The following is a 230686-nucleotide window of genomic DNA, read 5'->3' on the forward strand; positions in this document are numbered from 1 at the left end:
TCGGGCCAGAGGCCCTCGACCTAATAAAATGTCGCTCCTTAGGCTGAGGGTCTCCGACCCGAATGGTAGTGCGGTAGCGTGCTGCCGCCGTTACGTTCGGGCCAGAGGCCCTCGACCTAGGACGTTTTTACAACACTCCGCTCACCAATCAGGCAGTATCTCCACTTCCACCACCCCCCCCTCCGCATCCGGAAAAGCCAAACGGTGCGCGTGCAGCATAATCTCGTTGGGCCGGAAGCGGATGGGGGAACCATACTTCTCATCCCCGATAATGGGCGCGCCGGCCGCGGCGAGTTGGGCGCGGATTTGGTGGTAGCGCCCGGTAATCGGTTCGATCTCGTACGCGTAAAAACCATTGCCCTGGTTCCGTAATCGGTACTTCAACGTACTCAACTTTGCTCCGTTTTTCGCGCGGTCGTGGACGGTAGCGCGGCGGTTCAAGTTATCCTTCACGAGAAAATGCCTCAACGTGCCCACCTCCCCCGGCAATGGCACCTGCGTCCGCGCCAAATAATGCTTACTAACTTGCTTGTCGGCGAAAGCTTGGTTCAGGCGGCGGAGGGTAGACTTGTTGCGGGCCAGCACGAGCACCCCCGAAACGGGCCGGTCGAGCCGGTGGACGATGCCCACGAAGGGGAGTTTCGGGCTACCCGGCCGCTGGTACATTTTCCAGGCGCGGGCCTCGACCGTATCGTGGTCGGCGTAAGCTTCCGTGGGGATTCCGGCGGGCTTGTGGATCACCACGAAGCCGGCCCCGTCGCGTAACACGGTAAGTAGGTTGGTCATTATTGATTGCGGGGCTTGAGGATGTTGCGCCAGGCACCGGGTTTGAGGTAGAGCCCGTAGGCCAGCGCGGTGAAGAACGTAAACATGGCGTAAACGAGCGCCGGTTTGAGCATTTCCTCGTTCACCAGCAGGGTAGAGGTGATCATGAAGGCGAGGCTGGTATTCTGGATGCCGGCCTCGACGCCCAGCGTAAGTTGCGCGTTCCGGCCGAAGCCGAAAAGCCGACCGAATACGTGACCCGACGACAGGGCCACCAGGTTGATGAGCACGGATGCCGGCAGGATTGTCCGTACGTCCGCCAACGTCAGTTCACTACCACCCGCATCGGCCGGGGCGAATAATTTTAGCAGGAAGAGGAAAGCCAGCAGTACGATGTTGACCCAGCGTAAATTTTGCTGGAGGCGTAGGCCGGCATCCTTGCGCAGTCGCCGAAAAGTCATCCCCAACATCACGGGCAAGAGGACAATTAAAAAGATGGTTGCCGCGGTGGGCAGAATGTCTAGGTGATTCGTCCCGCCACCCGTCCAGAAAGTATCCAGGCCAAGGTTGACGACAAGGGGGATGGTGAGGAGGGAAAGCGACGTATTAACGATCGTCAGGCTCACGGCAAGGGCCATATTGGCCTTCAATAAATAACTGATGAAGTTACTCGTAAGGCCACCCGGGCAGGCCGCCAGAATAACGACGCCGGTAGCAAAAGCCGGAGGAAGACGTAAAGCGTAACTTACCCCGAACGCGATACCGGGCAGCAAAATAAGCTGGAGGAAAAGACCGAGAATCAGCACGCCCGGGCGGCGGAAAAGGGTGCGAAAATGGGTCGCCCGCAGCGATAATCCGATGCTGAACATGATCAACGCGAGGATGGCCCCGATGAGAACGTCGATCATATTTTAGGCTGCTTTCTTTGGTTTGTCAAAGATAGCGATTACTTTCGCACGGTAGCCGTCGCGATCTTTGCCGCATTTCCCGGTTCATTGCACGCTACACCCCCACAAATATTGCGGTGCTGCAATCGATTGCGTCGTTAAAGAGGTTAATAGGGTTTTAGGTGTTTATTTCTGGACCGGCAGTGCTTAGCACTCCGGTCTTTTTATGCGCGCCGGCCACCCCTCCGTGAGCCCCCGCTACTGTTCTTTTTCGATTTCGGTGGCCACCGAATCGATCGTCCGGAAAAAGTCACTGAGTCCCTCGCTGATGGTCGTTTTTAGTTTATCGTTTTCCGGGAGTTTGTCGACTAAGTCGTGAAGTTCAGTTTTAGAGGGCAGTTGCTCGGCGGCCTCGTCAATTATGCCCTCGACTTCGCTGCGCGTCGGTGCTTCCGCGGCTATCTCGTCGATGGCGTCGTCAATCTGGCGGTCGAGCTCTTCGGGGGTGGGCCACTCCGCCAGCGCTTCTTCGAGTTCACGACGGGCTTCCGCTTGCTCGTCCGCCGGAAGTTTGGCGATTTCCGCTTCGGCCATTTGTTTGAATTCTTCCTTGGAGGGAAGTTTTGCCTGGATTTTGTCGGCGATGCCCTTCAGGCGGTCGGCGTCAAAGATGCCGTCGGCGGTGCAGGAAGTAACGAGGCTAAGTAAAACGGCGGCGAGGAGTAAGGTGAAAAATTTACGCATGCTTCAGTTGATTATGGCGCGCAGTTACCGGTAGTTCGAAAGCTAGCGGGGTCAGCGGCCGTGTGAGGTAATGGGTTTTAAAAGTAGTTTCGGGTGTTTATCTCCGGACACGACCGTACGTTACGGGGTTCGGCCCTTTTCTGCCAACCAATCCCGACGAACGCCCGGAACCGTTCGACTGAAGGCACTAATATCTTTAGTTAGGCTTAAACAATGGGTGAGTCAGCGGGCGCGGTCGTCCCGACAAAGTACGGGACTAGCTACGCGTCGCGGGTGCAGGGAAGATTGAATTATAGAATACAGAGGAAAGAGTAAAGATGCTGGACCAAAGACTGCAGACCCCAGACCAAAGACTCTAAACCAAAGACCATATACCCCCAGACCAGATTCCCTACCTTCGCCCACCCAAAAAAAACTCCCATGGCCCGCAACCGCCGCAACCGCTTTCCCGAAAGAATCAACCAGGTGACCATCACCGGCCTCGCTGACAAAGGTTTCTGCGTTGGCCGGACGGCGGAGGGTGAAGTCGTCTTCGTAGAAAAGGTCGTCCCCGGCGACGTGGTCGACGTGCGGCCCTTCCGGAAAAAGAAAAAACTCTTGTTTGCCGCCCCCCTTGAATTCCACAAGATGAGCGAGGACCGCGTGGAGCCGTTTTGCCAGCACTTCGGCGTTTGCGGCGGCTGTAAGTGGCAGAACTTCTCCTACGCGGGCCAACTCCGCGAAAAAGACCGGATCGTGCGCGACGCGCTCACCCGCATCGGCAAAGTTGAAGTCGGCGAGTGGGAACCCATCGTCGGTAGCGAGCGGCAGAGCTTCTACCGGAATAAGCTCGAGTTCGGCGTCGCCAACCGCCGCTGGCTCACGGCCGAAGAAGTGACCGACGAAACGATCACCAACGAAGCCAACGTGATCGGTTTCCACAAAGCCGGTGCCTACGACAAGCTCATCGACATCGAGAAGTGCCACCTCCAGCACGGCCCCAGCAACGAACTGCGCAACGGGATCAAAGACCTGGCCGTCCGCATGGCAGTGCCCTTCTTCGACATGCGCGAGCGGACCGGTCTATTCCGCCAGTTCATGATCCGCACGACGACGACCGGCGAGTGCATGCTCGTCCTCGCCTTCTTCGAGAACGATCAGGACACCATCAAGCCCTTCCTCGACGCCGTCATGGCTGATTTCGGCGAGCACATCACCAGCCTCTACTACTGCATCAACGGCAAGGTGAACGAGTACATGATGGACCTGGAGATGAACCTCTTCGCCGGTACGTCCACCATCCGCGAGGCGCTGGGCCACGTCAAGTTTCACATCGGGCCGAAGTCATTCTTCCAGACCAACACCCGCCAGGGAAAAGTCCTTTACGACATCACCGCCGAATACGCCGGCCTGACGGGTACGGAAAATGTCTACGATCTCTACACGGGCATCGGCTCCATCGCGCAGTACGTGGCGAAGGATGCGGGCAGCATCGTGGGGATCGAAGAGATCGCCGCCGCCATCGAGGACGCCAAAATCAACGCCGAGCTGAACGGTATCGACAACTGTAGCTGGTACGCCGGGCGGACGGAGCACATCCTCACGCCCGAGTTCGCCGCCAAGCACGGCCGGCCGGACGTGCTCATTACCGACCCGCCCCGCGCCGGCATGCACCCGAAAGTAATCCCGATGCTGCTGGAACTGGAATCACCGGTGATCGTCTACGTCAGCTGCAACCCGGCTACGCAGGCGCGGGATCTGGCGCTGCTCGACGCGAAATACCGGGTGGCCAAGGCACGGGCGGTGGATATGTTTCCGCAAACCAGCCACTGCGAGAGCGTGGTCCGCTTGGAGTTGCGGGTGATAGAGTAGTACATTTAAGGTAGAAATATCAAATGCCCGGGGTACGAATGCAGCACTGCATTTGTACTCCGGGCTGTTTTATTTAATCCCGTGCCGCTGCGCTCATTCGCCGGCCAGATCAACGTTGCCGTATGATTAAGATAAAATCATCCATCCGTCTAAATGCTATTGAGCCTGCGGACTACCGGGTTCATTACGAGCTGATGCAGCGAATTTATCCTTCCGCTTTCGCCTACATGTGGTCGGACGACGGGGCTTGGTACGTAAAAAGGATTCACGAAAAAAGCGCTTTGCTTCTCGATTTGAAGGTGCCTGATTCCAGCTACCACCACGTTTACTTTAGGGAGAAACTGGTTGGTATTTTGCGGTTAAAGTTTGCGGAGCTCAGTCCGGATTTTCCCAACCAGCCGGCGTTGAAGATCGACCGAGTTTATCTGGATGATAATGTTCGTGGGGAGGGGCTCGGTACGAAGTTGATCGATTACGCAAAGGAAGAGGCGCGCCGGCGAGGAAAGAAAATACTCTGGCTGGAACGGATGGACACAAACGAAGCGACCATCAATTTTTACCGCAAGTGCGGCTTCGTCGACGGTTCCTCGTTTCGGCTAACCTTTCCACTGCTGCGCGAGGAATTTCGGGGGATGCACCGGATGTCTTGGCGCGTGGAGTAGGGGGCTTCATTCACGGTTTTCCGATGTTGTCATTCGCTCGCCTAACATCTCGGCACTCCCGATAGCTATCGGGACGGCGCCCCCTTCCCCCCGGCCCCGTATATTGCGTGACCTTACACCCCACCAAACCACCCGTCTTGAGTATTTGGGATACCCTTTTCCGCCGCACGACCGGTTACGACCCGCACGGCGAGCCTGGCTTCCGCTTCGGCCGCTACACGGATGCCTACAAGACAAAAGCAAATTACCTGGCGTGGGACGAGGCGCTGGCCGCTTTTGAAGACGGGCAGTTCATCGAAAGCTGCACCGCCTTCATGCGTTACCTGCTGGACGAAAAGGAGGACAACGTACAGTTTCAGGTGGAAGAAGAGAAACTCTATTTTGAAGTCTATCAGGGCAGCAAGCGAGTGACGGGCTTCGCGGACACCGAGCAGTTTCGCGCTACGGCGAAGATTGCCAAACTGGACGGCCAACAAGTAGAGCTACTCCGGCGACTAACGAGCCTCAACTACGAAATGAAGTACAGCCGCTTCGCCATCGACGGTGAAAATTGCCTGTGTATCGTTTTCGACTCGCCCATCAACGACGCCAGCCCCCACAAGCTCTACCACGCCCTGAAAGAATTAGCCCTGGGGGCCGATAAGCAGGATGACTTACTGCTCGAAGAGTTCAGCGACTACCTCAGCCCCACCGAAATCACCCACCTCGAACAGCAAAAACCCGCCCACAAGGCCCTCAAGCTCAGCTTCCTCGATACCCACATCCAGGCCGTGATCGACGACCTGGGGACCAACCAAATCAACCCCGAAGAAAACCCCGGGGCGGTGGCTTACCTGCTGCTCGACCTCGTCTACCGGCTCGACTACCTGCTCATCCCCGAAGGCCACACCATGGAGGCCCTCGAACGGATGCACCGCATGTACTTTTCCCGCGAAGGAGAGCAGCCGGTGACCTACAAAAATGTACGACTACTGAGCGAACTGCAGACCCTCCAGCGCCGCGCGCCCGAGTCGTTTGACGAAGAACTCTACGGCGGCAAATCTACCTTCGGCATTACCCTGCCCGCTAATCACGACCGCCTCACTTCCCTGATCGATAGCGAGCTACCGAACATGGACTGGTACCAGGACAACGGCTACCAGACCGTGGCCGCAGCCATCCCCGGCTATATCGCCGGCTACGCGCTGTTCAACTACGCCGTGCCGCCGCCGGATAAATTGTTGCTGGAATTATTCTACCGGGTAGTCGAGGACGACTATTTCCAGCGGCTCGGTTATAATCAACAGTTTCTCGACCAGAACGGCCGGCCGGCCCGTCGCGCCATCCGGGCGGCGATCGCCAACGTCACCGACCGTTTTGAGGACGAATACCCGCGCCTACGACCGGCGGTGAGCCAGCTCAGTTTCGATAACGTGGTGGACTTCGGCCGGAGCTATCTGCGGATGATGCGGGAACTGGATTTGACTAAGCCCTGAGGCGTTGCTAAAATAGATTTGGAAGGAACCTGCCGACGCGGTTATGGTACTCAGCGTAGGCGGGGTACCGTTGTTGCAGCAAACCCTCTTCGTAGCTGCTTTTGAAGTAGAACAGAACGACCAAGAATCCCGTGATGATGAGCCGGTATCCGGAGGAAGTGTAGACCGCGTAGCCAACGCAAAAACCTAAAATGCCGGCGTAAATAGGGTGGCGAGAAACGGAGTAAACGCCTTCGGTAATCAGGGTGCCTCTTGCTAATGGAGTAGGGAAGGGAGACAGGTTGCTATTCAGCTGGAGCAGGGCGGCCCCGCAAATGAGCAGACTTACTCCGGCGAGCCCCAGGCCAACGTACCGTGCCGTATCCGGCAAAGACAACCCGACTGGCACGAGGGGATATAGGTAGACCAGAAAGAGAAAAAATTGAATGGCTACGTAGGCGTAGTCGCGGAAGGTTTTCTTGAGCATGGGGCAGGTGTTAATTAACTCGGAATAGCCCGCGCCAGGGCCATCCCCCGCTCGATGAAGGCAGATAGGTCGAGCGCGGAGTTGTCCAGCACTATAGCATCTTCCGCCTGTTTGAGGGGGCTATCCGCCCGAGTGGAGTCGATGCGGTCCCGCTCGGTCAGGTTTTCGGCCACGGCCGCGCGGTCGGGCGCTTTTCCGGAAGCACCGAGCTCGGCGAGCCGGCGGTCGGTACGGATGGTCAAGTCGGCCGTTACGAAAAGCTTCAAGTCCGCTTCCGGAAAAACGACGGTGCCGATGTCCCGGCCGTCCATCACGACCGAGCCGTCGGCACCCATTCGCCGTTGTTGCGCCACCATGGCCCGACGGACGGCGGGGATGGCCGCTACCGGGCTCACGAATCGACTTACGGTCAACGTACGGATCTCGGCTTCCACGTTCTCCCCGTTCAGCAGGGCATCGTTGGAGCCCGGTACGAAGTCTACCTCCAGTCCGGACAATGCACCCGCGACCGCGCCCTCATCCTCAATATCTACCGACTGGCGTTGAAAAAACAAAGTGACCATGCGGTACATGGCACCCGTGTCGATGTAGCGGTAGCCGAGTTGTTTAGCCATGGCTTTGGCGAGGGTGGACTTGCCGCAGGCGCTGTAGCCGTCGATTGCAATGGTGTGGGACATGGTAGGAGGGGCGGGTTGGCGAGGAACGACAAAATTAGCCCTTGCGGGCCACTTCTTTCGAATCGTGAAAATGGGGTAGTGCTTTCACAAAGAAAAGCCGGCAACCACTTGAGGTCGCCGGCTTTCACTGCTTTTGCTAAGCTACGTCCGCTTAGTTAGTATTCGTCCTCATTAAAGAGGAAGTCAGCCTTGCGGGGGTAATCCGGCCAAACATCGTCGATGGCCTCGTAAGTATCGCCCTCGTCTTCCATGGCTTGCAGGTTCTCGATCACTTCGAGGGGGGACCCGGAGCGGACGGCATAGTCGATCAGCTCATCCCGCGTGGCGGGCCAGGGGGCATCTTCGAGGTGGGAGGCAAGTTCAAGGGTCCAGTACATACGATAGCGTTTTTTTGTCTATTGTTACTAAGGCCGGCGGGGTGAGATTTGTTTCGCCCACCCGGCGGTGGAAGGATAAGAATCTGAAATAAACCCACGAATGGAGGTCTTCATCAAGAATTTACCCGCTGACAATCAGCTATTTGTAAGCACCGATGATCTGAAAACTTTTGTTCTCGTAGCCCGGGGGGATTTGCCCGATCTTGCTGGAATTCTTCGGGCCCGTCGGGTCGCAGAAGACAAAACGCTTGCCCTCGTAGGTGAAAAAGTCGCCGGGGATGGTGTCGCTGCCCACCGCAATCGTTAGGTGGTCATCGTAAGCAATTACGGCCATGGGGATTTCGAGTAGTTCACGGACGAGCGCGAAGAAGAGCGCCGACCGGTCCTCACAGTCGGAGAAACTGTAGCCGAACAGCTCTTCCGGCACCATCGGCTTGGAACGACCGAAGTTCTCGTTGTCTTCCTTGTAATCGAACGCGGAACGCGTAAAGCTGACCAGGAATTCGAGCGCTTGCTGCTGGGGTAAGTCCCGAATCAGGGTGTCCAGTTGTGGGATTAAACTTTCCTGGAGCGTAGCGGAAAGGGGCGTCTCCAGGTAGCAATACTCGTGAATAAACGGGTAGTCCTTCATGATGTCGACTATCGTGCGGTCGAAAGTCACGTCCATTTCCTGATCGACGCCGTGGTAACTGAAACTCAGTTTCTTCGCGATGGGCTGCACGCCGAGGGTAGGCCAGCTGCGTAGTTGAAAACCGAACGAACGCCCTTTGGGGTTGGGCCGGTTAGGGTGGATGAACAGCCGTGCGCGGCCGTTGCAGTCACCCTCCATGCAGCTCAGGTTGGCGTAGGGCCGACCGTTAGCGTCGATGATGGGGACTTCGAAAAGATCTTCTTCCGTAAACACGTTGACGAACACCCGCCCGCCGCGAAACGTCAGTCGCGCGTCGAAGCCGGCTTCGATCAGTAGTCCGTACATCGTAATTTCCCTGGCGTTCTCCTCGCCGTTTTGGTAGACGACCTTTAGCGTTTGACTCGCCAGCTTGTAGAATAAGTAATCGTTCAGCGCATACTTCGCTTTGGCTTCCAGTAAGCTATTAAGGAGCACTTTGGTTGGCTTGCGCTGGAGGGTTCGGTACGCGCCCACCAGCGCCTGATTACTAATTACCGGAGGTTCCGCGATGGTCATGGCGGGGTCGTAGGTCACCGCCACCGTTTCGGCGTAAAAGGGTAAGTCGAAATGGTGGTAGTTCGCGGGCGTGCCCAGATTATTGGGGCTCGCGCCGGTAACCAGCAGGGCGGTGGCGAGTAGGACGACTACTTGCAGGATAATGGATTTCATGCGTCAACTTGAGGAGTGAAAGACCGGGCGTGGGGATGGTTGACGACGCGGGCTATTGTGTTCTCAATATACGTTGTGGCGCAATTAATAGTATGACTGGCGGGGCAGCTTAGTGATTATATAACGCAGCGCGGACATTAGGCGCTTTGCTTTTAGGCTCCCGCACCTTACAGCTTAATGAATAATATCCGAACCGTATCTCTCGCACGCGGTAGCCCAAAAGGCGCAGCCGTCTAACCTGCACAACACTCTAAAAGCCGAAGGCGTCTAACCCAAAGCTTCGCTGGCCGCATCCCATTCCTCCATCACCCGGTCTAACTCCGCCTGCTTGGCCCTGAGTTTACCCGCGGCTTTATCTACTTTTTTCTGATCGTTGTAGAAGTTGGGGTCGGACATTTCCAGGTGCACCTTGGCAATCTCCTTTTCTAATTTCTCAATCTTCCGTTCCGCGTTGCCTACGTCCTTTTCCAGTCGCCGCCGCTCATCGTAAGAGAGTTCCGGTTGTTGGTTTTTTTGCGTCCCGATAGCTATCGGGACGGGTGCAGAGGTAGATCCGGAAGAAGCAGCGTTACCGGAGCCGGCCTTCGACTTCTCCAGCTCAACCGAGCGCATGTTATCTAACTGACGACGCTCCAGGAAGAAGTTGATGTCGCCCAAATGCTCGTGCAATTTGTGGTCGCGGAACTCGATCGTCCGGTCGGTGAGGCCGCCGAGAAATTCCCGGTCGTGGCTGACGACGACGAGCGTGCCGTCGTAATCCATCACCGCCTGCTTAAGCATGTCCTTACTGGCCATGTCGAGGTGGTTCGTCGGTTCGTCGAGCACGAGCAGTGAGAAGGGGCGGAGGAGCATACAGGCTAGCGCAAGTCGCGCGCGCTCACCACCGGAGAGGACGGAAACTTTCTTCTCCACGTCGTCACCGCTAAACAAAAACGCACCAAGCATGGCGCGCAGTTTCGTCCGCATCTCGGGTGGGCTGGCCTCCTCCATCGTTTCCAACAGCGTCATTTTGCCGTCCAGCTCGTCGGACTGGTTCTGGGCGTAGTAGCCGACCGTGACGTTGTGGCCGAGCGTGGCGTCGCCGTCGGTGGCGGGCGTCTGGCCGATCAGTATCTTGGCCAGCGTAGTTTTTCCCTGGCCGTTCTGGCCGACGAAGGAGACGCGATCGCCCCGGTCGATCTTGAGGTCGACGCCGCGGAGGACGTTCAGGTCGCCGTAGGTCTTGGTAATGTTCTTGGCGTCCAGCGTGATCGCGCCGGAGCGGGGGGCTTTGGGGAAGCGGAGGTTCATGACGGCGTTGTCCGTCTGGTCGAGCTCGATGCGGTCGATCTTGTCGAGTTGTTTTTGCATCGACTGGGCCATCTTCGTCTTGGTCGCCTTGGCCATGAAGCGGTTGATGGTCCGCTCTTTGTCGGCGATCACCTTTTGCTGGTTTTCGTAGGCGGCGGAAGCCTTTTCGCGGCGCTCGGCCTGGAGTTGGACGTATTCCGAGTAGCCGGCCTTGTAATCGTATACCTTACCGAGCTCGATTTCCAGCGTGCGTTTGGTGACGTTGTCGAGAAACTGCTTATCGTGGCTGATAGTAATGACGGCACCGGAGTAATTAGCCAGGAACTCTTCCAACCAGATAATCGACTCGATGTCGAGGTGGTTGGTCGGCTCGTCAAGTAGCAAATAGTCCGGGCTCTGGAGGAGCATTTTAGCCAGCTCGATCCGCATTTGCCAGCCGCCGGAAAATTCCGTGGTTTGGCGGACGAAGTCGTTCTGCTGAAAGCCGAGACCTTTGAGAACGCGTTCCGCCTGCGCTTCCATCGTGATGCCACCGATCACGGCAAAGCGCTCGGTCAGGGCGGTAAACTCTTCGAGGAAGTCGGCGTAGGCGTCGGTCTCGTAGTCCATTCGCGTTTCCAACTCCTTGGTCATCGCGTTGATCCGGTCTTCCATTTCCTGGATGTGGGCGAAGGCCGTCAGGGTTTCTTCCATGACGGTGTTGCCGGTCGGCAGGTCCATCTCCTGGTGGAGAAAGCCGAGTGTCGTCCCGTTCGGCCGCGTCACGGTACCATCATCCGAGCCAACGTCGCCGGCGATGATCTTAAGCATGGTCGATTTTCCCGCGCCGTTACGGCCAACGAGTCCAACTTTATCGCGTGGCATGACGACGAAAGTGGCGTGGTCGAATAGGACGCGATCGCCGTATTGCTGAAAGATTCCGGTGGCACTTAGCATAGGGGGTCGGTTTTGCGGGTGCAAAGGTACGATTTTGCGGGGGCGCTGGCGCGGGTGCCGGTTTTTTTCGGTTGGAGAACGGACGGTGTGTACGCCGCCGAATCTACTTTGTAGCTTGGTACTGTAGTTGTCTTAGCTGCAAATCTTTCTTGAGATTGTAACTACGGCCGAAGGTAATTCCTACCGAGACTGGGCTGGCACTCAGCATCACGCGTTCGCCACCGCCGTAATTAACCTGGTGGTAGCGGGTAAATAAACTTAGGTAGTGACCGTTTTTGAGGTTATGCCTCCATTCGAGTTTGCCGTAGACTAAAAAGGAGCCCACGCTAGAAGCATCCTGATCATCCTCGTCGGTGAAATTATCAAAACCGTCGAAGCCAATACCTAAATTAGCCAGAACGGTCGTTTTCTCGGTACGAAGTAAGTCATAGCCCACGTCCACGCCTAAGGTGCCACCGAAGAAGTGTTTGGTTTCCACGAATGGGTCCGTTTTGTCCCTCCGGGCCAGGTAAGGCTCCTTAGCGTTGAGGAAGCGGAATGCAATCAGCAAATTATAGCTCAACCTTTGTTTTTGGGCACCGACGGTGAAGCCTATTTCCGGGTGTGGGCCGAGTTGGTTCACATCATCGTTAGGTATCCAGAGGGCTGCGTATGCGGAATAGGTCCCTTCCAATAAATTTACGGTTTCTGCTACCTTGTCTTCGTACAGGACTTTGAGCGTGGTGCCATTAAATTCAGGCCCCTGCAGGTCGTTGAAGGTGACGGAGGGGTCATTGGAATAAATACGGGCGAGGTAATTGTACTCCGGGTTGCCCTCGAAATTGAGCTCGGAAAAAGCGCTGGCCGTGAATCTATCAAAATCCTTATTAATCGGGATGAATCCGTAAAAAGGCCGATTGTACTCGTAATTAGAAGCTGAAGTCACGTCGTTCACTCTGCTGTAATACTGGAACATGTAATAGTACTGGGCGCTCAGTTGGTCCACGTCCAGCAAATCATTCGTCGCTAAACTTAGCAGTAGGAAAGCCCGGTTGGTGACCTCCCTCGGGCCACAGAGTTCCAGCCATTCGTCAAAAATATCCTTGGCTAGGCTGATATCGTTGCCTTCGTAGGCCGCGGTGAATCGTTCGGACATGGCAAAAGACCCGGTATTACAGTCGTAAAGGTTGTCGGTCGTTTGACCCCACAGTGGCAGAAATAGGAAAAGCACGAACGGAAAAATCAGTAGGGTTCTCATCAGTTAAAAGTGTTTGCCGAGTAAAGGTAGGAAAGGGAGTCGTTGACCGTCGAGAGGATGGCGAAAGCATTCTTTTGGGTGGGTAGGGGAATAATTTGTAAGCCTTTACCCCGTAATCGTGGCTTCTTCTCACTCAATCTTGCACTCCTCCCGCCTTAGTCGGGACACCCCAAGCGTTATCTCCGTAAATTTGCGCCTAATGGTAAAAATAGCCGACATAGAACTGGGAGAATTCCCGCTGCTCCTCGCCCCGATGGAGGACGTCTCCGACCCGCCCTTCCGTGCGCTGTGCAAGGAAGCCGCGTGCGACATGATGTACACCGAATTCATCAGCGTCGAAGGCCTCATCCGGGATGCGGATAAGTCGGTCGCCAAGCTCGATATTTTCGATTACGAACGCCCGGTCGGCATCCAGATTTTTGGTGCTAACCTGGACAGCATGGTGATGGCCGCCGACATCGTCGAAGAAGCGAAGCCAGAATTGCTGGACATTAACTTCGGTTGCCCCGTTAAAAAAGTAACCTGCAAGGGCGCCGGGGCCGGCATTCTCCAGGACATTCCCAAAATGGTTGCCCTCACCAAAGCCATCGTCGATCGCACGAACCTGCCCGTGACCGTGAAAACCCGCCTCGGCTGGGACAACAAAACCCAGTACATCGAGGAAGTGGCCGAACGGCTGCAGGACGTCGGTATCAAGGCCCTGTCCATCCACGGCCGCACGCGGCAGCAGATGTATAAGGGCGAAGCCGACTGGTCACTGATTGGTGCGATCAAGGACAACCCCCGCATCACCATCCCCATCTTCGGTAACGGTGACATCACCGACCCGCTCAAGGCCGAAGAGTACCGCAACCGCTACGGCGTCGACGGCATCATGATCGGCCGCGCCGCGATCGGTAACCCCTGGATATTTCGGGAGATCAAGCACTACTTTGAAACGGGAGAAATTCTTCCCGGCCCAACCCTGGACGAGCGCGTGGACGCCGCCGCCAGCCACCTTCGGCGCAGCATCGACTGGAAAGGCGCCAAACTCGGCATCCTCGAAATGCGCCGCCACTACACGAACTACTTCCGCGGCTTACCCAACGTCAAGCACTACCGTCAGAAATTGGTGCAGGAATACGATACCGATGTGCTGTTCGCCACGCTGGAAGAAATGCGCGACGTGTACGCCGGAGTTCCCGCTCACGTTTGAAGCACGGCCGCTTACTGACCACACGAAACAAGAAAGCCCTCCAGTACCTAAACTGGAGGGCTTTCTCGATGTATGTCTCTATTCTGGATGAGGAAGCGGGCTTCGTACGTACCGTGCACCATTACGTATGGTAGAGATTCTTCGAAGACTTACTTTCCAGCCGTGCATCGACGTAGCGCACGAGTAGGTAAGAACCAATGAGGCTAACCGCGATACCTTCTCCCAGGGTGATGAGTGCCATCGCGTAGGGCGTCAGTACGTCACCGAGATTGGTAGCTACTTGAATTTGGTTGACTAACTCGGGGTCGGCCAGTAGGAACAACAGCAAAAAGATACTGAACGCCAAACTACCGGCGGCACCTACCGACAAGCCCCGCGCTACGCCGCTAACGTAATTATTGATCGTCGAGGGGTCCCGCAAGCGCAACTGTTTGATGGCGTAGTAGAGCACGGTCATGTGGGCAATGCCGTTCGTGAACCGTAGGTAGTAATTGTCCGCCAAGCCCAGAACATAAGCGACCAAAAAAATTACGGTCAGTGATGCGGCGAAGTACGCGGCGTAGCGGAGTAAATCTTTATTCATTGCGAGGTATTTAACTGTAAAGCATAGTTTGGCTAATTGGGTTTACGGTAAATAAAAATTCTACTAACAAATAGGAGGGTAAAATTTAATTTGCTTAGGTGAATCACGCTTAAGTGATAATTAATGAGCCAAAGGAGCCATAAATAGCAGTAGCGATCCGACTTCCGTCGAATCGCTACTGCTTGATGCTGCGCGTTCAGTGATTAGAACTGGAACGCTAATTTAGTGAACACCCGCCGTCCGTCAATGCCGAACTGCGTCGTCTGCCATGGGTACTTGAAGCGGCCGACGAAATCGAGGTTACGATCCTGCGGAGCACCTCCTTCGTAAACATCCGCAAACGTATCGGGGTAAACGTCGAAGATGTTATTCGCTCCGACGGTGAGCGCCAGCTTGTCCGTGAAGTCATAAGAGAACGTCAGATCGGTTAGCAGTTTACCTCCGTAGGTCGCGTCGTCCAGTTCGTTGTTCGCCAAGTACGTTACGCTACCGTAGTAGAGGAACGACAGGGTCGAAGACAGCTTGTTGATCTTGTGCGTGGCCGTAGCGACGATCTTCGAACGGGGGCGCCAAGATTCTACGCGCGAGATGTCCTCCCGCGTGAAAATGTTGCTCGTCAGGTTGTTTTGCTCGATGAAGTCAGAAGTATTGATGTCACTATCCACCTCGACGTTGTTGAAGTTACCCGCCAGGCTACCACTGAGGCGACCCTTGAGAAAGTCGATGCCCGTGAAGTTCAGGACGACGTCGACACCCTGCGTCGTGGTGGATATCGCGTTCAGAAAGAAGCCGGCAGAACCGACGCCCACGTTGTCGAGGAGTTGGTCGATGGGGGAGGCGGCGTCACCCGTCTGCGTTACCTGGCCGGAAAGAACGATCCGGTCGTCCACGTTGATCTGGTAAGCATCCACCGTCAAGCCAACGCTGTTGCCGAGGCGGGCGGTGAAGCCAACGCCGAGGTTGAAAGAAGTTTCCGGCTGCAACTCGGGGATGCCGAGCGCGCGCAGGGCTGGGTCGTTATTACCGAGGATACCGTTCTCTACGATGCCGTTGGCCGTCAGCGTAGTCGTGATGGCCGTGTAGTAAATCTGGTGCAGGGAAGGCGCGCGGAAACCATTACTGACCGACGCGCGAACGTTGAATTTGCCCTCGGCAAATTTGTAGCGGCTATTCAGCTTCCAACTCAGGTTGTTACCGAAGTCGCTGTAGTTCTCGAAGCGCAGCGCACCACCGAGGAGGAACTGGGGCGTGAAGTCTGCCGTGAGTTCGGTGTAGACACCGATGTTGTTACGGAAGTTAATCGACTCGTTGTCCGGGGTAAAACCACCGAAAGATTCGGAACCGGTACGGCCACCGGCGGCGTTGGGGTTTTCACCGTCACCGTAGGAAGCGAACTCTCCGGCTTCGGTTTCAAAGCGCTCCGTGCGTTGCTCCGCGCCGACGGCGAGGGTGTAGGAAGCACCGGAAGGGCGTTCGTAGATGCGGCTGATGTCGAAGTTGTTAACCATGTGGCTAAACTGATGGGCGCCGTTGTAGAAATCACTCGGGCTCGAACCAGCGAAAGATTGGTTAAAGGAGTTCGTGATGTAGTAGTCGATCCGGTTCTTACCCATCGTCGAACTGAGGTCGAAATTCCAGCCGTTGCGCACCGTCCGCAGACCGAGCGTCACGGAATGGTCGAGAATCTGGGGAGACATTTCCGCCAGGAAGAAGTCGGTGTTGTCGGGGTAGATCGCATCAAAACCGGGCACCCAGTAAGGAACGCGGGCGAACTGTGGCGCGGAACCGTCGCGGCTAGCGAGGTTACCGAACAGGTAAACTTCCGTTTCCGTCGCTTCGTCCAGCGTGAATCCACTGTTGAACGCGAAACTGTTGATGGTCATGTCGGGTAAACCGACTTGAAAACCAGCGGAAGGCTCCCGGCCGAGTAGTGCGGTCAGGTCGGCGGTGTTGAAGTCGCTGTCGTCCGTTACGCCCCAGTAACCCGCTTCGTCGGCCACGCTGGTGATCTCACCGGCCCGCTGGCTACGCTTCTGGTCGAAGTAACCGACCGTGAAGTTGGCGAAGCCCTTATCCGTAATGTTGACGCCAAAACCGGCATCGAGAGAAATCTGCTCACCGTCGCCTTCACCCGTTACGCTGTAACCGAGGTTGACGAAGGGATCGGTCTTTTTCTTAAGAACGAGGTTGATTACACCGGCCACGGCATCGGAGCCGTACTGGGCCGCGGCACCGTCGCGCAGAATCTCGACGCGCTCGATGGCGGCGGAGGGGACGGACTTCATGTCCACGCCAACTTCACCACGACCGGGCGTCACGTAACTGTAGACCAGCGCGCTGGCGTTCTTCCGCTTACCGTTGACCAGGACGAGCGTCCGGCTCGGGCCCATGCCCCGCAGGTCGGCCGGGCTAAAGTGGGCGGCGGCGTCGGAGATCGGCTGCTGGGTAGAGTTATAGGACGGCACCTTGAACATGAGCTGCTGGTCGAGCACGCCCCGTCCGGAGCTTTCGAGCGTAGCGGCACTGATGTTGTCCACGGGCACGGCGGCGTCGTAGGAAGTACGTGGCTTACCGCGCGAACCGACGACGGTGACGGCATCCAGGTCGATACCCTCGGTGAGTTTGATGTCGAGTGGCCCGGGGCCGTCAACGGTAACGTCCTGGGGGCTAAAACCGGTGTAAGAGATCCGGAGAACGTCGCCGTCCTTTGCGGTGACGGTGTACTGACCGTCGAGATCGGTCGTCGTTCCGCTACTGGTGCCGACGATGAGGATGGTTGCACCGATTACGGGAAGGTCGTCGTTGTCGGTAATCGTGCCCGAAACGGTCTGTGCGTGCACGCCGAGAAGGGGCAGCGCAAAGAGCGCCAGGAGTAAAAGTATTCGCATGGTGAGTGTATGTTGGTTAAGTCAAGCTAAAAACGACCGTAACTGTGTCGTTGCGCCCAAGATAGAACACTGGAAGCCCCACTCAACCGTAATCGAAGCCGAAAACGCGGAGCGCCCGGGGGTGAATTAAGCTTATTTACGTACCCTGCCGGTAACAATTAGATGGGTAAACAAATAATTCGTCACGGCTGCCAAGCGGTAAGTTGTTGATTGATAGCTTGTTAAGCGAGGTTTGCTTGGAAGGGTGTTTTTAGCGGGAATACCATTTCCGCGGACGTAGTATGATATGAAGCACGATTCCGAACACTGACCGTTCGAAACCGGACAGGTAATATAATTTTGGGATACGTAAAGTATTGGTTTAGAGCAATCGTAAAGTCTGGCACGAATGTGGCAACCGAGTTAGTATGGATCGACAGCTAGATGAATCTCATCTCAAACGTAAGCGCGTAGGCCAGTTTCTCAAGTGGGGGCTAATCGCCACCGCCGTTGCGCTGGTCGTGTACTACGGTTTGCAACGGCTGTCTCCTTCCGCCGACGAGGACAAACTGCGTTTCGCAACCGTAGAGCGCGGCGACATCCTCAGCACCGTCAACGCAACGGCACTGATTTTACCCGCCTTCGAGGAGCAGGTTAATGCGCCCGTCGCAACCACCATCAAGGAAGTCCTGTTGTTTTCCGGCAGCGAAGTGGAAGCCGGCGCACTCCTGATGAAGCTCGACCGCGACTTCATCGGGCTCCAACTCGACGGCCGCCGCGATCAACTCGCCCTGAAGGAGAACAACATCAATCTGCTGAACCTGGAATACGACCGCGACCTGAAGGAGATCGGCTACAACGCGGAAATCAAAAAACTGGAACTAGCGGCTAGCGAAGCCCAGTTAACCGACGCTCGCCGCCTACTGAAAGTGGGCGGTGCCACGGAAGAAGAAGTGGAAGCCGCCGAGCTGGCCGTACGCATTACCAAATTGGAAAGCAGGAAGCTGGACAACGAACTCGACTACCGCAAAAGCAGCATCGCCGGTCGCAAGCGTCAGTTGCAACTGGAGGTAGGAATGGAAGAGAAAGAAGTCAGCCAACTAAGCCGGAAGATGCGGGAAACGGAAGTCCGCGCGCCCCGCCCCGGTGTCGTCACCTGGGTGAACGAAAACATCGGGCAGCAGGTCGCGGAAGGTGCGCCGCTGGTGCGCATCGCTAACCTGGGGCGCTACAAGGTCGAAGCTTCCTGTTCGGATCGGTACGCGGAGCAACTCGCCGTCGGGATGCCGATCGAGCTGCGGCTCGCGCGGGCGCGATTGTCCGGCACGGTTACCGATATTCTGCCGGAAGTAAAGGACAACACGATCAAATTCCGGGTGGAATTAACGGAGCCCAGCCACGAGCAACTACGGCCGAATTTGCGGGCGGAGTTAAACGTGATCACCCAGCGGAAAGAAGACGCACTGCGGGTAAAGAACGGCCCGGCCTTTCGGGGTGGGGCTTCGCAGTCGGTATTTGTCGTGCGCGGCGAGGAGGCTACCCGGATGGAGGTAGGGACGGGCTTGCGTAACGGCGACTTCGTCGAAATTACCGGTGGGCTCGCGGTGGGGGACCGGATCATCATTTCGGACACGGAGGAACTCGAACGGGTCAGCGCCTTCAAAATCACGGAATAATGAGCACGAAAACACATGTAGTGGTGGTTTGCTTTTTGCTCCTGGCCACTCTACCCGGCACCTGCGTCCGCGCCCAAAAGAGCATCAGCCTCGCGGAATTACAGGCATTAGCCGCCGATAATGCGCTAGCTGTACTAGTCGCCGATCAGGACTTGCGCAGTGCTGAATTTGAATTAACCGCATTCCGGGCCAGCATGAAACCTCGTTTGGATTTAAACGCCAATTTCCCTAATTATTTCCGGACGAGCACCGAAGTGACGCAGAATGACGGTACGGTGGCCTTCCGCGAAATAGAATTAAATAATAGTTTCGTCGGCCTTCTCGCCAGCCAGCGGATCGGCGCGACGGGTGGTACGATTAACCTGGAAAGCCGGCTGCAACGGACGGATAATTTCGTACAGAATTCAAAGAATTATAATGGCTCGCCGGTCCGCCTTTCTTATAGCCAGCCGCTACTCGCATTTAATCCGTGGAAATGGGATAAAGAGTTGTTGCCGCTGGCGCAGGTGCAAAGTGAGCGGGAAGTGCAAGCTGCCCGCGCCGGAGCCGCCCTCGAAGCCACCGACCGCTTTTTCGACCTCGTTTCCGCCGACCAGGAGCGCCGCATCGCCGAGACCAACCGATCCGCCAACGCACAACTCTACCGCGTCGCCGAAGAACGCTACGCACTCGGAAAGATTAACCGCGGCGACGTGGTTCAGCTCCGCCTCGAACTGACGAGCGCCGAGCAAAATTTACTCCGCGCCGAACGACTAGTGGCCGCCGCCTCCGCCGACATCCAACAACTACTTGGCCGCCCGTACGTCGGTGAATTATTCCGCCCCGAACTACCCACCGCCCGGGTGGCCACGACCATCGACGCCACCGCCGCCGCCACCCAAATGGTGACCCGCCGCCCGGAAATTTTAGCCGCCCACCAACGCATCCGCCGCGCCGCCCGCGAGGTCGACCGCACGAAAAAGGACTTCGGCCCGCGCATCGATATTGAGGCCGGCTTTGGCTTTATCCGCAACGACGAAAACTTAGCGCCGATCTACAACGACCCCCAGAACGACCGTACCCTGAGCGTCAACCTCGCCCTGCCAATCCTGGACTGGGGACAGCGCCGGGCCCTCACCAAGCAAGCTACCACTAACCAGGATTTGGCCACCGAAATCGCCCGCCGCACCGAACTTGATTTGAATACCGAACTCGTACAGTTACTGGAGCAGTGGCAGACCGTCCAGGAAGAACTCCGCCTCGCCTCTGACATCCGCGACCTGGCCGAAGAACGCTTCGAGATCAGCCGGCAATCGTACGAACTCGGGGCTATACCACTCGCCAATCTTTCGCTCGCCCAACAGTTTCGGGACCAGAATACGCGGGGCTACGCGGAGACGTTGCGGGCCTACTGGCTGACTTATGCTCGGCTGGCTCGGTTGACGCTTTGGGACTTTATTAATGACAAAGCACTGGGGGGGTAAAACACAAGAAAGGGTTTAGCCACAGAAACACAAAAGCACAGAAAAGAGATGGCTGCTCCGCAGCACTGAACTACGCAGAGCATAAGAGACGGAGAAAGTCACCTACCACACATTTTCTGTGTTTCTGTGTTTTTTTGGCCAAAAAAATGCCGCAATAATCTTAAAATTTACGACCATGATAGAATTAAAAAACATATCAAAATCCTACCGAACCGACACTATCGAAACCCTCGCCTTACAGCACATGACGATGTCAGTACCGTCCGGTGAATTCCTGAGCATCATGGGGCCGTCCGGCTGCGGGAAGTCGACCTTACTCAACATCATGGGCCTGATCGATGAACCGACCGAAGGGACGATGACGCTGGCGGGCAAAGAAATTGCCGGCTACAACGGCGCGCAGATGGCGCGTTTCCGTAACGAGCAACTGGGGTTCATCTTCCAGAGCTTTCACCTCATTAATGACCTTTCGGTGGTGGACAACGTGGAATTACCGCTGCTGTACCGCAAAGTAGGGGGGAAAGAACGACGCCGATTGGCCTTGGAAGCCTTGGCGCGCGTCGGCCTGAGCAACCGGGCAAAACACTTCCCCAACCAGCTTTCCGGCGGCCAGAAACAGCGCGTCGCCATCGCCCGCGCCATTGTTGGCCGGCCGAACATCATCCTGGCGGACGAGCCGACGGGTAATCTAGACAGCCAGATGGGTGATGAGATCATGGAGATTCTACTGAAGCTAAATTCCGAGATCGGGACGACGATCGTGATGGTGACGCACGACGAGCGGATGGCTAAGAAGACGCATCGCTTGGTGCGGTTATCGGATGGAGAAAGGGTTTCTTGATATGCGATTTTGCTGCCGCACGTCTCTTCGTCGCTCCGCTTCTCCTACACATAACACGGTGAGTCATAGAACACAGCGGCAGTTGAGCGCAGCGAAAGAAACAGCGGTAGCCAAATCGCATATCGCATATCGAGATTCGCATATCGCATATCCTAGAGGTCGCATATCAAAAAAATCGCATCAGTAACAACTAAAACAATCATGTTTAAAAACTACCTGCTACTCTCCCTAAAGGTCCTGAAGCGCAAGCCATTTTATACTTTCATTAGCCTGTTCGGGATAAGCTTTACTTTAATGATTTTGATGCTGGTAACGTCAATGGGTAACGCCATGCTGGGGTCGAATAAGCCAATGACGGACATGCACCGTATGGTTTTCATGCCTACCGTAGAGCGGTTCACGCCTTTTTACGACACCCTCACGGTGGTGGACTCAATCGTCATGACTTCCGGCGAAATGCGCTACGACACGACGTACGAGACGAACGAAAGGGGTAGAATGGTGACTAACGGACCGGGAAGTTTCCATTTTTTAGATAATAATTTACGTGACCTGGAAGACGTAGAATCTTACTCTTTTATCAATAGTAATAACCACGCGGACACTTACCTGGACGGGCGCAAAGTGAGTATGTCCACCTACTACGTCGATGCGGATTACTTTAGGGTCTTTGATTTTAATTTCCTGTACGGTTTGCCATTTGGTCAAGCTGCTATCGATGAGGCGAGCAAGGTAATCGTCATGACGGACAAGGCGGCGAAGAATTATTTTGGGGAGGCTTCGGCAGCCGTGATTGATCGGGAAGTGGAGATCGGGCGGGAAAAATTCAGGGTGGTAGGAATTGTTGCCAGGCCGCTGGTAGAAAACGAGGCTACCGGAGGAGACGTGCTGTTACCCTACACGACTATTGATAATAAGGAGCTAGCGAGTACAACACTGGGCGGGGGATTCCTTGCCGTGTTCAAAGCGGTAAGCCCGGAGAAAAGAACCTCGGTCATCGACCAGCTAGCGTTTTACGCGGACAATTTTTCCATGCCCCCGGATCAGGATTTTGAGAAACTGGGCTTAGACGCATCAACTTACCTGGAGCTCTTCGCGGACAGAATGGTGCCTGGCGACAGCCAAAATACTGACCCGTCGGTGTGGACGGTCTTCGGGCCGATCGCCGTGCTGCTCGTCCTCTTTCTGGTTCTCCCGCTCATCAATCTGATTAACCTGAACATCAGTCGGGTATTCGAAAGAAAATCGGAAATAGCCGTCCGTAAAGCGTTCGGGGCGGACAGTAAAAATATCCTGTACCAATTCGTCTTGGAAAACCTCGTCATCACCTTCATTGGTGGGCTGATTGGTTTGATACTGGCCTTCCTGATCATACAGTACGTGAACGCTAACGACCTTCTGGGAATCACCCGGCTGGCCTTTTCATTTAAGGTATTTCTTTACTTTTTGATCGTCATTTTACTCTTCGGGCTGGTCTCCGGAATTCTACCGGCCTACCGCATGAGCCGCACCAACATCGGGGAAGCCCTCCGCTAAAATAATAAATCATGATTACGCACTTAGTACGGTTAATGTGGAACAAGCGGCGTGCAAATGCCCTGATTCTGCTGGAGATACTCCTGGCTTTTTTGGTCCTGTTCGGCGTGTACGCCTTCGGGTTTTATAACCTGGATCGCTTCAGTTCCCCGCTGGGGTTCTCTTACGAAAACAGTGTCGGTCTGCGCTTAAATTTACCCGAGGATATGGATTCCGCCAGCACGGTATCAATGCAAAAACGAATTCGGGATGAAATCTTGCTCGTGTCGGGCGTGGAGCAGGCCACCTTTATCGGTAGCATCAATCCCTTTAGTGGAAATATGTATTTCAACGGAAATGACGACAACGGATATGAACTAAGAACACAGGGCTTTTTTGCCGATGAGCACTTCGCCGAAACCATGAATCTTGAATTGAGGGAAGGACGCTGGTTCGACGAAACGGACGTCACGTCCAAGTATATTCCCGTCCTCGTGAACGGAGCTTTGATGGATGAATTTTACCCCGCCGCGAACTCACTGGTCGACTCTATTCTCATTATCGAGGGGGAAAAGAAAATTATTGGCGTGGTGGAAAATTTTAAATACAGAAGTAATTTCTCCGAAAACGCACCACTCACTTTTTTTCCAACACGCAGCCGGGACGTCACTAAATACCCTTTTCAGATGATGATCATCCGAGCGTCCAGCGGCCGGACGGCAGCCATCGAAGAGCCGATCTACAACTTGGTCCGCGACATCACCAAAAACACGGACGTAGTTATCTGGAACATGGCGGACGATCGAATTAAAGCTAATAAGCCGGTGGTAGTTCCGCTGGTCGTCCTCACGTTAATCTCCACCTTTCTACTCATTAACATCGCCCTCGGTCTCTTCGGCGTGCTCTTCACCCAAATTAACCGCCGCCGCGCCGAGATCGGGCTGCGTAAAGCAATGGGCGCTACGCCGGCGCAGATTACCACCCAGTTCGTTTTGGAAGTTCTGCTCGTCGCTACGGCCGCTCTTCTACTGGGCGTATTCTTCGCCGTTCAGGTGCCTATCTTGGAATTGACCTCCATACCGGCTAAATTTTTCTATTTCGGTATCGTGGCGGCCATCATAACCATCCTACTCATCGTCTTCCTCTGCGCATCCATCCCCAGCCGGCAGGCAGCTGGTTTACAGCCGGCAGACGTGCTGCACGAAGATTGATTGATCACTGCTGTGCAACCATCCCTTTAACCACCCGTACTTACTACTATGAAATACTTACTTATCCTTCCCCTGTTATTCGCCACGCTTGCAGCTTCGGCGCAGATAAAAACCACGGTCGTCACCGAAACCGAGACGAAAAAGAATTACAGCTTCAACGTGTCCGTCTCCAGAGATCAGGCTCCTTTGCTCGTCGCTGCCTACGCGAAAATTAGCGGAAGCGACGTTATTGATGGATTTCGCGGTGACCTGGAAACAACCACCGAAGACGGTATTCTGATTGCGCTCGATAATAAGTCAAGAGAACTTTCCATTGACTACGCAGGGCTGGTTCCGGAAACAATTACCAGGGCTGAAGCCATGGCCGCCACCGTGCGGGAATACCTGGACTCAGAAGAAACGCCCACACCACCCACGCCGAACGACGGCAACGAGTAGACCTGTTTTACCGGTAACCATGAAGCACACCATTCTAATCATTGAGGACGATACCATCGTGGCCAAAAGCCTCGAACTGCTGCTGAAACGGGCGGGCTACGCGGTCCGGTCCGTCACCCGTATGACGGAGGCGCTGCCGGCGGTGAACGACTGCCGGCCGTCGCTGGTGTTGCTCGATATGAATTTTACCATCGATACGAGTGGGAAAGACGGTATGAAAATACTTGGACAGATCCTGGCCGAGCAACCGCAGCTACCGATTATTTTGATGACGGGTTGGGCGACCGTCCAGCTCGCCGTCGAGGGCATGAAGGCCGGCGCGCGCGATTTTATCGCCAAGCCGTGGGATAATAAGGAGTTGTTGAACGCCGTTGCCACGCAAGTTGAGCAAGCGAGTATGGCATTTGGCGCGGTCGCGGGTGCCAGCCAGGTTGGAAAGGAGCAAAATCCATTCGGCGGCATCATCGGTTCTTCCCCGAACCTAGAAACCATCCTCGACCAAGCCGCCCGCGTAGCCCCTACGCAAGCTTCCGTCCTCATCACCGGTGAAAGTGGCACGGGGAAGGAACTCGTCGCCGAAGCCATCCACGCAGCCAGCCTCCGGGCGAAGGGACCGTTCGTAGCCGTCAATCTCGGCGGCGTCCCCCCAAGTTTATTCGAAAGCGAACTCTTCGGCCACAAAGCCGGCGCCTTTACCGACGCGAAAACTGACCGCAAAGGTCACTTCGAACTCGCGGAAGACGGAACTTTGTTCCTCGACGAAATCGGCGACCTCGATCTCGCCGCCCAGGTCAAACTTCTCCGCGTCCTGCAGGAACGCCAGTACCAAAGACTTGGCGACAGCAAAATCCGCAAAACCAACGTTCGCATTCTCTCCGCCACCAGTCGTAACCTCCACTCAATGACCGCCGCCGGTACCTTCCGGGAGGACCTCCTCTACCGCATAAATTTAATTCACCTTCCACTACCGCCCCTCCGCGACCGCCCCGCCGACATCCCGGGCTTAGCCGAGCACTTCCTGGCCAGTGCACGTCGCCGCTACGACCGGCCGGAACTTACCTGGAGCAAGGACGCGCTGGGTTGGCTACGCAAACAGTCCTTCCCGGGTAACATCCGCCAACTTCAGAACCTGGTCGAAAGGGTCGCTATCCTCACCCATGAGCCTCGTTTACAGGTTCTCCACCTTGAAGCGCACTACCGAAAGAAACAAGCCGAATCCTTAACTCCGAGCGGCGTGACGCTGGCGGAAATGGAAGTCAGAATGATCGAGGGCGCGCTGGGGCGTAATGGCAACGAAATCGCAGCCACGGCCCGGGAACTAGGGCTGACGCGGGCGGCGCTGTACCGGCGGATTGAGAAGTTTAGGATCAAACAGTAGTACCTTAATTTTACCATACGCTACACTCCTTGTCCTCCGCCAATAAATACATCACCTACCTTCTCGTGCTCCACCTAGCCTGCGGCGGGCTAGCCTACCGCGCCTTTCTGGAAAACCCGTACCTAATTTTCGCGGCGGAAGCGCTACTGCTAGTCTCCGTCTACGTAGCCTTCCGGATCTTCCGCTCGATCATCGCGCCGGTAAAACTCCTCAGCCAGGGGGCGGCGGCGCTGGAGGATGGTGACTTTTCCGTCAAGTTGCTGCCCACCGGGAGTCGGGAAATGGACGGAGTGGTGAACGTCTACAACAGCATGATCGATCAATTGCGGAGCGAGCGGGTCAGTGGCAAACAGCGCGAAGAGTTCCTGCAGCAACTAATCGAAGCGACGGAAATCGGGATCATTACCCTGGACTTTGACGGTGAAGTCGCAAAGCTGAACGGCTGGATGGAGCAAAAATGTATCGATGCAGCCTTCCGCACCGCCGTCCTCCAACCCGCCCTGCACCTGTCCCGACTTAGTCGGGACCCCAAAAATGGCCGCAACAAATCCACCACCTTCGTCCTGCCCGGACCGGACGGCCGCCGCTATCACGTTGAAAAATCTACCTTTATCGACCGGGGTTTCGAACGAGGCTTCCTAATCCTGCAGGACGTCACGGCCGAACTACTCGCCGCCGAAAAAGAAGCCTACGGCAAGGTGATCCGCATGATGGCCCACGAAGTAAACAACTCCAACGGCGCCGTGGTGAGTATCATGACCACGCTCCTGGAAGCCGCCCGCGAAACCGACCCAGCACTGGCGGCCCTGACGACGGATTACCTCCCCGCAGCCATCAACCGGGCGGACAACATGACGGCCTTCATCCATAATTTTGCGCGCGTCGTCCGGCTGCCGCGTCCGCAGCGCAAGCTTACCGAGCTGAACGATTTGCTGCGCCGCACCGGAAAGGTGATGGTGGCCACGCTCGCGGAGGAAGATATCGACCTTGTATTCGCGTTGGCTCCCGGAAAAATCAGCCTGCGCCTCGATGACGCCCAGATCGAGCAAGTCGTCATCAACGCGCTGACGAACGCCCGCCAGAGTATCGAACGGGGCGGTCAGATCACCATCACTTCCACCACTAATCCTCCGGGTTTCACGATTACGGACGACGGTGCCGGCATCGCCGCCGAGCACGCCGAGCAGCTCTTTACGCCCTTTTTCAGCACGAAACCGACCGGGCAGGGCATCGGCCTGACGCTGGCCCGGGAAATTCTGGAAGCGCACGGCGCGCGGTACTCCTTAGTTACCGGCCCGGACGAGCGGACGCGGTTTCGGGTGACGTTTCCTACGCTTCATCAGTAACTAACTCACTTGCTGGCGGCGGCCAGGGCGGCGGTCAACGCCGACATCTCCTCGGCGACGTTGTACACGTTCGGCGACACTCGCACGGAATCCCCCCGGTAGCTCAACATCAGGCCCCGGGCTTCGACTTCCCGCGCGAACCGGTCGGCGTCGATCGAGTCGGGTAGGGCGAGACCAACCAGGTGGTGGGCGCGGTCTTTCTTGAGTGCCACGTCTAATTCTTGCAGTTGGGGCGCAATTCCCGCCCACAATCCCGCACAGTGCGCCTGAACCACCTCCGGAGAGATGGCGACGACCTGCTGCAAAGCCGCCACCTGCATCGGCGCCATGATGAAGTTGGAGTGTTCGCCGACCGAGTAGCGACCGGCCAGGGCGCGGTAATCGCTGCGGTAGTTGACGAGGTTGCGGAAGTCATCGCTGCCCGCCCGGTTGATCCAGTTTTCTTCGATGGGTTTGCCACCGTCCATCCGTTCGCCTAAGTACGCGTAACCGCAGCCGTACGGACCCATCAGCCATTTGTAGCCGCCGGCCACGAGGGCGTCCGGGCGAATTTTCTGCACGTCAAAAGGGTAGGCACCGAGCGACTGGGTGGCATCGACGATCAGCCACGCGTCGACTTCGTCGGTGCGTCTGCGGATGGCTGCGAGGTCGTAGAGCGTGCCGTCCGCCCAGTGGAGGTGGGCGATGGCGACGGCGGCGGTGTGCTCGTCGATGGCTGCGAGTACCCGGTCGGACCAAGTACCGCCGGCGTCGGCCGCGGGGCGCTTGACGATACGTAGCTCTGCTTCTTTTTCTTTGCAGAGCACGTCCCACGAATAGTAGTTGCTGGGGAATTGCGCCTCGACGACGATCACGTTTTGGCCTTTGCGTAAGGGAAGGTTTTTGGCGACCGTCGCAACCCCGTAGCTGGCCGAGGACGTCATGGCGATGCGGCCTGACTCCGGACAGTTAATTAGGCGGGCAAAAAGGTTCTTAATGTCCTCGACGTCGCCAAAAAATTTATCGACGGGCATCCCCGGGTGCGCTTCCCGCCACCAGAGCGCGTGGCGGGCGGCGGCGGCCACGGCTTTCAGTTGTGGCGCGCGGCTGGCACCGTTCAGGTAGCCGGCGACGGCTTTTTCGGGGAAGAGATCGCGGTAGCGGTTGGTGGTCGGGTGCGTCATTCGGTAAATTTATGCAATGGTGCGCGGTCCCGATAGCTATCGGGAGTGCCGGGTGACGGGGAAAGAAGCAAAGTGGGTCGGGCGAACATGCCGTATTTACGGCCGGTTCCAATGCTACACAAAATACGTATTTAGCCCATGGCCATCCACCAAGACAACCCCTACGCCACCCTCACCGAAGCCATCGCCCAACTCAAGGCGGACGGCTACACCCACGATTTTAACCAGCAGGGCAAGCACCTGGAGTGCAAAAAGCTCAGCAAAAACTTCCAGCCAGAGGACTTCACCATCACCCACACCTATCGCTTCGAAGGCATGAGCAGCACCGACGATAACTCCGTTCTCTACGGCATCGAAGCCGCCGACGGCACGAAGGGACAACTCGTCGATGCTTACGGCGTATACGCCGATTCGCTATCTCCGGAAATGATCGAGAAGTTCCGCGTGCAGTACGACGACCCGGGTAAACTCTAGTTCGGTAGTTATACCCTGCGGGTTGGGTTTTCCCGAATAAACTTTGCACCCGCGTCCGCGCAAAGAAAAATGATCTGAGGTCTGTGGTCTTTATTGTAGACCACAGACCATTTACCCCAGACTAAAGCCTTCAGACCCAAGACCAATCTAGTTCCTACCTTCGCGCCGCATATGGAATTACTCATACAGGTCGGCATCTTCGTCGTCAGCATTGCCGCCCTACTCTGGGCCAGCGACCGTTTCGTGGAGGCCGCCGAGCGCATCGGTTTGAGCTTCGGTATTTCGCCGTTCATCATCGGCGTGACCATTGTTGCCTTTGGCACTTCCTTGCCGGAGCTGGCAACCAGTATCGTTGCCGTGCTGAACGGGACGCCGGAGATCGTGATCGGCGCCGTCGTGGGCTCGAACATCACCAACATCGCGCTGGTGCTGGGCCTGACGGCCGTCGTCGTGAAGAACATCGACCTGGAGTACAACCTCTGGCACATCGATATTCCCTTCCTCTGGGGAAGTGCCTTCCTGCTCTACTTTGCGGTTTCCGACGGAAATCTATCCCTTTACGAGGCCTTTTTGTTCCTCGTCGGGATTTGTATTTTTCTGGCTTACAGCCTCAAGGACCAGGAGAAACCGGACAAAGAAGACCGCCCGACCGCCAACTGGAAAGATTACGTGCTCCTGATCGCCGGCGGTGCCATTGTGAGTCTTTCCGCCACGTTCGTCATTTCGGCCATCACGACCATTGCCGTCATTCTCAACATCGCCCCTACGGTGATCGCCCTTTCCGCCGTTGCCATCGGTACGAGCCTGCCGGAGGTCGCCGTTAGCCTCGCCGCCGCCCGCAAGGGGAAAGCATCCATTGCCGTCGGCAACGCCATTGGCTCCAACGTTTTCAACACGTTCATCGTCATGTCCATCCCGCGTTTCTTCGGCGAGTTGGTCATTCCGCAGGACGTGATCGACATCTACTTGCCCCTGATGATCGTGATGACGATCCTGCTCGGCGTGATGAGTAACAACCGTAAAATCACCCGCTGGGAAGGGATGGTGCTGTTGCTCTTCTTTGCCTGGTACTTCGGCGTGTTGTTCGAGAACGCGGGCTAAGCATTCCATTTCTAAACGGGAACGACCCGGACCTTGTCACGCCGCTGACGGTAGTGGCGTAAACCGCCCGCTAAATCCGCCACGTAGCGTTGGCGGACACGGGTCTTTAACATTCTAACAAGGTCGTGACAGTGAAGGGCGGGGCAGATTTTACCTTTGCAGCGCAACAACACCCCGCCTGCCCTAGATGCTCCAACATGTTCACGTACTTACCCTCACCCACCGCCACGCCAAACTGCGCGACATCGGTGAGTTGGTAACCGCCTTCGAGGGGGACGGGCAGCTGGAGCAACGACTTGCGGCCTTACGGGGGAGTGGTTTGGTTGACGAGTTGTACTACATGGCTACCTGCAACCGCCTGTTGTTGCTCTTTACCACCAGACGGGAAGTTGATGCAGCCTTTCGACAGGCCCTCCTGGGCGACCGGACGATCGACGCCGTCGCCGCCATGCGTCACCTGCAGGGCAACAAGGCCATCTACCACCTCTTTGAGGTCGGTTCTTCCATCGACTCCCTCGTCGTTGGGGAGCGACAAATCCTCGGCCAGTTTCGCAAAGCGTACAAACAGAGTCGCAAGTGGGGGCTGATTGGCGACGATCTGCGCATCATTTGTGATCGAGTCAGCCTGGCCTCCAAAGATGTGTACAACAACACGCGGATCGGTGAAAAGGCAGTTTCGGTCGTTTCCTTGGCCATGCAGCAGATGCAGAAACACCACCCGAAGCCGGGTTCGCGCGTCCTGGTGATCGGGGCGGGGCAGACGAACGTGCTCGTTGCCAAATTTTTGAAACAGCAGGGGCTCGAGAGCGTAACCGTCGTCAACCGATCGCTCGACCGCGCGGAAGCCCTGGCGGCAAGCTTTTCCGGGGGCAAAGCCATTTCCCTCCATGATTTATCTTACTACGAAGAAGGTTTCGATGTGCTCGTGGCCTGTACCGGCTCCGCGGAACCCATCGTGACGCCGAAGCTCTTTCACTGGTTGCTCGCCGGCGACGACCCGGGGGGCAAGTTGGTCGTCGACCTCGGCGTCCCGTCGGACATCGCCGAAGAGACCGTGGAGCAGTACGATTTTTACTACGTGGGCATCGAGCAACTTCGCTCGCTGGCGGAGGAGAACATGAGTTTTCGGCGCGAGGAGATCAAGCGTTCCCACGGCCTGCTGCGCGTCCACCTCGAAGAAGTGGAAATTGCTTATCGCCAGCGACTACTGGAGCGGGCGCTTGCGCACTTGCCGGCCGAAATCAAGGCCGTCCGCCAGAACGCCGTCGACAAAATATTTGCCAAAGAAATCGCCGAGCTTGATCCCGAAGCCCGCGAACTCATGGACCGCATACTCACTTACATGGAAAAACGCTGCATCGGTATTCCGATGAAAGCGGCCCGGGAGGCCATCCTGGGTTGATCTCACCTCAATTTTTTGCCGTGCGGTATTCGCTCGCCTCGCTCATCTTCGTGCTGTCGACCACGGCCGCTTTTGCCCAGTTGGCTGCTCGCATTGCAACCGAAGCTTACGTCGCCCCCCTGCGTGGCCCCCTGCTCGTAACGGGGACATTTGGCGAGTTACGCAGCGATCACTACCACGCGGGCTTAGACTTTCGGGCGAGCACCAGCACACCGGTTTATGCGGTGCGCGAAGGTTTTGTCAGCCGCATCATCGTGAGCCCCGGCGGCTACGGGCAGGCGATTTACGTCGATCACCCGGACGGTTACCGGAGTGTCTACGGCCACTTGGAGACCCTGGTGGGGGAACTGCTGGACACCGTGCGGGCGGCGCAGTTTGCGGAAGAGTCGTTTCGGCAGGACCTCAAATTCGACTCGCTCGCCTTTCCCGTCGCCCGGGGGCAGCGCATCGGGGCGGTGGGGAACCGGGGGCACAGCTTTGGCTCGCACCTACACTTCGAGCTGCGGGAGATTCTTGGGGACGTACCCGTCAATCCACTGCAGTTTGGCTTTTCAATTCCCGACCGGCGGGCACCGCAAATTCGTAGTCTCCGGATTTACGAGCTGGACGGGCGTGGGCACGAGATCACCGCAACAACCCATAAGTCAGGGAGTAAGGACACCATTTTCGTGAGGACGCCCGACGTCGGCGTTGCCGTAAAAGCTTACGATCGCCAGGACGCGATGCCGAATTGGAACGGTATCTACTCGGCCACGGTTTTCGTTGATTCGGTCCGCCAGTCGGGCATCGAGCACGCCCGTATTCCTTTTGGGGATACGCGCTACCTCAACGCGCAAACGGATTACCGGGAGTGGCAAAAGGAGACGTCCTGGTTTCACCGCTTGTGGGCGCTGCCGCGGGTGCCGGGGTTGCGCGGGAGTGCCATGAACGATGGGCCAGCGCTCAAGCTCGTGACCAACCGACCGACTAATGTTGTAATCGAGGTGCGTGATTACGCCGGCAACGTGACGACGGAAAAAGCTACGTTGGTTTACCGGCCGGGAGACGAACCGGAGTTCACGCAACCGCATCAGTACTTTATTCCCGCGGGGGAGGAGAGCTTAATCGAGCGGGAGGGGTTCTCACTCTATTTCCCCGAAAACGCGCTGTACGAAGATCTCTACCTGCGGTTTACGGTACTACCGGACGACTCGGCGGACCGGTACAGTGCCACTTACCTCGTGCACGACGCGCTGACGCCACTGCACGGGCGTGCAAAAATCAGTATTCGGCCGACGAAGCCAGTCCCCGACGGGCTCAGGGAGCGGGTTTACCTTGGTCGCTGCGACGAAAAGGGCCAATACCACAGCCACGGTGGTAAGTGGACTGAAGCCGGCTCGCTGGAAACGACCCTCGGTAGCTTCGGCGACTACGCACTTTTTCTGGACACGATCCCGCCGACCGTCCGCATCAATTCTTTTCCCCGCAACCTTAATCGTTACGCCGGTTTTAGTGTACTCATCACCGACGACGTGAGCGGTGGTGGATTGGCGTACCGGGGGACGATCGACGGAAAGTGGATCTTTCTGGAATACGATGAGAAGAACGACAAATTGACCCATAACTTTAGCGAAGGTGCCCTCCGCCCCGGCAAGCATACCTTTGAACTCGAACTGACTGACGCCCGGGGGAACACGACCAACTGGAAACGTAAATTTACCCGCTAAGCCCCCTGTGACCATGTACCGACTATCTTCTAACGCAACGCTTTTCCTTAAACTATTTGTCCCGGTCTTCTGGACGACCATCCTCGCGGCGCTTACGATTGTCGCCTGGTTCGTAAGGGATAACCTTTTCGAGGGAAGTCTGCTTACCTCGTTCCGCTACGGCACGCTGTTCGCCCTCGTTCTCGCCGTCATCAGTTTCCTGGTGCTGCTGTGGCCGCTCAAACGGGTGGAGACGGACGGTGAAAAAGTCTACGTCAGCAATTATTTTCGGACGGCCTTTTACCGCTGGGATCAGGACGTAGAATCCTTTACTGAAACGCGCTTCCTTTTCTTCCGCTTCGCCACCATCCGCCTCAATGGCGTGGGTAGTTTCGGGCGCAAAATGCGCTTTCTCGTTGATAAGTCTTTGTTGGATAACTTTAAGGAGGAGTTGCCGGGTGTGCTCCCCCATAGCGAAGCGACTTAACGGAAACAGATGGTTTAGTATCACTAGATAACGCAATAAGTAGTCAGTTTCCTTCGGATGTATCTTCTAGAAACCGTTGCACAGCAGTAACTTCCTCAAGTTCAGTGTCATCCAAAAAACTAGTGGTGAGGATGTGTCAGTTCTCATCAGATGTATCTTCCAGCGGCCGTTGCGCAGTAATGGCTGCTGGAAGTTCATCGGATGTGTAACTGACGGATAGTCCTCAAAAAGTCAACCCCAACCCAGCCACCCCGGCCCCGTCACCGTACGACCCACCGATCGATAATTTACTCCGGTGCTTCCGCTGCCACCGCTTGTGGATGTGTGGCGTCATAATGCCAAAAAATGCACCGACCCCAAATCCCACTACGGTATCGGAAGGAAAGTGTTTCAGCGCCTGTATGCGTTTGATGGCAACGTAAGCCGGCGGCAAACTAGCCAGACCGAAAGCCAGCGCCCGTTGCTTTCCGTTCCACTGCGGATTGTAGTCCGAAAGCACTTTGGCGAAAAAGAAAGTCCCCACGGCGGTAGTGCTTACGTGGCCGCTAAAGAAGCTATTGCGGTTATTGCCTAATTCGCGAATACTGTCATCTACGTCTTCGTAGTAAGCTACCGGCCGTGCCCGGTCGATGAACGTTGGCCCGAGCGGAGTGATGGCGTAGGTAAGGCTACTCAGCGCGTGGGTTTGTACGTACAGGGCGGTAATGTCGATCCAATCCTTCCGAATTTTTTTATCGAGAAAAAGCGTGAAGGGCAGGAGGATGGAGGCGTTAAAAAACACGTCGCTCGCGCTTTCGGCGTCTTCTCTCCGGTCAGCGTTGTCGGGGAAGGCCCAGCGGTCGAAACCCGCGACGTCATCACGGTCGAGGGACGCGAAGTCGACGACATCTTTGTCGCGCAGTTTATCGATCAGCGTGGTGGAAATAATCATTCCTCCAAGCCCGATTCCTCCGTCTATCCACGGGTTGATGGCGTAAACCTTCTCTTCAGTTGGATTGTAGGCGCGAATGTCTTTTCTCTCTGCGAGCGGGATGCTTTGGGCTTGCATTGTGGAGATCAGGCAGCTAAAAAAAACGAAGGAGAGGAGAAGACCGTATGTTGGGCGCATTAGGCGGTTGCTTTTGTAGGAGTGCAACGCGCCCTGCTCATCCGTGTTTGCCACTGCTCGGCCGGTGACATGGTCCTACGCGACAAACATTAGCGGAGTAAACGGCTTATTATCCCCACAACACTACTTCAATGAACGAACACACCTACGTAGCCATCATGGCCGGTGGCGTCGGCTCCCGCTTCTGGCCAGCCAGCCGGGAAGCTAAGCCCAAGCAGTTTCTGGACATCACCGGTGACGGGCGCAGCTTGCTCCGCATTACCTTCGAACGCTTCCTCAAGGTCACTTCTGCCGACAAAATTTTTATCGTCACGAACGGAAAGTACCAGCAGCAAGTCCTGGAGCACCTGCCGGAAATCACCGAGAACCAGATTCTGTGTGAACCCAGCAGGAACAATACCGGCCCCTGCGTTGCCTACACTGCCTTCAAATTGCGGGCCATCGACCCCGAGGCCAATATGGTCATCGCCCCGTCGGATGCGCTGATCATGAACGAAATGCTGTTCGCCGATAATATCAACAAGGCACTGAAGTACACGGCCGAAAACGATGCACTCTTAACGCTCGGAATCGCCCCGGACGAGCCCCACACCGGCTACGGCTACATTCAGTTTCTCGGGGAGGGTGGCGCTGATGGTATTTACCCCGTCCAGCGCTTCACCGAAAAGCCCGACCTGAAGGACGCGAAATCATTTCTGAAAAGTGGTGATTACCTCTGGAACGCCGGTATTTTCGTCTGGCGCGCCGAAACCGTCCTGAAAGCCTACGAGCAACACGCCGAAGAAATCTACGCGCTGCTTTCCCAGGGCATGAGTTGCTATAATACGGACAAGGAACAGGGTTTCATCGATGAGTTCTACCCCCAGACGCCGAGCATCTCTGTTGACTATGCCATCATGGAAAGCGCCAAGAACATTTTCACCATCCCCGCCCAGTTCGGTTGGTCCGATCTCGGTGCCTGGGGTGCGCTTTACGGAGAGAGCCCGAAGGACGATGCCGGCAACGTAATCCACGCCGAGAAGGTAGTGATCGACGACGTACACAACACGTACATCCGCGGCCCCAAGGACAAACTGATCGTTGTCGGTGGCGTCGATGACTTGCTCGTGATCGACGAAGGAGACGTGCTGGTCATCTACCCCCGCAGCCGCGAACAAGAGATCAAGCAGCTGCGCAGCCGGGCGGGAGAAAAGTTTGGGGAGCGCTACGTTTAGAAGAAATAAACGGGGCGGAATTAACTTCGCTAAGGTTAAAGTTTGTTTATTGCCGTCGCATCCCGATCCGGTCACTAATGGTGGTCTAGGTGGGGTGCGACGGCTTAAATTTACGCTGCCCGGCGGCGTATTACGATTTTGAACCGGTCGATCTAATTTTCCACCCAGCCGTTGACGCTAACTCGGCGCCTGATTTCAGGCTCCCCTGCCCCTGGTCAACGGCTAATGCTATCCTTCCCCGCATGTTACTATACGCCGTAATTGCCTGTTTCGTAATCGGATATATCGCCATCGTTTTCGAGCACCCGCTCCGCCTCGATAAAACTGTTCCCGCGCTACTGATGGGCGCCGTCTGTTGGGCGCTAATTAGCCTTGGCTTCCACAATGGCGCGCTCGACATCGTCGACGGCCACGAGCACTTGTTCAAAGGTGCCGACATGTTGCTCCACGACGGCGCTGCCTTCGAAGAAGCGGAAGAGGGGTTCATGGCCAATCTCTTGCACCACCTCGGCAAAACGGCCGAAATCCTGATCTTCCTGATCGGCGCCATGACCATTGTCGAAATTGTGGACCTGCACCGGGGCTTCGACATTCTCAAGGGCTACATCAACACCCGTTCCAAAAGTAAACTGCTCTGGATCGTCGGCATCCTTGGGTTTATTCTTTCCGCCATTATTGACAACCTGACGGCCACGATCGTACTGGTGACGCTCCTGCGGAAGCTCGTCCCGGACCGCGAAACGCGGCTCTGGTACGTAGCCCTCATCGTCATTGCCGCCAACGCCGGTGGCGCCTGGTCGCCGATCGGTGACGTGACCACGACGATGCTCTGGATCGGTCAGCGCGTGAGCACCGGTGGACTGATGGAATACCTGATCGTTCCTTCCCTGGTCTGTTTTATTGTCCCCTTCGTAATCGCTACCACTTCGATGAAGGCCTTTAAAGGAGATATTATGACGCCGGAGCTTGAGTCGGACGAAGGCGTCCCGGAAACGGAAGAGCGACTGCTCTCCAGCAAAACGATGCTGTTTCTAGGTTTGGGAATGATCGTCTTCGTCCCGATCTTCAAAGTAGTAACCCACCTGCCCCCTTACCTCGGCATGATGCTTAGCCTCGGTGTCGTGTGGTTAGTTTCTGAGTACATCCACCCGGAAGAAAACTTTACGGAAGAGCGCAAAGCAACTTACTCCGCCCACCGGGCGCTGAGTCGGATCGAGATGTCCTCCATTCTCTTTTTCCTCGGAATTTTGATGGCCGTCGCGGCGTTGGAGACGATCGCGATCGGTAATGTTGGTGCCCTACGCGCCATGGCCGAAGTACTGCAGGACGCCATTCCGAACCAGAACTGGGTAATCTTCATCCTCGGGTTCCTTTCCGCCATCATCGACAACGTGCCGCTCGTGGCCGCTTCGATGGGTATGTACAGCCTGGACAACTACGCCATCGACGATACCCTCTGGCACTTCATCGCATACTCGGCCGGTACGGGCGGTTCGATGCTCATCATCGGTTCTGCCGCCGGCGTTGCCGCCATGGGAATGGAGAAGATCGATTTCATCTGGTACCTCAAAAAGATTGCCTGGCTCGCCTTCGTTGGTTTCGCCGCCGGTGCCGCCGTGTTCATGGTCATCGAAACGTACCTGAAGTAGTGACCTTGCGCGTCTTCTTATTCTTCTGCAGTTGCCTGTTGCTGACCGCCTGCCAGCCGGATTCACCATCCCTGTTGGGCAGCTGGCGGGCGGTCGACGTTCGCGAAAACGGGGACAGCTTACAACTCGACCCCGGTGAAATAAGCTTCGAGTTTCACTCCGATAATCGGTATGCCTACCGGTCCACGCTCAACTACCGCGAGGCAGGCACGTGGCGCTACGAAAACGGCTACCTCTACGCCCAGGACACGACTGGCCAGGAAGCCACGCAGTACGTCGTTGCCGTTGATTTGCTGCGTCAGGACAGTCTCTTATTACGCATGAAAGCGGACTCGGCGGAGCGAAAGGTTCTCCTGTTGCGTGAATAGTATTTGCGCGGTCGCCCTGACCAAGTACGGGATTAGCTACGCGCCGCAGGTGTAAAGTATATCCAAGTAGAAGTAGCGTATCCTGCCTAAGGTCCTCTTTTTTGACTGCCCGGAAACTTCTTTTTTCTTCCTATACCTCTTCCCCTTCCTCCGGAAGCCCTTCCCCCGCGGATCGCCACAACAAGCTACTATCCCCATAGCTCAAGAATCGAAAGTTATGTCCCAAGGCATATGAGTAAATCTCCCGCCACCGGTCGCTGACAATCGCCGCGATTAGTAACAGCAGCGTAGACTTAGGTTGGTGAAAATTGGTGATCAATCCGTCTACCGTACGGACACCCGAAACGGGGGAAAGTAGAATCTCCGTGTGTCCGTTTAAATACTTGAGGTTTTGGTCTTCCATCATCGCCAGTAGCGCCGCTAAGCTCGCAGTTGCCGGCATTTCCCGAACTTCCCGGTCCTCGAACGCCCACTGCCCCACCGCGAAGGGCCGGTCTTCCACCCGTCGTCGATTAAGAAGCAAATCCGCACCCAAACAATGCAGACTTTCCAGGCACCGTAGGGTAGTCGTCCCCACGCTCACCACCGTTCCCGAGTTTAAGTGCTTAGCGACCAATTTTGCCACGAAGTCTCTACTGACCGAAAAGGTCTCCCGGTGCATGTCGTGGCCGCCGAGGGTGGGGGAGGAGACGGGCCGAAAGGTCCCGGCACCGACGTGTAGAAGTACTTCCGCCCATTCAATGTCTTTTCGAGCTAGCCCAGCCATTACTTCCGGAGTAAAGTGTAAACCAGCCGTAGGGGCGGCAACGGAGCCGGCAACTTGGGCGAAGACGGTTTGGTAACGATCCTCGTCCTCGGCCTCCGTCTCCCGGCCCAGGTAAGGTGGGAGGGGTAGCGTGCCGGCTGCTTCCAGTACCTCACCAAAAGTAAGGTCGGGTACGTCGCTAATAAAGCTGAAGGCAACGGTAAAAGTAGCGTCGCTACGCCCCGACCGCTCTGCTTCCAACGTAGCCGTGCCGCCGGAAAGCGGGACGGTCAGGGATAAACTCCCCCGCTTCCAACGCCGATTGCCGCCGATCAGGCACGTCCATTGCACCCGCGTCCTCGCCCCTAAATTCTGCGCGTGATCCGCCGGCTCCAATGGGTCGAGACAGAAGATTTCGATAGCCCGCTTGCCCTCGGCTAAAGGGAAAAACAGCCGTGCGTGAATGACGCGGGTCTTGTTGCCAATGAGTAATGTCCCCGGCGGCAGATGATCCGGAAGGTCCTGAAACTCGTGGACTTCAATTGGTCTGCCAGGGCCGTGCCAGCGCAGTTGTTTAGCCGCGTCCCGCCGAGCCGCAGGATGACGGGCGATGCGGTCGTCCGGAAGGTCGTAATCGAAGGTGTCTACGGAAATATCGTGGGCGGAGTCGGGCATGGGGCTGAATTGGCCGCAAATATAGTAGTTCAAAGGACCGAGTTGATTTTGTGTGAAATGTTGCCACCGTGGCTTCAATTTGACTTGATCCGTTACGTTGTTCGATGAATACGGGCCATTCATCGAAAACCGGAACCGAACCGCCCCGTGTATCGTTCCTTTATCGCCACGTTTAAACTGCGTCCGTATGTCCAATTTCTTTAAGATTCTTTTCGGTTCCTGCCTGGGTACTTTACTCGCCCTCGGTGTTTTGGGGTTCATCGGCTTTTCCGCCGTTGCCGGCCTGGCGAGTTCCGGAGACGATAAACCGGACGTTGAAACCAACTCCATCCTCAAACTCGACCTCACAAAATTACCGGAACTGACGGGGAACTTGCCCGTCGACGGGTTCGAGTTCGACCTGGAAGGCATCGGCCCGCTCGGTGTACACGACGTCGTGCGCGCGATCGAGAACGCCAAAAACGACGACGACATCAAGGGCATCTACCTGAACAGCATGAGCCAGGTGGGTGGATTTACTAAGCTGCGGCTAATCCGCGAGGCCCTGGTGGACTTTCGGGAGAACGGTAAATTCGTGGTCAGTTACGCACCCGTCTACGACCAGAACGCCTACTACCTGGCCAGCGCCGCCGACGAAGTTTACGTCGGCCCGCTCGGCGTGGTTGATTTTCGCGGCCTGGGTGCCGATATCCCTTTCTACAAAAACATGCTCGATAAGGTCGGCGTCCGCTTCGAGATCTTTTACGCCGGCAACTTTAAAAGCGCTACGGAGCCCTTCCGCCTGACGGAGATTAGTGACTCCAACCGCTTACAGACGCGGGAGTACCTCACCGGCCTGTGGAACATGATGGCGGAAGACGTCGCGATCTCCCGCAACCTCACTCCCGCCACCGTCCGGGGTTTTGCCAACAACCTCACCGGTTGGAAGGACCAGGCCGCCGTCGACGCCGGGCTCATCGATGGCGTTTACCGCCGCAACGAAGTGGACACGCGGTTGCGGACCTTACTTGGGCTCGAATCCGACGACAAGATCAAGGGGCTTTCCGTCGACGACTACTTTTCCGCCCGCCTCAAACTACTCCGGGGCGGTGGCGACGAAGTTGCCGTGCTGTTCGCGGAGGGCAGCATCGTTGATGGTAAAGCCGACCCGGGCTCGATCGGGGACAAAAATCTCGTGAAGGAAATCGATAAGTTAGCCGAAGATGATGACGTGAAGGCCGTAGTCCTTCGGGTCAACAGTGGCGGTGGCAGCGCCAGTAGCTCGGAAAACATTTGGTACGCCTTCGAAAAATTCAAGGACACGGGTAAACCCCTCGTCGTCAGCATGGGTACCTACGCGGCCAGCGGGGGCTACTACATCGCCGCCGGTGCGGATTCTATTTTTGCCGAGCCTTCCACGATTACCGGTTCCATCGGTGTTTTCATGCTGTTTCCGATGGTGGACGAGTTGATGAACGAGAAGATCGGCATCAACTTCGATACGGTCAATACTGCTCGGTACGCCAACGCCTTTAGTCCCTTCCGCCCCCTGAGTGAAGGCGCAAAGGATGTGCTCAAGGACCGCACGGCCATGATCTACGAAACTTTTCTGGACCGGGTAGCCGATGGCCGGGCGAACCTCACCAAGGAACAAGTACGCATTCTGGCCGGTGGCCGGGTGTATACCGGTCAGCGGGCGCTTGAAATTGGCCTGGTCGACCGCCTCGGCGGGCTCGACGACGCGATCGCTTCCGCGGCTGGCCTGGCGGGCATTGATTTAGACGACGTGAGCGTCGGTCAGTACCCGAAGATGAAAACGCCGCTGGAGCAGATTATCGAAACCTACCTGGGCGAGGATGCCATGCCCACGATGGCCGGCGCGTCGATCGTCCGCGAGCAACTCGGGGAGGATAACTACCGCCACTTCGAGCTGCTGCGGGAGATGACGAAAGTCAACAAAGCGCAGTGTCGCCTACCGGTGGTGATCAACTTCTAGTCAATCCATTCATAATCTATTAGCAAGGGAATCCAGCAACAAGCTTGGGTTCCCTTGCTGGCTTATTACCTTTGCCGGCGCTTAAAACTGTGTGATATGATCCAGCGAATTCAATCTATTTTTCTCTTCCTCGGTGCCGTTCTTTGCTTCGTGCTCTTCTTCACCGACGTGGCCGATACGCCAGCGCCGATGGAAACCAGTAGTCTGTTTGCCGATGCTCAATTTACCTTGTTTGACGATCCGATTTTGCTGGTGCTCTTTGGCTTAGCTGGAGTGCTTTTGCTGGTGAATATATTTCTTTTTAATAACCGCAAGCTACAAATGACGCTGAGTTTAGTGGCTATTCTGCTGGTCGTTTTGGGTGCGGGCTACGGGGCCTTCCGCTTTTTTACGGACGTCGCGGCGGGTAGTGCGACGCCTGACTTTGGCCTGATTTTACCACTGTTGGCCATCATTTTCGGCTGGCTGGCGCGCAATAATATCAAAAAGGACGAGAAACTGGTGCGTAGCGCCGATCGCCTGCGGTAATAGTGGGCGCGGTCGTAGACGCAAAGCATTTACTTAAGGAGCAGCGGGGCTTGGCCCTAAATACTTTACGCCTGCGCATCCCCAATATTGCACCCATTCCGATGGCTACCGGGGCGCACTAATACCGCCAAAAACTTTTCCACCACCAGTGGGCTTTACGTGGCATGGCAAAACCGCGCGGCGGCACCGAAGAAGCCCCCAGCTGGCGCGACCAGTTGGCGGCGCTCAAGAACATCCCCCCCTTTCTCCGATTAATCTGGGCCGCGAGCTCGAAACTCACCATCGCCAACATCGTGCTGCGCGTGCTGCAGGCGGCGTTACCGACGGCCATACTGTACATCGGTAAACTGATCATCGATGAGGTGATCCTGCTACTTGACGGTGGTGGTGACGTAGACTTTCTGTGGAAAGTCGTCGCCCTCGAATTCGTCCTGGGCCTGAGTTCCGACCTCCTCTCCCGCGCCACCACGCTCGTGGACGGCCTGCTGACGGACCTAATCAGTAACAAAACCAGCGTGGACATCATGCGCCACGCCGCCACGCTCGACCTGTACCAGTTCGAAGACGCCGAATTTTACGACAAGATGGAACGCGCGCGCCGGCAAACCAACGGCCGCTCGACCCTAATGTCGCAACTACTCGCGCAGTTTCAGAGCATCATCACCATCATCGTGCTGGGTGTGACCGTGGTCACGTACAGCCCGTGGTTAATTGTCTTGTTAGTCGTAGCGGTCATTCCCAGCTTCATCCAGGAGAACTACTTTAACCAACAGAAATACAGCCTGACCCGTAGTTGGACGCCGGAGCGACGGGAATTGGATTACCTCCGTTACCTGGGCGCAAGCGACATCACGGCCAAAGAGGTTAAGATCTTCGGCCTGGCTGACTTCATCACGGACCGCTTCGATATGCTGTCGATGAAGTACTACTTCGCCAACCGCAAGTTGGCCGTGCGCCGGGCGGGGTGGGGCGCTTTTTTCAGTGCGATCAGTTCGCTTACTTATTACGGCGCTTACGTCCTGATCATCATGCAGGCCATCAGCGGCCAAATATCCGTGGGTACGCTGACCTTTCTCGCGGGCGCCTTCCGGCGGATGCAGCAGGGCTTACGAACGATTCTATCGCGGGTGGCGACGATCGGTGAAAACGCGCTGTACCTGCAGGACCTCTTCGACTTTTTCCGCATCGAGCCTGGCATCAGGGATCGGAAGGGCGCGTTGCCTTTTCCGGAAAAAGTAGTCGCGGGGTGGGTGTTCGAGAACGTCAGCTTTAAATACCCGGGCGCGGAAAAATTTGCGATCCAGAACTTGTCCTTCGAGCTACCAATGGGGACAAAGCTCGCCCTCGTAGGGGAAAACGGTGCGGGAAAAACGACGTTGGTGAAATTACTGGCTCGCCTGTACGAACCAACCGAAGGGCGCATCTTACTGGATGGTAAAGATTTGAAGGACTACCGCCTGAACGAACTGCGCGACCACGTGGGGGTGATCTTTCAGGACTTTTTCCGCTACCAACTCAGCGCGCGTGAGAACATCGCCGTGGGCCGGATTGAGGAGATCGACCAGCAGGACCGAATTGAAGACAGCGCGACGAAATCATTGGCCGCCGAGGTCGTAGAGAGCCTGCCGGGCAAATACGACCAACTTCTGGGGCGTCGCTTTGCCGGCGCGATGGACCTGAGTGGTGGGCAGTGGCAAAAAGTAGCACTCGCGCGTGCCTACATGCGCGACGCTTCGCTACTCATCCTCGACGAACCCACCAGCGCGCTTGATGCCCGGGCGGAATTCGAAGTTTTCGAACGTTTCACCGAACTCATCGAAGGAAAAGCCGCCGTCATCATCAGCCACCGTTTTTCTACCGTACGCATGGCGGATACAATTCTTTTTCTGGAGTACGGTCGACTACTGGAGTTGGGAACGCACGAAGAACTCATGCTGAAGGACGGCCGCTACGCCGAACTATTTAAGTTGCAGGCGCGGGGGTACCAGTAACGTTAGTCGCCCTAAAATATAGCTTAGGGAATAATTAAAGTTAATTCGTAAAATAAGGAAGCTGATTAGCAACATTAACTTACATTTTGTGTACTTACACTAAGATCGTCGGGTTTGTCGTCATCCATCTTAAGTTATACTGATTACTTTTGGTCAGTTTAAGAGAATTAACGGGTTTGGATTGCAGATTCGTAGCGCTGAGCACTAATTGTTCCGTCGTGAATTGGTATAGATTATTTGGCCTACGCCGCGCGTACAGACACATAAGATGAGCGTGCAGAGCAAACTTCGAATTATTCAACCGTTGGGAGAATTACCATACTACAGGACATTTTCCCCGGACGCTTGGAGGACCTCAACAATTTCGCCTTCGGCTTCACGGCAGAGGACGCTCCAAGGTCCTCAAGTAGAATTTTAGAACCTTGGAGCGTCTCGAAACTAAAGCGTAGCGAAGGGTTTCGAGTCCTCCAAGCGTCCAATTTGAAAATGTCCAGTAGTGTGGAGAATTACCTAAAGATATGCTAACGGATTAGCGTAGAATAGTAGATATTTGCGCATTATGCGGAACATTATGCTACACTCCGTATTGAAACGGTAAATTGTATGGTCTGCGTAAATTCTACGTTCCATCGATGATTACTGGTCAAACTCCGTACCAACGACACTACGGGTGCGTTAGCTACCAGCAAGACTTGTCGCAGCTCACATTTTAACTTGCCAATGCTTGCGGTACGTGACCAGGCGGTTGATCCGACGCCACTAAAAAATTTGTTTGTTCAAGTGTTGTTTTCACCCCTTCCCAAATATATTAGGAAGGGGTTTTTTACGTGCAACATCGGTACTAGCGTGCGCAGGCATTCGTGTTTCGCGTTTGCTTATCAATTTGAAAGGCGGCGGAGATCAGGGACAGGTGGGAAAAGGCCTGGGGGAAGTTACCGAGCTGCTCGCCGTGGATACCTATTTCCTCGCTGAACAAGCCAACGTGGTTTCCGTAGCCGAGCAGTTTTTGCATAACGATCGTCGCCTCGTCTATCCGTCCGATACGGGCCAGGCACTCAGCGTACCAGAAAGAGCAAATGGTAAAAGAGCTCTCTTCCCCTTCGAGCCCGTCCGTAGCCCCGTCCTCTTGCTTATACCTAAAGACCAGTACGTCCGCCGTGAGCTTCTTTTCTATTTGCTCGAATGTCTTCAGCCAGCGGGGCTCCTTGCTGGATACGAAGCGCAACAGCGGCATCAGTAGCGCGCTCGCATCCAGTGTTTCACTGCCGAGAAACTGGGGGTAAGCCTGCAGATCTTCATTCCAGAACCCGTCGTAAATCTCCTCGTAAATCTCGTCCCGCACCGTGCGCCACTTTTCCAGTGGGTAGGGCAGGGAGCGGTCGTCGCCGATCGTCATCGCCCGGTCGAGCGCGACCCAGCAACAGACGGTCGAGTGAAGAAAGCGCTGTTTGCCACTGCGGACTTCCCAGATGCCGTGGTCCTTGGTCCGCCAGTTCTCGATGACGAAGTCCACCATCACGGATATCTCACCCCAGAACTCACGGGTAATGCTGCCGCCGGACTCGTTGTAGAGGTAAATCGTATCGATGAGTTCACCATAGATGTCCATCTGCGTCTGGTCGTAGGCACCGTTGCCGATTCGGACGGGTTGGCTCTGCTTGTACCCCTCGAGGTGGTCCAGGCTAATTTCTTCCAGGTCCTTCCGGCCGTCGACGCCGTACATAAGTTGGAGGCTGTCCATACACTTATCCTGAATCCAAACCATAAAGGCTTCCGCCTCTTCGGTATAGCCCAGCCGCAGAAAGGCGTACATGGTGAAGGCGGAGTCACGGATCCACGTATAGCGGTAATCCCAGTTGCGTTCGCCACCGATTGTTTCCGGGAGGCCGAACGTCCCCGCCGCAACGGTACTGCCGAAGCGTTTTGAGGTGAGCAGCTTAAGCGTCAGGACGGACCGTAATACTTCTTCCTTCCACGGGCCATCGTAATTGCAGCGGCTCGACCAGCTCGACCAGAAGTCCCGACATTTTTTGAAGGCCGGCATGAAATCAGGTTCGTGCCGTTCGCCTTCCGCCAGCGTGAGGAGAAAATCCATGTTCTCCCCGTGCCGTAAGGAGATCATGCCTTCGAGGCCGTCTTCCTTGATCTCCAGGTCGGCGGAGGTGAGGAGTAATAGGGTCGGCTGCTCGCCCGCGGGGTCGTGCATCAGGTAGCCCGTGCCGTCCGGTCGTTTCTCCACCCGGCACGTCTGGCGCGCGTAGTCGAAGCGCGGTTTGATGTCTACCCGAATTTGGTGGTCGCCGTAAACGCCCTTCAGCCGGCGGTAGATGGCAAAATCCTGCTCCGCGTTTGCGATGGGCATAAAGTCCGTCACCTCGGCGATACCGGTTTTACTCAGGTAGCGGGTGAGCAGGATGTTGGTGCCGGGTAGGTAAAGTTGTTTGTAGCGAATGTCTTCGTCTTCGCAGAAGAACGTAAAGCAGCCACCCTTTTTGTCGTCCAGGATTTTTCCGAATACGGAAGGTGAATCGAACCGGGGGAGACAGAGGAAATCAATCGAGCCGGATAAATTGACCAGGGCGAGCGTGTGGAGATTACCGATTACGGCGTGGTCTTCAATGGGGGTATAAGCCATAATGCGGGGGGTGTTGTAATTAGCGGACACGACGTGGGAGGGCAAAATTCCTTTCGTACGTACAGAGCCCTAACGGCAGGGTGGCCCCCGGGTTTCGTAATTCACCTCGGCCGGGCTTAACGTCTTTTAACGCGTACCGCCGGCAGATAACCTTTCCTTAAGCATATTAAGTAGGGGGTAGTGGTTACAGTAGTGTCTTTCAGGCAATTAGCTAACTATGCAGGTCGATAATTTCTAACCCAGTAAAATAATGGGTAACGAGAATACCGGTTTACGCAGATGCGCCTGCGGGCCGTGAGCAATGAAAAGCTGAGCGGTGGGCGCTGCCCACAAATAGGGCGACCGCCACAAGAATTTGGGTTTTAATAGTGTGTGTTTTACCGCGCGGTCCGGATTATACTCCCGGACCGCGCTTTTTTGTGGATTGGTAGCCCGGTTTCTTACTTAACCGGCGGGACGTAATTTTACCGCATGATTAGACTAGGCCCCACCTTTCTGCTCCTTACCTGCTTACTCTGCACCTGCGACCGCGCCCAAACCAACGAAACGGGATCGCGCGGGGCCACCGGGCAACGCCACGAAATAAGCGGGCAAGCCATGGGGTCCTACTACCGCATCACTTACCTGGGCGACAGCATTCCCTTTCTGACCGGCAGTGTGGATAGTTTACTGGACGCTTACAACCTGGAGCTATCCGCCTGGGTGCCGGAAAGCAAGCTTAGCCAGTTCAACGAACGTGATTCCGGGGTTGACCTGCGTGGTACGCAGCACTTTATTCCGAACCTCGAACTAGCCATAAAAATTAGCCGGGAAACGGACGGCGCCTACGACCCGACCGTGGCGCCACTCGTTAATTACTGGGGCTTCGGGGCGGGGGAGCGACGCACTTCGACCGATTACGACGTAGCCGAAATAGCGCGTTTGCGCACGCTCGTCGGATTAGAAAATATCGAACTAAAGGGTGAGCGGCTAACGAAAAAAATACCTGGCGTGCAGCTCGACGTGAGCGCCAGCGCGAAGGGTTACGGCGTGGACCTGGTGTCCGAATTAATGAGCGCGCGCGGCCGCCCGAACCACCTCGTGGACATCGGCGGCGAAATGCGCGGCGGCGGTACGAAGGACGGCGCGGCCTGGAACGTGGCCATTCGCCTGCCCGACGAGGACAAAACAAAAATTGCCAGCGCCGGTACGCTGCCGCTGATGAACGGTCGGGCACTCGCGACCTCGGGCAATTATTTAAATTATTACAAAGTCGATGGCGAAACCTACAGCCACACCATTAATCCGAAAACGGGGATGGTTGAACGGAATACGCTCCTGAGCGCCTCCGTCCTGGCGCCCGATTGCGCTACGGCGGACGCCTACGCCACGGCCTGTATGGTGCTTGGCCCGGAAAAAGCCTTGCGGTTAATTGAGGCGCGCCCGGAAATGGAAGGCTACTTTTTGACCCGCGGTGACGACGGGACACTGGTTACGCTGAAGAGTAGCGGCCTCTGATGCATGATCACTTCGGGCCAAAAGCAATTGTAACGAATCTCAAGGGATCAATTAGTTCTGCGCTGTTTTCTGTGATGAAAAAAAGCGTAAGGTCAATTCGTGAACTGCGTATTTCCCGCGCCTTACCTTCGCCGCGTGATTCAAAAACGTAGCAGCCCCCAGCTCATCGATTACCTGACCCTCGTTGCCCTCAGCCTGATTTGGGGGACGAGTTATATCCTCATCAAACGGGGCCTGGAAGTATTTACCCCGGCCCAGGTGGCGACGCTGCGCCTGGGCATTTCGGCGCTTGCCCTGTTACCGTTCGCGGTCGTTCACTTACGCAAAATTAGCTGGTCGCAGGTACCGTTGCTCATCGTCATCGGCATTACCGGGACGGGCCTGCCGTCTTTCCTTTTCCCCTTTGCGCAGACCGAGCTCAGCAGCAGCCTGACGGGTATGCTGAGTAGCCTCACGCCGCTGTGCACCTTCATCGTCGCGTACTTCATTTTTGGTAGCCGCGAGGGTAGTAATCGGCAACTGGCGGGTGTGCTGGTGGGGCTTTGCGGCGCGATTCTGCTGGCGTGGGCGGCACCCGGGGTGACGGGGCAGACCACCCGTTTTCTTTACACGGGCTTTATTTTAATGGCCTGTTTCTGCTACGCCATCAGTTCCAACCTCGTCGGTGCTTACTTCAAAGAAACGTCGGCGCTGACGATTACGGTCACCAGTTTTGTGCTGGTGGGGACGCCGGCGTTGATTTGGGCGCTGAGCGCGGGTGCCGTGTTGGACGTGGTGTTGAGCACGGCCGACGGGGCGGGCTGGTGGGCGCTGGGGTACGTAGCGTTTCTGGCGGTATTCAGTACCGTGCTGTCGAGCGTAGTGTTTTTCCGGATGGTGCAACGGACCGGGGCGGTGTTCGCGAGCACGGTGAGTTACATCATCCCGCTGGTGGCCCTCTCTTGGGGTTTGCTGGACGGCGAAGCCCTGAGCTACTGGCAGCTGCCGGCGGTCGCGCTCGTCCTCGTGGGCGTTTGGTTAAGTAAACGATGATGGGGGAGTGCGTCCGTAAGGTTACCGAACCGGCCGGCCGGCACGTGATTGTCGTGGCTTATTCCGTTATTGCGACGATGCGGATAGATTACCTTCTAACTTTATTATTACTGCTTGCGGCGAGCCAGCCGTCAGGCTTAAGGGGGCAGGGTACGGAAGCCACGCCCGTGGAGGATGACCGGCCCAAAATACTCCGGACCCTACGGGATACTAGCCCGGCGACAGCGACAGCGACTAAAACAACACCGCTCGCCGACTCGGTCACGATCGTCGACGTATTTATGGAGGGCCACAAGCGGACCCGCGACCGCGTTATCGTCCGGGAGATGGGCCTCAAACGCGGCGCCCGCGTTCCGTCCGCCGACCTACGGGAGCGGGTAGATTTAAGCTACAACACGTTAATGAATACCGGCCTCTTTGCGAGCGTCGAAATTGCGATCGATACCCTGAGCGCCGATGAAGTCGCTTTGGTGCTACAAATTCGGGAAACTTGGTACCTGTACCCCGTGCCGGTCTTCGGCCTGGCGGACCGCAATTTTAACGTCTGGTTCAACGAAAATAACGCCTCCCTCGACCGGGTCGACATCGGGGCGAAATTGACTTACTATAACTTCACCGGCCGCCGCGACAAATTCAAAATAGGGTTCACGACGGGCTACACGCGGGAATACGAATTTAGCTATAACCACCCCTACGTCAACGCCGCCGGCACGCTCGGCCTCGGCCTCAGTTACAGTTTCCGCCGCCGCCGCGAGCAGAATTACCTGACGGTTGACAACCAGCAAAAATTCTATTCGGAGGAGGATAACTTTGTGTTCCGTCGCACCAACGTCGACCTATCGTTGAGATACCGAAAAGAACTTTTTGTCACCCACCGCATAGAACTGGGCTACCGCAATACCAGCATTGCCGACACCATTGCGCGGAGCTTAAACCCCGACTTTTTCGGCGGCGCTCGGAATAGCCAGCAGTTTGGGCGGCTGGCCTACTTTTATTCGACCGACAAGCGCGACGTCCGTAATTACCCCTGGGCGGGTTACCTCATCAGCGGTTCTGTAGAAAAGGAAGGCCTGGGGATTACGGGAGAACGGAGTGGTTTGACGCTGGGGGGCACCTACGCTAAGTTTTTACCCCTTAGCGATAAATATTCCCTCAACTTCGGTATGGCCGCTAAGTACAGCCTCATTCGCACGCAGCAACCTTTCCTGGAGAACCGGGCCATTGGCTTCGGAAGTAACGGGCTGGTGGGGTATCAATTTTACGTCGTGGACGGACTGGATATGCTCATCTGGCGGGCGGGCATTCGGCGGGAAATATTTCGGGCTAAACTGGACCTCGGTAAGTACGCATTTATTGACGCGTTTCGGTACGTGCCGATTCGTTTACTCTTCGCCGTTCAGTTCAATCAGGGTTTTTCCAACTCCCCTTTCGTCGGGGAAGCTAATCCGCTGACCAACAGGTTACTGACCGGAATGAGCGCGGGCCTGGATGCCGTTCTGTATTACGATATGGTGGGTAGTATTCAGTATAACCGAAATCACCTGGGTGAAGATGGCGTTTTTATCGCCCTCCAGCTAAGTTTTTAACCCACTTCAGCATGCTGCGTTTTTCACCGTGGGGCGAGCCTTCAATCAGTACGAACGAATGCTTAAGATCTGCTGTTTCGCAGATTATTTCGCCACAAAAGCACAAAAGCACAAAATCGGTGTACGGCTGCGCCGAAGCACCGTTCATTTACTCTCGTGTGTTTTTGTGTTTGTGTGGCATAATCCGGCTGTGTAAGGTCGGTTAAGATTATACAATTTCGGAGTCCGTACGTCAGTCGAAATGTTGACCTTTCCGCACCGATAGCCACGCTGCGGGGTCCCGGAGCGACCGACGGTCGTTACGGGCGCAAGGCAATACCGGTCAGTAGCGTAATTATTCGTCTAATCCTTATTTTGCTTAGCCACGACGGCTAATCCGAGTACGGTCCCCACGAAATGTTCCGGCGTCCGTTTGGGACAATAGCCTCAACATCAAGAACAGAAGGTGTAACTTGGCCTCCCTATGCAGATCGTGATTTATAGCCAGGTACTCAAGGTGAAGGATATTTCCGTCATCCAGGAACTATTTGACCTCCTCGCCGAGTATAATTTTTCAACCTACGTTTACGGGCCTTACCTGGAGGAACTACGCCCCCACGTTACTTTTAAAAAGGACGTGGGTGTTTTTGGTGGTCACATTGACCTGCGCATCAAACCTTTCGATATGTTCTTTTGCCTCGGGGGCGATGGGACGATCCTGCGTGCGGCGACGATCGTGCGTAACACGGGGATACCCATCTTGGGTATAAACCTTGGACGGTTGGGCTTCCTGGCCAGGGTGGAAAAGACGCGCCTGCGTTCGACCCTTAATCTGCTTAAACTGGGCCGCTTCAACGTCGAGCAGCGGGGGATGCTCTACCTGGAAAGTAATCTATCCGTATTCGGCGAGACGCCCTACGCGCTTAATGATTGTACGCTACTCAAGCGGGATACCTCTTCGATGGTGACGATCCACACCTACATTAACGGGGCGTATTTAAATAGCTACTGGGCGGACGGCATCATTATCGCCACCCCGACGGGCTCTACGGGGTATTCGCTGAGTTGTGGCGGGCCGATCATCTTCCCCGGCAGCGGTAATTTCGTGCTCACGCCGGTCGCGCCGCACAATTTGAACGTGCGGCCAATCGTAATTTCCGATGATTCGGTGGTCAGCTTCGAGATCGAAGGGCGGACGGAAAACTTCCTCTGCACGCTCGATAGCCGCTTTGAGACCATTACTTCGGTACACAGTTTGGCGGTCCGGAAAAATGATTTCGGATTAAGCCTGGTGGAGCTTCCGGGTATCACGTTTATGGATACCCTGCGCGGGAAACTACACTGGGGGGACGATCGTCGTAACTTTTGAGGGCAAAACATCCCATTTTGCTGGCGAATGCGGGTTAAACGAAGGTATCTCGTATGATGACCGGGCTGGCCATAATTAAACTGGCCGCTTAAATAAAGGAGCGTTTAACACTAGCTAAGAGCATATTGGGACGTTGGGTTCCTGGCTGGTTTTGAGGCAGTTTTGTGATGGTTAAGGCAGCAAAACCGGAGTTTAGCCGTAGCTAAATGAGGATTTTACTAACGAAGACCACCGCAAAAGTGGCTAAAATAAGGCCGGAAGCTAAAGTCCCAACATGCTCTAAAAGAACAAATAACCGAAATTAACCTTTTTAGCATATATTTGCGTAATAATTGGCCCCATCGGAAGATCTATCAAAGTAGTCATTTCCCCGATTCATACGATAACTGTACATTCCGCGCGAACCAAATTCGTGATGTCGGAATAACTTGAATGTGTCGTTGGGTCAGACTTTTAAATAAACTTTTAAATAAATAATATTAGAGAGTTATTTGCTCCTGGAAAGATGGCACCCCATTTCTTCAGAATGAAGCGCAGTATCTTTTACTTATCATTTATTAAATATCAATAATTAACCACTCAATCCAAACCATAATATGGCTAATCTAAAAAAAGAAGTTGCCGCACTCCTGTCTCGATTCGACGCAGCGCAGGAAGCTTTTACCGCTAACTCTAACGACGCGAAAAAGGCCCGCAAGGCACACAAAAAGGAGATGAAGTCTTCCAAGAAGACCATTAAGGCATTAGAGCAGCAAGTTGCCGACCTCCAAAAGAAGTTATCAAAAGCCGAAGGTGAGCTCACCCTCACGAAAGCTAAGGTCACCGGAAAATCCGCCTCCGCTACGCCCAGCGCGCAGAAATCCGTGAGCGACACGTCAAAGGACGATAAGTCCAAAACTGCAAGCAGTAAGTCAAAGGATGATAAATCCAAGACCGAAAGCAACAAGTCTAAATCGGACAAGCCCGCGGCTACGCCCACCAAGGTAACCAACACTTCTACGGGCTCGACCAAGAAGGATGCCGATAAGTCAACGACCAGCGGCCCCGGTCGCCCCAAGAAGACGGCTGCTACCGCGGCTGCATCCAAGGCGACTCCCGATATGAACGACAAATCTGAGGAAAGCACCTCGGCAGCTAAGCCAGCCGCTAAGCGTCGTGGCCGCCCCGCCGGTAGCAAGGCTAACAAAACCGGTGCGGCTAAGAAGCCATCCACCGGTCGTGGCCCGGGTCGCCCCCGCGTCAAGCCCGTCGTGCCGCAGAGCCCCCTCCAGGCGATCGCCGGAGTCGGCCCCGCCATGGCCCGCGCTTTCGAAGCCGCTGGTGTAAGCACACCGGCAGCACTCGCTAAGCTGTCTAACGCCAAAATGACGGAAGTACTCGACGGCGTAGGCCCACGGTACAAAAACCCCTCACCGGAAAAGATCCAGGCCTACCGCGATGCCGCTAACGCCGCAAAGTAAATAGCCGGCCTTCATCGTTCTGAAGAAGTACGAAGCCACTTTCAACCTCGGTTGAAGGTGGCTTCGTCGTTGGCGTAATCACCTGATTATTTTCGCACATCCCACGCAGTCTCCCCGTTGACCTAAAAAATAATCCTAAAACCCTTCTTTATGCGTAGACTCTCTCAACTATCCTATTCCCTGTTGGCCATTTTTGTGGTGCTCTTTTCCACGGGCTGTGACCCCGACTCTGGCGGCACCAATGATGTTGTTTTGGAGCCGGCTCTCCGGCTGAACACCGGCAGTGGAATCATTTCCGGTGACCAGGACCTCGACTTGGCAACCCCCTCCTTCATCGTCAACATCACGGGTAATGAAGGAACCGCCCAACTCAATAGCCTGCGTATCGAAGAAAATGGTCTGGCCATTCCCGCCGACCGACTGATTTTCCGCACGGGCCAGACTTCCAACAATCCCATCCTTCTGCTTGGTGACGATAAGACGGAGTTTACCTACGAAATTGAAATCCTCGGCAACAACGGAACGGTGGGCTCAAGCGCTTACACCTTTATTCTGCGGGACGATGGTGGCCTGACGGATGCCGAAACGATTAACGTTAATTTCACCCGGGCCGCCCCGTTGGTGGAACTACTCGTTGAGGACGGATTTGTGAGTGGAAACACCACCCTGGCTACTTTCAATGGTGCTTTCAGCGTTCGCGTGCTCACGACTAAAACGGAAGCTGACTTAGAGACGCTTTCCGTGCTGGAGGACGGTGTGCTGCTTCCCGCTTCGCAACTTACGTTTAACGACGGATCGGAAACTGCTACCAACCCGTGGCCTTTCGCCACCGGCGAGATGTCCGGTACACCGCGCTACCGCATCCGTGTGGACCCGGAAAATACGATTAATGGGGACAACGACGTCCGTACGTTTACGTTCCGAGCAAAGGACGTAAATGGCGTTACCGGGGAGACGAGCATTGACGTGAACTTTGAGCCGCCCGTCGTTACCGCGCTGACTTTTGACACCACGGGTGTATTTTTTAACGCGATCGGTTCCCAGCGGGGTGCGCTTGATTTAGACAATGCCAAGGCCGTGCGCTTCAACAGCGTGGAGGCCGAACTACAGGACGAGGGGATCGACCCGACCATTCCGACCGGAACGGAAAACTGGCGTGCTCAGATTAGTGGTGGCGCAAGTGGTTCGGTCGTTCGGTTAGCAAACCTCGTGGCTTACGGTGATGGCGTAAATTTTGCGAGCGTGAGTAGTCCGGAAGAAATTCGGGATATTTTCGAAGACGACAGTAGCACGGAATTGGACGGAAACGATGCGTTCCCCGGGCCTGTACGCACGAGTGATCCCGAGGTGGACGAAAAAGTATCACAGCCACTTCTGGGTGCCGATGCTAACCGCGCCGGTGAGGTCTTCGTCGTCAAGCGCGATAATAATTACTACATCGTGCAGTTCACCAAAGTGAACTATGTTCCCAATTCTAACGACGATAACTATAACGTAGCCATCAAGTACTAGCCAGCGTAGCGTGATCAACGTAGCTTTGCTGCCGCTTTAGGTAGTTGCGCGCTCGCGGGTGCCGGGTGTTTGTTTGCAGAGCGGAGGTGATGGGTTCAGCCCCGTTACCATCGCTCCCTACGAACCTCCCCGGCACCCGCGGCCGCGCCCTATTTATACCCGCGCGCAGTGACGAAAGTAGCGGCCGGAGGACTTAACTAATCCCCCCGGGCAGCGAAGATGTAAACTAAACCGTTTATCTTACGGTCCGTACCAGACCGCCGCCACTACTATGGATTACGCCGTAACGCTTCACCAAGACGAGAAACAGTTCGTTGCCGCCCTCGCCCGGGGGGACCGGCAGGCGCAGCGCGTCCTTTACGAAGAATACTACGGCTCCCTCATGTCGATCTGCCAGCGGTACGCCGGCACGGAAGACGAGGCGATGGACCTGTTGCACGAAAGCTTCATCAAGATCTTTCAGAAGATCGGTCGCTACGAATCCGGCACTGCACTCCTCGCGTGGATGCGCCGAATCACGGTGAACACCGCCATCGATCAGTACCGACGCAACAGCCGGCGACGGACGGAAAACATCGACAACGCCTACGGTATTTCCTCCGACGCACCGGATGTTTTTGCCCAGTTCGGAGCCCGGGAGATCCTGGCGGCCGTGCAGAAGCTACCGCCGACGTACCGGACTATTTTTAACCTCTACGTGGTGGAGGGATACAGCCACAAAGAAATTGCGGGGCAGCTCGGAATCACCGATTCCACGAGCCGCTCTAACCTGGTCAAAGCCCGGGGTAAACTCCAAAAAGTGTTGACCGCCCCCGGCCGCTAGTTCCTATGAAACCAACGCACGAAACACTAGACGATCTCCTCCGCCAGCGACTGGCCGAGTTGCCGCCCGCCGCAGCCCCCGCCGCCGGCTGGGAACGGCTGGCCGACCGCCTGGACCACCCGGAGGACGATTTCCTGCGCGAAGCCCTCACCGGCATCGCACCCGTGGCGCCCGCCCTCGGTTGGGCGGCGCTGGAAAGTAAACTCGACCCGGGGCTGGCGACCGATCAAGCGATCGCGGACAAACTCACGAGCCTCGAGCCCGTCGCCCCCGCCGGTGCCTGGTTAGCTTTCGAACGGACGCTGGATAAAGAAAATGCCGCCACGGTGGACGCCATTGTTGGTGACCAACTTCGTAAATCTGACGGAGGACCCGCCACCGGCTGGGCCGCCCTGGCCGCCCGCTTGGAACTAATCAAGGAGCGGCGCCACCAGATCGTCGCCTGGAAGATCACGGAAGTCGCCTTACTGGCTAGCTTGCTGCTACTGTTCGTGCGCTTCGGTGATGTCGCACCGGCGGCCGCGCCACTTGCGGCGGACCCGAAAACCGAATTAAACCCGGTGACGGACCCGCTCACGACTGCAGCTGGCACTGATCTACCCACCGACGAAATCAGTAGCTCACTCGCCGCGGACAACGGGGGGACTCGGCAGCGCCCGCAAAATTTATTTTTGGGACGGGCGGTTGTGGAACAGTCAGGGCGCGAAGCGCTTGTAACTCCCGCGGAGACGAGGAAGCAAATAGTTAAGCCCCGTAAGTGGGCATCAGAAATTTTACCCACCAGCGGAATGCTACCGAACGTGGGTAGCAATAAGGTTCCCGCTGACGATATCCCACCGCCCGCTGCACCGACGATAATCATCGAGCCGCTCATCGCAACTATTCCCATGGTTCGTTTTGACGCGGAACTACCTCACCCAGACGTCATCTCGCCGGTGGTGGCCAGGACCGCCGAGCGGACCAAGTTCTACCTGAACGCGTTTATTTCTCCCGTAGATGCTAATCAGGTCATCACTAACGGGCAGGCGGTTCTTGACGTAGACGTGCTGGCGGATAGTCGATTCACCCAGGGTCGGTCGGGTGGCGCACTACTGGAGATTACGCAGGGAGCGACCGGTATTCAATTCGGCGCGGTGTATTCGCGGTTTAATTATACACCGACGGTTCTGAAGTATTATCTAGCGGAAGAGTTTCCCTTCGTCGAACGGGCGAAAGGTTACAGCAGGTTTAAATACGACTTGGTTGAGTTCCCGTTTAGTATTAACCAACGAATTGCTGAAAACGAGCGGTGGCGGTGGAGCGCGCGCATGACGGCCAGCGTCTCGGTCATTGCCGCGGGTTCTTTCTCTGTTCTCGAAGATGATGAGGATTTTATCGATGTCGTCAACCGACGGGAAAAACAGCGACAGACGGTGGACCCCGCTGGTCAGACGAGCGCAGCCCGGTCCAGTAGTCCGCGCGACATCGCACAACTCATCGACCCGCCACCAGGGTGGTTACAGGGGGGCGGCTTTCTTAAAAACGCTAACCTCTACCTGGGTGGTGGCTTCATGATCGAGCGATTGCTCGACGAGCGGACGAGCATTTACGTCTCCCCCTCCTTTGGTCGGGCCGTCTACCTAAATGACGACGAAAAGGGCGTCGGCCCCTACCGGGATCGGCTGCACACCGGCCAGTTACGCTTCGGGGCGCGGCACCTACTCGGCCGCAAGTAGGGGTTACCTTCGCAGCCATGTACAAGCGCGTAATAATTAAAGTGGGCACCAACGTCCTTACCCGCCCCGATGGCCGGCTGGACGTAACCAATATCAGTCACTTAGTGGATCAAATTGCCGGACTGAAGGCCAGGGGTATTTCCTTGGTACTCATCTCTTCCGGCGCGGTTGGCGCGGGCCGGGAGCTGCTCACCGTGGACGATAGCTTTGGCGACGTGGCCCGGCGGCAGGTGCTGAGTGCGATCGGGCAGGTCAGGTTGATGGAATTGTACCGGCAGCTATTCGCTGGGCACGATTTACTCTGCGCCCAAGTATTAGCCACTAAGGGAGACTTTCGGGCTGGACTCCACTACGATAACCTACACAACTGCTTTCGTGCGCTCCTCCAGGATCAGATCGTCCCGGTCGTGAACGAGAACGACGTGATTGCCGTCACGGAACTGATGTTCACGGACAATGACGAGCTGGCCGGTCAGGTCGCGAAGATGCTCGCGGTTGATGCATTGGTAATCCTGAGTAGTGTCGACGGGCTTTACGATGGCCCGCCCGGGGAATCCGGTAGCCACTTAATTCGGGAGGTTGCGGCGGGCGATCAGTCGGTGCTGGGTTTCGTTCAGGAGAAAAAAACTAGTTTCGGTCGTGGGGGCATGGCCACCAAGCTCCGTATCGCGGCGCAGACGGCAAAGGCGGGTATTCCCGTACTGCTCGGCAACGGTCGCCGACGCAATATTCTGACGGGCCTTGGTCGGGACCAGTGGCCGGGAACGATCGTGAAGTAAAGTATTGTTGCCGCGACTTGAAACTAGCATTTATGCCCATTGTAGGCGTAGAAAACGCCGTAAGCAGCCGGAGCTAATTCACTAATTCTACTCCTGACCACCAGCATCAGTTATCGATCTGCCGAATGAAAGCTTCCAACTCGGTTAAATGTGCCTCAAAAGCCTTCCGCCCGGCGGCGGTGGCGCGGTAGCTGGTGCGGGGCTTGTCGTTGATGAACTTCTTTTCCACCGCAATTTGGTCTTCTTTTACCAATGCTTTTAAGTGGGAGGCGAGGCTGCCGTCCGTCAGCTTGAGTGTCTTGCGTAGGGATACGAATTCTACCCACTCACTGACCATGAGCAGGGCCATGATGCCCATCCGCGTCCGGTGGTTGAAAAGCTTATTGAGCCCACTGATGTTAATGGTGCTTTCGCTCGTCGTGACGTTTTTCATGCTCGGTCGTATTTGTGGTACATCCAGGCACCGTAGATGATGTGGCACACGCCGAAGCCGAGCGCCCAAAAAAGTAGGCCGTAACCCACGAAGAAACAGGCGATGAGGCCCAGCGTGATCATTACGTAACCCAGGAAGCTAAGTTCCTCCCGTGCGTAGTCGCTGCCGTTAAGTAAGGCCAACCCGTAAAAGATTAGGGTGGCCGCACCGATGAGCCCACCGTGCGCGTGATAAATCAGGGCGAGACAAAAAACGCCCCCAACGACGAGCGGAACCGCTAAGTGAAAAAAGAGTTTATAGGTCCTGTCGTCAAGAATGCGTTGGCCCATCCGCTTAGCCCGCCGGGCGGTAAAATAGTAGCCACCGGCGAACGAGCCGACCATGACGACACCGGCCACGAGCACCAGGAAGGGTAGGGGCGCGATGCCCCAGGGGTGGTTGGATACGAGCCGGAATGATCGCTGGATCAGGACTAGCCCTTGTTCGCCCGCGTATTGGTAAGCTACGATTACGCCCGCGCCAATCAGCGAAAGGCAGCCGGCAAATATCCCGGAAAGGCCACTGAGCCCAATGAAGTAGCGTGACCGCTCCATTAGGGAACGGATTTCCCGCAGGTCACTGATGGGATTGTCTATTTTCTTCGTCATAAAGAACTTTGTACCGCAAAGTTAAGTAAAGTCTTATTACTTTTGTAAAGTTTTTACCCGGAAATCCGGTGCTGTACTGTGGTGGAATACACGTCCGGCCACTCGAGTACCTACTCATCACTTTACTGATATTAATAAATTATCCGCTTCATAAGGTGTTCTGTACGCAATCGTTAGCTCACGGTAACGTACTGAACACATCAAATAAATATTTCATGATGACTACGAATTTAAACTATGGGGGAGCTAGAGCAGCGTCCCACTAACAACTTTCCGACCCACCATTTTGCTATCGAAAGCTAAATTTCGACCACTAGCCACAGAATCAACGCCTCTCCATTAAACACAATCTTGCTACCTTTGCGCCTCTCTAATGACACCAGCGAAATGTCTCTTAGCATTACATCTCCACAACACCGGCTGCGCGGTCAGCAAAGTTCCCGAACGGATCACTTGCACGTGACTGAAAAACGGTGGTTTGCGGTTCGGACTTCCAGCCGCCACGAGAAACAGGCGGCGCGGGAATTACGGCGCGCGGGAATCGAGGCTTACGTCCCCCTCCGCGAAAAGGTGTGTCACTACGTCAGTAAAACCGTCGTGCGGGAGTTACCGCTCCTGACGGGCTACGTCTTTGTGAGAATCTGCCGCGCCGAGGAGATGATCGTCATCAGGGCACACTACACCGCCGGCTTCGTCCGCCTGGGCCCCGACCGCCGGTGCGTCACCGACGCCGAGATTGAAACGCTCAAAATTTTGAGCACGGATCGTAACCTGACCTGGGAGACCATTGAAGATGCTTTCGACTTCGCGGAAGGCATGCCGGTCGAGATCGTCAAGGGCCCCATGGCCGGTATCCGGGGTCACTATTTATACAAAAAAACGAAAAAGGCATTCGTCATCTCCCTCGGGGGTGGCGGTACTTGCTTGGCTACCCTCGAGGTGGACCCCACCATTCTCTCCGCCATTGACGGCGGAACAATCCCTGAAGGCACCTCCCAGCAAGAGGACAGCCGTAAAACTCTCTGGCAGCATTAATGAAGGGTTGAACAAGTGGGCAAATTCTACCGCCGCCGCGGTTGGGGGCAAGTTGTTTCGACACTTGGACACCGAAGGTCTGTCCCCGCGGCAACAATCCGGCAGACGATGACCCTAGTCACGGGCGCGGCGGGCTTCATCGGTCACCACCTCATCAACAAATTAGCTGGCGAGGGGCACGAAGTTATTGGTATCGACAACCTTAATAACTACTACGACCCGCAACTGAAACGAGACCGCCTCTTCGAAGCGGGCATCGATCGCCGTAGTGCCGAAGCCGGGTCGGAAGTCGTAAGTACTCGGTTTCCAAACTATCGGTTCCGCAAACTCGATCTGACCGACGGAGAAGCGATGCGGGGTCTCTTTGCCGAACACCCCATCAGAAAGGTGTGTAACCTGGCCGCACAGGCCGGCGTCAGGTACAGCATTACGAACCCCCAAGCCTACGTAGCGGCTAACGTTACCGGGTTCGTCAACGTGTTGGAAAACTGCCGGGCGCACAACGTCGAACACTTAGTTTACGCTAGTTCCAGCAGCGTTTACGGGTTAAACGAAAAAATACCGTTCAGCGAAAACGACCCCGTGGCTCGCCCCGTGAGCTTGTACGCGGCGACCAAGATTAGCAACGAATTGATGGCGCACACGTACAGTCACCTGTATAATTTGCCAACGACCGGGTTGCGTTTCTTTACGGTCTACGGGCCCTGGGGCCGACCGGATATGGCCTACAGCCTCTTTAGCGATGCCATTCTGAATGACCGGCCGATCAACGTATTTAATCAGGGCAAAATGTCCCGTGACTTTACTTACGTAGGCGACATAGTCGACGGCGTGGAACGGGTACTGACGCAGCCCCGCCCCGTCCACGACGATGCCCGCCACCGCATCTACAACATTGGCAACGGCCAGCCGGTCAGCCTACTTAACTTCATCGAGCTGCTGGAAAATCAGTTGGGTTGTAAGGCGAAAAAGAATTACGTAGGGATGCAGCGGGGGGACGTCGAAAAGACGTTCGCCGATACGAGCGCGCTGCAGCGAGATTACGATTACCGGGCCAACACAAATTTGGAAGAAGGCATTAGCAGTTTTGTCAATTGGTACCTTGAATATTATCAGCTAGGGGGCGTGGACGCGGGTGCGGAGGTATCCGAAAGGAGCAAGCAAATTACGTCCGCCGACTAGCGAACCTTCCTGGCACCCGCGACCGCGCCCGCTCTTTCTGCTCAGTACACGTTATAAAACCGATCTTCTCTTTAATTTCTACCACCACTTATGAGTAAGCTAGAAAAAACTATTCTCGTGACCGGCGGCGCTGGCTTTATCGGTAACCACGTGGTGCGTAGGCTGGTGCGGAATTATCCACACTACAAGGTCGTCAACTTGGATGCCCTGACTTATGCGGGGAATTTGGAGAACGTTGCGGACGTCGCGGACGCACCTAACTACAGCTTCGTCAAGGCGGACATTACCGAACTGGAGGAAATCCGCAGCGTATTTACCGTTTACAATCCGGACGTAATCGTTCACCTGGCCGCGGAAAGTCACGTGGACCGGAGCATTGAAAATCCGCTCGTTTTTGTCAAGACTAACCTTGTCGGGACGGCCACGCTACTACAAGTTGCCAAAGAAACCTGGAAGGGTGATCACGCCGGTAAGCTCTTTTACCACGTAAGCACCGATGAAGTTTATGGCTCGCTGGGTGAGACCGGCTTCTTTGTGGAGACCACGCCCTACGATCCCCGCAGTCCTTATTCCGCATCGAAGGCGGGCAGCGACCACCTCGTCCGCGCCTGGGGCCATACGTTTGACCTGCCGATTATTCTGAGTAATTGCTCGAATAACTACGGACCTTACCAGTTTCCGGAGAAGTTGCTACCGCTATTTATCAATAACATTAAGCAACTCAAACCCCTTCCCGTCTATGGTAAGGGCGTCAACGTCCGCGACTGGCTTTACGTTGAGGACCACGCCCGCGCGATCGACGTGATCATGCACGACGGCAAGCAGGGTGAGACCTATAATATTGGCGGCCACAACGAGTACCGGAATATCGACCTCATCAAACTGCTCTGCGAACTGATGGACAAAAAGCTCGACCGCGCGCCGGGTACGAGCGAAGGGTTGATCACCTACGTGACGGACCGCGCCGGCCACGACATGCGTTACGCCATCGACGCCACCAAGCTGCAAAACGATCTTGGCTGGACGCCGAGTTTACAGTTTCGCGAAGGTTTGGAAAAGACGATCGACTGGTACCTTTCGAATGAGGAATGGATGGCCCACGTTACCTCGGGTGCTTACCAGGACTACTACGCGGAAATGTACGTTAACCGCTAAGTACCACAAATAATTATGAAAGGAATTATACTAGCCGGTGGCTCGGGCACGCGTCTCTACCCGATTACGAAGGGGGTCTGTAAACAATTGATGCCCGTCTACGACAAGCCGATGATCTACTACCCGCTCAGTATTCTGATGTTGGCGGGCATTCGGGAGGTTTTAATCATCACTACACCGGAAGATAATTCTTCCTTCAAAAACTTGCTGGGTGATGGTTCGGAGCTGGGTTGTCGGTTCGAATACGCCGTTCAGGAAGTACCCAATGGCCTGGCGCAAGCTTTCGTGATCGGTGCGGAATTTCTCGCCGGCGGACCGGCGGCGCTCGTGCTGGGGGATAATATCTTCCACGGGTCCGGCCTGAGCACTTTGCTGCGGGAAAGCGCCCAACTGACCAAAGGAGCCAGGATATTTGCTTACCCGGTGCACGACCCGGAACGCTACGGCGTGGTGGAGTTCGACGATGATAAGCGTGCCGTATCCATTGAAGAGAAGCCCACTAAGCCGAAGAGCAAGTACGCCGTCCCCGGGCTATACTTTTACGACGAGCGGGTGACCGAAATCGCCAGTAACATCCAACCTAGCCCCCGCGGGGAGTACGAAATTACCGACGTGAACCGCCATTACCTAGAATTAGGAGAATTAGAAGTGGGCGTTATGACCCGCGGTACGGCCTGGCTGGATACAGGCACTTTTGAGAGCCTACACGACGCTGCTGAATTCGTGCGGGTGATTGAAAAGCGACAAGACTTTAAGATCGGGTGCATTGAAGAAATCGCCTGGCGAATGGGCTGGATCAATGATGAGGATTTACGGAGTATTGCCGAGCCTCTGGTAAAAAGTGGCTACGGTCAGTACTTGCTGGGCTTACTATAAACATACCTTTCAAATGCGCCTCCGACGGAAACGATAAGCACGCACAGCCCGGCCAAATACTTTAAATACTTCCGGTTTTTCTACCGGTACCTCGGGCCGAGTATATTCATAGCGTTTGGCTCCAGCATTTTTACCGCCGTGCTGGATGGTATTGGGTTGACGATGTTTTTACCCCTCATCCGGGCCGTTGACGGTGGGCAAATCGCGCTGGCTGCTGAAGACATGGGCAAATTATCCTTCGTACTCGACGGTATCCATGCCGTAGGAATCGAAGTGACTTTAGAGAGCATCTTGATTTTGATGCTGTTCTTTTTTACCCTTAAGGGTGTCGCGAGATTTGTTACGCAGTACTATCAGGTGATGCTGCGGCAAAGGTTCGCCAACAAACTGCGCTTGCAAGGAATAGCCATGCTGGGCAATTACAAGTACACGGCATTCGCCGAAGCGGATAGTGGCCGAATTCAAAACTCGTTCAGCGGGGAAATCGGTCGGGTAACCAATGGCTACCTGAATTACTTCCGGACGATTGAATACAGCGTCGTGCTGTTCGTGTACATTATCCTGGCGGGCTTAGCCAACCCAAAATTTGCGCTGATCGTTGCCGCTGGGGGATTGCTGACAAACCTAGTCTTCAACCAGGTTTACAGTAGGACCAAAGTAGTCTCCAAACGGCTAACTACCGAGAGTCACCGTTTTCAAGGCTTTCTGATTCAGACCGTAACCAGCTTCAAGTACTTAAAAGCCACGGACCTGATCAGGCGCTACCAGGAAAAGGTTGCCAAGTCGATCGTGACGGTAGAATTATACCAACGAAAGTTAGGCTTTCTCTCTTCCGTGTCTACGGCATTGCGGGAGCCACTGGTGGTATTCATTGTCGTAGTGGCTATTTTTGTGCAGGTTAGTTACTTCGGTCAGTCGATCGGACTCATTATTTTGAGCTTGTTGTTTCTCTACCGAGCCCTTACCTCGCTCGCGGCTGCGCAGGCAACGTACAATTCTTTTCTCTCCCAAACTGGGTCGCTGGACGACGCGGAATGTTTTCAGGAGGAGCTTAGTGCCGGTCGGGAGCGAGATGGACAAATTGGCTTCAGCGGGCTTAAAGAAAATATTGATCTCAATCAGTTATCCTACGCTCACGGCAGTGATGCGGTATTACAAGATTTCTCGCTGCGCATCCACAAAAACCAGACCATTGGTATCGTTGGCGCTAGCGGCACCGGAAAAACAACTTTGGTCAACGTCATTTGCGGCCTGCTGGAAACTGAGCGAGGAATGCTGGTCATTGACGGAATTGATAGTTGTGATCTAAAATTAAACGAGTACCGGAGTACCATCGGGTACGTAACGCAGGAACCACAAATCTTTGCGGATACCATCCACAACAACGTTTCCTTCTGGGACCCGGAGAGCACGCGGTCACGCGAAAAAGTGGAGAAAGCACTAGCGTTGGCCCACGCCGCAGAATTTGTCCGTCAACTCCCGCAGGGGATGAATACAATCGTTGGGATTAACGGCCTTAACCTCAGCGGGGGGCAAAGACAACGTATCTCAATCGCCCGGGAACTGTACCGGGAAGTCGACATACTGATACTGGACGAAGCGACTTCCGCACTAGATTCTCAAGCGGAAGTCTCGATTCAGAAAAACATCGAAAGCCTCAAAGGTCAGTACACCATGCTGGTCATCGCCCACCGGCTGAGTACGATCCGCGAAGCGGACGCTATAATTCACTTACGGGACGAAGGACGGTACGATATTGGTACCTTTGACGAGCTTATTGAGAGATCGGCGTCGTTTCGCGAAACCGTCGCGCTACAGGCCATTGCGTAAACTCCATGAAATCCCAGCGAGGTTAGCCCGTTAGACCTTTCTCTCTCCGACATTGGCCGCAACCTAACCATACGAACACACACAAAAGAATTTTGATGACTACCGTAAACGGAACTGCCACTAACCTCAACGCTACCGAGATGCTGGCCAACCTCAGGAACAAAAAGTCCGCTATCTCCATCATTGGCCTGGGCTACGTTGGTCTACCGCTGGCGTTGGAGTTGGCAAAGAAATACCGGGTCGTAGGCTTTGATATATCCGAGCCGCGGGTAGAAATGATGAAAAACCGGCAGGACCCTAGCGGGGAACTAGAGGCGTCGGATTTTGACGGTAGAGACGTTCTCTTCACGACCGACCCGGCTGATTTAGCCGACGCGGTTTTCCACGTTATTGCCGTTCCTACCCCCGTGGATGAAAGTCGTACTCCCAACCTCAAACCGCTTTTAGGTGCTTCTAAAACCGTTGGACAGATTCTGAAACGCGGTGACATTGCAGTTTACGAATCAACGGTCTACCCCGGCTGTACGGAGGAAGACTGCGTCCCCGTATTAGAGCAAGAAAGTGGCTTGACGTTCGGCAAAGACTTCGGTGTCGGCTATTCTCCCGAGCGGATTAATCCGGGCGATAAGGAGCGGACGCTGGCAAATATCCTCAAGATTGTCAGTGGTAGTGATGCCCCGACGTTGGAAGTTGTTTCCGGTGTCTACGGTGACATTATCACCGCCGGGCTGTACGAAGCGAAAACCATTAAAGTAGCCGAAGCCGCCAAGGTCATTGAAAATAGCCAACGCGACGTCAACATCAGCTTCGTCAACGAACTCAGCATGATCTTTAGCAGAATGGGCATCGATACCCAGGACGTGCTGGAAGCCGCCAGCACGAAGTGGAACTTCCTGCCCTTCAAGCCGGGTCTGGTTGGTGGTCACTGTATCAGCGTGGATCCTTACTACCTTTTGCACAAGAGCGTCAAGATTGGATACGATCCGCAGGTTATCGCCAGTGGACGGCGCGTAAACGATCGGATGCCAGCCTTCATCGCGAAGGAACTAGTCCAACACTTACTCAAAGTAGATAAGAATCCGAAGAGAAGTAAAGTCCTGATGTTGGGCGTCACGTTCAAGGAGAATGTCGCCGACATCCGCAATTCAAAAGTCGTCGATGTCGTTCGGGAACTGATGGACTTCGGGGTCAACGTTCACCTCTACGACCCACACGCCAGCCCGAATGAGGTTGCCCATGAGTATGGTTTAACGATGGTAGACGAGATTGGCAAAGATTATGATGCCATCGTAGTTGCCGTTTCACACGAGGAGTTCCGGACGAAATCAATTGATGACTACCGGATGATAAGTAAGGATGCCCTGATACTGTTCGACCTAAAGGCTATGTACCCCCGCGATGACGTGAAAGCGGGAGAAATCTTGTGGCGTCTTTAAAGTCAAAAAAATACGCACCAAATTCCTTACGTCAAACATTCATCCATATCATACATTCGAATACTTTGTTGAGGATTTACTGAGCACGGGTGAAGGAGTTAAAGTAAGTGCAAAACCGTGATTTACGGTAGTGCATCTTCATTAACTCTTTTGTGTCTGCTTGTTTATTTTACCATAATTTTTTCCTTTGAAATTCATTTTCTCCCTCCTCTTTGTAGTGTTGTGTGCAATTGCACTACCCCTAGCCAGCCAGATTCCTGGCCAAATACCTGGTCAATCACGCGGCGAGCAAGAAATGGTGATTCGTCAGATGTTGAGAAACCGCGATGTTAACGAGGCCGAGTTACGCACTCGACTCGAAGCCCGTGGTATTCAAACGGAGGGCATCTCAGCTGAAGAAGCCCTGCGCCTCAAGCCTCAGATCGAGGAGGTGATTGCCACTATGGAATCAGAGAAAGCTCAGGCGACCCAGGTGGCTAATGAGGTAGCCTCCCGGTCCACCATCAGAATCGAAGAGGCGGTAGCGGAGGGCTCGACTTCCGTTGAGGAGGCTATCTCGGAAGTCACCACTGAAGCCGCTACGGAGATTTTGGCGGTAAGTAACATTTACGGCCACCAACTATTTCGGGACAAAAGTCTGCAAGTATACCGCGCGACGGAAAACGTAACGCCGCCCGATAGCTATCCACTGAAGCCGGGTGATGAGCTCGCTGTTTCAATTTTTGGGGCCAGTCAGACGGATTTGAACCTCCGTATCGACAACCGGGGGTCCACAAAACTTCCTAATGGCGTCGCTATCTCGCTCGGTGGCATTCCCCTCAGTGACGCCCGAATATTGTTGGCCAGCCGCCTCAAACAGTATTATACTTTTCGTGATGGAGAGTTAAGTATTCGAATTCAGGCAGCGCGCACAATCAGCGTCAATATTTTTGGCGACGTGGAAAACAACGGTAGCTTTTCTCTATCGTCGATCAATACTGGTTTCAACGCCATGGTAGCTGCGGGTGGGCCCACCGATCGGGGCACGGTACGTAACATTCAGTTGATTGATGGAGACGAAACGACCATTCTCGACGTGTACGAATACCTGCGAAACCCAACGGAAAAATCAGGCCTTTTTTTGAGTAACAATGCGTCCATATTTGTTCCTCCCGCAGAGAAGATCGTTGCGTTACGGGGTGGTGTCGATCGTCCAATGCGATACGAACTCAAAGCTGGGGAGACGCTGATCGATTTGATCGATTTTGCCGGCGGGACCAAGACCCGGGCCGAGGTCAATAACATCCAGGTCACGCGTTACGTAGATGGGGCGCTGGAATTATTCAACGTTGACCTAGACGCCACACCAAACTTCAATTTGGAGGATGAAGATTTTATCAACGTACCCATTATTGAGGACCCAATCCAAAATTTTGTGACCATCGAGGGGGCAGTTTTATTGCCCGGACGATATCCCTTTGAGACTGGTATTACCTTAGATACACTACTGAAACTCGGTCGGCTACGACCGGGCGCACGCACTGACGTAGCGTTCTTATTTCGCGACAACGACGATGGTACCCAACGGTTAGACCGAATAGACCTAGACGCGGACGCAACCGCGAAGAACATAATTCTGAAACGGGGCGACCGCCTGCAGGTGTTAGCGCAAAGTGCCTACGTGGACAACGCCACATTTTCCGTTAGTGGCGCCGTGAGGGGTGGTGTTACTACTTTACCCTTTCCGCAAGACGGTGCACTGACGTTAGAAGAAGCGGTTTTGTTAGCTGGTGGGACTGAAACAAACGCAATCCCGGAAGTAATGCTGATTCGGACGCCGTTAACTAACTCGAAAGAGAAGATATACGAACGCATCGATCTACTGACGGATGGTAGCTATGCACTGGAACCATTCGACCGAATAGTCGTCTATTTTCGGGAGCGTTTCACGGATGAAGCTACGGTGAGTATTTCTGGAGCCGTTCGTGGAGGGGGCACTTACACTTATGATCCGAGCTTAACCCTGCGGGACTTAATTTATATGGGCGGTGGTACTCGCATCGATGCGGCTCCGGACCGGGTAGAAGTCTTCCGGTTACAAATTAGTGAGGGAGGGGGGACAAAAACACTTCTGACCACAATTGATTTGAACGCAGACGAACCGTTCACGCTACAAGCTTACGATGAAGTGATCGTGCGCTCGGCCGCGGAGTTTGAAACTATCCAGAATATCGTCATCAAGGGGGAGGTTCGCTATCCCGGTACGTACGCACTGCTTAAAGATAATGAACGGTTGTTCGACGTAATCATTCGTGCGGGCGGGCTGACCGGTGAAGCTTTCCCCGAGGGCGCAAGGCTTTATCGCGAGAGCCGCGACACTGGTTTCGTAGTTTTGGACCTTGATGAAGTTATTGTCGACCCAGCTAATCCGGCCAACGTAGTTTTGATCGCGGGCGACATCCTCTCCGTACCGAAGAAAGAAGACCTAATAACCATTTATACTGTAAATACGCAGGCGCACCGCTTCAACGTGGATTCTACTAACGTCGGGGGTGTTTTACGGGTGGCTTACAAGGGGCCATATTCCGCCCGTTGGTACGTAGAAAACTACGCGGGCGGTTTCGACGACGATAACGCCCGTAGGCGTTCGACCACGGTAGAGTACGCCAATGGAGGAGTAAAAGAGACCAACAGTTTTCTTTTGTTCAAAGACTATCCGGACCTTAAACCCGGTGCCATCGTCCGGGTGGGGGCAGCGCCACCAAAACGGCAGAAGCAACGGCGGGAAGAGCGATTTGACTGGTTACGTTTGGTATCTATTCTCGCTTCTACGGCAACAACTATTGTTACCTTTGTTTTAATTAGTCAAAGGAACACACCTTAGGCCGACTAATGTATAGTTTGACATTGATCGAAGTGTATTATCACCCTCCTCTAATTGTCTAAAGAAATAGGTGGTAATCTAAATTAGTATTAGCATTGGTAGTATGAGTGAAGTAAAGGAAGTTTCGATACATGAGATTTTTGTACTTATAGGCAGTTATGTTGCATTAATACGTCGCTACTGGTACTGGATTATAATCGTTAGTCTTGGTTTTGCCGCTTTCTTCGCGTACCGGGCCACTGAAGTTCGAGCTACCTACCAAGCACCGCTCACGTTCGTGGTAAATGAAGATTCTCCTTCCAGCGGCGGAGTTGGAAATATTCTGGGTCAATTCGGTTTAGGTGGTGGTACTGGTGGGCAACTTAACTTAACTAAAATCCTGGCGCTGGCTGAATCTCAAAAGATAATGAATAGCCTGTTACTCGACAGCCTTGTAATAGATGATCAGATCGATAAAATTGGCAATCACATTATACGCGAATACGATCTGGTGGAAGTCTGGGAGATGGAAGACATCATCAGAATCAGTGGAGATTCTCTTGAGAACCTTAATCGGGAAGAAAAAAGACTACTCAAAAAGCTCTATCGATTCGTACTTGATGACAATAACGGGCTACTTAAATTCACGGCTGATGAGATGACGGGTATTCTCGACGTCACCGCTAGTACCATTAACGAAGAGCTGAGCTTGGCACTATCCGAAGACTTGTACCGGCGATTGAGTGATTTTTACACTATCGAGAGTACCGGAAACGCACTGGCATCGGTGAACGGATTGCAGTACAAAGCGGATTCAATCAAAACTGCATTGGAAAGTGCGGATTACAGCCTTGCCACCTTACTCGATCGTAGCCAGGGGGTAGTTCAAAGATCAAACCTAGTACGACAGGCACAGTTGAACCGTGAGGTGCAGATTCTTGGAATCGCGTACGGCGAAGTACTGCGAAATCTTGAGCAAGCTAGCTTCGTGCTCAGCACTAAAACGCCCTTTTTTCAAATAGTCGACGAGCCCTTTATGCCACTATCCATTAAGGGTGAAAGTTGGATTCAGGAAGCAATTAAAGGATTCATTCTCGGACTATTTTTGATATTTGGGTGCCTGGCGGCTCGAAAATTTTATCAGGACGTGATGAACGACCCCCTGAATAATACCCCGTCGCGGACGTAGTCAATGCCCATTGTTTTCTAGCAACGCATCGGTGTAATCCCTTACGATGTATGTAGTATCACGCGGGATCATTAGCTTTCGTAAGTACTCACGATCGCGTGCCGGTAGTGCATTTGTGAACTATCTTGCAGTACGGCGACTAAGAAAGCTGCTTAAAAACATAAGCATTTAGAGATAATGAATACTCAATCATCTTTCATTCATCATTGTTGAATAGTCGTATGCTTAAGTGCTAAAATTTTTGATCTTTAAAATACCATACTTTGTAGTATTTGCGAATGCTACGGCATTGAGTTACGGTTGGCGCTCGCGAATTAATTAATTTCGGGGTGCGCTACATCATAACGGAATAGTAAACCCATAACCTTAAAAAGATATACCATGACCTTCAATTTCGAATACAAAGCCCCCAAGGTTATCGCCGAAATCGGCTGCAACCACATGGGCAAGATGGAGCTAGCCAAGCAACTCCTCAAAGCAGCTAAAGACTGCGGCGCTGATTATGGCAAGTTTCAAAAGCGTAACAATAAAGAGCTACTCACCGAGGAGCAATATAACGCCCCACACCCCGTCCCCTACAACAGCTACGGCAACACTTACGGTGCCCACCGGGAATTCTTGGAGTTTGACTGGGAGCAACACGCCGAGCTCAAAGAGTACGCCGAAAGCATCGGCATCGGTTACGCTACTTCCGTTTGGGACGTGACCAGCGCCCGGGAAATTGCCGGCCTTCGTCCGGAATTCATCAAAGTACCGAGCGCCTGCAACAACAACACCGAGATGTTGCGCGTCCTGCGGGATGAGTACAAGGGAGACATTCACATCAGCACGGGCATGACGAAGCTTGATGAGATCGAGGAATTCGTCTCTTTCTTCGAAGAGAAAGGCCAGGCAAAAGAACGCCTGGTGATGTACAATTGTACTTCCGGCTACCCCGTCCCCTTCGAAGACGTCTGCCTGCTAGAGATCAACCGCCTGTACAAATTGTTTGGCGACCGCGTTCAAAGCATTGGCTTCAGCGGACACCACCTCGGCATTAGTACCGACATCGCCGCCTACACTTTAGGTGCCTACTGGGTCGAGCGCCACTTTACGCAAGATCGCACCTGGAAGGGTACCGACCACGCCGCTAGCTTGGAGGCTCCCGGCCTGAGCAAACTTTGCCGTAACCTTCACCAAGCGCACACGGCACTGACCTACAAGCCCAGCGAGATCCTGGAGATCGAACGCGTACAGCGCGAGAAACTCAAAGCCCGTAAAGTTTGAGTGCTACGAAGCCCGAAATACTGGCTATCGTCCCCGCGCGGGGCGGTAGCAAAGGCTTGCCGGGGAAGAATACCATGAAGCTGGCCGGCCATCCGCTCATCGCTTATAGTATTAAAGCCGGTCTCGACGCTGTCAACGTTACCCGCGTTATCGTGAGTACGGATTCGGAAGAGATCGCCGCCGTTGCGCTCGAATACGGGGCGGAAGTTCCTTTTTTGCGTCCTCCAGAGTTAGCGGGAGACCGAAGCCTGGACATCGACTTTTGGCAACACGCCCTGAATTGGCTAGCTGAAAACGAGGACTATCGGCCCGATTACGTGGTCCAGCTCAGGCCGACAAGCCCGATCCGCCACCCCAATCTCATCGATGTCTGTATCGATCGGGTTATTTCCACTAAGGCGGATAGTTTGCGGGTAGTAACGCCGGCCCCGGCAACGCCCTATAAAATGTGGCGCGTCAACGACAACGCTACCCGAATGGAACCGCTACTGACGCTTGATAACGTAGAGGAACCATTCAACCAGTTGCGGCAAACGCTCCCGGTCGTCTACTGGCAAATCGGCACGCTCGACGTCATCCGCACCTCGCTGATCACGGACCGCGGGGTACTCAGCGGCGACCACATCATCCCCTACATCGTGGAGGGTGATTACGCCGTCGACATTGACCAGCAGGAGGATTTCGAGCACGCCCAACTCATCATCGAAACCACCGAAACCATTCGTTTTGCCGAAACAAGCACTTAGCATCCTCGTCATCGGGGCGGGTAGCATTGGCGAGCGCCACGTTCGTAATCTGCGCGCCCTGGGCGTGGACCAGATCACGGTGCTGCGCAGCCGCCGCCTTCCTTTGCGGACCATCAAGGAGGACGAATTAACCATCGTAACGAGCTTCGACGAAGCGATGACGTACGCACCGACGGGGGCAATTATTTGTACCCCGACGGCACTGCATCTTTCGCAAAGTATGGAATGCTTACGACGGGGAATGTCCGTTTTGGTGGAAAAGCCGCTCAGCCACACCACGGCGGGCTTGGCGGAACTGGAGGCTGCGGCACTTTCCGCCGGCCGTTTCGTTCAGGTCGGTTACATGATGCGGTTCCACCCGCTACTGCTGTCGGTCAAGAAGTTGGTCGACGAAAATGCTTACGGTGGTTTCGTTCACGCAGCGAGCCACTGGGGTGAATATTTGCCGGACTGGCACCCCTGGGAGGATTATCGCGAGGGATACGCCGCCCGCAAAGAACTCGGCGGTGGAGCGGGCCTCACGCTGTCTCACGATCTGGACGTAGCGCTCTGGATTTTGGGCGCGGACGCGGGTGCCAGGGGAGTGGTAAAGAGCAAAGGAAGCAGCCTCGAAGTTGACGTAGATGTCTCGATCGACGTACAACTCGAAAATGGTAAAGGGCAAATCGGCACCGTACACCAGAACTTCTTCGAGCGCACCCCCCGGCGTACGTACACTTATTTATTCGATGAGGCCCGCGTGGAAGTGGATTTTTTCGCTAACCAACTACGGACATATTACCCTGATGGTCAAGTCGACACCGAAACCATCGAGGATTTCGACCGGAACGACCTTTTCCTGGATCAAAGTCGTGACTTCCTTTCTCGGTTGGAAGCGCCCGATACCTGGGCGGACTATACCCACGATCAGATTAGCAGTTCCCAACGCCTACTAGAAATCTTACAATAGACTTATGTCAAAATTTATCTCGATTGAGAATAAGGTTATATTAATAACCGGGGCGGCCGGTTTGATCGGTAAAGAATTGTGTTTGGCTTTCCTGGCTGACGGTGCGCAAGTCGTAGCCTGCGACCTAAACCCTGCTCCGCTGTCCGACCTCGGCACCGGCGACCGCGCCCAAAATGTAATTACTCTGGCCCTGGACATCACCGTTGCGGAACAGCGGGAAGAGGCCGTTCGCCAGGCCGTAGAAAAATTCGGGCGCATCGACGTGCTGATCAACAGTGCGGCCATCGACGCGAAGTTCGACAAAGGCGGCACGGGTAAGATCAACAATAGCCGTTTCGAGAATTACCCCGAGGCTCCTTTACGCCAGAGCGTTGAGGTCAACATGACGGCCACCATCCAGATGACCCAGGTGGTCTGTCGGCAAATGGTAGAACAAGGCCACGGCAACATCATTAATCTGGCCAGTACGTATTCGCTGGTCGCCCCGAACCAGGGACTTTACGACTTCGGCGGTCAGATCAGCTACAAGCCGATCGACTACGTAGCCACGAAAAGCTTTATTCCAAACTTTACCCGGTACCTGGCGACTTTCTACGCAAAAGAAGGCATCCGCTGTAATGCGGTAGTCCCGCACGGCATCGAAAACAATCATTCCGACGAATTTAAAGAGCGTTTCGCACAGTACAGCCCCATGGCGCGGATGTGTGATCGCAAAGAACTGATCGGTATTTTCGTCTACCTGGCTAGTGACGCCAGCAGCTACATGACGGGTTCCGTAATTCCAGTAGACGGCGGTTGGACCGCTTGGTAGCTTATGAAAAAAATTAAACTTTTCCTCTCCGATATCGACGGCGTCATGACCGACGGCGGCATGTACTACACCGAAAACGGTGACGAATTAAAGAAATTCAATACCCGGGACGGTATGGGCTTCCAGTTAATACGGGAGGCCGGTATAAAAACGGGCATCATCACCTCGGAGGATACCCAACTCGTCAAGCGGCGCGCGGAAAAACTAAAAGTTGATTTTCTCCACCAAGGTAAGCGGGATGGTGGCAAACTCGACGTAACGAAAATGATTTGCGAGGAGTTAGGTATTGGGCTATCTGAAGTAAGCTACGTTGGCGATGACCTTAACTGTATTCCTTTGCTGAAAGCCGTCGGTTATGCCGCCTGCCCGGCGGACGCTATGCGGGGGGTGCTGGCGCTGGAGGGGATTCACGTTTTAAGCAAGAAAGGGGGAGAGGGTTGTGTTCGTGAGTGGGTGGAGTTTCTGCTGGATGATATATCATTAATAGCATCAACAAGGGCACAAATCACAGACTAGTTTCTTAGCGTGATTCTTTGGTTTAAGACAATTACAAGAGAAAATATTTTATCTGTCTAACTATTGTAGTATAGACTCCAATTATTTGCGGTAACACGCATCACTTTTATTTTACACGCATGACTTTAGGATTTATTGTTACTTTTTTCGACTTCCGAAATGACGTGCGTAGAGTTATCCGCGAACTAGATTACGAGCATGAGGTAATTTTATTTTGTCGACAACGGGATATTGATCGTGTACAAAATCACATACCCGATGGGGTAGAGATACGAGTTATCAAAGAAGAAGGAAGTCGTTTAAAAGATCGACTAACTCGAATGCGGTACCGAATAACGCGTGCAATTCCGAAGAGTACCCAGAACTTCTACTTGATGGAAGCTTTTAAAAATGGTCGCCTCAGAGGACTGCCGAGTCAGAAAGCGAAAGCGTTCTATCACCTTCATCGCACCTTGCCCAATAATTACACATACGATGCTTACTTAAATGATATTGAACCTTTGGGGGGAACGGACATCTCTAGAATAAACGCCTTTGTCTGTTTTAGTGAAATAGCGGATGATGCATTGCTAGCTCGCTTACTGGGGGAGGGGCACGCGGTGCTTACTTACGTTTATTCTTGGGATCATCCTTGCAAACACACACGCTTCAGTACAAGGAGTCAAAATCTAGTGTGGAACACTGGACTCGCCGACGATTTATGTGAATTACAGGGAGTGCCCCGTAAAAATATTACTGTGCTAGGAGCCAGTCAATTTTGCTATATATATGAGTATCTCAACGAGTACAAGCAAAATGTGACAACCAAAATATTTGATTTCCCCTATATTTACATGGGTTGTGCGATCGGTATTGAGTCATTGGTCCCCCAAGAAGTTGATATCGCCGTAGAACTAGCGGACTTAATTCTACAAATATCTCCCCAATTCAAATTGGTTGTTCGGCCTTACCCCCCGCTTGGCAATTGGTCACTCTATGATCGACTGTACGCACATTCGGCTATTGAGGTCGATGATGACTTTCGTAACTCTGATATGTCTGTTAACCAAAAAGCAATAATAGACAAGTTTGTTAAATTAGACCAAGCCGAAGGCTTTTTTCACCTCGGCACGACATTGGGCCTTGAATGTTGCTTCACTTCAACACCATCATTTCTGCTTGACGTGCGCGAAGACGACGGTGAGATCGTAAATATTTTTAATTTTGTTCATCAGTATCAGAATGATAAATACCTAGTCAAAGTATCACCGGAAAACCATGCTAAAGGCTGGGAGAAAACAGAGAATATCTTAAGTAATATTGAAAATATTCAGTACCTTAAACTCAATAAAAAAGTTCAAGATCAAAATCCTTTATTTACATTTGCGGCTTTTGCCAAACTTTTGGCAGATGAGCTTCAAGGGCTCTCAAAGGTTAAAATATAAAATAATTGTGAGTGGTGTTGATATAGCTAACAGAGTAATTTGTTTTGATGTATAAGTGCTGAGCTATTATTAAACCTGGTCAATAATATATTTATGCAGTTTCTTGAGATTCTATTTGCTGTCTCTGCAACACTACTTATGAGAGTCGACAAGAAATTTATCTACTGATTAGTCCGCTAATCTAAAAAATGGTGTACTGGAAGCACTTTCAAAATAGTAAGCGGTTAGTTGCATCAGGTATAATAGCTTAAATAGTATACATTGAAAGGAGTGAAAAAGTTTTTGGTTGACGCGGGAAGCAACTATATTGTTTATGGTCTGCAGCTACTAATCGGGCTTTTTTCAATTCCTGTCTACTTGAACGCCTACGGTGAAGAGTTGTATGGTGTTTACTTGTTGTCTATTGGATTAGCGAGTACGTTAATGGTGCTAGAATTCGGCAGTGGAAAAGCGTTAGCTCGCTACGTTGCCGAATTTAGAGAAGATAATAACGTTGAGAAATACGGTTTGGCACTCAAAACATGCGGCACCATAACTATTGTGTCATCCTTACTTATCGGATGCATATTCTTTATCCTGGCTTTCGGCAGAGGTTATGTATTCAATATTTCACCTAAATTTAGTGACGACGCTTTTTGGCTGCTGAGTGGTGCCGGTATTTACAGCATTATTCTGTTGATTGGGCAACTTTCTCAATCTATGCTAAAGGGTGCAGGTGTATTTTTTCGTAGGAACGTATTAGCGGTTTGGCAATTGTTAGTGCAGGCACTATTGCTAGGACTAGTATATTTTTATTCTCTTTCAATTTATGGTTTAATGGTCGGGATGATCTTACTCCTGCTAATTTCAGTTCTTCTTGATTTAATCACTATTCGGAAGGAAGCAGCTTACTTAGTTCGTTTTGACTTAGTTCGTAATGTAGAAGAAAAATCTATCATCGATGGAGAGATATGGAAGTATGCGAAAGAAACATTCTACCTATCAGTAGTCAATTTTTTCACTCAAAACTCGGATCAGTTAATCATTGCTTTTTTTCTTGATGTGAAGTACGTCACAATTTATACTATCATTACGAAGCCCTATAACGTAATAAAATCGCTGATCAGTAAAGGGGCGATCATTTTGCTGCCTCACTACGTCAGGATAAACATTAGTCAAGGAAGAAAAGTACTCGATAAGTTTGCGAGGGAAGGTGGTAGAATGATGGGTCTTTTACTTGCTATGGTGATTGGTCCTTCTATTGTTCTTTTACCGTTACTAATTGAACTGTGGCTTGGGACCCATCAATATGCGGAATATGTGGTTTATGGCCAGTTGCTTCTTGGGGCCACTATATTGAAAAATATACCGTTAATGATTTACCAAGCACTTTACTTTGTTGGTGAAACCAAACGTTTATTCAGAATAGAGGTGATAGTTGTCTCAATTAATTTAACCACCAGCTTGATTTTGATAAATACGATTGGAGTGGGTGGAGTCATTCTGGGGACCTGCTTACAAATTCTTGTGTCCGCGCCTTTGTTGCTGTACCGAAACCCCAATAGCCACCTTCACGAGAAATCTAAAAATAAAGGTATTTACCGTGACTGTTTTCTGGCAACCTTTTTTGTAATGGGTATGACTGCTTTTTCTGTTCTTATGGAAGGTTACTTTCCCAGCGTTACGAATGAGAAAATATGGATGCTTTTGATTGTTTGTATTATCACCGCCTGTTTGATAATTTTTACTTTCAAAGGCTTTATCGAACGTAGGATATTACTCATGCGAAATATACTCAGAGCAACATAATATAAATTGTTCAATTTTGTTGATTTAAAGTAGCTAAACTCGCTAACGGATACGCAGTATTTGAAATAATGTAAATTAAAGTATAATGGTCACTGTATTTTGTAATTAAAATATACGTAAATAAATTAAAGGAGTTCAATTGAAGTGGAGATAGTAAATAAGTGAGTATGGAAAATATCATCAAAAAAATTTGGCAAAGCGATGCTGTGTTTTCTAACACTTTTGCGTTGCTGAATGGCTTTCTGCGTTATAAGGGAAAGTTGTTTTTAACTTTCAAAATGATATTTACCAATAATGGAAAATTATGTATTTCGAAGGGAGGTAAATTATACGCTGGGTTCCTATCCAATAGGCTCGGTCAACATCCAGGAACAAAAGGAATCATTAAAATTTCTGCGGGTGGCTTGTTGCAAATTAACGGCCACGTCCGGATAGCAGAATCTGCGCGTATATACATAGAAGGTTCATTAATTATTGGTAACGGTACGTACGTCAACCCAAACACGATGATAGTTGCTAGTTCTACCGTAAAAATTGGAGATAGGTGCGCAATATCTTGGGACTGTCAGATACTGGATAATGATCTTCATGATATAGGAGAATCAGGTGATATGTCATCACCTATTTTTATTGGTGATGATGTACTTATTGGTTCTAGAGTAATTATTTTAAAAGGTGTTACAATCGGAAATGGTTGTGTGGTAGCAGCGGGTAGTATAGTGACAAAGGACTTGCCTTCAAGAACACTTTGCGGGGGAATTCCGGCGAGAGTACTGAAAGAAAATATTGATTGGACGTAATAATCGGATTATATTAATTTTCTCAAATGAATTTTTGATGTATGCAAAGTTTAAGTATTAAAATTCCAATAATTAATATACTATCTTAATTAAATAAATTTTTTTAACAAAAATTATCGACTCAGCAAAGCGAATGTCTTATTAATTATCAGCTCCTGCTTAATTTAAGAGTATTTTGGAGCTTCGCCTTTCGGCCTTGTTATGGCCAATTTTGCCCTGGTTTCCGTTAGCAGATTTCTCATTCCCCGATAGCCATGGGGGTGGCTAAACTTTGGTTTTACCACCTCAACCATCACAAAACTGTTTCATCACGCAGTAGCAGCGAAGCTACTGCCGACCAGAGACCCAAAATTTTAACGTGCTCTAAGACTTCAGGTTGGTAGGATTTACGCGTACGTATATCTATACTTTCATCTGTTCGAACGACCTCTATCTTCACAGAATCTCTCATATAACAATATCAATTCTTCTAAAATGTCATCTATGTGTAAAATATTTGAGAGACTTTTGTTTTTAAAGTGGAAAAATATCTGTATTCCCTATCTTTGATATTTAGAACCATTTTTGGTATCTAATGTATCACATCAATTCTTTCCAAAACAAATTTAATGATGAGCTTATCTTCCAAAATAAAATCTTTGCCTATTGCAAAGGTGTTTAGTAAAGATAAATTAGTTGCAAGCCCTTTTCTAAATAAAATAGGAATCCAGCCGTTTAGGCTTTGGTTAGCCAATAAAAGGTATCACGATAAGCAATATCTAGTTGATAGTAGTGTGGTTAATCAAGTTGATCAATTGATGAAGGATGGGATTATATTAGTTGAGAATTTTATGTCAGACAGTGAATTTGCGGCGATTACAAAAGAATGTCGCAGTTTCATCGATTCAGATTCATTCGAAACTTCTAAAAAAGTTGGAAGCAATACCATCTACAACCAAAGTATAGAGAATATGGATAAGACGGTTTATCCCACAACAACGGGCTTACTCAACCATCCACTTTTATTAAAACTGTTCTCGGCGGCTGACAAAAGAGAATTAGATCCTACCAAAGGAGACATCATCATATTAATTCAGTACTTGGTGCAAGGCGACGGTGAAGATTTAGATATAGAATCTGAACTGCACGTTGACACTTTTTTCAACACTTACAAAGCTTGGTTGTACCTTGATGACGTGAGGTTGGAGAACGGCCCCTTCTCATACGTCAAAGGCTCTCATACAAACTTAAATAAAGATAGATACAATAATGTGTATCACTACAGTCTTCAAAAGGACGTTAGTGGATCCCGCCGGGTTTCTAAAAATGAAGTAGATGATTTAGGTCTTCAGGAAACAACTGTTCTTTGTAAGAAGAACACTTTAGCCATGGCTAACACTTTTGGATTCCACCGCAGGTTACAGGGTGTAAATGGAAACGATCGCTTAACAATTGCCATAACTGCTAAGCGATCTCCATTTTAGTAATGTGTCTTAATTGTGAAATGCTTGTAGGCAAACTGATCTTAAGAAAGTGAAAATTTGCTGTAGCACAATCGTATAGATGTTCATCAAATTGTCTTGATAAGTACTGATTAGGTAACTTATCAAGTATTTTGTTGTGCTTAATTTAAAAATCTTTATTAGTCTTAGACAAGTACTTGTGTATTATTAATCGAACTTGTTATGATGCACCAATTTGGATAAACGTCATTGCGAAAGAAACCGAATGTAAAAAGGCCTCTTAAGTCGCTCAATTAACATTCTTTGCTTCTTTTTACCTGTTTAATAAGATTATCAATTTATTTTAAGTGCTACTAAACCGTTACCGTCCACGTCACATCATTCGCTACTTCACCAACACAGTAGTCGGTCACTTGCCATGGCGAATTTTGAGAACATTATGGTACGAAAATTTCATTAAAATGGGTAAAGACTGCGCCATCATGCGTGGTTTTCGTATTCGCGACCCGCGAAATATTTCCATGGGTGATTTCGTCAATATCAACCAAAACTGCATGCTCGACAGTCGAGGGGGGGCGGTAAAGATTGGTAATTACGTCGACATTGCGCCAGAGGTAAATGTTTGGACGCTTCAACACGATCCACAGGATCCAAATTTTGGTACGAAGGGTGGAGGAGTTATACTTGAAGATTTTGTCTGGATTGGTAATCGGGCCATAATTTTACCTGGTGTAACTATTGGTAAGGGAGCAGTAGTGGCTACGGGGGCAGTAGTTACTAAAGACGTCGCTCCTTGGACGATTGTCGGAGGGGTGCCAGCCAAAAAGATCGGAGAAAGAAATGCTAATCAGAACCCCCGGAAAGCTTACGGTGCATACTTATTATAATGGGATCTACACATATTAGCTGTTTACCAGTCTCGGGCAAAGGAAATCCGTACCAGTTGCTGATGATGCAGGGATTGAGGGACACCCCCTCGTTCGTGGTCAAGCACGGCGTGGCGTCAAAAGTGTTCCCGTTTATTCGAACCGCCCTACGCGATCGCCCGGATTTCATTCACGTAGATTGGTTACACCAGTATTATTTACGTCGTCAAACATGGATGACTTGGTTGACTTTTCTACCGTTCGTTCTAGATATATTCTTCGCCAAGTATGTGCTTGGAGTGAACTTCGTCTGGACGCTGCACAACATTCATCCACACAACGCACCGACTACCGGTATTTATGAATGGCCCAGACTGATTTTCGCGCAGCAAGCAAAATGGATCCGAGTGTTCAGCGCCGAAACAGTAACTAAAGCCTCCGTAGCGCTAAAGGTCTCACCACTAAAATTCAAGGTTATCCCCGAAGGAAGTTATTTGGGTTATTATAGTGATTCAGTGAGCGCAAGCACATCCAGGGAGCGAATGAAGATAGCGAAAGATGAATTCGTTTTGCTCTTCCTTGGAAGCATTAGACCCTACAAAGGAATAGAAGAACTCATAAGAGAATACGGGCGAGCAAAAACGGAAAATTGGCGTTTACTGATAACGGGTATTAGTCGGGACCAAGCTTATACGGACACGCTCTCGGGTTTATGTGCCGATGATCCTTCAATCACCTTCGCACCCGGAATGGTGGCTGATGAAGACATCCAATATTACATGCACGCTTCCAACGTTGTGGTTCTCCCATTTCGGAAGGTAGAAAATTCCGGCTCTACGATACTCGCCATGGGCTTTGCCAAGCCCGTCATTGCACCGGCGATCGGTGTGCTGCCCTACCGCCTCCGGGCACAGCCGGAGCTACTGTTCGACACGGACGTACGGGAGGTATTGAACCGGCTGCCTTCCTACTCAAAAGTGGCGTTAGCAGATATGGGAAAGCGCAACAAGCAAAATCTAGCCGATCATACCTGGAAAGATTTTGGTGTAGCCTTTCAATGATTCCAAAGTAATTTTTAGTGATGTTGCTACTTTCGTCGGTGACCCTGGAAAGAAGCCTACCTTGTGGCCATTGGCCAAACCTGAAGACTAAGTGAATAATCTCGACTTTATTTTTTGTACGAACTTTTACGATGATGTATCGAACGGTCCGGCAAAATTTGCGCGTCTAGTAGCGAAGCACGGGCGGGGGCGGGTGCTGGTCATTACCGAGAACAAGCAAGAAAGCGAAATTGATGTGCAAGCCATGCCACGTCCTCCGGTTTGGGCTAAAACAACTTTTCTAGCACAACTCAGTAGAAGTGCGACTTTCGCTCAAGTTATCGCCGGTCTTTCTTTGCCTAAGGATACTCCGCTGGTATTTAATAACGTGATCAACACGCTCGGGAGCTCCCGGCGTTTCCCTAATCCCGTTATCGGGTTCATCAACGATTATAAAAACATGCCCGCCGGTCGGGCTGGTTTTCGCGGGGTAAGGCTGATCCAACGGATTCTGCTGAGTAGATTAGAACGTACGGCAGCGCTTCGGGTAGATGCGCTCGTGGTGAACTCCCACTTCCTCGCCGAAATGGTTACGAAGGAATACGGGTTACTTCCAGCAAGGGTACACGTGCTCTACAAGGGGAGTAATGTTCTCTCCGTCACTTTTACCCCCCGCACTGCACCCGCGCTTGGCGCCCTCCGGCTCCTCTTTGTCAAAACAGATTTTAAAATTGGTGGATTACCGGAATTGATGGCCGCCGTTAAACTATTGGACCGGCCGATCGAACTACACGTGATCGGCCCCACCGAAAACGCAGTAGCGGCCGAGGTCGACGTATCAGCGATTAGGGACACGGGAGCCACGGTGATATTCCACGGGAAGCAGTCACCGGATTTTGTGGCGGACCAGTTGCGCGGAGCAGACGTCTATTGTTTGCCAAGCCACTCGGAGGCATTGGGCGTATCCAATATCGAGGCAATGTCTCATGGCGTACCCGTGGTTACTTCCGGTATGGGGGGCATTCCGGAAGTAACGAACCAAGGAGCAAACTGTTGGCAGATTGACCAAAATGATCCAAAATCAATTGCCGAAGGTATACGCGCTACTTGGCAGCAGTGGGAAGAAACATTAGATAAGGTCAACCGGGCCCGAGAATGGGTTGAAACCCATTTTTCCGAAGCTGCGGCATATCAGCGCCTTGAAGAAATAGTTGACACGACAAAAAAGTCCATTTCTGGTGAGTAAGCTTCTTGTATTGCACATCTGAGCCTTGTCCTTGATAACAATAGCGATACGCTACGTGGTTATTACTTTAATCGTAACCCTGATCACCGCAGTTATAAGGGATTCGGATCGAACTCTTGAACAGTACAGCATTAGCGGCGGAATTTACTAAATCAGTGGCCTTTTAGCGGCTACTTTGGAAGGAAAAGTAACGGGTTTGCAAATAAAGAGCTTAAATAGAATATCAAGCTACAAATTTTTGTGGCTTATCAAATTAGATCACTAATATAGAGTCAATTTAATTATTCGAATGAGTACAAGAAATAAATCAATAACCTTCGTACAAATAATATGCTCTCTATTAATCGTTAACTACCATACGGGAATATTAGATATTCCGTATTTGAATATATTAGCTAAAGGTGGGTTCATACTCAACTCGATTTTTGTATTTTTAAGTGGCTATTTATTGTCCTTATCGTTCTCTAAAACCAAGAACGCCGACTTTTTTGTATTCATTGTCAAAAGAATTAAGAGAATATATCCTCCATTCCTTTTAGTTTTAATTTTAACACTTTTCTACAGTTTACTTACTTCAAAAGAAGTAATACTGTCTAGTTATTTAAAGTGGATGTCGGGATTTGGTTATTTTTTTGGTGAGAGTGAAATATTCAGTAGTAGTCATTTTTGGTTTGTTTCGGTGATCTTAGTCTGTTATGTGCTATTTATACCGTCGTATAGAATACTGAAAAGAATACCTTATGCATACATTGGGTTTATCAGTATAGGTATGGTGCTATCTCAATATTTATTGGATGACAATACCTTAAATATTTATAGTAACGTTAGTTCTAACAAGGTGGTGCGATTTGGTTACCATTACTGGGTATTTATTATTGCGATATATATGCAGCAGATAGATGTGAAAATTAAGCATAGAAGCTATATTTACTTTGTAGGTTTTATTCTTTCTTTCTTTTTATATCAATTTTTTACGAAAAGTATTGATTATTCTATAATTGCCGTCATTTCAGCCATACCAGTCGTTATTTTTTCGATACCTCTAATCTACCAAGCAAGTAGCATTGCTGAGCAGAAATTTAACCTGATTTTTAAACTTGAATCTATACCGTATGAACTATACTTAATCCATTACCTTGTCATAAATTCTCTAAAAGAACATTTGTACGGAACCTCAGTATCTTATTTTCTTGCTTTTGTCATATCCATATTATTAGCATTAGGTATAAACCTCGCTTCAAATAAAATGATGAGTCTACGGTGAGTTAGTCAGTCAGGAGTAGCAGATATTTTGGCGATATATCAATATGTTGGTCTGACCTAATTAAAATGTGCAGCTAATCAAAGTCATAATCTTAAAGGTGGCTAAATAGATAAGAATGCCCGAACTGCACCGACGGAAAGATAATCAAGTTCGGTAACACCCACTATCAGAGTTGATGCATCTTAGTTAACATTGGTATCCTGTTTTGAAAAAATGTTAACTAACCAAACGAGACCCAACAGCTCAAGAGTATGGAAAGGTACGGTAGGCCTTGATTCTGCTTGCTTTAATCGGTTAGTAGGGAAGTGCGAAGCGGCATACGTTATTTTGAGAAAGCGACCATTCTCCGAAGTTTTGAAGGTCAACCATAAAGGATCAGTAGCCCGTTTGCAAAGTGTTTCAGATCTTGTTTTCTTTACTTTAAGCGTACTAAAATCAGGCATCATTTTCGATTACGCTGCATTTATCTACCAGTTTCCACAGTCCAGCGCTCATCGACAATTTGCTAATGAAATTGAACTTATTCACTACGTACTGGATGTAGAAGGATATTTACCCATTCGAGGATTTGATACGGTTGAGGACTTTCAAGTTCAATTCAAAAATCAGCAAACAATCATTATTGACGCTAGGGAACAAAGGATTCAACGTCCACAAGACTACGACGAACAGCGAGCAAGTTATAGTGGCAAGAAGAAAGGAAATACGGCTAAGGCAATGGTTATCAGTTCTTTGGATAGATACATCCGGTATGTCAGTCTGGCCTATGTCGGTTCATCTCATGACTACTCGTTACTAAAAACTGAACTGGAACCAGGCAAAGGTTGGTTTGAAGGCTTGACGGTGAGACTAGATTTAGGCTACCAGGGGTTCGCAACAGATTACCGAGAAGCAACAACTTTTATTCCGTTCAAAAAACCTAAAGGAGATGATCTGACTGATGAGCAAAAGGAGTCAAATAAAGCTTTAGCTAGAGAAAGAATCTACGTAGAACACAGCATTGGTGGAATAAAATGGTTTGATATATTGAGTACCGTTTCACGAATTCATGATATTGATCTCTACGATAAAGTCCTTGCTTCTTGCGCTGGACTATGGAACTTCTTCATAACTCGCTGATTCTCACCGATGCATCATGTCTGTCGAAAACAGCTACATAAGTACAACGAGTGTGATCGTCAGTTTATAGCTGGTAGTGGCCACCAATTGATGGCAAGACCCGGGAATAGGTCAGACGCCTACTTCATGAAGGAATCATTTTTACGGGGTATCTATTGAGCAATGAGAGTGAGTTTAACGGGGTTGGCGAATTATGCGAAGGATACATAGAAGCTTCTCTAATAAGGGGAACAACCGTATTTTAATGGTTAAGTATGTTTTATGGCAGTGAAAATTGCCCAGCTACCAGTACATTTGATACAATGCCAATGTTTACAGTGTAATAGCGGCTGCTTGTGACTTGAGAAGTCAAGGCTTCCACTACTTAAAATGCATGGTGCCGAAATAACGTAATTATATTTTTTGAAAAGTACCTTTTTCCAAGCAAATCAAAATCCAAAAATCAAGTGAGCGACTTAAAATTCATCTTTTGCACGAATTTTTATGATAACGTGTCAAATGGTCCCGCAAAATTTGCACGAATTATTACTAAATTTGGAGGTGAAAATGTACTAATTATAACAGAGGATGCCATCTTCAATTCAAATAGTATTAGATCAGTTCCCCGACCAGCTACTTGGGCAAAAACGAGCTTACTTACTCAAGGATATAGAAACTTGGCTTTTGCCCAGGGACTGTCCCATCTACCGTTAGTAGGTAAAGAACCGATTGTGTTTAACAATATCATCAACACATTTATGGTTAGAAGTCGTTTTACCAATCCTATCATTGGGTTCATTAATGATGATAATAATCTACCTAGTCGACTCAGTGGTCAGTATAGTCTAGCGAGTATGCAACGCAGAATTCTGGGTAAAATGGAAAGAGCCGCGGCGAAACGGGTAGATGGAGTAGTCGTAAACTCGCGCTATCTCGCAGAAAAAGTTACTAGAGAATATGAACTTTCTCCCGATAAAGTCCATCTTCTTTATAAAGGTACTAATCTAAAGGATATAAATTTTCGTCCACGAACACCAAGCTCCTCTGGACCGATAAACATACTTTTTGTCAAATCAGATTTTCGACGGGGTGGTCTGCTTGAACTTATGGAAGCTATTCGCTTTATAGACCGAGTGGTTCATCTCCATGTTATCGGACCAACTCAAAAAGCTATTGAGGTTGCTACGGGTAGACTTGTAAAGTCAATCGAGAATCTTAACGTCCATTGTCATGGCAAGCAGCCACCGGAGTTTGTAAACGCCCGACTTATGAAGACAGACATTGCCTGCCTCCCCAGTCACTTCGAAGCGTTAGGCGTTTTCAATATGGAAGCTATGGCACACGGCGTACCGGTAGTAACGTCCGGCGTAGGCGGGATCCCGGAAGTGACTGACGGTGGAAAGAACTGTTGGGAAGTAGACCCCTCTGATCCTTATTCTATTGCTGAAGGTATTACCGCTACTTGGACGCGGCGGGACGAAACAATGATTAAAGTTTCTAACGCTCGTGACTATATAACCGCTCATTTTTCCGAGGACCACGCTTTTCGTCGTTTGGAAGAAATCATTCAACTAGTCAAAAGTAACGTCAGGTTTGAGTAAACTACTGATCTTATATATATGGGCATTAACTTTTGCACACATCGGCTCGTTAGGTGCGATAAGATATGCTGTTATTGCGGTAATTGTTACTCTAATAATTGTTCAGGGGCGCAAAGGTTTCATTTCAAACTCTTGGGCATACAATATTGGCGGCGGGCTTTATCTGATTAGTGGTCTACTGGCGACAATTCTAGAAGGACCAGCTTCATCGTGGTCCTACGTATTTTTTACAGTCCTTAATTTTTTGATCCTTCCTGCTTATGCATTTAACAAAATTCCGTCTTCCTACTTGATGATGCTAGTAGGATACATCTTATTGACTCTCTTAACCATGAACGTAAATGGTGTAAAAGGAGCAGCTAGTATGTATGGTAATCCTAATAATCTGGCCACTATCATTCTCTGTACTAGCTACTTAGCACTGCTGGCGTTTAAAGGCCGAACTGCTTTGCAGGTATTGATGATCCCCGTTTTTACGGGCTTGATGTTTTTAACTTCGAGCAGAACTCAGTTGGCAGCTATATTACTTTTCTTTGGTTTATATTTCGGGCAGCGCCTGCTACGAACACATTTGAAAAAAGTGTTGTTTGTCGCGCTCATCGCGTCCTTCGTTCTCTATGCGACATTGGTTACGGGAGATCCATTCAATATTATCGGTGTAGTTCAGGAAAACACAATCGGGCACAAAGGGTATCGTGGACTTAGCGAAAGGGACGTACTCCTTTTTGCTTCTATCGATATTTGTCGTAGATTTCCGTTTGGTGTGGGCTGGGGGGTGAGCGGACTTTACATTTATGATTATATTGGAGATACTCTAAGCCCACATAACACTTTCGCCAAAGTGGCCGTAGAAGGTGGTGTTGCAGCACTAGTCGGTTATTTGATGCTATTATTAGGAATGATGTACCGAAACACTACAATACTTTCCGGTAGTTTTGTATTAGCTTTAACACTACGGTCTCTGTTTGAAGCCTCGACACCTTTCTCGTTGAGCTTTGTCTCGATGATGTTGATCCTGCCATTCTTTCTCAATGAAAATTCCGTTACTATTACCTCATTTCAAATGAAATCAAAATCAATACTTAAGAATGGAGTTTAAATCGTATTCGCACATCTTAAGAAACAAAGTTCTGTTTGACTGGGCACCGTTTTTGCGACCAATTGCTTATTCAGCTTACGCTATCAACAGTAGCCCCGTCATCGTCCTGGGAAACCAGAAAGCGGGAACTTCAGCCATTGCTGCGTTATTAGCTAAAGCTACCGGTGGTAGCTACGATATTGACCTAGCTGGGTTTCGAAATCCAGAATATGCGGCGCTACACGCAGGTGCAATAGATATTAAGAAAGTAGTGCAGGAGCGAGCGCTGATCGAATTCAGTAAAGACATCGTCAAAGAACCTGGTCTGACCTTCCTTTATCCACAACTCAAGGAAGCGTTTCCCCAGGCACGTTTCGTATTTATCGTTCGGGACCCGAGGGCTAACATCCGCAGCACGCTTAATCGGTTGAACATACCAGGGTCAAAAACGGCTATCGACCCTATTGAATATCCGCAGATCAGTCCGATCTGGAAGTCCATTCTGATGAATGAGTGGGGTCGAGGAACGCCCGGCGGGTCACACATCGTCCGCTCGGCGGAACGCTGGCAGCAAGCCGTGGATCTATGTGCCGACGATGACAGCCGTATGCATCTCATTCGCTACGAAGACTTCAATCGCGGTAAAGTCGATGCAATAGAGGAGTTGGCCGAAAGACTAGGACGACCGGTAATGAGTGACATTACTCCCTTTGTAGATGTACAATTCCAACCGAAAGGAAAAAAGGTGAATTCTTACACGAATTTCTTCGGGGAGGAAAATCTCCGGTGGATCGAAAATATTTGTAACCGCGGCATGAAAAAATTTAATTATACCCCTGAGTTGTGAATAAAAGATCTGGTATTCCAATCGCCCTAATCTCCATTTTTCGGGAATCGCTAATTGGCGGAATCTCCGTACATAGCAGCAGTCTTTTTGACCGGTTAGTGGAAAATAAAGAGAACGTAGTAAAAGTGAATTATGCGGAAGTCTTTCAGCAACAAACGCTAGCTAAAAAGCTGCTCGCGGGCGTGAGTATGGGTGTTAGGTTACTGAAGTTGCGGTTCTCAGGAATCCGCATCTTTCATTTTCATGCCAGTAACCAAGCCTTAGTATTTTACCTATTTGCCCCCGTGCTTTATTTGATGGGCGGTAGGATCATTTTATCTATCCACTCCGGTTATGGCTACGATAAATGGTTAGACGAGCACCCTGGTTATGACAACCTCAATCAGGTAGCTTTTCGCTGTTTGGATCGACTCATTTTCATGAACCCTGAGGAAAGTACGCGCATCCGACTGCGGTACCCATTTCTTAGGAAACGCGTTGCTACGGTCAATCCTTTTATCGCACCTGCGGCTTCCTCGCTACCAAAAATGCAGAGCGTAGTGTGCGAAAAGAATAATTTTTGCATCGCGACCATTGGTGCTTGGGGAGCGAGATACAATGTTGAGGAAGCGGTGGAAGCTGCCGCTATACTATCCGAACGGATTGAAGAGTCCATAAGTGTAACGGTAATACAGTCTACATCCCTGTTAGAAACCAGCTACAAGCAGCGTGTTCTCGACCGGTTTGCTATTTTGTCTGACAGGTTGGATATTACGGTAGTAGAAGACTCCTCCGCCATCCTTGATTTACTAGCCCGCCACGACGTGTTCGTCCGGCCATCCAAAGGAGATTCTTACGGACTTTGCGTAGCCGAAGCGCTTCTGGTTGGTACACCGGCCATCGCGACCGATGTCTGTCGAAGGTGCGAAGGCACCCTGCTCTACCGTCAGGGAGACACGGAAGCGTTAGTAGCGCACCTACGAACGGTATACGCTGCTTCGAGCCGGGTGCGCAAAAGTTTACTCGACCCGAGCCAGGACAGTTACGCTGGCTACCTGAAAGAATATCAAGCCTTAATTTGAAGATGGAAAGACCACCCGTTTTATTTTACCGGTTCAACCACCTCCTTCACCGGGGGGGAATTCCCGTGCTCCCAAAAATATTTAACTGGCTGGGTCGCTTGATCTTTGCTTGTTACTTGCCGGCATCGGCGACCATTGGAAAACGATTTACGCTGGGTTACTGGGGCCTGGGGGTTGTTATCCATACGGCTTCCGTAATCGGAGAGGACTGCCGAATCGCGCAAAATGTTACCATCGGTAGGAACTTCGGTGATCAACTCGTTCCGGTCATTGGAAACCGTGTATACATCGGGGCGGGTTCCGTGCTGTTTGGAGAAATTACGATTGGTGATAATGTAGTGATCGGTGCAAATTCAGTGGTCAACAAGAGTTGGCCGCATGACTCTATCATTGCGGGGAACCCCGCTAAGTTAATCGGTACTACCAAAGGTAAGAGTTATCTTGAAATGGATCGGGTAGTTAAGTAGTGAACCCGTACACGGAAATTTTTCTAATTGTAAGAAAAAGCGGAACACATAAGGCACAAAGTAGGACATAAGCACAAAGTGACGTGCGTGTCTTAATTTTACTAGCTTCTGCTTTGTGTTTTTTCTTCCTTTTGTGCTTTTTGTGTTAAGAGTAATCCCTAGTGCCCAGTAATTATACTAATTACGTAAGGTCAGTTCAGTGTTGACAATCTTCTCGCCGCAAAAATCGTCGAAAGATAAAACTACAAGTGGTTACGATAAATTCTTAGTTGAATTCAGTAGTTCTCTAACGTTTCATCTTCACCGAAATCTCCAGTCAAAAATTCTTCGTAAGTTTGGATATTAATGGAGAGGTCCCTTATTGCATTCCGTACTAACACTTTTCTAAGCAACACACTGAACAACGAAACATGCGTAAAATTTACCTTATAAAAATTAGTTTGACCGTCTTACTGGCGTTCCTGATGCTCCCGGCGCTGTTTGCCGCCACCATAACCGTTACTTCTTCCGGTGATTCCGGTGCCGGTACTTTCCGGCAAGCCGTCCTTGATGCGGTTAGTGGTGATGCTATCCGTTTTGCTGCTGCTACCGACGGGGTTGACATCGTATTAGTAACGGAGGTAACCATTGATAAGAACCTCTCAATAATAGGTAACGGGATGGCAAACACCGTCCTCAACGGTAACAAAGCAACTCGACTGATCAACATCATCTCCGGCACAGTCCAACTCCGCGGCCTCACCCTCACGAGAGGACTGACCACCATGAGTGGTGGCGGACTTCAAAACCTGGGCGGAACGGTCACTCTGATCAGTGTGACGGTGTCCAGTTCCACTGCGTCCGGAGCCACGGCTACCCAGGGTGGTGGCGGCATTCACAATGCCGGTGCGATGCGGTTGACCAGAAGCATGATCACCACGAATACGGCAACCGGTGCGTCAGGATCCGGAGGCGGAATACTGAACAGCGCCGGCGGTAGCCTACGGATCAACTCCACGAGTATCGTCAACAACGAGGCCAACCGTGCTGGCGGAGGCATTGAGGATGCCTCGGGAACTGCCTTCACGACTTTTGTTGCTAGTTCCACCATCGACGATAACGTGGTAAATACTTCTCCCGGAAACGGTGGCGGTGTTCACGTAGGTGGTAGCGGTAATTTTAATATTGGTGGTGGCACGGTTAGCGGTAACACAGCCGGTAGCGAGGGCGGTGGCTTGTGGAACAGCGGTGGAACCATGAGTATCGGTAAAGTTACCATCAACGGTAACGCTGCTAATGGAGCGATGAGTGATAACGGTGGCGGCGGCATTTATAATGACGGCGGCATCATGTTCGTGCGCGCCGGTACGCGCGTTACTAACAATACGGCCACCGTGGGGGCTGGTTCCGGTGGTGGAATCTTTAATGCAGGGGGTGGAGATATGCAAGTCGTGAGCACTACCGTGACCGGAAATACCGCCAACCGCGCCGGAGGAGGTATCGAAGATGCTTCCGGCACGGCTTTCACGACCTTTGTCGCCAAATCAACTATTAATGATAACGTAGTGAATACTTCCCCCGGTAACGGCGGTGGCGTTCACGTAGGCAGCGGTGGTAACTTCTCTATTTCAGGAGGCACGGTAAGTGGTAATATAGCCGGGAGTGAAGGTGGTGGCCTGTGGAACAGCGGTGGAACCATGAGCATCAGCAGAGCAACCATCGACGGTAACGCCGCTAACGGATTGAACGCGGACAACGGTGGCGGTGGCCTCTATAATGACGGTGGTACCATGTTTGTCAGAGGTGGTACCATCATTACTAGTAACGAAGCAACAATGGGCGCCGGATCCGGCGGCGGTATTCTTAATGCTGAGGGGGGAAGTCTGCGGGTCGTGGGCACCACGGTAGCTGGCAACACCGCCAATCGCGCCGGTGGTGGTATAGAAGATGCCTCCGGTACTGATTTTATGACGTTCGTCGCTAATTCCACGATCGATAATAACGTGGTAAATACTTCCCCCGGTAACGGCGGTGGTATCCACATCGGTTCCGACGGTAGCATCTCCATCGTGGGGGGGTCCGTAAGTGGCAACTCCGCCGGCGCCGAAGGTGGTGGCCTTTGGAATAACATCGGGACCATGAACATCCGGGGGGTGACCGTTGCCAACAACATTTCTACCGGGGCGGATGGCGACCAGGGCGGCGGCGGCCTTTTCAACAACGGTGGCACGATGAACGTAGCCTCCGCTACGATTGAGAATAATTCTGCTACCGGTGCCTCCGGTTCCGGTGGTGGTTTGTTGACCACCGATGGGGTAGTGACCGTCAGGCTGTCTACTTTTGCGGGTAATACGGCCAATCGTGCCGGCGGCGCCGTAGAGCAAATCGATGGTTCTTTCACCTCCTTTGTTACCGATTACACGAACAACGTTGCCGGCCCCACGGGAACCGCAGCCCCCGGGAACGGCGGTGCTTTCCACGTAACCGGCAGGGATGGTATTGTAGATTTCACCCGCGGCAACATCACGGGTAACACCGCTGCGGGAACCGGCGGTGGCCTTTGGAACCAGTCGGGCGTGGAAATGACCGTTACCGAAGTTTCCATTGCGGATAATAGCGCGGCCGGCAACGGTGGTGGCGGCATTTGGAACAATGGCGGTTCACTAGATATCGAGCGTTCGCTGATCGCTGACAACAGGGTAACGACGCAAGGAGGCGGAGTCTATAACACTAGGAATGGATTTATCTTTATCGTCGCCAGTACGTTTACCGGTAACAGCGCCGCTGGCGTTTTCGATGGTAGCGGAAGAGGAGCAATCATCATGCTCGGTAGTACCGTCGCCTTGAATGAAGTAGGATTGAATACGGGTCCCGGACCTTCCGGACGCACCAACTCCCAGATTGATTACGAAGGCTGCATCATTGGGCTTAACGGCATGAATATTGCGCCCGGAGCTACCCTGATTGATGCTGGTGAAAACCTCGTGGGCAACACAAATACCGGTCTCCAGCCCCTCGCTGACAACGGTGGCCCGACCATGACCCACGCTATTGACTGTACTAGCGATGCCATAAATCTTTATACCCAGGGTTCTCGCCGGGACCAGCGTGGTAAAACCGCTTTCGGTGGCGTACGGGATGCCGGAGCGTTTGAATTACGGGAATCTTGTCCTACGGTAGCTCCTCTCGCGGAGGCAGACGAAGCAGATGATCTAGGAGAAAGCAACAAAGAAGTCATCTCCGTCTACCCCAACCCAGCCCCCGGCGACCAGATCAACGTGATCCTCCCGGCTTCTTTCGAAGGCACGACAATCCTACGCCTGGTTGATAACACGGGCCGTGCGTTCTCCGTCCGCGAGGTAACCGCACCGGGTACCTCCGTTGCCGTTCGCACCGGTGGCTTACCCGCTGGTGCTTACACATTGCAGGCGCTAAACGGCCGGCAGACCCAGTCCACACGGGTCGTTGTCACTCGGTAAACATCAAATGCGAGACTAGCTACACCTCAGTCGCCTCCTCCACCACGCCGGTAGGGGAGGCGATTTTTGTTTAAAGTGAGGTTAAGATGATTCTCAATGGTGATTGACGGGCTAACTTTGCGCGCCAATTAACTTTGCACCCGCGACCGCGCCCTATGCTCCTGAAATCCCTTCCCGCTATTCTCCGTCAGATGGGGCCCCGCTACGTTGCTTTTCGCAGCTGGCACGAAATTCGGAAGCGTAGTGGTGCTCTCCGCCGGGCGTTCCCCGAAAACCCGGCACCCGCGCCCGCGCCCTCCCTGGAAACGTGGCGGAAAGTGAAACCTAATTTTGTGGTGGGGGCACGCGGTTCAATTCAGGTGACTCGCCGGCCGGACGATCGTTTGCGGGAGTGGCACCAACGCTTCACCACCGGCGAATTTCAGTATTTTAATTTCGAGTGGAAGACGATCGGCCGCGACTACGACTGGCTGACCAACCCAACCACCGGCCACACTTACGGCCTCGATCACTGGACGGAAATTCCCGATCTGGACCCCGCGCTCGGCGACGTGAAGTACGTCTGGGAAAAATCTCGTTTTAGCTACCTGCTGTCGCTGATTCGCTACGACTACCACTTCGAGGCAGACCAAAGCGAACTGGTTTTTGCGGAAATCGATAGCTGGCTGGACGCCAATCCACTCAACCTCGGCCCTAATTACCTGTGTAGTCAGGAGATCAGCCTGCGCCTACTCAACTGGCTCTTCGCCCTCTACTACTATCAGGATAGTGCGGCGCTGACGCAGGTGCGGTGGGAGCGACTGACGCAAAGTATCTACGGCCAGCTACTGCACGTGCGCGCCAACATTCACTTTAGCCGGATCGCCGTGCGGAACAACCACGCCATCACCGAAACCCTGATGCTGTACGTAGGTGGGCTACTATTCCCCTCCTTCCCGGGCGCGGCGGAGTGGAAACACCGCGGTAAAGCCTGGTTCGAAGAAGAGATTGCTTACCAGGTTTACGACGACGGTACTTTCATCCAACATTCCCACAATTACCACCGGGTGCTGGTGCAGTTACTGAGTTACGCTACCGCCATCAGCGGGGCTAACGGCGAGCGGTTTTCCGATAAGGTTCATGACCGGGCGAGCCTGACCTTGAACTACTTGTATCAGTGCACCCAGCCAGAGAATGGTGAATTACCTAACTACGGCTCTAACGACGGCGCATTATTTTTTCCCCTCGCCGACCAGGGCTACCGCGACTATCGGCCGCAGTTGAACGGATTATCGCAATTGCTCCACGGCACGATGCCTTTTCCCGAAGCGGGAACGGAAGAGGCCGCCTGGTTGAGCGTCGTTTCGAAAGGAGTTTCAGCGACGGGTGCGGACAAAGCCCTCTCTCAGCAAAAGACTAACCGCTTTCCTAACGGGGGCATTTACACGTTTCGCGACGGCAACACTTTTACGTCCCTCCACTGCCAAACGTACCACGATCGGCCGGCCCACGCCGATAACCTGCACCTCGATTTATGGACAGACGGTGTCAATCTGTTACGCGACGGCGGCACCTACCGGTACAACACCGATCCGGACAAGCTGAAATTTTTTATGGGCTCGGCCAGCCACAACACCGTGATGCTCGGTGACCACGATCAAATGCTCAAGGGGAGTCGCTTTATCTGGTTCAACTGGACGACCGCCCTCACCGCGAGCCTGCTGGAAGAAGATGGTGCCTACCACTTCACGGGGCGCATTGCGGCCTTTAAAGAGTTAGGTGGTGTTTGGCATAACCGGACCGTCGTAAAATATGAGGGAGCATCCGTCTGGGTCGTGGAAGACGAAATCGAACGACCAACGGACCTTCCAATGATTCAGCACTGGAATTTGCACCCCGACTGGGCTCGCTACCTGACCATCACGGCCACCGACCGCAGCGGTGACCCGCTGCAAGGTGAGTTATCGACGGCGCACTTTTCCGGTCACTACGGTGAGCTTACGGAAGCTCCGCTGCTTACCTTTGCGACTTCCGGAACTTTTGTCCGTACCACTATTGCACTTCTGCCACTCTCCTGAACATGAATATTCTTCTCATCCACCAGTATTTTCTCGAAAAAGACGACGGCGGCGGCAGTCGTATGAACGAGATGACCCGGGTCTGGGAGGAGAAGGGCCACACCACAACCGTGCTGGCGGGCATGGTACACTACGCCACCGGAGTGAAGCGGGATCGGTACAAAGGTAAATTCACGGTAATTGACCCGCACGGACCGGGGACAACGGTAATACGTAGCCACGTTTCCGAAGCTTACAACGTAAATTTTCTGGGGCGGCTCTGGGCTTACTTCTCCTTTGTCTTTTCCAGCATTTATGCGGGCCTGTTCAAAACCGAAGGAAAGTTTGACGTCATTCTAGTAACCTCACCACCGCTGTTCGTTGGCATTACGGCCTACTTACTAAGCCGTTTGAAGGGCATTCCGTTTGTTTTTGAAGTGCGGGACCTCTGGCCGGAGTCGGCCATCGATACGGGCGTTCTCCAGAACAAACTTATCATCAACCTCGCGTTCTGGTTTGAGAATTTTGTTTACCGAAATGCCACGCTCATCAACGTGCTGACGCCTGCCTTTCGCGATAAACTCATTAACGAGAAAGGGGTAGCCCCCGAAAAGGTCGTCTTTATTCCCAACGCGGCCGATTTTACCTTGAGCGACCCGTTGCTAGCCACTTTCGACCGGGATGCGTTCCGCCAGCGCCACGGCTGGGCGGACAAAACCGTCGCAACTTACGTTGGTGCGCATGGTGTGGCTAATCACCTGATTCAGGTCGTCGAAGCCGCTGAGTTACTGAGTGACCGACCCGACATTCACTTCGTACTAATTGGTGGTGGGATGCGTAAGGAAGACCTGAAGGCCGCCGTGACCGGGCGGGGGCTGACCAACGTCGAGTTCGTGGATTCCGTTCCTAAGAGTGTGGTCTTTGAGTACATTTTAGCATCCGATTACGGAATGTCCGTCCTAAAAAAGGTGGATACATTCAAGACCATTTATAGTAACAAGACTTTCGACTACATGGCTACCAAACGTCCCGTTTTACTGGCCATTGACGGCGTCAGCCGCGAACTGGTGGAAACGGCGGATTGTGGGTTTTACATCGAGCCGGAAGACCCAGTGGACTTCGCGCGCGTTCTGCGCCACGCCGCCGACCTTTCCCCGGAAGAACACGCGCGCCTGGGAGAAAATGGCTACCGCTACGCTAAGGCTCATTTTGACCGGGACGTTCTGGCCGAGCGCTACCTTGGGCATCTGAGACGTGCTGCTGCGTTATGATTTAGTCATCGATAGCCGCTTACTTGGTCACCGATATTCTAGCCAGGTTAACCTTTTAACGATCACCACTAAGTAGTGAAGGAGTGGAGTTCATAAATTAAATGGGCTAACTTCGCGCACTATATTTGGGCGCACTAGCCGAATTTTAAACCTAAAAAAAACGCCGAAACATGTCAGTACAGATGGACAAATTTATCGAAAACTTGCGGGAACAGTACGAAATGCTTGAGGACCAAGTGGTCATTGATGCTGCTACGAAATTTAAAGAGCTCGAAGACTGGGACAGCCTCGTTGCCCTCTCCGTCATCGCCATGGCGGATGAAGAATACCGCGTAAAAATTTCCGGTGACGATATCCGCTCGGTCACTACCGTGCGGGAGCTTCACGACCTCGTTCGGGAACGAATTGGTGTGAATCATTAACGCGAATCGTTCGTGCTCTTTTAAAAAAGCCAATTTAGTTTGTTCCGTACGGGCATCCAAATCCCTTCCCTCACCGAAATTAGTACTGGCGCGTATGTCTGGAAGTAATCCTTTTTCCTTACTCGGCCGCGTTACCTTAGTAACCGGGGCCTCTTCCGGAATCGGACGCGCCATTGCCGTAGCCGTGTCGAAGGCGGGGGGGCATTTAATCATCACCGGTCGCAGCAACGAGCGCTTACGGGGGACAAAAGATCTGCTTGAACCCAGTACGAATTGTACAATTTTGGCGGGCGATCTTTCCGACGGGGAGTTCTTGCGGGAGTTAAGCAAATCCGTCGTCAAACTCGACGGCGTCGTACTGAATGCCGGTACGGTTGCCGCCCAGCCGCTCAAGTTTATGCGCGACGAAGTCATCGATGAGGTTATGGAAGTCAACCTCTTGGCGCAGATGCGGCTGTGCCGGGAGTTGTACAAAGCAAAGAAAATCAAACGGGGGGCGAGCTTGGTGATGATGAGCTCCATCAGTGCCGCGGTGGGCGCCCCGGCCCACGGCTTGTACGCAGCCACCAAGGCAGGCCTCACCGGGTTCATGCGGGTACTCGCCGTTGAGCTCGGGAACTTCAACATTCGGGTCAACTGTGTCGCACCCGCGATGATCGAAACGGAAGGAATCGAGAAGATTTATGACATGATGGGTGAGGAAGGCTTGCGGGCGGACTATCTCCGCTACCCGTTGCGTCGCTACGGTCAGCCCGAGGAAGTAGCCCATCCGGTAGTCTTTCTACTCAGCCCCGCCGCCTCCTACATTACCGGCACTACCCTGACGATCGACGGTGGATTCACTAGTCGCTAACACCCCTAACATTTAGCCATGACCTACCTGAACGCAATAACCTACTACCTACCGTCCGGTCGGCTTACCAACGAAGACATCAATCGTGATTTCCCCGAGTGGTCCATCGACAAGATTTCGAGTAAAACGGGTATAAAGGAAAGGAGAATTGCCGCGAAGGATGAATTCTCGTCCGACCTGGCCGTCGCGGCGGCGGAACGCTTGTTCGCGGAGAACGCCGCCGTTAAGCGGGAAGAGATTGACTTCGTTTTACTGTGTACCCAAAGCCCCGACTATTTTTTGCCCTCCACCGCCTGCATCGTTCAGGACCGATTGGGCCTGGCTACCTCCTGTGGGGCGTTGGATTTTAATCTCGGTTGCTCCGGTTACGTTTATGGCTTGGGCTTGGCCAAGGGTTTGGTGGCTTCCGGCCAGGCGAAAAACGTGCTGCTGCTGACGGCGGAAACGTACTCAAAATTCGTTGGGGCGAGTGACAAGAGCAGCAAGACCATATTTGGTGACGGAGCCTCCGCTAGTTTGATCAGCGAAAAGCCAGTCGGCTTCAGCATCGGCGATTTCCAGTACGGTACGGACGGCTCCGGCTACGACAAACTCATCGTCAAGGAGGGGGGAATGCGCTACCGGGAAAGCAGTAACGAGGAAGTGACGGATAGCTACGGAAACCAACGTACGGAAGCGGACCTACAAATGGACGGGCAAGCCGTGTTCGTATTTACCATCGGGTCCGTCCCCCGGCTAATTCGGGATACCCTCCGTAAAAACGAGTTGCCCCAGGATGCAGTCGACTTGTTTGTTTTCCACCAGGCCAACCGTTTCATGCTCGAGCACCTGCGGAAAAAGATTAAGATAGAACCCGATAAATTCGTAATCGCGATGGAAAATACCGGCAATACCGTCTCCGCCACCATCCCGATTGCGTTAACTACGGCCATGACCGAGGACCGTGTGAAAAAGGACGCAAGGGTACTACTGGCCGGGTTTGGTGTTGGTCTCTCCGTAGCGGGCTGTATTCTGACTAAGGTAGGAACAGTATGAAAGATCTTATTCTCATCGGGGGGGGCAGTTTTGGCCGGGAAGTAGCCGCGTTTCTACCGGGCTGCATCGGTTACAACGTAACGTGGCGGTTTAAAGGCTTCATTGACAATCTTCCCGACCGCACCGGTATCGAAGACAGAACGATTGGGCTCGTCCAGCAATACGAACCAAAGGACAACGATGTCTTTCTGTGTACTTTACCCGAACAAGAATACCGCAAGAAATATTCAGACTTAATTATCTCCAGAGGCGGAACATTCATCTCCATTATCCACGGTACGGCGGTGATTGTGGCCGATGCCAGTATCGGCACCGGCGTTTACGTAGGTCCGTTCAACACTGTGTCCTGTGGGGTCAAAATCGGGGATTTTTGTCTTTTGAATTGTTACATCGTCGTCGGGCACGATGCGGTCATAGCCCCTTACGCGCACATCAACTCATTTGTCCACATCAGCGGTTTCGTTGAAATTGGTAACGCCGTGACCATTCATCCTCACGCCTCCATCCTCCCCGGGAAAAAGGTAGGTGACGAAGCGGTCATTGGGGTCGGTAGTATCGTGCTGCGCAACGTAAAGGATAAGCAGACTGTATTTGGCTACCCCGCGCGTAAGATTTAGTCGATCGGGTTTGTCTCGGGGCAGTTACCCTCATCAAACCCAAAGAATTAATAGAATGTGCTTACCGTGAAAAATTTGCAACGAAGTCCTGACGTGTTCCAAAGTGCTAGTGGTCAATGTTTTAGTTATTTGAGTAACCATCTTAATTATTATCTATGAATGTCTTTATCGTAGGAACCGGTGGCTTCGCCAGAGAAGCAGCTACTTTGATTCACGAACTCGGTCAGTACGACACGTTTGCTGGGTTTATTGATGTCCCGGCGGTAGCGGAGAAATTTCGTGATCAGCAGATTATGGAAAGGACGGTATTGAGCCAAGTCGACTTTAAGCCGGAAATGGGTGAAGTGGTCATCGCGGTAGGAGACCCGGCCACTCGGGAGAAAATTGCTAGTGCGCTCCCGGAGGGCACTCAATTTGCGACCTTAATTCACCCCACGGCCACGGTTTCTAAATGGTCGACAATTGGTGCTGGGAGTATCATTTGTGCGGGCTGTATCGTAACGACCCAGATAAAACTGGGGCTCCACGCACAACTGAATTTACAAACCACCATTGGGCACGATTGCGTCATCGATGATTTCTTTACAACGGCACCTTCCGCTAATATTAGCGGCGAGTGCAAAATTGGGAAACGTGTCTATTTTGGTACGGGAGCCGCAGTGCGTCAGGGAATCAAAATTCACGGTGACGTAACGGTTGGAATGGGGGCCATGGTTGTAAAAAATTTGGAAGCGTCAGGTACTTACGTCGGTATTCCAGCAAAGAGAATCAAATAGTGTTCTCCACCATCAAAATACTTTTATGCTCTTCACTTCTATCCTTCCTGACAAAGAGTAGCCGTACGTAAAGAGTTGAAATTACTGTAAAAAATTTAAGCACTTCCATCATCAAATACTCAGCTGCAATCAACCCTCAAGCTGAGTATTCAATCTTGTATTAATCGATGTCACGTCATTAATAATACCTTTGTAGCCAAGTTAATTTAATAAGATGTACCACCTCTCCAAGAAATTCTACCTTCTCCTCATCGTCGGTAGCGTAATAATCGTCGCCATTTTTGGTGCACACTACCTAAAATACGCGCACATCTCCAAGGAGGGGATGGTGGAAACAATATCAGCCGTTCAGTTTCTCCTGGCGGGCCTGCTGTACTTAGCCGTAGGCATTCCCGCGGCGCGGCACCCCAGATCCCCCTGGTTGGCGGCCGCGACCATACTAGTAGGTTTTGGCTGCCTGTTCATCGGCGGGGAAGAACTAAGCTGGGGCCAACACCTTATCGGGTGGGAAAGTAGTGAGTACTTTATTGAAAACAATGACCAGCAAGAAACCAACCTGCACAATTTTTTCAACGAGATATTCGATTACGCCTATCCGGTGTTCGGTATCCTCCTACTGGCCGGGGCTTACGTAGCTTCGCGACTGTTCCGGGGGGCAATGGCCATCCTGAGGTTTCCCAAAGAACTCTACATACTTACCCTCGCCATCGTAGTCTTCTGCTTTCTGTACGAGGGCGATGAATACGCCGAGTCATTACTCGCCTGCCTACTTCTTGTACACGCCTCGATCGTATTATTACGCTTCAGAAACACACCCACCGAGCAAGAAGTAATATAATCGATTGTTCAAATCAAACGAAAGACCAACGACCAAAGACCCCAGACCCCAGACCCCAGACCAAAGACCAAAAATGATCCCCCTATCCATCCCCCACCTAGCCGGCAACGAATGGCAATACGTGAAACACTGCCTCGACACCGGTTGGGTCTCCACGGCGGGCGCCTACGTCACGCAGTTTGAAGAAAATATCGCCGCCATCAACGGTAGTAAACGGGCGGTCTCGTGTATGAACGGCACCGCCGCGTTGCACGTCTGCCTCAAGACGCTGGGCGCGCAGCCGGGTGACTACGTCATCGCCCCCAACATCACGTTCGTTGCCACGCTCAACGCCATCACGTACACCGGTGCCGAAACGATCCTGATCGACACCGACCCGGATTCCTGGCAAATGGATCTCGACCTGTTGGAACGGTTTTTGGGGGCGCGGACGCAGGTGCAGGGTGGAGAACTAAGGAGCAAAGCGGATGGGCGACGCATCATTGCCTGTATGCCCGTCCACGTCCTCGGTAACATGTGCGATATGGAGCGGCTTACCGCTCTCTGCGCGCGGTATCATTTACCCATCGTCGAGGACAGCACGGAAGCCCTGGGTTCGACCTTCAACGGCAAACACGCCGGCACCTTTGGTACGTTCGGTACCAGTAGTTTTAACGGCAATAAGATTATCACCACCGGCGGGGGCGGCATGGTCTTTACCCAAAACGATGAGCTAGCCGACCGGGTAAAGCACCTCACCACGACGGCTAAGACCGATCCAATGGACTACTTCCACGACGAAGTAGGTTACAACTACCGGCTCGTCAACGTGCTGGCCGCCATCGGCGTCGCCCAGCTGGAACAACTACCCGGCATCCTCCAGAAGAAAAAAGCCATGGACGCTTTCTACCGAGAAAACCTGAGTGGGGTAGGGGACATCCAGTTCCAAACCGTCACCCCGGGCGTGGACCACAACTGCTGGCTCTTCACCTTCCGCACCGAGCGGATGCGGGAACTACTCACCTACCTCAACGCCAACGGCGTACAGTCCCGCCCCTTCTGGACGCCGATGAACCAACTCCCGATGTACAAAGGCTACCAGTACGTCACCGAGCACGATTACAGCACCGACGTTCACCGGACGGCCATCAGCATTCCTAGCTCCAGTGGGCTAACCGAGGAGCAGTTGGCGGAAGTAGTGAAGCAGATTCGTAATTTCTACGGGTAGCTAAATGCATCAAGTAGAGCCCAGGTCAATAAAGCCATGGCATGAATTAGTCCCGTACGAACGAGGCTAGATCGCTCCTTTATCCGTTCCTTTGCACCCGCGTCCGCGCCCGCTACCCCAGCGTCACTTTCCTGGGTAGCGCCGACCCCGATCGTCACGGTAAGCGTCGTCTCTCAAAACTCAGCCGCTCGGCCACAGCAGAAAAATTATGCGTCACTTTAAGCTAAACGAGTTTATTACCAAGCACGTCACGGAGCGAACCGAAAGCTTTTTCGCCCAGGATTTGGCAGATAACCACGACCGCCTGGCGGCGGCCATCGACGGAAAATCCGTCCTCGTCATCGGCGGTGCCGGCACAATTGGCTCTTCCTACATCCGTGCCCTGCTACACTTCAAGCCCGCTCGCCTCTACGTCGTCGATACCAACGAAAACGGACTGACGGAACTGACGCGCGACATCCGCTCAACGGTGGGCCTGAACGTGCCCGAGGACTACAAGCCGTACCCGATCAATTTTGGTGATGCCGTGTTCGCAAAGATTATTCGCAACGAAGGCCCCTTTGACATCGTCGCCAACTTTGCCGCGCACAAGCACGTCCGCAGCGAAAAGGACCACTATTCCATCGAAGCGATGGTGGACAACAACGTGCTGAAAGCCAAGACTTTACTGGAATTATTGCTGGAAAATCCACCCGCGCACTTCTTCTGCGTGTCCACCGACAAGGCGGCCAACCCGGTGAACGTGATGGGGGCCAGTAAGAAATTGATGGAGGAAGTCATCATGGCCTATTCCACGCAGTTGAAGATCTCTACCGCCCGCTTTGCCAACGTAGCTTTTTCCAACGGTAGCCTCTTGTTCGGCTTCATCGAACGAATGATGAAACAGCAACCGCTGAGTTCGCCGTCGGACGTTAAGCGCTATTTCGTTTCACCGGAAGAATCCGGTCAGCTTTGCTTACTGGCGTGCATGCTCGGGGAGACCGGCGACATTTTCTTCCCCAAGCTGCGGGAAGAACAAATGAAAACCTTTTCTTCGATCGCCGAAGATTTCCTCAAGGAGTACGGTGGCTACGTCGCCGACCGCTGCGCTTCCGAAACGGAGGCGAAGGAGAAAGCACGGGATTTGCCGTCGGACAGCACGACCTACCCCGTGTTCTTTTTTGGCTCCGACACGTCCGGCGAAAAGCAGTACGAAGAGTTTTTCGTGGAGGGGGAAGTGGTCGATCAGCAAAGCTTCCAGCACCTCGGGGTCATCAAAAACACGGACCGTAAATCAATGGCGGAGATCAACGCTATGTTTACGCTGCTGCGGACGATGTTTGCCAGCGAAGAACTCAACAAGGACGCTATCGTAAAATTGATCGTCGACTTTCTCCCAAATTTCGAGCACATCGAAACCGGTCGGTCCCTCGATCAGAAAATGTAAGCATGTACTTAGTAGTGAAACGGTTTTTTGATATTGTGGCTTCCCTCGTTGCGCTGGTCATCCTGTCCCCCTTATTGATACCGATCGTCATCGGCCTGAAACTTACGGGAGAGGGGCACGTCTTTTATTTTCAGGAGCGGCTTGGATTACGCAACGAGCCATTCAGTATCTACAAGTTCGCGACCATGCTGAAGGACAGCCCCAACATGAAGGGCGGGCTCATCACGACCAAGAAAGACCCTCGCCTTACCCCGATGGGCGACTTCTTACGGAAAAGTAAGATTAACGAACTACCCCAACTACTAAATATTCTCTTCGGGGATATGAGCTTCGTCGGCCCGCGCCCCGTCATGCGCAAGAGTTTTGAGCAGTATCCGGCGGACGTGCAAAAGGTGATTTACAACGTTAAGCCGGGCCTAACCGGAGTCGGTAGCATTGTTTTTCGGGACGAAGAGGAGTTAATTACGCGCGAGCGCGATGCCGGGCGTGACACCTGGGTGTACTACCGGGAAGTCATCTACCCTCATAAAGGCAAGATCGAGCAGTGGTACCAGGCCAACCAGTCGTTTTGGGTAGACTTGCAGGTGCTCCTCCTCACCGCCTGGGTGATTCTGTTTCCTGAGTCGGATGCGGTGTACCAGGCGTTTCCGGAAATCCCTCGTTTTGAGGGGTAGCGCAGTTGCTAGTCCACCGTGTGTGTGTGTACCCCGTAGCAGCCCGGAAAGCTAAGCCCTAGCTTGCGAGAAAGAAAAATAGTATGACCATCGCCCTCGTCGGCAACATCATTTTTACGCTAGCCATCTCCCGGCGGGGCTTAGTGGAGCGCTTGTTGCTGGAAAATTACGGGGTGGTTATCGTAGCGCCGGAAGACGGGAATGCAAATGCGTTCGACGGGTTAGACGTCCGCTTTCGTCCGGTAAAGAAACTACGTCGCTCGGGGCTTAACCCAATTGCCGACTGGCAGTATCTACGCGAACTGCGCACGATCTTTTTGGAGGAGCACGTAACCGTAGCGTTGCTGTTCAACATTAAACCGGTCATCTACGGTAGCCTGGCTTGCCGCGGAACGAGCACGCAGCCGCTATCCACCATTACGGGTGCGGGGAATGTTTTTCTGAAGCCCGAGCCGCTGCGGTCCGTGTTGGTCCAGTTGTACCGACTGGCCCTGCTCAACAACAAAATAGTCCTGACGCAAAACCAGGACGATCGAAGCGAAATGCTGCGCGCGGGCGTGCTGCGGGAGCACCGGACGCAGACAATTAACGGAGCCGGCGTAAACTTGGAATCGTTTCCACCGCGGCCCCTCCCCGCCGAGCCGCACTTCGTCTTTATCGGCCGCCTCCTGAAGGACAAAGGCATCACGGAATTCATGGCCGCCGCCGGGATGCTCTCATCGAGCGTTGACTATCCGGTTCGCTTCACGGTCGTCGGCGGCTTCGACGACCAAAACGTAGAGGTGATCGGTCGAGACCTCTTTTCCCGTTGGAAAAGAGAAGGGAACGTCGCGTTCGTCGGTCACCAAAGGGACGTGCGCCCGTACCTGGCCGCCGCTACCTGCGTCGTTTTGCCCTCTTACCGGGAAGGAATGCCCCGCGCCTTGCTGGAAGGTGCCGCTACCGGCCGTCCACTGTTGGCAACGGACGTGCCGGGGTGCCGGGAGGTGGTTCGGGACGGTGAAAATGGCTATTTGGTAGAGGCCCGGAATTCGGAGGCGCTGTTTGCGGGCATGCAACTCATTCTATCCAAATCGCCGGAAGCACTGCTGGCGATGGGGAATACTTCGCGCAAGTTGGTGGTCGAGCATTTTGACGAACGGGAAATTAACCGGCGGTATTTAGCCATCATCGCAAACCTCTTGCCGTAAATCCTACCGTATTTTGTGGCAGCATGCTCACCCCGGTCCGTTGAGGGAAGGGGCATCAAATGGTACCGGTGCGCGGCCGCGGGTGCCCTGTTTTTGTGAGAGGCAATGTATCCATTAGTCTTGTTAAGTACGGTGAGCACCCCCGGGTTGATTAGTTATTGTGCGCCGGACGCATCGGTGAATTCACAATTGACCTTGGTGTTTTTATGACTCGTGTACCCTACGCTGACACATCTTCAGCACCAAGTTATTAAAATTGAATTTACTAGGGGCGACTTAGAAGGAGGCCCGGTAACATTCCTTTACCTTTGCTCCCGAGGGCGTTTTGAAGTTTACGCTGTTACAGCGTGGCGGTTTTCAACAACACCTACCTTACGGATTGAAGAACGGGACTAAGCAGACTTATTTTGAAATTTTGTTACACGAAGTAATACAACAAATGAGGAATGCCCTGCCCAATGAATTCTACGACGGGAAACATAAGCCCCTTGCTTTCGAACGGGAGAAAGACTGGCCCCTAGTGAGTGTTTCCATACTAGCCTACAACCAGCGTGACCTGATTGGCCGGGCCCTGGACAGCGTGATCGCCCAACGAGTGGACTTTACTTACGAGATAATTGTCGGAGACGATTGCTCCGACGACGGAACCCAGGAAGTGCTGCTCGAATATCAGCGCCGCCATCCGGACTTGATTCAACTAGTGCTTCACCCCCGCCGCTACCAGGAAATCCCCGGTCGAACGAATAACATTACCAATCTGATGGCCTGCCGGGGTAAATACACGGCCCTGCTCGATGGTGACGACTATTGGAATAACCCCCAAAAGTTACAGCGGCAAGTTGACGTCCTGGAAGCAGACAACCGATACGTTGCCTGTTTTCACGACTCAGCCTATGAGCTGGAAAAAGGGCATAATGGATTTAAATTTTTGCCCACGACCCTGAACGGTAAAATAGGTAACCCACCGTCTGGCTGCTACGGACTTGCCGATTTAGTCTTGTTACAGAATGTTCTGCTGAAGCCGAGCACCCTACTATTTCGTACGCGCGTTTTCGGTGATTTTCCAGATTGGTTCGATCGGGTCATCTTCGCCGACGTTATCCTAGTCAGTTTGATTGCGGAAAGGGGAGACCTGTATTACGACGATCAGCCCATGGCCATTCAGTACTTGAACCAGGGTAGCTTCACCCAGGTGTACATGGGAGACGATAAAATCATCACCGGTCGGTTGTGGGAGCTGGATATGTTAGTACAACGGTACTCTAAATTGGGGGACAGTGAGCATTTAAATAAAGTCCGCAACGGTGAATTATTCAAGCTGGCGGCTATTCGCTACCGATCCGGTAGGTACTATTCCTCCTTTTTGCATTTGCTGACAACCATCCAGCGAAGCCCGGTAGTGGCTACGAAAAGGATTGCTAGTGTTTTACGAAGCCGTATTCAGGACAGAAGGAAATAGATGGCGATCGGTTGGTCTGATGGCAGTCGTAGTTACGTGCATGGCAGGTTCATTTATTCGAATGAGCCACCAAGAGCGCTATACTCAAGTCGTTCCTATTCCGGTGACCTTCTCGTACGCCTCCCAGCTACAAGCCTCCGGAATAAAGCTTCCGTGATACTGCCCCATCGGTACGAGGCCGCTTCCGTAAATATCTCGCTCGTTTACGTACAGTTGGCCTGCGGCTGAAATACGGTCCTCGGCGTCAACCATGCTCCCCGCCCAGAGATCCAGCAGGTAGTGTCCGGGCATCATGGACAGATTAGGTAGCGTGATTCTGATCTTGTTCACCCCCTTGACTACCGGCAGCTTAGTTCCCTGCAGGCGGTTATTGATCGTCATCAGTACCTCACGGTAACCCTTGCTCACCTGCACGGCCACGACGAGGTCCTCGAAATTAGTAGAAGACTCCAGGGTTAGATCGATGACGAGCGGCTGAAAAGGATAAACCTCCCCCCCTTCGTTTAGTATCATTTCGGTAAAGCGGACACCACCGCTGCCCTCCCGGTCCGTGCGGTCGGCTAATACCTGACGCTCCGAGAGATTCATGCTGGCCGCCCGGTAGCGGTGAATGGCTTCTTGCACCCCACCGTTGAAGATTATCCGGCCGTTCTCCATAAGTAGGCACCGGCTACAGAGCCCTTCCACGGCCACCATGTTATGGCTTACGAAAAGTACCGTGCGACCGCTTTTGGCCACCTTATCCATCTTGCCGAGGCACTTCTCCTGAAAAGCAAGATCGCCTACCGCAAGAACTTCGTCGATGATGAGAATCTCCGGGTCCAGGTGTGCCGCAACGGCGAAGGCGAGCCTCACTTTCATTCCGGAAGAGTAAAATTTTACCGGGGTATCAATGTGTGCTTCGACACCGCTGAAGGCTATAATCTCTTCGAATTTTTCCTCCACCTCCCGACGCGTCATCCCCAAAATGGTTCCGTTCATGTACACGTTGTCGCGCCCCGTCAGGTCATCGTGAAACCCAGTGCCTACTTCCAGTAAGCTAGAAACACGACCCTGCAGAGCGATTTGCCCGGTGGTGGGCTCGGTAATACGACTAAGTACCTTGAGTAGAGAACTTTTTCCCGCACCGTTGTGGCCGATAATACCCAGCACTTCTCCTTTGGCAACGGAAAAATTGACGTCCTTCAGTGCCCAGAGTATGCTGGAATCCCCCGTTTCATCGCCGCTGAACTTTTTTCTGGAGGCAATGCGCCGAAAATTCCGGATGGGGTAGAGAAGGGTGGACTTCACCGCCTCGACCAGGGTGTCGGACCGTTCCATGGTACCCAACCGGTACCGCTTACCTAAATTTTGTACTTCAATCATAGACAATTGTGTTGGCCGCCGATCGGCAATAAACCGCAGCGACTAAGGCTTCAAATGCGTCCGGGTCGGTAAAAATTATGCCAACCGCGAGAAAAAGATCGGGGTAGCCGGAGTAAATCTTCCCTTAGGCCAGGTCAGCAAAATGACGTTCGGTGCGCCGGAAGTAAAAACAGCCGATCAGAAAGATTACCAGCGAAGTCGCAAAACCCGTCCCCACCCATTCCCACGGAAAGGGGCGGTTTTGCAAAAAGATGGACCGCATCCCCTCGATAACGCCCACCATGGGGTTAAGTGCGTACAGGGGTTGCCAACGCTCCGGTATGATGCTAACGGAGTAGACAACCGGTGCACTGTACATCAGGACGCGCACGAGGAAGCTCATGGCGTACTGTATATCCCGGTACTGAACGGCCAACGCGGCTAAAAAACAGCCCGCGCCAATGCTAGTGAGGATTAATATGAGCAGCAGTACCGGAACCATGATGATTGTGGCACTGGGTGTCATACCGTAGTAGATGAGCAACCCAATCAGCACTAACGAAGCCACTCCGAAATCGATTAACTTGCCAAACACCGCGGACAGAGGCAGGATAAGCCGGGGGAAATACACCTTTCCGATCATCGTCCGGTTCTTCACCAGGGACCCCGTCGCCTCCGTCAGAATTCCACTGAAATAAGTCCAGGAAACCATGGCCGTGTAGCTAAAGAGGATATAGGGCGTCCCGTCGGAACCTAACTTCGCTAAATTTCCGAAAATAACCGTAAAGATGATCGCCTGAATGAGCGGGTCGAACACCGCCCAGCCTACCCCGAGGATGGATTGGGCGTACTTGATTTTGATGCCACGCAGGGAAAGGAAATAGAGCAGGTCGCGGTAAGCCCAGATCGCCTTTACGTCGATCAACTGCCAGCCGCTGGTTGGCTTGATGATGGTGGTCTGCTGCATAAGGGTTAAGAAGGCTTTAGGCCGCAAAAGTACGGCTTTAAATACGCGTAGCCATGAGTTCCGGCGTATCTTCGCCGACTAATTAACACAACAGTATTGTCAAACCACCCACCCCAAAGCCTCAAGTTTGCCGTTGTCGGCTGCGGCCACATCGGTAAGCGCCACCTGGCCGTAATTGCCGCCGAGCCAACGGCCGAGCTGGTCGCCTTTTGTGAGGACGACGCGGATAAGCTAGCGAGTTTCACGGATTTGTATCCGGGCACCCAACCGTACGCCGATTATCAGCGGATGCTGAAAGAAACCGACGCCGACATCATCAGCATCTGTACGCCCCACGGCTTGCACGCCATCATGAGCATCCAGGCCGCTTACGCCGGTAAGCATATTCTCGTGGAAAAACCCATGGCTCTGACCGTGCGGGAAAGCGAAAGCATGATCGCCGCTGCCAATGCAAATGAGGTCAAACTTTACGTCGTCAAGCAAAATCGCTACAACCAGCCTATTCTCCGGGTAAAAGAAGCGCTCGACGCGGGTCAGTTAGGTCGTCCGCTGATGGTTCAGTGCAACGTGATTTGGAACCGCAACAACGCGTATTACGAGCAGTCTAGCTGGCGGGGCAATCGGGAGTTCGAAGGCGGTGCCCTGCAAACCCAGGTCAGCCACTTTATCGACCTGATGATCTGGTGGTTCGGCGACGTCACCCAGGCCAAGACCATCATGGATACGCTCAACCACGACATTCAGATCGAAGACTGCGGCAGCTCCGCGCTCCGCTTTTCATCCGGCGTCATCGGAAACTTGATGTGGACGACCTGCGCCTACCGCCAGAACTTCGAGGGCAGCCTGACGCTCGTCTGCGAAAAAGGCTTAGTCAAGATCGGTGGAAAGTACCTGAATAAGATCGAGTACTGGGAAGTCGAAGGCGTTCCGCAACCCACCCTCGATGAGGAAATCGACCAGCCTAATAATTACGGGACGTACCAGGGTAGCTCCAGCAATCACGACAAACTGATTACTGACCTGGTCGATCAATTTATTCAGCGCCGCGAGGGCGTCGTCGAAGGGCCGGAGGGTATTCGTTCCATCCGCGCCATCGAGAAAATTTACGGGGGAGCATGATCGAAGACGAACTTTTTGCCGGTCGACCGTGGGCGGAGGTGCTCGAACGCGCCTACGGCTTCACCGTCGAATGGACGGCTGCGGGCTTCCCGTTCGCTCCGCTGGACGATCTGGCCGGCCGCCGCGTAAGTAGCCTACCTTTTTCGGATTATCTACCGTTTTGTACGGTTGGGAGTGTGGAGGATCACCTATCCGATTTACGGCGTCAGTACCCCGGTCGGGCAATCACGATTAAAGCTACGTTGCCGGAGGACGCTACGCCCACCGGAATGGAGATTACCCGGCGGGCCGTTTATCATCGCTACCAAACAGGGGGGGCTTCTTCTTCGGAGTTCAGGCGGGGTGTCCGCAAAGCCGTGAAGCAGGGTGTCCGGATAGCAAGGCGGACCGATGCGGATGGTCTCGATCGGTTTCTGGAACTTTACCACTGGCAACGGCTCAACAAATTCGGCGGAATTCCCCAGCCACCCTCCTTCTTTCGGGCTATTTTTGACGTCTTTATCGCCAACGATAAAGGGTTCTTCCTGGAAGCGCTCACCGCGGAAAACGAGTTGGCCGCCTCGGTGGTCGTGCTGAGCGAAGGCACGGGTTGGTTCTACAAATTCGGGGCTTCCGATCCGGACCACCTGTCGACGCGCCCGAATAATTTGATCTTCCAACACCTGATCGAAGCGGTCGACGCCGGTGAGGCGACCTTTCTGGATTTTGGCCTCAGCGGTGCCGGTGATTCGTATGCGGGGCTGCGTCGGTTCAAATCCGGGACGGGTGCCACGGAGCATCCCGTCACGTATTTTCGCTCGCCCGGCGCGGTTGATGAGCGGGCCGATGAATTCCTTAAGTTCGTGTATGAATTTACTAAAGCTACCGCCGCCTCGGGTAACGACCGGGCGGCCATTGCGCCCATCAGTGAACGACTTTATCGGTATTTAGCATGAGAATAGCCATCATCGGTAACAACGACGGGCCGGAACGTCTCGCGGCGGCTTTGGCTGACGGTAGTCACGAGGTCGTCCTGGTGGGTCTTCAGAAAGGGGCGCGGACGCGGGAGCAAAGTACGGTACCGGATGAGCAAAGTTTGGAACAAGCCATTACCGGGCTGAAGGTCGACTTGATCATCAACTGCTTCGCCAACTTTCGGTACCGCTATCTCCACCAAACCTATTCGATTCTTAACGTCCACCTCGCTCCGTTGCCCCGCTACCGGGGGCGGCACCCGCTCCAGTGGGCACTCATTAACGGGGAGTCTACTTTCGGTGCCACCATCCACACCATCACGGATGACTACGATGCCGGGCCGATCTACTGGCGGGGTGAGCTGCCGGTTCAAAATGGCTGGTCCGCCCGCCAACTCCGGGAAGCCATGTTGCAACTCGTCGAAACAAACATTACCGGCGTGCTGGACGCTTACCCTACTGCCGACCCAATCCCCAACAATCCGGCGGAAGCCACCTACGTTACGCGTAGAAACCCCGAGGATAGCATGATTGGTGACTGGTCGGACCGCGATAAGGTCTACCGCACCGTTCACGCCCTACGGGAGGATGAGCACCCTGCTTTTGCCCGGACCACCGGTACGGAAAAAGTAGTGTTCACCGGAGCACAACCGGGTACCCGTCGTTTCGTCGGCTTCGTCACGGGCACCGTCGTCGGAAAAACGGGCCAGCAAATCGAAGTAGTTTGTGAAGACGGGCGTACCCTCTTTTTAGAGGTTAGTCCCGATTCACCCCACCTTCCTAGCACAAACGATAATCTAATAGCATGGTAGACATCCCTCTCATCGACCTGAAAGCCCAGTACGCCACCCTCCGCCCCGCCGTGGACGAGGCCGTCGCCGAAGTGCTCGCCACCACGGGTTTTATCGGTGGCCCCCAGGTTAAAGAATTTGAAGAAAATTTTGCTGAGTTTGGTAACTACCCCGAAGTAGTCGCTTGCGGTAACGGGACGGACGCGCTCGAATTATTACTCGATGCGTGGGAAATAGGGGAGGGCGACGAAGTGATCGTCCCGGCCATGAGTTGGATCAGCACGAGTGAGGTCGTCGCCACCCGCGGGGCGAAACCAATCTTTGTCGACGTCGACCCGAAGACTTACTGTATCGACCCGGCTTTGATTCCCGCCGCCATCACTTCCCGGACGAAATGCATCATCGCCGTCCACCTCTACGGTCACCCGGCTGACCTGGGTGCCATCCGTAAAATCGCTGACGAACATAGTTTGTACCTGATCGAAGACTGCGCCCAGGCACACGGTGCATTCTTCGGGGAGCACAACATCGGCACGGTCGGTGACGGAGCGACCTTCAGTTTCTTCCCCTCCAAAAGTCTCGGCGCTTACGGGGATGCCGGTGCCGTCATTGCTCCTTCCCCCGAACTTGGCACCCGCGTCCGCGCCCTAGCTAACCACGGGATGCCCGGCCGCAGACACCACCACGTTTACCACGGCCGAAATAGCCGGATGGATGCTTTACAGGCAGCAGTCCTGAACGTGAAAATTCCCCACCTGGCGGGCTGGATCACGGCCAAAAACCAGCACGCCAAGCGCTACCAGGATAATCTGGAAGACCTCGACCCCGGCTACCTCAGCCTCCCGAGCACGGCGCCCGATTGCTACCACGGCTTCCATCTTTTCGTCATCCGCACCGAGCGCCGCGATGAATTAGCGGAGTTCCTGACCGCAAAAGGAGTCGCCAATACCGTTCATTACCCCACCGCGCTGCCCCTGCACGCCTGCTACGCGGAAGACGGCTACCGGGCCGAAGATTATCCCGTATCCGTCAACCTAGGTAACACCGCCCTCAGCCTGCCCATGTTCGCCGAGCTGACGGACGAGCAAATCGATTACGTCAGTGACCAACTAAAAGAATTCTTCGCCGCTTGAAAAAACTAATCAAATTCGACATCATTCACCCCGCCGCGTGGCTGGCCGATAAAAAGGCCGAACACCCGGAAGTGAAGGAAATGAGCCTGGAAGAATACCGCGCCTGGCTACTCGGTCTGTTCTCGAACTACAGCGATTTTTACACCCATTACCTCACCGAATCAGGCGAGTGGGACGCGGAAGAGTACTTTTTGCTGGATGACCTGTACAACCTGAAAGTAGCCCAGCATCTCTACGGAAAGGAACGAGGGTTAGCAATGGATGTAGCCGCTAAGGTTTATTACAAACTTCGTCGCCGAGGGCCCGGGCAATGGCGTAGCCACCTTATTAAAAAGTACATCCAGTCCTTCAAACCGGACGTGATCTTCGTCCGATCGCAGCCGCAGAACTCTAAATTTTGGCTACAATTTCGAAAAGACGCGCTACTCGTAGCTCGCCTCAGTGCGCGGCTACCCCAGAATTGGCATCCGGAACATTTCGATCTAATTTATACCGACCAGCCTGATTTTCAGACCTTTTTTCATTTTCACGGTGTCAAAACCGTTCTGAACGACCAGGGTTTCGATCCTCGAATCATCGATCACCTTCAATCGGGTCGCCCTTCTCCGGGTGTCGTTTTCTGCGGAGGACTGGGCACCCAGAATTTTCTGGCGCGGACGGAATTTTTCGAGCGTATCGCTCAACGAGCCAAATTTTCCTGGTGGGGCTATTGGTGGGAGTACGGTGGCGACGGACGCGCGCTTAAAGACTTCCCCGCCCTGCACGCGGGTTTTAACGGTCCGACGAGCGGCCTGGAAATGTACCAGATTTACCACGACGCGGATATTTGCCTGAACGATTACGTAGACACCGCCAACGGCATCGGCTTTAATCAGCGGATGTTTGAAGTAATGGGAAGCGGTGGCTTCTTATTGACGCGGATGGCACCGAATTTCGCGGAGCAGTTTCCGGAGGGCATTTTTGCCACCTACGTCGACGACGAGGATTGTCTACGCCAAGTCGACCATTACTTGGCGCACCCGGAAGAGCGTGCCGTAATTGCCAAAAAAGGGCAAGCGTACATTGTAGAAAATTACAATTACGAGCGCATTTCCAAAGAATTTGCCGACGATCTGTTGGTAGAATTAGCGGCTAAGGACAAAGCTTGAAAGTAAGTGCATTATCCCTGATGGGATTGCCTTCCTTATCGTTTTCCGCGCCCTTCCGGTACCGCTCCGGCGCTTCGGAAGCTGGGATCACCCGGAAATCAAAACTGACCCGGCTACGATTCGTATCATTCAGCATCGCACCGTGAGAAAGCTCGACGCCCTTGAAGCGTCCGTACTGACCCACCTCCAGTTCGAGCGGGCGGTAATCTTCCAGGCCCACGGTTGACTCGATCCACATCGCATTGTTGCCCGCGGCCGGTGTTTGCACGAGTAGGTAATTGACTTCCCCCGGTGCGTGGCCGTAATCGCCGTCGCGGTGAAAACGGCTTTGCCCCGGCGTATCGGCAAAAAGGATACGGTGGCTCGGCCGGGCCTGGTAGTAGATCGGATCGTCGTACTGCGGGCGAATGACCTCGCGGACGAAGCGTTCGTAAAGAGCGTAGAAGGCCTTACCGTCAGCTCCCGACAGTCCGGTATACATCCGCTCGAACAGGGGGCTTTGCTCCATATTTTTGTAGAGACTGTTTCCGCTGCGGTCTGTCGTCGCGGGGTATTCCGCGTTCAGACTGGTGAGGTCGTCGCGGCCGATGAAGCCGGCGATCAGGCTCCGGAAATCATATTCTTGGGGATCATACTGGAGGACAGTCGTTTTCATTTTGTATTGTTTTGCCAGCGTGCGCAGCCGATGCCGGTAGCGCCGAAGCCGTTGCCATTGTAAAAAAGATAGCGGCCGTGGGGGGTGTCCACGACGTTCGGGTAGGTCTGCATATCGGAATCCCACCCGGTTGGAGAATAGTCGATACCGACGCGGTCGTCCATTCTGTGCCAGGTTCGTGCGTCCTTACTTTCCGCGTAGCCGATTCGGTAGGCATCGTCTCCGTTCCGGTAATCGTAGCTGCCCCGGTAGCAGAACCACATTTTGTAGGTATCGCCGTCCTTAACTACACTGGGTCGGGCGGTACATTCGTGCGTCCCGATAGCTATCGGGACGGGTGCAAAGATGGTTTGATTGAGCCGGGTCCACTCCACACCGTCAGCCGAATGAGCGTACTTGATTTCGTAAAGTGGCTCTACCCGACCGTTGACTTCCAAGAAGCCCGTGCTGCTGGCGTACCACAAATGCCAAGTGTCGCCTTCCCGAAAACTACAGGGGCTAGCGGTAAAGAAAGGTTCGTCCTTACTTCTGTCTACCACCGCACCCGGGAACGGCCGCTCGAAAGTGACGCCACCATCCTTGCTAATCGCCAAGCCCACGGCATTTCGGTACGCTACGGATACGGATGGGTTCCACCCGACGTAGTACAGGTACAGATCTCCGTTTTCAGCGGTGGTGATGCTGCACGGCATGATACCACCGTCATCGAAAGTTCCAAGCTGACCGAGTTCTAAGATCGGTCGGTCGTGTAGGTATAGGACGCGCGTCGGGTCGGCGGCGTCGACTTCCAAATAGGTTGGGATTGACTGTCCGCGCTCGTTACGGGGTGCGAAGTAGATTCGGATTCGATCGTTTTCTGGTAGGTACAGTCCGGTAGGAACACAAGCGTGACTAACCATCCAGGGATGCTGGCGGTCGGTCTTGAAGAAGCATCCTAGTTTTTGCCAAGCCATTATCCGCCGGATTTATGGGAAAGACTGTCGATATCCACGCTTTTGCCGCGGGCGATCTTTCCTTTTGCGCCCAGGTGAATCGAGTAAGGCTCGGTATCCTTGGTAACGAGCGCACCCATTCCGACCAGCGTAGCCTCGCCGATGACGGTTTCATCCCGGATGGTCGCGTTGACGCCGAAAAAAGCATGGTCTTTAATGGTACAAGCACCGCTAATGACGACCTGGGAGGTAATAAATACGTGACTACCGATCGTGGTGTGGTGGCCAATGTGATTACCACTCCACAGTACGCAGTTGTCGCCGATTTTCACGAAGGGCTGGATCGTATTGTCCTCGAAAATGAAGCAGTTTTCTCCTACGTCAAGATCGGGCCAGGTCGTCGCTTTTGAGCTCACGTAGCTGATGATATCGTAACCTTTGGCTTTGGCGGCCTCAAACTTCTCGCGCCGCAGATGACTCATCTGCTTAAAACTGACGGGTAGGAACATTCGGTACTCCGCCGGCGGGTGGGTGTCCTGAATGGTTTCGAAATCGACGAGTGGTTTTTCTTCGTAGGTATCCGTTTTCCGGTAAGCGGCGTCGACGGTGAAGGCGGCTACTTCGTGGGGGCTATCGTGGCGGAGGTAAAAATGCGCCAGGCTGGCGAGTTGTGATTCACCGAAGATGATGATGGGTCTTGCGTCGGGCGTCATGGTGGGTTAGTTGTCGGTGAGCAGTTTATAGTTTTGGCGCAAGTAATCTCGGCATTTGTCGGGGGAATGATGCGCGATCAGGTGGAGTATTGAGTAAGGGAAAGCCGAGGCTAAAGGTTCGTCTTGTGGTGCCGGCGCCAAAAAACTTAACTGGATGCCCATCTCCTTGAAGTACTTTCCATCGTACAGTTCCCGACCGCCGATGGCGTTTACGTAACTGTCCGTGTTGAGCACGGCAAGCAGCGCAAGCAAGCGTTCTTGTCCTTGCAGCGAACGGTCGTACTCCCGGTCCGATGACTTACTAAACGCTACGGGGAGCGTTAAGTATTCCGCCACGCGGCTTACGCTGTCAGCCGCCAGGTCACTAATCTTTTTCGTAGGGCCGTCAAAAACGGACGTTGCTACCTCCAACGCAGCATCGTAAAACGGTGCGGACCCGTAGTTCAGCCGAAAGCTTTTGTACCACTTCGCGCGGAAGCGATCGTACTGCTTTTCATCAACAAGTTTCTGCTCGATCGTGTCGGAAGAACTGCCCCGGGTTAAGGGAACGGTAAACGAGCCGTGAGCGAGCTTATTCCTGTTGATGTAACCACCCTTGATGTACTGAACGTCGTCATAAAAAACAAACTCGTCCACCGCCGCCACTAATTGGTAGTAGCCGGGGTAGGGGAAAAGGTAGGGCTGCATTACCGCAGTCATACGTTCTCTTTTTCCACGGCTAGCACTACCATTTGCGCGATGCGGTCTACTTCTTCATCCGTCATTTCCGGGTGGAAGGGTAGGCAGAGGACCGTCTGGGCGGCTTTCTCGGAAACCGGGCACGGTGTCCGCAGATCGGCGTCCAGAAAAGGCAGGGTATTCAGGGACGGATCAAAGTATTTGCGCGGGAAAACGTTGTGCTCGTTCAGGTAAGCGACGACAGCCTCCCTTTCTTCGTACGACTGGCAGACGATCGGGAAGTAAGCGTAATTGTAGGTGAGCCCGGGATAATGCTTTGGGGAAAGACAGCGGAAGCCACTCCCTACGAGTTGTGTTTGGTACCGCTCGTGGACACGTTGCCTGGCCAAAATCTGCTCGTCGATCGTTTCGAGATTTAAGAGCCCGATGGCCGCGTTCAATTCCGAAGTTTTTCCGTTGATGCCCGCCGATTGGTAGTCTGCCCCTACGTGGCCGAAACTCCGTAGCAGCCCGACCTGCCGTTTCATGTCGGGCGTGCGACAAACAAGCCCGCCGCCTTCGATGGTGTGGAAGACTTTCGTGGCGTGAAAACTTAGGGTACTGATGTCGCCCCAGCGCAGCACGGACTGCCCGTCGAGACGAACCCCGAAGGCGTGGGCGGCATCGTAGATTAACGATAATCCATGCTTATCGGCAATGGCCTGTAACGCTTCGTGTTGGCAGGGGTAACCGTACACGTGTGTTGCCAGGATTGCGGTAGTGTCCGGCCTGATGGCAGCTTCCACCAACTCCGGGTCGATGGTGAAGTACTCGGTTTCGACGTCCGCGAATATCGGCGTCATACCTTCCCAGAGCAGGGAGTTCGTGGTCGCTACGTAGGAAAAGGGGGTAGTGACTACGGACCCGCTGAGACCAAGGGCCTTGATGGCCAGCTGGAGCGCGATGGTACCATTACTCACAAGAAGACAACAGTCCGTATCCAGCCGGGCCGCTAGTTTCTCTTCGAGCTCCTGGCATTTTGGCCCGTTGTTGGTGACCCAGTTCAATGTCCATATTTCTTGCAGGAGCGCGTGATATTGCGGCAGCGGCGGCAACGTCGTCTTGGTAACTTGGATGGGCTGTTTGAAGGGAACGGGCATAAGCCTGTGGTCGGGTAAGTTAAAAGAGTCGTAAAGCGTATTAGGTGAGAACGGGATGATATGATGGCCATCGAAAACGATGCGATGAATCTATCGTCAAAACAAAAACAAAGCTACTACCTAAGCCACAAGACTTCCTACTTTAATCGCAGATCAATTCTGACCCCATTTCGTTCGCGCTGTCACCTGTCTCGCCCCGATGGAGGGCGGGGTTGATTAGCCGTAGTTTGGAGCGCGGGCGAATATTGCTAAGTTGAGAGTCGGGGGGAGTACCTTCATCTCCTTCGCGGCGTGCACGCACCGAGCTAAACGGGTCGCGTTCCTAACGCCGGCTTCTGGACGCGTTGGCGATTAGATAGATTGAAACCTTAACCTAAGTTTGACCGTAGCCTGGTTCGGGCCGGCCGAAAGTCAATCATTGAACGAATTGCGGACCACCATTCAGTGCCAGGCTACGCCAGCGACCATGCCCGCAAAAATCAAGTAAAGTACGCAGTAAGTAGATTTGCCGCACTTACGGAGTCCTCCAACACCTATTCAAACAACTTCCCGCTTACCGAACGGGGGGCTGCTGATGACCAGCCACCAAAAACCTCAGCGCACCGTGAAAACCGTCACCCTTTTTCTGGCCCAGTCCTTCCCGCCCCGCCCCGGGGTCGCGGCCCGGAGGCTGGAATACTTGGTGCGCGAATCACTGAAAACCTCCGACCGGGTGTTCGTCATCCGGCTCGATCGGGCGTACGGAAAGGAAATTTCCCTGAAGGGCCTGAAGGTGTTGCCCATTACGGCGCGTGATCTGCGGTCAAATTATGTGGGCCTGAGCAAAATTGGGACGGTACGGCAAACCGGGCGAAGTAAGTTGTTCCAACTGGTCCAGCGCCTGCGCCAGTCTTTCCCGTTCGTTTACCTGACGGACGATGGCGGTTTGGACTACCGCCAAAAAGCATTCGCGCTGGCGAGTGAATTGGTAGAAAAAGAGGGCATCACCCACGTCATTTCCTCCTTCCGTCCGTGGTCAGACCACCTCGTTGCTAGTCAACTGAAAAAACAATACCCCCACCTAAACTGGGTGGCGGACATGCGTGATTTGCCCGTCGACCCGGTGCGGGCCGACGCCTGGTGGCCAGGCCTGCAAACTTGGTGGGGTAAGCGCGTCCTCGCCGCCGCCGACGAAGTTTGGTGCGTTTCCCGGGGGCAGGCCGAGCAGTTGGCTGTTTGGCATCCGGTCGTCAAAGTCCGGTACAATCCCCTGCTCACCCTGCCGCCGGGGCGCACGGCACCCACTACGGATCGCTTCACGATTGTGTACACGGGCAGCCTTTACTCAGGTTTGCAGTCGATCGAGCCGCTGGTGGTGGCCCTGCGGAAATTACTTTTAGAGGAGGTGCTTCCGCCCCACCAACTTTGCCTTGTTTACCGGGGAAAGGATGCGGATCTGTTCCGGCACTGGACGGCCGGCATTCCGACCGAATGCCTGGACGTTCAAACATCCATTGCACCCGCGGCCGCGCAAAAGATGCAGGAAAAAGCGCAAGTCTTATTGCTACTGAACTGGTCCGCCCCCGGCTACTACGGCGTGCTGACGGCTAAATTGTGGGATTATTTGGCGAGCGGCCGGCCAATCCTGGCGCTGGTGAATGGCCCGGGAGACGAGGAATTACGAAAAATTATCGAGGGCGCGGCCGCGGGTGCCGTGTTTGGGGCGAGTGAGCAAACGAAAGCTGACGAGTGGTTACGCGCCGCCATCGGTACGTGGCAAACCACGGGCACCCTGGCGTGGGAGACTTCGATTGCTGCGCTGCGCGCCTACGTCTGAACCGGGTTTGTCCCCACGCCACCCCCGCCCCGCAACTTCCCTATCTTTACGCCCGACCAAATTACCCCATGAAAGCGCTCAACCTGAACGGTAAATCCATCCTCATCACCGGCGGCACCGGCTCCCTGGGCAAAGCCCTGACGCGGCGCATCTACGCCGAATGGCCCGACGTAAAACGGCTCGTCATTTTCAGCCGCGACGAACAAAAACAGTTCGTCATGGCCCAGGATTACCCGCTTTCCGAGTACAACAGCATCCGCTTTTTCATTGGCGACGTGCGCGACCGTGAGCGTCTTACCCGCGCCATGCAGGGCATCGACTACGTTATCCACGCCGCGGCCATGAAGCACGTTCACCTTGCCGAATACAACCCTTCGGAGTGCATCAAAACCAACGTCGGCGGTGCCGAAAATACCATCTACGCCTGCCTGGAAACGGGCGTCGAGCGCGTCGTCGCCCTGAGTACCGATAAAGCTTGCGCGCCGATCAACCTCTACGGCGCGACCAAGCTGACGAGCGATAAACTCTTCATCGCCGCCAACAACATCCGCGGCAGCAACCCCATCCGGTTTAGCGTCGTCCGCTACGGCAACGTTATGGGCTCGAACGGCTCGGTGATCCCGTTTTTTATCAACAAGCGTAAAGCAGGGTTTTTACCAATCACCGACCCCAACATGACCCGCTTCAACATTAGCCTGGACGGCGGCGTCGACATGGTTTTTCACGCGCTGGCTAACGCCTGGGGTGGTGAGATATTCATCCCCAAAATTCCCAGCTACAAGATCACGGACGTGGCCGAGGCCATCGCACCCACGCTGGAAAAACGCGTCGTCGGTATCCGCCCGGGCGAGAAGATCCACGAGGAAATGATCACGCCTTCGGATAGTTACTACACCTATGACATGGGTAAGTACTACGCCATCCTGCCCACCACGCCGAATTGGAACATCGAAGAATTTAAGCAAACCTTCGGAGCCAAAAAAGTGACGGAAGGCTTCAGCTACAACTCCGGTACGAACGAAGAATGGGTCAGCGTTCAGGACTTGCGTGATTTCATCGTCGAGCACGTCGACCCAAGTTTTGTCGCATGAGCACCAAGTATTCCATTCCCTACGGCCGCCAGAACATTACCGACGCGGACATTGCCGCCGTTACCGAAGCCCTCCAGGCGGATTACCTCACGACCGGCCCCCGCGTGCTGGAATTCGAAGTCAAGTTCGCCGAGTACGTCGGTGCGAAATACGCCGTCGCGGTCGCTAACGGAACCGCCGCGCTGCACCTTTGCGCTCTGGCCCTCGGCGTCGAGAAAGGCCTCCGCGTCATCACGACACCGATCACTTTCGCGGCCAGTGCCAACTGCGTGCGCTACTGTGGCGGCGAGGTCTGGTTTGCCGACATCGACCCGGTCACCCTCACGCTCGATCTGGAAAAAACGCGGGCGCTCATCGAGGCCCACGAGCCCGGTTTTTTTCAAGGAATTATCCCCGTGGATTTCGCCGGCTATCCCGTCGATCTCGAAGCCTTTCGGGAACTGGCCGACGAGCACGGTATGTGGATCATCGAGGATGCCTGCCACGCGCCCGGTGGCTGGTTTACGGATTCCAAAGACGAAAAACAGCACTGCGGTAACGGAAATTACGCCGATCTGGCCATTTTCTCTTTCCACCCCGTCAAGCACATTGCCAGCGGTGAGGGCGGCATGATCACTACCAATAATGCCGATCTCTACAACGATCTGATGCAGTTGCGCACCCACGGCATTACCCGCGATCCGGATCAGCTCAAGCGTGAATCTGACGGCGGCTGGTACATGGAAATGCAGCAGTTGGGTTATAATTATCGCATCCCCGATATCCTTTGCGCGCTTGGGATCAGTCAGTTATCCCGGGCTGACGAGGGCATGGAACGACGTCAGGAGATTGCTAAGAAGTATGATAATGCCTTCAAAAAGTTGGGCGCGGACGCGGGTGCCGGGCAATTGAGTGAAGGAGCAAAATTGCTTTACCACGGACTACCTTCCTCCGACCGGCAACACGCTTTCCACCTGTATGTCATCCAGGTGGAGGACCGTAAAGGGCTTTATGACTACTTCCGGGAACAAGGTATTTACGCGCAAGTCCACTACATCCCCGTCCACACCATGCCCTACTACGCCGAGCTGAACCACTATTCAGACATCGATCTTTCGCTTGCCGAAAATTACTACGCCGGTGGACTTAGTCTCCCGATGTATCCAACCTTAACGGAAGAGGAGCAAGACTTCGTGATCGACCGGGTAAAAACTTTCCTGGCTTAAACCGAATATTCCTTGCACCCGCGACGCATTAGCTAGTCCCGTACTTAGTCGGGGCAACCGCGCCAAATTAATCACGCCTCACTATAATATGAAGAATCGATCGCCCTTACGGTCCCGGGAGCAGACGGAATCGACCCCGCTACTCAGCGTCAGTATGCTCTCGTATAACCAACGTGAATACCTGTCCAGGGCCATCGAAAGCGTGCTGGATCAGGTGACGGATTTTCCCTGTGAGATCGTGATCGGCGATGATTGTTCTGACGATGGGAGCCAGGAATTGCTCCGGGAATACCAGGGAAAATATCCTCACCTCATACGCTTACACCTACATCCGGAACGGTTCGCGGACAAAATCCCCGGCCGGTCCAACAACATGATCAACCTCACGAGTTGCCGGGGCAAATACATCGCGATGCTGGACGGTGACGACTACTGGACGGACCCGGATAAGCTGCAAAAACAAGTCGCCATTATGGAGGGGCGGCCGGATTTATCGCTGAGTTGCCACGAGAGCGTAGTGGAAATGGAGGATGACCTGCGGGAAGAATCCACTCCAACTTACTTTTCCGAATTCACGCCCCGGACACTGGAAGAGGGGACCTACAACATGCACGACCTCACCCGGCACTGGTACCTACCTTTTCACGTAAGTAGCCTGGTGATGCGCAAAGAAATGCTGCTTCCCTTCCCCGAATGGTTTGAAGAGGTGCTCGCCGCCGATAAAGCCATTATTTATCACTTAGTGAGCCAGGGTGACTTCCATTATAGCACCCGGCCAGCCAGCGTCCGCTACGTAGGGGAGGAAAATTTTACTTCCCAACCTATATACAGCTCGGAGGAATATCAAGCGCACAAAAAGTACGATGAGCAGCTATTCCTGGAACACTATCCGGACTTGTGGACCAGCGATTACGCGGATGGCCTCAAAGAGCGAACGCTTTTTTACGAAGGCAAAAGCCTGTTGAAGCGTGGAAAATATTTAGCCGGGGCTGCCCGCTTAGCCAGTGCCGGTCCGGTGTTTTATCTTCGGGCGCTTTACCGGCGGGGTCGGGACGGCGTTTCGGTTAAAAAGTAAGTGACTGGTTTGCGTTCTCAGAATACTCTGCCGTTTGCTTACTCAAGGTCGTCCTAAATTCCACGCTTACTTCATCCGTTAATTCACCCTTACCCCATGAGCCGACTTTGTATTATACCCGCACGGGGTGGGAGTAAGCGGATTCCGCGAAAGAACATCCGTCCGTTTTTAGGGAAACCGATTATTGCTTACTCCATCGAAGCGGCCCTTGCGAGCGGGCTTTTTGACGAAGTGATGGTGAGTACGGACGATGAAGAAATTGCAGCGGTGGCCAGGCAGTTCGGGGCCAGTGTTCCGTTTATGCGCAGCGCTGCCACCGCGGATGATTTTGCTACGACCGTTGACGTTATCGCGGAGGTGCTGGGTGAATACCGGTGGGAGTTTGCTGAGGTTTGTTGCGTTTATGCTACGGCTCCTTTTGTCACAGTCGATCTACTCAAACAGGCGACCGAGTTGCGACTCAGTGCAACAGCCGACTGTGTATTTCCTGCCCTGGCTTACTCCTTTCCCGTTCAAAGATCCATAGAGCTCGACCCCACCGGAAAAATCCGTCTGCGCCACCCCGAGCACCTCACCACGCGGAGCCAGGACTTACTCCCCGTCTACCACGATGCGGGCATGTTTTATACTTTCGACCCAGCCGTCATCCTGGCAAAGGGTAGCCTCTGGACGGATAATACCCGGATCATCACCGTCGAAGAACTCGCCGCCCACGACATCGATACGCCGGCGGATTGGCGGGTAGCCGAATTTAAACACCAACTCCTCCATGAAAAAAGTTAGGCCAATCATTGCCTTCCGGGCGGACGGCTCCGCTACGATGGGGTTGGGGCACGTCTACCGCTCGGCGGCCCTGGCGCGAATGCTGGCTCCGGTGGCGGACTGCGTCTTTTTCTCCCGCGCTATTCCGACCGGCCTGACGGAGATGTTGTCTTCCAGTTACGAGGCAAGCTACGAGCTTGCGGTGCCCGCCGCGGATGAAGTCAATACGATGGTGGAGCAACTTCGAAAACACTATCCTGACCGTCCGTATACGTTCGTCCTGGATGGCTACCACTTCAAAACTGCTTATCAACGCTCGATAAAAGCACTAAAATGCCTATTGGTTTGCATTGATGACATCCACGCTTGCGATTACGTGGCGGACCTCGTCATTAATCACTCTCCGGCCGCCAATCTGACGGACTACGTGGGGGAAACTTACACGAAATACGCTCTAGGTCCCCGCTTCGCCTTACTGAGAAATCCTTTTCTGGTAGCCGCGCAAAGTGCCGAAAATAACTTATCAGCCAAACGCGACCGCATTTTTATCTGTCTTGGTGGCGCCGACCCGAAAAATGATACGCTTACTATTTTACGAAAACTTGCGGATTATGAGCGAGTGCCTGCTGTTGATGTCGTCCTCGGACCAGCTTACGCGCACCAAAAGGAATTACAATCCTTTTTGACGGATACAACGCTCAAAATTGAGCTACACCGCAGTTTGACGGCGGAGCAGTTGGTCGATCTGATGCAGTCTAGTGTTGTCGGAATTACGAGCCCGAGCACCGTTTCTCTGGAATACCTCAGCGCTGGCGGCAAGCTCTTCCTCCACCAGACCGCCGATAACCAAGCCGGAATTTATGCCGGCTTGATTGAAAAAGGCTTAGCCCTGGATGTTGCAACTATGGATGCCGAAGCATTTGTCTCAACCTCAGAGAAAACACCCTCACCCATGGACGGGCGGCAGGCGGAACGGCTACGTAAATTATTTGCCGCACTCGACCTGACCTGGCGGTTGGCTACGGCGGACGATAGTGACCTCTATTTGGCCTGGGCTAACGATCCGGACGTGCGGGCTCAGTCCTTTGATTCTTCCCTCATTTCCCCAAGCGAACACGCTGCATGGTTTAGGCGCCGGCTTGTTGACGAACAGAGTTGCCTGCTGATATTCGAACGTTCGAGAAAACCCGTCGGTCGGGTTCGGTTTGCCGTCGTCGGTAACGAAGCGACTATTGGTTATTCCGTAGCGAAGGAGTCCCGTGGTCATGGTCTGGGCGTGCCCATGCTACACTTTGCGGTAGATGCCCTGCGACGTGAGCGACCAAAAATAGAAAGATTCATCGGTTACGTTAAAGAAGGAAACATAGCTAGCGTAACTACTTTTCGCCGCCTCGGTTACCGGGAAGAACCTACGAATGATTACCCCGACGCCCTTAAATTCGTCCTCTATGACCTTTAAGATTGGAAACCGAAGCATCGGCCCCAACCACCACCCCTTCATCATAGCCGAAATGTCCGGCAACCACAACGGCAACCTGAACCGGGCATTAGAACTCGTCAAAGCCGCCGCGGAAGCCGGTGCCCACGCCCTGAAGCTTCAGACCTACCGCGCCGATACAATCACCATCAACCAACGCGGCGGGCTTTTCGACATCACGGACCCCAACAGTCTCTGGGCGGGCCGAAACCTCTACGAACTCTACGACGAAGCCCACACCCCCTGGGAATGGCACGAGGAAATATTCGCCTACGCCAAGTCACTCGGCATGGAAGCCTTCTCGTCTCCTTTCGACGAAACTGCCGTCGACTTCCTCGAAACCCTGAACGTGTCCGCCTACAAGATCGCTTCGTTCGAAAGCGCCCACCATCCGCTCCTGAAAAAAGTCGCTCGCACTGGCAAACCAGTTATCATCAGCAGCGGTACCTCGACGCTCGACGAGATATATGAATCCGTACGCATTCTCCGGGAGAACGGGGCGGGGCCGATCTGCGTCCTGAAGTGTACCAGCACTTACCCCGCCACCGCCGCCAATACAAACCTCAACACCATCGCTGTTTTCAAGTCTGTTTTTCCGGATTGTCTGGTGGGTTTGAGCGATCATACGATGGGCATCGGCGTGTCCGTGGCGGCCGTCGCCCTCGGGGCTAGCGTTATTGAAAAGCACTTTACCCTCCGCCGCGCGGATGGTGGGGTGGACAGTACTTTTAGTCTGGAACCATCGGAATTGGCGGCGTTGGTCACGGAAACGGGGCGGGCCTGGGAAGCAATGGGACGCGTTCAGTTGGACACGCAAAAGGTCGAAGAGGTCAGCCGGCAGTTTCGGCGGTCGATCTACGTAGCTGAGGACGTGGCGGCGGGTGAGAAGCTGACTTCTAGCAACTTACGGGTCATTCGTCCGGGCGACGGCCTGCACTCGCGCTACTACGAAAATCTGATCGGTCGCGTAGCCCGGCGTCCTTTGCGGGCGGGGCAGCCCTTCACTGATCTGAGTGACGCGGAGTAAGTTTACGATACCGGTCAATCAACATTTACCACTAGTCTCATGCCCACTTTTCCCTTGTATCGGGAAGTTTACGCTTTCTATTTACAACGTTCCGCGTTCGAGCTGCGCACCGGGGCCAAGGCCGCGCATTATCGGGCTAATCTACTCATCCGGGTAGTTTCGGCGGGTCGCTCGCTGCTCGGAAATCTGATTCATTGGCGGCGCGGTCGCGGGATGCAGAGTTTGGGGGTAAAGGGCAAGCGTTGGGTGGTGGCCGGGAGTAGAAATGAAGAAAACACTACGGCATTCTTGCTAGCGGATGAGCGTTACGTCCAGGTACCGGCGAACGTCTACCAAACCCGCTTCCCCTCGGTAGCCGTCAATTGGTTTCCACGACCGAAAATGGCTTATTTAGGGCATTACTTACCCTTTTTCCTAAGAGTTTTCAGAGAACAACCAAGCCTTTTCCGTTACCTGATCCAAATCCTCGTTCACGGCACGGGCTGCCTAGAAAACCAACGGGCCGTCCTACGCGAGTACCGCCCGGAACTCATCGTACTGAGTAACGATCACTACACTTTCACCCGCGCACTCGCGGTTGCGGCCCGCCTGGAGGGAATACCAACGGTCTACCTCCCCCACGCCCCGATCGTGACGGACTTCCCCCCGCTGATCTTCGACCTCTCCCTGCTGGAGGGAGAAGACAGCTACCGAAAATATACGGACGACGGAAAAGAAGTACGTGGCGAAGTACGGCTGATCGGCTCACCGAAATACGATGTCTTTCGCGATAGAGTTAACCAGGGTAGTGAAATCCACCGGATAGGCATTCCCTACGGTTTCTTTGAAGACCCCGCGGTCGTCGTCGAAACGGCCAAACGTATCCTTTCCGCCTTTCCCGAGCTAACCGTTACGCTACGCAAGCACCCACGCGACGAGCGGCCCAGCCCCGCCACGCCTCCGGGCATACACTGGTCGGATGCAAAAGCGGAGGACGCGCTCACCTACCTCAGTAACCAGGATGTTATCTTAGCTACCGATACGGGAATCCACCTGGAGGCGGCGTTAATGAACGTCAGTTCCTTTTACGGTCCTTTCCTGGCTCCGGGTCGACAGCTTTCCGATGGCTACGGCTTTATCGAAAACGGATTAGTTGAAGTGGTACCGACGGTAGAAGTTTTTCTTGCCGTAGTTCGTCGGCAGCGAAGGGACCGGCCGTCGGTGTTGCACCGCGCGGATTTTTACGTGAAGGATGCTGGAGGCAAATTGAGTAGTGATTTAGCGTTTGCTGCCATTGATGAATTGGCCACTACGAGCGTTCGGACTAAAGAATAGGCTGGTTGAGGCGGTCAGATCAATAAATTGCTGAGTTCAGCGAAGCGAAATCAGTGATTTTTGGTCCGAACACTCGATTCGAACGTTTCTCTAGCAATGACCCCATAGGGCAAACGCATCAAAATAATTATTATCACTCAAAAAAGTGACAATCACGTAAAACGAACGCAGTGAGCTGCCAAATGCGGTAGCTAAATCAAGAATCAAATATCGAGAATCGCCAATCAAAAACGCAGCTTACGCAGTTTGGTGCGTTTGCCCTAAATGACCCCGGGGCCCACCCCGTAATCCTTGCTTTCCCCCTTACCTTGCATCCCGCGTCCGCGCCCAATCATTCCTAATTACCCTAGCCCATGGCCAAAATAACCAACCTTCTGACGGCTGCTTATCGCATCAACGGCAAACGTTTCCTGCACCGCTTCCGCAGCGCGCCGAACGAGGAAGTAAAGCGGAAATGGCAAACGGCCATGACCGACCTGGAGACGAAGGGCATCGCAATCATTCCCAATTTCTGGACCACCGAGGCCTGCACCCAGGCACGCCACGACTTCGACCGATTAGTCGAAGACGAGCTCCCCGGAATCTGGAAAGACAACACCGGCTCCGACCACCGCATCTACGGCTTCGACCGCGTAAGTTCTTCCGGAAAGACGTTTTTGCAGGACGAATCCATCCGCGAAATCAAGTCGATCTACTACCAGGCCCCACTCGACGGCCTCGATGAATTCGCGATGATGAACCGCGTCGAATACCGGCCGGGAAACCTCGGTAGCGGCGGCGGCTGGCACCGGGATGCCGTGCACGAACAACAGTTCAAGGCCATCATGTATCTCTCTGACGTCGGTGAAAAGAACGGCGGTTTCGAGTATCTGGAGAATACCCACCGAAAATCTTCCGTCTACAAAACCATCGCCGAAAACGACATCGGCCATTCTCAGGATCGTTTTTCGCCCGAAGAGATGGATGACATTCTGGCCAAACACGGCCACCTTTACCCCCGCCGTCATATTACCGGTCCGGCCGGGACACTAATTTTGGCCGATACGAGCGGCATCCACCGGGGCTCACCGATCAACGAGGGGCGGCGCTACGCCATTACCCAGTACGTCTTTCGCGGACCGGCGATCGGGGGGCGGGGCGTACCGGCCGCGATGGCGCCACTAGTCCTCCCCGCCCGGGATTGATTGGAGGAATACCGGTAAATAAGGAGCTTTTACATGGGCATCATCAAGCGGCAGGCGATAAAGAATAACCTCATCAGCTACCTCGCCGTAGCGGTGGGGGCAATCGCTCAACTGGTCCTTTACCCCGAAGATCTGGAACTGAAGGGATACGCGGATGCCGTGATCAAGTGGGTGTTCCTACTCGGTATTTTTGGAAGTTTTGGCGTACAGATCGTCATCGTCCGGTTCTTGCCTTACTTAAAGGGCGACCGCAGAACCGCCGCCCAACAACTGGTCAACCGGGCCTTGGTGTTGGTGTCGCTTAACGTAGCCACCTTATCGTTGGCGAACCTCCTGTATGGCCAAGCAGCAGCCGAGTATCTGATCGGCCAGGGCTACGATATCGGGCTACTGGCGACGGACCGTTGGAAGATCATCTCGCTGTTGGCGAGTCTGGTTTATTCAATGGTGTTGACGGCCCACCTGAGCAATAACCACCGCATTGCGATCCCGGCATTATTCAACAGTTTGCTGCCCAAATTCTTGCTGCCGGTACTGTTCGGGCTAGCCATTTACGGGTATTTATCTACTAACGGCTTCATTTGGAGCTTCGTGGGTATGTACTGGTTGGCTACGCTAAGTCTGGTCGTTTATGCGATCGTACTGGGTGTGTTCAGGCCGGTTTGGGGCAGGCTTAAGTTCAAGCAGCAGGGCGTTCGTGATATGGTAAGTCTGAGTGCCTACAGTATTTTTGGCGGCATCGGTTCTGCGTTGGCTACCCATTTGGACGTGGTGATGATCAATACGTACATTGGTAATTACGATACCGCGGTTTATACGTTTGCCATATTTGTCGTCGGGGTGATGATGATTCCCTACGCGGCAATTAATACCATTAGCGCACCACTGGTAGCTAAGGCCTGGGAGCAGCGTGATACGGAACAGCTACGATTTCTGTACAAAGAAACGGCCACCGTTCTGTTTCTGGCCGGCGGGGTCATCTACAGCGGGGCGGTGGTCTGTCTGCCGGCGGTTTACGAGCTGACCGGCAAGACCAGCCAACTCGCGCTGGGCTACACGGCGGCGATCTTGCTGGGTGGCGGGCAGTTGTTCGACCAATTGACGTCAATCAATTCACTGTTGATCACCTTTACGGATAGTTACCGGTGGGGCGTTGTATTCTCGCTTGTGCTGGGCGGGGTCAACCTGGTCCTGAATTACGTATTTATCGTGACGCTGGGTATGGGCATTACCGGCGCGGCCCTGGCCACCATGTTGTCGCTCATCATGTATAATGTGGTCAAAATGATTTTTGTCTACTCGCGTCTGGGAATTCATCCCCTCTCGCGGAGTGTTGGCTACACGGCTCTGGTGATCCTGGTGGTTTGCGGGCTTGGCGTATGGATTCCGCGTACGGAATTTGCTTGGCTGGACGTGGTTATCCGGGGTGGTTTCGTTAGTCTTTCATTTCTGGCGTACCTGAATTTTACCAACGGCGTGCCTGCTTTCCGGGCGGTACTGAAGGGAGGGATTAAAAACCTCTTTCGGTAGTTGCGCTCGCCTGAATATCAGCTGGCCGGGTTGACGGATAGTGATGGGTTCCGTTCCGGTTGCTTACCGGCTTTGTATGTTTGCGCTCCCGAACCGACAAATACTCACCCGCCCATGGCCCACCTGCTGAAGCTACCCAAGAAAGACCAAAAGGGCATCCTGCTGATCACCCACAAAGAGGCGCTGGTGTTCAACAAGGCGGTCAAGCAGATCCGGTTTGAAAAGGTCAATGAACTGACGCGCAAACTCTTCCCACTGACGGAGTTAAAGCCCTTCTACCAGACCCGGTTCGATGAATTGAAAAAGCACTACTACGTCGGCCAGCACTTCGGGTGGTACCACCAGAACTACGCGCCGCTGCCCGAGATCGACTTTTTTTTGTGCACCAAAAGTACCGTGAGTTTTCAGGACGAATCAAAGGTTTTTCGCATCCCGCTTTCCAGTAGTTCCTTTATCCACAAGACTTTCCGGCCCATGGATCTCGGGCTCAAACTTTGGGACATTCTTTCGGTAAGTAACAACGGCGCTACCAAACGACTACGTGAATTCGTCCTGGCCATCAGAAGGCTGTACGACCGGGGCCACCGCATGAAAGTGCTGGTCGTCAACAAAATGAGCGTCAACGAGCCAGGGAAACGGTTCGATAATGAATTAATGGACCTTTATTACGAGCTCTTTTCGGACGAAGAGCGCAACGATTTCGTAATGATGCGCCTGGCCAGCGACATGAGCTTTATCGGTATGCCAAGCGAGACGATCGCTCAATTCATGAATCTCTCTAAAGTATTCGCCCTCTTTTCCGAGCAGGAAGGCGAGCCCCGGGTAGTAGCCGAAGCCCTCATCTGCGGTTTACCCGTCGTGACCTGGAAGCACATCCGCGCCGGCGGCAGCATCGACCACCTGAACGAGCAAAATTCCGTCCGTTTCGAGACTTATGAGAAAAGTGACGATGCTTTGCTGGAAGCCGTGCAGCGCTGCGACGAGTTCGTCGTGGATTCGGACGGCCTGACGAAGCGCCTCCGCGAAGACTATACGATCGAGATCTTGAAGGGTTACATGACTGACTTGTACGCAAAAAATGGCGAGACTTTTGACGGAGAAATCGAGCACGGGGAATTGCTCGCCAACGCGGTCAACGCCCATTTAGTTAGCGTGCCCTGGGCGAAGGACCGGTTCGGAACCGCGGATATTTTGGACAAAGAGCAGTTCAATATTTTTTATGAGTTCGCCATGGACGCCGTGCCGTCCTGAGTGCTCCTGGTGCGGTCAAGGGAATTATAGCCCGGCACTCGGGGTAAATTACCCCGGTCCGGGAACTTTGCCGGGCCGCCCGCCTTTTCCCGGCGGAGCGCAGCCGCCCCGTATTCAACTAATGCTTACCCGGCCATGATCGAAACCCTCGCCAGTTCCCCCTTACTGTTGCTGTTTGTCGTCATCGCCGTCGGGTACGGGGTGGGGGACATAAAGATTGGTAGCTTCAAACTCGGTGTGGCGGCCGTGCTGTTCGTCGGGCTCGGGTTCGGCGCGCTCAGTCCCGATCTACAGGTGCCGCAGTTCATCATCTTTTTGGGCCTGGCTATTTTCGTTTACACCGTGGGGTTAAGCTCCGCCCCGGCGTTTTTTGCCAGTTTTCGGCACCACGGGCTCAAGGATGTCTACTTCGCTACCTTCACCGTGCTCCTTTCCGCCGTGCTGGCCTACGGAGTTGGTCGGTGGTTGGGCTTCGACGCGGCGCTGACCGGAGGCCTGTACGCCGGGGCAAGCACCAATACACCAGCGCTGGCCGGTTTGCTCGACGCCATTCAGAAGGGCGCGGCCGCGGGTGCCGTGGATGGGATGAGCGAGCAGGCCGTGGTGGGCTATTCCCTGGCGTACCCCATGGGCGTACTCGGGGTAATGCTCGGTATCGTGTTGTTACAAAAGGTACTCAAGATCGACTACCGTAAGGAAGCGCGGGAACTTTCCAAAGATTATCCCCTGGGTGACACCCTGGTGAGCCTCACTTACGACGTAACTAACGCCGCGTTGATTGGGACCAGCCTGCGGGATTTTCGCCGCGATAACGACGTGAACGTGGCCTTTGGTCGCATCCTGCACGACGGCCGTACTTCACTAACCAACTGGAATACGGTACCGAGCGCTGGCGACCGGATCGTGCTCGTCGGTACGCGGGAAGCCATCGAGGAAACCGCTCACCTCGTCGGCCCGCCCGCCGCCGAGCAGCTCACGCACGACCGGAGCGTGTTTGACGTCCGTAGGATATTTATTTCCAACGACGACATCGCCGGTAAAACGATCGCCAGCCTTAACCTGGAATCCCGCTTCAATATCCTCATCACCCGCGTTCAGCGCGGCGATATGGACCTCCTCGCTTCTGGCGAAACAACCCTGGAACTCGGCGACCGGATTCTAATGGTGGCGCACCGGGACGATCTGCCGGAACTCTTCAAGGTATTTGGGAATAGCTACGAAGCGCTTTCCAAGGTGAACTTGCTGAGCTTCGGCCTCGGTATTGCGCTAGGCTTACTGTTGGGCATGATCAACATCACCCTGCCCGGTGGTTACAGTTTCAGCCTGGGTTTTGCCGGTGGGCCGCTGATCGTCGCCCTCGTCCTCGGGCAGTTGCGCCGGACGGGGCCAATCGTATGGACTTTGCCTTACGGTGCGAACCTGACCCTGCGACAGGTCGGGCTGATTTTTCTACTGGCCGGTATCGGCATCCGTTCGGGACAGACTTTTTTCGGGACGCTACAAACGGACCTCGGATACAAACTCTTCTTTGCCGGCGGCATGATTGCCATCGTCAGTACGCTGGCCACCTTACTGGTCGGGTACAAAATATTACGGATACCCTTCAGCTTTCTGGGTGGTATGGTGGGCAGCCAGCCGGCGGTGCTGGACTTTGCGGTGGAGCAGGTCGGGAACAAGTATCCGACCATCGGGTACACGCGCTTGCTACCGATGGTGTTGATTGGAAAAATTCTGGCGGTGCAGATTTTGTATAATTTGTTACGGTGATTCGGGCAAAAGGCTTTATGAGGCGACCGTAACTTTGTAAAAGTTAAGCGTATCCATCGACTTGGATTTACCTTTTTGCTGCTTCCAATATCCCTTGCACCCGCGTCCACGCAAAAAAAAGCCCCGCTACGTAGTCAACGTAACGGGGCTCAGATTTTTCATGACGGTGCGTGCAAACACCATCAGGTTTATGACTTAGAAAACTACCGCAGCGCGATCTGCTTCTCGTCCACCATTTTACGCATATTGATTAACGCATAACGCATCCGGCCGAGCGCGGTGTTGATGCTCACGCGGGTGAGCTTGGCGATCTCCTTGAAACTCATGTCGGCGTAGTGGCGCAGGATGACGACTTCGCGCTGCTCGGGTGGGAGGGAGTCGACGAGGTGGCGCACTTTGTCGTGCGTCTGGCTGCGGATCATCTCGTCCTCGGCGTTGCGCTCGGGGGATTGCAGGACGTCGAAAATGTCGAAGGTTTCCGTCTGGCCGACGATGGGGCGGCGCTTGTTGCGGCGGAACGAATCGACGCACATGTTGTAGCTGATCCGCATGGCCCACTGGAGGAACTTACCCTCGTGGTTGTATTTGCCCTTGCGGAGCGTGTCGATGATCTTGATGAATACCTCCTGAAAGATGTCCTCAGCCTGGCTGTGGTCCTTCGTGAAAAGGTAGATGGAAGTGTAGATTTTCTGTTGGTGGCGGCCGAGGAGTTCCTCAAAAGCGCGGTCTTCTCCAGACAGGTATAGGGTGATCAGGGCCTGATCGGTGTGCGACTTGATGTCCATGACTAACGTTTGAAAGCTGTTTGGGATAATTCCCGAGGGTCCGCCGGACTGAAAATACCGGCGTAGTTAGTGTAGACGTTGTTGTATAGGTTGTCGCTTTAGTTGATCGTGAGCCGGGCAAGGATTGCCATCGGTAGTGTCAAAGATAAGTAAAGCTTAGTCACTTGCACAAGGCTTTCCTTGTCGTGGAGCGGTCTTTATGACGACCTTAACGGAGTCCTTATGCTTTAAAAAATAGCCTGTTCTGGGCCTAAAGCCCTTTATGTGCGCGGGGTCGACCGTGCTTTCCAAATTAAATTCTTCTCGGTATTTCCTTACTATTGTCGTACGGTTGTCTTGCACAATATTGTCGTTGTAACGATTAGCGACCCTTTCTAGGTCCAGACTTGGCGACCGAGACCAGAAGCTCCTACTCCACGGGCTAAGATGCTGGCGGCGGTCGTGCGCATCACTGCTGGCCCGGCTTTGAATTTGCGGCACACTTGATCTATATTCACCATCCATTAGCGAATTGTATGCTTTGAGTTCTTTCCTAACGATTAAACACCGACAACCTTGAAACTACTTTTAATTTTTGGCATCACCACGGTGCTGTGTTCCTCCGCGCTCATTGCGCAGGATGTGTACGAGACTACTCCGATGCGGATCGCACAGGGGGTAACGACGCCCGAAGACTGGGTGGACTACAAACCCGCTCTATCGAATGGTGGCACTGACGGTAGGGTTGCCGGCATAACCGTGCGGATAAATACCGAGGATTATAACTTCGAGACAACCCCTCACTATTTGGTCAGTTTGGAGTAAGAGCAGGGCGCAAGCGGGGGGGCTGAAATGTGGCAGCTATCAGGATACACCGCAATTTACGCGCCTAGTGAAAAGGGGTTTTCGGTTTATGCTAGGTATACCGATGGCAATTTCGACTTTCCGGAGTACCCCTCCGTGATTAATGCGGAGACAGCCCGGGCACTAAAACAGCGTTACGTCATTCGCTGGACGGCAATTTTGTCCGCCTCGCAACGGGATAGCACGACAACAAATGTCGTTCTTTACGGGGAGGAAGCCAATACGATTCCGCAATTTACCGTGTCACCAAATCCGGCTCAGGACTGGGTCAACGTTACTTCAGCTGGCGATATTCAACAGATTCTGGTGTACGACATAACCGGACAATTGTTACAGCAACACGTCGGTATTGCTAGCTTCAGCACTTCAACCCTGCCCGCGGCTACCTACGTCATCAGCGTGGAATTTGCTGATGGGAAGATCGGTAGCCGGAAGTTAGTGAAGCAGTAACGTTCACTGGCTTCCGAGAAGGGTTATCTCAATGTTTGGAATACGTGCGAAAATCTACCGAAATGAGGCGCGGTCGCGGGTGCCAGGGTAATGGGGGCGCGCAAAGATAATTTGGCGAGAACAGGGTGTATCCCGGTAACTGGTTAACTTTGTAACCACCCAAATCGCTTCCCATGTCCACCCGCAAAGACGCCGCCTTCGCCACCAAATGCATCCACGGTGGCCTCGCACCCGACCCCCTGACCGGGTCCGTCATGACGCCGATCTACCAAACCTCGACCTACGCCCAATCCGCCCCCGGGGTACACCAGGGCTACGCCTACGCCCGCACGAAGAACCCCACCCGGAGTGCTCTGCAGGATAACTTGGCGTCCATCGAAAACGGAACCCACGGCATCTGTTTCAGCAGTGGCCTCGCCGCAATGGACAACGTGCTCAAACTCCTCAGCCCGGGCGACGAAGTGCTGGCGAGCGACGATCTCTACGGCGGTTCCTACCGGCTATTGACCACCGTTTTTGGCCGTTTTGGGATTAAATCCCGCTTCATCGACATGCGCGACGCCGCCGCCGTTGCCGACCGGGTAACCAGCGAAACCAAGATGCTCTGGATCGAGACGCCCACCAACCCGATGCTCAACATTGTGGACATTGCGGTGCTCACTGACATCGCCAAGCGGCGTAACCTCATCAGCGTCGTCGATAATACTTTCGCCAGCCCCTACTTGCAACAGCCGCTCGATCTGGGTGCCGATCTGGTGTTGCACTCCGCCACGAAGTACCTCGGTGGCCACTCGGACGTCGTGATGGGCGCCGTCGTTACCAACGACGAAGACCTCGCCCAGCAACTTTACTACCTGCAAAACGCGGCCGGTGCCGTGCCTGGCCCCCAGGACTGTTTCCTCGTGCTGCGGGGCATCAAAACCCTGCACCTCCGCGTCGAGCGGGCTTGCCAGAACGCTAAGCGAATCGTTGCAGTCCTCAACGCGAATGAACTCGTTGCCAACGTGTATTACCCCGGCCAAACCGACCACCCCGGACACGATATTGCCAAAAAGCAGATGCGCGATTTCGGTGCCATGATCTCTTTCGATCTGAAGGACGACACGATGGAGGCGGCGACACAAGTCATGAAGAACACGCACTACTTTACCCTCGCCGAATCCCTCGGTGGCGTGGAATCACTCATCGGCCACCCAGCGACGATGACCCACGCCAGCATTCCGCGCGAGCAGCGGCTCAGCGTTGGATTGACGGACAGCTTGATTCGCCTGAGTGTAGGAATTGAAGATGGAACTGATCTGGTCAAAGACCTCGAGCTTGCGTTGGCGGCGGCGGTTGGGGTTGCCTAGGGTGTTTCTCCCAACAACGGGAGGTGCTTGAGTCGGTGATAGCGTAGCGCGAGGCGGATACAATTCTTAATTTCCGCTACCGGCGGCTCCGCGGTCAGGGGAAGGACAATGGCACGGTTAGCAGCGTAGCTGAACTGATCACCGTAAATCTCCCTGATGGTCGGGATGAGTTTGCTGGTGCACTTGAAATACAGCGCGTACGAATCCGGAGCTTTCTCTTTCCAGTCCATCCGTAAAGTGCTCCCACCCCTCGTGAGAAAACTCGGTTCTCCCCATTTGAGGGTTTCTTCCAGACGGTCGATCTCCGGTGCTTCGGTGGTAACTTCTCGCACCAGCGCCCTCAACCGCGCTAATCTTTGTTGTGGTAAGGGCGGGTACTCGGCTAATTTCTTGGTAAAAAGCGGGTCGGTTGTAATGACAGGGTAGGACATTCTCCTAAGCTAATCATTTTTACCGGGGCGGAGCGCCCAGGAAGAGATTGCGTTAGTCAAGCTCCTCGTCCGTAAACCCACCCACCTTCTCCACGTCGGCGGAGGGTTTGCCGGAGGTGAGGGGAGGAGCCACCCGGTTTTGCGGCAGGCAATTCCGGTAATTCTCCTGAATCCAGCCAATGCAGTGCTCCCGGGTCGCACAACGTAGGGCAAAAGTATCACTGGCGTCTTTTGCGCTGACCAACACGCGGATCGTCATGGCCCGGTCGGTGTTGTCCGTGACGGCAACGCTGTGCACCCGCTCGTCCCAGAGGGGCTGCGTGGGGAGGAAGCGCAACAATTCTTCCCGCAGGGCGGGGACGGGAAAGGTATAGTCTACGTAGAGCAAAACGGTGCCGATGAGTTGCGTGCTGGAACGCGTCCAGTTTTGAAACGTGTCGTCGATGAATTTCTGGAGGGGGATGATCTGCCGCCGCTCATCCCATAACCGCATGGTGACGTAAGTCAGGGTGATCTCTTCCACCCAGCCGTACTCGCCGTTTACGATCAGCGCGTCGTCCAGGCGGATGGGCTGGGTAAAGGCGATCTGGAAGCCGGCCAGTAGGTTAGCGATCGACTTCTGCGCGGCCAGGCCGATGATGATACTGCCAACGCCGGCGGAGGTCAGCAGGGCCGTGCCCAGGTTCCGCATCGCGGAGAACTGCATGAGGATGAGCGCGGCAAAAATGATGAAAATAACGATGCCGACGATGCGCTGAATGTACTGTAGCTGGGTAAGGATCTTACGCTCCCGCAAGTCATTCTGGTCGTCGATCGCGTAGACGTGGCGCAGCGTATCCGCCCCGATGTTGACCAACTTCAGAATAAACACGGCAATAAAGACGTAAAGAAACGTTCGTACCAGAATTTGAAAACCACGAACGAAAGCGGGGAGAACCGTCGCGTCCGTTGCCCCCGAAGCTGGCGCCAGCCCATCCCAAAAACTAAGGGTGAGGCCACTCGCTACGATCCAGAAGACACTGGACCGCGTACGTTTAGCCACTTCCTGCAACGCATAACTATTCGTCCGCCGCCCCGCCGCACCGACGATCGGGCGAAAAACCAGTACGAAAGCCGTCGCAATGAGCAGCGCAAAACCACAGAGGATGGCCATGCGAACGATGAGGGGGAAGTCTTGTAGGAAGGGTAGGAGTTCGTTCATGATGGAGGCTCAGAATTTTAGGTGATCGACGCGCTAAAGCTCGCTAACGACGCGTGAGCCGGGGTGTTCGGAAGGGGCCTTTATCCGGAAATTATTCGATGACGCTACACAATTTGGGGGATGGAAATGAATTCATCGCGAAGCGTTCACTCATCCTCGTCCGCCACCGGCCGCATCCGGATCAGTTCAACCTTGGTATTACTTACCTCCACCATGATTAGCTCGTACCCTTTGATTAGGATGCGTTCCTGCTCTTCCGGTAGGGTTTCCGCGACGCCGATGGCCAGCCCGGAAAGCGTGTGGTAATCCGTTTCTGGTAGGTCCAGTTGGTACTTCTCGTTGAGGTAGTTCACTTCCAGGCGGCCGCTGAACAGAAATTCTCCCTTCGGCAGCACTTCTTCCGTGTAAGTATCGTCGTCGTGTTCGTCGTCGATCTCTCCGAAGATTTCCTCCAGCATATCTTCCATCGTGATCACCCCGGCTACGCCACCGAATTCATCCACCACGCAGGCAATGCTGAAACGGTCCTTGATGGTGTCGTGCAGCACGTCCGTCACGCTGGCAACTTCCGGTAAAAAGGTGATGTCCAGCACGATGTCGGAAAGCTTTTCCGGCATACTCAGTAGCTGGTGGTGGTGTACGTACCCTTCGATTTCGTCGACGTCGGTCCGGTAAACGAGCAGCCGGCTCAGCCGGGATTCCTGAAACTTCAGTTCCAACTCGTCGATCGTAGCGTTGATGTCGATCGCCACGATCTCGTTGCGCGGAATCATACAGTCCCGCACTTTCACCGTGTTGAGGTTCAGGGCGTTACCGAACAGCTTCGTATCGATGCCGCCGGTGTCCTCGTCGTTCGAACCGCTTTCGTTGACGAAATTCTCCAGATCGAGCCTGGTCAGAACGTTATCCAGGTCGGTGCCCGGTTCTTTGAAAACGAGTTGCAGGAGAATGTTACTCACTCCCGTCATGATCTTGCTGGGTAAATAAAGTAACCACTGCAGGACCCGGATCGGGTAGGAGAGGCCGTACAGCGCGTCGTCCGCGTAGAGCCTGAAGAGTGTTTTCGGTAAGTACTCCCCAAAAATCAGGACGATGATGGTAATCACCAGCGTGACGCAGAGTAAGAGCAGTAAGCCATCCGGCAAACCGGTCCAGCCCATGATCACCGGTTTGAGCACGGCGGTGATGAGTGAGGTGAAAGCCACCAGGGCGATGTTGTTCCCGACGAGCATCGCGCTGAGAAATTCGGACGGTCGGTCGTACCACCCGGCCAAAATTCTACTCTGGACCGTTCCGCGTTTTTTCTTCAGTTCGACCTTAAGCTTGTTTGCGCTCACGTAAGCGATTTCCGAACCACTAAAGAGGGCGGAAAGGGCGAGGCAAGCAATGATGGCGAAGGTTAGCACGGTGGTAAGTTAGGTGTTATTGGCGCGGGCGGCTCATGGGGATGCGCCCGTCCACCTCCAGTACCGTGGCGTTCTCGAAATTCTGGTCCGCTTCCAGGCCGTGGCCGGTGATGAGGTAATCCGGCTGGCGGAGAATCACGAATTTGTTGGTGTAGATGCGGGCGGATTTCTCTTCCCAGTTCAGTTCCTCGGTTTCCAGGCGTTGCTCGTCGACGGATTCCCACACGACGCTGTCCCGCACGGTGATTTCATTTTTCCGTTGCCGGTAGACACCCCACTTGGCGATGAGCGTCGAGCTGGTATCCTGAAACTCGTCGAAAAAAGTTAGGTGCATGCCGTCCGGAAATTCTTGCCGCTGGTCGGCGTTGTCGACGTAATTGAGCATCGTGGGCGCGGTGACGATCACGCGGATCTTTGCGGAGTCACTGTAGACCATCCTAACGCCGTGGGCTACTTCTACGTCCGCCGTGTATTTGCGTTGCAACTCGGCTACTTCGGCGGGGTCGTTGACGCAACCAGTCAGCAAGCACACCACTAGCGGGAGCAAGAATAACGGGAAGAAAGGACCGGCGTCAGCCATAATTCTGGTGCTTGGGTTAGGCGCGCAGCACGGCCCGGGCGCTTTCGGCGAGGTAGCCGTACAGGTCGGGCGACTCGGGCACGCCGTTGCCGTTGGCCTTGTAGATGTAAATGACGAGAAAGAGAAACAGGAGAATGGCGATAAAAGCACCGAGGAGGGCGTATCCCTTGATTCCGGCTTGTTTGATTTCTGACATGGGGGGGGGGGTGTTAATACGAAGGGCAAAGATAAGGCACCCGGTAGGACTAGCCACTCCTTTCGGAAGGATAGATACGGTACGAACGCGATTGGTTGCCGCCGGTTTGTTACAGGAACAGTTTTCCGTTCAGCCAGTCGTTTTCGATGGTGGCGTCCTGGGCGGCGTAAAACTTCAGGGCTTCGGTATTCTGCCCGGCGATCTGCCACTTAAGGAGCTTGCACCCGCGGCCGCGCCCTTTTGCAATCAGCGCATCCCACAGTTGCTGACCCACGCCCCGGCGGCGGTGTGCGGGTGCCAGTACGAAGTCTTCGAGGTAGATCATCCGCCCCCGCCAGGTGCTGTAGACGTAATAATAGAGCGCCATGCCGATCACTTTTCCCTCGGTTTCGGCCACGAGCACCTCGTAGAAGCCGTCGGCCATGTCCTTCTCGTAGTCCGCGAGCGTGGCCGTAAACTGTGGTAGGGAATCGACGTAGGCGGCTAGTTCGGCGACGAGGCCGTGTACGGCGGGTAAGTCAGCGGGCGTTGCCTGGCGGATGAGTGTGGGCACGGGATTAATTTTTACGTAAAGCTACTCATCCGGCACTCCAATCCCGATAGCTATTGGGATCGGGCGCGGGCGCAGGTGCAGAGTTTATTTCGGTAGCCGCCGCCCGCCGAACATAAAACCCGGAAGCTAGTTAATCACCAACGCCTGACTATGCTTATTCCGCGAAGTTTAATATTGTGCTGAGGTTTGGAATAAAGAATAAAGAAGTTAGACTAGAGACTAAAGACCTCAGACCAAAGCCCCCAGACCAAAAATGGCTCAATTCACCCTTTTCGAAGACCGCATCCGGCAAAACCTAGAGCTCGTAGCCGACGTCGCCAGCGCCGCCGACGTCCGCATCATCCTGGCCCTCAAGGCATTTGCTTACTGGCCCGCTTTCCCCATTTTCGCCGAGTACCTGACCGGTGCCACGGCCAGCAGCCTGAACGAAGCGAAGTTGATTCAGCAGCACTTTGGCAAAGCCCCGCACGTCTACGCCCCCGCGTACCGACCCCACGAGTTTGAAGAAATGCTGGGCATCGCCGGCCACCTCACCTTCAACAGCCTGTCCGAGCTGGAGCGCTACCGCCCGTTCTGGGAGAAGGAAGGCACCTCCGTGGGGTTGCGCGTTAACCCCGAATACAGCCCCGTAGAAACGGACCTCTACAACCCCGCCGACCCCCACGGTCGCCTCGGCGAGACCCTGCCTAATTTGCCCGCCAGACCACCCGCCGGGCTGAAGGGCCTCCACGTCCACACCCTCTGCGAATCCACCGCCGCCAACACGGCCACCCTGGTGGAGCGCGTCAGGGCCCAGTTCGGTCACTACCTCGAAGAGATGGAGTGGCTGAACCTCGGCGGCGGCCACCTCATGACTAAGGCCGGCTACGACATCGACGCCCTCATCAAAACGCTGTCCGACCTCCGCGCCCGTTACCCCCACCTCGAAATAATCCTGGAACCCGGCAGCGCCATGGTCTGGCAAGCCGGTACGCTCGATTGTACCGTACTCGACGTCATTAACAATTACGGCCACAAAACCGCCCTGCTCGACGTCAGCTTCACCTGCCACATGCCCGACACCCTCGAAATGCCCTACCGGCCGCAGCTAACCGGCGTGAGTGACAAACCCCACAAAAATTACCCCTACGCCTACCGCCTCGGCGGCATGTCGTGCCTGGCCGGTGATTACCTCGCCGACTACTACTTCCCCCACCCCCTGCGCGCGGGCGACAAGCTGGTCTTCGAAGACATGGCGCACTACACGACCGTCAAAAGCACCGTGTTCAACGGCGTGCCGCACCCGGACGTCGCCCTCGTAGACGCCGACGGCGAAGAACTCTCGCGCCGTAGCTTTAATTACGACGATTATGAAAAACGAATGGGGTAGTAGCGCACTGCGGGCTTAGTATGATAATAGCGCACGTTGTGCTTAGTAGATAGTATGATAGTCACACTAATTGTATGTACTACAGTAAGTATCTGGACAATATTAAACGAACATTCTGTAACCCTCTCCCCCAACCCCTCTCCGAAGGCAGAGGGGAGCAAAGGCAGCTCGCTTCGCTCGTCAAAACGTCACAATAATGTTGTCCAAGTACTTACTACCAGATTATCATACTACTCTACTATACTACTCTCCTCCGGCATAAAACCCAAAACATTCTCAACTTCCTCCCCTTCTTCTTCCTTCCCCGCCGACTGAATAAAGTAAACCCCCGCCAGCATCACCGCCCCGGCCACCATCGTTTGGGTGGTAACGGATTCGCCGTTGAGTAAGGCCCCGAGCGCCACGGCTACCACCGGGTTGACGTACGTATTGGTCGAGGCTTTGTCCGGGCTAACTTTCGAGAGCAGGAAATTGAACGCCGAAAAAGCCAGGATCGCCCCGAAGATCACCAAAAAGCCCCACGCCAGGGCGGAGCGCGTGCTCACCTGCGCCAGCGTAAAGCCTTCCCAGTCGTTCACCAGAAAGCTAAAGGCTAATAGCACGCTGCCGCCGACCAGCATTTGCATGGCCGTGGCCCGGAACTTGTTCTTACCCATGTCCAGCCGGGGCGAAAGCGTCATCCCGAACGCCCAGCAACACATGCCGAATACGATGCCGATCAGACCGGGCACCATACCTTCCCCGGAAATCGTCGTGGGCTGGTTGATCAGCAAAAACATGCCGGCAATACTGACGGCCGCACCCAGAAAGGCTTTTGCCGGTGGCCGGCTCCGGAAGAAAACCCACATGACCAGCATCACCAGTAGGGGCTCGAAAGAAATGATGAGCGCCGTCGTGCTGGTCGGTACCCACTGCTGCGCCCAGACGACCGTGCCCGTGCCCAGGGTCAGAAACAGCACGCCAATTAGTCCGGCGTTCTTGAATTGACTGAACGTAGGCTTATGCTTAGCACCGACAAAAATTGACAACGCATACAGTAGGACCCCCGCCGTCAAGAACCGTGCGCCCCCCATCCCGAAAACCGGAAGCGTCTGAATGGCCCAGTAATTAGCTAGGTAAGTGGACCCCCACACGAAATAAGTAACGAAGAAGGCCCCGACGATGAGGAGTTGGTCTCTTGACATATGCTTGGTAAGTTCTGGGGGGTAAATACACGGCGGTGGTCCTCGCGGCCGCTACCGTCAAATCCAATGTATCTTTGCGCGCCCGTGGCGAAATACCCGGGCAAAACTCTAAAATCTCAAGCCATGACCAACGCTGCCTCCATAACACTTTCTGGCCTGTTAGTTTCAGCCTCCCTGCTCTTTGTTAGCTGCCAGCCGCAGGAAAACGCCGCGGTCGATTCTACCGCGTCCGTGCAGACCACCGTCGGGCTCAACATCGTTTACATACGGGTCGACAGCCTGGAGACCGGTTATACCGAGCTCGCTACGGAATTGACCCGCCTGCAGACGAACGCCACGGCGGCACAGGACAACATCCAGCAAAAAATAGCCATGTTGCAAAAAGAGGTGAGTAGCCTCCAAAATAAAATGCAGCAGGGGCTGATGACGCCGAATAAAATCCAGACCGAGCAGCAACGCATCGGCCGTAAGGAGCAGGAAATTATGCAACAGCGCGATCTGGCTCTGGGCAGCATCCAGGATGATCAGCTGCGCCTACAGGAGGCGTTCGGTGTAAAGGTTAAAGACATCCTCACCGCCCTTCAGGAGGAAAAAGGGTACGATTTTATCTTCAATGAAGGCGGTGGTAGTGGCTTGTTGATGGCCAGTTCGGCGCACGACGTGACGGACTTGGTTCTGGAGCGCCTCAATGCGCTGTCAGCGGATTCGACGGTGGTGGAAGAAGCGGGAGAGTAATTTCGCGTTCCCTTACAGGCAACGGCACATGTGTTTAACCGCGTCCACCCTCGCGACGGGGTATTCTTCGTAGCCGCCCGACCAGAATACCCGTACGTAGTCGATTGCCTCGCGCTGGAGTAGTTGGGTGTCCGCCCGGCTCAGCGGGTAGTCCACGTCGTAGTTGAGCGTTTGCCGCTGGTGGTTGAAAATACCGACGCTTTCCCGCTCCCCGCTGAGGGTGAGGCTCCGGCCGTTGAGCAAATGCACACTCAGGGAGGTGCCGGCCGGGAGCGTACCGTAAGCGTTGCGGGCGCTGGCGTTGGAGAAGGAAAAATTTAGGTGCAGGTAGTTTGCTCCACCCGCGTTTGTGCTCGTGTAGGCACTGGCGACCAAGTATTCCTTGCCCTCCAGAAACGGCCGTAACCCTTCGTCCGTGTAGCTGAAGAAAGGTAAAAGGGGTGTTTTTGGTCGCGCGCCGTTACTCGCCTTCAGGGCAGTTGCCGGCCGGCAGGGTAGGGCTTCGCCGATACCGTGGCGGGCGTCCGCCGAACCGTAGCCGGTAAAGCTCACTTGTTTGGCTGACAGTAAGTCGAATTGTTGCCCCCGTCGGTTACTCGTGGTGGCTAGCGGCAGCCGGTTTGTGTTGCGGCGACGGCGGTCTTCATTGTAGGCGGCCACGTAACTATTGTTCGCGATGGTTGATTCCGTCTGCTCAACGAGGGCGCGGGCGACGACTTCGTCGTTACTGGCTTCGCACTCGGTTTTGCTGGCTAACGTGGCTTGCCTTTGGAGGCTCCCCAGTGAGCTTAGGTCCCCCGCTTGGTTAGCCACCGCGATTTGGCTCGCGATTCTTTCCCTGTTTTTGGCTGCGGCGCGGACGCGGGTGCCGGCGAGTTCGAGCGCTTCGCGCGCCAGGGAGAGACGGCGTTCGGCAATGCGCCGCAGATCGTTCTCCGTGGGCGTAAGCGCTTCCCCGAGCGGTTCGATGTCGACGGACAGTACCGGATATGTAGTTTCCTCACCGTCCGCGGGGCCGGTGACCGGGCTCAGGTCGTTAAAGTACCGGGCCGTGCCGTCCGGGTAGACGATAATCTTCTCGCCCGCCGCGTTCGTGCGCAGCACCTGGCACTTCCCCGGCACCTGCGCCAGCGCCCAGACCAAACAGAGCAGTAGCAACGGCGAAAGAGCGGACGGAACTTTGAGCATGGGGCGAAGATACGGACCGGGCCGTGCCTATCTTTACGCCGTGTTACCACTACTGTTCAAGATCGGCTTCCTTCCCGTAGACCTCTGGGATTTTCTGGACGTGTTCATCGTAGCTTTGATCCTCTACCAGCTCTACCGCCTGCTGAAGGGAAGCATCGCCCTGAATATCTTCGTAGGGATGGTCTTGCTCTTTCTGAGCTACCAAGTTTTCCAGGCGCTCGGCATGAACCTACTGAGCAGCATCCTGACGCAGTTCATCAACATCGGTTTCGTTAGCCTCATCATTATTTTTCAGCCGGAAGTGCGTCGGTTTCTGCTGCTACTCGGCACGAACACCCTCAAACAACGCGACTCCGTGTGGAGCCGGCTTCTCGGGCGGGAAGCGGAGGTCCACGCAAATTCTCCGGAGCTCGAAGACATCAGCCGTGCCTTCCAACGCATGGCCGCCAGCAAAACGGGTGCCCTACTCGTCTGCACCCAGGAAGCCGACCCGGATACGGTTATCACCGGCGGTACGCCCCTCAACTCCGACATCAGTTACGGGCTTCTCGTCAGTATCTTTCACAAGGAAAGCCCCCTGCACGACGGGGCCGTCGTCATTGAGAACCGGCGTATTACCCGGGCGAGCGCCATCCTGCCCGTCAGCGAAAACAGTAAACTCCCCGCCGCCGTCGGCCTCCGTCACCGCGCCGCGGTGGGCGTCACCGAAAAGATCGACGTCGTCTGCTTCATCGTGTCCGAAGAAACGGGTAAAATTTCCTTCGCCCGCAGTGGAGAACTGGAACGGGGGATTGACGAGCGGCGGTTGCGGGATTTACTGTTGAATTATCTTTAAAAACGCTTTGCTTTCAGCAGGTTTACCGTTAAAGATACCGTGGTAGCATTGGGTACAACTACTTAAACGCTAAGTGTTTACCGCATGGCGACCTAGGTGCGTGCCCAACATCCACCACACTGATCTCACGCGAAGTGGATAACCACAAAGGACCCAGAAAACACAAAGAATAACTCTTCTTTGTGCTCTCCGTGTCCTTTGTGGCAGGAAAAGCCGTTACGTGAGGTCAGTTACTTCAGTTTGATTTCCTCGTCATCTCCGTCGTAAAACTTGAAGCTGGTAACCGGGAAATCATTGTCCTGCACGATCTGCGGCCAGCGGTAGTACTTCAAGTACCACTTCATCTGCATGCTCGGCATCCCCCGTTTGAGGTAGGCGGCGATGAAGGGGTGGACTTTGAGCTTCAACTTAGCTTTTGGCCGAGATTCCATGATGAAATTCAGGTCGCGCTCGATGTCGTCCGTAAGCAGGATCGTGGCGTTTACCTTGCCGGTGCCATTACACGTCGGGCATTTTTCCGCCGTAGTGATGTTGACCTCGGGCCGTACCCGCTGGCGGGTAATCTGCATCAGACCGAACTTAGACAGCGGAAGCACGGTGTGCTGCGCGCGGTCGTTCTTCATGGCCTTGCGCATAATGGCGACGAGCTGCTTACGGTGCTCGGCGTCCCGCATATCGATGAAGTCGATGACGATCAGGCCACCGATGTCACGCAGGCGCAGTTGGCGGGCGATTTCCTCGGCGCACTCCATATTGACTTTAAAGACTGCTTCGGCCTGATTCTGGCTTGGCATCTTATTGCCGCTATTGACGTCGATGGTGTGCATCGCCTCCGTGTGCTCGATCACGACGTAGGAGCCAGAGGGGAGCGAGGCGGTTTTACCAAAGCTGCTTTTGATCTGCTTGGTCACGCCGTGGGCGTCGAAGATCGGCTTGCTGCCCTTGTGTAGTTGTACGATGTTGGCCCGGTTAGCGCCGGAAATGTCGCTGACGTACTTGCGGGCGGACTCGAACAGCGCCTTGTCGTCGACGACGATCTTGGAGAAGTCCGCGGTGAGTAGATCGCGGAGCAGACCGGTTGTTTTGTCTACTTCGCTGAGGAGTTTCGCAGGTGCTTCCGCCGTTTTAGCGGCTTCATAAATTTCCTCCCACTTGGCCATCAGTAAATCGACCTCTTCGAGTAGGTCACCGACACCTTTTCCTTGTGCGGCCGTCCTCACGATGACGCCGAAGTTGGGTGGGCGGATGCTTTCTACCAGGACAAGTAGGCGCTTACGCTCTTCACTCGTACTAATCTTCTTCGAGACGGCGACCGTCTGGTTGAAGGGAGTGATGACGATGTAGCGGCCGGGGATGGTAATCTCGCAACTCAGGCGTGGCCCTTTCGTGCTGATGGGCTCTTTGAGTACTTGTGTAATGACCGTCTGCTTACGCTTCAGGACTTCGTCGATCTTGCCGGTCTTCACAATCTCGGGCTCCATCTTGAACTCCGTGAGGTTGGCCGTCTGCAATTTCTTGCCCGCGACCGAGCCGTAGAACTTCTGGAGGGAGCGGACCCGCGGGCCCAAATCCGTATAGTGAAGGAAGGCATCTTTTTTGTGCCCGATGTCCACGAAGGCCGCGTTCATGGGAGCGCTGACGCGTTTGACTTTACCGATAAAGACATCGCCGACCGTGAACTGATCGGTTGCTTTTTGTTTGTGTATTTCTACCAGCCGACCGTTTTCGATCAGCGCGACCTCAACGGCGGAGCCAGTCGAGGATATTATCATTTCTTTTTCCACGCTTCAAAGCGTTTAGGTGGGAGGCCCCCTCAAGCCAAGGCTACCGAAATAGCAAAGGCCCCTTTCGATCAAAGATCGGAAGCGGCACGGAGGAAGGCAAGTCCAAAAGTTGGGGAATGATACCGGCGGTAACAAACCAGGTCCTACGAAACGAGCAAGGGGCGGACTAAAGATAGAAACGGTCAAATAACTCCGGCCCGCGTAGCGGGTAACATTCTGTGGAAATGCTTACTGACTGCAAGTCACTTAAGTGACGGGAGGCTTAGGCATTTAGCAGGCGATAAGGCCAGACACACCAGAAACAGTATCGTGGAAGTTAACCACCGCCGTCATTCGTTAGGGAAATGTCGTGCGTGGTGAAGATCTTTATGGGGAAACACCTCGGTGATTAGGCCGATGGCGTGAAGCCAGGATTAAGTTTTCGGGTGGCCGGGATACTAGAACGGTGCTTTGCGGGCAAATTTGGGTGATACTAGTCTAGAAACGAAAAAAGAAACAAAGCAAAGCGCTCGGAAAATCGGCTATGGAATGGGGAAATATTCGGAGCTCGTATAGCCCGTCTCGGTAATTCAGTAAGCCAAACGCTAAATTCGGCGGCAAAGGTGTATTACCAGTCGCGGCCAGCCAGGGGTGAACCCCGGCCGGCCGTGAAGTTGGTATTGAGAAGTAGCAGAGTCGCGACGTTGAGCGTAGGCAAGTATAAAACTCGTAACTCGTTATTCGCTACTCAATTACCGATTCTTCTTCTTGTGACGGTTCTTGCGTAATCGCTTCTTCCGCTTATGGGTAGCAATCTTATGACGCTTCCGCTTTTTTCCACACGGCATATATTAGTCGTTTATGGTGATGTAAGATGGTTAATGGTGGTGCCGAGGCACCTTAGATAATACAGCTGAAACAGCCGATTAGTTGTCGTTGGCAGACTTCTCTTCCAGAGCAGCCGTACAACGCGCCGCAAAGATAGCTGATTTTTCCGTATTTCCGAGGTTGTCGTACACGCGGGCCAGGGGGCAAAGCGCGTCGGGGCTACCGGGGTCCAGCTCCGCGGCGGTCTCGAGGCGCTCGGCGGCTTTGTCCAGCTGACCGGTCTTGATGGCCAGCTGAGCGAGGGTCGTGTAGACGCGCGGCTCGCGGGGGTACTTTTCAACCAGGTCGAGCAATTGTAAAATGCCCTGCATGGGGTTGCCCTGCGCGGGGGCATCGACGTAGGTCAGTGCGAGGTTGATCCGGTTATTTACGTCGTCCGGCTCCAGACTGATGGCGGCCTGGTAAGCTTTTTCCGCCTGGTTGGCGCAAAACTGGCGGGTTTTGTTGTCTTCTTCCTCCCGCTGAATACAGATCGTAAAGGTCGTGCCGGCGATGGACCAGGCGTCCACCGTGCTCAGTTGCTCGGCGATGCGCTCGGCGTAGATGCCGGAAATGGCCGGGTGACCCGCGCGGTACCATTCACCAGCCAGTTGCTCCAACAAGTCCATCCGTTGCTCGTCGTCGGTTTGGGTTTCCAGGCGCTCTTCCAAACTCGCGAGCGTGGCCATTGCCGCCGGCGTCAGGTCGGCACGGGCGGCACGGATTAAGGATTCAAGGCCGGTGGCGGCCAGGGGAGCCTGTGTTAGCCCTTCTTCTAATTCGGGCGGCCGCACCGGGCAACCCCAGTAGGTAAACAGGAGAAGGAAACTCGTCACCGCAATTGCAATCCACTGGCTCTTACCCATGTGTTTGTTTATGGTAGACAACGGTTGTGGCTAGCGTTTGATGGAGCGCAAGTACCATTATAGTGTCATACCCCGCTTCGGAAAGGTCACTAGTCAGCGTTCTCCTCGTTGGGCAGGGAGGTTACTTTGTCCTTCACCTGCTCGACAAAAATCTTCGCGGGCTTAAAGGAGGGGATAAAGTGTTCCGGGATCACGATCGAGCGGTTCTCCTGAATGTGGCGGCCGACCTTTTTAGCGCGCTTCTTCACCACGAAGGACCCGAACCCGCGGATGTACACATTTTCGCCCTCGGCGAGGCTGCCCTTGACTTCTTTGAAAAAGGTCTCCAGCGCAACGAGGACGTCGACTTTGGCGACACCCGTCTTGTCCGCAATGTTGGCAACTATATCAGCTTTTCTCATCCTAGTATTTAATTAATTCGCAGTCGGTTTTCTAAGGGGGTGCAAATATCGGAATTTTGCCGCAAGGGGACTAACTTTTTGCATTATTTCTTTACAAGTCAGTTAGTTACGTGATTTTACATAACCGTGCGTGAGGAGACTAACGCGGATGGTTTTAGCGTAACTTTGCGGTCATTTCTCGCCCATAATGTTTGACCCATCAGTCCCCCCCGTTCCCTCACGCTTCTCGGCACCGGCACTTCGCAGGGCGTGCCCGTCATCGGTTGCGATTGCGCCGTCTGCCGTTCGCCCGACCCCCGGGATACCCGCCTGCGTACGAGCGCCCTTTTGCGGGAGGGTGAGCATAATTTTATGATCGACGCCGGTCCGGATTTTAGAACACAAATACTGCGGTCGGGCATCAAAACGCTCGCCGGGGTGCTCATTACCCACGAGCACAACGACCACGTTGCCGGCCTCGATGACCTGCGCCCTTTCTGCTTTAGCCAGGGTATCGACATGCCCATTTACTGTTTGCCGCGGGTGGCCAAGGAGTTGCGCGAGCGGTTTTCTTACTCGTTTTCTGACTACCCCGGCGTGCCGCGTTTCGACATTCGCGAGGTCGATTTTGGCGATCGGGTGCCTTTCGCGGACGGGGAGTTGGAACTGGTCGAGGTTATTCACGGCCGCATCTCCATTCTCGGTTTCCGTTGGTACGACCTAGCCTATCTGACTGATGTAAAAGAGCTTCCGGCGCGGACGCGGGTGCATTGTAAAGGAGTACGGACGGCCGTGATCTCCAGCCTCAACCGCCGGGGTACGCACAGTCACTTATCTTTGGACGAATCCTTAGCGTACTTGAAGGAATTGGAAGCCGAGTCGGGGGTGCTCTTTCACCTGAGCCACCGAATGGGCCGCGTTGCGGAGGTTAATCCTGAGTTGCCCCCAGGGGTAGAAGTCGGTTGGGACGGTATGCGAATCACCGTCCAAGGTTGAGGGCTTGTAGCCCGAATGCTCGTGCGGTAGCATACTGATGTAGCTACCGCACGAGCGTTCGGGCAGGATGCCCGCGACCTTTGTACCTGTCCCGATAGTTATCGGGACGCAAAATAACCTGACTAGTTACTGAGCATCACCGGCATCACCAACATCATGATCTCCTGCCCGGTCGCCTGCTCCGTAGGAACGAGGATACCCGCCCGCGTGGCCGTAGACATTTCCAGACGTACTTCCTCGCCCTCTAGCACCCCGAGCATTTCTACGAGGAACTTAGCGTTGAAGCCAATCGTCAGCGGCTCACCCGTGTAATTACAGGCGAGTTGCTCGGTGGCCTCATTGCTAAAATCAAGATCCTGCGCGGAGACCGTCAGGCTACCGTCGGCGATGTTAAGGATAACTTGGTTGGTAGTCTTATTGGCGTAAATAACGATCCGCTTCAGGCTCTGCTGAAGGTCGGATCGGCTGATCATCAACTCGTTCGGGTTGTCGACCGGGATGACGGCGTTATAGTCCGGGTAGCGGGCGTCGATGAGGCGGCAGGCCATTTTGGTCTCTCCAAAAGCGAAAAAGGCGTTCGACTTATCGAAAGTGACCTGGACTTGCTCGTCGGTGCTGGGTAGAGCAGTCTTTAGTAGATTCAGCGCCTTTTTGGGGATGATCAACTGGCTGCTGACTTCACCGGTGATGTCGCTGACGGAATACTTGACCAGTTTGTGCGCGTCGGTGGCGACCATAACGAGCTTAGAAAAATCTACTTGGAAAAAGACACCGGTCATGGCGGGGCGGAGCTCGTCGGTGCTCGTCGCGAAGAGCGTCTTGTTGATGCCTTCGAGGAGGCTGAGGGCGGATAAGGAGATCTCGTCCGCCTCATTTGGCTCGGGGATGTCCGGGTAATCGTCTCCGTTCTCACCGGCCAATTTGTACTTACCGTAGGCGCTCGTGATCTCAATACCGAAATTGTCGAGGTTTACGTTGAACGTGATCGGCTGCTGGGGCAGGGCCTTGAGCGTGTCGATGAGGATCTTAGCGGGAACGGCCACGGCCCCGTTACCGTCGGAGTTAACGTCGATGTTGGTGATGACGCTGGTTTCCAGGTCGGTGGCCGCGATCGTGAGTTTGCCGTCTTCGATGCGAAAAAGGAAATCTTCGAGGATGGGCAGGACGGGATTAGAGCTGATGGCTCCTCCGGCCAGGGTTAGTTTTTTCTGCAGATCGGATGACGAAACACTGAATTTCATACGGTATTGAGCTTTGGGCAAACTTACGCAAAGAATCGGTGCAGAGTAGATTGCCGGATGAATTAGACCCTTGTTTTTATACACAAACCGTGTGGAAAAGCTTTAACTGATCGATTAGTAAGGGAGAAGTCTGGCCAATCATTTTTTCGCTCGCCTGAGCATACACAAGTAGGTAAATATTAGGCTGACACGACGGTGCAAAAATCAGCGCTGCGTATCTTTAGCAATCGATTGAATACCCGTCGCTTACGGGACTTCCGTGAAAAGCTTACATTTGCGGACTTTTTTAGGAACAACGACCGATATTATCCATCGACGGCCCTGCCTAACTGGTACTGTATTCATTTCGTTCGATCATTCAAAATTTTTCATTCCTCCTATTATGAAGCTAAATGCAACTCACTTCCCGCACCGCGGGCTCGTGCTGTTCGCGCTGTTACTGATTGGCCAGCTGGCCTTCGCGCAGTCGACGGTTACGGGTACCCTGACGGACGCCGGCTCGGGCGAACCACTCATTGGCGCCTACATTACGGCCGTCGGAACTGCGAAGGGCACCGTCACGGATTTTGACGGTACTTACTCCCTCGACGTACCCGCCGGGGTGACGGAACTGGATATTAGTTATACCGGTTACGCCACTCAGCGGGTCACGATCGGTACGCAGACCACGATTGATTTGGCGCTTAGTGCCGGGGAGACGCTGGACGAGGTGGTGGTGATCGGCTACGGTACGGTCAAGCGGGAAGACGCAACTGGTTCGGTAGAAACGGTGTCGGCATCGCAGTTTAACCAGGGTGCCGTTACCTCCGCTCAGGAATTGGTGGCTGGAAAAGTATCGGGTGTGCAGGTTACTACGGACGGCTCCCCCGGCGGTGGTGCTACCATTCGTATTCGTGGAGGTTCTTCGCTTTCGGCCAATAACGATCCGCTAATCATCATCGACGGCGTCCCGCTACCGACCGATGGCGTTAACGGTAGTCGCAACCCGCTCAACCTGATTAATCCGAACGACATCGAGACTTTCACGGTGCTGAAGGATGCTTCGGCTACCGCAATCTACGGTTCGCGGGCCTCCAATGGCGTAGTCATCATTACGACGAAAAAGGGCAAGGCCGGGGCTGGCCTCCAGCTGAGTTACAACGGTAAGGTCGGCCTGGGGTCCGCGATCAGGACAGTCGACGTATTCGACGGTCCCGGCTTTCGGGACCTGATCACCGAGCGGTTCAATGAAGGTAGCCCGGAGGTTGGTTACTTGGGTGAGGCCGATACGGACTGGCAGGATGAGATTCTCCAGACTTCCCTTTTCCACGATCATAATGTAAGTGCGTCTGGCTCCATTAAAAGCTTACCGTACCGCGTATCCGTTGGCTATACCAACCAGGAGGGCGTTTTACTGACGGACCAATTCTCCCGCGTCACTTACGGGCTTAACCTTAACCCAAGCTTTTTTGAGAACCGGTTGCAGATCAACGCCGGCATTAAGGGGGTAAACTCCAGTAACCACTTTGCCGACCGCGGCGCACTGGGTTCGGCGATATCGTTCGACCCCACCCAGCCGGTTCGGCAAGACAATGCGTTCGGTAATTATTTCTACACATCCCAGTTAAATAATCCGAACCCGCAAAACCTGGCACCAAGCAACCCACTGGCTTTACTGGAGCAGAAAGATGACGAGACGGACGTGTTCCGTTACATCGCCAATTTTACGGCGGACTACCGCTTCAGCTTTCTTCCCGCCCTGCGCGCCAATCTCAACCTGGCCACCGACCGTAGCCAGAGCGACGGATCCGTCAGAATACCGACTAACGCCGCTTTTGCGTTTGACGGAGACAGCGCGGGGGGGACGGACAATAGCTTTACCCAGGATAAGAACAGCGACCTGCTTGAATTTTACCTCAATTACGCGGAAGACCTGACCGACGGCATTCGCCTGGATATCCTCGGGGGCTATTCCTGGCAATACTTTTTCCGGGAAAATACCTTTCGGAACGCCGACGTCGATGGTTCGGACCTAAACGAAGGAAGGGACGCCAGCGAGAATTATCTAGTGTCCTTGTTTAGCCGGGCGAACCTGACGATCGGTGATCGGCTGATCCTCACGGGTACTGTTCGCCGGGACGCGTCGTCACGCTTTAACGCAGATAACCGGGTGGGCATCTTCCCCTCCGCGGCGGCGGCCTACAAACTCATCTCCGTGGAGAACAGCCCGAAGGGACTGAATAGCCTGAAATTACGCGTTGGTTACGGGGTGACGGGCCAACAGGAGATTGGTGACGTGTACTACCCGGCGCAGGCTACCTACCTGGCCAGCCAGCCCAACGCCCGGTACCGGTTTGGTGACCGATTTATTACTACCCTACGTCCCGAAGGCTACAATGCTAACCTGAAGTGGGAGGAAACCGCGACCCTCAACCTGGCCGTTGACTTCGGTATGTTTAACGACCGCCTGAATGGCTCGGTGGAGGTTTACAATCGTAAGACTTCGGACTTGCTTAATTTCATTCCCGTCCCCGCCGGAACCAACTTGACCAACTTCATCAACTCTAATCTGGGTGACTTAGAAGTGAACGGGTTCGAAATCTCGCTGCAGGGAACGCCTTACCAAAAAGAAAATAGCAGCCTTTCGGTGGGTGTGAACTTCACGGTCAACAGCGTCGAACTTACCCGCCTGACCACTACCGAAGATCCTAGTTTCGCCGGGGTGCTTACGGGAGGTATAGCCGGTGGCACCGGACGGACCATTCAAATTAATAGTGTCGGCTCGGCGCCAAACAGCTTCTACGTCTTTGAACAGGTTTACGACGAAACCGGTATACCTATCGAAGGCGTATATGTAGACCGTAATGGAGACGGGGTTGTCGACGACGATGATCTGTACCGTTACGAGCAGCCCGCCGCCAATTCCTTTCTTGGGTTTACGGCGAACTACGAGCTAAATAATTTTGACTTTAGTTTTGCCGGCCGTGCCAGTTTCGGTAATTACGTCTACGACAACAACCTGAGCAATCGGGCGACCTACAATCAACTCGTGAACTCCGCCGGTTTCGTAACCAATACGCTTCCGGAGATTCGGGAGATCGATTTCGATGATTCGCAGTTTGTATCGGACTATTACGTGCGGGATGCTTCTTTCTTGCGTCTCGATCACATCACGGCCGGTTACCGATTTAATGAAGTGTTCGGCGAGGGTAGCACCCTGCGTGCTTACCTGACCGTGCAGAATCCAGTCCTGATCACGGACTACCGGGGTATCGACCCCGAGGTTTTTAGCGGCATTGACAACGAAATTTACCCCCGTGCACGCACCATTCTTCTTGGAGTTGGTGCAAACTTCTAAACAGTAAACTATCATGCGAACATTGAATATTCTTTCTCGCGGCGCTTTGCTGCTCTTGTTTTCCTTCGGCCTAACGGCTTGTTTTAGTGACCTGGATACCGAACCGATCGATACGGACGTATCCCGCGCGGACGTTGTCTACGAAAATCCGGATGCTTACGAGCAAGTGCTGGCCAAACTCTACGCCGGGCTGGCGGTGACCGGTCAGACTGGCGCCACCGGAAGCCCGGACGTTGCCGGTATTGACGAAGGTGCTTCTAGCTACCTGCGCCAGCTTTGGTCAGCTCAGGAATTACCTACCGACGAGGCCGTCGTTGCCTGGGGGGACGCTGGAATTCAGGACTTCTCCCAGATGAACTGGACGCCCTCTAACCCTTTCCTCACGGCCTTGTACAGCCGTTTGATTTATCAAGTAACACTGGCGAACGAATTTATCCGGGAAGCCTCCGAAAACAGATTGGCGGAGCGTGGCCAAACCGGTGAGGTGGCCGAACGCATAGCGGTTTTTCGCGCTGAAGCCAGATTCTTGCGTGCGCTTAGTTACTACCATGCACTGGACCTTTTCCGCAACGTTCCCTTCGTAACGGAGGAAGACGGAATCGGCGCATTCTTGCCACGTCAGATTCAGGCGGGCGAATTGTTCGACTACATCGAGTCCGAACTACTCGCCATCGAGCCCCTGATGATCGATGCACGGATGAACGAATACGGCCGGGCCGATAAGGCCGCCGTGTGGATGCTGCTCAGTAAGCTCTATTTGAACGCGGAGGTTTACACCGGTCAGGCGCAGTACGAAAAGGTGCTGGACTATTCGCAACGGGTGATCGATGCTGGATACGAACTGGAGCCCGAGTACAAGAACCTCTATGTAGCGGATAACGACCAGAGCCCGGAATCTATCTTCCCGGTGCTGTTCGACGGTCAGTCCACCCTAACTTTTGGAGGTACGACCTTCCTCACCCACGCACCGGTTGGCGGCAGCATGGACCCGGCCGATTTTGGGATCGACGGTGGCTGGGGCGGACTCAGAACTACTTCGGCCTTCGTGGAAAAGTTCCCTTCCGTCAGCGGCGGCGGTATCGTGGTGCGGGAACCGGTCGACGTGGCTACCGAACTCCCCGTACTGAATGTGCCCGGTTTCTACCAGGGTTGGGACCCCACCAAGGACAGTACCGTACTGGTAGCGACTAACCCGGAGATGCCGGACGCATACACCGGCTTCATCTATTTTCCGGAGAGTGACGACCCGGAAGCGTACCAGTTTAAGGTAGCGCTTGGTACGTGGGACAATTCCTTCGGCGCGGGTGAGGACGGCACCGTCTCCGCCGATGGTGGTAATTTCTCCGTAGAAGGTCCGGGTGTATACCGCGCGGAAGTCGACCTGGGCGCAATGACCTACAACGTCTACAAGGTTGAGTTTGCAGTTATCGGTAGCGCAACCTTAAACGGATGGGACGGCGACGATCAGAGTATGACCTTTAACCCAACGGTCGGGGCTTTTGAGATCACTACCCCTTTAACCGCGGGCAATGAATTTAAATTTCGTGCGAATGATGACTGGGCGGTCAACTACGGTGACGACGGCAACGACGGAACGCTTGAATTCAATGCTGGAAATATCCCCGTCGTAAACGGTGGAACCTACCGGATTCGCCTGTTCCTGACCAGCTCGAAAGTATACACCTATGCTATCGACATTCCGGCTTCGGACGCCCGCGCTCAATTTTACACGGAAGGTCAAAATTTGGAGATCAACGACATCCGGCAATTTACGGACGGTTATGCCGTCACTAAATACCGCAACGTTACCCGGGACGGCGTGGCTGGAAGCGATGCCTTGTATACGGACAACGATTTCATGGTTTTCCGCCTGGCGGATGCTTACCTGATGTACGCCGAGGCTGCACTCAGAACAACCGCGGGGGATCGGGAGCTGGCGCTTAACTACGTCAACCGCCTACGCCTGCGGGCGTACGGCAGTGACGCGGGTAATGTCCGACGGAGTGAGTTGACTTTGCCATTCATCATCGACGAGCGCGCCCGGGAGATGTACTGGGAAGGCCATCGTCGTCAGGACCTGATTCGTTTTGGCTTGTACACCGGCAGCGACTATCTCTGGCCTACGAAAGGTGGTGCCCCGGAAGGCACCGCAGTACCGGATTTCCGCCGCGTATACCCAATCCCTTCTTCCGACCGCGCCGCAAATCCGAATTTGGTGCAGAACGAAGGTTATTAAATTATCTACCCGACTAGGTTCGGCAAACAGTTCCGGCCCGACTCGTCAAAACATACACAATCATGTTAAAGCAATCAGTTTATTTATTGGCGGCCCTACTGGTTTTCGGCTTCTCCGCCTGCGCCGATGAGAGTGCCGACCCGGTGCTTCGCCTCGGTAGCGATGTTTCAATCGTGGAGCCAAGTGACGGTGCTAACTACGTCATTACGGAAGACAACCTGGACACCGAAACGCTGACCTTTAGCTGGGGTGCCGCCGACTTTGGCGTACCTACCGCCATCAACTACACCCTGGAGGCTGATTTAGCCGATAACGATTTTGCCGACCCGGTCAATCTCGTACCTACTTTAACCGGCACTACGGCCAGCGTCGGTTACAAAGCGCTCAACTCCCTGCTGATCAATCGCGAGATTGCGGCGGGTACGGCTACATCGATTGAAGTACGCGTTCGCGCGGTTGTCGGAAAAGTGGAGGACAACAACCAATCCGTTTCGCCGCCGCTGAGCATCGTGGTTACACCTTTTGCCGCCGCCCAGGAGTTTCCGAAGTTCTTCGTCCCCGGCGCCTACCAAAACTGGATGCCGGGTTCCGACGAAATCGGCCTGCTGTATTCCGTTGAGGACAATGGTATTTACCAGGGCTTCATCTTCATGGGCGACGGTGGAGAATATAAGTTTGCCGCCCAACCCGATTGGAACCCGGTTAATTATGGTGACGAGGGTGCGGACGGTACGCTGGATTTAGGGAGCGACCAGAATATCCTCGCCCCCGGTACCGGGTTTCACTACATCAGCATCGACGTTAACGATTTAACCTATACCCAACAAGCTACTAGCTGGGGCCTAATCGGTAACGCTACCGCTACGGGTTGGGATAATGATACTGATTTAACTTACGACGAGTCTACGGGTAATCTGACCATTACTACCGACCTGACTACGGGAGACGATGTCGGATTCAAATTCCGTGCCAACGATGTTTGGTCAAATACGACCGATCTTGGCGACAATGGCAGCGATGGATCGTTGGAATTCGAGGGTTCTAACCTTAGCGTGGAAGAAGCTGGCAACTATACCATCACTTTGATTTTACAACAGGCCATTCCGACTTACACTTTAGTCAAGAATTAAGCTATTATGCCTAGGTTTGATTCGGGCGCGGCCGCGGGTGCCAGGGATTCCGGGAGGTAGAGCAATGCTCCAATCCCCGTTCCCCGGCACCCGCGGCCGCGCCCTTGTCTTATAAAACAGCCCGACATGCGTTTCTTCCTGCTGCTACTGATGACCGTTTCCTGCTTGCAAATCCACGCCCAGCGGAAATTTTACACGGGGGCCGATCTATCCTACGTAAACGAGATGGACGATTGTGGGGTAGCGTACAAAGTGAACGGGGAAGTGCGGGACGCGTACGAGATTTTCAAGGAGCAGGGCGCTAATATGGTTCGCCTCCGCCTGTGGCACACCCCGGCGTGGCACGATACCCTGAATACCGGCAAACGGTACGGCGATTTGGCCGACGTGAAGAAGAGTATCCGCCGCGCAAAGGACCAGGGGCTGCGGGTATTGCTGGACTTTCATTTATCCGACTTTTGGGCCGACCCCGAGCGGCAAATCGTACCCGCTGCCTGGGAGGCCGTGGTGGACGATACCGAAATACTGGGGGATTCCGTGTACAACTACGTAAACGCCACCCTGCTGGAATTGAACAGCCTCGACCTGATGCCGGAAATGGTGCAGGTGGGTAACGAAACGAACAAAGGCATTTTGCAGACCGAAGCGGCTGACGCAAGCGGTTTTATTCTTGACTGGCCACGCAACGCCAGCCTGTTCAATAAGGGAATCAAGGCCGTGAGGGACGCCGCGCGCGAGACCGAAAAGGACATTCAAGTAGCCATCCACGTAGCCGGGCCCGAGAACGCTAGCTGGCTGATGGCCGGATTCAAGAAGCACGGGGTGACGGACTTTGACGTGGTCGGACTGTCCTACTACTGGGCCTGGCACCAACCGACGACCACGGCCCGAACCGGACAGATCATCACCGAACTGAAGGATTCGTACGGCAAGGAAGTCATGATCTTCGAAACTGGATACATCTGGACGCTGGAGAGCAACGACACCGCCGACAACATCATCGGGTCGGTACAAACTGGGTACTCCCCGGCGAGCCCGGCCAACCAACGCCGCTGGCTGATCGATCTGACGCAGGAGGTGTACGATCGGGGAGGTTTGGGCGTGCTGTACTGGGAGCCGGCGTGGGTAAGTTCGCCCTGCTTTACCCCCTGGGGGCAAGGATCTCACCAGGAACACGCTTCCTTTTTTGATTTTGACTCCAATTTGCTAGAGGGTGGCGGCGCTGACTTCTTGGCCCATAACTATTCCGGTAGTACCAGCACTTCCAGCGTGCAACGTGCCGACCGATTGAAGTTTACCTACCAGCCGGCGGCACGGGAGATTTGGCTCGTCGGCAATGTCCTCACCCCTGACATGCGGGTGGAACTGGTCATCATGGATACACTCGGCCGCACTTTGAGGTCCATCCCCGTGACGCTGGACGGAGTCGGGCGGGGGCGCGCCAAACTGGACCAGCATCTGACCGGAGCTACGGTAATTCTTGCCGTAAGCAACGGAGTTAATTTGGGCGGCGGAGTGGTGGTCTTGTAGGTCACTAGTAAGGTTGGGTAGAAACTCATGAAGAAGATTCCGTGCTAAAATCATGGGTCTTGGTAGGTTGTCCCGTAAGCGATAACCTATCTTTGCCCTTACAAATGACTCTCTCAAGCAAGCTCCGATATTTTTCTTAGTCAATATGGCCGATAATATTCATCCAGTATTTGACCGAATGGTCCCCCGCGAAGAGCGCGAAGCACGCAACGGGCACCGTGGTGGCGTATTCTGGCTTACCGGCTTGTCCGGCAGTGGAAAGTCTACGATTGCCACTGCGGCAGAACGCCAACTGTTCGAACAAGCAACACGGGTTGTCTTACTAGATGGAGATAACATTCGCAGCGGACTGTGCAACAATCTCGGTTTCAGCCTGGAAGACCGCCGGGAGAATATTCGCCGGATCGCCGAAGTCGCCAAGCTTTTCGCCGCTTCCGGCGCGGTCGTAATTTGCTCGTTCGTGAGTCCTACGCGCGACATTAGAAGTATGGCCCGGGAGATTATCGGCGGGGCGGATTTCCACGAAGTATTCATCAATACCCCACTCGAAACGTGCGAGGCCCGCGACGTGAAAGGCCTGTACGCCAAAGCACGACGTGGCGAAATTAAAGGATTCACCGGCATCGATAGTCCTTACGAACCTCCCATTAATCCTATGCTGGACCTCCGGACTGAAAAACTCTCCGTTGCCGAAGCCGCCAACCAACTGGTTGCCGTCACGAAAAAAGCTACTTCTTTCTAACAAAGTACCCGTCTACCGCACCAAGAGACCAATACATCACTAGATCAATATGTCCAATAACAAAAGTAACTACCAGCTCAACCACATCCGTGAACTTGAGTCAGAATCCATCTTTGTTCTCCGCGAAGTAGCCGCTCAGTTTGAGAACCCGGTTTTGCTCTTCAGCGGCGGCAAGGACTCTATTTTGATGGTACACTTGGCGGTAAAAGCCTTTTACCCAGCCAAGATTCCTTTTACTCTACTTCACGTGGATACCGGCCACAACTTCCAGGAGGCACTCGATTACCGGGACGCACTCGTGGAACGTATCGGCGCAAAACTGGTCATTGGCTCGGTGCAAGAAGCCATCGACAGTGGCCTGGTACGGGAAGAAACGGGTTACAACGCTTCCAGAAACTACCTGCAAACGGCCGTGCTACTAAAGTCGCTCGAAGACGGTAAGTACGACGCTGCCCTTGGTGGTGGCCGCCGCGATGAAGAGAAAGCCCGCGCTAAAGAACGTTTCTTCAGCCACCGCGATGAATTCGGACAGTGGGACCCTAAGAACCAGCGCCCGGAGCTCTGGAACCTCTTCAACGGTCGTAAGCAGTACGGCGAGCACTTCCGGGTCTTTCCAATCTCCAACTGGACGGAACTGGACGTATGGCAGTACCTCGCCGTAGAAAAGGTCGAATTGCCCAACTTGTACTTTGCCCACGAGCGCAACGTTTTCCGCCGGGATGGCATGTTGCTGGCCGACTCACCCGTGCTGCCCCGCCGCCCGGAAGAGAAATTAGAAAAAATGATGGTCCGCTGTCGTACGATCGGTGACATCACCACGACCGGTGTCTGGGAGTCAACCGCTTCGACGCTAGAGGAAATCATCGCCGAAGTATCCGTCGCCCGCCAAACGGAACGCGGTGGCCGTGCGGACGACAAACGTTCGGAAACTGCCATGGAAGACCGGAAAAAGCAAGGGTACTTTTAAGATTCGGTCTCCAGGTCTATGGTCTCTAGTCTGCGACAACACGTTTTCTGACAATCTTAACAAGGAACCACAGACTCTAGACCACAGACTCTAGACCACAGACCAGAGCCCCCCCACACCCTTCCCTCTTCCCCTACCAACCAAAAAATAAAGCATGAGCCTCCTACCTACAGAACACACCGAACTCCTTCGTTTCACCACCGCCGGCTCCGTCGATGATGGCAAGTCTACCCTCATCGGCCGGCTGCTGTACGATTCAAAGTCCATCTTTGAAGATCAGTACGAAGCCATCACCAAAACCAGCGAGAAGCGGGGAGAAGTAGGCGTCAACCTGGCGCTGCTGACGGACGGGCTCAAGGCGGAGCGCGAACAAGGCATCACTATTGACGTGGCCTACCGCTATTTCGCAACGCCCAAGCGCAAGTTCATCATTGCCGATACGCCCGGCCACATTCAGTATACCCGTAACATGGTTACGGGAGCTTCTACGGCTAACGTCGCATTGATTCTGGTCGACGCTCGCCAGGGCGTGGTGGAACAAACTCGTCGTCACGCGTTCATCGCCAGTCTCTTACAGATTCCGCACATCATCGTCTGTATCAACAAGATGGACCTGGTCGATTTCGACGAGGGAGCTTACAATAAGATCAAGGAAGAATTTCAGAGCTTTAGCCACAAGTTGGACGTAAAGGACATTGACTTCATCCCCATGTCCGCCTTACTGGGCGACAACGTCGTCGACCGTAGCGAGAACACGCCGTGGTACGAAGGGTCGACCTTGTTGTATTCGCTCGAGAACGTACACATCGGTTCCGATAACAACTTTATCGACTGCCGCTTTCCCGTACAAACCGTGATTCGCCCTTACAGTGACGAGTTTCACGATTACCGCGGGTACGCAGGCCGGGTAGCCGGTGGTGTCTTCAAAAAGGGTGATAAAGTAACGGTGCTACCGAGTGGCTTTACTTCGACGATCAAAAAGATCGACACCTTCGACGGAGAGGTACAGGAGGCTTACCCACCCATGTCGGTTACCCTGCTACTGGAAGACGAGATCGACATTAGCCGCGGTGACATGATCGTCCGGGAAAACAACCAACCGGAGAACGGGCAGGACGTCGAAGTAATGCTCTGTTGGTTCAACGAGCGCCCCTTACAACCGCGCGGTAAGTACGCGATCATGCACACCACCAAGGAAGCGCGCTGCATGATCAAGGAAGTTCGTTACCGTTTGGACATCAACACGCTGCACCGCGACGAAGAGAACAAGACCGTCGAAATGAACGATATTTGTCGAGTGCTTCTCCGGACGACCGCACCCCTCTTCACCGACTCCTACCGGAAGAACAGAATTACAGGGTCCATCATCCTCGTGGACGAAGGAACTAACGAAACGGTGGCGGCTGGAATGGTGATATGATCGGTGAGGGGGGTGAGTTCGCTCCGCGCTAGCTCACGGCCTTATCGTCCCCTTCAACACGGCACCCCCGATAGTGATCGGGGCCGCGCCAATGGGTTAATATTGCACTTTGCTAGGACGCCGAATACCGTCGTACATTGAGCGGGCACAAAACCAGTTTTTATGGCTCAGCGCCGTACTCGCGACCGTATTCACGAGATTATTTTTGAGGCGGATACGCCGACGGGTAAATATTTTGACATCATTCTGCTGGTGCTCATCGTGCTGAGCGTACTAACCGTGATGTTAGAAAGCTCCGAGCAGTGGCAGCGCGACTACGGCCGCACGTTCCTAATACTGGAGTGGATATTCACGATCATTTTTACGATTGAGTACGTGCTTCGGCTCTGGACGACGATCAAGCCCTGGAAGTACGCCCTGAGTTTCTACGGCATCATCGATCTGATGGCCATACTACCGACTTACCTGACCATTTTTCTGTCCGGCTTCGGGGCGCAGGCCTTTGTGATCATCCGGGTGATCAGGTTGCTACGCGTGTTCCGAATCTTCAAACTCGGTAAATTTCTCGGCGAAGGTGACCAACTCAAAATGGCGTTGATCGCCAGCCGCAACAAGATCACCGTATTTCTTTTCGCCGTCACGCTGTTGGTCATCATCATCGGTGCGGTCATGTACCTGATCGAGGGGGGGACGAATGAGGGGTTCAGCTCCATACCCCGCGCGGTTTACTGGGCAATCGTGACGCTGACTACGGTGGGGTACGGCGATATTACGCCCAAAACGAACATCGGTCAGTTCCTTTCCGCGCTCGTCATGATCATTGGTTACGCCATCATTGCGGTCCCGACGGGTATTGTGACGAACGAGATGTTGAATACTAAAGCGAAGGGGCACCAAAAGAATACGCAAGCTTGCCGTTACTGCTCGCGCGATGGGCACGACGACGATGCCGAGCATTGTAAGTACTGTGGTGGGCTGTTGAACGAGCCGGAGGAGATCGATAGCTAACCACGATTCAGGTAGTTTCACAAGGGAAGTCACCCGCAGATAGAATGCGCGAACCAAGCTTCCTACATCGCGTTGGACAAAGCAAAACAACACTTACCGTGGCGAACGAGAATATTTTCCAAAGAGCGCTGAGCTTCACTAAAGAACTATTTAAAAATTACATGGATGACGACGCGCTGAACCTTGGCGCGGCACTGGCTTATTATACCGTTTTTAGTTTTGCGCCGTTGCTGGTGGTGGCGACGACCGTGGCGAGCTACTTTTTTGGGGAAGAAGCCGTGTCGGGGAATTTATACGGAGAACTAAAGAACCTACTTGGCCCAGATTCCGCCGAAACCATTCAGGAAATCGTCTCTAATGCCTATCAGTCAGGAGACTCTTGGTGGGCTACGGCCATCAGTATCGGCACGCTCGTCTTTGCTGCCACTGGCGTATTTGCTAACCTTCAGATTAGTATGAACAAAATTTGGGAGCTAAGGGCAGCTCCGGAAAATGGGGTGCTGGGCTTTGTCTTTAAGCGTTTATTGAGCTTTAGCTTCGTGATCGGGCTTGGTTTCTTGTTGGTGGTAACCTTGGTCCTCAACACCATCGTGCTGGGCTTTATGGACAAAATTGTCGAGTTGGTGCCGGGCATAAGCGAGGTCCTTTTAGCCGTAGGAACGTGGGTCTTGAGTACCGTCATCACCGCCGTCGTTTTCGCGTTGATGTTTCGTTACTTACCGGACGCAAAGGCTCGGTGGCGGGACATTTGGGTGGGTGCCTTGTTCACGTCCATTCTGTTCGGGCTCGGGCGGATTTTAATTGGCTTCTACATTGGTAACAGCGACTTCAGTAGTACTTACGGAGCCGCAGGGGCCCTTATTACGCTGCTTGTCTGGACGTATTACAACAGTCAGATTCTCTTTCTGGGCGCCGAGTTTACTTTCATCTGGGCGGCCCGGAGCGGCAATCCTATTTTACCGGATGACCACGCGGTGAAAATTCGTACGAAAGAAGTAAAACTCACCGAAGAGCAGGTAATCAAAGAGGCTGAGAAAACAAGAGTCGATACTTCCGGTAAAGGCAAGACGAAACACGATGCTACGGCAGAGAAGGGCAAAGGCATCAAAGGGCGGCCAACGGTTGATGATGATCCCGACCGTATTTCTCAGCGGCCAGTAGGGTAGAGGACTACTCCGGCTTTCCAACACGCTGTTGTTTATTCTAACATAAAGTTTGAAATTAACTTGTAACTAACAACAAGTTGTGTTACTTTTGCTATTGCCGCCACGGAAGTGTTTTATAGTGGCGGGTTGCAAAAAAAACAAACGAAATGTCTAGTTCAAACTCCACTCCGGCGCGCCGCGCTGGTAATAATCGTATACTCACAATTGACTGGTCGCTACTGCTACGCCGCGTAGGTGCCCGGGGCAAGCAGCTATTTTCTTCGGCTCGTTACAAGGCCTCGCAGACGGAATATATCCCCCCCGTATGGATGAAGCGATTTCACCTGAGCTGGTTTCGGCTCGGACTAATCGGCATCACCTTGTTTGTTTTTACACAGAAGCAAGTTGACTTTACCGTAAGTGTTGGAAAGGAGGGCTTGGCCATTGGGGCGAACGAAGGCCGCCACATGGCTAATAATGATGGCGAGGCCGCAGGTGCCGGGTCAGTGAGAAGTGCCATGTTGAGCCTGTTACCTTTCGTGGGTTCTGCCTCTCCGCAAGTTACGGCTACCAAACCTTGGAACGTAAACGACCTTAACGAATCCGCCGTACAAGCTTACGTCAGCCGCTTCGAAAAAGTAGCCCGCGGGGAAGAACGCAAGTACAGCATCCCCGCCGCGGCCGGGATGGCCTTAGCGATTCTGCACAGCAATGCTGGTAAGAGCACGGCGGCGACCAAAAAGAATAACCACTTTTTCCCAGTCACGGCCAACACTCACTACGAAAACGCCTGGCTCAACTGGCGCGCCCACAGCGAGCTCATTACTGATAAGTACCCACGGCTCGCCAGCGAATCCGTTAATTACCAGCAGTGGGTGGCCGCGCTCGCCAAAACGGATTACAGCCAGGATAAGCAACTCGTCAGCAAGGTGATGGACATCGTCGAGCGTTACCAGCTCGAACGGCTTTAGGGGTCACGCGTGTAAGATATTTCCAACAAGATTTCTCTAAGTGGTATTTATAGGCCTTCCATCCTTTCCGGGTGGAGGGCCTTTTTCGTGGTAGATAGGGCTTCCCTAATTATAAGTTGGTGAGCTGATCATTTGCAGTCGATGGTGCGCGTAAAACATAGCGTAGGTTTTCACCATATAAAACACAAAAAGAACCAAAAAGCACAAAATGTAAGGCAGGTCATGCGTACCATTTTGGTGCTTTTCTCTCTTCTTTTGTGACTTTTGTGTTCCGCTTCCACGAGCAGTTTGTGCGCCGTATGTTTTCCACGAAGATTCAGTGATACAGCGGGTGATTTGCAGCCAGGTCACCCCGCTTTTCCACCCATCTTTTTGCACCCGCGACCGCGCCCAACAAACTAAATGCCGCCGAAAGGGCTTTCACAGACCAAGAATGGACCTACTAGAACAAGAATACGCGCGCTTCATCGAATTTGGGCAGCTCCTCGACCGCCGCACCCGCCGCTACCTCGTGGAGTACCTCCGCGCCAAAATCAGCGACCGGCCGTACGAAGGCGAAGAACTGAACGACCAGTACGCCGGCTATTTCGTCCGCGCTCTGGACGAGGTTTTCGACATCGACCAACTGCTGTTCGTCTGTAAGGGAAACGAAAGCATTACCCAGCAGATCGTGCTGGACACGCTCTACTGGATCAAGAAAACGTTCGCCAAAACGGAAAGTCAACACCCCCACGTCAAGGAAGCCGACCTGCTTTCTGGCTGGAGCGTCACGCCCGTTAAGGCATTCAGCACCCGCTACCCCTACCTCCTCCAAACCCTCGGCACCACTTACACCCGGGAGGAATTCGATATCGCCTTTTACCGCGACCGCCTCGACCGCTTCTTCGCCAAGGACGTTGCGACCTGGACCAAGGCCGACCACCAGGACTTCGAACGTATCCTGACCGATCTACTCAGTCAGTGGGACGCTCTGCTGCAGGCCAAAATTCTCGCCTACCAACTCCAAAAATTTAGCGAGGCCAAAGAGAGCTTCGTCGACCTGCTTACCAACAAGGTTGAGGAGTATCGCCGCCTGAAATCCATCATCAACCCCTTCACTGAATACCTAGGGTGGGACATGAGTCGCGACCTCTGGCAGTCCACCAGTTTCGACGCGCTGAAGGAATACAGCGACCTCCTCGAAGACGAGCCGAGCCTGAAACGACTGGCTGATCAACTCGGTAAGATGCGCGAAGCCGAGATCGAGATCGAAGAAGAAACCTTCGAAAAAACCATCGTCCGCCAGGAGTGGGTCACCGATGAGTTTTCCAAGGCTGAAATCGTCGGTATTCATGAAACCAACGAACTCAGTCATCTCCTGAGCTCCGAAGCCGCATTGCTGAGCGACCCCGTCACCGAGACGGCCTTTCTCAAACGCTTCGCCGACGAGCGCCTGCTCACCTTTCGCTACGAAGACCGCAAGATGGTGCGGAGTGAAGACCAGATTATGGAAGTCCACCAGCGCGTCAAACAGCGCGAAAAAGGACCGTTCATCGTCTGCGTCGATACGAGCCAGTCGATGATGGGCCGCCCGGAGGAAATTGCCAAAGTCCTCACGCTCGGTATTCTGAAAATGGCGATTGCCAGCAACCGCCGGGCCTACCTAATTAACTTCAGCACCGGCATCAAGACGATCGACCTGTACGATATTGCCAATAGCATCGATGAGCTGGCTAGCTTCCTACGGATGTCATTCTACGGAGGTACGGACGCCACGCTCGCCATTTATGAGGCGCTGCGCCAGCTAAAGTCCCACGACTACGAAGACGCGGACGTGCTGATGATCTCCGACTTTGTGATGTACAAGATCGACCAGGACGTACTTAACGACGTGAAGTATTACCAGCACAACAAGAATACGGAGTTTCACAGCCTGGCGCTCAGCCGGGAGGCCAACGCGGAATTACTCGGGCGCTTCGATACGAACTGGATCTACGACCCGGCTACGAAGGGCGTCATTCGTGAGGTGACGCGGGGGCTGGCCACGATCACGGCGCGGGAATAGCGGGCTTATTCACCCCCGTCCGCTTCGGCGATGAACTGCATCGCTTTCTCCACCATTTCTCCTTCCCCCCCGAAGAAGGGCATACGTTGGTGAATGTCGGTTGGCTTAATGTCCAGAATGCGCTCGTAACCGTTCGTTGCCTGCCCGCCGGCTTGCTCCACGAGAAAGGCGAGGGGGTTGCATTCGTAAAGCAGGCGCAGTTTTCCGTGGGGTTTGCCGGTGCTCTCGGGGTAGAAATAGATACCGCCCTGAAGCATCGTGCGCCAAACGTCGGCGACCATCGAACCGACGTAACGGGCTCGGTACGGGCGGTCTTCTTCTTCGCGCTGGCAGTACTTGATGTAGTTCTTGACGCCCTGCGGAAAGTGTACGTACCCACCCTCGTTGACGCTGTAAATGTTACCCTTCTTCGGGATTTCGATGTTCGGGTGCGAAAGATAATACGTACCGATGGCGGGGTTGAGCGTAAAACCGTTCACGCCATTCCCGGTCGTGTAAACCATCATCGTCGAGGTGCCGTAGGCGATGAAGCCGGCCGCAACCTGGTTGTTGCCGGACTGTAGAAAGTCTTCCGTCGTCACGGGCGTGCCGATGGGGGAAACGCGGTGGTAGATGCCAAAAATGGTTCCGACGGTGATGTTGACGTCGATGTTGGAACTGCCGTCGAGCGGGTCCATGACGACGACGTACTTATTGCGATTCCGGTTGTCCGACCCCCGGATCTCGATGGGTTCCTCGTTTTCCTCGGATACGATACCACAGACGATATCGCGGTTCGTCAGCGTGTTGATGAAGGCTTCGTTGGCGAAAATATCCAGCTTTTGCTGCTCTTCGCCCTGGATGTTGGTCGAGCCGATCGTGCCGGTGATGTCGACGAGGCCGGCGCGGCGAATCTCGTGGCTGACGACCTTTCCGGCCAGGCGGATGGCGTTGAGGAGGCGACCGAGTTCGGTGTTTTCGTACTGGAAGTCACCGGGGCGTCCGAGAAGAAATTCGCCGAGGGTTACGGAAGTGGCCATGCTTTGTTTTTTTTGTTTGCGGAAGGTAAGTACCGTCGGGCGTCCTGACTAAGTACGGGATTAACTATTGTGGCGCGGTCGCGGGTGCGGAGGTTTTTTAGGAGGGGAGCGAGGGTAGGGCGGTGCCCCGTCATCAATAATAACGTTCGGGTGTAAGGTAGTTCGTCACGTAAGCATTAACGCCCTCTTCAAGACTCGCGAAGGGCTCGGTGTAGCCGGCTTGCCGTAGCTTGCTCATGTCCGCCTGGGTATAGTACTGGTACTTTTCTCGGATGTCTGCCGGCGTGTCGACGTAGCCGATATCGACTTGTCTGTTCATGGCGCCGAAGGTAGCCTTTGCTAAGTCGAGAAACGTCCTGGCCCGTCCAGTGCCGAGGTTGTAAAGGCCGTATTCGGGGGGCTGTTTGTCCATTAACCAGTGCATGACCTTGCACAAGTCCATCACGTAGATGAAATCCCGCTGCTGGTGGCCGTCAGCTACGTCCGCCCGGTGGCTGCGGAACAACTTCATGGCTCCGGTTGCTTTGACTTGCCGGAAGGTGTGCCAGATGACGCTCGCCATTCTGCCTTTGTGGTACTCATTCGGTCCGTAGACGTTGAAGAATTTGAGGCCGTACCAGGCGGGCGGGGCAGTAGCTTGGTCGAGCGCCCACTTGTCGAAGTCGTTCTTACTCCGCCCGTAGGCATTGAGGGGCTCGAGCTGGTCGACGACGTCGTGGCGGTCTTCGTAACCGTGCTCTCCCAGTCCGTAGGTAGCTGCGCTGGAGGCGTAGACCAGTGGTATTTTTTGCGTGCTGCAGCGTTGCCAAATTTCCCGTGAATACTCAAGGTTCAGCTTATCGAAAATAGCCTCGTTCGTTTCCGCGGTGTCCGTCCGCGCACCCAGGTGATACACACCCGTTAGCGGCCACTTTTCCCGGTCCCAGACCGTGAAGAAGTCGTCGCGCTCAACTTTTTGCAGGAATTGTTTTCCTTCCAGGTTGGGCGTTTTATCTTGGTAGTGGACGAAATCGTCGACCAGGATAAGGTCGGCCACCCCCCGTTCGTTGAGGTAAGCGACGAGCGCGCTGGGAATAAAGCCGGCGGCCCCGGTGATCACGTACATATCTTTGCCTTAGTTTCACGATGATAATTACCGCCAAAGATAGCCGACTGGCGGGGAGAAAAGGAAACGAGCCCTCACTCCGTTAGCTAATATTCAAGCAAGACCAAAGACCAAAGACCACAATGATCCACCTAGGTATAATCGAAGACGAGCCCATCATGCTGGCCAGCGTTGAAGAATGCTTTGAGGGCAACCGCGACGTAGAAGTCGTCCTGGCCGCCACCAGTGTCGAAAACTTCCTGGCATCGCTCCCGAAAGGCGCCGTACTCAACACCCTCCTGCTCGACATCATGCTTCCCGGTATGACCGGCATCGCCGGTATTCCCCGCCTCCTGGAACGCTACCCCGAGCTCGACATCATCATGCTCACCAACTCGGACGATTCCGACAACATCTTCCGGGCGCTCCAGGCTGGCGCATTCGGCTACATTTCCAAAAAGCGCGTGAACCCGAGCGTAATCCAGGATGCCGTGTACACCGTCCACCGCGGCGGGTCTTACATGTCGCCCAGCATCGCGCGCCAGGTCGTCGCCTTCCACAACCAGCAGCGCAAGGGCCCGGCCATCAACCCCGCCGACCGCCTGACACCCCGCCAACTCGACATTGTCCAGGGCCTCGTCGACAACCTCAGCTACCGGGAGATCGGCGAACGCTTGGAGATCAGCATCGAGACCGTGCGGGACCACATTAAAAATATCTACCGGAAGTTGCGGGTGAATTCTAAGATGGAGGTGGTGCATAAGAAGCTTAAGGGGGAGATTTAGGCGGTAGGCGGTAGGCGGTAGGTCGGTAGGCGGTAGGAAGAATTAGGCGGTAGGCGGTAGCGTGTCTACAATGTGCGGAGCCTACCGCCTACGAGCCTACTTCCTACCGCCCAAAATCTTACCGGACCACAGCGAATGCAAATCTTATACACGTTAATCAAAACCAAGTGCCAACCCTCCGCCTCCTAACCCTCCTCCTCTGCACCTGCGCCAGCGCCCACCTCTCCGCGCAGCGCCTCCGCGTGGAGTACTTCACGGTGAATGACGGACTGAGTGCCCGGGAGATCACCGATTTTCAGATTGGTGCCGACCAGTTTTTGTGGGTAGCGACGCTGGACGGCCTGAACCGCTTCGACGGCCAGAGCTTTACCCGGTTTGGTTTGGCGAATAACGCTGGACCTGGCCTGAGCAATGAAGCGCTGGATAAGATCGACGTCGACGTCGAAGGCAATTTCGTCATAACGTTCCGGGACTTTTATGGTTATTTTGACCGTTTCGACCCGCGCACGAAGCGGGTGACGCCGGTTCCGTTGGTGCCCAGCACGGGCGTAGTTGGATTCCCCCGCACGATCGTAACGGACGACTACGGGCGAATTTTCGCCGTTACGATTGGCCAGGAGGGCACCTACATTTACGAGTACACCCCGACAAGCCAAAAACCAACCGAGCCGTTCACAACGATTTTTCACGAGCCGAACGATGCCTGGACGACCCTCGCCCCCCGGGTTGAATTACTGCCGCTTAGTAACGGTCAGTTCCTGCTCTACGACGAGGAGCACGGCTTTCGCTACCTCAGCGCGACGGGTGAATTGATTTCCCGACCCTTCAGGAAAACGGCGAATCAACGTCGCTTCTATACTTTCGTTGAAGCGGCGAACGGCATGGTTTACTTCAGTTTCCGCGATGGCTACCCGCTCTTCAGCTGGCGCCCGGGTGTCCGCAGCCCGGTTATCCCAGTGGCGGGCCTGGATGCGGGTCTGCGCTATCCGGTCATTTCCGAAGACGAATCCGGCCAGTTATTACTGCACGCAACCGAAGATATTCTCGGCGATGCTTTCCCGCAGGAATACTATCTGGTCGATACCACCGGCCGATTTTCACTCTTTGAAAAGCTGATGCCCACCGACCGGGCGCTGACGGCGGTTGCCGCGATCAATTTTAACGAGACGGTATACCTCGGGCTGCGGGAAGGGCTGGGCGTAATCGAGCGCTACACCAACGCGGTCAGTACGTACCTCACCGCCGACGAAAGCGATAAATTAGCCATCAATCGCGTCCAGGGAATCTGCGAAGATTCTACCGGCACGGTCTACGCCATCGAAGAAGACGGATTTATTTACGCCTTTCCGCCGGAGGGGAAGCGGCCGGATACGCTCGTCCTCCGGTCGGAAATTGACTCCAACGAAGTCGTCACTTTTAGGGCTGGAAAAGGGTTGATCTACGACGCGGAGTACAACGCGCTGTGGGCCACGGCCCAACCCACGGGCCGGCAGAAGGGGGGCGTGCTCCTGCAGTACGACCTGGATACTCGCCTGACCCGGGTTTACCGCAGCAATTATGCTTTGGGGGCGCTGACGCAGGATGCCAGGGGGCGGACGTACGTAGCGGGGTTTGACGCCCGAAAACTAGGTTTGCTCCTTGAATTTGACGAACCCACCAGACGCTTCAACCCCGTCGAAACGGATCAGCTCCCCGGAGGTGAAATTTCTGGCTTCAAAATCAACCACCTCTCCCTAAGCAAAAACGGAAAGCTACTGCTCGGTACCGAAAAGCGGGGCTTACTGGAAGTTGATCCCCAGCGGCAGCAATTGAGAAAGATTGCGGTCGAGTCCTCTGCGTCCACCACCGAGCGGCCGATCTACACCGTTTACGAAGATGACGAGAATTGGTGGTTGGGTACCGATAATGGGCTTTATAAAGTGCCCATGTTCCCCAATGGCGAAGCAGCCAGGTTTACCCGGCTCGATGGCCTGAGTAGCAACGAAGTGTACGGTATCGCACCGGACAGCAGTGGTGGTCTCTGGCTCAGTAGCCCCGGCGGGCTGACTCACCTCTCCGCCAGCTTGAACCCCGATGACTTCCGCCGGTACTACCGCGAGGACGGGCTCGCCGATGACGAATTTACCCCACAAAGTTTCCACGTCAGCCGGGCTGGGGAGTATTTATTTGGCGGCGTCAACGGTATTACCGTATTTCGGGAAAAAGATTTTTCCGTCAACGCTACCGGTGCCGATGTCCTCATCACCGAGGTAAATGTCTACGGCCGTAATGAAGTCCGTGTGATCAATACCGACCTACAGGAGCTCAAACAAGTGACGGTCTTTTCGTACGAAAAATCCGTGGCCGTCTCTTTCGCGCTGCCGGTGGGCCACCTGCCCAGTTCAACGCAGTTTCGCTACCGGCTCGAAGGCTTCAACGACACCTGGGTGCCACTGACGAACGAGCGCACGATTCGCTTTAATAACCTCGAGTCCGGCAAATACCAACTGCGCATTCAGGGCGCTGGTGCCAACGGAAACTTTGGGGATCGGGAGACCAGGCTCGCGATCAACGTCCGGCAGTACATCTACGAGCACCTCTGGTTTCAGGGCCTGGTCATCCTGATGTTCGCCCTGCTCATATTTTGGATACTGCAGTCCAAACTTCGCGAACGACTCCGGAACGAGCAGTTACGTACCCAGCTGAGTAGCGATATTCACGATGAAGTCTCCGGCCTACTCGCCGGCATCACGCTACAGGCGGAGTTACTGAAGAACCGCACGGACGATGAAACCATGCGGGGCAAGCTCGACCGGGTGGGGGAGGCCGGCCGCTCGGCGATGTCTAAAATGAGTGACGTAATCTGGAGCATCGACTCGCGGCGCGACACGATCGGTGACCTGCTGCAGCGGATGCAGGAGCACGCGGATGAAGTGTTGCTGCCGGTAGATATTCGCTACGACTTCGCAGCTAGGGGGTTCGATGAAACTAAGGAGCTTTCCGGTAACATCCGTCAGGATCTTTACTTCATCTACAAGGAAGCGATCAACAACATCGCGCGGCACAGTAACGCCACGAAAGTTCAGATCGAGCTGACGCAGGCAAGTCAGATATTTGAGTTATTCATCCGGGACAACGGCCGCAAGGTGTTGGAAGAGGAAGTGGACGCCGCTGCGGGTGGTAGCGCCCGCTATCAAGTCCGCAGGGAGAAAACCGGTCAGGGAAAAGACAATATTCGGATGCGGGCGGAACGGTTGAAGGGAGAAATTACCATCGATGATCGCTACGGCTACACATTGGTGTTACGGATGAAGCGCCTCTAGGGGGAAACCCAACAATTCCTGTTACCTTCGTCGCCATGGCAAAACTTCGTCGTAATCACACCGGAAAAGGGCGCAATGCTTCCGGTGGTCGCATCACCAAGGTGGGGATATTCGGGGCTATCCTGGCCGCCATTATCTACCTGTTCGGGGCTTACGTGAGTCCAGAAGATTTCCCCATCCCCGCGGAGCCGCGATTAGACTACGCCGGGGAGGATTATTATCTGCCCGCCCCGTCCGGTGGGGAGATCGTGCGCCACCGGGGGTTCACCCTCAGCTACAATGAGGACTGGGAACAAGCCGAGTGGGTTGCCTACCTCCTGGAACGGGAGAATTTACGCAAGACTTGGTCGGACCGGAAGGATAACTTTCGCGAGGACCCGGCAGTGTCCTCCGGCTCGGCGGGCGGTTACGATTACCGGGGGTCGGGCTACGATCGTGGCCACCTGGCTCCCTTTGCGGACTTTGCCTGGAGTGCGGAACTCGCCGACGAAACCTTTTACATGAGCAACATCAGCCCGCAGGCGCGCCAGTTCAACCAGGGCGTCTGGCGAGAACTGGAGGAGCTTACGCGGGATTGGGCGAATAAGTACGAACGGCTCTACGTAGTTACCGGGCCCGTCATGACGCAGGACCCGAAGGGGACCATCGGACGGGAAACGCGGGTGGCCATCCCCGTGGCGTACTTCAAGGTCTTGCTCGACCTGGACGATCCGGAACAAAAAGGGATTGGCTTCGTCATCCCCAACGAGATCAGTTTCGATCCCTTGCCCAAGTACGCAATGAGCATCGATGAGGTCGAAGCCATCACCAACCTCGACTTCTTTCCGGAACTGATGCCCGCCGCGCAGGAAGCCAACCTCGAAGCGGTGGGTAATCCTGACTTGTGGACCTTCAGCAAGAAGAAGTACGATAAGCGAATGAAGAGCTGGAATAACGTTCGCAACTGATTTTACCCGAGCGACCTCCGCCCGACCGTAAGCCCGGGCAAATTGCTATCTTGCCCCGGAGTATCAATCCCCTCCCCCTTATGTCCAACGCCGATCAGTTCCGCCTCGCCATCGATAAAGCTTACACGTTCGATGGCCCCAGTTTGGTACTGGGTGGTGCCATGCTGGGGGAACGCACGTTGACGGATTCGCTCGTTCGCATCCCGTTGGGAACGCTCAACCGCCACGGTCTCATCGCCGGGGCAACGGGAACGGGGAAAACGAAGACGTTGCAAATCATCGCCGAGCAGCTCAGCCGTGAGGGCGTACCCAGTTTGCTGATGGACATCAAGGGAGACCTGTCAGGCATAGCCGTGCCGAGCGGCGGGCACCCAAAAATCGATGAGCGCCACACCGCAATCGGTATCCCGTTCGAAGCCAGCGGTAGCCCCGTAGAACTCCTCTCCCTCAGTGATGAGCCCGGCGCCCGCCTCCGGGCCACCGTTGTTGAATTTGGCCCCGTTCTTTTCTCCAAAATGCTGGGCCTCAACGATACTCAGTCCGGCATCGTCGCCGTCGCTTTCCGGTACGCCGAGGAAAGTGAGTTGCCACTACTTGACCTGAAAGACTTCCGTAAGATCCTTCAGCACATGACCGGCGACGGAAAGGAGGAAGTGCAAGATCGCTACGGAAGAATGTCCACCGCCAGCACCGGCGCCATCATGCGACGCATCGTGGAGCTGGAAGGGCAAGGCGCGGAAGGTTTTTTCGGGGAAACGAGCTTCGACGTCGACGACCTCACCCGACTGGACGAATTGGGCCGTGGCATCGTCTCCATCCTCAGGCTGACGGACGTGCAGGACCGCCCCAAACTGTTCAGTACGTTCATGCTGCAAATGTTGGCGGAGATCTACGCAACCTTCCCCGAAGCGGGCGACCTCGACCGCCCTAAACTCGTCATCTTCATCGACGAAGCCCACCTCGTCTTCGAAGAGGCCACGGATGCACTGCTGAACCAGCTGGAAGCGATCATCAAACTGATTAGGTCGAAGGGCGTCGGCATCTTTTTCGTCACCCAGAACCCAACGGACATCCCGAGTGATATTCTGGGCCAACTGGGCCTGAAAATTCAGCACGCATTACGGGCTTTCACCGCAAAGGATCGCAAGGCCATTAAACTTGCCAGCGAAAACTACCCGGTGTCCGATTATTACGACATCGACCAGGTGCTTACCGAGTTGGGTACGGGAGAAGCTTTCGTGACCGTCCTCGACCGCAAGGGCAGGCCGACCGAACTGGCACGCACCATGTTGCGCGCGCCGGAAAGCCGAATGGACGTACTGACGGATAAAGAGATTGACGCGATCGTCGACCGCAGCCCACTCGTTAAGAAGTACAACAAAGTAGTCGACCGCGAAAGTGCCTACGAGATACTGGAAGAAAAGATGAAGGTGGCCCACGCGGAGGAGCACAAGGCCGAACTAGAAGATCAGAAAGAAAAAGCACGCAAGACGACGACGCGTGGATCTTCCCGTGCCGAAAAATCCACCTTCGACACCATCCTCAACAGCACCACTACGCGGCAGATTGGCCGTACCGTAGCCCGTGAGCTCACCCGGGGTTTACTGGGTGTCCTTGGCATAAAGTCTACCACCAGCCGCCGGTCTAAATCGAGCTGGTTCTAACGCATCACCATAACAAACCCCATGGCAAACATTATCGCCGGCGCCCTCGCCCAGATTGCTCAACTACCCAAAGATGTACAGAATAAGGCTACTAACCAAGCCTTTCAAATGGCCGTCCCCTTCGTTGCGACGGCAAAAGTCCACTACGAACAGGTCGACCACAACGAGTGGATCGCGCACGTTCCCAACGAACCCGAAGTGCGGAACCACCTCGGCCAGGTTCACGCCGGGGCCATGATGACGCTCGCCGAATCCGTCGCCGTTACCATGATGGCCATGAACTTACCGCCGGATCGCCTGCCGCTCGTCAAGAGCCTCAACGCCCAGTTCGTTCGCCGGTCAAAGGGTGCCATCCGCGCCATCGCCCGGCTCAGCGAAGAACAGCTGGAGCTAATCCGTACGGAGCCAAAGGGAGAAGTGACCATTGAAGTCGACATCCGTGACGAAGACGGGGAAATCCCGGCCGTCATCACCGTCGTGCCGGCGTGGACGACTAAGAAGAAGAAGTAACGAGGGGAGTGAATGAAAAGGCAATAGCCTTCTTGATCTCCGTGATTAGTCGCTGGTCTGTAGTCTAAAGTCCGTGGTCAAAACACGGTACACCGAAGACTACAGACCAAAAACCAGACACTACAGACCAAGGTCTTTAGACCACCAAACCACCCTCACGCATACCGCCGAAAAGCCGCCACCAATCGGTCCGGCAAAACCTGCTCCGAGCTAGTGGTTAGGTAATCTTGATAAGAACAGGCGATCAATCGGTGCCGTGCATCCCCGTGAAACTGCGCCAGGGGGATTTCGCACCACCAGCGGTTCGTGGTGGGGGAGCGCAGAAAGGTCAGTTTGGTGGTATCGTCCATTTCGACAACGTATTCCATCATCCGCTCCGTAGTAATTGGAAAGTCACCGGCGCGGCGGGAGAACCCCTGGAGAAAATACCAAATCAGCTGGGCGTAGCTCGCCGCCGTCAGGTCGATGTTCTTTTGGTCCGTGTCTTTAGTGTTCAGTCCGTAGACGCCGAAGCTGTTCAGCTTGTCGCTGTTACCGGCGTAGTACGCCATTTGGCAGGTTTCCTGGAGGTCGAAACCACTGGGCTGCGTGGCTTTGCGGGCGGGGGCGTCGTTGTGGTGGAGTGCCCGGATGTTGAGGCTAGCAATGTCGGCGTCGCGGATCTGGGGTTCCAGGTCGGCAATGTCCTTTCGCGCCAGACCGAGCCTGATCGCTTCGTAGCTGTTGGCGTCGAAAAGCTTCCAGATGGCGGGGTCGACCAAGTGCTGCTGGCTGCCGATGTGCGTAAGGTGGAACGCTTTGCGGCCCTTACGGTGAATGGCCGGGTCGAGTACTTTTCCGTCCTCGCCGCTATTACTCAGCTCGACTTGGCTGTCGATATTCAATAGACTTACCTGCCGATTCAACTCGTTGAAAGACAGGTACTGGCTCGCAAAATACTTCGGCGAACCTCCGATTAGAATGGGGGTTATACCAGACGCATGCAGTTCCCTGAGCAACGGGATGGCAAACTCCGTCGTTGTTTTGCGGAGGTTACCCAGGTCCGCGATCGGCAGACCGTCAAAATCCCAAACTGTTCGGTTGAGGAACGTCCTCACCTTATTGGCTACCTGTTCGTTCAGCCCAATTAGCCCAACGGGGCACTGGCGGGCGTGCTGTTGCAGGTGCCGTCCAAAGCTGTAGGTTGGCAAGGTTTCATCCGGTGGCGGGGCGGGTTTTAGCCAGTTCTCGTACATAGGAAAATCGTTGCCGCCAAGGTAGACAACGCGCCCGGTCGCGCCCCAAATTTTTGTTACTATCTCGCAAATAATCGCGGACGCACGTACGTAAGATGCGTAATTTTCGTTTCCGTCTCCGTCTGCCTTCCCCTTTCGACCAAAATTTTCTATTTCTGGTCATTTTGATGGTGGTGGGCACGATATTAGTACCGTCAGCGATCACCCTCGGTAGTTCGGGCCTTGACTAACCTTGCGGGCAATGTATTTGTCCACACGCTGCTAACTATTCGAGATTACCCATAACGTTATTTACACTACTACTTATGAAACTTCTACCCATAATTGGCTTTGCGGCCCTCCTGCCGCTTAGCTTCTCCCTTCAAGCTCAGGGCACACCCGTACCCGCTACGGACGATTCCGCCATGGAGGCGACCGATATGACCATCGAAGACCTTGCGGACGAGGCGATGATGAACGGTAAAAAAACCGGCTCCATGTTCGAATTCGGCGTCCGGCCCACGTACACCTTCCTCGCCGGAGACGTCGACGAAACCGGAAGCTTTGGCGTAGGTATCCACGCCCGCAAAGCCCTGGATCACATCTTCTCCGTTCGTTTGGACGCTCTATACGCAGCAACCAGCGGTGACAACGAAACCGGTGCCCTGGGAAACCGTCGCTTTGAGAACCGTTGGGCGAGTGGAACGGTCTTCGCCGTGGCTTCACTAAACAACCTCAAATACGAAGGTGGCATTCGTAAGACTAACTTTTACATCATGGCCGGTGCCGGAGCCAACACCTTCAAAACGGCTTTCCTAGCTGATGGCCAGGTCAATTTTGACGAGGACAACGCGCTCGAAAGCGAGCGGAATGGTAAAATAGAAAGGGAGACGGGCGGTCACTTTGCCGGTGGTGCCGGTGTTGCTCTCCGCGTTAGCCCCCGCTTTAACGTTGGGTTAGAGTACCAAGCACTCGTCCCCCTCGGCAAGCGTGCTGACCAGCTCGACGGCTACGCAATCGGTGAATACCGGGATATCCTCAACGCAGTCTCACTGAACCTTAACGTCAACATCGGTAATTCCGCTACCCAAATGGAGCCCCGTTACTGGGAGAATCCCTTCAATGGCGTGAAGAGAGACATTATGGACCTCGACGGGAAGGTGAGCGCCGCAACGAACGACGCTGACGGCGACGGCGTAGTCGATGCGATCGATCAGGAAGCTAATACCCCCATGGGCGCTTCCGTAGACACCAAGGGCCGCGTGCTCGACTCCGACGGTGACGGTGTTGCCGACTACAAGGACCTCGAGCCTTTCTTCCCCCCCCGCGAGGGTGAGGTTGTCGACGCGAATGGCGTAGTAACCGACCGAATCGATAAGCCAATTACGGAAGATCGTATCCAGTCCATGATCGACGCCTCGATCGCCCGCATGCAGGCCACGAATGGTCCATCGACCACGACGGTAGAAACCAATGCCGGTCAGATGTATCTACCGATCATTTACTTCCCCCTCAACCAGTCCACGGTCAAGTACGCTGATTACGGTACGCTTTCCAGCGTAGCGCGCGTCCTGCAGGGTAACCCGGGCATGCGCATCGTCGTCCGTGGTTACACCGACAAAGTGGGTACGCCGGAAGTCAACCAGCGCCTTTCCTACCGCCGCGCGGAAAGCGTAGTCAATCACCTCGTCAACCAGCACAACATTGACCGTAGTCGCTTGGTCCTGCAGTTCCGTGGGGAGAACGATCCGCTCGTTCCCGTCAACCAAACGGTCGTGAACCGCCGCGTCGAGTTCCTCACCGCTACCGGTGAAAACGAAGATGCCGCCCCCGCGGGCACTACCGGCGGCCGCGGTTACTAGGCCTCGGTACCAAACAGGTTATTTACGAAAAGCCCTTCGATCGTGCGATCGAAGGGCTTTTCTGTAACTCGGCAGGGGGTAGATAAAGGATTGGCGCGGTCGTAGAAGTGGGGCTTTCCGGAATGGAGCAGTGCTGATCGGGCCGACGGAGAAAAGGAATTGCCCGATCCGCTACTTAGCAAACCGGGCATTCTAAATTATTAATCGCTCTGAAATCAATTCAATACACCACCTAGACGCCGGGTAGCTGACATCCGTGGCCCCTGGGTGAAACAAAACGCATCTTTTTACGGATTATCTTTACGTTCCACCCCCTCAAGTATCCTCCCGCGTGATCAATTTCTTCTTCTGTGTGCTGCTGTGTTTGTCCGGCCTGGGGAGTAATCTGATATCCCCCGCTCCTCCTTCAAAACTGACTGCACCCGCGACCACGCACGTTACTGTTATCATCCCGCAGCCAGACCTGACGGGTTCCTGGGTGGGCAAACTCTACCAGAACGAAGGTGGCATTGCCCCGGATTTTGAGTTCTCGATGGACATCGTGCAGAACGGGATTTTCGTCCGCGGCACTTCCTTCGTCCGCCACGAAGGCATCTGGGCTGAAATTGCCTTTAGCGGATACCAAAAAGAGAACGGCTCGGTGCTGCTGACGGAAACTAAAATACTGCGCTCACAGAAACCTGAGGACCTCTCCTGGTGCATGAAGGAATACGAGCTGCGCGCGGCTTTCAACGACGCAGGGATGCTCCTTTCCGGCCCCTGGTGGGGAGATAGTATCTACGGTGCCTGCATTCCCGGCTCAGTTCGGCTAACGCGCAAGATCAAGACCGCTTAACTAGTACTACTTCGTCCAGACCCAGTCATCCGCCGAGCTCAATTCTTCGCTGTAGATATAATCGTTTACGACCAGCTCCTGCATCCCGGCCGGTGAAGTCATCCCCTCCAACGTGATCAGTTGCGCCAACCGACCACGTGCTTTTTTAGCGTTGAAGGCAATTACTTTGAGTTTTCCCTTCCTATCTTCCTTGAAGTGCGCGGTCAGCAGGCGGCCGGCCAACTTATCGGTATTGACACTTTTGAAGTACTCTTGGCTCGCCAGATTCAGCACGGTATCGTCACCTGTTTCCGTTAAGTCTTCGTTAAGTAAGTCAGTGATTTTGTCGCCCCAAAACTCGTAGAGGTTCTTACCCCTCAGGTTCTTTAAGCGCGTGCCCATTTCCAGCCGGTAGGCCTGCATCAGGTCGCTGGGGCGCAGGACGCCGTACAGGCCACTGAGGATACGAATTTGCCGATCGGCCAGTGTTTTCTGGCTTTCAGTAAACTCGTGGTACGCCAAATCTTGGTAAACATCCCCCCGAAACGCATGGCCCGCGGCGCTGGCGTTTTCACTCGTGAAGGGCTCACTGTAAGCCTGGAACCGTCCGTGGTTTAAGTCCGCCAACTTTTCACTGATCTTCATCAAATCCCGCAAGTTGTCCTTGCTGTGGCCGCGTAACTGACCGACGAGTTCCGCCGATTCCGCCAGTAGCCGGGGCTGCGTTGACGTACGGGCGGTAGGCTGCATATCCAGCGTCTTGGCCGGGGAAAGAAGAAGGAGCATTGGTCTTATATTTTCTTGCGTAAGCGCAGTAAGTAGCGGCGCTTGAGGTAATAGTTTTTGAGGCGGTCGACTTGCTCCGGAGTAGAGGTATCCGGATCGTACCCGTCCAGCAGATCCGTTACCTCCGCTTTGAGGCTGTGCTCCAACGTATCGACGAGGCCGGTAACTTTCTGGCGCACCAGCGGGTCGGCTTCAAACTCTAACTCCATCAACGCTTCGTTAACGTCCATGATTTCCATCAAGAAGTCCTGAGGTACGGTGTTGGTCCCCTCCGGCCCCAGTGCGCCGTGGACGTCCAAAAAATGCTTGAGGCGTAGGTCTTCGTCCTTGAGCGTTTTGTAACCCTGGTTGTTGAGCGTGCTTTTTTCCAGCACGTCATCCTGCACGGACTGATCACTAAGGGTATGAAAATCCGGGTGAAACTTCTTGCTGTTGCCGTAAAACGTTTGCTTCAAGGCACCCTGGTCGACGTTGGGAGAAAGCGGGAGGCCGAAAAACTCAAAATAATTAGCCACGTATTGCGGAGTTTGTGTAGAAAGAAATTGTATAAAGCATCACCCGCCACCCAGCAGACCCTTGAACCAGTACCAGAAATCAAGGCCGTTCGCGGTAATAATGAGCGCGAGTACCAGTACGAAACCTACCATGGTCGCTTTTTCCATAAATGCATCACTCGGCTTGTTGCCGGTAATAACTTCGTAGAGGAGGAACACCACGTGGCCACCGTCGAGGGCGGGGATGGGTAATAAGTTCATGATGGCCAGGATGAGCGATAGGGAGGCGGTCATTAGCCAAAAGCGCTCCCAAATCCAGGTGGTGCCAAACATGCCGGCAATGCTGCCGAAACCACCGATGCTCTCTTTAAAGGCGATGTCGCCCCGGAAAATAGCCCCGAAGGCATTCAACTGGTCACTCACGAACTGCGCGCCCCGCTGGAAACCAGCCGGGAAGGATTCAACGAACCCGTACTCGATCGTCTCGGTGTCGTAGAAATAATCGGCCGGGGCGGCCAGGACGCCGATCTTACCTTCCTCCGTCGTCGTGACGGATACTTGGCGCACGGTTTTATCGTCCTTAGTGGTTATTCCCAGTTCGATCGTCTCGCTATTCCGTCCCCGAACGGCTTCGGCGAACAGGTCGTAGTAGGGGGTGGGGACGCCATTTACACTAACGACGTTGTCAAAAGTAGCCAAGCCAGCTTTTTTGGCGGGGCTATCCTTGACGACTTCCGCAACCGTGAAGGGGATGCGCGCCGTAAAAATGCGCGCCCGTTTGTTCTCCCGTCTAGTCAGAATGTCCGCCCATTTTTTGTCGATCTCTATTTTTTGTTCCGCTCCGTCCCGGTTAACGGTGACGCTGCGCGCGTTATTGATGGCTACGTCTCGGAGCAGGATACGATCATTAAAGCGTTCGACTTTCTGGTCGCCGATGAAGAGGAGCTTGTCACCCGTCCGTAGGCCCATCTCTTGGCCCAGCGAATCCGCGTAGATGCCCGCCGTGACGTTTTCGTTGGGGAAGTACTGCTCACCCCACACGAAGAGCGTCATGGCGAAGAGCAGAAAACCAAGAATGAAGTTGACGGTCACGCCACCGAGCATGATGACCAAGCGCTGCCAGGCCGGCTTGCTGCGGAACTCCCAGGGTTGCGGCTCCTGTTCGAGCTGTTCTTTATCAAAACTCTCGTCGATCATGCCGCTGATCTTAACGTAGCCGCCGAGGGGGAGCCAGCCAATGCCGTACTCCGTTTCGCCGATCTTTTTCTTAAATAAACTGAAATAAGGGTCGAAAAACAGGTAGAACTTTTCCACCCGCGTGCCAAAGAGGCGCGCTGGCAAGAAGTGGCCGAATTCGTGGAGGACGATGAGGATCGACAGACTGAGAACGAGCTGGCCGATTTTTATGAGTAAATCCATGGGCTATTTTAGGCGGGGCACCGCTTGGGTAATCGCCCTAGGGTAACGACCGGGCAAATCGAAGGTTGTGTACCGGGTGCATTTCTCCGGTCGGCTATTTGTCTTGCTCCGCCGCTTTCTTTTTCGGAGATTCCACGAGGTAGAGGGCTTCTTCCGCCCGCGTGATGGCCACGTACCTAAGGTTCTCTTCTTGTTCCATCTCCCATTCTCGCTGCTGCTGACGGATGTAGGGCAGCTTGTCGTAGTCGAGAATAAATACGCGTTTTTCTTCGAGCCCCTTCGCGCGGTGAATGGTCGAAAGACGGACGGCGTCGGATTCCGCCGAGAGGTAGTCCTCGATTCGTTTGAGCAGCGCCTTAACGGTGCGGCAGCTTTTCTTCCACTGTTTGTACTTTTTCTGTAGAAAGTCGAGTCGCTTTTCCAGGTACTCCGTTTCCCCTTCGAGATATTTTTCCCGGGCATCCCCATTTTTGATGCGAGCACTCTCCTGCCGAATAACCCACATGTTGCGGGCGAAGACTTGTTCCTTCAGCACCCGGAAGGTCTTGAACCGGCGGGCGATAGCGGCCTGGCGCTCGTCGGGCTTGAAGAGCGTTTTTAGTTCACCCAGAAATTCTGCCGCCTCGTCCGCGGCTACTTTCACCTTCACGTCCCGGTCGATAAACTCAAAGGCCAGTAGCAACAGTGGCGCGCGGAGCCGACTAATAACTAAGTCGCCCGGTTTGGCTATCCGCATCAATCCGTCGGGGAGAATTTGTGCGACCTTGCCCTTTCTGCGTTTTGCGCCGGTGATGTCGGGTCGGATCTCCCGCGCCAAGCTGATCACGTCCTTGGGGCATCGGAAACAAGTGGTTAGCGGTAGCTCCGTCGCTTTGGTCATGCGCTTTACCCGGTCAAAACTCTCCGCGTCCGCGCCGGTAAACCCGTAAATCGACTGCCGGGGGTCACCGACCGCCAGGATGCGGCTTCCTTTTTGTCCGTACTTCGCCGCGATGGCAAACTGGGCCTTGCTGAGGTCCTGGCACTCATCGATGAAGATCCAGTCGTACTTGACGGCACTCTCCAGCTTCCAGATGAACGGGAGGTAAATCATGTCCGTAAAGTCGATCACGTGCCGTTCGGCGGCCATGGTGCTACCGGCCTCCAGCAGGATACGGTGCATCTCGTAGTAATGGGGCAACTCCCGCGAAAACGTTTCGCTGTCCTCCTCGGCCGCGGTGAAAATACCGTAGTGCCGGATGAGCTGTTCGAAACCCTTACGGCTGGGTCCGTTCAGGCACGAGCGGTGCTTCTGGCTAATGTCGAGCAGCCGCCGCTGAATCTTGAACGCTAGGTTCTTCGAGGCAAAAGCCTTCTTGCCGTTTGCTCCACCGCCGGCGTAGCCACTTAGTTCCGTGAGTTGTGCTTGATGAGGGGCCAGCTTCTCCTGCAGGGCATCACTCTTGTAAATGCTGACGTACTTGTTTTCCTTAATTTCGAGCCGGCGGGCAAACTCCGGGTGTTGCCGTAAGAGTTGTAGGCCGAGGGCATGGATCGTCTTTACGGAGACTGCCTGCATGTCCCGCTCCCCGAACTTACGCTTAATCTCGCGCGCGATACTGTTGTTGAAGGCGCAAAAAAGCACCCGGGCGGGGTTCGGAGCAAAGCTTGCGCACGCCATGATGGTCGTCGTCTTGCCCGCCCCGGCGACGGCGTCAATGATGCCGTGCCCCTCGCCCTCGCGGACGAACGTAAAGATCTCTTCTTGCTCGGGGGTAAATTTCACGGGGCGCTGCGGCTACTGCTGAGCGGAAAGATAAGTGGAATTGTTGGTAACGTAATATTGTAGGCATACAATGTTGTACTACCGCCTACCACCTAAAGTGCTACCGCCTAAGCACGCTTACCGCCTAAGCACGCTTACCGCCTTCGCTTGGACCGTCGCTTGTTGTTACTGTTCCCGTAGCTCGAGCGCTGCTTCTGCTGGTTGTTGTTCTGCGACTTGTTACGGTTTTTGTTCTTTTTCTTACGCTTCCGTAAGTTGATGTTTTGCTCGGGTTGGTTGGGCCCGGGGGTACCGATTTTTATTTCCGGCGCCAGTACTAGTTGCTGACCACTCATCTCGTGCAAATCCTTGCGGATCATGTCTTCGTTGACGAACTTGCCTTGGTCCCAGGTGTCAAGCGCGACCTTCATGTAGTAGGCCGCCGTGTAGGTAGCCGCGTCCTTTTCCGGCCCGTCTTCCAGCGTAACGGCTGCCTTGATAAGTGCCTGCACGTTTTGCCCGTAGTGGCGCATCCGGAACTGGCTCTGGTCGGGGTAGGGCAGGGGGTCGGGGTGTTTTGCTACCTCCTCCTCGATGATGGTGACGCCTTCGGGGATTTCAACGTTCAAATGTTCGCCGGCAATCGCAAAGGCGTGGCGCCACAAACGTTCGATGTAGTTCTCCTGCGTCTTGATTTCCGGTTGGATTTGCAGCATCAAGTCGACCACGCGTTCAACGTACCGTTGCCGTTCCGCATCGTCCTCGATGGCGTTTGCCTTCCGCAGTAAATCTTGTACGCCGCGGCCGTATTCGCTGTTGACGAGCTCGTCCTGCGTGGTGCTGTACGCGATATCCCATTCCATATTTGCTCAATTTTGCTGCGAGGCCCGGGTGAAGTGGGCGCGGTCGCGGGTGCAAGGTAAGGGGTAACACCCTCAATAGTGAGTTACCGCGCGCCGTAATCCACTACCCGGAGGGAATTATTCCACCGTTACCGATTTAGCCAGGTTTCTTGGCTGGTCCACGTTCCTGTTCAACTGCACGGCAATGTGGTAGCTGAGTAGCTGAAGGGGAATCACCGCAAGTAGCGGCGCGAAGGGCTCCTCCGTGGGGGGGATGTGAATGACGTGGTCGGCAATTTCCGCGATGGCGGTTTCTCCGTTGTTGACGACGGCGATGACTCGCCCTTTGCGCGCCAGCACTTCCTGCACGTTACTTACGATTTTTTCGTAAGCCGACTGGTTCGTCGCCGTGACGATGACCGGCATGTTTTCGTCGATCAGCGCGATCGGCCCGTGCTTCATCTCCGCGGCGGGGTAGCCTTCGGCGTGTACGTAGCTGATTTCCTTTAGTTTCAGGGCACCCTCCAACGCGACGGGGAAGTTATAGCCCCTCCCTAAGTACAGCGCATTATTGTGATCTTTGATTTCACTGGCGATGTACTTGATGTGCTCGCTTTGCTTCAGTACTTCTTCTACCTTTCCGGGGATCAACTCCAACTCACGCAGGAGCGTCCGGTAGTAAGTGTTGCTGATGGTAGATAAGCGATGGGCTAGGTTGAGGGCCATCAGGGTTAGTACCGTAACCTGGCCGGTGAAGGCCTTGGTGCTAGCTACGCCGATTTCCGGTCCGCAGTGAATGTAACTTCCGGCGTCCGTCAGCCTGGCGATACTCGAGCCTACGCTATTGACGATTCCGTAGATCAGCGCGCCCCGCTCCTTGGCGAGGTGTAGCGCCGCCATGGTATCGGCCGTCTCCCCACTCTGGCTGATGGCGATCACGATATCCCGCTCGGTTAAAATTGGGTTCCGGTAACGAAATTCGCTGGCGTATTCTACTTCCACGTTAATTCGAGCGAGTTCCTCGATTAAGTACTCTCCAATCAGGGCGGAGTGATAACTCGTGCCGCAGGCAACGATGATGATCCGGTCAGCCCGCACGAAGCGGTTGGCGTATTCGTCTACGCCCCGTAACCACACTTTACCATCTTTAGAGCTGATCCGGCCCCGCATCGCGTCCTTGATCGTCTTCGGCTGCTCGTAAATTTCCTTGAGCATGAAGTGGTCGAAGCCTTCCTTTTCCAGCGCCTCGATCTGCATGTCGAGCTCCTGAATGAAGGGCGGCATTTCCTCGTTATCCGTATTTTTTAGCTGTAGGCCGTGCTCCAGCGTGATGGTGGCGACTTGGTTGTCTTCCAGGTACACAACACGTTTGGTGCTGTCGAGGAAGGGGGAAGCATCGGAACCGATGAAGAATTCACCCTCGCCAATACCGACCACCAGGGGACTGGCTTTACGGGCGCCCACGAGAACGTTGGGGTCTTCCCGGTCGATGACCGCAATGGCGTAGGCACCTTCGACGCGGTTAAGGGCCAGTCGCACTGCGTGGGATAAGCGGAGGTTGCCTTCTTTCTGAATTTCTTCAATGAGGTGGACGAGCACCTCCGTGTCGGTATCACTGCTGAACGTATGCCCTTCCTTGATCAAGGCCGCTTTAAGGATGGCGTAGTTCTCAATAATACCGTTGTGGACCAGCGCGATCCGGCCGGTTTCACCGGTGTGGGGGTGGGCGTTACTGTCGTTCGGTGGCCCGTGCGTAGCCCAACGGGTGTGGCCGATGCCGAGGGTGCCGGACGTGTCCTTATCACTGATGAGTTTACGGAGGCCTTTTACCTTGCCCTGTTTCTTGTAAACGTTGAGGGTACCATTTAGAATGGCGATGCCCGCGCTGTCGTAGCCGCGGTATTCGAGCCGCTCGAGCCCTTTGATGATCAATTCATCTGCCTGCCGGGGGCCGATATAGCCAACGATTCCACACATAGGTTATACTGTATACTGGTGAGTTTCCGAGCGAATGCGGTACGGCAAGGCCCTGGAGTAGTTTGGCCTGGAACGAATCCACCGAAAATTTATTTTATAAGAGACTGATAAACTGTAATAATACGAAAATTACGCAAGAATTACTCAGTGATCTTGCCGCCCCGGGACTTATGCCGAATAAACAGGGCTTATTCAAGAAGGCCTCGCACCCGCGACCGCGCCAAATCACGGATCAACAAGTTTTACTGGCCTACGTTCGTAAAGATTACGTTCAGCACGGCGGGTGTAGTGTCGGCGCGCTCGCTGTGCAGAATGATTCGGGAAGGGTCATCCGTTTCGCGAGGAGAATTTTGCCCCCTAGGTGGCGCGGGGTTGACTCGCAGGTATATTTTAGGCTCGGAAAATCCGCCCCTGATCAAGCCCTGTAATTGCACGGTAAGCCCATTTCGGTAGAAAATGTCTTCACCGGCTATTTCCTGAAAACCTCCCAGGAAGTTTCTCGTGGGTAAATTTTGGTTCAGGTTTATGACACCCCGCCAGTCGAGTATCCGAACTAAATTACCCGAGTTATTGCGATAGTAAAGTACGAGTACCTGAGGTTCTGGAAATTCACCATAATCATAGCCAGCTACCGTCTTTTTGAAAAAAGTGGACTCCGCTCGGTTAATTAGGGCATTCTCTAGTGCTGCAAAGTTAGGAAAAGTAATTTCCGTCATTAAACTCGACGTCCCCCCAACCAAAAGGGTGCCGGTGTCGTCATTACCGTTCAGCAGCTCCTCGGCTAAGCTCCCCGTATAATCTCGTACGTAATGGGGGCGCCAACTGCGTAGCGGAGCCCGGTAAAAGGAGGCGTCATCGTTATCGTCCGGATCTTGATAGAAAAAGTAGAATCCGGATCGCTCAGACTGTCCGCTTCTTGGCAGCGGACGAATGGGGACGAAGCCATCTGCGTCATTTGTGGGCTCCAGGTAAACGCCCGCAAACACCGAACGAAATATCGTATCGTTGGCGAATGCTAACGAGTCGAGCGCGTTGATCTCATCCACAAAGGTCTGATTCATCTTTAGCCGCAGGTGGGGTAAAGTTGCCGCTCCGGGGGCGGGCCTGGTATAGATTGTATCGTAAACCAGGGTAGCTCGACTAGTAGCTGAGATGGCTGTTCCTTCCAGGAGGTTTTCTCCCGTCGCCGGCTTTGGATCACTGGTGTACTGATTTACGTCCCCGGACAGTGTGTTGGCCAAACGCAGCAGCCTTACCGAAAAATTATTAGTATCCGGCCCATAAAACCCCTGAAAAGTATCGATGGGTAAGATGAGCACGATAGAATCAATGAGTACGTCATCCGTCGTGACGAATTCCGGTAAGACGGCCTTCCGGGTAGTCGTGTTGATCTGTAAACTCGGGACCAACGAAACCCCGTAGGTCCATTCTCCGAAAATGGGGTCCTGTGAATGGCCCACCGTAAACCCGAAGAGGGTAGGACCACCATTAGCTCGGTAAACTAGCAAACTGTCGTCACGCACGACCCGCGTCGTGAACGGTAAATCCGCTAACTGACCCACTGCGGCGCGGTCTCCGTCCAGGATGTCACTGCCCACGGTGATGGGGTCGGTGCAGGTGGTGAAGACCACGAGGCAGAGGGGAAGGAAGAGGAGAAGGTGTTTCATTTGGCCGGAGGGGGTTTCTGGTCTAGGGTCTGTGGTCTGTAATCTTTGGTCGGACCGTAGACTCTAGATCACAGACCAATCACGTAGACCATTCTACTAGTAAATCCCCTCCCGAACGAACGAAAGGGGACTTACGCGCCGCAAAGATGGGGCTTATTTCACTAAGGTTGGTCGGCTGACCAAACCCGGGGCGATTTTACTCGACGACTTCCTCTTCGAGGAGCGTGTGGTAGAATTCAACGCTGGCGGCGGGGGCGTCTTCGCCCTGGATGTCCAACATCGGCAGTTCGCAATCTTCGAGGAGTTTTGCGTTGTGCTCGTTGAGTTCGGCGGTGCCCTTGATAACGGCATCGGCGTACTTGAGCGCGCCGGCGTGCAGGTCGGGCTTGTTGCCGTTCATGTACGGAGCGAGATCTTCCTCGGAAAGGGCGTTGATGCTGGATAACATAGCGAAGTCTTCGCTCAGGTGATCTTCAGCACCGTCCTGATAGAGGCTGTAGACGATTTTGCTTTCCTGAAACAAAGGCTCGGTCGAATAAGCCGTCCGCAGGTAGAAGGGGATCAGCGCGGTCATCCAACCGTGGCAGGCAATGATGTCGGGCGGCCAACCGAATTTCTTGACGGTCTCGATCACGCCCTTGCAGAAAAAGGCGGCGCGTTCGGCGTTGTCGTCGAAGTACTTACCGGCTTTGTCCTTGTGGACGAACTTGCGCTTGAAAAAATCTTCGTTGTCCAGGAAATACACCTGCATCCGCGTGCTTTTGTCCTGCAAGCTGGCGACCTTGATGATCAACGGGTAGTCATTATCATCGATGATGATGTTCATGCCGGAGAGGCGCACGACTTCGTGGAGGCGGTGGCGGCGTTCGTTGATCGTCCCGTAGCGGGGCATCAAAACGCGGATTTCCATTTGGTTTTTCTGGAGGTAGGGGGCGAGGCCCCGAACGGTGGTGGAAATGTCCTTCGCGATCGTGTAGGGTTCCATTTCCTGGGTGACTACTAGTACCTTTTTCTTACTCATATTATAGTCAGTATCTATCGTTTAGAAAACGCGGGCGCTCGCTGGGCCCGGGGTGTAATGGGGGTCGACAAAAGAAGTATTCGGAGATCGCAAACCGAACCTTGTCAAGGGCTTCTCCTGTCGCGGCAAAGTGCAAATTTACGAAATAATCCGCACACGGCCTATCTTCGCCGCCGCTTACCCCATTAGTTGGCGGAGTTTGCCAAATAATTAAAATGATAATGGTACGTTTCCGCGCTATTATTTGGTCAGGGCGTCGCGCCTGAGGTTGGTTTATTAAGCAAGGCTAGTCCCGGTCCCACCAAATTCAGGCTAACAATTGACCGCCCGCCCCGTAGAATCAGAACACGCATGAAGACATTCCGTACCGCCGCGTCGCTACGTACTTACTTGGATACAGTACCGGGCCTGATAGCCTTCGTACCGACCATGGGCGCGCTCCACGACGGGCACGTGGCGCTCATCCGGGCGGCCGGCACGACACACGATTTGATCGTTGCCAGCATTTTCGTCAACCCTACACAATTTAATCAAGCGACGGACTTAGTGGCTTACCCCCGAACTCCAAGGGAAGACGCACTACTGTTGGCGGCAAATGGCTGTGACGTGCTGTACCTACCCAGCGAGGAAGACGTGTATCCCGAGCATTATCGGGACCCCACTACCGGCCTGGATTTCGGACCGCTCGTAGAAGTCATGGAAGGCGCCGAACGGCCCGGCCACTTCGACGGGGTCGCGCAGGTGGTGTACCGCTTGCTCGACGTAGTCCGGCCGGTGACCCTGTTCCTCGGGCAGAAAGATTACCAGCAAGTAGGCATAGTGCGCTCGCTCGTGCGCCAAATGAAACTCGACGTAGCGATCAAAGTTATCCCGACCGTACGGGAGCAAGACGGCCTGGCCCTCAGCAGCCGTAACCGCCGCCTGAGTGAGGTAGAACGCAATGCCGCCGCCAGCATCAATCTCCACCTGAAGGCCATTGCATCCTGCGTCCGCGCCAACTGGGAACCCCGCGCCCTCGAAAAACGAGCGCTGCACGAATTAACGCGCCACCCGTTGCTCGCCCCGGAATACGTCAGCATCTTTGACGGCGACACGCTGCAGCCCTGGCGGGAAGGCCAGGCCGCCCGCGAGATCGTCGTGGCGACCGCCGTCCACTGCGGGCCCGTGCGGCTGATTGATAATTTCATTGTCCGGACAACATAAATTCAACCCTTAACGAATTAGTACGTTTCTTTGCGGGCGCTTACGGCGTCCCACCACCGGAATGGGGCAAGTTCGCCGCGTTCCAACTAAGTAGTCGATATATGCTCATTCAACGGTTTAAGGGAAAAATTCACCGGGCCACCATCACCGAGGCCGACCTGCATTACGTGGGCTCCATCACCATCGACGGGCTATTGCTCGACGCCTCCGGCATCATCGAAGGCGAAAAGGTACAGATTGTCAATAATAACAATGGCGAACGGATCGAAACTTACACGATCCGGGGCGAGGAAGGCTCGGGCATCATCTGCCTCAACGGAGCCGCCGCGCGCCGCTGCCAGGTGGGCGACGTGGTCATCATCATCGCCTACGGCTACATGACGGAGGAGGAGGCACTGGTTTTTGAACCTAAGTTGGTCTTTCCGCGGGAAGGGAATCAGTTGTAGAGTGAAGCATGGTGCACGTGGCAAAGTTTGCTGGGTCAAACTATGGTGGATTTTTTGGCCACAAAAACACAGAAGCACAAAATAAACTAAAGTAGCAAGCTCAGACCATACATCTTTTGTGCTTTTCTTTCTCTTTTTGTGCCTTTTGTGTTCCCCGTTTCCCCGATTTAGCTTTCCACTTTGCAGGCTTCACTATTCGTAGCGCAAAGACTCGATCGGGTCCAGCGCCGCCGCCCGCATCGCCGGGTAAATCCCCGCCAGCAGCCCGACGATCGTACAGGTAACGAACGCCATGCCGATCCAGACCCACGGCATGATGAAATTTCCGCCGGTGGCCACCGCGACCCCGTTGCCAGCCGCTACGCCGAGGATGATGCCCAGGACGCCACCAATCTGACAGATCACGATTGCCTCGATCAGAAACTGTAGGAGCACGTTGCGCCGCGTGGCGCCCAGTGCTTTTCTGACGCCGATCTCCCGCGTCCGTTCCGTGACGGATACTAACATAATGTTCATCAGCCCGATGGCCGCCCCGAGTAGGGTAATCAGGCCGATGCCCAGGGCCGCCGCGCGCAGGGTTACCGTGTTGTCTTTAATGATGCTAACGAGGTCGGAGCTGTTTTCTACCTCAAAATCGTTGTCCTCCCCGGCTCTGAGTCGGCGTACGCCGCGCATGGTTACGGTGGCCTCACCCATCGCCGCCTCTACTTTAGTCGGGTCGCTGATGGCAACGAGGATATCGTAACTCGTCTGGCTCGACCCGTAGTACCGCTTGCCGGTCTGGAGGGGGATGATGACGCGGCGATCCTGGCTGGTGTTCATCGAGCTGCCCCGGGGTTCGAGGGTTCCAACGACCAGTAGGCGCAGAGCCCCGAAAGAAATTTCTTTACCTACGGCACTTTCCGCGTTGCCGTCGAATAAATCATCGATCAAATCGGAGGCGATCACCGCGACGTTGCCACCTTCCGTCGCTTCCTTGTTGGTAATGTTGCGGCCGGCACTGATCTCGTAGCCCTTCGTGGTTAGGTAGTTGGACGTTGCGCAGTAGACGGATACGTTCGGGTTCGTCTCCAGTTCGGCGTACTTGACGACCGTAGCACCGGTGGTGCGGGTGCTGATGCTGACGTCGGCGGGGTAATTGTAGCGGTCGGCGAATTCGATGGCCTGGTCGAAGGTGAAGGGATCGGACTGCTTCCGCTGCCCCCGCCGCCCGTTGCCCCGCACCTCGGTGCTGAGGCGGTTGATCTCGATCGTGTTGGCCCCCACGCTGGACAGGTTGGAAGACAGCGAATAAATGGCCGCGTCGATGGCCGTCAGAATACCGACGAGGGCCATAATACCTACGGCAATGATGAGCGTGGTCAGTAATGCCCGTAATAAATTAGCGTTCACGCTGCGCAGGGCGACGCGGATGTTCTCCATAAAATCCATGTGGGTAAATGTACGGTAGGCCGGGGTTTAGTGCGTGGGGTATTCGACGAATGACGGCTACCGGGTGCCGAGCGTTGGGTTGTACAAGTTGTAGGGCTAACCGGTAGTCTCCGTAACCCGGTAGCCGGCGTTACCTTCGCGCCCCATGTCCCTAAAAAAACTCGGCGGCGAGACGATCATCTACGGCCTGGCGAATATTTTGCCCCGGCTGCTCACGTTCGTGCTGGTGACGCCCTTCCTGACCCGGGCGATGGTGAGTGAAGATTACGGCGTCGTCGGCGTGCTGTTCATGTACATCGGGTTGTTGACGGCGCTACTTGTTTTTCGGATGGATACGGTCGTGTTTCGCTTCGCGAGCCGGGCGGAGCACGACGCGCGCGCCGTGTTCGTGCGGGCGCAGACTTTCGTGGTCGCGGTGGTAATCGTGGTCGTCGGGCTCGGGCTATTGTTGTCGAACCAGGTGGCGGACTGGATTCATTATCCGGACCGGCCCAGCTACGTAGTGGTATTCCTGTTGGCGGTCGCGTTCGATTGCCTGAGCGCCGTTCCCCTGGCCCGGTTGCGGTTGGAGCGCCGGGCGTGGCTGTTCGTCGCGGTGAACCTGGGGGCGACATTGCTCAGCTTGGCTTTACTCTACCTACTGCTTGACTTCTGGCCGGACTGGGGAACCTTACTTGGCCTGGTGTACGATCCTAACTACCAAGTTACCTACTACCTCGCTACGATCGCCATCCCCGCCGCCCTGCGGTACTTGGTGCTTCTGCTGGATGGTTTGTACCGCTACCGCCTGCGACCCGCAAAACGGTTGGGTAATGAATTACTGGCGAAGGACAACGCAGGACATGCGCCGGTCTTACGGCGGATGCTGATTTACAGCGCGCCGTTGACGCTGGTGGGCGTGGCCGGAATTTTTAATGCTCTTTCCGGGCCCTACATCATCCAGGAATTTATGGGCGGCACAACCACGGAGAACCTCTACTGGTCCGGTCAATTCTCGGCCGCACTGAAACTCGCGGTAATTCTAAATCTGTTCGTGACCGCCTTCAACTACGCCGCCGAGCCGTTCTTTTTCCGGCAGGCGGGGAACGACCTGGATAAGGCGGACAAACAGATTTTCGCGGACGCCACCCGGGCTTACGCGCTGGTTGGGGTACTGGCCTGCGCGGGCATCATGATCTTTTTGCCCTGGCTCAAGGTGTTCATCGGTGATGACCTGCAGGAGGGCCTGGTCGTCCTGCCCTTCCTGCTGGCGGGTAATTTCTGTTTCGGGCTTTACAGCAACTTTTCCATCGCATACAAGCTGACCGACAAGACTTACCTCGGCGGGGCCATCGCGCTGGCGGGGAGTTTGGTGTGCGCTGGGGTCGGCATTTTCTTCATCGGTGCGTACGGCATCATTGCGCCGGCCGCGGCGATGTTCGCCTGTTATTTGCTGATGTGCGCGCTGGCGTGGGGGGTTACGTGGCGGTATTTTCCGGTTGCTTACCCCATCGGGCGCATTGTGGTGTACGTCATGGTGAGTTGCGCGGTGGTGTACGGGGCGCTGTCGCAGGTGCAGGGTTTTGTGGGACGGATAGCCGTGTTTTTGGGGCTGCTCGCGATTCTCGGCTGGCTGGAAAAAAATTGGTTACGGTCGGTCCTCCGGCGCAAACAGCCGACTAACCCCGCTCAATAATCCGTTTCTTTGCACCCCCGATAGCTATCGGGGCTGCGCCCAATTCAGCACTGCCGAATCTTTAAGGTCAAAACGCCCATTTATGAACCGCATCCTTACCCTCGTCCTTGGTGTACTCACGCTCCTGCTGGCCGCCTGTAACCCACCCCTGGGCAAAAAGAATCTGCTCGTCATCGGCGATAGCAACGGTGTCGGGGAAGGTTGGGTCGCTCAGCTTCAGCAACTCCGCGGCGGCGGCGGCCTGTACAACACCTCGCTGAGTGGGAACACGATTGGTTTTAACTACGGCGGCGATCTTTCGATGAACACGCTCGAAAACCTGACTTCGTACCTCCGCAACGGTTACGCCGAGCTCGGCAGCATCGACGAAATTCTCATCGGCCTCGGCACCAACGACTGCAAAGTCGAATTCACGGACCGGCACGGTGAAATAGGCACCAATCTCGAAACCCTCCTCGACCGTACCGCCACGTTTTTCACCGAGCGCGGCCAAGAAATCCCCCGCATCGTCATCCTCGCCCCCGCCCCCCTCGACGATACCGACGTGAGCCCCAACTTCGCCGGTGCCACCGCCTGCACCAAAAGAATCACCGAAACTTACCGCCAAATCGCCACCGACCGTGGCCACTGTTTTGTCGACCTACAAACCAACCCCGGCCCCGCCGCGCTGGAACACTCCGACGACGGCGTTCACTTCCGAAAGAACAAAAAAGGCTACGTGATGATTGCCGAAGCTGTCCTAGAATCCTGTTACTAGTTTACCAGGCGGTAGGAAGAATTAGGCGGTAGGAAGAGTAGGCGGTAGGCAAGTAGGCGATAGAACATCCCCGAAAGTATAGAATTCGTATATACCGCCTACCGCCTACCGCCTACCCGCCTACCGCCTACCCGCCTACCGCCTACCCGCCTACAGCCTACCGCCTACCGCCTACCGCCTACCGCCTACCGCCTACCGCCTACCGCCTACCGCCTACACGCCTACACGCCTACAGCCTACAGCCTACCCGCCTACAGCCCCCAGACCAAAGACCAAAAATGCGCACCCTACTAACCTCCGCCCTCCCCTACGCCAACGGCCCCCTCCACCTAGGCCACCTAGCCGGCGCCTACCTCCCCGCGGATATCTACGCCCGCTACCTCCGCCTGCGCGGCCGGGAAGTGCTCTGGGTGTGTGGCTCGGACGAGCACGGCGCTGCCATCACTTTGCGGGCGAAGAAGGAAGGCATCGAGCCGCAAGCGATCGTCGACAAATACCACCACCTTAATAAGGGCAGCTTCGACGCTCTCGGCATCAGTTTTGATTACTACCACCGCACGAGCGACCCACTGCACCACGAAACGAGTCAGGAATTCTTTAAAAAACTCCTCGAACGTGGCGACCAGTTCGAAGTAAAAACCACGCAACAGTACTACGACCCCCAAATTGACCAGTTTCTCGCCGACCGCTACATCAAGGGCGAATGCCCCAATTGTGGTAACCCGGAAGCCTTCGGCGACCAGTGCGAAGTGTGCGGGCGCGATCTGAGCCCCACGGAGTTGATTAACCCCGTTTCCGTCGTCACGGGCACCAAGCCAGAACTACGCGAAACGAAGCACTGGTTCTTCCGCCTCGACGAGCACGAGGCGTGGTTAAAGACTTGGATACAGGAGGGTAAGCTCGACGGCGTTCAGCTCCACGACCCGAAAGACTGGAAGAAGCACGTTATCGGTCAGTGTATGAGTTGGCTGAACCAGGGCTTACAGGCGCGCTCCATCACGCGGGATCTCGACTGGGGCATCCAAGTACCCGTCGAGGGGGCGGAAGGGAAGGTGCTTTACGTGTGGTTCGACGCACCGATCGGTTACATTTCCGCCACGAAACAGTGGGCAAAAGAAACCGGCGGCGACTGGGAAAAATGGTGGAAAGCCGACGACTCCCGCCTCGTGCACTTCATTGGTAAGGACAACATCGTTTTTCACTGCATCGTCTTCCCGGCCATGCTGAAGGCCCACGGCGACTTTAACCTGCCCGAAAACGTACCGGCCAACCAGTTCCTCAACTTCGAGGGAGATAAATTCTCTAAGTCGCGGGGGTGGGGGATCGAGTTGCAGGAATACGTCGACGAGTTCAAAGATTTCCCCAACGCCGCCGACGCGCTTCGCTGGGCGCTGATCCGTAATCTTCCGGAGCAGCAAGACGCGGATTTTACGTGGGATGGCTTTACGGAGTACCACGATAAGGACCTGGCCGACAAGCTGGGCAATTTCGTCAACCGCGTTACCGTGCTGACGCACAAGTATTTTGACGGAAAAGTCCCGGAAGTAACGTCTACTAACGAGGACGTGACCAGCGTTAACGATCAGCTATTCGCTAGCCTCAACAGCATTGGTGACGACATCGAAGGGTACCGCTTTAAGGACGCCGCGACCGCTTTCGTCGAGTTGGCTACTTATGGGAACACCTACCTCCAGGACGCCGCCCCCTGGTCACTCTTCAAGGCGGACCCTGCGGACCCCGCCATCGCAACGACAATGTTTAACTCCATTCAGATCGCCGCCGCGCTTTCATTGGCCGCCGCACCGTTCATCCCGGAGGCCGCCGCAAAACTGCGCGAAATAATCTACCAAACTCCGGCCGAGGATAACGCCTGGAAGCTAGCCATCCAGCGACTGAGCCAGGGCAAGTCATTACGGGAAGCGGGTGCCGTCATTGGCCACGCCGGCGTATTATTTCCCAAAATCATCGACCGGAAAGACGATAGCCGCAACGCCATCATCCAAAAACAGCGCGATAAGATGCAGGCTGCTTTGGAAGCCAAAAATGAATTAGAAGCCCAAGCCAATGCATCCGACGTAGCGCGGGAACCGGCAAAGGCCGAAGTATCCTTCGATGATTTTACGAAACTCGACCTGCGGACGGCCACCGTACTGACGGCCGAAAAAGTCAAGAAGTCAAGCAAATTACTCCACCTCACCATCGACCTGGGCAGCGAAGAGCGTTCCGTCGTGTCCGGCATCGCGAAGCACTTCTCACCGGAAGAAGTGATCGGTAAGCGAGTCGTGACGGTCACGAACCTCGCCCCCCGTAAAATGGCCGGCGTACTGAGTGAAGCGATGATCCTGATGGCGGAAGACGCGGAGGGTAAACTGGTGTTCGTCAGCCCGCCGGCTGATTTTGGAAACGGTTGGACGGTCAGATAATGAGAACATCAATCTTCACGGAACGTACGGGGGTAGGGAGTGCCGCGCGGTTGCTAACCGGCGTTGCGCTAATCGGGCTAGCTCACTGGTTGGACCGGCGGTCCATCACGCCAGTACGCATCGGCGATCTGCGGAACCCGGGAGCGGGATCTAATAATCCCTTCGACTGGTTGGCGTACAAAGACGTCGACCTGCGGGCCGCGCGGCTTGCGGATGTCGGCCTCTACGGTGGCCCGGCCTTGCCCCTCCTGGCGGCCCTGCACCCGCGTCAGCGCCCAAATCGCTCCCACATCTTTTTACTTTGGGCCGAAGCCATGATCCTGAACTTCGGGGCTACCTCCGTTATCAAAAATAGTGCGAACCGGCCACGCCCCTATGTTTTTAACGACAACTTTCCAGAGGACACCCAGCTATCCCGGAACGATCGTGCCGCCTTTCTTTCCGGTCACGCATCTCACGCCACCCTCGGGGTCGTACTTTTTGCCAGACTAGTCGGGGAAGGTACCGAGGCGAAAATTCTCGAGGTAGCCGCCTGGGTGCTGACGGGGTTCATGGCGGGCTACACGGGCTACCTGCGCGTAAAAGCGGCGAAACACTGGCCAACGGACGCGATTGCCGGCTGCTTACTCGGCTATTTTATCGCGAGCCGTATTTATAACATTCACGAACCGGTCTTGTCCCGGTCTCGGCAAATATTAGGCGTCAGTGACAGTGATGCAGCGATCAGGATAATTGACGGGGAGAGCGGAAAAGTTGCGCTCCAAGCGGGATAGCGCTGTAGAAGCTTTTAACGCTCTTAGCGGTGTCTTAATCCGTCGTAATTGCTGCTACTCCGCAGCTTATTCCACTATCTGTTCCAGATTACGACGATCACGGAGTCCCGGCGCAGCGCGGAAGCAAAATAGCGGGACAACTGCTGCCGCTCGCGTTCCATCACCGCCGGTTCCGGGGTTTTGCCGGGTCGAACGATGTCCAGCACCGCCAGGGGTAATTCTCCGAACGGCAGTGAGTCATTACTCACCCGGGCCTTGCTCAACGCAATAGTTTGTACGGTAGGGAATGCAATTTTGACTTGTTGTTCCATGCGCGCGAAGGCGGTGGAATCCGTGAATTCGTCGGGCAACTCGGCGGCTTTCGTTACTTCCCGGGTGAGTGCTTGCTGCCGAAATTCCAGGTCAGCCAGCCGTTGTTCGTAACTCACGATGGCCTGCCTGCTTTGCAAATTGGCTCTGGTGAAAGCGGTATCCGTCACGATCCTCGCGTTTTCCAGGTTGTAGGGCGGGGCACGGAGGATTTCCGTGTAGTAGTTTATGCTGTCCGAACTCATCATCCGATCCTTGATGGGGTAGATGAGGAGCGGGTGTTTTTGCTCGTCTCTTTCCAGGTTGTAAGTGGATGCGCTGCTGGGGAAATACCGTTCGGTAAACTCCCGCGCGGCTACTTCCTCTTTCTGCCGCTTCAGCACGTCCCGCAGAATGTACACACTGGGTAGGATCATCAAAATGCTGATCGCCAGGACGATAAATAAACTGCGGCGAGCCTCCGCCTTGTTCAGGTACTTGCGGTAGGGAAACCGCAGTAGCCGAATGATGATGTACGCGGTTACCGCGATGAAAAAGGAGTTGATAAAGAACAAGTAAAACGACCGCCAGAAGACGAGAAAACCCAATTCGGGGTCACTCCACGCCAGGGCAATGCCGTAGCCGGAAACACACAGTGGCGGCATCAGGGCCGTTGCGATGGCTACGCCCGGGATGGCGTTCGTTTTGTCCTCGCGCGTGACGGAAATGATGCCCGCCAGCCCGCCAAAAACGGCTACGAGCGCGTCCAGGATGGTGGGTTCGGTCCGCCCCTGCATCTCCGGAGTGAAATTGTGGATGGGGGTCAGTACGAAGTAGAGCGTGCTGGCGGTCAGGGCAATAACCATGGAAATGCCGAAGTTCTTCAACGCCTGCCAGAGCATGGGCCAGTCGTTCGTCCCCACGGCCAGTCCGATACCGAGAATCGGGTTCATCAACGGCGAGATCAGCATCGCGCCGATGATGACCGCCCCGGAGTTAAGGTTCAGCCCCAGGCTCGCAATCAAAATCGAGCAGACGAGCATCCAGGCATTGGAGCCACGCATCTGCTTGCCGTTCACGATGGACGCTACCGCGCCGGCCCGGTCACTACCGATCCGTAGGTTGAGAAAGTCATCGAACCAGGCCTTAAAGTTCTCGCCGGGGGTGGCTTCTTTAAGTTCTGGGTCGCTTTGGGGAAGGGTGTCGTCTTTTATCGCCATGGTTAGCCGCGCTCGTTTCCATTGGCGCACAGCTTTCTAAACCGAAACTTCGGGCGAATGATCGTTGGGGTATGGTAACAATTCGGGCGCGGCTGATCCGTCGCAAGCCGTATCCTCCCCGCCCGTTACTGGTGTTGCCCAAGGCCTCGTTCCTCAGCCCTCTAGACTTGGAAATAGATTTAATTTTTCGGACGTAGTGTTTTAGCGGCCCGCCGGTACGTCCGCGTTACGTCTTCGGGTTTGTTTTCCTCGCCGCGGGGCGGCTACGGGCAAATGATGCTTTGAACGGCAACCAATCGGCTATCTTTGCCCCCCCGTTCACCAAACCCCTCTGCTATGACCAGCTATTACGCCTACCGGAGCGCACGTTTGGAACAGTTGGAAGCACGCGAAGATGGCTGTTGGATCCAGCTTTGCCCACCTTTCGTCGTGGATGAATTGAAGGACCTGGCCGCCCGCCATGACTTGCCGCTCGATTTTCTTACCGACCCCCTCGACACCGACGAGCGGTCCCGCTACCAACGCGAGGAAGCGGACCGGTTAATTGTGGTCAACACCCCGGTGCTTTCTACGGTAGAAGGGAGTGAGGAGGCTAACGAAGGAATCTACGTCACCGTCCCGCTCGGTATCATCATCACGCCCCGCAACGTGATCACCATCACCAGCAACGAGAACCATCCGGTGCTAAGGCTCTTTTCGGAAAATAAGATTAAAAATGTCGACCCGCAGCAACAGGCAAAATTCGTGCTGCGCATTTTGGAGAATACGGTTTACCGGTACCTGACCTGTCTAAAACGGCTGAACATCAAACGTAATTTAATCGAGCAGGAACTGTACGACAGCAGCCGTAATCGCGAATTGAAACAATTGCTGAGTATTGAAAAGTCCCTCGTTTATTTCATTAACGCGCTGAACGGTAACGAACTCCTCAAAGCCAAAATGAAACGGACCGATTTTCTAATTATCCGCCACGACGAGGACCTAACGGACCTGTTCGAAGACATCATTATCGACAACGGCCAGGCGTTGGAAATGGCGAACATCTACACGAACATCCTGAACGGGACGATGGATGCCTACGGTAGCATTATCAGCAACAACCTAAACATCACCATTCAGCGCCTTACACTCATCACGATCGTCCTGACCGTGCCGATGGTCGTCGCCTCCTTTTTCGGCATGAACGTTGCCGTCCCTTTCCAGGGGGAATCGAACTTATTTGCGTTTTTGGCCATCATTCTAATCTCCGTTCTGCTTAGTTTCGGGACGATTTACTATTTCCGGCGGCAGCGTATGTTTTAATGGGTTTAAATACGTAGCCAAAGATGCCTTAGGCGCGGTCGCGGGTGCAGGGTAAATTACGGAGGAGCAAACTGTCGCGGGTAATTGGCCGGGTTATAATTAAACCACTACGCTAAGTAGTTGGAGAATATTATCGTAACATTTTAACGAGCGTAGCGAACTGACTCGTCTTCCCTCTACCTTTGGACGCGTCGACCCTGTCGTAAGCCCGGGGGAGAGGGTTACAAGATGTACGTTCGATATTGCCCAAGTAACTGACCTCACGCAACCGGATTATGGCACATAAACACAAAAACACACAAGAATAAGTAAACGGTGCTTTGGCGTAGCCATACACCGATTTTGTGCTTTTGTGTTTTGCTTCGCAGTACTTCGTGCTATGTGGCGAAATAATCTGCGTAACATTAGTATGTAATTGATCCAGAAATAGCGTACGTCTACCGGATAATAATCTTTTGCGTCCGGTAATCACTCGAGTTCACGTCGAAGCGAATGGTATAAATTCCCGGTGGAACCCGCCCAAAGCGAATCTTAATTCGGGTATCCCGCCGGCCGATCAGTACGGCTGAATCCTGCATGATTCGCTGGCCACCAACGTTAAAGACAGAATAGCTGACCCTTCCGTCGGTCGGCGCGTAAACCTGCACGGTCGTTTCCTCCGTGGCCGGGTTGGGGAAGGCATTACCGACGGACCAATCGCCGAGCGCACTACCCGTCAAACGAGCCGTCCGCGCTGGCGAATACTCAAAATTCCCGTCCAAATCTCGCTGCTTGAGGCGGTAGTAGTATAGAGGTCCGGTGACGACGTCCGAATCCGCCAGCACGTAGTCGTGAACCCCCGCACCATCATCAGTCGTTGCGGTAACCCAGCCGATGCGCCGGAAAGTTTTGCCGTCCTCGCTCCGCTGTACTTCAAAACCATCGTTATTCTCTTCCAGCGTGGTCTGCCAGGCCAGGTTGATTTGTTTGCGATCGCCCGCCGCGGTAAAGTTCAGTAGTTCTACGGGTAGCGCACTCGCGCAGCCGTTGGCGACGGGTAAATAGACAAACCCAGGGTAAAGAAGCGTACGAACATCTGCTTCCCGGACGCCAAACCAGTCCGTCAGCACCGACCCGTAAACGTCGCGAAAGTCGTACTGCATCGGCACGCCTTCGTTCTGGTCAATCTGCGTATCGATTGTCGGATTATCACCGAGGACGGTTCCGCTTACGCAGTTACCGAACAGAAACATCGGGGCGGCCGTGCCGTGGTCCGTTCCGTTACTGCCGTTAGACCGAATGCGGCGGCCAAACTCACTGAAGGTCATCCCCAAAACCCGGTCGGCGATGCCCTGCTCCTCCAGGTCCGTTTGAAAAGCAGCGATACCGTCGGAAAGCTGGCCGAGCAGATCTGCATGTCTTCCTTGCGTGGTGTTGTTGCCGTTTACCTGCGTTGCGTGGGTATCAAAGCCACCCAGCTGAACGACGTACACTTGCGTCTGTAGTCCGCCGCTAATCAGGCGAACGACGTTTTGAAGTTGCTCGCGCAGTGGGCCGGGTTGGTAGGTTGCACTGGTGGCCCCTGATTCGGCCGCCGCCTTGATCACGACACCATATTCGTTGGTTTGCTCGATGGCCGTTCTCAGAAAATCGAGCTGGTCACCGTAATTATCGTCGGGTAGCGGGGTGTTGCCCCCGGGAGCGAGGAGCGTCAATTCACTCGGGTTTTTGACCGTTTGGCTGACGTTGGTGACGTAGCCCTGGCACGTCGCGTTACCGATGTTACCCATCGATATGGCGGGTGGGTGGGGTTGACTACTGGTCGGAAAATCAGTGGGAAACCCCACAAATTCAGTTTCCAGGTGCCGCGCCACCCAACCCGTCTCCAGGGTGGTGGTGGCGTTGGAGCCACTCGTCCAGATATCCGCGCTGCGGAAGTGGCTGCGGTTTTGGTTGGGGTAGCCTACGTCCTGGACGATGCTCATCTTTCCTTCCGTAAATAGCCCCTGCATCCCACCCATTCTGGAGTGTAAGGCAAGGCTCGTCGTTAGTGCCTTGAGCGATGATTTGGGTTGGTAGACGTTGGGTCGGACGTTCTGTAAAGCGCCCATCTGGTCAATGGGAACGAGGGTGTTGAGCCCGTCGTTGCCACCGTTCAACTGGATGAGTACGAGAACGCGATCGGACCCGGGGGGCAACAAATTGGTGAGGAAGGAGGAGCCGGCAGCCTGGATGCCCGAAAAGCCGGCCAGTAGCGGTAGGCTAAGCGCACCGCCGCGGCGAAGAAAGTTTCTACGATCCATGATGGATGGGTATTAAATCGAAGCCTGGCCACCGGCGATAAAGAGCCGGGGCAATCAGAAGAAGAGACTTCGGAAGATTAGTTATTGAAGGTGGAATTCAGCCATGCTGAACAGCGCGCGGAAGAACGACTTAATGTTGTTCGTTAGCGGCCGGGTAATGTCCGGGTTGGACGGGCTGGCCAGGTAGCTGTTCCACTGGATGGTCCATTCCCGGTCCTGCTGGCCGCGGAGCAACTCGTTCTTAAGGGCGTCGAACTGGTCGGGGTGCAACTCACGTGGAAGGAAGATGTCGATACATTCCTGAACGACCTCGATCACGTCTTCCGGAATGGTGAGTCGCTCGACGAACTCAAGCCAACCAAGCCCTCGCGGCTTGTATTCCCCCCCCTCGATCTGTACGTAAATACCCTGGTACGTCAAATCCCGCACTGATTTACGTCGCAACTGTAGGGAAGCTGAGCCAATCCAATTCCGGTAGTAGTTCGGTGCCTGGTAGTACGCCTTCCACCCCGCTACGGTAGGGAGGGTGAAGACGTCCATGTCCGCCGAGGAGGCCCACCCGAAATAAGCGGTACCAATGTTATAGATGGTCCTGATCTGGCTGGAATTGGGGTTATTCGCCAAGCTGAGATCAAGATGCTCAAAACCGTGCAGTGGTCGTAGTATCGACAGGTAGTATTCGTAGGGGTTCTTGATGAAGGGGCCCCGTACGTTTATGTCGTAAAAATGCTTACTACCCAATAATTCGCGGAGTGTAGCGGCTACGTTGAAATTGTTGGCCGTCATGAACTGGGCGAGTGGGGTAATCACGGTGTCCTCAACTTCCGAAGTAATGTCAGAATACACGAAATAACGGTACAATTCCCGGCAAATAGCCCGGGCCGTCTCCGGTTGCTGAAAAATAATCGCGATCAAATCTTTATACTCGTCGGCACCATTACTGACGATCACCGCATTACCAAAGTGGCGGCTCAACTGTTTCGGTTCCAGGTTGGGGTTGCGCGGGTCGGTCTCATCGTCGTGCGTCTGATCGTTGAAGAAGCTGTCGACCGGTCCGCTGTCTCTACTGAACAGCCTGCGGGTGCGCCAACCGGTCAGAATACGGGCGGCGGTGCGGATGTCCTGCTCGGTATAATTTGTGTAGTCTCCCTCGCCAATTTGGGGCCCCTTTTGGATGGTAAATAATTCTAACAATTCCCGAGCGTAGTTCTCATTCGGTTCGTACTTACTCGACCAGTCACCGTTGAGAAAATACAGCATCGCCGGGTGGACGGTAATTTTCTCGATCATCGTCTGAAAGCTGGCGCCACCGAACTCACGAAATAGCTGGATATACTGATACTCAGCACGGTGATCGCTGACTTCCGCCATGCCGAAGTGATTGATCCAGAACAAGGTCAGTCGCTCGTTAATCGTGCAAGGGCTATCGATAAGGTTATTAACGTACCACCCCCGCAGGGACGGGTAACGGTATTTGCCTACGTCGACACCCGCGACGTAAGGGGAGTTGACCCACGTCTTACCAACGGCGACATTGGGGTCCTGAGTGAAAAAATGGTTGATCGGGGGCGGCGGCAGGGCAGGGGGGGCGAATAATTTATCCAACGTAGCGGATAAACCACTGGTAGAAGCCTCAAGGATTTCCTGGCGTTTTGGTCCCATTATGGAACGGCGGAGTAGGTGGGCAGCTTGTGCTTTGCCCCACGGTCCATTATAGCCAGGTAGTCCATTGACGGCAGCCGGTGCAACGGTTGCGGTTAACGTACTCAATGTAAAAGAGGAATTTAAAAGTAGGATGAGTCCACCGTTTTTGCGGCGGAACGAGAGAGGATGAAATCTAAATTTTTAAAGTCGGGGAAAATTCAAATATTACGTAAACTACTAGTAGAATAATTTCAAATATACTACACTGCGGTCTAAACCACAAAGAGCCGAACAGTGAGCTTGGTTAAGAATTACCGCAATTGCACGGATTACTTAGGCACTGGCCCGTTTAACGCGAAACATTTAACTAAATAAATCCACGCCCCTTACTATTATCTACCAAAATTAAGTCACTTTCGGTATCGGAAGCCCAACCGATTGTTACCCGTTGCGGGCGGGTCGTGACCCCGGTTACAACACGCTACTGAACTGCCGTAAAAACCGGACGTCGTTCTCGAACATCAGCCTGATGTCGGTAATGTTGTACAACAACATCGCTTGCCGTTCGATGCCCATCCCGAACGCGTAACCGGAGTAGATCTCCGGGTCGATCCCGCAGTTGATGAGTACCTGAGGGTCCACCATGCCGCAGCCGAGGATCTCGAGCCAGCCGGTGCCCTTCGTGATGCGGTAATCGTGCTCCGTTTCCAGGCCCCACCAGATGTCCATTTCGGCGCTGGGCTCGGTGAAGGGGAAGTAGCTGGGGCGGAGACGAATCTTAGTCTGATCCCCGTACATCTCCCGGGCGAAGTGGAGTAGCGTAGCCTTCATGTCGGCAAAACTCACCTTCTCGGCTACGTAAAGACCTTCCACCTGGTGGAACTGCGCGTGACTGCGGGCGCTGATCGTTTCGTTGCGGTAGACGCGGCCGGGGGCGATGATGCGGATCGGCGGCGGCTCGTTTTCCATCGTGCGGGCCTGGACGGAGCTGGTGTGCGTCCGCAGTAGCATGTCGGTGTTTTTTGGGCCGGCGGGCATGTTTTCGCCGACGTAAAAAGTGTCCTGCATGTCCCGCGCCGGGTGGTCTTCGGGCGTGTTCATGGCCGAAAAGTTGTGCCAGTCATCCTCGATTTCCGGCCCCTCCGCCACGGTAAAGCCAATGCGCCCGAAGATCGAAATGATGCGCCGCATCGTCAGTGCGATGGGGTGGCGACTGCCGAGGGGGAGGGCTTCGGCCGGTGCCGTCAGGTCTAACCCTGTACCCGCGACCGCGCCCGCCTGCTCCGCCGTGGCGGCCTGTAATGCATCGAATTTATCCTGCGCGGTCTGCTTGGCCTTATTGACGAGTTGTCCAAAAGCGCGCTTCTCTTCGTTCGGAATGTTGCGCATTTCCCCCATCAGGGGCTTCAGGATATTCTTCGAGCCGAGGTACTTGATGCGGAACGCCTCCACCTCGGGGGCGGTCGTGGCGGTGTGCTGATTGATCTCCTCGATGAGGGCTGCTACGCGGGTAAAAACTTCTGGGGCCATAGGGCGCAAATATAGGGTAATTGGGCGCGGGCGCAGGTGCCGCGTCGGTACGGAATAGGAGCAATGCACTTCACGCCCGGAGATCGATTGTTGAGTAAATAAGTATTGCGCCTTCCCGCCCGGTAAACAAAACGTTCGGCCCGCACGCCGTATCCTTACCCCATGCTGACGCGCCACCGTGTTGAACACTACCGACTTTACCTGTACCTGCTGATGCTCGCCAGCGCGCTGTTCGGGTTGGTGATTTCACCACCGGTCCTGTCCGTCGGGCTGATTGGCATCGTCGTACTGGGTTTGTTAGACCCGCTTGCTGGTATCAACCCGGCCTGGCGCGCGGGGATTGCCCGCCATTTAGGAAGCCCCGTCCCGCTCGCCCTGATCGCGCTCTACCTGCTGCTACTGTTCGGCTGGTGGCAGACGGAGGACTGGCCTTACTACTTCGAGCGCTTGCGCATTAAGGTGCCATTACTGAGTCTGCCAATCGTTTGGCCGGGCCTACCCAAGTTGAGCGACCGGCTGGAGGGTGCCGTTTTTGGTGGCTTCGGGCTATTCGTGGGGCTCGTCCTTGGCGGTGTAATCATCAACTATGGTCTGCACTTCGAAGAAATCAATAATTTGATTCGCATGGGGCAGTCCGTTCCCGTGCCGCGCAACCATATTCGGTTTAGTCTGCTCGTCGCAATTGCCGCGCTGCTAGCCGTGCGCGCACGGGGTTTACGGGCGTTCGGGTGGCGAAATACCTGGTGGTACGTAGCGGGGTTCTTGTTTTTGGGCCTGCACTTGCTCGCGGTCAGGAGTGGCCTGGTGGGCGCGTACGCGGGTGCCTTGGTGTTGGGGTTAGCGAGCGCATGGCGAAGGGGGCGTTGGCTCCCGGCCGCAGCCGTGATCGGTGGGTTGTGCGTACTGCCCGTCGTGGCTTACATCGCGGTGCCGAGCTTCCAAACGAAGCTCGACTACGTACGCTACGAGCTTTTCCACCGCAACGCGGCGGACGATGAACTCGAATACAGCGACGAAGGCCGGTTGACGAGCATCCGGGTGGGCTGGTCGATCTTTCGGGACCACCCCGTCGTGGGCGTGGGGCCGGGAAATATGCTCGCGGCAACTGATCGACGGTACGCGGAAATTTTGCCGGGCAAGAAGGGAAAGCGACCGCACAACCAGTTCGTGAGCGCGCTCGCCGGCAGCGGGGTTATCGGTGGCGTTGTCACAATCGGTGTATTTATCGTACTGTTTCTAGTTGGCCTCCGGCGAAGGGACGCCGTGTTCCTCGCCGTCGTCACCGTGTTCTTTCTGAGTTGCCTGGTGGAGAACACGCTGGAGAATACGGTGGGGGTTTCCGCCTTTTCTCTCTTGTTGTTGCTGATTTGGGAACCCGGAGTTGAGAGAAAGAAGAAGGTATTCTGAATTTATCAGTTGACGATAAATCGGAACACCGTAAACGTGGGAACGAGCCCCCACGCAGCGGCAGACGACCATCCGGGTCTAAGCGTTAGAAACAAAGGTCATTCCATCCCCATGACTAAATTTGCCTCCATCACCTCGGGGTCTTTCCGGAAATGCTTTTTGATCTTCTTAAAGAAGGCTTCGTGCTCGTCGTCGGCGACGTGTTGCTCGAAGTAGTCGTAGTTTTCCCAGCATTCCATCGTGGCGAATTTGCTGGGGTCATCTTTGTCCTGAATGAGGTAAAAGAAAAGGCAACCGAGTTTGGCCCGGCTAGCTTTGGCGTGTTTCTTGAAGATCGGGTAAGCTTTATCGGCCTTCTTGAGGTCGAACTTGGCAATCAGGTAGAGTTGCTTGGACATGGGTACTAATGTTTCCATCCTTACGGAGCTCGGCCACTTATTGTTCCCCCGGCGGATCGAAGAGGCGGAAGGAATCAAAAAACTTACTCGCCGAGCCGTTAGGTCCGCTCGCCTTTAAGGAAAACACCTTTAGCTCGTAGTACCGATTTCCGGCAACGACGGCCAGCGTACGGGCCGTGGCTTTACCGTCGTTGTAGTCGATGCGCCACTGGCGGGCGGGGTAGGTGGAAACTTCCTTACCGGAGGCGTAAACGAGGTCGCCCCGCATGGCGATCACGGCTTCTTCTTCGGTAGAAGCCATAAATTCCTCGATCAGTTCCGTGCTGTCGTGGTGCAGGCTTCCTACGGGATAGTCGACGTAGGACAGGGCGTAGATCACGTTCTCGGCCTTCGTGGGGTCCGGGACTTCGAAATGGAAGGTATGCAGGACTTGCTCACCGAGCCCACCGTCAAGGGTGTCGACCCGGTGTGCGAAGGGGGCGGGGCTGAGGAGCTGAAACCTACCGTCGAGGTCGTTGACCTCTGACCAGTATTTATTTTGCTCCCAGGTGCCCTCCGTGATCACGGACGACTTGGCCGTCTGTGCCAGCAGGGGGGTAACGAGTAGGAACGACAAAACGAATAAGTACTTCATGCGGGGGTAAAGACAAGGGCTGCCGCCACCAAGTTGGTTAATGCCGTCCTAAACTTTGCTCGCTTGCCCGTTTACCCGGCACCGGCGTCCGCGCAAACTTATTAACCAGCTCGGAGATGTGCTTACTCTTCCATCGCCTTACAGAGCAACGGCAACACACCATCGTACCAGTTCACGAGCGAAATTGCCTTGGCGAGCGTCAAGTCTTCACACGCGCCACCGAGCATGTTGTTGTCCAGGCGAGTTTGCCCCCGGACGATGCGGAAGCGGCCGTCGCGCGGGAAACGAATAACGGCTTCGTCCATCTTCGCCAACGCTGAAATTACCTGGTTGCTGTCCTGAGCCATCACCTGCGCCTCGTTGATGAGGCCGAGCGCGTCGTTGTAATCTGCGATCGTGGACGCGCAGGCCGCCGATTCTGGCACGAAGGTGAGGGCAACGTCGTAGGCAGCGGTGACGGGCCGGCCGTCGTACTCCGCCGGCGACCACTGACCGCGCGACCTGGTCGCTACCCTGATGGCCTCGAAGGTGAAATCAGTCCCCAGGTCATTATAGTCGATGATGTCCTGTACCTGCACGGCACCGGCGCTCGTGACCAGTAATTGTACGTCCAGGTCTCCAATGCGGCAGCTGTCCTCACCGGAAGTAGGGTAGGTAAGTTGTTCGGTCAGGTAGGCAACGAGGCTGCCGGACGGGCCGGTAAACTCGACGGGTTTGGAAAACTCCGTGTAGATCGTGTCCCGGTCCGATAACACGTAGGGCTTGGGTTCCTCCAACTTAAAGCGAATGGGTAAAGTGTACAGAAACCGGACGGGCTTGCCCTCCCTGAAGGCCGGCCGCCAGCGGACCTCTTTAGCCATCTCGATCACCGCCCGCGCCGCCGCCACGCCCAGGCCCGCGCCGGGGTCCCGCAGGATCTCCGCCCGGGAAATGATACCGTTGCGTTCGATCAAAAAGCTAATGACCGCCGTTCCACTTATGCCTTGATTTCGTGCCTCCACAGGGTAGCCGACGCGCTTATTGACGTAGGCCAGCACGGCGATATCCGAGCATTCTACTTTGGCCGTAGCCGTGGTGTCGTAGCCTTCGCACCGGGTGGGAAACCGGGGTGCCTCATCGGCAAATTGGTAGATGGTCGTATCGACCGCTACGGAGTCCGTGGCGGTCGTGAGGGCGGGCTCCGCTTGGGCTATGAGCGCTAGTGGAAAGCAGCAGATCAGCGTAAAGAAAAGTTTCATTGCGGGGGGGGTCGATGGTTCGAAGGGAGGGGCTATTGCGGCCGGAGTCGGTTTGGTGGGGCGCGCCGACTAGTCGGTGACTTCGCTCAGGTAGCCGAGTAGTTCCTGCGCACGGTGGCCGATGGTGTGCTCCGCCAGGATGCGCTTTCTCGCCCGGTTACCCATTTTTCGGCGGTACTTCTCGTCGCTACCGTAGAGAATGTCGAGAACGCTCTGCCGGTCGTCCACGGTATATACCTCGCGGTCGGGCTCGAGAAAGTGCTCCAACCCAGCCCAGTAGGTAGTCAGCACGGGGACGCCACAGGCGGCGGCGGCCATCAACCGACGCGTCGGTGTGTAACCCATCGCCTGCCGGTCGGCCCGGTTGATGACCAGGGTACAAACTTGGCGGTTATAGAAATCCACCAAGTTGGTGGCGGGTAAGTGTTCGAGGTAAGTCAGGTTGGTGGGCCAGTTCTCCCGGTCGATGTATCCGCTGCCCGCCAGTACGAAATTACGGGCGGGCGTGTAACCGGCCGGTTCGAGGAGTAGCGCGGTGAGGGTCTCCCGGCGGTCCTCCTTATACGTGCCGATGAAGCCCAGTTCGTAGGTTTTTTCCGCGTCCGTACGGTAAAAATCGAAAGGGTCGACGGATTCGTAGAGCGGGCGGGCAAACTGCAGGTCGTTTTCACGCGCCAGCTCCTCCAGAATGGGGCCGCCGGTGGTGGACAGGAACAGGTTGAAATTACCGATCGTCCGGCAGCTCAGGCAGTCGCCAAGTTTGCGGGCCGCGCTGAAGGATTCGATCGTCCGGTTTAAGTTAGTGTCGTAGTAAATAGTGACGCCCCTAGCTTCTTCGGCGATCCAGACGGCAATATCCTCGGCGTCCTCCACGCCGCTACCCATCATGATGACGTCCGCCGTCTGCACGATGTCCGTATATTCTTCCAGCAACTGCTCGGTGGTGGGGTAAGTCCAAACCTCACAGTACGGTGACCGCAACATATCCCGCACCTGAACCCTGGTGGGGTCGAGCCGTTCGAGGAAGGTCGTCCGGTGGCCGTGCTGCGCCAGCTCGTTGATCAAACCACGGTACAGGCCCGCCGCCGGGTTTTCCAGGGAGGAGAGGATGGAGCGGCCGATGATGACCAGATCGAGGGGGGTGGAGCCGAATTTCACGGGGGGAAGGTAGGAAGATTAGGCGGTAGTCAGTAGGCGGTAGGCGGCAGGAATTTAGATTAGGCGGGGACTGGTTATTTTTTTGTAAAAAATCAGGTGTACGGATCATACGAGCTAAACAGGCCTAAAATTTTAGTCGGTACAAGCAAGTAAATTCAACCTACCGCCTACCGCCTACGAGCCTACCACCTACCAGCCTACCGCCTAACCTCCCTACTTAACGTAAGCCACCTCCTTAACCGCCCGAATAACCTTCTCCGTATTAGGCAAGTACTCCTCCACCAGCGTAGGCGCGTAGCCCAGGCTCGTATCGGCGCTGTTGACGCGGATGACCGGGGCGTCGAGGTAATCGAAGGCAGCTTTCTGGATCTCGTAGGCGACTTCTGAGCTGACGCCGGCGAACGGCCAGGCTTCGTCGATGACCACGGCGCGGTTGGTTTTCTTGACGGATTCGACAATCGTTTTGCGGTCGAGCGGGCGGATCGTCCGCAGGTCGATCACTTCACAGGAGATGCCCTCGGCTTCGAGTTTTTCGGCGGCTTCCATCGCGACGAGCACCATCTTGTTATAGCTGATCAGCGTTACGTCGGTGCCTTCGCGGCGGATGGCGGCCTTGCCAATCGGGACGAGGTATTCGCCCTCGGGCACTTCACCCTCCATGCCGTACAGCATTTCCGATTCCATGAAACAGACGGGGTCGTTATCACGGATGGCGGATTTGAGGAGACCCTTCGCGTCGGCGGGGTCGATACATGAGATCACTTTCAGGCCGGGGGTGTTGGCCATCCAGCTCTCGAACGTTTGGCTGTGCTGCTGACCGAGTTGGCCGGCGGAACCGGAGGGGCCGCGGAAAACGATGGGGCAATTGTACTGGCCGGCGGACTGGCTCAGCGTCTTGGCGGCGTTGTTGACGATTTGGTCGAAGGCCAACACGGCAAAGTTCCAGGTCATGAATTCGACGATGGGCCGCAGGCCGTTCATGGCCGCACCGACGCCGATGCCGGCGAAACCGAGTTCGGCGATGGGCGTGTCGATGATGCGCTTGGCACCGAATTCGTCAAGCATCCCTTTGCTGACTTTGTAGGCACCGTTGTACTGAGCGACTTCTTCGCCGATCAGAAACACATTTTCGTCGCGGCGCATTTCTTCGGACATCGCTTCGCGCAGGGCATCTCGGAGGGCTAATTTTCTGGCCATATTATTTTTCTTCGTTGTGGAGGGCAAAAGTAAGAATTTGACCGCACATGAAGATCAGGGGGCGCGGACGCGGGTGCGGGGGTTGGTGGGTAGGGCGCGGGCGGCGGGAAGTAACCACGGCTTAATGGTAGCTACGTGAACTTGATTGAACCGACTTTACTCGTGTTGACCATTCAGTACTGCTCGGTCCAACCGAACTTATCCATCGCGATTCGATCTTTCTCCCTACGGATAAACTCTAAGTAAGCCGCCGCGACGGGCGAGAGCTTTTTACTTTTTAGCCAGACCAAATCCCACTCCGTCGTTAGCGGCAGACCGGGTAACGGAACGATTTCCAGGTCGCCGTTCTTCAGTTCGTTCTTAATGCCGATGAGGGGCATGATGGAATAGCCCAGGCCGGCAATGATGGCCTGCTTTAATGCTTCGTTTGAGGTTAGTTCGATCTTTTTACCCGCGCGCGCACGCTTGTGGGACAAAAAATCTTCCATCGCGTCGCGGGTCGCTGAGCCCGCCTCCCGAAATAGTAGGGGATGTTTGGTGAGCGACTTGAGCGTCTTGGGGTGCTCGGCTCCATCCTTCGCCACTTCTCCGACCAAATAGAGTTTGTTGGGCATGAGCGACACGTGGAGGAGGTCGAGATTAGTCGGCACGACGGAGACCATGCCGAAGTCTGCTTCATTTTTTTCCAAATCGGCGACAACCTGCCGCTTATTGGTGACGTCCATGAGTAGGTCTACCTCCGGGTGCAAGTGCATGAAACCGCTGAGAAAATAGGGCATTACGTACTTTGCCGTACTGACGATAGACAGCCGGAGCCGCCCGGCGAGCCGGCCTTTAAAAATATTCGAGTTGTACTCAATGGCATCCACCTCCGCCAGAATGCTGTGGGCGGAGTTAACGATTTGCTGACCAAAATCCGTAATGTATAGTTGCTTACCAATCAGTTCCGTCAGCGGTAGATCGAACTGCTGCTGAAATTTTTTCAACTGAATGGATACGGCCGGTTGGGACAGGTAGAGCTCTTTAGCTGCTTTCGTGATGCTTTTATGCTCCGCCACCACGGTGAAAATACGCAACTGACGTAAGGTGAAATTCATATCTTTTGCTTATGGTTTGGATAGGTAATATAAAGGAATACTTATGAATGGTCGCCCTTACCTTTACCGTACCGAAGAGTAACACTGATTTAATTCACCACCTTATGAAGTACATAAAATTATGTTGCCTCCTTTTTCTTTGCTTGTTGACGGTTGCGCCCCTCAGCGCCCAGAATTCAGGCTTGGTCAGGTCCGGCGCGACGGGTGGTACGACTTATCTCGACCTACCCCTCGGAGAGCTCAACCTGGCACAACGACAGTGGCAGTCCGGCCAGATGGAACGAGCGTTAATAACCTATACGGGGGCGCTAGCCTGGCAGGCGAACTGGGTTCCACCGCTCATTCAGCGTGCAAATCTTCTGATGAAGATGGGTCGCAAAGCAGAAGCGCAAAAAGATATTATGCAGGCTAACCGGATTAATCCCCGCGCCACCGAGTTCTTTCTGGCCGAAGGAAAGGGTAATGTTGCCCCTTATCTCGCCCTCTATCCCGGTGAGTACTTTCGCCAGACCTACGCCGTAACCGACGCCGAGCCATCGCCACGGGACGCGACTTCGGTCTCGGATTTTCGCACCGCTCAGCACCGGACGATTGCGGGAAATGACTCGGTGTCGACGGCCGTGCAGGCAGTCCGGCACAAACTTGATCAGGACCTATCCGCCTCGGAAAGAAAGATTGACGACCTGCCGCGTGACTACCCCCAGGCCGTGCGGGCCATGCTGCTGGGGAACCTGGAATTTATGGGCCGGAATTACAACGATGCCATCGTCCTGTATTCCGCTGCCTTAGCGGTGAACGTAGAAAAATGGCCGGAACTGTATTACAATCGGGGGCTCGCCCACATCCTTATGAACGACTACGTCAGCGGTTGTCAGGACTTGAAGGAGGCTGAGAGAAGTGACGAGCTGCAGCTGGCCAAAACGATGTATGACTGCCTGTGTAATCTGTGACTTGATCGCATATCCATATTATCGTATTTTGAGTAGTCGGACAATTTTATTGTAACGTTCTGACGAGCGAGGTGGGCTGCTGTGTCTCCCCTTCAACCTTTGGGCGCGTCGACCCCATTGTAAGCCGGGGGAGAGGGTTTTAGAATGTTACTTTAATATTGTCAACATACTTACTCGGACAAATCAATTAATATTTTCTTTTGCTCCAACGGGTATCGCGCCTCCCCCTCTGCCCTCGGACGCGTCGACCCCGTCGTAAGCCCGGGGGAGAGGGTTACGAAACGTATGATTGATTTTATCCGATTATTTATTAGAGGTTCAGAAATTATTCACCAACCAACCCAATTAAATTATATCACCATGAAATATCCAATAAATATCGCACTGATCGTGCTAACTTCCCTATTCGCCTTAACTAGCTGCACCGTCGTCCGGGAAGGGGAGGTAGGCGTAAAGCGGACGTTGGGAAAATATCAGGATAAGTCCATCGGGCAAGGAATGGTAACGTTCAACCCACTGACCAGCGCGGTACAAAAAATGAGCACCCAGACGGAAAACCTTGAAGTTGAATTAAACCTGCCTTCCAAGGAAGGGCTTAATATTCGGGCGGCGATCTCTATTCTCTACAGCCTCGACGGTCAGAAAGCAGCCGAAGTTCTGCGCCAGATCGGTCTAAACTACGAACGCTCCGTCATTTTGCCCGTATTCCGCTCGGCGGTGGCGGATGTTTCCGCCCGTTATTTTGCTAAGGATATGCACACCGGCCAGCGGGGCGTCATTGAAGAAGCGATTAGGGAACAGATGATGACCAACCTGGCGGGGCGGGGCATCATCATCGAAACCGTCCTGGTAAAATCCATTCAACTACCGGTAAACCTGGCCCGCTCGATTGAGGAAAAGCTGGAAGCGGAGCAACAGTCGCTCAGAATGGAATTCGTACTCACCCAGGCCCGGCAGCAAGCCGATCAGCAGCGTATAGAAGCCGAAGGCACGCGGGACGCCCAACTCATCATCGCCGAGGGACTCACGCCGGAGATACTTCGCTTTAAGGCAATTGAAGCCTTTATGGCACTTTCCCAGTCGGCTAATGCCAAGGTGATCATTACCGGTGGTGATATGCCGATGATGATGAATGGAGATGAGGTTATGGCCGCACCGGTCCGCAAGTAAACTTGCGAAAGAAATGGAATAAAAATTAAGGTGAGTCTAGTTTCTTTCCATCACGAGCGTCGCGGTCATTTGCCGCGGCGTTCCTTTATTTATGGGACAAAAAATAATATATCAAGATAAAACGTAATTTATAGTACGCTAAAAGGTATCTTTACGGCGTTAAACAACGTATGTCTTCCTTTTAAGTATTCTGAACAACACAAACTCGTATAAATGAATTTTCTTAAGTATTTCCGTCGGCCCGCGCGCGCCGTTGCGGGCATCTCCACCATTGGCCTCACTTCCTGTAACCGTGGGTTTGGTTGCCCCACTAATTTTAGTTTGGGTGATGCTACCGCAGAGTTATTGGAGACTTTGCTAACCGTCGTTATCTCCTGCTGTTAGCATCAACCATCCCCGGGCCCCGGTGGTTAAGATCGCCAAACGTTGATACATGAACATTACCTGGCAACCCATCACCACCGTCCACGACGTGGAAGCCATTATCGAGCGCAGTAAAACTGTTCCCTGCTTCATCCTTAAGCACAGTACCCGTTGCCCCATCTCTTCCATGGCCATGCGCCGCTTGGAGTCTAGCTGGGATTTAGCAGATACACAAGTCGAAACTTACTATCTGGACCTGATTCGTTACCGCCCCGTCAGCAATTTTATTGCGGACGAATTTGGCGTGCGTCACGAGTCCCCCCAGGCACTATTTATTAAAAATGGTGTTTGCGTTCACAACGCCTCTCACCTGGACATTAATGTCGCCGACGTTAAGAAAGCCGCGTAAACAAATGGCGGAGAATCTCAATCCCGAAAATGAGTTATTCGTCACGGATGACGGCAGTCACAGTTTGCTGAGTCATCGCTTTGCCGTGGCGTACCATAGCCGCCACGGTGCCATTCAGGAAAGCCGCCACGTTTTCATCGAAATGGGGCTTAAAGCGCGGTTGGCCCAAACTAATGCTGACAAGATCAACATCCTCGAGTTAGGTTTTGGTACCGGTCTGAACGCTTACCTCACGCTGTTGTACGCTGAGGAGCGGCCTGACCTTAGCTTTGAATACTGCAGTTTCGAGAAGTATCCCATCCCGTTACTGGACGCGCAAACCCTCAATTACGCGGAGCAACTAGCGAAACCGCCGGCGACGTTCGTCAGTTTGCATTCATTGTCTGATGACGGTGAGCTCCATTCTCATCCCTCCGTCCCGAACTTTTCTTTGGCTAAGTCACGGTCAGATTTTCTCAGCGGTCCACCAGAGGGATGGCAGGGCGGAAAATTCGACCTCATTTACTATGACGCGTTCGCGCCCGCCAGCCAGCCCGAGTTGTGGACGCCGAAAGCACTAAAAATTTGCTACGATGTGCTGGCGACGGGCGGGATTTTCGTAACCTACTGCGCAAAAGGGCAGGTGAAGCGCGACTTACGCGATATTGGCTTCCGCGTCGAACCACTGCCGGGTCCCCCCGGAAAGCGGGAAATGACCCGTGGCGTGAAGTTGTAAGTAAAGTGCGTTGAACTACTCCTCAGACCTCATCAGTCTAAAGCCGCTTCATGAAACGGGGAAAGACGGCGGTTCCAGCACGGGATTGTTCCGAATGGTTAATCGCTTTCACGTTTGACTCATCATTCTCGGTCGGCGCGGCGTGTGGGCGGATCACGTTTAATTTACCCGCCTTGCCGTAGAGCTCGACGGACTTGCGGTTGTAAGCAAGTGCTGCCTCCTCCACGGTGGCGAACATGCCAATGTGGATGCTCTTCCGGTTCTTCGAGATGACCGCGCGGTAGCGGTTATTTTCTCGGTAGACACCGGTGTAGCCCAGCTTGGAGCTGGACTTGCGCTTGCGGCTAGCCTCGGCGCGCGACCGATATTCTAAGTTCTCGATGCGGCAATCAAGTTTGTTTCCGTTTTGGCAGCCAACGAGGTTCGCCTTAGCGTCGCGTTGGTTACTTAGGTAGCGCTCCGCGATGAGCTTGTGCAGGTAGATGGTTTCGGTGCGGTAACCCTGAGTGCCGTCGCGGCGGGGGTGCGTTTTCTGAAACACGACGCAGTGGGAGGAGTGAAGGCGCAAATTTGCGAAAAAATTTACCTCGGTTAGGTGTTGGTCCTGGAGTAGCTCTTCGTAAACTTGCTCGTCAATCAACGCTCGCTCCGTCGAGTTCTTGAGTAAAAGTTCTTTCATTACAAAATGATTTAAAGTACAATAATCACAAACAAACAGCGACGAAAGGCCCCGGGTAAAAACCCGGTTGACGCTGTTTCACAACGTTGAATGTAAATGTAAAGGTATTGTTGGCTAAAAACCTCATGGTTTTTGCTTAGTCAGGATTGAATCCGATTACAATTTGTATGAAATGTTGCCCATAATCGCTTAAAGAGCACACTATCAGTATGGATACGGACCATAAATACTTGTCACGAACGGTGCAATTAGCACTTTTAGCCAGCGGAAAGGTGCTCGATTCGCCACGGGTAGGTAGCGTTTTAGTTGTGAATGATACAATAATCGGAGAAGGTTATCACCGCCAGGGAGGGCAAGCCCACGCCGAAGTAAATTGTTTGAAAAGTGTGAAAGCGGCGGACCGTCACCGCATTCCCGACGCTACCCTCTACGTAAGTCTCGAACCCTGCTGCATCATCGGTAAAACGGGGGCCTGCTCCACCCTAATTCTGCAGCACGGCATCAGGACGGTCGTCGTCGCCCAGCGCGACAGCACGCCGGGCGTCGACGGCGCGAGTCTCGCCCTGCTGCGTGCGGCGGGCGTCACCGTCCGGGAGTATCCGGATTTCGTGGCGAGTATGCCCCGTAATGTCCTGGCACTCCCGATGGCAATCGGGACCGCGCCCTACCTTTTTCGGCACACGTTGGTCACGACCGGGCGACCTTACGTAACGCTCAAATTCGCGCAGTCCGCCGATGGCTTCCTCCGGCCCGCCGACCGGAAGGCTGCTTACTGGATTACCAACCCGATTAGCCGACGGTTAGTCCACCGCTGGCGATCGAGCGAGACGGGTATAATCGTTGGCGCCCGCACGGTAATCGAAGACGATCCTTCACTGACTACCCGCCTGTGGCCCGGGCCAGACCCCGTGCCGATCATTATCGACCCAAGGGGCCGCATCACGGGGCAGGAACGCGTGTTTCGTGGCCCGGTAGCTCCGATACTGTACACCTCTCTCGCGCCCAAATCGTTACCGAAGAATTCGGAAGCAACGGTCGTAATTATCCCCGCTGATCTGAAACTCGCAACGATTGAATTCATCCTACGTGACTTAGCCAAACGACGTCTTGCCAACGTGACCGTGGAGGGTGGGGCGGGGCTGCTGAATGCCTTCATTCGGCATGACCTCTGGGACGAGGCACGTGTGTTCACCGGGCCAAACGCATTGGGCGACGGATTGGCAGCACCCGAAATTCACCATAACCATCTTATCGACACCACCCGGATTGGCAGCGATCGATTAACCTATTTTAAGCGGTTACCTTAATTTGCTTGGTAAATTGGATATTTGCTACGCATAAAAGGAGAAAAATATACTTACGCATGATTGAAACGAAACTCAGTGAGCTAGGCAGAAACTTGGGCTTTCACCGGGGTACTTCTTCCGTGTTCGGCGTCTACGCCGGCTACCAGACTAATATTTTCCACGATGGCAAAGTGGACAGCACCGGTAACAAAACCATTTTCGTGCAGGCGGAGGAGATGACGGAAGACCAGCAAAATGCGGTGCTGGCATCAATAGAATCCCGGAAAAAAGAATTAAAATACAGCACGTTAACCGTAAACAGCGATGCCATCGTGCTACTATTCACGGAAAGTATCCGGACCACTAAGCCAGAGGTTATCCGAGCCGCGTTGGAGGCCGCCGGGGAGACCTTTGCCGCCAACGGCGTACAACCACACTTTGCACGGACGCCGGACGGTAGCTTCGGCCATTACGTGTTCGAGGGGGCGGGCACCGTCCTGCCGAAGGAGGAAGCTCAGACGATGCGGCACCGGTTGGATACGGATCGGGAGCAACGCTCTTTCGAAGAATCCGGTTACCTGTCGGGCGCCGTCGGCGCCTTTTTGGGCGGAATGATCGGGGTGATCGGCTGGGTGGCGCTCGCTTACTTTACGGGCTACATCACCGCTTTCCTGGCGATGGCTATCGTCTATTTATCGTGGATTGGCTACGGTAAACTCAACGGTAAAATGGGACTGCTTACTAAGCCAGTACTGATTGCCGTTAACTTGGTACTCATCGTCGTGGCTAGCTTCCTGACCGTGGCGGCGGAGACGCGCGATTACGGCCTCTCCGTATCCGATACGTTCGAATACGTGACGAGTGATGCGACGGTGCGTGAAGATTTTCTGGTCGGCTTGTTGCTTCCGTTACTCTTCATGGGCCTTGGCATCTTCTACGTCGTGCGGGAAGTCAACGTCAACGGACCGAGCATTGAGGATGCACCGCCGCTCTGACCGGCAACCTTGGAGACCTGTGTTTAATCCAGTTTCAGACACTCCAGAAATGCCTTCTGGGGCACTTCCACCTTACCGAACTGCCGCATCTTACGCTTACCGGCCTTCTGCTTATCGAGGAGCTTCCGCTTCCGGCTGATGTCGCCACCGTAACACTTGGCCGTCACGTCTTTGCGCATGGCCGAGAGTGTTTCCCGGGCAATTACCTTCGCGCCGATGGCGGCTTGAATGGCAATCATGAACTGCTGGCGGGGCAACAATTCGCGGAGCTTCTTACACATACCACGGCCGACGTACGAAGCCTTGCTGCGGTGCACGAGGGCGGAAAGCGCGTCTACTTGTTCGCCGTTTAGTTTGATGTCCATCTTGACCAAGTCGGTATCCTGGTAGTCCTTCGGCTGGTAGTCGAAACTGGCGTAGCCGCGGGTAACGGACTTGAGGCGGTCGTAGAAATCAAAAACGATCTCGGCGAGCGGCATCTCGAAGTGCAGCTCGACGCGCTCAGGGCTAAGGTAGGTCTGCTTAGTGAGCGTACCGCGCTTGTCGATGCACAGGTTCATGATCGTACCGATGTACTCGGTCGTCGTGATGATCTGTGCGTAAATCATGGGTTCTTCTACCCGCTGGCGGTTGTTCTGCTCGGGTAGTTCCGCCGGGTTACGGATTTCGGTGACCACGCCTTTCGTATCGGTCACGCGGTAGGTGACGTTGGGGACGGTCGTGATCACGTCCATGCCAAACTCCCGGAAGAGACGTTCCTGGACGATCTCCAAATGCAGCATCCCGAGGAAGCCACAACGGAAACCGTAGCCGAGGGCGGCGGAAGTCTCCGGCTCGAAAATGAGCGAAGCGTCGTTGAGCTGGAGCTTCTCCAGGCTATCCCGCAGGGGCTCGAAATCGTCGTTGTCCAGCGGGAAAATGCCGGCAAAAACCATCGGCTTAACTTCTTCGAAACCGGAAAGCATCTTGGCCGGGTTGTCGCTGGTCGTGATCGTATCGCCGACTTTAATCTCGGAGCTGTTTTTGACGCCGGTAATCACGTAGCCGACGCTACCGCAGGGCACGGTTTGCTGGGGCTTGGGGTTGATCTCCATCGCGCCGACTTCGTTGGCTTCGTATTCCGCGCCGGTAGCGATGAATTTCACGTCGTCGCCCTTGCGGAGGGTACCGTTCATGATCCGAACGTAAGCGATCACGCCGCGGAAGGGGTTGAATACGGAGTCGAAGATCAGGGCCTGGAGGGGCGCCTCGGGGTCTCCTTTGGGGGCGGGGACGCGTTCGACGACGGCCGTCATGATGTCCTGCACGCCGATGCCGGTCTTGCCACTGGCCTCGATGATGTCCTCACGGTTGCAACCGGTCAGTTCCATCATCTGGTCGGCCATTTCTTCGATGCGGGCCGTCTCCATGTCGACCTTGTTGAGAACGGGGATGATTTCCAGGTCGTGCTCCAGGGCCAGGAAAAGGTTGGAGATCGTCTGGGCCTGGATGCCCTGCGTAGCGTCGACGAGCAAGAGTGCGCCTTCGCAGGCGGCAATCGAACGGCTCACTTCGTAGGAAAAGTCCACGTGGCCGGGCGTGTCGATCATGTTGAAGACGTACTGCGTGTCGTCCAAATGCTTGTAGTGCATCTGGATGGCGTGGCTCTTGATCGTGATTCCGCGCTCGCGCTCGAGGTCCATGTCGTCGAGCTGCTGGTCCATCTTCTCCCGTTCACCGACGGACTGGGTAAAGTCCAACAAACGGTCGGAGAGGGTTGACTTGCCGTGGTCGATGTGGGCAATAACGCAAAAATTACGGATGTTCTTCATAGCTGGGGCAAAAATACGACGGGCGGGGTTGGCGGCGGGGCCGGCTCCGTCATGGGGCGGTTAATTTTAAAGCGGCGGAATCGGGTAGGGAACTAGGCGCGGTCGCGGGTGCAAAGTCGTTGCGTGGAAGAGCAATGTTTTGCGGGACGCACCGGACCGACTACCACTACGTCAAGCGATCCACCGTAGAACGCGGAAATGGGCTTTGGGTTGTTCCGTAATCCGCCGGCCGTCTCCCCCCTAAACCTCGCACCCGCGACCGCGCATTAATAGTCTGTGGTCTGTGGTCCTTAGTCTCCAATCCTAAAAATTATAGAGTAAGCCCAAACCTTCCGCCGTCGGACCGAGCGTGAGGGGCAGCGTACCGTTGAGTTTGGTGGCGATGAGGTAATTGACCAGGTCGAAAACAAATAAGAAGCTGCCCTGAAGCATGATACTGTTGCCAAACCCTTTCAACCGATCGCCATCCGCACCGGGCCGTTTGGCGCGCTCGGTCAGGTAAAGTCCGCCCAGTACGTAGCCGACGTCGAGGCCGGTGTTGAACAACAAAACCTTTTGAAATTGCTGGTGCTTCTGCAGGCTCGTCATTACATCCCAGACGGACGGGTCGGCCTGCACGGAACTGTAGTAGCCGAAGCCCGCGATAGCCAGATTGACGGTGTTCCACAGCGCGTTCATCTCGTGAAAACTGCGCGTGCTTCCCTCGCTACCATTCCGCAGTGCCAACCCCACGCCAATGTTGGCGACCGCCCAACCACCGAGCGTCAGCATGGCCGTGCGCTGGTGCGCCAAACTCGCCTCGTTGTACGCCATTAGTTCGGGCGCGCCTGCCTGTGCGGCGAGGGAATAGCTAATCAAGAAACAGGCAAACAGACAGCAGAAACGGTGGGTCGCGGTGAGGTGCATGGGAAGAGAATGAAACAGTTAGAAATTTAGAACTGGAGTTGGTACAGATCAATTGGTAGGCGGTAGGCGGTAGGCGGTAGGCGGTAGGGAAAGTAGGCGGGAATGGCAAACATAAGTAAAGTGTGTGTGTACCTGATTATACGCCGTCAACAGTAACCGCCTACCAGCCTACCGCCTACCAGCCTACCGCCTACCAGCCTACCGCCTACCAGCCTACCGCCTAATATCTCTTCCATGCAAAAAGAACTCCCCGAAAACGTAATCTGGCTAGTAGACGGCGACGAAGGCCGTTATGTACACAAGTACGAGCGCCAGCCCTACGCCCTCGGCGACGTCGCCACCTTTTTCGACTACCAGGAAAATGGCGATTTCGATTACGACACCGCCACCACCTGCCGCATCGAACGCGACGACGTTTACGGTGAAGTAGCCCGTAAAGTCTAAAGCCCAATGAATCTCCGCGCTCACTACCAGACGATCGTCCCCAACCTCTTCCGCCGAGTGCCCATCACCTACCGCCGCGAACGCATCGACACGCCCGACGGTGATTTTCTCGACCTAGACTGGCTCGATCACCCGGATAGCCGCAAACTCGTCATCCTTTCCCACGGGCTGGAGGGCGACAGTAGCCGCGTTTATGTCGCCAGTGCCGCCCGTTATTTTCGTGCGCACGGCTGGCACGCGTTAGCCTGGAACTCCCGCTCCTGCTCCGGTGAGATGAACCGCACGGACAAACTGTACAGCCACGGACAGTCGGAAGACCTGGAAACGACCGTCAACCACGCCCTCGCTACGGGGAAGTACGACCGAATCGTATTAGTAGGTTACAGTATGGGTGGTAACCTCACCCTCAAATATTTGGGTACGATGGGCGAGAACCGCCCGGCGGAGGTTACCCACGGCGTAGCTTTTTCCGCGCCCGTCTTCATCGAGCACAGCGCCGACAGCCTCGACCGACGCAGTAATTTTATCTACCGCAATAAATTTCGCCGCTCACTACTCGCCAAGATTATGGCCAAAGAAGCCCAGTTTCCCGGCCGGGTGGACCTAGCGGACCTCGAAAAAGTGAAAGTCTGGCGCGACTTCGACTACTACTTTTCCGCCCGCATTGGCGGCTACGACAACGTCGAAGACTACTACGCTTACCTTTCTTCCGGTAACTTCCTGGCCGGCACGACCGCCCCGGTCCTAATTGTCAACGCGACGAACGACCCCATCGTACCCCGCGCCTGTTCACCGCACGAACTCGCTAAAACGCACCCGCTCATCCAGTTGGAAGAACCCACCTGGGGAGGCCACGTGGGGTTCGCCCTCCGCGGCAAGCCTTACAACTGGATGGACGAGCGGGCGCTAGCGTTTGTCTCTCACGAAGAAAGCAAAGGACGGTAAAGTCACGTCGTCTACGTTTAGTCAATACCGAATCATGCTCTACCGCGCGCTGGTCTCATTATTATTCTTGTCCGGCTGGTCGGTACCCACGTACGCGCAGAACAACGTACACCCCGCGGAAAGCTGGACGACCCACACCTGCGGGGAAGGCAAAAAAGATTATTCGCCGGGCCACACCACCGGCTGGGGCGAAGCGGGCACCGGCTACGACTTGGCGCTGGTGATCACCGACGAAGCTTGGTACGACCCCGCTCCCCTCGGTCGGGACGCAAAAGATTGGTTGAAGGCGGCCGGAGTGAGTTATTACAGTTTTTGGCGGCCTACGACTTGGCCAAAGAACCACCTCAGCGCCCTGGTTGGCTTCCGAATGTTGGCGGACCGGCAGTACGAAGCGTGTGCCTACGTTAACGACGCGGAGGGCGGGTTTAAATTTGGTGGCGAAACGGTGGCTGCGGTCGGCGACACCGTTTACGTTAGTCTGCGCGTGCTTGCTAACGTAGCGACTTACCGGATTTCCTGCCAGGGGAAAACGCAAAAAATTGCCTTCGAGAACTTTGCCGCCGCGGGTCGCCACGTCGCGGTAGGGCCGTGGCACGGCGGAAGCTTACCCGCCCCGGCCCCCACTAGTCTACGGACAAGTTTTCGGTGGGTGGCCGCAACGGGGGAAGACCGCTAATTGTCTAACGACCAATTAATCCTCAACCGGCGCCATCGTGCGCCCAACACGTGAGCTCATGCGTGATTCAAATCAATTAGGTAGCATGTCTAATCTCAACACTCCGGAAGATCCTCGACTAACCACTCCCAATCCGATGGATAATGGGTTATACCGGACGATTCCGCTCGCCTGCGTTATCCTCAGTTTCGCCACGGTGGCCATGCTTTGGACGGAACTGCCGGACACGATTCCACTGCACTTCGACGTAACGGGTGAGCCGGAAGCTTATGCATCCAAATGGTTGCTTTGGATATTGCCGCTTTTAAATTTGGGGGTGTTTTATTTATTGGCGAAGGCGGCAAATCCCGCGTGGCAAAAATACAGTGCGCCGTTGGTGGAGGTCACTGAGGAAAACGCCGTACGCCAACAAACAATTACGCTGCAATTACTGGCGCAGTTGCGTATCATTATCTGCCTGATATTAGCTTATCTCGCGTATACTTCCGCCCAAATCGGGGGTGGTTTGGGGAAGGGCTTGAGTATTCCAATTCTCCTCACCTTAGTTTCCTTAATGTTCAGTGTCGTCGCCATACACGCTTACCGTCAGATCAAAGCCAAGTAAGTACCTTCGCCGCCGAACTTACCGCAACAAATATGAACGTTCTCCTCCTCGGCGCCGGCGGCCGCGAACACGCCCTGGCTTGGCGCTTGTCCGAAAGCCCCCTTTGTCACCGACTTTTCATTGCTCCCGGCAACGCCGGCACGGTGCAGTACGGCGTGAACCTGGCGGTGGATCCGAACAATTTCGGGGCGGTGAAATTGGCTGTTTTGGACAACAACATTAGCCTGGTCGTCTGCGGTCCGGAGGAGCCGCTCGTGCGCGGTATTCAGGACTTCTTTAAGCGGGACGAGGC

The 230686-nt window shown here is 54.2% G+C and carries 196 protein-coding genes and 1 pseudogene (1 of these 197 only partly in view); 135 read left to right on the top strand and 62 right to left on the bottom strand.

Annotated elements, in window-relative coordinates; translation table 11 throughout:
- Window positions 1-141: 141 nt before the first annotated feature.
- The 3 genes from GGR27_RS07555 to GGR27_RS07565 all read right to left on the bottom strand — a co-directional run bounded on the left by GGR27_RS07555 (window position 142) and on the right by GGR27_RS07565 (window position 2396).
- The gene (locus tag GGR27_RS07555; RefSeq protein ID WP_168036807.1) at window positions 142-786 is read right to left on the bottom strand and encodes an RluA family pseudouridine synthase; all 645 of its coding nucleotides are present in this window, start codon (window positions 784-786) and stop codon (window positions 142-144) included.
- On the bottom strand, window positions 786-1673 hold the full coding sequence (locus GGR27_RS07560; protein ID WP_168036808.1) for a bile acid:sodium symporter family protein: 888 nt from the start codon (window positions 1671-1673) through the stop codon (window positions 786-788). Before GGR27_RS07560 ends, GGR27_RS07555 begins: the two co-directional genes overlap by 1 nt.
- Window positions 1674-1910: 237 nt before the next feature.
- Window positions 1911-2396, bottom strand: coding sequence for a hypothetical protein (locus GGR27_RS07565; RefSeq protein ID WP_168036809.1), 486 nt, complete (start codon window positions 2394-2396; stop codon window positions 1911-1913).
- Between the two features lie 420 nt (window positions 2397-2816).
- On the opposite strand from GGR27_RS07565, the gene rlmD reads away from it, so the two are divergent.
- From rlmD to GGR27_RS07580, 3 genes are all read left to right on the top strand, one after another.
- On the top strand, window positions 2817-4247 hold the full coding sequence (gene rlmD, locus GGR27_RS07570; protein WP_168036810.1) for a 23S rRNA (uracil(1939)-C(5))-methyltransferase RlmD: 1431 nt from the start codon (window positions 2817-2819) through the stop codon (window positions 4245-4247).
- A 122-nt stretch (window positions 4248-4369) separates the two neighbouring features.
- Complete coding sequence (locus GGR27_RS07575; protein WP_168036811.1) at window positions 4370-4909, top strand: GNAT family N-acetyltransferase; 540 nt, start codon at window positions 4370-4372, stop codon at window positions 4907-4909.
- A gap of 137 nt (window positions 4910-5046) precedes the next feature.
- The gene (locus GGR27_RS07580) at window positions 5047-6384 is read left to right on the top strand and encodes a YbjN domain-containing protein (RefSeq protein ID WP_168036812.1); all 1338 of its coding nucleotides are present in this window, start codon (window positions 5047-5049) and stop codon (window positions 6382-6384) included.
- A gap of 7 nt (window positions 6385-6391) precedes the next feature.
- Here GGR27_RS07580 and GGR27_RS07585 read toward each other — a convergent pair whose 3' ends face one another.
- The 6 genes from GGR27_RS07585 to GGR27_RS07610 form a co-directional block, all read right to left on the bottom strand.
- Window positions 6392-6850 carry a methyltransferase family protein gene (locus tag GGR27_RS07585; protein ID WP_168036813.1) on the bottom strand — a complete coding sequence of 153 codons (459 nt, stop codon included), beginning with the start codon at window positions 6848-6850 and terminating at the stop codon, window positions 6392-6394.
- 14 nt (window positions 6851-6864) lie between these two features.
- Window positions 6865-7527, bottom strand: a complete 663-nt coding sequence (cmk, locus tag GGR27_RS07590; protein WP_168036814.1) for a (d)CMP kinase — start codon at window positions 7525-7527, stop codon at window positions 6865-6867.
- A 155-nt stretch (window positions 7528-7682) separates the two neighbouring features.
- On the bottom strand, window positions 7683-7904 hold the full coding sequence (locus tag GGR27_RS07595; RefSeq protein WP_168036815.1) for a DUF2795 domain-containing protein: 222 nt from the start codon (window positions 7902-7904) through the stop codon (window positions 7683-7685).
- Between the two features lie 139 nt (window positions 7905-8043).
- Window positions 8044-9243, bottom strand: coding sequence for a hypothetical protein (locus GGR27_RS07600; protein ID WP_168036816.1), 1200 nt, complete (start codon window positions 9241-9243; stop codon window positions 8044-8046).
- Window positions 9244-9510: 267 nt separating this feature from the next.
- Complete coding sequence (locus GGR27_RS07605) at window positions 9511-11469, bottom strand: ABC-F family ATP-binding cassette domain-containing protein (protein WP_168036817.1); 1959 nt, start codon at window positions 11467-11469, stop codon at window positions 9511-9513.
- A 103-nt stretch (window positions 11470-11572) separates the two neighbouring features.
- The gene (locus GGR27_RS07610) at window positions 11573-12706 is read right to left on the bottom strand and encodes a hypothetical protein (protein WP_168036818.1); all 1134 of its coding nucleotides are present in this window, start codon (window positions 12704-12706) and stop codon (window positions 11573-11575) included.
- 199 nt (window positions 12707-12905) lie between these two features.
- Between GGR27_RS07610 and dusB the strand changes: the two genes are divergently transcribed.
- On the top strand, window positions 12906-13901 hold the full coding sequence (dusB, locus tag GGR27_RS07615) for a tRNA dihydrouridine synthase DusB (RefSeq protein WP_168036819.1): 996 nt from the start codon (window positions 12906-12908) through the stop codon (window positions 13899-13901).
- 121 nt (window positions 13902-14022) lie between these two features.
- On the opposite strand, the gene GGR27_RS07620 is transcribed toward dusB, so the two are convergent.
- Both GGR27_RS07620 and GGR27_RS07625 read right to left on the bottom strand, forming a co-directional pair.
- Window positions 14023-14484, bottom strand: a complete 462-nt coding sequence (locus tag GGR27_RS07620) for a hypothetical protein (protein ID WP_168036820.1) — start codon at window positions 14482-14484, stop codon at window positions 14023-14025.
- 203 nt (window positions 14485-14687) lie between these two features.
- Window positions 14688-17372, bottom strand: coding sequence for a TonB-dependent receptor (locus GGR27_RS07625; RefSeq protein WP_168036821.1), 2685 nt, complete (start codon window positions 17370-17372; stop codon window positions 14688-14690).
- A gap of 407 nt (window positions 17373-17779) precedes the next feature.
- Between GGR27_RS07625 and GGR27_RS07630 the strand changes: the two genes are divergently transcribed.
- The 8 genes from GGR27_RS07630 to GGR27_RS07665 all read left to right on the top strand — a co-directional run bounded on the left by GGR27_RS07630 (window position 17780) and on the right by GGR27_RS07665 (window position 27219).
- Window positions 17780-19027 (top strand): efflux RND transporter periplasmic adaptor subunit, encoded by a 1248-nt coding sequence (locus tag GGR27_RS07630; protein WP_168036822.1) that lies wholly within the window; start codon window positions 17780-17782, stop codon window positions 19025-19027.
- Window positions 19027-20490 (top strand): TolC family protein, encoded by a 1464-nt coding sequence (locus GGR27_RS07635; protein ID WP_168036823.1) that lies wholly within the window; start codon window positions 19027-19029, stop codon window positions 20488-20490. Before GGR27_RS07630 ends, GGR27_RS07635 begins: the two co-directional genes overlap by 1 nt.
- A gap of 175 nt (window positions 20491-20665) precedes the next feature.
- Window positions 20666-21331: an ABC transporter ATP-binding protein gene (locus GGR27_RS07640; protein WP_168036824.1), complete on the top strand. Its 666-nt coding sequence runs from the start codon at window positions 20666-20668 to the stop codon at window positions 21329-21331.
- A gap of 201 nt (window positions 21332-21532) precedes the next feature.
- Window positions 21533-22867: an ABC transporter permease gene (locus tag GGR27_RS07645; RefSeq protein ID WP_168036825.1), complete on the top strand. Its 1335-nt coding sequence runs from the start codon at window positions 21533-21535 to the stop codon at window positions 22865-22867.
- Window positions 22868-22878: 11 nt separating this feature from the next.
- Window positions 22879-24057 carry an ABC transporter permease gene (locus GGR27_RS07650; RefSeq protein ID WP_168036826.1) on the top strand — a complete coding sequence of 393 codons (1179 nt, stop codon included), beginning with the start codon at window positions 22879-22881 and terminating at the stop codon, window positions 24055-24057.
- A gap of 48 nt (window positions 24058-24105) precedes the next feature.
- Window positions 24106-24495: a hypothetical protein gene (locus GGR27_RS07655; protein ID WP_168036827.1), complete on the top strand. Its 390-nt coding sequence runs from the start codon at window positions 24106-24108 to the stop codon at window positions 24493-24495.
- A gap of 19 nt (window positions 24496-24514) precedes the next feature.
- Window positions 24515-25873, top strand: a complete 1359-nt coding sequence (locus GGR27_RS07660) for a sigma-54-dependent transcriptional regulator (RefSeq protein WP_168036828.1) — start codon at window positions 24515-24517, stop codon at window positions 25871-25873.
- Window positions 25874-25902: 29 nt separating this feature from the next.
- Window positions 25903-27219 carry a sensor histidine kinase gene (locus GGR27_RS07665; protein WP_168036829.1) on the top strand — a complete coding sequence of 439 codons (1317 nt, stop codon included), beginning with the start codon at window positions 25903-25905 and terminating at the stop codon, window positions 27217-27219.
- Between the two features lie 5 nt (window positions 27220-27224).
- On the opposite strand, the gene GGR27_RS07670 is transcribed toward GGR27_RS07665, so the two are convergent.
- Window positions 27225-28382 carry an aminotransferase class V-fold PLP-dependent enzyme gene (locus GGR27_RS07670; protein ID WP_168036830.1) on the bottom strand — a complete coding sequence of 386 codons (1158 nt, stop codon included), beginning with the start codon at window positions 28380-28382 and terminating at the stop codon, window positions 27225-27227.
- A 138-nt stretch (window positions 28383-28520) separates the two neighbouring features.
- Between GGR27_RS07670 and GGR27_RS07675 the strand changes: the two genes are divergently transcribed.
- From GGR27_RS07675 to GGR27_RS07695, 5 genes are all read left to right on the top strand, one after another.
- Window positions 28521-28856: a phosphoribosylpyrophosphate synthetase gene (locus tag GGR27_RS07675; protein WP_168036831.1), complete on the top strand. Its 336-nt coding sequence runs from the start codon at window positions 28521-28523 to the stop codon at window positions 28854-28856.
- A gap of 171 nt (window positions 28857-29027) precedes the next feature.
- Window positions 29028-29957 carry a calcium/sodium antiporter gene (locus GGR27_RS07680; protein ID WP_168036832.1) on the top strand — a complete coding sequence of 310 codons (930 nt, stop codon included), beginning with the start codon at window positions 29028-29030 and terminating at the stop codon, window positions 29955-29957.
- Between the two features lie 187 nt (window positions 29958-30144).
- The gene (gene hemA / locus GGR27_RS07685; RefSeq protein WP_168036833.1) at window positions 30145-31359 is read left to right on the top strand and encodes a glutamyl-tRNA reductase; all 1215 of its coding nucleotides are present in this window, start codon (window positions 30145-30147) and stop codon (window positions 31357-31359) included.
- 20 nt (window positions 31360-31379) lie between these two features.
- Complete coding sequence (locus tag GGR27_RS07690) at window positions 31380-33065, top strand: M23 family metallopeptidase (RefSeq protein ID WP_168036834.1); 1686 nt, start codon at window positions 31380-31382, stop codon at window positions 33063-33065.
- A 13-nt stretch (window positions 33066-33078) separates the two neighbouring features.
- Window positions 33079-33531 (top strand): hypothetical protein, encoded by a 453-nt coding sequence (locus tag GGR27_RS07695; protein ID WP_168036835.1) that lies wholly within the window; start codon window positions 33079-33081, stop codon window positions 33529-33531.
- A 223-nt stretch (window positions 33532-33754) separates the two neighbouring features.
- Here GGR27_RS07695 and GGR27_RS07700 read toward each other — a convergent pair whose 3' ends face one another.
- Entirely contained in the window at window positions 33755-34639 is an 885-nt protein-coding gene (locus GGR27_RS07700; protein ID WP_168036836.1) for a phosphatase PAP2 family protein, read from the bottom strand.
- 131 nt (window positions 34640-34770) lie between these two features.
- On the opposite strand from GGR27_RS07700, the gene GGR27_RS07705 reads away from it, so the two are divergent.
- From GGR27_RS07705 to GGR27_RS07715, 3 genes are all read left to right on the top strand, one after another.
- Entirely contained in the window at window positions 34771-35853 is a 1083-nt protein-coding gene (locus tag GGR27_RS07705; protein WP_245184490.1) for a mannose-1-phosphate guanylyltransferase, read from the top strand.
- A 242-nt stretch (window positions 35854-36095) separates the two neighbouring features.
- A complete protein-coding gene (gene nhaD / locus GGR27_RS07710) occupies window positions 36096-37502 on the top strand; it encodes a sodium:proton antiporter NhaD (protein WP_168036837.1) in 1407 nt (468 codons plus the stop codon).
- A gap of 5 nt (window positions 37503-37507) precedes the next feature.
- Window positions 37508-37870, top strand: coding sequence for a lipocalin-like domain-containing protein (locus tag GGR27_RS07715; RefSeq protein ID WP_168036838.1), 363 nt, complete (start codon window positions 37508-37510; stop codon window positions 37868-37870).
- 130 nt (window positions 37871-38000) lie between these two features.
- On the opposite strand, the gene GGR27_RS07720 is transcribed toward GGR27_RS07715, so the two are convergent.
- On the bottom strand, window positions 38001-39290 hold the full coding sequence (locus tag GGR27_RS07720) for an S-adenosylmethionine:tRNA ribosyltransferase-isomerase (protein WP_168036839.1): 1290 nt from the start codon (window positions 39288-39290) through the stop codon (window positions 38001-38003).
- A 187-nt stretch (window positions 39291-39477) separates the two neighbouring features.
- On the opposite strand from GGR27_RS07720, the gene sppA reads away from it, so the two are divergent.
- From sppA to GGR27_RS07735, 3 genes are all read left to right on the top strand, one after another.
- Window positions 39478-41265, top strand: coding sequence for a signal peptide peptidase SppA (gene sppA, locus GGR27_RS07725; RefSeq protein ID WP_168036840.1), 1788 nt, complete (start codon window positions 39478-39480; stop codon window positions 41263-41265).
- 96 nt (window positions 41266-41361) lie between these two features.
- Complete coding sequence (locus tag GGR27_RS07730) at window positions 41362-41793, top strand: DUF4293 domain-containing protein (protein ID WP_168036841.1); 432 nt, start codon at window positions 41362-41364, stop codon at window positions 41791-41793.
- Window positions 41794-41957: 164 nt separating this feature from the next.
- Window positions 41958-43784, top strand: coding sequence for an ABC transporter ATP-binding protein (locus GGR27_RS07735; RefSeq protein ID WP_168036842.1), 1827 nt, complete (start codon window positions 41958-41960; stop codon window positions 43782-43784).
- Between the two features lie 841 nt (window positions 43785-44625).
- Here the strand turns inward: GGR27_RS07735 and GGR27_RS07740 are convergent.
- Window positions 44626-46419, bottom strand: a complete 1794-nt coding sequence (locus tag GGR27_RS07740; RefSeq protein WP_168036843.1) for a glycoside hydrolase family 15 protein — start codon at window positions 46417-46419, stop codon at window positions 44626-44628.
- A 471-nt stretch (window positions 46420-46890) separates the two neighbouring features.
- On the opposite strand from GGR27_RS07740, the gene GGR27_RS07745 reads away from it, so the two are divergent.
- The 9 genes from GGR27_RS07745 to proB all read left to right on the top strand — a co-directional run bounded on the left by GGR27_RS07745 (window position 46891) and on the right by proB (window position 58171).
- A complete protein-coding gene (locus GGR27_RS07745; protein WP_168036844.1) occupies window positions 46891-47916 on the top strand; it encodes an FAD:protein FMN transferase in 1026 nt (341 codons plus the stop codon).
- 135 nt (window positions 47917-48051) lie between these two features.
- Window positions 48052-48948 (top strand): DMT family transporter, encoded by an 897-nt coding sequence (locus tag GGR27_RS07750; RefSeq protein WP_168036845.1) that lies wholly within the window; start codon window positions 48052-48054, stop codon window positions 48946-48948.
- Window positions 48945-50534, top strand: coding sequence for a POTRA domain-containing protein (locus GGR27_RS07755; RefSeq protein WP_168036846.1), 1590 nt, complete (start codon window positions 48945-48947; stop codon window positions 50532-50534). The genes GGR27_RS07750 and GGR27_RS07755 overlap by 4 nt, the downstream gene beginning before the upstream one ends.
- A 463-nt stretch (window positions 50535-50997) precedes the next feature.
- Window positions 50998-51882, top strand: a complete 885-nt coding sequence (locus tag GGR27_RS07760) for an NAD kinase (protein WP_168036847.1) — start codon at window positions 50998-51000, stop codon at window positions 51880-51882.
- A gap of 596 nt (window positions 51883-52478) precedes the next feature.
- The gene (locus GGR27_RS07765; RefSeq protein WP_168036848.1) at window positions 52479-53342 is read left to right on the top strand and encodes a helix-hairpin-helix domain-containing protein; all 864 of its coding nucleotides are present in this window, start codon (window positions 52479-52481) and stop codon (window positions 53340-53342) included.
- Between the two features lie 150 nt (window positions 53343-53492).
- The gene (locus GGR27_RS07770; protein ID WP_168036849.1) at window positions 53493-54854 is read left to right on the top strand and encodes a hypothetical protein; all 1362 of its coding nucleotides are present in this window, start codon (window positions 53493-53495) and stop codon (window positions 54852-54854) included.
- 271 nt (window positions 54855-55125) lie between these two features.
- Window positions 55126-55677 carry an RNA polymerase sigma factor gene (locus tag GGR27_RS07775; RefSeq protein ID WP_168036850.1) on the top strand — a complete coding sequence of 184 codons (552 nt, stop codon included), beginning with the start codon at window positions 55126-55128 and terminating at the stop codon, window positions 55675-55677.
- Window positions 55678-55682: 5 nt separating this feature from the next.
- Complete coding sequence (locus tag GGR27_RS07780) at window positions 55683-57392, top strand: hypothetical protein (protein ID WP_168036851.1); 1710 nt, start codon at window positions 55683-55685, stop codon at window positions 57390-57392.
- A gap of 17 nt (window positions 57393-57409) precedes the next feature.
- Entirely contained in the window at window positions 57410-58171 is a 762-nt protein-coding gene (gene proB / locus GGR27_RS07785; protein WP_168036852.1) for a glutamate 5-kinase, read from the top strand.
- Window positions 58172-58277: 106 nt separating this feature from the next.
- Here the strand turns inward: proB and GGR27_RS07790 are convergent, their stop codons facing one another.
- Window positions 58278-58604 (bottom strand): winged helix-turn-helix domain-containing protein, encoded by a 327-nt coding sequence (locus tag GGR27_RS07790; RefSeq protein WP_168036853.1) that lies wholly within the window; start codon window positions 58602-58604, stop codon window positions 58278-58280.
- Complete coding sequence (locus GGR27_RS07795) at window positions 58601-59251, bottom strand: hypothetical protein (protein WP_168036854.1); 651 nt, start codon at window positions 59249-59251, stop codon at window positions 58601-58603. Before GGR27_RS07795 ends, GGR27_RS07790 begins: the two co-directional genes overlap by 4 nt.
- 387 nt (window positions 59252-59638) lie before the next feature.
- Here GGR27_RS07795 and GGR27_RS07800 point away from each other — a divergent pair, with 387 nt between their 5' ends.
- The 41 genes and pseudogenes from GGR27_RS07800 (at window position 59639) to GGR27_RS08000 (ending at window position 108368) form a co-directional block, all read left to right on the top strand.
- The gene (locus tag GGR27_RS07800) at window positions 59639-60286 is read left to right on the top strand and encodes a transcription termination/antitermination NusG family protein (protein WP_168036855.1); all 648 of its coding nucleotides are present in this window, start codon (window positions 59639-59641) and stop codon (window positions 60284-60286) included.
- Between the two features lie 108 nt (window positions 60287-60394).
- Window positions 60395-61468: an NAD-dependent epimerase/dehydratase family protein gene (locus GGR27_RS07805; RefSeq protein WP_168036856.1), complete on the top strand. Its 1074-nt coding sequence runs from the start codon at window positions 60395-60397 to the stop codon at window positions 61466-61468.
- Between the two features lie 90 nt (window positions 61469-61558).
- Entirely contained in the window at window positions 61559-62623 is a 1065-nt protein-coding gene (rfbB, locus tag GGR27_RS07810) for a dTDP-glucose 4,6-dehydratase (protein WP_168036857.1), read from the top strand.
- 15 nt (window positions 62624-62638) lie between these two features.
- On the top strand, window positions 62639-63499 hold the full coding sequence (rfbA, locus tag GGR27_RS07815) for a glucose-1-phosphate thymidylyltransferase RfbA (protein ID WP_168036858.1): 861 nt from the start codon (window positions 62639-62641) through the stop codon (window positions 63497-63499).
- 138 nt (window positions 63500-63637) lie between these two features.
- Complete coding sequence (locus GGR27_RS07820; RefSeq protein ID WP_168036859.1) at window positions 63638-65329, top strand: ABC transporter ATP-binding protein; 1692 nt, start codon at window positions 63638-63640, stop codon at window positions 65327-65329.
- Window positions 65330-65424: 95 nt separating this feature from the next.
- Complete coding sequence (locus GGR27_RS07825) at window positions 65425-66765, top strand: nucleotide sugar dehydrogenase (protein ID WP_245184493.1); 1341 nt, start codon at window positions 65425-65427, stop codon at window positions 66763-66765.
- Window positions 66766-66952: 187 nt separating this feature from the next.
- Window positions 66953-69628, top strand: a complete 2676-nt coding sequence (locus GGR27_RS07830; protein WP_168036860.1) for an SLBB domain-containing protein — start codon at window positions 66953-66955, stop codon at window positions 69626-69628.
- A gap of 103 nt (window positions 69629-69731) precedes the next feature.
- Window positions 69732-70796, top strand: a complete 1065-nt coding sequence (locus tag GGR27_RS07835; protein WP_168036861.1) for a hypothetical protein — start codon at window positions 69732-69734, stop codon at window positions 70794-70796.
- 381 nt (window positions 70797-71177) lie between these two features.
- On the top strand, window positions 71178-72062 hold the full coding sequence (locus tag GGR27_RS07840; protein WP_168036862.1) for an N-acetylneuraminate synthase family protein: 885 nt from the start codon (window positions 71178-71180) through the stop codon (window positions 72060-72062).
- Window positions 72059-72808, top strand: coding sequence for an acylneuraminate cytidylyltransferase family protein (locus GGR27_RS07845; RefSeq protein WP_168036863.1), 750 nt, complete (start codon window positions 72059-72061; stop codon window positions 72806-72808). The genes GGR27_RS07840 and GGR27_RS07845 overlap by 4 nt, the downstream gene beginning before the upstream one ends.
- On the top strand, window positions 72789-73757 hold the full coding sequence (locus GGR27_RS07850) for a Gfo/Idh/MocA family protein (protein WP_168036864.1): 969 nt from the start codon (window positions 72789-72791) through the stop codon (window positions 73755-73757). The genes GGR27_RS07845 and GGR27_RS07850 overlap by 20 nt, the downstream gene beginning before the upstream one ends.
- A gap of 4 nt (window positions 73758-73761) precedes the next feature.
- Window positions 73762-74568, top strand: a complete 807-nt coding sequence (locus GGR27_RS07855) for an SDR family oxidoreductase (protein WP_168036865.1) — start codon at window positions 73762-73764, stop codon at window positions 74566-74568.
- 3 nt (window positions 74569-74571) lie between these two features.
- Window positions 74572-75084, top strand: a complete 513-nt coding sequence (locus GGR27_RS07860) for a KdsC family phosphatase (protein WP_168036866.1) — start codon at window positions 74572-74574, stop codon at window positions 75082-75084.
- A gap of 119 nt (window positions 75085-75203) precedes the next feature.
- The gene (locus tag GGR27_RS07865) at window positions 75204-76508 is read left to right on the top strand and encodes a hypothetical protein (RefSeq protein WP_168036867.1); all 1305 of its coding nucleotides are present in this window, start codon (window positions 75204-75206) and stop codon (window positions 76506-76508) included.
- Between the two features lie 270 nt (window positions 76509-76778).
- Window positions 76779-78296, top strand: coding sequence for a polysaccharide biosynthesis protein (locus GGR27_RS07870; RefSeq protein WP_168036868.1), 1518 nt, complete (start codon window positions 76779-76781; stop codon window positions 78294-78296).
- A gap of 167 nt (window positions 78297-78463) precedes the next feature.
- Window positions 78464-79096, top strand: coding sequence for an acyltransferase (locus GGR27_RS07875; protein ID WP_168036869.1), 633 nt, complete (start codon window positions 78464-78466; stop codon window positions 79094-79096).
- Between the two features lie 608 nt (window positions 79097-79704).
- A complete protein-coding gene (locus GGR27_RS07880; protein WP_168036870.1) occupies window positions 79705-80559 on the top strand; it encodes a phytanoyl-CoA dioxygenase family protein in 855 nt (284 codons plus the stop codon).
- Between the two features lie 533 nt (window positions 80560-81092).
- Window positions 81093-81377, top strand: a pseudogene (locus GGR27_RS20560) (acyltransferase); the annotation flags it as partial.
- A gap of 110 nt (window positions 81378-81487) precedes the next feature.
- Window positions 81488-82465, top strand: coding sequence for a glycosyltransferase family 4 protein (locus tag GGR27_RS07890; RefSeq protein WP_245184556.1), 978 nt, complete (start codon window positions 81488-81490; stop codon window positions 82463-82465).
- 91 nt (window positions 82466-82556) lie between these two features.
- A complete protein-coding gene (locus GGR27_RS20395; protein ID WP_168036872.1) occupies window positions 82557-83690 on the top strand; it encodes a glycosyltransferase family 4 protein in 1134 nt (377 codons plus the stop codon).
- Window positions 83691-83979: 289 nt separating this feature from the next.
- Window positions 83980-84954 carry an acyltransferase family protein gene (locus tag GGR27_RS20565; protein WP_168036873.1) on the top strand — a complete coding sequence of 325 codons (975 nt, stop codon included), beginning with the start codon at window positions 83980-83982 and terminating at the stop codon, window positions 84952-84954.
- Between the two features lie 213 nt (window positions 84955-85167).
- Window positions 85168-86073 (top strand): HARBI1 family protein, encoded by a 906-nt coding sequence (locus GGR27_RS07905; protein WP_168036874.1) that lies wholly within the window; start codon window positions 85168-85170, stop codon window positions 86071-86073.
- A gap of 446 nt (window positions 86074-86519) precedes the next feature.
- Complete coding sequence (locus GGR27_RS20400) at window positions 86520-87653, top strand: glycosyltransferase family 4 protein (RefSeq protein ID WP_168036875.1); 1134 nt, start codon at window positions 86520-86522, stop codon at window positions 87651-87653.
- The gene (locus GGR27_RS07915) at window positions 87646-88752 is read left to right on the top strand and encodes an O-antigen ligase family protein (RefSeq protein ID WP_168036876.1); all 1107 of its coding nucleotides are present in this window, start codon (window positions 87646-87648) and stop codon (window positions 88750-88752) included. The genes GGR27_RS20400 and GGR27_RS07915 overlap by 8 nt, the downstream gene beginning before the upstream one ends.
- A complete protein-coding gene (locus GGR27_RS07920) occupies window positions 88742-89578 on the top strand; it encodes a sulfotransferase (protein WP_168036877.1) in 837 nt (278 codons plus the stop codon). Before GGR27_RS07915 ends, GGR27_RS07920 begins: the two co-directional genes overlap by 11 nt.
- Window positions 89575-90639: a glycosyltransferase family 4 protein gene (locus tag GGR27_RS20405; RefSeq protein WP_168036878.1), complete on the top strand. Its 1065-nt coding sequence runs from the start codon at window positions 89575-89577 to the stop codon at window positions 90637-90639. The genes GGR27_RS07920 and GGR27_RS20405 overlap by 4 nt, the downstream gene beginning before the upstream one ends.
- Window positions 90640-90641: 2 nt before the next feature.
- Entirely contained in the window at window positions 90642-91106 is a 465-nt protein-coding gene (locus tag GGR27_RS20570) for a serine O-acetyltransferase (protein WP_168036879.1), read from the top strand.
- A gap of 410 nt (window positions 91107-91516) precedes the next feature.
- The gene (locus GGR27_RS07935) at window positions 91517-94564 is read left to right on the top strand and encodes a choice-of-anchor Q domain-containing protein (RefSeq protein WP_168036880.1); all 3048 of its coding nucleotides are present in this window, start codon (window positions 91517-91519) and stop codon (window positions 94562-94564) included.
- Window positions 94565-94719: 155 nt separating this feature from the next.
- Window positions 94720-96621 (top strand): alginate lyase family protein, encoded by a 1902-nt coding sequence (locus GGR27_RS07940; protein ID WP_168036881.1) that lies wholly within the window; start codon window positions 94720-94722, stop codon window positions 96619-96621.
- A 2-nt stretch (window positions 96622-96623) separates the two neighbouring features.
- The gene (locus GGR27_RS07945) at window positions 96624-97871 is read left to right on the top strand and encodes a glycosyltransferase family 4 protein (protein ID WP_168036882.1); all 1248 of its coding nucleotides are present in this window, start codon (window positions 96624-96626) and stop codon (window positions 97869-97871) included.
- Window positions 97872-98041: 170 nt separating this feature from the next.
- Window positions 98042-98293 (top strand): acyl carrier protein, encoded by a 252-nt coding sequence (locus GGR27_RS07950; RefSeq protein ID WP_168036883.1) that lies wholly within the window; start codon window positions 98042-98044, stop codon window positions 98291-98293.
- Window positions 98294-98387: 94 nt separating this feature from the next.
- The gene (locus GGR27_RS07955; protein WP_168036884.1) at window positions 98388-99146 is read left to right on the top strand and encodes an SDR family NAD(P)-dependent oxidoreductase; all 759 of its coding nucleotides are present in this window, start codon (window positions 98388-98390) and stop codon (window positions 99144-99146) included.
- An 18-nt stretch (window positions 99147-99164) separates the two neighbouring features.
- Window positions 99165-100181 carry a 3-oxoacyl-ACP synthase III family protein gene (locus GGR27_RS07960; RefSeq protein ID WP_168036885.1) on the top strand — a complete coding sequence of 339 codons (1017 nt, stop codon included), beginning with the start codon at window positions 99165-99167 and terminating at the stop codon, window positions 100179-100181.
- Entirely contained in the window at window positions 100178-100798 is a 621-nt protein-coding gene (locus GGR27_RS07965; protein ID WP_168036886.1) for an acetyltransferase, read from the top strand. Before GGR27_RS07960 ends, GGR27_RS07965 begins: the two co-directional genes overlap by 4 nt.
- A gap of 155 nt (window positions 100799-100953) precedes the next feature.
- Window positions 100954-101574 (top strand): acetyltransferase, encoded by a 621-nt coding sequence (locus tag GGR27_RS07970; RefSeq protein ID WP_168036887.1) that lies wholly within the window; start codon window positions 100954-100956, stop codon window positions 101572-101574.
- 214 nt (window positions 101575-101788) lie between these two features.
- Complete coding sequence (locus GGR27_RS07975) at window positions 101789-102412, top strand: hypothetical protein (RefSeq protein WP_168036404.1); 624 nt, start codon at window positions 101789-101791, stop codon at window positions 102410-102412.
- A gap of 73 nt (window positions 102413-102485) precedes the next feature.
- On the top strand, window positions 102486-103619 hold the full coding sequence (locus GGR27_RS07980; protein WP_168036888.1) for a LegC family aminotransferase: 1134 nt from the start codon (window positions 102486-102488) through the stop codon (window positions 103617-103619).
- A gap of 208 nt (window positions 103620-103827) precedes the next feature.
- Window positions 103828-105045 carry a polysaccharide biosynthesis protein gene (locus tag GGR27_RS07985; RefSeq protein WP_168036889.1) on the top strand — a complete coding sequence of 406 codons (1218 nt, stop codon included), beginning with the start codon at window positions 103828-103830 and terminating at the stop codon, window positions 105043-105045.
- A gap of 2 nt (window positions 105046-105047) precedes the next feature.
- Window positions 105048-105719: a sugar transferase gene (locus GGR27_RS07990; protein ID WP_168036890.1), complete on the top strand. Its 672-nt coding sequence runs from the start codon at window positions 105048-105050 to the stop codon at window positions 105717-105719.
- Window positions 105720-105802: 83 nt separating this feature from the next.
- The gene (locus tag GGR27_RS07995) at window positions 105803-106909 is read left to right on the top strand and encodes a glycosyltransferase family 4 protein (protein WP_168036891.1); all 1107 of its coding nucleotides are present in this window, start codon (window positions 105803-105805) and stop codon (window positions 106907-106909) included.
- A gap of 439 nt (window positions 106910-107348) precedes the next feature.
- Window positions 107349-108368: a glycosyltransferase family 2 protein gene (locus GGR27_RS08000; protein WP_168036892.1), complete on the top strand. Its 1020-nt coding sequence runs from the start codon at window positions 107349-107351 to the stop codon at window positions 108366-108368.
- A gap of 84 nt (window positions 108369-108452) precedes the next feature.
- On the opposite strand, the gene GGR27_RS08005 is transcribed toward GGR27_RS08000, so the two are convergent.
- Both GGR27_RS08005 and GGR27_RS08010 read right to left on the bottom strand, forming a co-directional pair.
- A complete protein-coding gene (locus tag GGR27_RS08005) occupies window positions 108453-109733 on the bottom strand; it encodes an ABC transporter ATP-binding protein (protein WP_168036893.1) in 1281 nt (426 codons plus the stop codon).
- 124 nt (window positions 109734-109857) lie between these two features.
- The gene (locus GGR27_RS08010; RefSeq protein WP_168036894.1) at window positions 109858-110679 is read right to left on the bottom strand and encodes an ABC transporter permease; all 822 of its coding nucleotides are present in this window, start codon (window positions 110677-110679) and stop codon (window positions 109858-109860) included.
- A gap of 96 nt (window positions 110680-110775) precedes the next feature.
- Here GGR27_RS08010 and GGR27_RS08015 point away from each other — a divergent pair, with 96 nt between their 5' ends.
- Genes GGR27_RS08015 through GGR27_RS08035 form a run of 5 tightly spaced genes read left to right on the top strand, consistent with a single transcriptional unit; the run spans window position 110776 to window position 115823 of the window.
- Complete coding sequence (locus GGR27_RS08015) at window positions 110776-111798, top strand: Gfo/Idh/MocA family protein (protein WP_168036895.1); 1023 nt, start codon at window positions 110776-110778, stop codon at window positions 111796-111798.
- A complete protein-coding gene (locus GGR27_RS08020) occupies window positions 111795-112733 on the top strand; it encodes a GNAT family N-acetyltransferase (protein WP_168036896.1) in 939 nt (312 codons plus the stop codon). The genes GGR27_RS08015 and GGR27_RS08020 overlap by 4 nt, the downstream gene beginning before the upstream one ends.
- A complete protein-coding gene (locus GGR27_RS08025) occupies window positions 112730-113563 on the top strand; it encodes a formyltransferase family protein (RefSeq protein ID WP_168036897.1) in 834 nt (277 codons plus the stop codon). The genes GGR27_RS08020 and GGR27_RS08025 overlap by 4 nt, the downstream gene beginning before the upstream one ends.
- Window positions 113557-114675 (top strand): DegT/DnrJ/EryC1/StrS family aminotransferase, encoded by a 1119-nt coding sequence (locus GGR27_RS08030; protein WP_168036898.1) that lies wholly within the window; start codon window positions 113557-113559, stop codon window positions 114673-114675. The genes GGR27_RS08025 and GGR27_RS08030 overlap by 7 nt, the downstream gene beginning before the upstream one ends.
- Window positions 114672-115823 carry a glycosyltransferase family protein gene (locus GGR27_RS08035; protein ID WP_168036899.1) on the top strand — a complete coding sequence of 384 codons (1152 nt, stop codon included), beginning with the start codon at window positions 114672-114674 and terminating at the stop codon, window positions 115821-115823. Before GGR27_RS08030 ends, GGR27_RS08035 begins: the two co-directional genes overlap by 4 nt.
- On the opposite strand, the gene GGR27_RS08040 is transcribed toward GGR27_RS08035, so the two are convergent.
- From GGR27_RS08040 to GGR27_RS08060, 5 genes are read right to left on the bottom strand one after another with little or no spacing between them, the layout of a single operon-like run.
- Window positions 115807-116478, bottom strand: a complete 672-nt coding sequence (locus tag GGR27_RS08040) for a hypothetical protein (protein ID WP_168036900.1) — start codon at window positions 116476-116478, stop codon at window positions 115807-115809. The two genes, GGR27_RS08035 and GGR27_RS08040, sit on opposite strands and share 17 nt — an antisense overlap.
- Window positions 116475-117431, bottom strand: coding sequence for a glycoside hydrolase family protein (locus tag GGR27_RS08045; RefSeq protein ID WP_168036901.1), 957 nt, complete (start codon window positions 117429-117431; stop codon window positions 116475-116477). Before GGR27_RS08045 ends, GGR27_RS08040 begins: the two co-directional genes overlap by 4 nt.
- On the bottom strand, window positions 117431-118123 hold the full coding sequence (locus GGR27_RS08050; RefSeq protein ID WP_168036902.1) for an acetyltransferase: 693 nt from the start codon (window positions 118121-118123) through the stop codon (window positions 117431-117433). Before GGR27_RS08050 ends, GGR27_RS08045 begins: the two co-directional genes overlap by 1 nt.
- A gap of 6 nt (window positions 118124-118129) precedes the next feature.
- Window positions 118130-118822 carry a WbqC family protein gene (locus tag GGR27_RS08055; protein WP_168036903.1) on the bottom strand — a complete coding sequence of 231 codons (693 nt, stop codon included), beginning with the start codon at window positions 118820-118822 and terminating at the stop codon, window positions 118130-118132.
- Entirely contained in the window at window positions 118819-119940 is a 1122-nt protein-coding gene (locus tag GGR27_RS08060) for a DegT/DnrJ/EryC1/StrS family aminotransferase (protein WP_168036904.1), read from the bottom strand. Before GGR27_RS08060 ends, GGR27_RS08055 begins: the two co-directional genes overlap by 4 nt.
- A gap of 604 nt (window positions 119941-120544) precedes the next feature.
- Here GGR27_RS08060 and GGR27_RS08065 point away from each other — a divergent pair.
- The 12 genes from GGR27_RS08065 (at window position 120545) to GGR27_RS08120 (ending at window position 135439) form a co-directional block, all read left to right on the top strand.
- Window positions 120545-121756: a glycosyltransferase family 4 protein gene (locus tag GGR27_RS08065; RefSeq protein WP_168036905.1), complete on the top strand. Its 1212-nt coding sequence runs from the start codon at window positions 120545-120547 to the stop codon at window positions 121754-121756.
- 68 nt (window positions 121757-121824) lie between these two features.
- Entirely contained in the window at window positions 121825-122847 is a 1023-nt protein-coding gene (pseB, locus tag GGR27_RS08070) for a UDP-N-acetylglucosamine 4,6-dehydratase (inverting) (RefSeq protein ID WP_168036906.1), read from the top strand.
- Window positions 122844-124052 (top strand): UDP-4-amino-4,6-dideoxy-N-acetyl-beta-L-altrosamine transaminase, encoded by a 1209-nt coding sequence (gene pseC, locus GGR27_RS08075; RefSeq protein WP_168036907.1) that lies wholly within the window; start codon window positions 122844-122846, stop codon window positions 124050-124052. Before pseB ends, pseC begins: the two co-directional genes overlap by 4 nt.
- An 88-nt stretch (window positions 124053-124140) precedes the next feature.
- Window positions 124141-125127, top strand: a complete 987-nt coding sequence (locus GGR27_RS08080) for a glycosyltransferase family 2 protein (RefSeq protein ID WP_168036908.1) — start codon at window positions 124141-124143, stop codon at window positions 125125-125127.
- A 96-nt stretch (window positions 125128-125223) separates the two neighbouring features.
- On the top strand, window positions 125224-125910 hold the full coding sequence (gene pseF / locus GGR27_RS08085; RefSeq protein WP_168036909.1) for a pseudaminic acid cytidylyltransferase: 687 nt from the start codon (window positions 125224-125226) through the stop codon (window positions 125908-125910).
- Window positions 125897-127348 (top strand): UDP-2,4-diacetamido-2,4,6-trideoxy-beta-L-altropyranose hydrolase, encoded by a 1452-nt coding sequence (gene pseG / locus GGR27_RS08090; RefSeq protein ID WP_168036910.1) that lies wholly within the window; start codon window positions 125897-125899, stop codon window positions 127346-127348. The genes pseF and pseG overlap by 14 nt, the downstream gene beginning before the upstream one ends.
- The gene (gene pseI, locus GGR27_RS08095) at window positions 127338-128393 is read left to right on the top strand and encodes a pseudaminic acid synthase (RefSeq protein ID WP_168036911.1); all 1056 of its coding nucleotides are present in this window, start codon (window positions 127338-127340) and stop codon (window positions 128391-128393) included. Before pseG ends, pseI begins: the two co-directional genes overlap by 11 nt.
- Window positions 128394-128432: 39 nt before the next feature.
- The gene (locus GGR27_RS08100) at window positions 128433-129707 is read left to right on the top strand and encodes a hypothetical protein (RefSeq protein ID WP_168036912.1); all 1275 of its coding nucleotides are present in this window, start codon (window positions 128433-128435) and stop codon (window positions 129705-129707) included.
- Window positions 129708-130060: 353 nt separating this feature from the next.
- The gene (locus GGR27_RS08105) at window positions 130061-130891 is read left to right on the top strand and encodes a phytanoyl-CoA dioxygenase family protein (protein WP_168036913.1); all 831 of its coding nucleotides are present in this window, start codon (window positions 130061-130063) and stop codon (window positions 130889-130891) included.
- Between the two features lie 33 nt (window positions 130892-130924).
- Window positions 130925-132421 carry a lipopolysaccharide biosynthesis protein gene (locus GGR27_RS08110; protein WP_168036914.1) on the top strand — a complete coding sequence of 499 codons (1497 nt, stop codon included), beginning with the start codon at window positions 130925-130927 and terminating at the stop codon, window positions 132419-132421.
- A gap of 114 nt (window positions 132422-132535) precedes the next feature.
- Complete coding sequence (locus GGR27_RS08115) at window positions 132536-133672, top strand: glycosyltransferase (protein WP_168036915.1); 1137 nt, start codon at window positions 132536-132538, stop codon at window positions 133670-133672.
- Between the two features lie 135 nt (window positions 133673-133807).
- Window positions 133808-135439 carry an aspartate:alanine exchanger family transporter gene (locus GGR27_RS08120; protein WP_168036916.1) on the top strand — a complete coding sequence of 544 codons (1632 nt, stop codon included), beginning with the start codon at window positions 133808-133810 and terminating at the stop codon, window positions 135437-135439.
- Window positions 135440-135642: 203 nt separating this feature from the next.
- Here the strand turns inward: GGR27_RS08120 and GGR27_RS08125 are convergent, their stop codons facing one another.
- Window positions 135643-136224, bottom strand: a complete 582-nt coding sequence (locus GGR27_RS08125; protein ID WP_168036917.1) for an RNA polymerase sigma factor — start codon at window positions 136222-136224, stop codon at window positions 135643-135645.
- A gap of 555 nt (window positions 136225-136779) precedes the next feature.
- On the opposite strand from GGR27_RS08125, the gene GGR27_RS08130 reads away from it, so the two are divergent.
- The 3 genes from GGR27_RS08130 to GGR27_RS08140 all read left to right on the top strand — a co-directional run bounded on the left by GGR27_RS08130 (window position 136780) and on the right by GGR27_RS08140 (window position 138866).
- Window positions 136780-137028 (top strand): hypothetical protein, encoded by a 249-nt coding sequence (locus GGR27_RS08130; RefSeq protein ID WP_168036918.1) that lies wholly within the window; start codon window positions 136780-136782, stop codon window positions 137026-137028.
- A gap of 27 nt (window positions 137029-137055) precedes the next feature.
- Window positions 137056-137517: a T9SS type A sorting domain-containing protein gene (locus GGR27_RS08135; RefSeq protein WP_168036919.1), complete on the top strand. Its 462-nt coding sequence runs from the start codon at window positions 137056-137058 to the stop codon at window positions 137515-137517.
- A 173-nt stretch (window positions 137518-137690) separates the two neighbouring features.
- The gene (locus GGR27_RS08140; RefSeq protein ID WP_168036920.1) at window positions 137691-138866 is read left to right on the top strand and encodes a cystathionine gamma-synthase; all 1176 of its coding nucleotides are present in this window, start codon (window positions 137691-137693) and stop codon (window positions 138864-138866) included.
- Here GGR27_RS08140 and GGR27_RS08145 read toward each other — a convergent pair.
- The 6 genes from GGR27_RS08145 to GGR27_RS08170 form a co-directional block, all read right to left on the bottom strand.
- A complete protein-coding gene (locus GGR27_RS08145) occupies window positions 138863-139297 on the bottom strand; it encodes a DUF1801 domain-containing protein (protein ID WP_168036921.1) in 435 nt (144 codons plus the stop codon). The genes GGR27_RS08140 and GGR27_RS08145 overlap by 4 nt on opposite strands.
- Before the next feature lie 52 nt (window positions 139298-139349).
- Window positions 139350-140498 carry a mechanosensitive ion channel family protein gene (locus GGR27_RS08150; RefSeq protein ID WP_168036922.1) on the bottom strand — a complete coding sequence of 383 codons (1149 nt, stop codon included), beginning with the start codon at window positions 140496-140498 and terminating at the stop codon, window positions 139350-139352.
- A 146-nt stretch (window positions 140499-140644) separates the two neighbouring features.
- The gene (locus GGR27_RS20410) at window positions 140645-141904 is read right to left on the bottom strand and encodes a hemolysin family protein (RefSeq protein ID WP_168036923.1); all 1260 of its coding nucleotides are present in this window, start codon (window positions 141902-141904) and stop codon (window positions 140645-140647) included.
- A 16-nt stretch (window positions 141905-141920) separates the two neighbouring features.
- Complete coding sequence (gene lptC / locus GGR27_RS08160; protein ID WP_168036924.1) at window positions 141921-142484, bottom strand: LPS export ABC transporter periplasmic protein LptC; 564 nt, start codon at window positions 142482-142484, stop codon at window positions 141921-141923.
- A gap of 16 nt (window positions 142485-142500) precedes the next feature.
- Window positions 142501-142680 carry a hypothetical protein gene (locus tag GGR27_RS08165; RefSeq protein WP_168036925.1) on the bottom strand — a complete coding sequence of 60 codons (180 nt, stop codon included), beginning with the start codon at window positions 142678-142680 and terminating at the stop codon, window positions 142501-142503.
- A gap of 109 nt (window positions 142681-142789) precedes the next feature.
- Window positions 142790-143233 (bottom strand): GNAT family N-acetyltransferase, encoded by a 444-nt coding sequence (locus tag GGR27_RS08170; RefSeq protein ID WP_168036926.1) that lies wholly within the window; start codon window positions 143231-143233, stop codon window positions 142790-142792.
- A 253-nt stretch (window positions 143234-143486) separates the two neighbouring features.
- On the opposite strand from GGR27_RS08170, the gene nspC reads away from it, so the two are divergent.
- A complete protein-coding gene (nspC, locus tag GGR27_RS08175; RefSeq protein ID WP_168036927.1) occupies window positions 143487-144602 on the top strand; it encodes a carboxynorspermidine decarboxylase in 1116 nt (371 codons plus the stop codon).
- Window positions 144603-144832: 230 nt separating this feature from the next.
- On the opposite strand, the gene GGR27_RS08180 is transcribed toward nspC, so the two are convergent.
- Window positions 144833-145786 (bottom strand): EamA family transporter, encoded by a 954-nt coding sequence (locus tag GGR27_RS08180; RefSeq protein WP_168036928.1) that lies wholly within the window; start codon window positions 145784-145786, stop codon window positions 144833-144835.
- 123 nt (window positions 145787-145909) lie between these two features.
- Between GGR27_RS08180 and GGR27_RS08185 the strand changes: the two genes are divergently transcribed.
- Window positions 145910-146521 carry an OmpH family outer membrane protein gene (locus GGR27_RS08185; protein ID WP_168036929.1) on the top strand — a complete coding sequence of 204 codons (612 nt, stop codon included), beginning with the start codon at window positions 145910-145912 and terminating at the stop codon, window positions 146519-146521.
- Between the two features lie 12 nt (window positions 146522-146533).
- Here GGR27_RS08185 and GGR27_RS08190 read toward each other — a convergent pair whose 3' ends face one another.
- Window positions 146534-147709: a hypothetical protein gene (locus tag GGR27_RS08190; protein ID WP_168036930.1), complete on the bottom strand. Its 1176-nt coding sequence runs from the start codon at window positions 147707-147709 to the stop codon at window positions 146534-146536.
- A gap of 40 nt (window positions 147710-147749) precedes the next feature.
- Between GGR27_RS08190 and cdaA the strand changes: the two genes are divergently transcribed.
- Window positions 147750-148544: a diadenylate cyclase CdaA gene (gene cdaA / locus GGR27_RS08195; RefSeq protein ID WP_320060342.1), complete on the top strand. Its 795-nt coding sequence runs from the start codon at window positions 147750-147752 to the stop codon at window positions 148542-148544.
- A 230-nt stretch (window positions 148545-148774) separates the two neighbouring features.
- Here cdaA and GGR27_RS08200 read toward each other — a convergent pair whose 3' ends face one another.
- From GGR27_RS08200 to GGR27_RS08210, 3 genes are all read right to left on the bottom strand, one after another.
- Window positions 148775-150316 (bottom strand): Rne/Rng family ribonuclease, encoded by a 1542-nt coding sequence (locus GGR27_RS08200; protein WP_209037901.1) that lies wholly within the window; start codon window positions 150314-150316, stop codon window positions 148775-148777.
- A 917-nt stretch (window positions 150317-151233) separates the two neighbouring features.
- Window positions 151234-152040 carry a tetratricopeptide repeat protein gene (locus GGR27_RS08205; RefSeq protein ID WP_168036933.1) on the bottom strand — a complete coding sequence of 269 codons (807 nt, stop codon included), beginning with the start codon at window positions 152038-152040 and terminating at the stop codon, window positions 151234-151236.
- 89 nt (window positions 152041-152129) lie between these two features.
- Window positions 152130-152441 carry an HU family DNA-binding protein gene (locus GGR27_RS08210; RefSeq protein ID WP_168036934.1) on the bottom strand — a complete coding sequence of 104 codons (312 nt, stop codon included), beginning with the start codon at window positions 152439-152441 and terminating at the stop codon, window positions 152130-152132.
- 249 nt (window positions 152442-152690) lie between these two features.
- Here GGR27_RS08210 and GGR27_RS08215 point away from each other — a divergent pair, with 249 nt between their 5' ends.
- The gene (locus GGR27_RS08215; protein WP_168036935.1) at window positions 152691-153416 is read left to right on the top strand and encodes an MBL fold metallo-hydrolase; all 726 of its coding nucleotides are present in this window, start codon (window positions 152691-152693) and stop codon (window positions 153414-153416) included.
- Between the two features lie 122 nt (window positions 153417-153538).
- Here GGR27_RS08215 and dnaN read toward each other — a convergent pair whose 3' ends face one another.
- Window positions 153539-154657, bottom strand: a complete 1119-nt coding sequence (gene dnaN, locus GGR27_RS08220) for a DNA polymerase III subunit beta (protein WP_168036936.1) — start codon at window positions 154655-154657, stop codon at window positions 153539-153541.
- 382 nt (window positions 154658-155039) lie between these two features.
- On the opposite strand from dnaN, the gene GGR27_RS08225 reads away from it, so the two are divergent.
- The 11 genes from GGR27_RS08225 (at window position 155040) to GGR27_RS08275 (ending at window position 171187) form a co-directional block, all read left to right on the top strand.
- Entirely contained in the window at window positions 155040-157994 is a 2955-nt protein-coding gene (locus tag GGR27_RS08225; RefSeq protein WP_168036937.1) for a SusC/RagA family TonB-linked outer membrane protein, read from the top strand.
- Between the two features lie 13 nt (window positions 157995-158007).
- Complete coding sequence (locus tag GGR27_RS08230) at window positions 158008-160230, top strand: RagB/SusD family nutrient uptake outer membrane protein (protein WP_168036938.1); 2223 nt, start codon at window positions 158008-158010, stop codon at window positions 160228-160230.
- A 62-nt stretch (window positions 160231-160292) separates the two neighbouring features.
- Window positions 160293-161360, top strand: coding sequence for a SusE domain-containing protein (locus GGR27_RS08235; protein WP_168036939.1), 1068 nt, complete (start codon window positions 160293-160295; stop codon window positions 161358-161360).
- A 126-nt stretch (window positions 161361-161486) separates the two neighbouring features.
- Window positions 161487-162890 carry a glycoside hydrolase family 53 protein gene (locus tag GGR27_RS08240; protein ID WP_168036940.1) on the top strand — a complete coding sequence of 468 codons (1404 nt, stop codon included), beginning with the start codon at window positions 161487-161489 and terminating at the stop codon, window positions 162888-162890.
- Between the two features lie 145 nt (window positions 162891-163035).
- Window positions 163036-163632 carry an adenylyl-sulfate kinase gene (gene cysC / locus GGR27_RS08245; protein WP_168036941.1) on the top strand — a complete coding sequence of 199 codons (597 nt, stop codon included), beginning with the start codon at window positions 163036-163038 and terminating at the stop codon, window positions 163630-163632.
- A gap of 49 nt (window positions 163633-163681) precedes the next feature.
- A complete protein-coding gene (cysD, locus tag GGR27_RS08250; RefSeq protein WP_168036942.1) occupies window positions 163682-164599 on the top strand; it encodes a sulfate adenylyltransferase subunit CysD in 918 nt (305 codons plus the stop codon).
- A 154-nt stretch (window positions 164600-164753) separates the two neighbouring features.
- A complete protein-coding gene (gene cysN / locus GGR27_RS08255; protein ID WP_168036943.1) occupies window positions 164754-166019 on the top strand; it encodes a sulfate adenylyltransferase subunit CysN in 1266 nt (421 codons plus the stop codon).
- Between the two features lie 162 nt (window positions 166020-166181).
- A complete protein-coding gene (locus GGR27_RS08260) occupies window positions 166182-167027 on the top strand; it encodes an ion transporter (RefSeq protein ID WP_168036944.1) in 846 nt (281 codons plus the stop codon).
- A 98-nt stretch (window positions 167028-167125) separates the two neighbouring features.
- Window positions 167126-168193 carry a YihY/virulence factor BrkB family protein gene (locus tag GGR27_RS08265; RefSeq protein ID WP_168036945.1) on the top strand — a complete coding sequence of 356 codons (1068 nt, stop codon included), beginning with the start codon at window positions 167126-167128 and terminating at the stop codon, window positions 168191-168193.
- A gap of 146 nt (window positions 168194-168339) precedes the next feature.
- Window positions 168340-169143 carry a glucosaminidase domain-containing protein gene (locus GGR27_RS08270; RefSeq protein ID WP_168036946.1) on the top strand — a complete coding sequence of 268 codons (804 nt, stop codon included), beginning with the start codon at window positions 168340-168342 and terminating at the stop codon, window positions 169141-169143.
- Between the two features lie 433 nt (window positions 169144-169576).
- Window positions 169577-171187 carry a vWA domain-containing protein gene (locus GGR27_RS08275; protein WP_168036947.1) on the top strand — a complete coding sequence of 537 codons (1611 nt, stop codon included), beginning with the start codon at window positions 169577-169579 and terminating at the stop codon, window positions 171185-171187.
- Window positions 171188-171192: 5 nt separating this feature from the next.
- Here the strand turns inward: GGR27_RS08275 and fbp are convergent, their stop codons facing one another.
- Together fbp and rfaD are read right to left on the bottom strand one after the other, a co-directional pair.
- On the bottom strand, window positions 171193-172206 hold the full coding sequence (gene fbp, locus GGR27_RS08280; RefSeq protein ID WP_168036948.1) for a class 1 fructose-bisphosphatase: 1014 nt from the start codon (window positions 172204-172206) through the stop codon (window positions 171193-171195).
- 133 nt (window positions 172207-172339) lie between these two features.
- Window positions 172340-173311 carry an ADP-glyceromanno-heptose 6-epimerase gene (gene rfaD / locus GGR27_RS08285; RefSeq protein ID WP_168036949.1) on the bottom strand — a complete coding sequence of 324 codons (972 nt, stop codon included), beginning with the start codon at window positions 173309-173311 and terminating at the stop codon, window positions 172340-172342.
- Window positions 173312-173433: 122 nt separating this feature from the next.
- On the opposite strand from rfaD, the gene GGR27_RS08290 reads away from it, so the two are divergent.
- The 5 genes from GGR27_RS08290 (at window position 173434) to GGR27_RS08310 (ending at window position 180498) form a co-directional block, all read left to right on the top strand.
- On the top strand, window positions 173434-174075 hold the full coding sequence (locus GGR27_RS08290) for a response regulator transcription factor (RefSeq protein ID WP_168036950.1): 642 nt from the start codon (window positions 173434-173436) through the stop codon (window positions 174073-174075).
- A 167-nt stretch (window positions 174076-174242) separates the two neighbouring features.
- A complete protein-coding gene (locus GGR27_RS20415) occupies window positions 174243-177377 on the top strand; it encodes a triple tyrosine motif-containing protein (protein ID WP_168036951.1) in 3135 nt (1044 codons plus the stop codon).
- A 35-nt stretch (window positions 177378-177412) separates the two neighbouring features.
- Complete coding sequence (locus GGR27_RS08300) at window positions 177413-178324, top strand: DNA/RNA non-specific endonuclease (RefSeq protein ID WP_168036952.1); 912 nt, start codon at window positions 177413-177415, stop codon at window positions 178322-178324.
- An 80-nt stretch (window positions 178325-178404) separates the two neighbouring features.
- Window positions 178405-179988, top strand: coding sequence for a helicase HerA-like domain-containing protein (locus GGR27_RS08305; protein ID WP_168036953.1), 1584 nt, complete (start codon window positions 178405-178407; stop codon window positions 179986-179988).
- Between the two features lie 21 nt (window positions 179989-180009).
- Window positions 180010-180498, top strand: coding sequence for a DUF4442 domain-containing protein (locus GGR27_RS08310; protein WP_168036954.1), 489 nt, complete (start codon window positions 180010-180012; stop codon window positions 180496-180498).
- A gap of 155 nt (window positions 180499-180653) precedes the next feature.
- Here the strand turns inward: GGR27_RS08310 and GGR27_RS08315 are convergent, their stop codons facing one another.
- Window positions 180654-181733, bottom strand: coding sequence for an arginase family protein (locus tag GGR27_RS08315; RefSeq protein ID WP_168036955.1), 1080 nt, complete (start codon window positions 181731-181733; stop codon window positions 180654-180656).
- Window positions 181734-182038: 305 nt separating this feature from the next.
- On the opposite strand from GGR27_RS08315, the gene GGR27_RS08320 reads away from it, so the two are divergent.
- Window positions 182039-183574 (top strand): OmpA family protein, encoded by a 1536-nt coding sequence (locus GGR27_RS08320; protein WP_168036956.1) that lies wholly within the window; start codon window positions 182039-182041, stop codon window positions 183572-183574.
- Between the two features lie 331 nt (window positions 183575-183905).
- A complete protein-coding gene (locus tag GGR27_RS08325) occupies window positions 183906-184409 on the top strand; it encodes a hypothetical protein (protein ID WP_168036957.1) in 504 nt (167 codons plus the stop codon).
- A 6-nt stretch (window positions 184410-184415) separates the two neighbouring features.
- On the opposite strand, the gene yaaA is transcribed toward GGR27_RS08325, so the two are convergent.
- The 8 genes from yaaA to GGR27_RS08365 all read right to left on the bottom strand — a co-directional run bounded on the left by yaaA (window position 184416) and on the right by GGR27_RS08365 (window position 194338).
- Window positions 184416-185174, bottom strand: coding sequence for a peroxide stress protein YaaA (yaaA, locus tag GGR27_RS08330; protein WP_168036958.1), 759 nt, complete (start codon window positions 185172-185174; stop codon window positions 184416-184418).
- A 5-nt stretch (window positions 185175-185179) separates the two neighbouring features.
- A complete protein-coding gene (locus GGR27_RS20420; RefSeq protein ID WP_168036959.1) occupies window positions 185180-185689 on the bottom strand; it encodes an iron-sulfur cluster co-chaperone HscB C-terminal domain-containing protein in 510 nt (169 codons plus the stop codon).
- A 39-nt stretch (window positions 185690-185728) separates the two neighbouring features.
- A complete protein-coding gene (gene rseP, locus GGR27_RS08340; protein WP_168036960.1) occupies window positions 185729-187087 on the bottom strand; it encodes an RIP metalloprotease RseP in 1359 nt (452 codons plus the stop codon).
- 94 nt (window positions 187088-187181) lie between these two features.
- Complete coding sequence (locus GGR27_RS20425; protein WP_168036961.1) at window positions 187182-188852, bottom strand: UvrD-helicase domain-containing protein; 1671 nt, start codon at window positions 188850-188852, stop codon at window positions 187182-187184.
- Between the two features lie 134 nt (window positions 188853-188986).
- Window positions 188987-189694, bottom strand: coding sequence for a DUF4290 domain-containing protein (locus GGR27_RS08350; RefSeq protein WP_168036962.1), 708 nt, complete (start codon window positions 189692-189694; stop codon window positions 188987-188989).
- Between the two features lie 117 nt (window positions 189695-189811).
- Window positions 189812-191650: a glutamine--fructose-6-phosphate transaminase (isomerizing) gene (gene glmS / locus GGR27_RS08355; protein WP_168036963.1), complete on the bottom strand. Its 1839-nt coding sequence runs from the start codon at window positions 191648-191650 to the stop codon at window positions 189812-189814.
- A gap of 242 nt (window positions 191651-191892) precedes the next feature.
- Window positions 191893-193317, bottom strand: coding sequence for a DUF4270 family protein (locus tag GGR27_RS08360; RefSeq protein WP_168036964.1), 1425 nt, complete (start codon window positions 193315-193317; stop codon window positions 191893-191895).
- 196 nt (window positions 193318-193513) lie between these two features.
- Complete coding sequence (locus tag GGR27_RS08365; protein WP_168036965.1) at window positions 193514-194338, bottom strand: glycogen/starch synthase; 825 nt, start codon at window positions 194336-194338, stop codon at window positions 193514-193516.
- A 351-nt stretch (window positions 194339-194689) separates the two neighbouring features.
- Here GGR27_RS08365 and panC point away from each other — a divergent pair, with 351 nt between their 5' ends.
- Together panC and panD are read left to right on the top strand one after the other, a co-directional pair.
- Window positions 194690-195541 (top strand): pantoate--beta-alanine ligase, encoded by an 852-nt coding sequence (gene panC, locus GGR27_RS08370; RefSeq protein ID WP_168036966.1) that lies wholly within the window; start codon window positions 194690-194692, stop codon window positions 195539-195541.
- Between the two features lie 101 nt (window positions 195542-195642).
- The gene (gene panD, locus GGR27_RS08375; RefSeq protein WP_168036967.1) at window positions 195643-195987 is read left to right on the top strand and encodes an aspartate 1-decarboxylase; all 345 of its coding nucleotides are present in this window, start codon (window positions 195643-195645) and stop codon (window positions 195985-195987) included.
- Window positions 195988-196179: 192 nt separating this feature from the next.
- Here panD and GGR27_RS08380 read toward each other — a convergent pair whose 3' ends face one another.
- Window positions 196180-197418: an ABC transporter permease gene (locus tag GGR27_RS08380; protein WP_168036968.1), complete on the bottom strand. Its 1239-nt coding sequence runs from the start codon at window positions 197416-197418 to the stop codon at window positions 196180-196182.
- Window positions 197419-197563: 145 nt separating this feature from the next.
- Between GGR27_RS08380 and GGR27_RS08385 the strand changes: the two genes are divergently transcribed.
- The 4 genes from GGR27_RS08385 to GGR27_RS08400 all read left to right on the top strand — a co-directional run bounded on the left by GGR27_RS08385 (window position 197564) and on the right by GGR27_RS08400 (window position 203046).
- A complete protein-coding gene (locus tag GGR27_RS08385; RefSeq protein WP_168036969.1) occupies window positions 197564-199093 on the top strand; it encodes a lipopolysaccharide biosynthesis protein in 1530 nt (509 codons plus the stop codon).
- Window positions 199094-199175: 82 nt separating this feature from the next.
- A complete protein-coding gene (locus GGR27_RS08390; protein ID WP_168036970.1) occupies window positions 199176-199850 on the top strand; it encodes an SGNH/GDSL hydrolase family protein in 675 nt (224 codons plus the stop codon).
- 278 nt (window positions 199851-200128) lie between these two features.
- Window positions 200129-202273 (top strand): methionine--tRNA ligase, encoded by a 2145-nt coding sequence (gene metG / locus GGR27_RS08395; protein ID WP_168036971.1) that lies wholly within the window; start codon window positions 200129-200131, stop codon window positions 202271-202273.
- Window positions 202273-203046: a phosphatase PAP2 family protein gene (locus GGR27_RS08400; RefSeq protein WP_168036972.1), complete on the top strand. Its 774-nt coding sequence runs from the start codon at window positions 202273-202275 to the stop codon at window positions 203044-203046. The genes metG and GGR27_RS08400 overlap by 1 nt, the downstream gene beginning before the upstream one ends.
- 74 nt (window positions 203047-203120) lie before the next feature.
- On the opposite strand, the gene GGR27_RS08405 is transcribed toward GGR27_RS08400, so the two are convergent.
- Window positions 203121-204554, bottom strand: coding sequence for a DUF389 domain-containing protein (locus tag GGR27_RS08405; protein WP_168036973.1), 1434 nt, complete (start codon window positions 204552-204554; stop codon window positions 203121-203123).
- Window positions 204555-204890: 336 nt separating this feature from the next.
- Here GGR27_RS08405 and GGR27_RS08410 point away from each other — a divergent pair, with 336 nt between their 5' ends.
- Window positions 204891-205856 carry a magnesium transporter CorA family protein gene (locus tag GGR27_RS08410; protein ID WP_168036974.1) on the top strand — a complete coding sequence of 322 codons (966 nt, stop codon included), beginning with the start codon at window positions 204891-204893 and terminating at the stop codon, window positions 205854-205856.
- Window positions 205857-206293: 437 nt separating this feature from the next.
- Here the strand turns inward: GGR27_RS08410 and GGR27_RS08415 are convergent, their stop codons facing one another.
- From GGR27_RS08415 to pheS, 3 genes are all read right to left on the bottom strand, one after another.
- Window positions 206294-208138, bottom strand: a complete 1845-nt coding sequence (locus GGR27_RS08415; RefSeq protein WP_168036975.1) for a DUF1501 domain-containing protein — start codon at window positions 208136-208138, stop codon at window positions 206294-206296.
- An 81-nt stretch (window positions 208139-208219) separates the two neighbouring features.
- The gene (locus GGR27_RS08420) at window positions 208220-209908 is read right to left on the bottom strand and encodes a DUF1800 domain-containing protein (protein WP_262887713.1); all 1689 of its coding nucleotides are present in this window, start codon (window positions 209906-209908) and stop codon (window positions 208220-208222) included.
- Between the two features lie 345 nt (window positions 209909-210253).
- Entirely contained in the window at window positions 210254-211312 is a 1059-nt protein-coding gene (gene pheS, locus GGR27_RS08425) for a phenylalanine--tRNA ligase subunit alpha (protein ID WP_168036977.1), read from the bottom strand.
- Between the two features lie 162 nt (window positions 211313-211474).
- Here pheS and GGR27_RS08430 point away from each other — a divergent pair, with 162 nt between their 5' ends.
- The gene (locus GGR27_RS08430) at window positions 211475-212719 is read left to right on the top strand and encodes an O-antigen ligase family protein (protein WP_168036978.1); all 1245 of its coding nucleotides are present in this window, start codon (window positions 211475-211477) and stop codon (window positions 212717-212719) included.
- Between the two features lie 98 nt (window positions 212720-212817).
- Here GGR27_RS08430 and GGR27_RS08435 read toward each other — a convergent pair whose 3' ends face one another.
- The 6 genes from GGR27_RS08435 to GGR27_RS08460 all read right to left on the bottom strand — a co-directional run bounded on the left by GGR27_RS08435 (window position 212818) and on the right by GGR27_RS08460 (window position 218441).
- A complete protein-coding gene (locus GGR27_RS08435; protein WP_168036979.1) occupies window positions 212818-213117 on the bottom strand; it encodes a putative quinol monooxygenase in 300 nt (99 codons plus the stop codon).
- Between the two features lie 37 nt (window positions 213118-213154).
- A complete protein-coding gene (locus GGR27_RS08440) occupies window positions 213155-213751 on the bottom strand; it encodes a hypothetical protein (protein ID WP_168036980.1) in 597 nt (198 codons plus the stop codon).
- A gap of 122 nt (window positions 213752-213873) precedes the next feature.
- Complete coding sequence (locus GGR27_RS08445; RefSeq protein ID WP_168036981.1) at window positions 213874-214989, bottom strand: energy transducer TonB; 1116 nt, start codon at window positions 214987-214989, stop codon at window positions 213874-213876.
- 69 nt (window positions 214990-215058) lie between these two features.
- The gene (locus GGR27_RS20280; RefSeq protein ID WP_168036982.1) at window positions 215059-216147 is read right to left on the bottom strand and encodes a CgeB family protein; all 1089 of its coding nucleotides are present in this window, start codon (window positions 216145-216147) and stop codon (window positions 215059-215061) included.
- A 213-nt stretch (window positions 216148-216360) separates the two neighbouring features.
- Window positions 216361-217344, bottom strand: a complete 984-nt coding sequence (locus tag GGR27_RS08455; RefSeq protein ID WP_168036983.1) for a pyruvate dehydrogenase complex E1 component subunit beta — start codon at window positions 217342-217344, stop codon at window positions 216361-216363.
- A 173-nt stretch (window positions 217345-217517) separates the two neighbouring features.
- A complete protein-coding gene (locus GGR27_RS08460) occupies window positions 217518-218441 on the bottom strand; it encodes a LysR family transcriptional regulator (RefSeq protein ID WP_168036984.1) in 924 nt (307 codons plus the stop codon).
- A 104-nt stretch (window positions 218442-218545) separates the two neighbouring features.
- Here GGR27_RS08460 and GGR27_RS08465 point away from each other — a divergent pair, with 104 nt between their 5' ends.
- The 5 genes from GGR27_RS08465 to mnmD all read left to right on the top strand — a co-directional run bounded on the left by GGR27_RS08465 (window position 218546) and on the right by mnmD (window position 222048).
- A complete protein-coding gene (locus GGR27_RS08465) occupies window positions 218546-219391 on the top strand; it encodes a tetratricopeptide repeat protein (RefSeq protein WP_168036985.1) in 846 nt (281 codons plus the stop codon).
- A gap of 360 nt (window positions 219392-219751) precedes the next feature.
- Complete coding sequence (locus GGR27_RS08470) at window positions 219752-220561, top strand: prohibitin family protein (protein ID WP_168036986.1); 810 nt, start codon at window positions 219752-219754, stop codon at window positions 220559-220561.
- 213 nt (window positions 220562-220774) lie between these two features.
- Entirely contained in the window at window positions 220775-220945 is a 171-nt protein-coding gene (locus tag GGR27_RS08475) for a hypothetical protein (RefSeq protein WP_168036987.1), read from the top strand.
- A gap of 49 nt (window positions 220946-220994) precedes the next feature.
- A complete protein-coding gene (ytxJ, locus tag GGR27_RS08480) occupies window positions 220995-221333 on the top strand; it encodes a bacillithiol system redox-active protein YtxJ (protein WP_209037902.1) in 339 nt (112 codons plus the stop codon).
- A gap of 4 nt (window positions 221334-221337) precedes the next feature.
- Window positions 221338-222048 carry a tRNA (5-methylaminomethyl-2-thiouridine)(34)-methyltransferase MnmD gene (gene mnmD / locus GGR27_RS08485; protein WP_168036988.1) on the top strand — a complete coding sequence of 237 codons (711 nt, stop codon included), beginning with the start codon at window positions 221338-221340 and terminating at the stop codon, window positions 222046-222048.
- Window positions 222049-222085: 37 nt separating this feature from the next.
- Here mnmD and GGR27_RS08490 read toward each other — a convergent pair whose 3' ends face one another.
- Window positions 222086-222727, bottom strand: a complete 642-nt coding sequence (locus GGR27_RS08490) for an AP2/ERF family transcription factor (protein ID WP_168036989.1) — start codon at window positions 222725-222727, stop codon at window positions 222086-222088.
- Window positions 222728-222936: 209 nt separating this feature from the next.
- Here GGR27_RS08490 and ribD point away from each other — a divergent pair, with 209 nt between their 5' ends.
- Window positions 222937-224034, top strand: a complete 1098-nt coding sequence (gene ribD / locus GGR27_RS08495) for a bifunctional diaminohydroxyphosphoribosylaminopyrimidine deaminase/5-amino-6-(5-phosphoribosylamino)uracil reductase RibD (RefSeq protein WP_168036990.1) — start codon at window positions 222937-222939, stop codon at window positions 224032-224034.
- A gap of 56 nt (window positions 224035-224090) precedes the next feature.
- The gene (locus GGR27_RS08500) at window positions 224091-225008 is read left to right on the top strand and encodes a hypothetical protein (RefSeq protein ID WP_168036991.1); all 918 of its coding nucleotides are present in this window, start codon (window positions 224091-224093) and stop codon (window positions 225006-225008) included.
- Between the two features lie 23 nt (window positions 225009-225031).
- Here GGR27_RS08500 and lepA read toward each other — a convergent pair whose 3' ends face one another.
- Both lepA and GGR27_RS08510 read right to left on the bottom strand, forming a co-directional pair.
- Window positions 225032-226819 carry a translation elongation factor 4 gene (lepA, locus tag GGR27_RS08505; RefSeq protein ID WP_168036992.1) on the bottom strand — a complete coding sequence of 596 codons (1788 nt, stop codon included), beginning with the start codon at window positions 226817-226819 and terminating at the stop codon, window positions 225032-225034.
- Window positions 226820-227122: 303 nt separating this feature from the next.
- A complete protein-coding gene (locus tag GGR27_RS08510) occupies window positions 227123-227725 on the bottom strand; it encodes a DUF6992 family protein (protein WP_168036993.1) in 603 nt (200 codons plus the stop codon).
- A gap of 234 nt (window positions 227726-227959) precedes the next feature.
- Here GGR27_RS08510 and GGR27_RS08515 point away from each other — a divergent pair, with 234 nt between their 5' ends.
- From GGR27_RS08515 to purD, 5 genes are all read left to right on the top strand, one after another.
- Window positions 227960-228169: a hypothetical protein gene (locus tag GGR27_RS08515; protein ID WP_168036994.1), complete on the top strand. Its 210-nt coding sequence runs from the start codon at window positions 227960-227962 to the stop codon at window positions 228167-228169.
- A 6-nt stretch (window positions 228170-228175) separates the two neighbouring features.
- Window positions 228176-229114 carry a YheT family hydrolase gene (locus tag GGR27_RS08520; RefSeq protein WP_168036995.1) on the top strand — a complete coding sequence of 313 codons (939 nt, stop codon included), beginning with the start codon at window positions 228176-228178 and terminating at the stop codon, window positions 229112-229114.
- A 34-nt stretch (window positions 229115-229148) separates the two neighbouring features.
- Entirely contained in the window at window positions 229149-229790 is a 642-nt protein-coding gene (locus tag GGR27_RS08525; RefSeq protein WP_168036996.1) for a hypothetical protein, read from the top strand.
- An 85-nt stretch (window positions 229791-229875) separates the two neighbouring features.
- Entirely contained in the window at window positions 229876-230394 is a 519-nt protein-coding gene (locus GGR27_RS08530) for a DUF1648 domain-containing protein (RefSeq protein ID WP_168036997.1), read from the top strand.
- Window positions 230395-230426: 32 nt separating this feature from the next.
- Window positions 230427-230686: the 5' portion of a phosphoribosylamine--glycine ligase gene (purD, locus tag GGR27_RS08535; protein ID WP_168036998.1), read on the top strand. Its footprint extends 1012 nt past the window's final position; only the first 260 of its 1272 coding nucleotides appear in the window; its start codon is at window positions 230427-230429; the stop codon falls past the right edge of the window.

The sequence above is a fragment of the Neolewinella antarctica genome (assembly GCF_011927835.1).
GTDB classification, from domain to species: Bacteria; Bacteroidota; Bacteroidia; order Chitinophagales; family Saprospiraceae; genus Neolewinella; species Neolewinella antarctica.

What these genes read in the sequence shown, in the direction of transcription:
- GGR27_RS08360 (WP_168036964.1), bottom strand. Translation starts at nt 193,317, where the DNA reads ATGAAACACCTTCTCCTCTTCCTTCCCCTCTGCCTCGTGGTCTTCACC.
- GGR27_RS08055 (WP_168036903.1), bottom strand. Translation starts at nt 118,822, where the DNA reads ATGACTGCGGTAATGCAGCCCTACCTTTTCCCCTACCCCGGCTACTAC.
- GGR27_RS08490 (WP_168036989.1), bottom strand. Translation starts at nt 222,727, where the DNA reads ATGAAAGAACTTTTACTCAAGAACTCGACGGAGCGAGCGTTGATTGAC.
- glmS (WP_168036963.1), bottom strand. Translation starts at nt 191,650, where the DNA reads ATGTGTGGAATCGTTGGCTATATCGGCCCCCGGCAGGCAGATGAATTG.
- GGR27_RS07805 (WP_168036856.1), top strand. Translation starts at nt 60,395, where the DNA reads ATGACCCTAGTCACGGGCGCGGCGGGCTTCATCGGTCACCACCTCATC.
- GGR27_RS07650 (WP_168036826.1), top strand. Translation starts at nt 22,879, where the DNA reads ATGATTACGCACTTAGTACGGTTAATGTGGAACAAGCGGCGTGCAAAT.
- GGR27_RS08025 (WP_168036897.1), top strand. Translation starts at nt 112,730, where the DNA reads ATGAGAATAGCCATCATCGGTAACAACGACGGGCCGGAACGTCTCGCG.
- GGR27_RS08150 (WP_168036922.1), bottom strand. Translation starts at nt 140,498, where the DNA reads ATGAACGAACTCCTACCCTTCCTACAAGACTTCCCCCTCATCGTTCGC.
- GGR27_RS08135 (WP_168036919.1), top strand. Translation starts at nt 137,056, where the DNA reads ATGTGGCAGCTATCAGGATACACCGCAATTTACGCGCCTAGTGAAAAG.
- GGR27_RS07695 (WP_168036835.1), top strand. Translation starts at nt 33,079, where the DNA reads ATGTACCGACTATCTTCTAACGCAACGCTTTTCCTTAAACTATTTGTC.
- GGR27_RS08270 (WP_168036946.1), top strand. Translation starts at nt 168,340, where the DNA reads ATGTCTAGTTCAAACTCCACTCCGGCGCGCCGCGCTGGTAATAATCGT.
- GGR27_RS08205 (WP_168036933.1), bottom strand. Translation starts at nt 152,040, where the DNA reads ATGGGTAAGAGCCAGTGGATTGCAATTGCGGTGACGAGTTTCCTTCTC.
- GGR27_RS08455 (WP_168036983.1), bottom strand. Translation starts at nt 217,344, where the DNA reads ATGGCCAGAAAATTAGCCCTCCGAGATGCCCTGCGCGAAGCGATGTCC.
- GGR27_RS07625 (WP_168036821.1), bottom strand. Translation starts at nt 17,372, where the DNA reads ATGCGAATACTTTTACTCCTGGCGCTCTTTGCGCTGCCCCTTCTCGGC.
- GGR27_RS07660 (WP_168036828.1), top strand. Translation starts at nt 24,515, where the DNA reads ATGAAGCACACCATTCTAATCATTGAGGACGATACCATCGTGGCCAAA.
- GGR27_RS08290 (WP_168036950.1), top strand. Translation starts at nt 173,434, where the DNA reads ATGATCCACCTAGGTATAATCGAAGACGAGCCCATCATGCTGGCCAGC.
- GGR27_RS08030 (WP_168036898.1), top strand. Translation starts at nt 113,557, where the DNA reads ATGGTAGACATCCCTCTCATCGACCTGAAAGCCCAGTACGCCACCCTC.
- GGR27_RS07825 (WP_245184493.1), top strand. Translation starts at nt 65,425, where the DNA reads ATGACTACCGTAAACGGAACTGCCACTAACCTCAACGCTACCGAGATG.
- GGR27_RS08165 (WP_168036925.1), bottom strand. Translation starts at nt 142,680, where the DNA reads ATGTCAGAAATCAAACAAGCCGGAATCAAGGGATACGCCCTCCTCGGT.
- GGR27_RS08410 (WP_168036974.1), top strand. Translation starts at nt 204,891, where the DNA reads ATGACCAGCTATTACGCCTACCGGAGCGCACGTTTGGAACAGTTGGAA.
- GGR27_RS07735 (WP_168036842.1), top strand. Translation starts at nt 41,958, where the DNA reads ATGGCAAAACCGCGCGGCGGCACCGAAGAAGCCCCCAGCTGGCGCGAC.
- rfbB (WP_168036857.1), top strand. Translation starts at nt 61,559, where the DNA reads ATGAGTAAGCTAGAAAAAACTATTCTCGTGACCGGCGGCGCTGGCTTT.
- GGR27_RS07705 (WP_245184490.1), top strand. Translation starts at nt 34,771, where the DNA reads ATGAACGAACACACCTACGTAGCCATCATGGCCGGTGGCGTCGGCTCC.
- GGR27_RS08525 (WP_168036996.1), top strand. Translation starts at nt 229,149, where the DNA reads ATGCTCTACCGCGCGCTGGTCTCATTATTATTCTTGTCCGGCTGGTCG.
- rfaD (WP_168036949.1), bottom strand. Translation starts at nt 173,311, where the DNA reads ATGTACGTGATCACCGGGGCCGCCGGCTTTATTCCCAGCGCGCTCGTC.
- nspC (WP_168036927.1), top strand. Translation starts at nt 143,487, where the DNA reads ATGGCTCAATTCACCCTTTTCGAAGACCGCATCCGGCAAAACCTAGAG.
- sppA (WP_168036840.1), top strand. Translation starts at nt 39,478, where the DNA reads ATGTCCAATTTCTTTAAGATTCTTTTCGGTTCCTGCCTGGGTACTTTA.
- GGR27_RS07560 (WP_168036808.1), bottom strand. Translation starts at nt 1,673, where the DNA reads ATGATCGACGTTCTCATCGGGGCCATCCTCGCGTTGATCATGTTCAGC.
- GGR27_RS07645 (WP_168036825.1), top strand. Translation starts at nt 21,533, where the DNA reads ATGTTTAAAAACTACCTGCTACTCTCCCTAAAGGTCCTGAAGCGCAAG.
- GGR27_RS07890 (WP_245184556.1), top strand. Translation starts at nt 81,488, where the DNA reads ATGATGCAGGGATTGAGGGACACCCCCTCGTTCGTGGTCAAGCACGGC.
- GGR27_RS08225 (WP_168036937.1), top strand. Translation starts at nt 155,040, where the DNA reads ATGAAGCTAAATGCAACTCACTTCCCGCACCGCGGGCTCGTGCTGTTC.
- panC (WP_168036966.1), top strand. Translation starts at nt 194,690, where the DNA reads ATGAAGACATTCCGTACCGCCGCGTCGCTACGTACTTACTTGGATACA.
- GGR27_RS08000 (WP_168036892.1), top strand. Translation starts at nt 107,349, where the DNA reads ATGAGGAATGCCCTGCCCAATGAATTCTACGACGGGAAACATAAGCCC.
- GGR27_RS08210 (WP_168036934.1), bottom strand. Translation starts at nt 152,441, where the DNA reads ATGAGAAAAGCTGATATAGTTGCCAACATTGCGGACAAGACGGGTGTC.
- GGR27_RS08300 (WP_168036952.1), top strand. Translation starts at nt 177,413, where the DNA reads ATGGCAAAACTTCGTCGTAATCACACCGGAAAAGGGCGCAATGCTTCC.
- GGR27_RS08060 (WP_168036904.1), bottom strand. Translation starts at nt 119,940, where the DNA reads ATGCCCGTTCCCTTCAAACAGCCCATCCAAGTTACCAAGACGACGTTG.
- GGR27_RS07960 (WP_168036885.1), top strand. Translation starts at nt 99,165, where the DNA reads ATGACCTACCTGAACGCAATAACCTACTACCTACCGTCCGGTCGGCTT.
- GGR27_RS07920 (WP_168036877.1), top strand. Translation starts at nt 88,742, where the DNA reads ATGGAGTTTAAATCGTATTCGCACATCTTAAGAAACAAAGTTCTGTTT.
- rfbA (WP_168036858.1), top strand. Translation starts at nt 62,639, where the DNA reads ATGAAAGGAATTATACTAGCCGGTGGCTCGGGCACGCGTCTCTACCCG.
- GGR27_RS07940 (WP_168036881.1), top strand. Translation starts at nt 94,720, where the DNA reads ATGCTCCTGAAATCCCTTCCCGCTATTCTCCGTCAGATGGGGCCCCGC.
- pseB (WP_168036906.1), top strand. Translation starts at nt 121,825, where the DNA reads ATGAAAGCGCTCAACCTGAACGGTAAATCCATCCTCATCACCGGCGGC.
- GGR27_RS08430 (WP_168036978.1), top strand. Translation starts at nt 211,475, where the DNA reads ATGCTGACGCGCCACCGTGTTGAACACTACCGACTTTACCTGTACCTG.
- GGR27_RS07755 (WP_168036846.1), top strand. Translation starts at nt 48,945, where the DNA reads ATGATGGGGGAGTGCGTCCGTAAGGTTACCGAACCGGCCGGCCGGCAC.
- GGR27_RS08445 (WP_168036981.1), bottom strand. Translation starts at nt 214,989, where the DNA reads ATGAAACTTTTCTTTACGCTGATCTGCTGCTTTCCACTAGCGCTCATA.
- GGR27_RS07990 (WP_168036890.1), top strand. Translation starts at nt 105,048, where the DNA reads ATGTACTTAGTAGTGAAACGGTTTTTTGATATTGTGGCTTCCCTCGTT.
- GGR27_RS07655 (WP_168036827.1), top strand. Translation starts at nt 24,106, where the DNA reads ATGAAATACTTACTTATCCTTCCCCTGTTATTCGCCACGCTTGCAGCT.
- GGR27_RS07620 (WP_168036820.1), bottom strand. Translation starts at nt 14,484, where the DNA reads ATGAATAAAGATTTACTCCGCTACGCCGCGTACTTCGCCGCATCACTG.
- GGR27_RS20565 (WP_168036873.1), top strand. Translation starts at nt 83,980, where the DNA reads ATGAGTACAAGAAATAAATCAATAACCTTCGTACAAATAATATGCTCT.
- GGR27_RS08390 (WP_168036970.1), top strand. Translation starts at nt 199,176, where the DNA reads ATGAACCGCATCCTTACCCTCGTCCTTGGTGTACTCACGCTCCTGCTG.
- GGR27_RS07980 (WP_168036888.1), top strand. Translation starts at nt 102,486, where the DNA reads ATGATCCCCCTATCCATCCCCCACCTAGCCGGCAACGAATGGCAATAC.
- GGR27_RS08235 (WP_168036939.1), top strand. Translation starts at nt 160,293, where the DNA reads ATGTTAAAGCAATCAGTTTATTTATTGGCGGCCCTACTGGTTTTCGGC.
- GGR27_RS07605 (WP_168036817.1), bottom strand. Translation starts at nt 11,469, where the DNA reads ATGCTAAGTGCCACCGGAATCTTTCAGCAATACGGCGATCGCGTCCTA.
- GGR27_RS08500 (WP_168036991.1), top strand. Translation starts at nt 224,091, where the DNA reads ATGATTGAAACGAAACTCAGTGAGCTAGGCAGAAACTTGGGCTTTCAC.
- GGR27_RS08200 (WP_209037901.1), bottom strand. Translation starts at nt 150,316, where the DNA reads ATGATAATATCCTCGACTGGCTCCGCCGTTGAGGTCGCGCTGATCGAA.
- GGR27_RS07575 (WP_168036811.1), top strand. Translation starts at nt 4,370, where the DNA reads ATGATTAAGATAAAATCATCCATCCGTCTAAATGCTATTGAGCCTGCG.
- GGR27_RS07945 (WP_168036882.1), top strand. Translation starts at nt 96,624, where the DNA reads ATGAATATTCTTCTCATCCACCAGTATTTTCTCGAAAAAGACGACGGC.
- pseI (WP_168036911.1), top strand. Translation starts at nt 127,338, where the DNA reads ATGACCTTTAAGATTGGAAACCGAAGCATCGGCCCCAACCACCACCCC.
- GGR27_RS08005 (WP_168036893.1), bottom strand. Translation starts at nt 109,733, where the DNA reads ATGATTGAAGTACAAAATTTAGGTAAGCGGTACCGGTTGGGTACCATG.
- GGR27_RS07565 (WP_168036809.1), bottom strand. Translation starts at nt 2,396, where the DNA reads ATGCGTAAATTTTTCACCTTACTCCTCGCCGCCGTTTTACTTAGCCTC.
- GGR27_RS07790 (WP_168036853.1), bottom strand. Translation starts at nt 58,604, where the DNA reads ATGAAAAACGTCACGACGAGCGAAAGCACCATTAACATCAGTGGGCTC.
- nhaD (WP_168036837.1), top strand. Translation starts at nt 36,096, where the DNA reads ATGTTACTATACGCCGTAATTGCCTGTTTCGTAATCGGATATATCGCC.
- GGR27_RS07700 (WP_168036836.1), bottom strand. Translation starts at nt 34,639, where the DNA reads ATGCGCCCAACATACGGTCTTCTCCTCTCCTTCGTTTTTTTTAGCTGC.
- GGR27_RS08260 (WP_168036944.1), top strand. Translation starts at nt 166,182, where the DNA reads ATGGCTCAGCGCCGTACTCGCGACCGTATTCACGAGATTATTTTTGAG.
- cysC (WP_168036941.1), top strand. Translation starts at nt 163,036, where the DNA reads ATGGCCGATAATATTCATCCAGTATTTGACCGAATGGTCCCCCGCGAA.
- dusB (WP_168036819.1), top strand. Translation starts at nt 12,906, where the DNA reads ATGGTAAAAATAGCCGACATAGAACTGGGAGAATTCCCGCTGCTCCTC.
- proB (WP_168036852.1), top strand. Translation starts at nt 57,410, where the DNA reads ATGTACAAGCGCGTAATAATTAAAGTGGGCACCAACGTCCTTACCCGC.
- GGR27_RS08405 (WP_168036973.1), bottom strand. Translation starts at nt 204,554, where the DNA reads ATGGCGATAAAAGACGACACCCTTCCCCAAAGCGACCCAGAACTTAAA.
- GGR27_RS08350 (WP_168036962.1), bottom strand. Translation starts at nt 189,694, where the DNA reads ATGGAATGGGATATCGCGTACAGCACCACGCAGGACGAGCTCGTCAAC.
- GGR27_RS08275 (WP_168036947.1), top strand. Translation starts at nt 169,577, where the DNA reads ATGGACCTACTAGAACAAGAATACGCGCGCTTCATCGAATTTGGGCAG.
- GGR27_RS07935 (WP_168036880.1), top strand. Translation starts at nt 91,517, where the DNA reads ATGCGTAAAATTTACCTTATAAAAATTAGTTTGACCGTCTTACTGGCG.
- GGR27_RS07635 (WP_168036823.1), top strand. Translation starts at nt 19,027, where the DNA reads ATGAGCACGAAAACACATGTAGTGGTGGTTTGCTTTTTGCTCCTGGCC.
- GGR27_RS20570 (WP_168036879.1), top strand. Translation starts at nt 90,642, where the DNA reads ATGGAAAGACCACCCGTTTTATTTTACCGGTTCAACCACCTCCTTCAC.
- ribD (WP_168036990.1), top strand. Translation starts at nt 222,937, where the DNA reads ATGGATACGGACCATAAATACTTGTCACGAACGGTGCAATTAGCACTT.
- GGR27_RS07965 (WP_168036886.1), top strand. Translation starts at nt 100,178, where the DNA reads ATGAAAGATCTTATTCTCATCGGGGGGGGCAGTTTTGGCCGGGAAGTA.
- yaaA (WP_168036958.1), bottom strand. Translation starts at nt 185,174, where the DNA reads ATGCTCCTTCTTCTTTCCCCGGCCAAGACGCTGGATATGCAGCCTACC.
- GGR27_RS07880 (WP_168036870.1), top strand. Translation starts at nt 79,705, where the DNA reads ATGATGAGCTTATCTTCCAAAATAAAATCTTTGCCTATTGCAAAGGTG.
- GGR27_RS08475 (WP_168036987.1), top strand. Translation starts at nt 220,775, where the DNA reads ATGAATTTTCTTAAGTATTTCCGTCGGCCCGCGCGCGCCGTTGCGGGC.
- GGR27_RS07795 (WP_168036854.1), bottom strand. Translation starts at nt 59,251, where the DNA reads ATGACGAAGAAAATAGACAATCCCATCAGTGACCTGCGGGAAATCCGT.
- ytxJ (WP_209037902.1), top strand. Translation starts at nt 220,995, where the DNA reads ATGAACATTACCTGGCAACCCATCACCACCGTCCACGACGTGGAAGCC.
- GGR27_RS08125 (WP_168036917.1), bottom strand. Translation starts at nt 136,224, where the DNA reads ATGGACATCAAGTCGCACACCGATCAGGCCCTGATCACCCTATACCTG.
- GGR27_RS08315 (WP_168036955.1), bottom strand. Translation starts at nt 181,733, where the DNA reads ATGTACGAGAACTGGCTAAAACCCGCCCCGCCACCGGATGAAACCTTG.
- GGR27_RS07555 (WP_168036807.1), bottom strand. Translation starts at nt 786, where the DNA reads ATGACCAACCTACTTACCGTGTTACGCGACGGGGCCGGCTTCGTGGTG.
- GGR27_RS07970 (WP_168036887.1), top strand. Translation starts at nt 100,954, where the DNA reads ATGAATGTCTTTATCGTAGGAACCGGTGGCTTCGCCAGAGAAGCAGCT.
- lptC (WP_168036924.1), bottom strand. Translation starts at nt 142,484, where the DNA reads ATGGCTGACGCCGGTCCTTTCTTCCCGTTATTCTTGCTCCCGCTAGTG.
- GGR27_RS07595 (WP_168036815.1), bottom strand. Translation starts at nt 7,904, where the DNA reads ATGTACTGGACCCTTGAACTTGCCTCCCACCTCGAAGATGCCCCCTGG.
- GGR27_RS08110 (WP_168036914.1), top strand. Translation starts at nt 130,925, where the DNA reads ATGGGCATCATCAAGCGGCAGGCGATAAAGAATAACCTCATCAGCTAC.
- GGR27_RS07775 (WP_168036850.1), top strand. Translation starts at nt 55,126, where the DNA reads ATGGATTACGCCGTAACGCTTCACCAAGACGAGAAACAGTTCGTTGCC.
- GGR27_RS08385 (WP_168036969.1), top strand. Translation starts at nt 197,564, where the DNA reads ATGTCCCTAAAAAAACTCGGCGGCGAGACGATCATCTACGGCCTGGCG.
- GGR27_RS08140 (WP_168036920.1), top strand. Translation starts at nt 137,691, where the DNA reads ATGTCCACCCGCAAAGACGCCGCCTTCGCCACCAAATGCATCCACGGT.
- GGR27_RS08240 (WP_168036940.1), top strand. Translation starts at nt 161,487, where the DNA reads ATGCGTTTCTTCCTGCTGCTACTGATGACCGTTTCCTGCTTGCAAATC.
- pseF (WP_168036909.1), top strand. Translation starts at nt 125,224, where the DNA reads ATGAGCCGACTTTGTATTATACCCGCACGGGGTGGGAGTAAGCGGATT.
- GGR27_RS07840 (WP_168036862.1), top strand. Translation starts at nt 71,178, where the DNA reads ATGACCTTCAATTTCGAATACAAAGCCCCCAAGGTTATCGCCGAAATC.
- GGR27_RS07585 (WP_168036813.1), bottom strand. Translation starts at nt 6,850, where the DNA reads ATGCTCAAGAAAACCTTCCGCGACTACGCCTACGTAGCCATTCAATTT.
- GGR27_RS07860 (WP_168036866.1), top strand. Translation starts at nt 74,572, where the DNA reads ATGAAAAAAATTAAACTTTTCCTCTCCGATATCGACGGCGTCATGACC.
- GGR27_RS08185 (WP_168036929.1), top strand. Translation starts at nt 145,910, where the DNA reads ATGACCAACGCTGCCTCCATAACACTTTCTGGCCTGTTAGTTTCAGCC.
- GGR27_RS08305 (WP_168036953.1), top strand. Translation starts at nt 178,405, where the DNA reads ATGTCCAACGCCGATCAGTTCCGCCTCGCCATCGATAAAGCTTACACG.
- hemA (WP_168036833.1), top strand. Translation starts at nt 30,145, where the DNA reads ATGCTCCAACATGTTCACGTACTTACCCTCACCCACCGCCACGCCAAA.
- GGR27_RS08510 (WP_168036993.1), bottom strand. Translation starts at nt 227,725, where the DNA reads ATGCACCTCACCGCGACCCACCGTTTCTGCTGTCTGTTTGCCTGTTTC.
- GGR27_RS07905 (WP_168036874.1), top strand. Translation starts at nt 85,168, where the DNA reads ATGTTAACTAACCAAACGAGACCCAACAGCTCAAGAGTATGGAAAGGT.
- GGR27_RS08190 (WP_168036930.1), bottom strand. Translation starts at nt 147,709, where the DNA reads ATGCTCAAAGTTCCGTCCGCTCTTTCGCCGTTGCTACTGCTCTGTTTG.
- GGR27_RS08040 (WP_168036900.1), bottom strand. Translation starts at nt 116,478, where the DNA reads ATGAAAACGACTGTCCTCCAGTATGATCCCCAAGAATATGATTTCCGG.
- GGR27_RS08400 (WP_168036972.1), top strand. Translation starts at nt 202,273, where the DNA reads ATGAGAACATCAATCTTCACGGAACGTACGGGGGTAGGGAGTGCCGCG.
- mnmD (WP_168036988.1), top strand. Translation starts at nt 221,338, where the DNA reads ATGGCGGAGAATCTCAATCCCGAAAATGAGTTATTCGTCACGGATGAC.
- GGR27_RS07770 (WP_168036849.1), top strand. Translation starts at nt 53,493, where the DNA reads ATGCGTAGACTCTCTCAACTATCCTATTCCCTGTTGGCCATTTTTGTG.
- GGR27_RS07765 (WP_168036848.1), top strand. Translation starts at nt 52,479, where the DNA reads ATGGCTAATCTAAAAAAAGAAGTTGCCGCACTCCTGTCTCGATTCGAC.
- GGR27_RS08100 (WP_168036912.1), top strand. Translation starts at nt 128,433, where the DNA reads ATGCCCACTTTTCCCTTGTATCGGGAAGTTTACGCTTTCTATTTACAA.
- rseP (WP_168036960.1), bottom strand. Translation starts at nt 187,087, where the DNA reads ATGGATTTACTCATAAAAATCGGCCAGCTCGTTCTCAGTCTGTCGATC.
- GGR27_RS08460 (WP_168036984.1), bottom strand. Translation starts at nt 218,441, where the DNA reads ATGAATTTCACCTTACGTCAGTTGCGTATTTTCACCGTGGTGGCGGAG.
- GGR27_RS08465 (WP_168036985.1), top strand. Translation starts at nt 218,546, where the DNA reads ATGAAGTACATAAAATTATGTTGCCTCCTTTTTCTTTGCTTGTTGACG.
- GGR27_RS08115 (WP_168036915.1), top strand. Translation starts at nt 132,536, where the DNA reads ATGGCCCACCTGCTGAAGCTACCCAAGAAAGACCAAAAGGGCATCCTG.
- GGR27_RS07875 (WP_168036869.1), top strand. Translation starts at nt 78,464, where the DNA reads ATGGAAAATATCATCAAAAAAATTTGGCAAAGCGATGCTGTGTTTTCT.
- GGR27_RS08320 (WP_168036956.1), top strand. Translation starts at nt 182,039, where the DNA reads ATGAAACTTCTACCCATAATTGGCTTTGCGGCCCTCCTGCCGCTTAGC.
- GGR27_RS07630 (WP_168036822.1), top strand. Translation starts at nt 17,780, where the DNA reads ATGGATCGACAGCTAGATGAATCTCATCTCAAACGTAAGCGCGTAGGC.
- lepA (WP_168036992.1), bottom strand. Translation starts at nt 226,819, where the DNA reads ATGAAGAACATCCGTAATTTTTGCGTTATTGCCCACATCGACCACGGC.
- GGR27_RS08020 (WP_168036896.1), top strand. Translation starts at nt 111,795, where the DNA reads ATGATCGAAGACGAACTTTTTGCCGGTCGACCGTGGGCGGAGGTGCTC.
- panD (WP_168036967.1), top strand. Translation starts at nt 195,643, where the DNA reads ATGCTCATTCAACGGTTTAAGGGAAAAATTCACCGGGCCACCATCACC.
- dnaN (WP_168036936.1), bottom strand. Translation starts at nt 154,657, where the DNA reads ATGAAATTCAGTGTTTCGTCATCCGATCTGCAGAAAAAACTAACCCTG.
- GGR27_RS08380 (WP_168036968.1), bottom strand. Translation starts at nt 197,418, where the DNA reads ATGGATTTTATGGAGAACATCCGCGTCGCCCTGCGCAGCGTGAACGCT.
- GGR27_RS07835 (WP_168036861.1), top strand. Translation starts at nt 69,732, where the DNA reads ATGAGTGAAGTAAAGGAAGTTTCGATACATGAGATTTTTGTACTTATA.
- GGR27_RS08435 (WP_168036979.1), bottom strand. Translation starts at nt 213,117, where the DNA reads ATGTCCAAGCAACTCTACCTGATTGCCAAGTTCGACCTCAAGAAGGCC.
- GGR27_RS07730 (WP_168036841.1), top strand. Translation starts at nt 41,362, where the DNA reads ATGATCCAGCGAATTCAATCTATTTTTCTCTTCCTCGGTGCCGTTCTT.
- GGR27_RS07745 (WP_168036844.1), top strand. Translation starts at nt 46,891, where the DNA reads ATGATTAGACTAGGCCCCACCTTTCTGCTCCTTACCTGCTTACTCTGC.
- pheS (WP_168036977.1), bottom strand. Translation starts at nt 211,312, where the DNA reads ATGGCCCCAGAAGTTTTTACCCGCGTAGCAGCCCTCATCGAGGAGATC.
- GGR27_RS08415 (WP_168036975.1), bottom strand. Translation starts at nt 208,138, where the DNA reads ATGGATCGTAGAAACTTTCTTCGCCGCGGCGGTGCGCTTAGCCTACCG.
- GGR27_RS07760 (WP_168036847.1), top strand. Translation starts at nt 50,998, where the DNA reads ATGCAGATCGTGATTTATAGCCAGGTACTCAAGGTGAAGGATATTTCC.
- GGR27_RS08470 (WP_168036986.1), top strand. Translation starts at nt 219,752, where the DNA reads ATGAAATATCCAATAAATATCGCACTGATCGTGCTAACTTCCCTATTC.
- GGR27_RS07855 (WP_168036865.1), top strand. Translation starts at nt 73,762, where the DNA reads ATGTCAAAATTTATCTCGATTGAGAATAAGGTTATATTAATAACCGGG.
- GGR27_RS07865 (WP_168036867.1), top strand. Translation starts at nt 75,204, where the DNA reads ATGACTTTAGGATTTATTGTTACTTTTTTCGACTTCCGAAATGACGTG.
- fbp (WP_168036948.1), bottom strand. Translation starts at nt 172,206, where the DNA reads ATGGCCACTTCCGTAACCCTCGGCGAATTTCTTCTCGGACGCCCCGGT.
- GGR27_RS07680 (WP_168036832.1), top strand. Translation starts at nt 29,028, where the DNA reads ATGGAATTACTCATACAGGTCGGCATCTTCGTCGTCAGCATTGCCGCC.
- GGR27_RS07955 (WP_168036884.1), top strand. Translation starts at nt 98,388, where the DNA reads ATGTCTGGAAGTAATCCTTTTTCCTTACTCGGCCGCGTTACCTTAGTA.
- GGR27_RS07610 (WP_168036818.1), bottom strand. Translation starts at nt 12,706, where the DNA reads ATGAGAACCCTACTGATTTTTCCGTTCGTGCTTTTCCTATTTCTGCCA.
- pseG (WP_168036910.1), top strand. Translation starts at nt 125,897, where the DNA reads ATGAAAAAAGTTAGGCCAATCATTGCCTTCCGGGCGGACGGCTCCGCT.
- GGR27_RS08530 (WP_168036997.1), top strand. Translation starts at nt 229,876, where the DNA reads ATGTCTAATCTCAACACTCCGGAAGATCCTCGACTAACCACTCCCAAT.
- GGR27_RS07670 (WP_168036830.1), bottom strand. Translation starts at nt 28,382, where the DNA reads ATGACGCACCCGACCACCAACCGCTACCGCGATCTCTTCCCCGAAAAA.
- GGR27_RS07675 (WP_168036831.1), top strand. Translation starts at nt 28,521, where the DNA reads ATGGCCATCCACCAAGACAACCCCTACGCCACCCTCACCGAAGCCATC.
- GGR27_RS08310 (WP_168036954.1), top strand. Translation starts at nt 180,010, where the DNA reads ATGGCAAACATTATCGCCGGCGCCCTCGCCCAGATTGCTCAACTACCC.
- GGR27_RS07740 (WP_168036843.1), bottom strand. Translation starts at nt 46,419, where the DNA reads ATGGCTTATACCCCCATTGAAGACCACGCCGTAATCGGTAATCTCCAC.
- cysN (WP_168036943.1), top strand. Translation starts at nt 164,754, where the DNA reads ATGAGCCTCCTACCTACAGAACACACCGAACTCCTTCGTTTCACCACC.
- cysD (WP_168036942.1), top strand. Translation starts at nt 163,682, where the DNA reads ATGTCCAATAACAAAAGTAACTACCAGCTCAACCACATCCGTGAACTT.
- GGR27_RS07800 (WP_168036855.1), top strand. Translation starts at nt 59,639, where the DNA reads ATGTCTCTTAGCATTACATCTCCACAACACCGGCTGCGCGGTCAGCAA.
- GGR27_RS07975 (WP_168036404.1), top strand. Translation starts at nt 101,789, where the DNA reads ATGTACCACCTCTCCAAGAAATTCTACCTTCTCCTCATCGTCGGTAGC.
- GGR27_RS08515 (WP_168036994.1), top strand. Translation starts at nt 227,960, where the DNA reads ATGCAAAAAGAACTCCCCGAAAACGTAATCTGGCTAGTAGACGGCGAC.
- rlmD (WP_168036810.1), top strand. Translation starts at nt 2,817, where the DNA reads ATGGCCCGCAACCGCCGCAACCGCTTTCCCGAAAGAATCAACCAGGTG.
- metG (WP_168036971.1), top strand. Translation starts at nt 200,129, where the DNA reads ATGCGCACCCTACTAACCTCCGCCCTCCCCTACGCCAACGGCCCCCTC.
- GGR27_RS08050 (WP_168036902.1), bottom strand. Translation starts at nt 118,123, where the DNA reads ATGACGCCCGACGCAAGACCCATCATCATCTTCGGTGAATCACAACTC.
- GGR27_RS07720 (WP_168036839.1), bottom strand. Translation starts at nt 39,290, where the DNA reads ATGCCCGACTCCGCCCACGATATTTCCGTAGACACCTTCGATTACGAC.
- GGR27_RS07640 (WP_168036824.1), top strand. Translation starts at nt 20,666, where the DNA reads ATGATAGAATTAAAAAACATATCAAAATCCTACCGAACCGACACTATC.
- GGR27_RS08105 (WP_168036913.1), top strand. Translation starts at nt 130,061, where the DNA reads ATGGCCAAAATAACCAACCTTCTGACGGCTGCTTATCGCATCAACGGC.
- GGR27_RS07985 (WP_168036889.1), top strand. Translation starts at nt 103,828, where the DNA reads ATGCGTCACTTTAAGCTAAACGAGTTTATTACCAAGCACGTCACGGAG.
- GGR27_RS08120 (WP_168036916.1), top strand. Translation starts at nt 133,808, where the DNA reads ATGATCGAAACCCTCGCCAGTTCCCCCTTACTGTTGCTGTTTGTCGTC.
- GGR27_RS08145 (WP_168036921.1), bottom strand. Translation starts at nt 139,297, where the DNA reads ATGTCCTACCCTGTCATTACAACCGACCCGCTTTTTACCAAGAAATTA.
- GGR27_RS07995 (WP_168036891.1), top strand. Translation starts at nt 105,803, where the DNA reads ATGACCATCGCCCTCGTCGGCAACATCATTTTTACGCTAGCCATCTCC.
- GGR27_RS08230 (WP_168036938.1), top strand. Translation starts at nt 158,008, where the DNA reads ATGCGAACATTGAATATTCTTTCTCGCGGCGCTTTGCTGCTCTTGTTT.
- GGR27_RS07600 (WP_168036816.1), bottom strand. Translation starts at nt 9,243, where the DNA reads ATGAAATCCATTATCCTGCAAGTAGTCGTCCTACTCGCCACCGCCCTG.
- pseC (WP_168036907.1), top strand. Translation starts at nt 122,844, where the DNA reads ATGAGCACCAAGTATTCCATTCCCTACGGCCGCCAGAACATTACCGAC.
- GGR27_RS08045 (WP_168036901.1), bottom strand. Translation starts at nt 117,431, where the DNA reads ATGGCTTGGCAAAAACTAGGATGCTTCTTCAAGACCGACCGCCAGCAT.
- GGR27_RS08180 (WP_168036928.1), bottom strand. Translation starts at nt 145,786, where the DNA reads ATGTCAAGAGACCAACTCCTCATCGTCGGGGCCTTCTTCGTTACTTAT.
- GGR27_RS08365 (WP_168036965.1), bottom strand. Translation starts at nt 194,338, where the DNA reads ATGAGTAAGAAAAAGGTACTAGTAGTCACCCAGGAAATGGAACCCTAC.
- GGR27_RS07780 (WP_168036851.1), top strand. Translation starts at nt 55,683, where the DNA reads ATGAAACCAACGCACGAAACACTAGACGATCTCCTCCGCCAGCGACTG.
- GGR27_RS08440 (WP_168036980.1), bottom strand. Translation starts at nt 213,751, where the DNA reads ATGAAGTACTTATTCGTTTTGTCGTTCCTACTCGTTACCCCCCTGCTG.
- GGR27_RS08520 (WP_168036995.1), top strand. Translation starts at nt 228,176, where the DNA reads ATGAATCTCCGCGCTCACTACCAGACGATCGTCCCCAACCTCTTCCGC.
- GGR27_RS08010 (WP_168036894.1), bottom strand. Translation starts at nt 110,679, where the DNA reads ATGCAGCAGACCACCATCATCAAGCCAACCAGCGGCTGGCAGTTGATC.
- GGR27_RS07950 (WP_168036883.1), top strand. Translation starts at nt 98,042, where the DNA reads ATGTCAGTACAGATGGACAAATTTATCGAAAACTTGCGGGAACAGTAC.
- GGR27_RS08080 (WP_168036908.1), top strand. Translation starts at nt 124,141, where the DNA reads ATGAAGAATCGATCGCCCTTACGGTCCCGGGAGCAGACGGAATCGACC.
- cmk (WP_168036814.1), bottom strand. Translation starts at nt 7,527, where the DNA reads ATGTCCCACACCATTGCAATCGACGGCTACAGCGCCTGCGGCAAGTCC.